This window comes from Gordonia sp. 11cp (assembly GCF_057767225.1).
Genome location: NZ_CM173437.1, coordinates 2,354,112 through 2,584,797, shown reverse-complemented (window position 1 = coordinate 2,584,797; position 230,686 = coordinate 2,354,112). Strand labels below are relative to the sequence as shown.

The 230,686-nt window shown below is 67.4% G+C and carries 212 protein-coding genes, 1 pseudogene and 1 riboswitch (2 of these 214 only partly in view); of the genes and pseudogenes, 103 read left to right on the top strand and 110 right to left on the bottom strand.

Features of this window, described 5'->3' with window-relative positions; all coding sequences use genetic code 11:
• A protein-coding gene (locus tag AC3B6C_RS11525; RefSeq protein WP_197282773.1) for an alpha,alpha-trehalose-phosphate synthase (UDP-forming) crosses the window boundary here: on the top strand, positions 1-1,169 show its 3' portion. 319 nt of this gene lie to the left of the window's left edge; the window shows 1,169 of its 1,488 coding nt (coding positions 320-1,488); its start codon lies off the left edge, out of view; its stop codon occupies positions 1,167-1,169.
• Positions 1,166-1,948 carry a trehalose-phosphatase gene (gene otsB / locus AC3B6C_RS11520; RefSeq protein WP_488376102.1) on the top strand — a complete coding sequence of 261 codons (783 nt, stop codon included), beginning with the start codon at positions 1,166-1,168 and terminating at the stop codon, positions 1,946-1,948. The genes AC3B6C_RS11525 and otsB overlap by 4 nt, the downstream gene beginning before the upstream one ends.
• Here otsB and AC3B6C_RS11515 read toward each other — a convergent pair.
• The 3 genes from AC3B6C_RS11515 to AC3B6C_RS11505 are packed head-to-tail and all read right to left on the bottom strand — an operon-like array spanning position 1,945 to position 5,051.
• Positions 1,945-3,051 (bottom strand): zinc-binding metallopeptidase family protein, encoded by a 1,107-nt coding sequence (locus AC3B6C_RS11515; protein ID WP_014925361.1) that lies wholly within the window; start codon positions 3,049-3,051, stop codon positions 1,945-1,947. The two genes, otsB and AC3B6C_RS11515, sit on opposite strands and share 4 nt — an antisense overlap.
• A gap of 5 nt (positions 3,052-3,056) precedes the next feature.
• Complete coding sequence (locus AC3B6C_RS11510) at positions 3,057-3,866, bottom strand: transglutaminase-like domain-containing protein (protein WP_010842786.1); 810 nt, start codon at positions 3,864-3,866, stop codon at positions 3,057-3,059.
• A gap of 57 nt (positions 3,867-3,923) precedes the next feature.
• Positions 3,924-5,051: an ROK family protein gene (locus tag AC3B6C_RS11505; protein ID WP_488376099.1), complete on the bottom strand. Its 1,128-nt coding sequence runs from the start codon at positions 5,049-5,051 to the stop codon at positions 3,924-3,926.
• 86 nt (positions 5,052-5,137) lie between these two features.
• Here AC3B6C_RS11505 and AC3B6C_RS11500 point away from each other — a divergent pair, with 86 nt between their 5' ends.
• Positions 5,138-5,902 (top strand): SDR family NAD(P)-dependent oxidoreductase, encoded by a 765-nt coding sequence (locus AC3B6C_RS11500; RefSeq protein ID WP_055475758.1) that lies wholly within the window; start codon positions 5,138-5,140, stop codon positions 5,900-5,902.
• A 5-nt stretch (positions 5,903-5,907) separates the two neighbouring features.
• Here the strand turns inward: AC3B6C_RS11500 and AC3B6C_RS11495 are convergent, their stop codons facing one another.
• Both AC3B6C_RS11495 and AC3B6C_RS11490 read right to left on the bottom strand, forming a co-directional pair.
• On the bottom strand, positions 5,908-7,164 hold the full coding sequence (locus AC3B6C_RS11495) for a L,D-transpeptidase (protein ID WP_488376098.1): 1,257 nt from the start codon (positions 7,162-7,164) through the stop codon (positions 5,908-5,910).
• A 57-nt stretch (positions 7,165-7,221) separates the two neighbouring features.
• Positions 7,222-7,833, bottom strand: coding sequence for a helix-turn-helix domain-containing protein (locus tag AC3B6C_RS11490; protein ID WP_010842790.1), 612 nt, complete (start codon positions 7,831-7,833; stop codon positions 7,222-7,224).
• A 47-nt stretch (positions 7,834-7,880) separates the two neighbouring features.
• Here AC3B6C_RS11490 and AC3B6C_RS11485 point away from each other — a divergent pair, with 47 nt between their 5' ends.
• On the top strand, positions 7,881-8,798 hold the full coding sequence (locus AC3B6C_RS11485) for a class I SAM-dependent methyltransferase (protein WP_488376097.1): 918 nt from the start codon (positions 7,881-7,883) through the stop codon (positions 8,796-8,798).
• Positions 8,795-9,778, top strand: coding sequence for an NAD(P)/FAD-dependent oxidoreductase (locus AC3B6C_RS11480; protein ID WP_488376096.1), 984 nt, complete (start codon positions 8,795-8,797; stop codon positions 9,776-9,778). The genes AC3B6C_RS11485 and AC3B6C_RS11480 overlap by 4 nt, the downstream gene beginning before the upstream one ends.
• A gap of 33 nt (positions 9,779-9,811) precedes the next feature.
• Here the strand turns inward: AC3B6C_RS11480 and deoC are convergent, their stop codons facing one another.
• Positions 9,812-10,489 (bottom strand): deoxyribose-phosphate aldolase, encoded by a 678-nt coding sequence (deoC, locus tag AC3B6C_RS11475; protein ID WP_488376095.1) that lies wholly within the window; start codon positions 10,487-10,489, stop codon positions 9,812-9,814.
• Between the two features lie 27 nt (positions 10,490-10,516).
• Here deoC and purU point away from each other — a divergent pair, with 27 nt between their 5' ends.
• Positions 10,517-11,419 (top strand): formyltetrahydrofolate deformylase, encoded by a 903-nt coding sequence (gene purU / locus AC3B6C_RS11470; RefSeq protein WP_488376094.1) that lies wholly within the window; start codon positions 10,517-10,519, stop codon positions 11,417-11,419.
• A gap of 511 nt (positions 11,420-11,930) precedes the next feature.
• Here purU and AC3B6C_RS11465 read toward each other — a convergent pair.
• Positions 11,931-12,059 carry a hypothetical protein gene (locus AC3B6C_RS11465; protein WP_264186680.1) on the bottom strand — a complete coding sequence of 43 codons (129 nt, stop codon included), beginning with the start codon at positions 12,057-12,059 and terminating at the stop codon, positions 11,931-11,933.
• Positions 12,060-12,288: 229 nt separating this feature from the next.
• Here AC3B6C_RS11465 and AC3B6C_RS11460 point away from each other — a divergent pair, with 229 nt between their 5' ends.
• Entirely contained in the window at positions 12,289-12,912 is a 624-nt protein-coding gene (locus AC3B6C_RS11460) for a hypothetical protein (RefSeq protein ID WP_488376093.1), read from the top strand.
• Between the two features lie 9 nt (positions 12,913-12,921).
• Here the strand turns inward: AC3B6C_RS11460 and AC3B6C_RS11455 are convergent, their stop codons facing one another.
• The 5 genes from AC3B6C_RS11455 to AC3B6C_RS11435 all read right to left on the bottom strand — a co-directional run bounded on the left by AC3B6C_RS11455 (position 12,922) and on the right by AC3B6C_RS11435 (position 16,825).
• Entirely contained in the window at positions 12,922-14,103 is a 1,182-nt protein-coding gene (locus AC3B6C_RS11455) for a hypothetical protein (protein WP_488376092.1), read from the bottom strand.
• On the bottom strand, positions 14,100-14,975 hold the full coding sequence (locus AC3B6C_RS11450) for a carbon-nitrogen hydrolase family protein (protein WP_488376091.1): 876 nt from the start codon (positions 14,973-14,975) through the stop codon (positions 14,100-14,102). The genes AC3B6C_RS11455 and AC3B6C_RS11450 overlap by 4 nt, the downstream gene beginning before the upstream one ends.
• A gap of 14 nt (positions 14,976-14,989) precedes the next feature.
• Positions 14,990-15,685, bottom strand: coding sequence for a class I SAM-dependent methyltransferase (locus AC3B6C_RS11445; protein WP_488376090.1), 696 nt, complete (start codon positions 15,683-15,685; stop codon positions 14,990-14,992).
• Positions 15,686-15,795: 110 nt separating this feature from the next.
• Positions 15,796-16,308 (bottom strand): DUF2505 domain-containing protein, encoded by a 513-nt coding sequence (locus tag AC3B6C_RS11440; protein ID WP_010842799.1) that lies wholly within the window; start codon positions 16,306-16,308, stop codon positions 15,796-15,798.
• A 10-nt stretch (positions 16,309-16,318) separates the two neighbouring features.
• Entirely contained in the window at positions 16,319-16,825 is a 507-nt protein-coding gene (locus AC3B6C_RS11435; protein WP_044505829.1) for a DUF2505 domain-containing protein, read from the bottom strand.
• A 38-nt stretch (positions 16,826-16,863) separates the two neighbouring features.
• On the opposite strand from AC3B6C_RS11435, the gene AC3B6C_RS11430 reads away from it, so the two are divergent.
• Positions 16,864-17,958 (top strand): UDP-N-acetylmuramate dehydrogenase, encoded by a 1,095-nt coding sequence (locus AC3B6C_RS11430; protein ID WP_014925345.1) that lies wholly within the window; start codon positions 16,864-16,866, stop codon positions 17,956-17,958.
• 12 nt (positions 17,959-17,970) lie between these two features.
• On the opposite strand, the gene AC3B6C_RS11425 is transcribed toward AC3B6C_RS11430, so the two are convergent.
• The 6 genes from AC3B6C_RS11425 to AC3B6C_RS11400 all read right to left on the bottom strand — a co-directional run bounded on the left by AC3B6C_RS11425 (position 17,971) and on the right by AC3B6C_RS11400 (position 23,697).
• Complete coding sequence (locus AC3B6C_RS11425) at positions 17,971-19,116, bottom strand: alpha/beta fold hydrolase (RefSeq protein WP_488376088.1); 1,146 nt, start codon at positions 19,114-19,116, stop codon at positions 17,971-17,973.
• Positions 19,117-19,143: 27 nt separating this feature from the next.
• Complete coding sequence (locus AC3B6C_RS11420) at positions 19,144-20,007, bottom strand: MerR family transcriptional regulator (protein WP_488376086.1); 864 nt, start codon at positions 20,005-20,007, stop codon at positions 19,144-19,146.
• Positions 20,008-20,012: 5 nt separating this feature from the next.
• Positions 20,013-20,336 (bottom strand): DUF2516 family protein, encoded by a 324-nt coding sequence (locus AC3B6C_RS11415; protein WP_010842804.1) that lies wholly within the window; start codon positions 20,334-20,336, stop codon positions 20,013-20,015.
• An 82-nt stretch (positions 20,337-20,418) separates the two neighbouring features.
• Positions 20,419-21,654 carry a heparin-binding hemagglutinin gene (locus tag AC3B6C_RS11410; protein ID WP_488376085.1) on the bottom strand — a complete coding sequence of 412 codons (1,236 nt, stop codon included), beginning with the start codon at positions 21,652-21,654 and terminating at the stop codon, positions 20,419-20,421.
• Between the two features lie 3 nt (positions 21,655-21,657).
• Positions 21,658-22,191: a helix-turn-helix domain-containing protein gene (locus tag AC3B6C_RS11405; protein ID WP_010842806.1), complete on the bottom strand. Its 534-nt coding sequence runs from the start codon at positions 22,189-22,191 to the stop codon at positions 21,658-21,660.
• 165 nt (positions 22,192-22,356) lie between these two features.
• Complete coding sequence (locus AC3B6C_RS11400) at positions 22,357-23,697, bottom strand: DUF445 domain-containing protein (RefSeq protein WP_014925340.1); 1,341 nt, start codon at positions 23,695-23,697, stop codon at positions 22,357-22,359.
• Positions 23,698-23,738: 41 nt separating this feature from the next.
• Here AC3B6C_RS11400 and AC3B6C_RS11395 point away from each other — a divergent pair, with 41 nt between their 5' ends.
• The 3 genes from AC3B6C_RS11395 to AC3B6C_RS11385 are packed head-to-tail and all read left to right on the top strand — an operon-like array spanning position 23,739 to position 26,232.
• Positions 23,739-24,551 carry a TetR/AcrR family transcriptional regulator gene (locus AC3B6C_RS11395; RefSeq protein ID WP_010842808.1) on the top strand — a complete coding sequence of 271 codons (813 nt, stop codon included), beginning with the start codon at positions 23,739-23,741 and terminating at the stop codon, positions 24,549-24,551.
• On the top strand, positions 24,551-25,384 hold the full coding sequence (locus AC3B6C_RS11390; RefSeq protein ID WP_488376084.1) for an SDR family NAD(P)-dependent oxidoreductase: 834 nt from the start codon (positions 24,551-24,553) through the stop codon (positions 25,382-25,384). The genes AC3B6C_RS11395 and AC3B6C_RS11390 overlap by 1 nt, the downstream gene beginning before the upstream one ends.
• Positions 25,381-26,232 (top strand): PPK2 family polyphosphate kinase, encoded by an 852-nt coding sequence (locus AC3B6C_RS11385; RefSeq protein ID WP_488376083.1) that lies wholly within the window; start codon positions 25,381-25,383, stop codon positions 26,230-26,232. Before AC3B6C_RS11390 ends, AC3B6C_RS11385 begins: the two co-directional genes overlap by 4 nt.
• 61 nt (positions 26,233-26,293) lie before the next feature.
• Here the strand turns inward: AC3B6C_RS11385 and AC3B6C_RS11380 are convergent, their stop codons facing one another.
• On the bottom strand, positions 26,294-27,487 hold the full coding sequence (locus AC3B6C_RS11380; RefSeq protein WP_488376082.1) for a benzoate/H(+) symporter BenE family transporter: 1,194 nt from the start codon (positions 27,485-27,487) through the stop codon (positions 26,294-26,296).
• A gap of 70 nt (positions 27,488-27,557) precedes the next feature.
• Here AC3B6C_RS11380 and AC3B6C_RS11375 point away from each other — a divergent pair, with 70 nt between their 5' ends.
• Together AC3B6C_RS11375 and AC3B6C_RS11370 are read left to right on the top strand one after the other, a co-directional pair.
• A complete protein-coding gene (locus AC3B6C_RS11375) occupies positions 27,558-28,082 on the top strand; it encodes a helix-turn-helix domain-containing protein (RefSeq protein WP_014925335.1) in 525 nt (174 codons plus the stop codon).
• A gap of 147 nt (positions 28,083-28,229) precedes the next feature.
• Positions 28,230-29,168, top strand: coding sequence for a hypothetical protein (locus tag AC3B6C_RS11370; protein WP_488376081.1), 939 nt, complete (start codon positions 28,230-28,232; stop codon positions 29,166-29,168).
• 156 nt (positions 29,169-29,324) lie between these two features.
• Here the strand turns inward: AC3B6C_RS11370 and AC3B6C_RS11365 are convergent, their stop codons facing one another.
• The 4 genes from AC3B6C_RS11365 to AC3B6C_RS11350 all read right to left on the bottom strand — a co-directional run bounded on the left by AC3B6C_RS11365 (position 29,325) and on the right by AC3B6C_RS11350 (position 33,964).
• On the bottom strand, positions 29,325-30,098 hold the full coding sequence (locus tag AC3B6C_RS11365) for a hypothetical protein (protein ID WP_010842814.1): 774 nt from the start codon (positions 30,096-30,098) through the stop codon (positions 29,325-29,327).
• A gap of 288 nt (positions 30,099-30,386) precedes the next feature.
• A complete protein-coding gene (locus AC3B6C_RS11360) occupies positions 30,387-31,253 on the bottom strand; it encodes a 3-hydroxybutyryl-CoA dehydrogenase (protein WP_010842815.1) in 867 nt (288 codons plus the stop codon).
• A 168-nt stretch (positions 31,254-31,421) separates the two neighbouring features.
• Positions 31,422-32,717, bottom strand: coding sequence for an isocitrate lyase (gene aceA / locus AC3B6C_RS11355; protein ID WP_014925333.1), 1,296 nt, complete (start codon positions 32,715-32,717; stop codon positions 31,422-31,424).
• Positions 32,718-33,184: 467 nt separating this feature from the next.
• Positions 33,185-33,964, bottom strand: coding sequence for a hypothetical protein (locus AC3B6C_RS11350; protein ID WP_488376080.1), 780 nt, complete (start codon positions 33,962-33,964; stop codon positions 33,185-33,187).
• 60 nt (positions 33,965-34,024) lie between these two features.
• Between AC3B6C_RS11350 and ramB the strand changes: the two genes are divergently transcribed.
• The gene (gene ramB / locus AC3B6C_RS11345; RefSeq protein ID WP_055475737.1) at positions 34,025-35,455 is read left to right on the top strand and encodes an acetate metabolism transcriptional regulator RamB; all 1,431 of its coding nucleotides are present in this window, start codon (positions 34,025-34,027) and stop codon (positions 35,453-35,455) included.
• A 111-nt stretch (positions 35,456-35,566) separates the two neighbouring features.
• Here the strand turns inward: ramB and AC3B6C_RS11340 are convergent, their stop codons facing one another.
• The gene (locus AC3B6C_RS11340; RefSeq protein WP_488376079.1) at positions 35,567-36,982 is read right to left on the bottom strand and encodes a lipase family protein; all 1,416 of its coding nucleotides are present in this window, start codon (positions 36,980-36,982) and stop codon (positions 35,567-35,569) included.
• A gap of 317 nt (positions 36,983-37,299) precedes the next feature.
• On the opposite strand from AC3B6C_RS11340, the gene AC3B6C_RS11335 reads away from it, so the two are divergent.
• A complete protein-coding gene (locus tag AC3B6C_RS11335; RefSeq protein WP_488376078.1) occupies positions 37,300-38,721 on the top strand; it encodes a lipase family protein in 1,422 nt (473 codons plus the stop codon).
• Positions 38,722-38,740: 19 nt separating this feature from the next.
• Here AC3B6C_RS11335 and AC3B6C_RS11330 read toward each other — a convergent pair whose 3' ends face one another.
• Complete coding sequence (locus AC3B6C_RS11330) at positions 38,741-39,205, bottom strand: MaoC family dehydratase (protein ID WP_010842821.1); 465 nt, start codon at positions 39,203-39,205, stop codon at positions 38,741-38,743.
• 25 nt (positions 39,206-39,230) lie between these two features.
• On the opposite strand from AC3B6C_RS11330, the gene AC3B6C_RS11325 reads away from it, so the two are divergent.
• Both AC3B6C_RS11325 and AC3B6C_RS11320 read left to right on the top strand, forming a co-directional pair.
• Complete coding sequence (locus tag AC3B6C_RS11325; protein ID WP_488376077.1) at positions 39,231-39,767, top strand: carboxymuconolactone decarboxylase family protein; 537 nt, start codon at positions 39,231-39,233, stop codon at positions 39,765-39,767.
• 1 nt (position 39,768) lies between these two features.
• Positions 39,769-40,428 carry a class I SAM-dependent methyltransferase gene (locus AC3B6C_RS11320; RefSeq protein WP_488376076.1) on the top strand — a complete coding sequence of 220 codons (660 nt, stop codon included), beginning with the start codon at positions 39,769-39,771 and terminating at the stop codon, positions 40,426-40,428.
• Positions 40,429-40,436: 8 nt separating this feature from the next.
• Here AC3B6C_RS11320 and AC3B6C_RS11315 read toward each other — a convergent pair whose 3' ends face one another.
• Positions 40,437-41,321 carry a DNA-3-methyladenine glycosylase family protein gene (locus AC3B6C_RS11315; protein WP_010842824.1) on the bottom strand — a complete coding sequence of 295 codons (885 nt, stop codon included), beginning with the start codon at positions 41,319-41,321 and terminating at the stop codon, positions 40,437-40,439.
• 194 nt (positions 41,322-41,515) lie between these two features.
• Complete coding sequence (lpdA, locus tag AC3B6C_RS11310) at positions 41,516-42,901, bottom strand: dihydrolipoyl dehydrogenase (RefSeq protein WP_044505823.1); 1,386 nt, start codon at positions 42,899-42,901, stop codon at positions 41,516-41,518.
• Positions 42,902-43,020: 119 nt separating this feature from the next.
• On the opposite strand from lpdA, the gene AC3B6C_RS11305 reads away from it, so the two are divergent.
• Positions 43,021-43,626 carry a TetR/AcrR family transcriptional regulator gene (locus AC3B6C_RS11305; protein ID WP_488376075.1) on the top strand — a complete coding sequence of 202 codons (606 nt, stop codon included), beginning with the start codon at positions 43,021-43,023 and terminating at the stop codon, positions 43,624-43,626.
• 22 nt (positions 43,627-43,648) lie between these two features.
• Complete coding sequence (locus AC3B6C_RS11300) at positions 43,649-44,929, top strand: oxidoreductase (RefSeq protein WP_488376074.1); 1,281 nt, start codon at positions 43,649-43,651, stop codon at positions 44,927-44,929.
• 3 nt (positions 44,930-44,932) lie between these two features.
• On the opposite strand, the gene AC3B6C_RS11295 is transcribed toward AC3B6C_RS11300, so the two are convergent.
• On the bottom strand, positions 44,933-46,507 hold the full coding sequence (locus AC3B6C_RS11295; RefSeq protein ID WP_488376073.1) for a serine hydrolase: 1,575 nt from the start codon (positions 46,505-46,507) through the stop codon (positions 44,933-44,935).
• A 209-nt stretch (positions 46,508-46,716) separates the two neighbouring features.
• Between AC3B6C_RS11295 and AC3B6C_RS11290 the strand changes: the two genes are divergently transcribed.
• Complete coding sequence (locus AC3B6C_RS11290; protein ID WP_488376071.1) at positions 46,717-48,771, top strand: prolyl oligopeptidase family serine peptidase; 2,055 nt, start codon at positions 46,717-46,719, stop codon at positions 48,769-48,771.
• Between the two features lie 29 nt (positions 48,772-48,800).
• Here AC3B6C_RS11290 and grpE read toward each other — a convergent pair whose 3' ends face one another.
• Positions 48,801-49,274, bottom strand: coding sequence for a nucleotide exchange factor GrpE (gene grpE / locus AC3B6C_RS11285; RefSeq protein ID WP_488376068.1), 474 nt, complete (start codon positions 49,272-49,274; stop codon positions 48,801-48,803).
• A 77-nt stretch (positions 49,275-49,351) separates the two neighbouring features.
• Between grpE and AC3B6C_RS11280 the strand changes: the two genes are divergently transcribed.
• The 6 genes from AC3B6C_RS11280 (at position 49,352) to AC3B6C_RS11255 (ending at position 57,904) form a co-directional block, all read left to right on the top strand.
• Positions 49,352-51,028 (top strand): Hsp70 family protein, encoded by a 1,677-nt coding sequence (locus AC3B6C_RS11280; protein ID WP_488376067.1) that lies wholly within the window; start codon positions 49,352-49,354, stop codon positions 51,026-51,028.
• Between the two features lie 27 nt (positions 51,029-51,055).
• On the top strand, positions 51,056-53,260 hold the full coding sequence (locus AC3B6C_RS11275) for a coiled-coil domain-containing protein (RefSeq protein WP_488376065.1): 2,205 nt from the start codon (positions 51,056-51,058) through the stop codon (positions 53,258-53,260).
• A gap of 111 nt (positions 53,261-53,371) precedes the next feature.
• Entirely contained in the window at positions 53,372-54,106 is a 735-nt protein-coding gene (locus tag AC3B6C_RS11270) for a TerD family protein (RefSeq protein ID WP_010842833.1), read from the top strand.
• Between the two features lie 15 nt (positions 54,107-54,121).
• Positions 54,122-54,901 carry a cyclase family protein gene (locus AC3B6C_RS11265; protein ID WP_055475727.1) on the top strand — a complete coding sequence of 260 codons (780 nt, stop codon included), beginning with the start codon at positions 54,122-54,124 and terminating at the stop codon, positions 54,899-54,901.
• Positions 54,901-56,661 (top strand): thiamine pyrophosphate-binding protein, encoded by a 1,761-nt coding sequence (locus tag AC3B6C_RS11260; protein WP_488376064.1) that lies wholly within the window; start codon positions 54,901-54,903, stop codon positions 56,659-56,661. Before AC3B6C_RS11265 ends, AC3B6C_RS11260 begins: the two co-directional genes overlap by 1 nt.
• A gap of 430 nt (positions 56,662-57,091) precedes the next feature.
• The gene (locus AC3B6C_RS11255) at positions 57,092-57,904 is read left to right on the top strand and encodes a hypothetical protein (RefSeq protein ID WP_035717432.1); all 813 of its coding nucleotides are present in this window, start codon (positions 57,092-57,094) and stop codon (positions 57,902-57,904) included.
• A 61-nt stretch (positions 57,905-57,965) separates the two neighbouring features.
• Here the strand turns inward: AC3B6C_RS11255 and ppk2 are convergent, their stop codons facing one another.
• The 5 genes from ppk2 to AC3B6C_RS11230 form a co-directional block, all read right to left on the bottom strand.
• The gene (gene ppk2 / locus AC3B6C_RS11250; protein WP_010842837.1) at positions 57,966-58,916 is read right to left on the bottom strand and encodes a polyphosphate kinase 2; all 951 of its coding nucleotides are present in this window, start codon (positions 58,914-58,916) and stop codon (positions 57,966-57,968) included.
• A gap of 104 nt (positions 58,917-59,020) precedes the next feature.
• Positions 59,021-59,542, bottom strand: coding sequence for a DUF6764 family protein (locus tag AC3B6C_RS11245; protein ID WP_010842838.1), 522 nt, complete (start codon positions 59,540-59,542; stop codon positions 59,021-59,023).
• Between the two features lie 110 nt (positions 59,543-59,652).
• Positions 59,653-60,093, bottom strand: a complete 441-nt coding sequence (locus tag AC3B6C_RS11240; RefSeq protein ID WP_488376062.1) for an SRPBCC family protein — start codon at positions 60,091-60,093, stop codon at positions 59,653-59,655.
• Between the two features lie 90 nt (positions 60,094-60,183).
• Positions 60,184-60,861 (bottom strand): DUF4166 domain-containing protein, encoded by a 678-nt coding sequence (locus AC3B6C_RS11235; RefSeq protein WP_014925316.1) that lies wholly within the window; start codon positions 60,859-60,861, stop codon positions 60,184-60,186.
• Positions 60,862-60,999: 138 nt separating this feature from the next.
• Positions 61,000-61,608 carry a TetR/AcrR family transcriptional regulator gene (locus AC3B6C_RS11230; protein WP_010842841.1) on the bottom strand — a complete coding sequence of 203 codons (609 nt, stop codon included), beginning with the start codon at positions 61,606-61,608 and terminating at the stop codon, positions 61,000-61,002.
• A 126-nt stretch (positions 61,609-61,734) separates the two neighbouring features.
• On the opposite strand from AC3B6C_RS11230, the gene AC3B6C_RS11225 reads away from it, so the two are divergent.
• A complete protein-coding gene (locus tag AC3B6C_RS11225) occupies positions 61,735-62,214 on the top strand; it encodes a PaaI family thioesterase (RefSeq protein ID WP_193748592.1) in 480 nt (159 codons plus the stop codon).
• Positions 62,215-62,232: 18 nt separating this feature from the next.
• Here AC3B6C_RS11225 and AC3B6C_RS11220 read toward each other — a convergent pair whose 3' ends face one another.
• The 7 genes from AC3B6C_RS11220 to AC3B6C_RS11190 form a co-directional block, all read right to left on the bottom strand.
• Positions 62,233-64,431, bottom strand: a complete 2,199-nt coding sequence (locus AC3B6C_RS11220; RefSeq protein WP_488376061.1) for a glycoside hydrolase family 3 C-terminal domain-containing protein — start codon at positions 64,429-64,431, stop codon at positions 62,233-62,235.
• 106 nt (positions 64,432-64,537) lie between these two features.
• Positions 64,538-65,347 carry a tyrosine-protein phosphatase gene (locus tag AC3B6C_RS11215; RefSeq protein WP_055475770.1) on the bottom strand — a complete coding sequence of 270 codons (810 nt, stop codon included), beginning with the start codon at positions 65,345-65,347 and terminating at the stop codon, positions 64,538-64,540.
• Positions 65,348-65,374: 27 nt separating this feature from the next.
• Positions 65,375-66,400, bottom strand: a complete 1,026-nt coding sequence (locus tag AC3B6C_RS11210) for an alpha/beta hydrolase (protein WP_488376059.1) — start codon at positions 66,398-66,400, stop codon at positions 65,375-65,377.
• A 387-nt stretch (positions 66,401-66,787) separates the two neighbouring features.
• A complete protein-coding gene (locus AC3B6C_RS11205) occupies positions 66,788-67,708 on the bottom strand; it encodes an MSMEG_6728 family protein (protein ID WP_488376057.1) in 921 nt (306 codons plus the stop codon).
• Between the two features lie 66 nt (positions 67,709-67,774).
• Positions 67,775-69,388, bottom strand: a complete 1,614-nt coding sequence (locus AC3B6C_RS11200) for an HNH endonuclease signature motif containing protein (RefSeq protein ID WP_488376056.1) — start codon at positions 69,386-69,388, stop codon at positions 67,775-67,777.
• Positions 69,389-69,561: 173 nt separating this feature from the next.
• The gene (locus AC3B6C_RS11195; protein WP_488376055.1) at positions 69,562-70,221 is read right to left on the bottom strand and encodes a DsbA family oxidoreductase; all 660 of its coding nucleotides are present in this window, start codon (positions 70,219-70,221) and stop codon (positions 69,562-69,564) included.
• A gap of 45 nt (positions 70,222-70,266) precedes the next feature.
• Positions 70,267-70,665 (bottom strand): winged helix-turn-helix transcriptional regulator, encoded by a 399-nt coding sequence (locus tag AC3B6C_RS11190; RefSeq protein WP_488376053.1) that lies wholly within the window; start codon positions 70,663-70,665, stop codon positions 70,267-70,269.
• Between the two features lie 26 nt (positions 70,666-70,691).
• Between AC3B6C_RS11190 and AC3B6C_RS11185 the strand changes: the two genes are divergently transcribed.
• Entirely contained in the window at positions 70,692-71,093 is a 402-nt protein-coding gene (locus AC3B6C_RS11185) for a VOC family protein (RefSeq protein ID WP_488376051.1), read from the top strand.
• A 52-nt stretch (positions 71,094-71,145) separates the two neighbouring features.
• Here AC3B6C_RS11185 and groL read toward each other — a convergent pair whose 3' ends face one another.
• Positions 71,146-72,771: a chaperonin GroEL gene (gene groL / locus AC3B6C_RS11180; RefSeq protein ID WP_010842848.1), complete on the bottom strand. Its 1,626-nt coding sequence runs from the start codon at positions 72,769-72,771 to the stop codon at positions 71,146-71,148.
• Between the two features lie 236 nt (positions 72,772-73,007).
• Here groL and AC3B6C_RS11175 point away from each other — a divergent pair, with 236 nt between their 5' ends.
• The 6 genes from AC3B6C_RS11175 to AC3B6C_RS11150 all read left to right on the top strand — a co-directional run bounded on the left by AC3B6C_RS11175 (position 73,008) and on the right by AC3B6C_RS11150 (position 77,850).
• A complete protein-coding gene (locus AC3B6C_RS11175; RefSeq protein ID WP_488376049.1) occupies positions 73,008-73,904 on the top strand; it encodes a TIGR03621 family F420-dependent LLM class oxidoreductase in 897 nt (298 codons plus the stop codon).
• A gap of 77 nt (positions 73,905-73,981) precedes the next feature.
• Positions 73,982-74,617: a DUF4178 domain-containing protein gene (locus AC3B6C_RS11170; protein WP_488376047.1), complete on the top strand. Its 636-nt coding sequence runs from the start codon at positions 73,982-73,984 to the stop codon at positions 74,615-74,617.
• 56 nt (positions 74,618-74,673) lie between these two features.
• A complete protein-coding gene (locus AC3B6C_RS11165) occupies positions 74,674-75,222 on the top strand; it encodes a DUF2617 family protein (protein ID WP_010842851.1) in 549 nt (182 codons plus the stop codon).
• The gene (locus AC3B6C_RS11160) at positions 75,219-75,752 is read left to right on the top strand and encodes a DUF4247 domain-containing protein (protein ID WP_488376043.1); all 534 of its coding nucleotides are present in this window, start codon (positions 75,219-75,221) and stop codon (positions 75,750-75,752) included. Before AC3B6C_RS11165 ends, AC3B6C_RS11160 begins: the two co-directional genes overlap by 4 nt.
• 57 nt (positions 75,753-75,809) lie before the next feature.
• Positions 75,810-76,235 carry a DUF350 domain-containing protein gene (locus AC3B6C_RS11155; RefSeq protein WP_010842853.1) on the top strand — a complete coding sequence of 142 codons (426 nt, stop codon included), beginning with the start codon at positions 75,810-75,812 and terminating at the stop codon, positions 76,233-76,235.
• 28 nt (positions 76,236-76,263) lie between these two features.
• A complete protein-coding gene (locus AC3B6C_RS11150; RefSeq protein WP_488376042.1) occupies positions 76,264-77,850 on the top strand; it encodes a polyamine aminopropyltransferase in 1,587 nt (528 codons plus the stop codon).
• On the opposite strand, the gene AC3B6C_RS11145 is transcribed toward AC3B6C_RS11150, so the two are convergent.
• On the bottom strand, positions 77,844-78,794 hold the full coding sequence (locus tag AC3B6C_RS11145; RefSeq protein WP_488376040.1) for an SDR family NAD(P)-dependent oxidoreductase: 951 nt from the start codon (positions 78,792-78,794) through the stop codon (positions 77,844-77,846). The genes AC3B6C_RS11150 and AC3B6C_RS11145 overlap by 7 nt on opposite strands.
• Positions 78,795-78,875: 81 nt before the next feature.
• Between AC3B6C_RS11145 and AC3B6C_RS11140 the strand changes: the two genes are divergently transcribed.
• The 7 genes from AC3B6C_RS11140 to AC3B6C_RS11110 all read left to right on the top strand — a co-directional run bounded on the left by AC3B6C_RS11140 (position 78,876) and on the right by AC3B6C_RS11110 (position 85,940).
• The gene (locus tag AC3B6C_RS11140) at positions 78,876-79,487 is read left to right on the top strand and encodes a TetR/AcrR family transcriptional regulator (protein WP_488376039.1); all 612 of its coding nucleotides are present in this window, start codon (positions 78,876-78,878) and stop codon (positions 79,485-79,487) included.
• Positions 79,480-80,670, top strand: a complete 1,191-nt coding sequence (locus AC3B6C_RS11135; RefSeq protein WP_488376038.1) for a sensor histidine kinase — start codon at positions 79,480-79,482, stop codon at positions 80,668-80,670. Before AC3B6C_RS11140 ends, AC3B6C_RS11135 begins: the two co-directional genes overlap by 8 nt.
• Positions 80,671-80,743: 73 nt before the next feature.
• Positions 80,744-81,559, top strand: coding sequence for a LytR/AlgR family response regulator transcription factor (locus AC3B6C_RS11130; RefSeq protein ID WP_055475714.1), 816 nt, complete (start codon positions 80,744-80,746; stop codon positions 81,557-81,559).
• On the top strand, positions 81,552-82,013 hold the full coding sequence (locus AC3B6C_RS11125; protein ID WP_488376037.1) for a hypothetical protein: 462 nt from the start codon (positions 81,552-81,554) through the stop codon (positions 82,011-82,013). Before AC3B6C_RS11130 ends, AC3B6C_RS11125 begins: the two co-directional genes overlap by 8 nt.
• Entirely contained in the window at positions 82,010-83,761 is a 1,752-nt protein-coding gene (locus tag AC3B6C_RS11120; RefSeq protein WP_488376036.1) for a sodium/solute symporter, read from the top strand. Before AC3B6C_RS11125 ends, AC3B6C_RS11120 begins: the two co-directional genes overlap by 4 nt.
• Positions 83,762-83,934: 173 nt before the next feature.
• Positions 83,935-84,291, top strand: coding sequence for a DUF485 domain-containing protein (locus AC3B6C_RS11115; protein ID WP_488376035.1), 357 nt, complete (start codon positions 83,935-83,937; stop codon positions 84,289-84,291).
• Positions 84,288-85,940, top strand: a complete 1,653-nt coding sequence (locus AC3B6C_RS11110; protein ID WP_084817246.1) for a solute symporter family protein — start codon at positions 84,288-84,290, stop codon at positions 85,938-85,940. Before AC3B6C_RS11115 ends, AC3B6C_RS11110 begins: the two co-directional genes overlap by 4 nt.
• 170 nt (positions 85,941-86,110) lie before the next feature.
• Here AC3B6C_RS11110 and AC3B6C_RS11105 read toward each other — a convergent pair whose 3' ends face one another.
• Positions 86,111-87,523 carry an amidase gene (locus AC3B6C_RS11105; protein ID WP_010842863.1) on the bottom strand — a complete coding sequence of 471 codons (1,413 nt, stop codon included), beginning with the start codon at positions 87,521-87,523 and terminating at the stop codon, positions 86,111-86,113.
• A 9-nt stretch (positions 87,524-87,532) separates the two neighbouring features.
• Entirely contained in the window at positions 87,533-88,003 is a 471-nt protein-coding gene (locus AC3B6C_RS11100; RefSeq protein WP_488376034.1) for a TetR/AcrR family transcriptional regulator, read from the bottom strand.
• 425 nt (positions 88,004-88,428) lie between these two features.
• On the opposite strand from AC3B6C_RS11100, the gene AC3B6C_RS11095 reads away from it, so the two are divergent.
• On the top strand, positions 88,429-92,151 hold the full coding sequence (locus AC3B6C_RS11095; RefSeq protein WP_488376033.1) for a DUF4062 domain-containing protein: 3,723 nt from the start codon (positions 88,429-88,431) through the stop codon (positions 92,149-92,151).
• 466 nt (positions 92,152-92,617) lie between these two features.
• Here the strand turns inward: AC3B6C_RS11095 and AC3B6C_RS11090 are convergent, their stop codons facing one another.
• From AC3B6C_RS11090 to AC3B6C_RS11060, 7 genes are all read right to left on the bottom strand, one after another.
• Positions 92,618-92,929: a hypothetical protein gene (locus AC3B6C_RS11090; protein WP_488376032.1), complete on the bottom strand. Its 312-nt coding sequence runs from the start codon at positions 92,927-92,929 to the stop codon at positions 92,618-92,620.
• 297 nt (positions 92,930-93,226) lie between these two features.
• Entirely contained in the window at positions 93,227-93,370 is a 144-nt protein-coding gene (locus tag AC3B6C_RS11085) for a DUF5663 domain-containing protein (RefSeq protein ID WP_488376248.1), read from the bottom strand.
• Between the two features lie 61 nt (positions 93,371-93,431).
• The gene (locus AC3B6C_RS11080; protein ID WP_488376031.1) at positions 93,432-95,744 is read right to left on the bottom strand and encodes a type IV secretion system DNA-binding domain-containing protein; all 2,313 of its coding nucleotides are present in this window, start codon (positions 95,742-95,744) and stop codon (positions 93,432-93,434) included.
• A 1-nt stretch (position 95,745) separates the two neighbouring features.
• A complete protein-coding gene (locus tag AC3B6C_RS11075; protein WP_488376030.1) occupies positions 95,746-96,477 on the bottom strand; it encodes a hypothetical protein in 732 nt (243 codons plus the stop codon).
• A gap of 41 nt (positions 96,478-96,518) precedes the next feature.
• Complete coding sequence (locus tag AC3B6C_RS11070; RefSeq protein WP_488376029.1) at positions 96,519-96,929, bottom strand: hypothetical protein; 411 nt, start codon at positions 96,927-96,929, stop codon at positions 96,519-96,521.
• 135 nt (positions 96,930-97,064) lie between these two features.
• Complete coding sequence (locus AC3B6C_RS11065; RefSeq protein WP_488376028.1) at positions 97,065-97,817, bottom strand: hypothetical protein; 753 nt, start codon at positions 97,815-97,817, stop codon at positions 97,065-97,067.
• 82 nt (positions 97,818-97,899) lie between these two features.
• Positions 97,900-98,724 (bottom strand): hypothetical protein, encoded by an 825-nt coding sequence (locus AC3B6C_RS11060; protein WP_488376027.1) that lies wholly within the window; start codon positions 98,722-98,724, stop codon positions 97,900-97,902.
• 169 nt (positions 98,725-98,893) lie between these two features.
• Here AC3B6C_RS11060 and AC3B6C_RS11055 point away from each other — a divergent pair, with 169 nt between their 5' ends.
• From AC3B6C_RS11055 to AC3B6C_RS10995, 13 genes and pseudogenes are all read left to right on the top strand, one after another.
• Positions 98,894-100,069, top strand: a complete 1,176-nt coding sequence (locus tag AC3B6C_RS11055) for a caspase family protein (RefSeq protein ID WP_488376026.1) — start codon at positions 98,894-98,896, stop codon at positions 100,067-100,069.
• A 3-nt stretch (positions 100,070-100,072) separates the two neighbouring features.
• The gene (locus tag AC3B6C_RS11050) at positions 100,073-101,719 is read left to right on the top strand and encodes a hypothetical protein (protein WP_488376025.1); all 1,647 of its coding nucleotides are present in this window, start codon (positions 100,073-100,075) and stop codon (positions 101,717-101,719) included.
• A gap of 50 nt (positions 101,720-101,769) precedes the next feature.
• Positions 101,770-103,041 carry a hypothetical protein gene (locus AC3B6C_RS11045; RefSeq protein ID WP_488376024.1) on the top strand — a complete coding sequence of 424 codons (1,272 nt, stop codon included), beginning with the start codon at positions 101,770-101,772 and terminating at the stop codon, positions 103,039-103,041.
• Complete coding sequence (locus AC3B6C_RS11040) at positions 103,038-104,033, top strand: hypothetical protein (protein WP_488376023.1); 996 nt, start codon at positions 103,038-103,040, stop codon at positions 104,031-104,033. The genes AC3B6C_RS11045 and AC3B6C_RS11040 overlap by 4 nt, the downstream gene beginning before the upstream one ends.
• Positions 104,033-104,509, top strand: coding sequence for a hypothetical protein (locus AC3B6C_RS11035; RefSeq protein ID WP_488376022.1), 477 nt, complete (start codon positions 104,033-104,035; stop codon positions 104,507-104,509). Before AC3B6C_RS11040 ends, AC3B6C_RS11035 begins: the two co-directional genes overlap by 1 nt.
• 41 nt (positions 104,510-104,550) lie before the next feature.
• A complete protein-coding gene (locus tag AC3B6C_RS11030; RefSeq protein WP_488376021.1) occupies positions 104,551-104,880 on the top strand; it encodes a toll/interleukin-1 receptor domain-containing protein in 330 nt (109 codons plus the stop codon).
• A 209-nt stretch (positions 104,881-105,089) separates the two neighbouring features.
• Entirely contained in the window at positions 105,090-107,294 is a 2,205-nt protein-coding gene (locus tag AC3B6C_RS11025; RefSeq protein WP_488376020.1) for a tetratricopeptide repeat protein, read from the top strand.
• Positions 107,291-108,271, top strand: a complete 981-nt coding sequence (locus AC3B6C_RS11020; RefSeq protein ID WP_488376019.1) for a D-2-hydroxyacid dehydrogenase — start codon at positions 107,291-107,293, stop codon at positions 108,269-108,271. Before AC3B6C_RS11025 ends, AC3B6C_RS11020 begins: the two co-directional genes overlap by 4 nt.
• The gene (locus AC3B6C_RS11015) at positions 108,271-109,497 is read left to right on the top strand and encodes a DegT/DnrJ/EryC1/StrS family aminotransferase (RefSeq protein WP_488376017.1); all 1,227 of its coding nucleotides are present in this window, start codon (positions 108,271-108,273) and stop codon (positions 109,495-109,497) included. The genes AC3B6C_RS11020 and AC3B6C_RS11015 overlap by 1 nt, the downstream gene beginning before the upstream one ends.
• A gap of 122 nt (positions 109,498-109,619) precedes the next feature.
• Positions 109,620-110,504 (top strand): ATP-grasp domain-containing protein, encoded by an 885-nt coding sequence (locus AC3B6C_RS11010; RefSeq protein WP_488376016.1) that lies wholly within the window; start codon positions 109,620-109,622, stop codon positions 110,502-110,504.
• A pseudogene (locus AC3B6C_RS11005) lies at positions 110,494-110,919 on the top strand (class I SAM-dependent methyltransferase); the annotation flags it as partial. The gene AC3B6C_RS11010 and the pseudogene AC3B6C_RS11005, both read left to right, overlap by 11 nt.
• Before the next feature lie 78 nt (positions 110,920-110,997).
• Positions 110,998-111,312 carry a hypothetical protein gene (locus tag AC3B6C_RS11000; RefSeq protein WP_488376428.1) on the top strand — a complete coding sequence of 105 codons (315 nt, stop codon included), beginning with the start codon at positions 110,998-111,000 and terminating at the stop codon, positions 111,310-111,312.
• A 705-nt stretch (positions 111,313-112,017) separates the two neighbouring features.
• Positions 112,018-112,224: a hypothetical protein gene (locus AC3B6C_RS10995; protein ID WP_488376015.1), complete on the top strand. Its 207-nt coding sequence runs from the start codon at positions 112,018-112,020 to the stop codon at positions 112,222-112,224.
• On the opposite strand, the gene AC3B6C_RS10990 is transcribed toward AC3B6C_RS10995, so the two are convergent.
• On the bottom strand, positions 112,176-112,796 hold the full coding sequence (locus tag AC3B6C_RS10990; RefSeq protein ID WP_488376014.1) for a TetR/AcrR family transcriptional regulator: 621 nt from the start codon (positions 112,794-112,796) through the stop codon (positions 112,176-112,178). The two genes, AC3B6C_RS10995 and AC3B6C_RS10990, sit on opposite strands and share 49 nt — an antisense overlap.
• Positions 112,797-113,016: 220 nt before the next feature.
• Here AC3B6C_RS10990 and AC3B6C_RS10985 point away from each other — a divergent pair, with 220 nt between their 5' ends.
• The 4 genes from AC3B6C_RS10985 to AC3B6C_RS10970 all read left to right on the top strand — a co-directional run bounded on the left by AC3B6C_RS10985 (position 113,017) and on the right by AC3B6C_RS10970 (position 116,546).
• Positions 113,017-114,210 carry an acyl-CoA dehydrogenase family protein gene (locus AC3B6C_RS10985; RefSeq protein ID WP_488376013.1) on the top strand — a complete coding sequence of 398 codons (1,194 nt, stop codon included), beginning with the start codon at positions 113,017-113,019 and terminating at the stop codon, positions 114,208-114,210.
• A 43-nt stretch (positions 114,211-114,253) separates the two neighbouring features.
• Positions 114,254-115,366, top strand: a complete 1,113-nt coding sequence (locus tag AC3B6C_RS10980; protein WP_014925279.1) for an acyl-CoA dehydrogenase family protein — start codon at positions 114,254-114,256, stop codon at positions 115,364-115,366.
• Positions 115,367-115,514: 148 nt separating this feature from the next.
• Positions 115,515-115,988, top strand: coding sequence for a DUF350 domain-containing protein (locus AC3B6C_RS10975; RefSeq protein ID WP_488376012.1), 474 nt, complete (start codon positions 115,515-115,517; stop codon positions 115,986-115,988).
• A gap of 99 nt (positions 115,989-116,087) precedes the next feature.
• Positions 116,088-116,546 (top strand): SRPBCC family protein, encoded by a 459-nt coding sequence (locus tag AC3B6C_RS10970; RefSeq protein WP_010842870.1) that lies wholly within the window; start codon positions 116,088-116,090, stop codon positions 116,544-116,546.
• Positions 116,547-116,671: 125 nt separating this feature from the next.
• Here AC3B6C_RS10970 and AC3B6C_RS10965 read toward each other — a convergent pair whose 3' ends face one another.
• Positions 116,672-117,472 (bottom strand): HAD-IIA family hydrolase, encoded by an 801-nt coding sequence (locus AC3B6C_RS10965; RefSeq protein ID WP_010842871.1) that lies wholly within the window; start codon positions 117,470-117,472, stop codon positions 116,672-116,674.
• Between the two features lie 99 nt (positions 117,473-117,571).
• Here AC3B6C_RS10965 and moeA point away from each other — a divergent pair, with 99 nt between their 5' ends.
• The 7 genes from moeA to AC3B6C_RS10930 all read left to right on the top strand — a co-directional run bounded on the left by moeA (position 117,572) and on the right by AC3B6C_RS10930 (position 126,555).
• The gene (gene moeA, locus AC3B6C_RS10960; RefSeq protein ID WP_488376011.1) at positions 117,572-118,813 is read left to right on the top strand and encodes a molybdopterin molybdotransferase MoeA; all 1,242 of its coding nucleotides are present in this window, start codon (positions 117,572-117,574) and stop codon (positions 118,811-118,813) included.
• 103 nt (positions 118,814-118,916) lie between these two features.
• Positions 118,917-119,648, top strand: a complete 732-nt coding sequence (locus tag AC3B6C_RS10955; protein WP_055475704.1) for a phosphatidylserine decarboxylase — start codon at positions 118,917-118,919, stop codon at positions 119,646-119,648.
• Complete coding sequence (locus AC3B6C_RS10950) at positions 119,645-120,730, top strand: CDP-alcohol phosphatidyltransferase family protein (RefSeq protein ID WP_488376010.1); 1,086 nt, start codon at positions 119,645-119,647, stop codon at positions 120,728-120,730. The genes AC3B6C_RS10955 and AC3B6C_RS10950 overlap by 4 nt, the downstream gene beginning before the upstream one ends.
• Positions 120,727-123,018 carry an AAA family ATPase gene (locus tag AC3B6C_RS10945; protein WP_488376009.1) on the top strand — a complete coding sequence of 764 codons (2,292 nt, stop codon included), beginning with the start codon at positions 120,727-120,729 and terminating at the stop codon, positions 123,016-123,018. The genes AC3B6C_RS10950 and AC3B6C_RS10945 overlap by 4 nt, the downstream gene beginning before the upstream one ends.
• Before the next feature lie 260 nt (positions 123,019-123,278).
• On the top strand, positions 123,279-124,955 hold the full coding sequence (locus AC3B6C_RS10940) for an MFS transporter (protein WP_488376008.1): 1,677 nt from the start codon (positions 123,279-123,281) through the stop codon (positions 124,953-124,955).
• The gene (locus tag AC3B6C_RS10935) at positions 124,952-125,785 is read left to right on the top strand and encodes a universal stress protein (RefSeq protein ID WP_488376007.1); all 834 of its coding nucleotides are present in this window, start codon (positions 124,952-124,954) and stop codon (positions 125,783-125,785) included. Before AC3B6C_RS10940 ends, AC3B6C_RS10935 begins: the two co-directional genes overlap by 4 nt.
• A 110-nt stretch (positions 125,786-125,895) precedes the next feature.
• Positions 125,896-126,555, top strand: coding sequence for a TetR family transcriptional regulator (locus AC3B6C_RS10930; RefSeq protein WP_055475700.1), 660 nt, complete (start codon positions 125,896-125,898; stop codon positions 126,553-126,555).
• Positions 126,556-126,636: 81 nt separating this feature from the next.
• Here AC3B6C_RS10930 and AC3B6C_RS10925 read toward each other — a convergent pair whose 3' ends face one another.
• The 19 genes from AC3B6C_RS10925 to AC3B6C_RS10835 form a co-directional block, all read right to left on the bottom strand.
• Positions 126,637-127,617 (bottom strand): PDR/VanB family oxidoreductase, encoded by a 981-nt coding sequence (locus AC3B6C_RS10925; protein ID WP_488376006.1) that lies wholly within the window; start codon positions 127,615-127,617, stop codon positions 126,637-126,639.
• Positions 127,618-127,664: 47 nt separating this feature from the next.
• On the bottom strand, positions 127,665-128,651 hold the full coding sequence (locus tag AC3B6C_RS10920; protein WP_488376005.1) for a GNAT family N-acetyltransferase: 987 nt from the start codon (positions 128,649-128,651) through the stop codon (positions 127,665-127,667).
• On the bottom strand, positions 128,648-131,041 hold the full coding sequence (locus AC3B6C_RS10915) for a CaiB/BaiF CoA transferase family protein (RefSeq protein WP_488376004.1): 2,394 nt from the start codon (positions 131,039-131,041) through the stop codon (positions 128,648-128,650). The genes AC3B6C_RS10920 and AC3B6C_RS10915 overlap by 4 nt, the downstream gene beginning before the upstream one ends.
• Positions 131,042-131,100: 59 nt before the next feature.
• On the bottom strand, positions 131,101-132,540 hold the full coding sequence (locus AC3B6C_RS10910; protein WP_488376002.1) for an aldehyde dehydrogenase: 1,440 nt from the start codon (positions 132,538-132,540) through the stop codon (positions 131,101-131,103).
• 46 nt (positions 132,541-132,586) lie between these two features.
• A complete protein-coding gene (locus tag AC3B6C_RS10905; RefSeq protein WP_488376000.1) occupies positions 132,587-133,771 on the bottom strand; it encodes a thiolase C-terminal domain-containing protein in 1,185 nt (394 codons plus the stop codon).
• Entirely contained in the window at positions 133,768-134,211 is a 444-nt protein-coding gene (locus AC3B6C_RS10900) for a Zn-ribbon domain-containing OB-fold protein (RefSeq protein ID WP_488375999.1), read from the bottom strand. Before AC3B6C_RS10900 ends, AC3B6C_RS10905 begins: the two co-directional genes overlap by 4 nt.
• Positions 134,208-134,522: a hypothetical protein gene (locus AC3B6C_RS10895; RefSeq protein ID WP_010842885.1), complete on the bottom strand. Its 315-nt coding sequence runs from the start codon at positions 134,520-134,522 to the stop codon at positions 134,208-134,210. The genes AC3B6C_RS10900 and AC3B6C_RS10895 overlap by 4 nt, the downstream gene beginning before the upstream one ends.
• Before the next feature lie 72 nt (positions 134,523-134,594).
• Positions 134,595-136,091: an acetyl-CoA acetyltransferase gene (locus tag AC3B6C_RS10890; RefSeq protein ID WP_488375997.1), complete on the bottom strand. Its 1,497-nt coding sequence runs from the start codon at positions 136,089-136,091 to the stop codon at positions 134,595-134,597.
• 109 nt (positions 136,092-136,200) lie between these two features.
• Positions 136,201-137,289 carry an ABC transporter ATP-binding protein gene (locus AC3B6C_RS10885; RefSeq protein ID WP_488375996.1) on the bottom strand — a complete coding sequence of 363 codons (1,089 nt, stop codon included), beginning with the start codon at positions 137,287-137,289 and terminating at the stop codon, positions 136,201-136,203.
• Positions 137,290-137,311: 22 nt separating this feature from the next.
• Entirely contained in the window at positions 137,312-138,097 is a 786-nt protein-coding gene (locus tag AC3B6C_RS10880) for a hypothetical protein (RefSeq protein ID WP_488375995.1), read from the bottom strand.
• A 97-nt stretch (positions 138,098-138,194) separates the two neighbouring features.
• Positions 138,195-139,148, bottom strand: a complete 954-nt coding sequence (locus AC3B6C_RS10875) for an MlaD family protein (protein ID WP_010844073.1) — start codon at positions 139,146-139,148, stop codon at positions 138,195-138,197.
• Positions 139,145-140,158 carry an MlaD family protein gene (locus AC3B6C_RS10870; protein ID WP_488375994.1) on the bottom strand — a complete coding sequence of 338 codons (1,014 nt, stop codon included), beginning with the start codon at positions 140,156-140,158 and terminating at the stop codon, positions 139,145-139,147. Before AC3B6C_RS10870 ends, AC3B6C_RS10875 begins: the two co-directional genes overlap by 4 nt.
• Positions 140,155-141,216, bottom strand: a complete 1,062-nt coding sequence (locus tag AC3B6C_RS10865) for an MlaD family protein (protein WP_488375993.1) — start codon at positions 141,214-141,216, stop codon at positions 140,155-140,157. Before AC3B6C_RS10865 ends, AC3B6C_RS10870 begins: the two co-directional genes overlap by 4 nt.
• Positions 141,216-142,199: an MlaD family protein gene (locus AC3B6C_RS10860; RefSeq protein ID WP_488375992.1), complete on the bottom strand. Its 984-nt coding sequence runs from the start codon at positions 142,197-142,199 to the stop codon at positions 141,216-141,218. The genes AC3B6C_RS10865 and AC3B6C_RS10860 overlap by 1 nt, the downstream gene beginning before the upstream one ends.
• Positions 142,196-143,203, bottom strand: a complete 1,008-nt coding sequence (locus AC3B6C_RS10855; protein ID WP_488375991.1) for an MlaD family protein — start codon at positions 143,201-143,203, stop codon at positions 142,196-142,198. The genes AC3B6C_RS10860 and AC3B6C_RS10855 overlap by 4 nt, the downstream gene beginning before the upstream one ends.
• Before the next feature lies 1 nt (position 143,204).
• Positions 143,205-144,287, bottom strand: a complete 1,083-nt coding sequence (locus AC3B6C_RS10850) for an MlaD family protein (RefSeq protein ID WP_014925258.1) — start codon at positions 144,285-144,287, stop codon at positions 143,205-143,207.
• A 1-nt stretch (position 144,288) separates the two neighbouring features.
• Positions 144,289-145,152: an MlaE family ABC transporter permease gene (locus AC3B6C_RS10845; RefSeq protein WP_035718004.1), complete on the bottom strand. Its 864-nt coding sequence runs from the start codon at positions 145,150-145,152 to the stop codon at positions 144,289-144,291.
• A gap of 4 nt (positions 145,153-145,156) precedes the next feature.
• A complete protein-coding gene (locus AC3B6C_RS10840) occupies positions 145,157-146,017 on the bottom strand; it encodes an ABC transporter permease (protein WP_010844066.1) in 861 nt (286 codons plus the stop codon).
• 424 nt (positions 146,018-146,441) lie between these two features.
• The gene (locus AC3B6C_RS10835) at positions 146,442-147,833 is read right to left on the bottom strand and encodes an aldehyde dehydrogenase family protein (RefSeq protein ID WP_488375990.1); all 1,392 of its coding nucleotides are present in this window, start codon (positions 147,831-147,833) and stop codon (positions 146,442-146,444) included.
• Positions 147,834-148,004: 171 nt separating this feature from the next.
• Here AC3B6C_RS10835 and AC3B6C_RS10830 point away from each other — a divergent pair, with 171 nt between their 5' ends.
• Positions 148,005-148,805 (top strand): enoyl-CoA hydratase-related protein, encoded by an 801-nt coding sequence (locus tag AC3B6C_RS10830; protein ID WP_488375989.1) that lies wholly within the window; start codon positions 148,005-148,007, stop codon positions 148,803-148,805.
• A gap of 69 nt (positions 148,806-148,874) precedes the next feature.
• On the opposite strand, the gene AC3B6C_RS10825 is transcribed toward AC3B6C_RS10830, so the two are convergent.
• The 3 genes from AC3B6C_RS10825 to AC3B6C_RS10815 form a co-directional block, all read right to left on the bottom strand.
• Complete coding sequence (locus AC3B6C_RS10825; RefSeq protein ID WP_010844063.1) at positions 148,875-150,170, bottom strand: TetR/AcrR family transcriptional regulator; 1,296 nt, start codon at positions 150,168-150,170, stop codon at positions 148,875-148,877.
• A 49-nt stretch (positions 150,171-150,219) separates the two neighbouring features.
• A complete protein-coding gene (locus AC3B6C_RS10820; RefSeq protein WP_488375988.1) occupies positions 150,220-151,041 on the bottom strand; it encodes an alpha/beta fold hydrolase in 822 nt (273 codons plus the stop codon).
• 145 nt (positions 151,042-151,186) lie between these two features.
• Complete coding sequence (locus AC3B6C_RS10815) at positions 151,187-151,909, bottom strand: nitroreductase (RefSeq protein WP_488375987.1); 723 nt, start codon at positions 151,907-151,909, stop codon at positions 151,187-151,189.
• Between the two features lie 158 nt (positions 151,910-152,067).
• Between AC3B6C_RS10815 and AC3B6C_RS10810 the strand changes: the two genes are divergently transcribed.
• The gene (locus tag AC3B6C_RS10810; RefSeq protein ID WP_488375986.1) at positions 152,068-153,390 is read left to right on the top strand and encodes an oxygenase MpaB family protein; all 1,323 of its coding nucleotides are present in this window, start codon (positions 152,068-152,070) and stop codon (positions 153,388-153,390) included.
• Positions 153,387-154,544 carry a CaiB/BaiF CoA transferase family protein gene (locus tag AC3B6C_RS10805; RefSeq protein WP_488375985.1) on the top strand — a complete coding sequence of 386 codons (1,158 nt, stop codon included), beginning with the start codon at positions 153,387-153,389 and terminating at the stop codon, positions 154,542-154,544. Before AC3B6C_RS10810 ends, AC3B6C_RS10805 begins: the two co-directional genes overlap by 4 nt.
• Positions 154,545-154,598: 54 nt before the next feature.
• On the opposite strand, the gene AC3B6C_RS10800 is transcribed toward AC3B6C_RS10805, so the two are convergent.
• A complete protein-coding gene (locus AC3B6C_RS10800; RefSeq protein ID WP_488375984.1) occupies positions 154,599-155,738 on the bottom strand; it encodes an acyl-CoA dehydrogenase family protein in 1,140 nt (379 codons plus the stop codon).
• Positions 155,739-155,760: 22 nt separating this feature from the next.
• Positions 155,761-156,930 carry an acyl-CoA dehydrogenase family protein gene (locus AC3B6C_RS10795; protein ID WP_014925249.1) on the bottom strand — a complete coding sequence of 390 codons (1,170 nt, stop codon included), beginning with the start codon at positions 156,928-156,930 and terminating at the stop codon, positions 155,761-155,763.
• A 185-nt stretch (positions 156,931-157,115) separates the two neighbouring features.
• On the opposite strand from AC3B6C_RS10795, the gene AC3B6C_RS10790 reads away from it, so the two are divergent.
• Genes AC3B6C_RS10790 through AC3B6C_RS10780 form a run of 3 tightly spaced genes read left to right on the top strand, consistent with a single transcriptional unit; the run spans position 157,116 to position 161,408 of the window.
• The gene (locus tag AC3B6C_RS10790) at positions 157,116-159,137 is read left to right on the top strand and encodes a flavin-containing monooxygenase (protein WP_488375983.1); all 2,022 of its coding nucleotides are present in this window, start codon (positions 157,116-157,118) and stop codon (positions 159,135-159,137) included.
• Positions 159,138-159,183: 46 nt separating this feature from the next.
• A complete protein-coding gene (locus AC3B6C_RS10785; protein WP_488375982.1) occupies positions 159,184-161,028 on the top strand; it encodes an AMP-dependent synthetase/ligase in 1,845 nt (614 codons plus the stop codon).
• A 32-nt stretch (positions 161,029-161,060) separates the two neighbouring features.
• Positions 161,061-161,408, top strand: a complete 348-nt coding sequence (locus AC3B6C_RS10780; RefSeq protein ID WP_488375981.1) for a hypothetical protein — start codon at positions 161,061-161,063, stop codon at positions 161,406-161,408.
• Positions 161,409-161,452: 44 nt separating this feature from the next.
• On the opposite strand, the gene AC3B6C_RS10775 is transcribed toward AC3B6C_RS10780, so the two are convergent.
• From AC3B6C_RS10775 to AC3B6C_RS10765, 3 genes are all read right to left on the bottom strand, one after another.
• The gene (locus AC3B6C_RS10775; RefSeq protein WP_488376247.1) at positions 161,453-161,788 is read right to left on the bottom strand and encodes an SDR family NAD(P)-dependent oxidoreductase; all 336 of its coding nucleotides are present in this window, start codon (positions 161,786-161,788) and stop codon (positions 161,453-161,455) included.
• 37 nt (positions 161,789-161,825) lie between these two features.
• Entirely contained in the window at positions 161,826-162,020 is a 195-nt protein-coding gene (locus AC3B6C_RS10770) for a ferredoxin (protein ID WP_488375980.1), read from the bottom strand.
• A 91-nt stretch (positions 162,021-162,111) separates the two neighbouring features.
• A complete protein-coding gene (locus AC3B6C_RS10765) occupies positions 162,112-163,431 on the bottom strand; it encodes an oxygenase MpaB family protein (protein WP_010844052.1) in 1,320 nt (439 codons plus the stop codon).
• A 170-nt stretch (positions 163,432-163,601) separates the two neighbouring features.
• Here AC3B6C_RS10765 and AC3B6C_RS10760 point away from each other — a divergent pair, with 170 nt between their 5' ends.
• The 3 genes from AC3B6C_RS10760 to AC3B6C_RS10750 all read left to right on the top strand — a co-directional run bounded on the left by AC3B6C_RS10760 (position 163,602) and on the right by AC3B6C_RS10750 (position 166,691).
• A complete protein-coding gene (locus AC3B6C_RS10760) occupies positions 163,602-164,411 on the top strand; it encodes an SDR family oxidoreductase (RefSeq protein ID WP_014925242.1) in 810 nt (269 codons plus the stop codon).
• A gap of 99 nt (positions 164,412-164,510) precedes the next feature.
• Positions 164,511-165,719 carry a TetR/AcrR family transcriptional regulator gene (locus tag AC3B6C_RS10755; protein WP_488375979.1) on the top strand — a complete coding sequence of 403 codons (1,209 nt, stop codon included), beginning with the start codon at positions 164,511-164,513 and terminating at the stop codon, positions 165,717-165,719.
• A gap of 21 nt (positions 165,720-165,740) precedes the next feature.
• Complete coding sequence (locus tag AC3B6C_RS10750) at positions 165,741-166,691, top strand: NADP-dependent oxidoreductase (RefSeq protein ID WP_488375978.1); 951 nt, start codon at positions 165,741-165,743, stop codon at positions 166,689-166,691.
• Between the two features lie 30 nt (positions 166,692-166,721).
• Here the strand turns inward: AC3B6C_RS10750 and AC3B6C_RS10745 are convergent, their stop codons facing one another.
• From AC3B6C_RS10745 to AC3B6C_RS10730, 4 genes are all read right to left on the bottom strand, one after another.
• The gene (locus AC3B6C_RS10745; RefSeq protein WP_010844048.1) at positions 166,722-167,486 is read right to left on the bottom strand and encodes an SDR family NAD(P)-dependent oxidoreductase; all 765 of its coding nucleotides are present in this window, start codon (positions 167,484-167,486) and stop codon (positions 166,722-166,724) included.
• A 21-nt stretch (positions 167,487-167,507) separates the two neighbouring features.
• Entirely contained in the window at positions 167,508-168,575 is a 1,068-nt protein-coding gene (locus AC3B6C_RS10740) for an oxidoreductase family protein (protein WP_488375977.1), read from the bottom strand.
• A gap of 130 nt (positions 168,576-168,705) precedes the next feature.
• Positions 168,706-169,551, bottom strand: coding sequence for an enoyl-CoA hydratase-related protein (locus AC3B6C_RS10735; protein WP_010844046.1), 846 nt, complete (start codon positions 169,549-169,551; stop codon positions 168,706-168,708).
• Positions 169,548-170,360: a crotonase/enoyl-CoA hydratase family protein gene (locus AC3B6C_RS10730; protein WP_010844045.1), complete on the bottom strand. Its 813-nt coding sequence runs from the start codon at positions 170,358-170,360 to the stop codon at positions 169,548-169,550. The genes AC3B6C_RS10735 and AC3B6C_RS10730 overlap by 4 nt, the downstream gene beginning before the upstream one ends.
• 142 nt (positions 170,361-170,502) lie before the next feature.
• On the opposite strand from AC3B6C_RS10730, the gene AC3B6C_RS10725 reads away from it, so the two are divergent.
• Positions 170,503-171,291 (top strand): SDR family NAD(P)-dependent oxidoreductase, encoded by a 789-nt coding sequence (locus tag AC3B6C_RS10725; protein ID WP_488375976.1) that lies wholly within the window; start codon positions 170,503-170,505, stop codon positions 171,289-171,291.
• An 86-nt stretch (positions 171,292-171,377) separates the two neighbouring features.
• On the top strand, positions 171,378-172,529 hold the full coding sequence (locus tag AC3B6C_RS10720; protein ID WP_488375974.1) for an acyl-CoA dehydrogenase family protein: 1,152 nt from the start codon (positions 171,378-171,380) through the stop codon (positions 172,527-172,529).
• Positions 172,530-172,581: 52 nt separating this feature from the next.
• Here the strand turns inward: AC3B6C_RS10720 and AC3B6C_RS10715 are convergent, their stop codons facing one another.
• The 8 genes from AC3B6C_RS10715 to AC3B6C_RS10680 form a co-directional block, all read right to left on the bottom strand.
• Positions 172,582-173,217: a TetR/AcrR family transcriptional regulator gene (locus tag AC3B6C_RS10715; RefSeq protein ID WP_488375973.1), complete on the bottom strand. Its 636-nt coding sequence runs from the start codon at positions 173,215-173,217 to the stop codon at positions 172,582-172,584.
• 166 nt (positions 173,218-173,383) lie between these two features.
• Positions 173,384-174,904 carry a class I adenylate-forming enzyme family protein gene (locus AC3B6C_RS10710; RefSeq protein ID WP_488375971.1) on the bottom strand — a complete coding sequence of 507 codons (1,521 nt, stop codon included), beginning with the start codon at positions 174,902-174,904 and terminating at the stop codon, positions 173,384-173,386.
• Positions 174,905-175,032: 128 nt separating this feature from the next.
• Positions 175,033-176,217 carry an aromatic ring-hydroxylating oxygenase subunit alpha gene (locus tag AC3B6C_RS10705; RefSeq protein ID WP_488375970.1) on the bottom strand — a complete coding sequence of 395 codons (1,185 nt, stop codon included), beginning with the start codon at positions 176,215-176,217 and terminating at the stop codon, positions 175,033-175,035.
• A 210-nt stretch (positions 176,218-176,427) separates the two neighbouring features.
• Complete coding sequence (locus AC3B6C_RS10700; protein ID WP_488375969.1) at positions 176,428-177,657, bottom strand: cytochrome P450; 1,230 nt, start codon at positions 177,655-177,657, stop codon at positions 176,428-176,430.
• Positions 177,657-177,890: a ferredoxin gene (locus tag AC3B6C_RS10695; protein WP_014925232.1), complete on the bottom strand. Its 234-nt coding sequence runs from the start codon at positions 177,888-177,890 to the stop codon at positions 177,657-177,659. Before AC3B6C_RS10695 ends, AC3B6C_RS10700 begins: the two co-directional genes overlap by 1 nt.
• Positions 177,891-177,892: 2 nt before the next feature.
• A complete protein-coding gene (locus AC3B6C_RS10690) occupies positions 177,893-178,762 on the bottom strand; it encodes an SDR family NAD(P)-dependent oxidoreductase (protein ID WP_488375967.1) in 870 nt (289 codons plus the stop codon).
• Positions 178,763-179,140: 378 nt separating this feature from the next.
• A complete protein-coding gene (locus AC3B6C_RS10685; RefSeq protein ID WP_488375966.1) occupies positions 179,141-180,637 on the bottom strand; it encodes an aldehyde dehydrogenase in 1,497 nt (498 codons plus the stop codon).
• 212 nt (positions 180,638-180,849) lie between these two features.
• Positions 180,850-181,278, bottom strand: a complete 429-nt coding sequence (locus tag AC3B6C_RS10680) for a hypothetical protein (protein WP_010844035.1) — start codon at positions 181,276-181,278, stop codon at positions 180,850-180,852.
• Between the two features lie 73 nt (positions 181,279-181,351).
• On the opposite strand from AC3B6C_RS10680, the gene AC3B6C_RS10675 reads away from it, so the two are divergent.
• The 7 genes from AC3B6C_RS10675 (at position 181,352) to AC3B6C_RS10645 (ending at position 188,631) form a co-directional block, all read left to right on the top strand.
• Positions 181,352-184,327: a Na+/H+ antiporter subunit A gene (locus AC3B6C_RS10675; RefSeq protein ID WP_488375965.1), complete on the top strand. Its 2,976-nt coding sequence runs from the start codon at positions 181,352-181,354 to the stop codon at positions 184,325-184,327.
• Positions 184,324-185,139, top strand: a complete 816-nt coding sequence (locus AC3B6C_RS10670; protein WP_488375964.1) for a Na(+)/H(+) antiporter subunit C — start codon at positions 184,324-184,326, stop codon at positions 185,137-185,139. Before AC3B6C_RS10675 ends, AC3B6C_RS10670 begins: the two co-directional genes overlap by 4 nt.
• Complete coding sequence (locus AC3B6C_RS10665) at positions 185,136-186,752, top strand: Na+/H+ antiporter subunit D (protein ID WP_488375963.1); 1,617 nt, start codon at positions 185,136-185,138, stop codon at positions 186,750-186,752. The genes AC3B6C_RS10670 and AC3B6C_RS10665 overlap by 4 nt, the downstream gene beginning before the upstream one ends.
• On the top strand, positions 186,749-187,591 hold the full coding sequence (locus AC3B6C_RS10660; RefSeq protein ID WP_488375962.1) for a Na+/H+ antiporter subunit E: 843 nt from the start codon (positions 186,749-186,751) through the stop codon (positions 187,589-187,591). The genes AC3B6C_RS10665 and AC3B6C_RS10660 overlap by 4 nt, the downstream gene beginning before the upstream one ends.
• Positions 187,588-187,851 (top strand): monovalent cation/H+ antiporter complex subunit F, encoded by a 264-nt coding sequence (locus AC3B6C_RS10655; protein WP_010844030.1) that lies wholly within the window; start codon positions 187,588-187,590, stop codon positions 187,849-187,851. The genes AC3B6C_RS10660 and AC3B6C_RS10655 overlap by 4 nt, the downstream gene beginning before the upstream one ends.
• The gene (gene mnhG, locus AC3B6C_RS10650) at positions 187,848-188,180 is read left to right on the top strand and encodes a monovalent cation/H(+) antiporter subunit G (RefSeq protein ID WP_014925224.1); all 333 of its coding nucleotides are present in this window, start codon (positions 187,848-187,850) and stop codon (positions 188,178-188,180) included. The genes AC3B6C_RS10655 and mnhG overlap by 4 nt, the downstream gene beginning before the upstream one ends.
• Before the next feature lie 61 nt (positions 188,181-188,241).
• Positions 188,242-188,631: a DUF1304 domain-containing protein gene (locus AC3B6C_RS10645; protein WP_010844028.1), complete on the top strand. Its 390-nt coding sequence runs from the start codon at positions 188,242-188,244 to the stop codon at positions 188,629-188,631.
• A 33-nt stretch (positions 188,632-188,664) separates the two neighbouring features.
• Here AC3B6C_RS10645 and AC3B6C_RS10640 read toward each other — a convergent pair whose 3' ends face one another.
• The 4 genes from AC3B6C_RS10640 to napA form a co-directional block, all read right to left on the bottom strand.
• Positions 188,665-189,792 (bottom strand): glutamate--cysteine ligase, encoded by a 1,128-nt coding sequence (locus AC3B6C_RS10640; RefSeq protein ID WP_055476505.1) that lies wholly within the window; start codon positions 189,790-189,792, stop codon positions 188,665-188,667.
• Between the two features lie 32 nt (positions 189,793-189,824).
• The gene (locus tag AC3B6C_RS10635) at positions 189,825-190,505 is read right to left on the bottom strand and encodes a superoxide dismutase family protein (RefSeq protein WP_488375961.1); all 681 of its coding nucleotides are present in this window, start codon (positions 190,503-190,505) and stop codon (positions 189,825-189,827) included.
• A gap of 107 nt (positions 190,506-190,612) precedes the next feature.
• The gene (locus AC3B6C_RS10630; RefSeq protein WP_010844025.1) at positions 190,613-191,098 is read right to left on the bottom strand and encodes a LytR C-terminal domain-containing protein; all 486 of its coding nucleotides are present in this window, start codon (positions 191,096-191,098) and stop codon (positions 190,613-190,615) included.
• A 47-nt stretch (positions 191,099-191,145) separates the two neighbouring features.
• Positions 191,146-191,511 carry a nucleoid-associated protein NapA gene (gene napA, locus AC3B6C_RS10625; protein ID WP_010844024.1) on the bottom strand — a complete coding sequence of 122 codons (366 nt, stop codon included), beginning with the start codon at positions 191,509-191,511 and terminating at the stop codon, positions 191,146-191,148.
• Between the two features lie 260 nt (positions 191,512-191,771).
• Between napA and AC3B6C_RS10620 the strand changes: the two genes are divergently transcribed.
• From AC3B6C_RS10620 to AC3B6C_RS10595, 6 genes are all read left to right on the top strand, one after another.
• Entirely contained in the window at positions 191,772-192,623 is an 852-nt protein-coding gene (locus AC3B6C_RS10620; protein ID WP_488375959.1) for an esterase/lipase family protein, read from the top strand.
• Positions 192,624-192,643: 20 nt separating this feature from the next.
• Positions 192,644-193,246: a peptide deformylase gene (locus AC3B6C_RS10615; protein WP_010844022.1), complete on the top strand. Its 603-nt coding sequence runs from the start codon at positions 192,644-192,646 to the stop codon at positions 193,244-193,246.
• A gap of 14 nt (positions 193,247-193,260) precedes the next feature.
• Complete coding sequence (locus tag AC3B6C_RS10610; RefSeq protein ID WP_488375958.1) at positions 193,261-194,256, top strand: N-acetylglutamate synthase, CG3035 family; 996 nt, start codon at positions 193,261-193,263, stop codon at positions 194,254-194,256.
• On the top strand, positions 194,253-195,041 hold the full coding sequence (locus AC3B6C_RS10605; RefSeq protein ID WP_488375957.1) for an exodeoxyribonuclease III: 789 nt from the start codon (positions 194,253-194,255) through the stop codon (positions 195,039-195,041). Before AC3B6C_RS10610 ends, AC3B6C_RS10605 begins: the two co-directional genes overlap by 4 nt.
• Before the next feature lie 82 nt (positions 195,042-195,123).
• A complete protein-coding gene (locus AC3B6C_RS10600; protein WP_044505774.1) occupies positions 195,124-195,555 on the top strand; it encodes a MarR family winged helix-turn-helix transcriptional regulator in 432 nt (143 codons plus the stop codon).
• A gap of 24 nt (positions 195,556-195,579) precedes the next feature.
• Positions 195,580-196,002: an organic hydroperoxide resistance protein gene (locus AC3B6C_RS10595; RefSeq protein WP_010844018.1), complete on the top strand. Its 423-nt coding sequence runs from the start codon at positions 195,580-195,582 to the stop codon at positions 196,000-196,002.
• 73 nt (positions 196,003-196,075) lie between these two features.
• On the opposite strand, the gene AC3B6C_RS10590 is transcribed toward AC3B6C_RS10595, so the two are convergent.
• On the bottom strand, positions 196,076-196,822 hold the full coding sequence (locus AC3B6C_RS10590; protein ID WP_488375955.1) for a siderophore-interacting protein: 747 nt from the start codon (positions 196,820-196,822) through the stop codon (positions 196,076-196,078).
• Positions 196,823-196,928: 106 nt separating this feature from the next.
• Complete coding sequence (mbtM, locus tag AC3B6C_RS10585; protein ID WP_010844016.1) at positions 196,929-198,578, bottom strand: long-chain-fatty acid--ACP ligase MbtM; 1,650 nt, start codon at positions 198,576-198,578, stop codon at positions 196,929-196,931.
• A 378-nt stretch (positions 198,579-198,956) separates the two neighbouring features.
• Here mbtM and AC3B6C_RS10580 point away from each other — a divergent pair, with 378 nt between their 5' ends.
• From AC3B6C_RS10580 to AC3B6C_RS10550, 7 genes are read left to right on the top strand one after another with little or no spacing between them, the layout of a single operon-like run.
• Positions 198,957-202,676: a non-ribosomal peptide synthetase gene (locus AC3B6C_RS10580; RefSeq protein ID WP_488375954.1), complete on the top strand. Its 3,720-nt coding sequence runs from the start codon at positions 198,957-198,959 to the stop codon at positions 202,674-202,676.
• 58 nt (positions 202,677-202,734) lie between these two features.
• Positions 202,735-203,343, top strand: a complete 609-nt coding sequence (locus AC3B6C_RS10575; RefSeq protein WP_488375952.1) for a GNAT family N-acetyltransferase — start codon at positions 202,735-202,737, stop codon at positions 203,341-203,343.
• A gap of 4 nt (positions 203,344-203,347) precedes the next feature.
• Positions 203,348-205,165, top strand: a complete 1,818-nt coding sequence (locus tag AC3B6C_RS10570; RefSeq protein ID WP_488375951.1) for an IucA/IucC family protein — start codon at positions 203,348-203,350, stop codon at positions 205,163-205,165.
• Between the two features lie 5 nt (positions 205,166-205,170).
• Positions 205,171-207,507, top strand: coding sequence for a penicillin acylase family protein (locus AC3B6C_RS10565; protein ID WP_488375949.1), 2,337 nt, complete (start codon positions 205,171-205,173; stop codon positions 207,505-207,507).
• Complete coding sequence (locus AC3B6C_RS10560) at positions 207,495-208,961, top strand: condensation domain-containing protein (protein WP_488375948.1); 1,467 nt, start codon at positions 207,495-207,497, stop codon at positions 208,959-208,961. The genes AC3B6C_RS10565 and AC3B6C_RS10560 overlap by 13 nt, the downstream gene beginning before the upstream one ends.
• A 50-nt stretch (positions 208,962-209,011) precedes the next feature.
• Positions 209,012-210,556, top strand: a complete 1,545-nt coding sequence (locus AC3B6C_RS10555; protein WP_488375947.1) for a pyridoxal phosphate-dependent decarboxylase family protein — start codon at positions 209,012-209,014, stop codon at positions 210,554-210,556.
• A complete protein-coding gene (locus tag AC3B6C_RS10550; RefSeq protein ID WP_488375946.1) occupies positions 210,553-211,872 on the top strand; it encodes a lysine N(6)-hydroxylase/L-ornithine N(5)-oxygenase family protein in 1,320 nt (439 codons plus the stop codon). Before AC3B6C_RS10555 ends, AC3B6C_RS10550 begins: the two co-directional genes overlap by 4 nt.
• A gap of 439 nt (positions 211,873-212,311) precedes the next feature.
• Here the strand turns inward: AC3B6C_RS10550 and AC3B6C_RS10545 are convergent, their stop codons facing one another.
• The 6 genes from AC3B6C_RS10545 to AC3B6C_RS10520 form a co-directional block, all read right to left on the bottom strand.
• On the bottom strand, positions 212,312-213,286 hold the full coding sequence (locus AC3B6C_RS10545; protein WP_014925206.1) for an ABC transporter substrate-binding protein: 975 nt from the start codon (positions 213,284-213,286) through the stop codon (positions 212,312-212,314).
• 65 nt (positions 213,287-213,351) lie between these two features.
• Entirely contained in the window at positions 213,352-214,209 is an 858-nt protein-coding gene (locus tag AC3B6C_RS10540; RefSeq protein WP_014925205.1) for an MTB12 C-terminal domain-containing protein, read from the bottom strand.
• 108 nt (positions 214,210-214,317) lie between these two features.
• Positions 214,318-215,625, bottom strand: coding sequence for a wax ester/triacylglycerol synthase domain-containing protein (locus tag AC3B6C_RS10535; RefSeq protein WP_488375945.1), 1,308 nt, complete (start codon positions 215,623-215,625; stop codon positions 214,318-214,320).
• Between the two features lie 39 nt (positions 215,626-215,664).
• Entirely contained in the window at positions 215,665-216,846 is a 1,182-nt protein-coding gene (locus AC3B6C_RS10530) for an acyl-CoA dehydrogenase family protein (RefSeq protein ID WP_488375944.1), read from the bottom strand.
• 17 nt (positions 216,847-216,863) lie between these two features.
• Complete coding sequence (locus AC3B6C_RS10525) at positions 216,864-217,112, bottom strand: acyl carrier protein (protein WP_010844744.1); 249 nt, start codon at positions 217,110-217,112, stop codon at positions 216,864-216,866.
• A gap of 46 nt (positions 217,113-217,158) precedes the next feature.
• The gene (locus AC3B6C_RS10520) at positions 217,159-218,499 is read right to left on the bottom strand and encodes a salicylate synthase (protein WP_488375942.1); all 1,341 of its coding nucleotides are present in this window, start codon (positions 218,497-218,499) and stop codon (positions 217,159-217,161) included.
• Positions 218,500-218,656: 157 nt separating this feature from the next.
• Here AC3B6C_RS10520 and AC3B6C_RS10515 point away from each other — a divergent pair, with 157 nt between their 5' ends.
• Entirely contained in the window at positions 218,657-220,327 is a 1,671-nt protein-coding gene (locus tag AC3B6C_RS10515) for a (2,3-dihydroxybenzoyl)adenylate synthase (RefSeq protein WP_488375941.1), read from the top strand.
• A 250-nt stretch (positions 220,328-220,577) separates the two neighbouring features.
• A complete protein-coding gene (locus tag AC3B6C_RS10510) occupies positions 220,578-221,663 on the top strand; it encodes an IS110 family RNA-guided transposase (RefSeq protein ID WP_488375799.1) in 1,086 nt (361 codons plus the stop codon).
• A gap of 353 nt (positions 221,664-222,016) precedes the next feature.
• On the opposite strand, the gene AC3B6C_RS10505 is transcribed toward AC3B6C_RS10510, so the two are convergent.
• A complete protein-coding gene (locus AC3B6C_RS10505; RefSeq protein WP_010844948.1) occupies positions 222,017-222,364 on the bottom strand; it encodes a GNAT family N-acetyltransferase in 348 nt (115 codons plus the stop codon).
• Between the two features lie 222 nt (positions 222,365-222,586).
• A riboswitch (TPP riboswitch) is annotated at positions 222,587-222,676 on the top strand.
• 7 nt (positions 222,677-222,683) lie between these two features.
• Between AC3B6C_RS10505 and thiC the strand changes: the two genes are divergently transcribed.
• Both thiC and thiD read left to right on the top strand, forming a co-directional pair.
• Positions 222,684-224,372: a phosphomethylpyrimidine synthase ThiC gene (thiC, locus tag AC3B6C_RS10500; RefSeq protein ID WP_488375940.1), complete on the top strand. Its 1,689-nt coding sequence runs from the start codon at positions 222,684-222,686 to the stop codon at positions 224,370-224,372.
• Complete coding sequence (gene thiD, locus AC3B6C_RS10495; RefSeq protein ID WP_488375939.1) at positions 224,372-225,325, top strand: bifunctional hydroxymethylpyrimidine kinase/phosphomethylpyrimidine kinase; 954 nt, start codon at positions 224,372-224,374, stop codon at positions 225,323-225,325. Before thiC ends, thiD begins: the two co-directional genes overlap by 1 nt.
• Here the strand turns inward: thiD and AC3B6C_RS10490 are convergent.
• Together AC3B6C_RS10490 and AC3B6C_RS10485 are read right to left on the bottom strand one after the other, a co-directional pair.
• The gene (locus AC3B6C_RS10490) at positions 225,322-226,287 is read right to left on the bottom strand and encodes a TIGR00341 family protein (RefSeq protein ID WP_488375937.1); all 966 of its coding nucleotides are present in this window, start codon (positions 226,285-226,287) and stop codon (positions 225,322-225,324) included. The two genes, thiD and AC3B6C_RS10490, sit on opposite strands and share 4 nt — an antisense overlap.
• A gap of 208 nt (positions 226,288-226,495) precedes the next feature.
• Entirely contained in the window at positions 226,496-226,885 is a 390-nt protein-coding gene (locus tag AC3B6C_RS10485; RefSeq protein ID WP_014925197.1) for an SHOCT domain-containing protein, read from the bottom strand.
• 186 nt (positions 226,886-227,071) lie between these two features.
• Between AC3B6C_RS10485 and AC3B6C_RS10480 the strand changes: the two genes are divergently transcribed.
• Complete coding sequence (locus AC3B6C_RS10480) at positions 227,072-228,133, top strand: LLM class flavin-dependent oxidoreductase (RefSeq protein ID WP_010844827.1); 1,062 nt, start codon at positions 227,072-227,074, stop codon at positions 228,131-228,133.
• Here the strand turns inward: AC3B6C_RS10480 and egtD are convergent.
• Both egtD and egtB read right to left on the bottom strand, forming a co-directional pair.
• Positions 228,114-229,088: an L-histidine N(alpha)-methyltransferase gene (gene egtD / locus AC3B6C_RS10475; RefSeq protein WP_488375936.1), complete on the bottom strand. Its 975-nt coding sequence runs from the start codon at positions 229,086-229,088 to the stop codon at positions 228,114-228,116. The genes AC3B6C_RS10480 and egtD overlap by 20 nt on opposite strands.
• Positions 229,085-230,437: an ergothioneine biosynthesis protein EgtB gene (egtB, locus tag AC3B6C_RS10470; protein WP_488375935.1), complete on the bottom strand. Its 1,353-nt coding sequence runs from the start codon at positions 230,435-230,437 to the stop codon at positions 229,085-229,087. Before egtB ends, egtD begins: the two co-directional genes overlap by 4 nt.
• Positions 230,438-230,607: 170 nt before the next feature.
• On the opposite strand from egtB, the gene AC3B6C_RS10465 reads away from it, so the two are divergent.
• Positions 230,608-230,686, top strand: partial view of a Clp protease N-terminal domain-containing protein gene (locus tag AC3B6C_RS10465; protein WP_488375933.1) — the 5' portion only. It continues 689 nt past the right edge of the window; only the first 79 of its 768 coding nucleotides appear in the window; its start codon is at positions 230,608-230,610; the stop codon falls past the right edge of the window.

Genomic DNA, 230,686 nt, shown 5'->3' with positions numbered 1-230,686 from the left:
TCGTCAAACCCGAGTACCACCGCGAATGGTGGAACGCCTACGTCGAGGTCAACCGGCGGTTCGCCGAGGCGGCGTCGAAGGCCGCGGGCGAGGGTGCGGTCGTCTGGGTGCAGGACTACCAGCTCCAGCTGGTACCCAAGATGCTGCGGATGCTCCGACCCGATGTGAAGATCGGCTTCTTCCTGCACATCCCGTTCCCGCCGGTCGAACTGTTCATGCAGATGCCGTGGCGGACCGAGATCGTCGAGGGCCTCCTCGGCGCCGACCTCATCGGCTTCCATCTGCCGGGCGGGGCACAGAACTTCCTCTTCCTGGCCCGGCGCCTCGCCGGTCAGGCGACGAGCAAGGGCACGGTCGGCGTGCGCTCGCGTTTCGGCGTGGTGCAGGTCGGGTTCCGGACCGTGCGCGTCGGCGCGTTCCCCATCTCGATCGAGTCCGGCGAGCTCGACGCCCAGTCCAAGACCCGCAAGATCCGGGAGCGGGCCGCCGAGATCCGCCGCGAACTGGGCAATCCGAAGACGATCATGCTCGGCGTCGACCGGCTCGACTACACCAAGGGCATCGACGTCCGGCTCAAGGCCATCTCGGAGCTGCTGGCCGAGAAGCGGCTCGAGCCCGCCGACACGGTGATGCTGCAGCTCGCGACGCCGAGCCGGGAACGCGTCGAGAGCTACAAGCAGATGCGCGCCGGCATCGAGCAACTCGTCGGGAACATCAACGGCACGTACGCGAGCGTGGGACAGCCCGTGGTGCAGTACCTGCATCGTCCGGTGCCCCGCGAAGAACTGCTCGCCTTCTTCGTGGCAGCAGACGTCATGCTGGTCACGCCGCTGCGTGACGGCATGAATCTCGTCGCCAAGGAGTACGTGGCCTGCCGGGGCGATCTGGGCGGCGCGCTCGTGCTCAGCGAGTTCACCGGCGCGGCAGCGGAACTGCGTTCGGCCTACCAGGCCAATCCGTACGACCTCGACGGCGTGAAGGACGCGATCGAGGCCGCCGTCGAACAGAGCGAACACGAGGGCAGGCGACGCATGCGCGCGCTGCGGAGGCAGGTTCTCGCCCACGACGTCACGAAGTGGGCCGAGAGCTTCCTCGGCACGCTCGGCGCCGACTCCGACACCGAGCTGTCGGCCAATCGGGGTGTCCACCTGGTGGACGAACCGGAGTGAGCGACAACGGGATTCCCGCCGAGCTCACCGAGGCGCTGACGCGGGCCGCCGGCGTCGGGGTGCTGCTCGTGGCGAGCGACTACGACGGATGTGTCTCGCCGATCGTGTCGCGGCCCGAGGACGCCGTTCCCCTCCCCGCGTCGATCGACGCTCTCACGGCCGCCGCCGCGCTGCCGGACACCGTCGTCGCAGTCGTGTCCGGTCGCGAGCGCGCCGTGCTCGCGGCACTGTCCGGCCTCACCGCTCCGGTGGTGCTGGTCGGCAGTCACGGCAGCGAGTTCGAGTCCGGCTTCGCGGTCGAGGTCACCGACGAGGCCCGCGCGTTGCTCAACCGGCTGATCGACGAGTTGTCCTCCATCGCAGCCGAATTCCCGGGCAGCACAGTCGAGGTCAAACCGGCCAGCGCCGTGCTGCACGTGCGCAACGCGTCCGAGACGGACGCCGTCTCCGCGCTCGACCGTGCGCGCAACGGCCCGGCCTCCTGGCCGGGCGTGCACGTGACCGAAGGCAAGGCGGTCCTCGAACTCGCGGTGATCGAGACCAGCAAGGGTCACGCACTCGACACCCTGCGTGAGGCCGTCGGCGCCGACGCGGTCATCTACCTCGGCGACGACGTCACCGACGAGAAGGCCTTCGCCCACCTCCGCCCGGGGTCCGGCGACGTCGGCATCAAGGTCGGCGAAGGCGACACCGCCGCCGCATACCGCATCGCCGACACCGACGACGTGGCAACGGTTCTCGCGTTCGTCGCCGAACAGCGGGCACGCGCGGCCGACTAGGCCGGCATCGCGACGAGCGGGTCCGTGGCCACCGCCCGGCGGGCACTCTCGCGGATCACCTCGTGCACGAAACCGAGTTTGCGTACGACCGGTTCGGGGATCGTGAACGGGTACAGCGGCCGGCGCCCCATCGCCACGTTCACCCTGTTCAGCATGAGCGACAACCACTTCCAGTCGTAGAGCAGACGCTCGATCGGCTCGTCGGCGTACGACCGGAGCGGCACGATGTCGCGCTCCATGGTGAACCGGACCTGCTGGGCATCGAGATTGAGCCCGGATTCCCGGGCGGTGTCGATGGTTCCGGTGATGTGCAGGTAGTGCGCGAAGCACTCGGCGAAGTCCTCCCACGGGTGCATCGTGGCGTACTCGGAGATGTACGAATCGTGCCAGTTCTCTGGTGCCCCGAACCGATAGTGCCGCGTGATCGCGTCGGCATAGCTCGCGCGTTCGTCCCCGAACAGGTCCCGGCAGCGCTCGAGGTACCGGTCGGCACCCGGGCCGGTTTCGACGAGGACATGTTCGAAGTAGTGACCTGTCTCGTGCCGGAAGTGACCGAGCATCGTGCGGTACTGCTCGCCGAGGTCGACCCGTAGCCGCTCACGATACGCATCCTGGGTCTCGGCGAGGTCGATGGTCACCACACCACCCGCGTGACCGATCATCACCGGCCTGCCGAGGGTCTGACTCGACAGCAGATCGAACGCCAGGCCGCCGTCGGTGCGCCAGAACGGCTCCACCGGCAAGCCGAGATCGACGAGTTGATAGATCAGCAGCCGCAGGTCGAAGGACGCCGGGGCGAGCTTCTCGAGCGCGATGGTGTCCTCGGCGTCGGGCTGACGCCGGATCAGGGACTCCGGAAAACAGCGTCCGCGCAGTCCGATGCTGTCGTCGGCGACCTCGGCCGGGGTCAGCCAGTTGCAATGGGTCCGGTCCCACAACGAGCATCGGACCCACCGGATGCCATCGATCTCGACCCCGTCCGCCGAGACCGCGTACAACGACCGTGACGGGAGGTGCACGCCGACGGTCGTCCCGCAGTTCGGGCAGGTCTGACGGTCGAAGCCGGACAACGCATTACAAACCGGACAGGTGAGCGCATGCACGCGGCTCAGCCTATCCGGATGCGCGCATTCCCGTCGTCGATCGGAAGGTCCCCCCGTACCGTCGCCGTCACCTCGTAGGAGTTGAGGTTGATCGAACCGCGATGGTTGTCGAGGAATGCGGTGTCGGCGGCGTCGCGGCCGGTCGAGATCCGCACGAGGCTCTGCCGTGGGGCCAGTCCGGTCGCGTCGACCGACACCCATTCGCCGTCCACGATCGCCTCGGCGACGGCATGGAAATCCATCGGCGAACATCCGGGCGCGTAGACCGCGACGAGCCGCGCCGGGATGTTGAGGGCCCGCAGGAGCGCGACGACGAGATGCGCATAATCGCGGCACACGCCCGCACCGGCGAGGAGGGTGTCGGCGGCACCGTCGATGGGGTCACTCGCGCCGGGGATGTAGCTGAGCCGGTCCGACACGTAGGCGGCGACCTGCCGCAGGATCTCGCCGTCGGGCAGCGACGAGTCGAACTGACCGGCCGCGAACCCGAAGAACTTGTCGCACTCGGCATATCGGCTCGGACGGAGATAGGTCGAACGGTCGGTGACGTCGACGGGCAGCGGGTCGGCGGGGGTGAGCACCGACGCCCAGTAGTCGATGGTCAGGACACCCCGCTCGAGCTGCAACCGGTGGATGCGGGAGCCGTGCTGCCCGATCATCTCCTCCGGGGTGACCGACCGGCCGTCGAATTCGACCTTGAGTTCCTCCTCCAGTTGGAGTCCGGGCAGTCGGGCGACGGTGATCTGCATCTCCAGTTCGGTGGGGTCGTCGACCCGCACCTCGAGCCGTGCGGACACATCGCGGGGCAGCGTCATGGACTCACCGTAGGGGATGCGCGCGACAACGGCAGCGGCAGGCGGTCGGGTGACCGGTCACAACGTCGCCATCGCCGCGACCGGATCCGCGTAGATGACACTGAGCGCCACCACGATCGCCGCGCTCTCCTGCACCCGCACACCGAACCTCGAGGGCGCGATCTCCAGCGGCCACGTGAGCGTCGTGGCTTCGTCGAAGGCCGCCTGCACCGGCGCGAGCCCGTGCGGGTGCGCGGCGAACGCGTCGCCGGCGACGACGATGGCATCGGGATTGATCACGTCCCGGATGAGCGCGACCGACTCACCGAGGACGCGGGCCCGTTCGTCGACGATCCGGGACGACGTGGGACTGATCCCGAGACGACGGGCCGCCGCCTCCGCGGCGTCGTCGCCGATGACGTTCTGCAATCGGACCCGAGTGAGTCCCGGCGCGAGCACGGGCGCCGTGACCGGCAGGTGGGCGATGGTGCCCGCCCCGCGTTCCGGCACATGCACCCGGCCGTCGAGAGTCATTGCCATACCGGCTGTTTCACGTGCGTAGAAGAACAACCCGGAGCCCCCGTCGTCACGCGGGTGGGTCAGCAGCAGCTCGGCGGCGGCCATCGCCTCGACGTGCTCGCACACCGACACCGGGGTGTCGAGGTGTTCGGCAAGTGTTGCGCCCACGCTGAGTTGATGCCAGCCCAGGACCCGATGGTTCACCACACCGGTCTCGGCGTCGACCGCACCGCCGACGGCGACGCCACCCCACAGCACCCGACGCCCGCTGAAGCGTGCGGCGAGTTCGGCGAGCAGTGCGCAGAGGTGCCGCAGGGCGTCCTCCTGGTCACCGGTCGGCGTGAGCACCGCATGGCTGTGCAACGTTCGTCCGCCGAGGTCGGCGATGGCGAGCACGGTTCGCCGGGCACCGATGTGCATCCCGGCGACACACAGCGAGTCACGGTCGAGGGTCAGCGGATTCTTCGGTCTGCCAATCGATTTCGGCCCCGCCAGGTCGGGTCGTTCGACGATGAGGCCATGAGCGGCGAGTGCGTGCACCTGACGGTTGATGGTGGCCGGCGACAGACCCGTCGCCGACGCGAGCTGATCCCGGGTCACCGGACCACCGACCCGGATCGCGTGCAGGACCGCCGCCGCCGGGGTGGAGGTCAGTTGCAGCGCCGCCGGGATGACTCCCCCACGCATGCGATGAATGTAGCAGTGCGGCGGGGGCGCCGAGGCGTGCCGACGGGCTGCGCGGCGGCCTTGCGGGCATCCGTATGGTTGAGCCCATGAGCACCGACACTGCCTCTCAGTCGACGGACAGCCGACCGATCGCCGTGGTCACCGGCGCGAGTTCGGGTATCGGCGCGGCCACCGCGCGGCAGCTCGCCACGCAGGGTTACCACGTGGTGCTCGGCGCCCGCCGGCTCGATCGGGTGACGGCACTCGCCGACGAGATCGGTGGCACGGGAAGACAACTCGACGTCACCGACGACGAGTCCGTCGCGGCGTTCGTCGCCGGGCTCGACACGGTGAACGTGCTCGTGAACAACGCCGGCGGCGCGAAGGGCCTGGACCCGGTCGCGACCGCCGACCTCGACGACTGGCGCTGGATGTGGGAGACCAACGTCCTGGGCAGCCTGCGGGTCACCAAGGCCCTGCTCCCCTCACTCGTCGCCTCGGGTGACGGTCTGATCGTCTCGGTCACCTCGATCGCGGCGTTCGAGGCCTACGACAACGGCGCCGGGTACACGTCGGCGAAACACGCCCAGGGCGTCGCCCACCGGACGCTGCGCTATGAACTCCTCGGGAAGCCGGTACGGCTCACCGAGATCGCCCCGGGCATGGTCGAGACCGACTTCTCACTCGTCCGTTTCGAGGGCGATCGGGAACGCGCCGACGCGGTCTACGCGGGGCTCACGCCGCTGGTCGCCGAGGACGTGGCCGAGGTCATCGGGTTCGTCGCGTCCCGCCCGCCCCACGTCAATCTGGATCAGATCATCCTCAAGCCGCGCGACCAGGCCTCGGCCCGGAGGAACATCAAGACGGGATAGTGCGGTCAGCGCGGCGCCGGCGCATTCGAGGTCGGCGCCCCGCTCGGCGTCGCAGGGACCGAGGTCTCCCGGACCTCACCCTCGACGGCGGACATCCCCTGCCACGTCTCCCAGTCGTAGATCCAGTCGTAGATGTCGCCGTCGGCCTCCGACAACGCGATCCGTGTCCCGGTGACCTCCACCGGGTCGCCGTACACCGCGACCCCGAAGTAGCGTTCGGCGTCGGACTCGGACAGGTTGATGCACCCGTTGGTGACGTTGGCCGAACCCTGGACGTTCACGGTCGCGGGGTTGGCGTGGATGAACTCGCCGTTGTTGGAGATCCGCACGGCCCAGCGTTCCCTGATGTTGAAGTAGCCCGCGGCCGGGTTGCTCATGAAGAACTCTTCGTACTTCTCGGTCACCACGTGGATGCCGGAGCGGGTGACGTTGCGGTCGAGATCGCCGCCGCCGTAACTGCACGGCAGGGCCATCAGCTCGACGCCGTCGCGGAGCACGACGATCCGGTGCGAGGACTCCTCGGCCTTCACCACCTGCGCGCGCCCGATGGAGAAATCGCTGGTCACATCGGCCGCCCCGTAGGCCCCGCCGCCGTGGTCGAGCCCGTAGAGCTTGGCGACCATGCTGACCTTGGTGCCGGGGGCGAAGTACTCGCGCGGCCGCCAGTGCACGCGGGAGCCGTTGTCCTCGCCGAGCCACGCCCACGACCCCTCGGTCGGCGGAGTGGTGGTGACCGTCAGCGCACGTTCGACGGCTTCCTTGTCCTCGACCGTGCCGTCGAACTTCAGGATGATCGGCGCCGCGATGCCGACCTCCTGCCCGTCGCCGATGTTGACGACGACGTTCACCTGACTCGACGGTGTCAGGGTGGTGAACGTCCCGGCGACCGGCACGACCTTGCGATCGAGACCCACCGCCGTTCCGCTCCAGGTGTATTCGGTGCCGTAGCCGAGCGGCTCGCCGATCGTGTAGCTCGTCCGGTCCGCCGACAGCTGCCCCTTCACCACGACTCCGCGCGGGTTGGTCAGTTTCACGTCGGGATTGAGGAACCCGTCGGTGGCCTTCACCGAGAACTCGGTCGTCGGGCCGGCCGGTTCGGCGTCGAGGGCGGGGGTGAAGGTCAGGCGGACCGGGGGATCGGCCGGCGTGTCCTCACCGGGGCCGAGGCCGGAGCCCGAGCAGGCCGCCACCGCGACCCCGAGCGCGCCGACCCCGGCCGCGGCGAGCACGGAGCGTCGGTTCACCGAGGTCTGAGGAGTCATCACTGAAACAACAGTACCGATGCGGCGCCTCGCATCGGTGGTGTGCGGGCCGCGGGGTCAGGCGTCCGGGGCGCCCGCGGCGTCGTCGTCGCGCGCCGCGGTACCGGTCCGCACGGACGGCAGGTGGGCCCGCTCGCCGGCATGGTCCATCATCGACAGCACCTCCGCCGGACCCTCGTACGAGCAGATCGCGTGCGGGATCATCGTCGAGAACTCCGCGGCGTCGCCCTCGGGTACGAGGACGGTGCGGTCGCCCAGCCACAGCTTCACCGTCCCCGACAACACCGTGAACCACTCGTAGCCGGGGTGAACACGCAGCTCACCGACGGGTTGCTCACGATCGAAGCGCATCTTGGCGACGGTCACGCCCTGCGGCGCGTTCTCCCGCGAGAGCAGCCACATCGTCATCCCCTCCACCGTGTGCGGCTGGGGCCGGATCACGACATCGGTGTCATCGGCGGGTTCGACCAGCTGATCCAGGGTCGTGCCCAGCGCGCGGGCGATCGGCACGAGCTGGTCGAGCGCCACCCGCCGGTGCCCGGTCTCGATCCGGCTGAGGGTGGACGGCGACAGGTAGCACCGGGCGGCGAGGGCATCGAGTGTCCAGCCCCTCGCGATCCGGAGTCCGCGAATGCGCTGGCGGACGACAGCATCGAGTTCTTGCGTCATTGGCAAGATGGTATGCCATCGGGGCATGACGCCGCTACCGTGAAGACATGACCAGCACCCACCATCACCACCCGGTCGGCGACCGTCACGCGCACGCGGGCCACGCCGGCGATCACATCCACGACCACGCCGACCACGCCCGGCTCGCCGCTGTCCTCGACCTCGACGCCGAACTCATGGCCGATTACCTGGACGACGCAGCGCGCCTGATCGAGGAGTCGTCGACACACGCGCCCGCGCGCATCGCCGATCTGGGCGCCGGCACCGGGACCGGCACCGAGGCGCTCGCGCGCCACTTCCCGCAGGCGCAGATCATCGCCGTCGACGGTTCGCCCGACATGGTCGCGCTCGTCGAACGTCGTGCGCGAGCGGGCGGTTTCGCCGATCGGGTGACCGCCGTCGTCGCCGATCTCGACGACGGGCTACCGCCCCTGGGGTCACCGGACGTCGTCTGGGCGGCCATGTCGCTGCACCACGTCGCCGATCCGCAACGCCTGTTGCGGGAGGCCGCGACCACGCTCGCCCCGGACGGGATCGTCGTGATCACCGAGATGGCGGGCGTCCCGCGCTTCCTTCCCGCCCACGAGGACACCGAGCTGCGTGCCCTGCAGGAGCGCTGCGAGACCGCGGCGACCGAAGCCGGGTGGGAGGCGCTCGTGGACTGGACCGACGCGTTCGACGCCGCCGGGTACGACGTGCTCCGGGTCGAGACCCTCCGGGTCGAGCGCAACGATCCCGGTCAGTCGGTGGCGCGGTACGCACGGCACTGGTTCACCCAGTTCCGGCTCCGTTTGGCCGAGACCCTCGACCCCGCCGACCTGGCCCGCCTCGAAGACCTGACCGACGATTCCGACTCCGACGCACAGCGTCGCCTCGACGACCTGACCCTGTCCGCCGGGCGGCTCCTCTGGATCGCCCGCCCGCGCACCACCGCAATCCCCACTCCCGAGAGCGAGCAACGATGACCACCCCCGTCACAACCGGAAAGAACTCCACCACAAGCGGATACGACGTCGCCATCGTCGGCGGCGGAGCTGCCGGCCTCAGTGCCGCGACGATCCTGGCGCGGTCCTTGCGCAAGGTCGTGGTCATCGACGCGGGGCAACCGCGCAATGCACCCGCCGCCGGAGCCCACAACGTGCTGGGGCAAGACGGGACCTCGCCCCTCGACCTGCTCGCCCGCGGGCGCGCGGAGGCGACCGGGTACGGGGCCGAGATCCGGTCGGACACCGTCGTCGACGCCGCCGGCGCCATCGACGACTTCACGCTGCGTCTCTCCTCGGGCGAGGTCGTCGCGGCGCGCCGCCTCATCCTGGCGACCGGGCTGGTCGACGAACTCCCCGACCTCCCCGGGGTCGCCGAACTGTGGGGTCACGACGTGCTGCACTGTCCGTACTGCCACGGCTACGAGGTGCGCGGGACCCGGATCGTCCAGATCGCGACGAGCCCGATGTCGGCGCATCAGGCGCTCATGTTCCGCCAGCTCAGCGAGCATGTCACGGTGATCGCGCATGACCCTGCCGCCTTGTCGGCGGACGATCGTGAGCATCTCGCGGCCACCGGCATCGACGTCGTGGACGCCCGCGTCGAACGCGTCCGGACGCGGGAGCGGGACGGGGCGACGCGCCTCGACGGCGTCCGCCTGACCGATGGCACCGTGGTCGAGGCCGACGCGGTGGTCGTCTCACCGAGGTTCGTGGTCCGCGGTGAACTCTACGAGCGCCTCGGTGGCAGCCTCGTCGACGGCCCGATGGGCATGGGCGGCGTGGTCGGGACCGGCCCGATGGGTGAGACCGAGCTGCCGGGCGTGTGGGCGGTCGGCAACACCACCACGATGAATGCGATGGTGACCGTGGCCATGGGTGAGGGCGTCTCCGCCGGTGCCGCGGTCAACGCCGGACTGGTGATGGCCGACCTCCACGCCAAGGCCTCCGCCCCGGCGTGACGGACGACCACCGTGCCGGGCGTCGTCGGCCGCCTACTCGGGGAAACCGTCGAGTACGGCGGCCGACGCGGACAGACCGAGCCGGGTCGCACCGGCCGCGATGAGCTCGGCGGCGAATGCGGCGGTCCGGATTCCGCCACTGGCCTTCACTCCCACGCGATCGCTCACCGCGGCCCGCATCAGTTGCACCGCCTCGACGCTCGCACCGCCCGCCGGATGGAACCCCGTCGACGTCTTCACCATCGACGCACCGGCCCGTTCGGCGCGGCGGCACACCTCGGTGACGGTCTCCGGTCCGGCGAGTTCCAACAGCGCAGCCGATTCGATGATCACCTTCAGGAGGGTGTCGTCCCCGACGGCCTCACGGACGGTGAGGACGTCGGCGAACACCTCGTCGAGCCGACCGTCGACGGCCGCCCCGACATCGATCACCATGTCGACCTCGTCCGCACCGGAGTCGACGGCCAGACGCGCCTCGGCCGCCTTGACCAGCGAATGGTGCTTTCCCGACGGGAACCCGGCCACGACGCAGGTCCGCAGTTCCCCGGTGTCGATCGGGAGCATCGACGGGGACAGGCAGACGGCGAACACCTCGAGCCGCGCGGCGTCGGCAACCGTGGCCTCCGCGTCGGCGCGGGTCGCCTCCGGCTTCAGCAACGTGTGGTCGATGATGGCGGCGACGTCGCCGCGGCGCAGGTCCTTGTTCGTCACACCGACGAGCTTGGCACACTGACTGTCGTGGCCCCCGGACAGACGACCCAGACCCAGGCAGATCAGACCGAGCACCGCTATGTGCTGACGCTCGGCTGCCCCGACCGCACCGGCATCGTGGCCCGGATCTCGACCTTCCTCACCGACGTCGGCGGCTGGATCACCGAGGCGGCCTACCACTCCGACGAGGAGACCGGCTGGTTCTTCACCCGTCAGGCGATTCGCGCGGATTCGGTGTCGTCGACCGCGGAGGAACTGCGCGCGCGCTTCGCCTCGGAGGTCGCCGCCGAACTCGGGCCCGAGACCGACTGGCACCTCACCGATTCGCGGGAGACCAAGTCCGTGGTCCTGCTGGTGAGCAAGGAGAGCCATTGCCTCATCGACCTTCTCGGCCGCGCTCACCGAGGCGAACTCCCGGCAGCGATCCGGGCCGTCGTCGGCAACCATCGCGAATTGGAGGACCTGGCCACCCGTTTCGGCGTCCCGTTCCACCACGTGCCGTTCGGGGGCGAACGCAGGGCCGAGGCCTTCGCCGAGGTGGGCCGGATCGTCGAGGGCTACGAACCCGACGCGGTCGTGCTGGCGCGCTTCATGCAGATCCTGCCGCCGCAGTTGTGTGATGCCTGGGCCGGCCGCGCCCTCAACATCCACCACAGCTTCCTGCCCAGCTTCATCGGCGCCCGGCCCTACCATCAGGCCTTCGCGCGCGGGGTGAAGCTGATCGGCGCCACCTGCCATTACGTCACCGCCGACCTCGACGCCGGCCCCATCATCGAACAGGACGTCATCCGCGTCGACCACAGCGACTCGGTCGCCGACATGGTCCGCCAGGGCCGCGACATCGAGACCCTGGTGCTCAGCCGCGGCCTGCGGTGGCACCTCGAGGATCGTGTTCTGGTCCACGGACGCAAGACCGTCGTCTTCACCTGAGGTCCCCGACACAGCGAACCGCCCCGCGACTCGAGTCGCGGGGCGGTTCCAAGTATGTTCCGGGCACTCAGGTAGTGGGCTCTTCCTCGCCGCCGAGCGAACCGGTGAGCACGTTGCCGAGGATCTCCTCGATAGCGCCGGAGATGCCACCCTCGATTACGTCAGCCATGTCTACTCCCTTCGTCATCGGTGAGATTGTTCGTTGATCACCGTCCGCTCTCACCCGTGCGTCGGCTCGAATCCGACGTTACATATTCATTTCGGGAATGTCTGCCCCTCATCGTGATCTCATCACTCGTAAACGGATGAATCGGGCGGGGAATATCTCGAATTACCAGCTGAGAGGGTACGGCAGCGGATTTGGAATCAGAATAAATCGAAACATCGAATTCAGACAATGCAGCGATAATGCAACGTCGAACGACGTGTCGTCCGACTTGAATGGACCCAAAAAGAGTTCAGCGGCTGGTGCCGCCGCGCGTCACCAACCGCTGAACCGGAATTCGTCTGCTCAGGTCTCCGAATCGCTGCCACCGAGCGAACCGCCGCCGATCGAACCCGCGTCGCCGAGCCCGCCGATGATCGCCTCGACCGCACCTCCGATCGCACCCGCTAGACCGCCCTCGACTATGCCTGCCATATCCGCCTCCTCGATGATGGTGAGATGTCCGGTGTCGGTCGCGCGTCTCACCTGGTCACACGACTCGGGTGCGACGTTACAGACCCATCACGGAATCGTCCTGCGATATGAATAATTCTTGGTTTAAATTCTCGAATGAGGATCTAAACAAAACGTGAATCTCGCGCCACCGACCGCAAGGTTCTCCCGACTGGATACATTCGCGGGAATTTCATGGTGGCATGGACCAATGGTCAGCATTCACGCGACCGGGATCAGATCACGGTCATTGACGGCCGCCGACCGCCCGCTCGCACTCAACCTTCTCGCGGCGGGAATGCAGGAGGTCCCGGTCTATCGATGGCTATTGGGCGACGATGCCCCGGCCGAGGCATTCCGGTGGTACGGCGACATTCTCTTCACCGACCATCTGCCGGGCGCCCGGGGAATGTTCACGCCGGCCGGAGAAATGACCGCTCTCCTCGCGGTCGCCGGCCCCGATCACCGGACGCAACCGGTCGATGACGAACTGGCGGCCCGTTCACGGCATTTCGTCATCGCCCTCGACGGATTCATCACACGATTTCGAGAACTCCAGCAGAAATCCCGCGCCCGCTCTGTCGACGGCGCACACAGCATCGTCTTCGCGCTGGTCCACCCGGACCATCGCAGGCACGGCACGCTCGGAGCACTGCTCGACCCGGTTCTGCAGCACGCTCTCGACGCCGGCTCGCCGGTCACCGCCAGTACGGCCGACGAGCACATGATCGAGGTGTATGCGCGCAGATGGGGCGGGCGGGTCTACGACGAGTTCACCCTCACCGACGGTCCGACGGTCTGGTTCCTGAAGGTCGACCCGCCGGAGACGGTCTAGGTCCGCCGGTCAGACCGAGCAGCCGCCCGACTGTCCCTGCGACGACGTGCCGGTCATCTCACTCGTCAGCTGCACGTCCGAGCCGCTGATCCCGAACTCGAGCCCGGTGTCGGTGACCTTCAGCGAGTCGACCTGCACCTCGTCGAAGAACGGGCCGAGCGACGACGTCGTGATCTGGTCGACGATCTGCTGCGCGAAGTCCGGCGGGATGCCGAAGACCAGGGCGCTGGCCTTCACGACCTCGAAGTCGACCCGGCCGTCGTTCAGGACCGGCTTGATCGTCGCCGACACCGGCACCTGGAAGACCATGACCGGGAAGGCGGCCTGCACCTCGAAGGTGCCGTCGGCCGCATTGCCGGTGATCTGCTCGACCGCGCCGACACCACCCGTTCCGGTACCGGTGCTCTGCCCGGCGCCTGCGGCCTGCTCCTTGCTCAGTTCGACGATCCGCTCGTAGGGGATGAAGCCCGTCCCGTTGAGGCTGCGGATGTCGGTGGAGTTCTCGGTGCCGGAGATGCCGTCGGCGCGCATGTGCAGACGGACGCCCCCGGCACTGTCATCGGTGTCGACCTGGACGAACGGGATGTCGCCGCTGCCCTGCAGGATGATCGGCTTGCGGCTCAGCGAGACCTCGGTCGGCACGCCGGTGAGTCCGCTGAAGGACTCTTCGAGACAGTCGGTGACCTTGTTGCGCAGGTACAGCTCGCTTCCGACCGCGCCGATGACGACCAGCAGCAGCACCCCGACGAGGCTGAAGGCCACGATCTTGCCGGTGCTCCGCTTCTTGCGCGGCGAGGTGAGGACCGGGCCGCTGCCGCTGGGGTCGGCAGACCCCGGGGGAATCGGTCCCGACGCGGTGCCGGGGGGCCCGTACGGGTCCTCCCCGGGCGGGAACTGAGACGTCGGCGGCTTGGTGCCGCCGAGGCCCGACGTGCCCCCGTCCGACGGGGGGATGGCGGAGTAGGCCTGCGCACCCGGGACGATCGGTTCGGTCGCGAACTGTTCGGTCGCCGGGGGCTCGCCGTGCCCCGCGCCGGGCACCGGCCGCCATTCGCCGCCCTGTCCGGCCGGGGCCGGCTGACCGCTGCCGGGATCGGGATGGGTGGACTCACCGGCACGCGGATCGGGCGTGCCGGTCTCGTCTGGATCCCCGGGTGAGGAATCGGGGCGGGGCCTGTTGCTGTCGCTCATGGGTTCCGTCCTGGGTCGTCTGACTCGCGGAGCCGCGCGTGGGCCGGCGTCACGTCGTTGTCCGTTCCACCGCCGACCGGCAGGGGCCGCTCGTTGGCGAGGACTGCCAGTTGTGTACGGGCCTTCTCGACCAGTGCTAGGTCGAGGTCGTGCACGTCCACCCGGATGCTATCCGGATACGCGGCGACCAACGTACCGAATGGGTCTGTGATTTGGCTGTGTCCGATTCCGGTGGGCGCACTCGACGACGCGGCGTCCTCATCGGCGGGAAACGCCTGGTCGACGGCCACCACGAAGGTCGTCGAATCCAGCGCCCGAGCCGAGGAGAGCACCTCCCACTGGCGCAGCTTGCCCGGACCGGCGCCCCACGACGTGGGCACCACGATCACCTGGGCGCCCAGCCGTGCGAGATGGGTGAACAGCGCCGGGAACCGGATGTCGTAACAGGTGGCGACGCCGACGGTGACGTCTCCGACCTGGAACGTCAGCGACTGAGAACCCGGCGCGACGTTCTTCGACTCGGTGAAACCGAATGCGTCGTAGAGGTGGATCTTGTGGTATCCGAGACGCGTTCCGTCGGGATGCGCGACGACGACGGTGTTGCGGACGCGGCCGTCACCGGACGGGGTGAACATCCCGGCCACCACCGTGACTCCGGACGCCGCGGCGACCTCGGACACCCCGCGCGCCCACGGACCGTCGAGGTCCTCGGCGACCGGCTTCAGCGGCACCCCGAAGCGGCACATCGTGGCCTCGGGGAACACGACGAGTTCGGCGCCGCGCGACGCCGCGTCCTCGGTCGCCGAACGCACCGTCGCCAGGTTGGCACCCGGGTCGTCGGTCGAACTGATCTGGGCCATCGCCACACGCATAGCGGCCAGACTATCTACCGGGGCGCGACTTCCTCCCACGGAACCGTGAGGACGTTGTCCGACAGGCGGCGCCGCGGTACCTCGCAGTCGATCCCGCGCTCGCGCAGCAGACCGAGCGCTCGACGCCACCGCGTGCGCGGACCGTACGGCGCCAGCGGTGCGGCGACGTCCCAGCACTGATCGGCCAGGGTCAGCAGGGAGTGGATCCGCTCACCCGGGACGTTGTGGTGGATCAGCGCCTTGGGCAGCCGCGCGGCCAGATCCGACGGACGGTCCGAATGCTCCGGCGCCCAGCTGAGGGTCAGGCTCACCGGACCATCGGCGTCGAGCAGTACCCAGCTGCACCGTCGGCCGATCTCGTCACACGTACCCTCGACGATGACACCGCCCGGAGCGAGCGCGGAGCGCATCCGCGCCCACGCGTCGTCGACCTCGTTCTCGTCGTACTGCCGCAAGACGTTGAACGCGCGCACCACGTGCGGGCGCAGGCCCCCCAACTCGAATCCGCCTACCGCGAACCGGACACCCGCGCGTGGCTCGACGACACGTTCGGGGTCGATCTCGAGTCCGACCATCTCCAGCTGCGGAGCCACCCGACGCAGGCGCACGGCCATCTCGACGGTCGTGTCCGGACGCGCACCATAACCGAGATCGACGACCAGGGGACGCGGGGTGTCCAGCGCCGACCGCACCAGCGGCGAGTGGGCCATCCATCGGTCCACGCGACGGAGCCGGTTGATGTTCGTCGTGCCCCTGGTGACGCGTCCCTGTGGTCTGGGTGTTCGGGGCGGTCTGGGTGTTCGGCCGAGACCGGGCCTGCTCACAAGTTCTTGTCGACCCAGTCCTTGGCGTACTCGGCCTCGGCACGGAAGAGGTCGACGAGGTTGATCAGGATCATCTGCTCGAGCTTGCCGTTGACGAACGGGACGAAGACCTTCGCCTCACTGGTCCGGCGGATCGTGCAGCCGCCGTTGTCGGTCGGGAACAGCTCCTGCCAGCCGTTGAGGCTGCCCGGACCCGCCGGGATCGACGCGTTGTAGGTGCCCTTGGTGTTGTCCGGGTCGAACGGACCCAGAGTCTCCTCGCGGGTGATGACCATGTCCTTCTTCATCACCGTCTGGGCGAGCGCGGGCAGCTGATCTCGCCCGATGGTCTGCTTGAGGACCACCCGGATACCCGTCTCGTCGGAGACGAAGGAGTCGACCTCGCAGTGTGGGGAGATCATCTGGAAGCCTGCCATCATGTCGTCCCAGTACTGCTTGATGCTCTGGGCCTGGTAGAGCTTCTCCGCGGACTGTGCGTACCGAGCGGAGTAGCTGAGCCGTCGTGCCATGCAGACCAGGCTACGTCAGCGGATTTTCGCTCTCCCACTCGACGGTGTGTCCGCGCTCGGCGTCGAGCAGCGCCGACAGCTCGCTGACCACCGCCTTCTCGATCTTCCCGCCGAACAGCGGGAGGTTCACCGACACCTCGGCCTTGTTGTCGGTGGTCGCCGGATCACCGGTCGTCAGCGTCGTCCCGGTGACGTCGACCGGCACCGGAGCTCCGTCGACCGTCGCATGCGTCTCGCCCTCGATGCGGTCGCCGACCAGGCGATATGTGTTCTTGCGCGGAATCCGCAGGTCGCCCGGCATCACCTTGGTGACCGCGGAGGGCAGCTTGTCCGCGGGGATGCCCTGCTGGATCTCCACCGTCACCGTGTCCCCGGCAATGGTCACCTTCTCGACGTGACCGTGTCCGGAGTTCATGCGCTCGACGAGGTCGTGCCAGTACTTCTCGGTGGTGTAGATCGCCCACAGGCGCGCGGTGGAAAAGGGATAGGACACCGTGTGCTGCAGCTTGCTCGCCATGATGAGAACGCTACCGCTCGCCGGTTAACGTTGAGGACGTGACCGACACGCAGGCGCCGCTGAGCGCGCCCCTCGCCGAGCTGACCACCCTGCGTCTGGGCGGCCCGGCGCGCGAGATCCTCCGGTGCGAGGACACCCGCACCATCGTGGAGACCATCCTCGACCTCGACGAACGCTCCGAGCCGGTCCTCGTGGTCGGTGGCGGCTCGAACCTCGTCATCGGCGACGCCGGGTTCGACGGGACCGCGGTCGTGCTCGCGAGCGGTCGCATCGAGTTCGGCTCCGGCCGCGAATCGGGCCGCGCGCACGTCGTCGCCGACGCCGGGGTGGGCTGGGACGAACTGGTCGCCGCGACGATCGACGCGGGCCACGGCGGACTGGAGTGCCTGTCCGGAATCCCCGGCGCCGCAGGAGCGACCCCGGTACAGAACGTCGGCGCCTACGGCGTCGAGGTGGCCGACATCCTGCGGTCCGTTCAGGTTCTGGACCGACGCTCCGGCAACCTGCGGTGGGTCTCCCCCGCCGAGCTGGGCCTGGGCTATCGAACCAGCAATCTCAAGCACCGCCACGACTTCGTGGTGGTCGCGGTGTCGTTCTGGCTCAACGAGAATCGCGCGAGCCAGCCGATCCGCTACCGCGAACTCGCCACCCGCGTGGGCGTCGAACCGGACGACCGCGTCGATGCGGCCGCGGTCCGCTCGGCCGTCCTCGAACTGCGCGCGGGCAAAGGCATGGTGCTAAACCCGGCCGACTTCGACACCTGGAGTGCCGGTTCGTTTTTCACGAACCCGATCGTGCCCGGCGAGGACACCCCGGCGGTACTCGAACGGATCGCGGCGCGCGTCGGCGACGATGTCGCGATCCCGACCTATCCCGCCGGTTCCGACGACACCGATCCGGCGGTCAAACTGTCGGCGGGGTGGCTGATCGAACGCGCCGGGTTCCACCGCGGATACCCGGGCCCGGACGCCGCGGTCCGATTGTCGACCAAACACACTCTGGCACTGACCAATCGGGGCACGGCGACCACCACGCAGCTCCTCGACCTGGCGCGCGAGGTGCGCGACGGGGTCGCCGAGGCGTTCGGGGTGACGCTGCGACCGGAGCCGGTCCTGGTCAACTGCAGTCTCTGACCCGGCAATTCGTCAGACCGACTGGACGTCCTTGCGCTCCTCGGTGTCCCGGCTGCTCTCGGCGACGACGTCGTCGAGGAGGTCGTTGAACCGTTCGGCGGCTTCGATGCTCGACATGTGACCGACACCCTCGTACACCACGAGCTCGCGCAGAGACCCGTTGCGCCGCAGCACCTCTGCCATCTGCTCGGCATGCAGTCGTGGGGTGAGGCGATCCTCCGTGCCGACGACGACGGTGGTGGGCACCGACAGTGCCGCCAGTCCGGCGGTGACGTCGAGCTTTCCCATCGCCGATCCCCAGCCGGCGCGGGCGCGCGGTGGGCACGCCCCGATCATCTCGTCCACGAACTCGACGTGCGCCCGGCGGGCGTTCGGCCCCAGCGCGATGTAATGCGAGAAGCGCACGCCGTATGACGTCTTCGGAATGGGCACCGGGACCGAGGTGATCATCTTCGCGGCCGCCGGCGCGAACGGCCTGGCGTAGACCGGCAGGTCGACCGGGATCAGCAGGTGGTTGTCCATGACCGCCTTGGCCGCGGTCGACACCAGCACCACCGACGACACCCGTGATCCGACCTTCTCGGGATTCTGGGCGGCCCACGACATGATGGTCATCCCGCCCATGCTGTGGCCCACCAGAATCGCGCGACGGTCGTCGGGCACCGCGGCCTCGAGCACCGCGTCGAGATCCTCGCCGAGCATCGCGATGGTCGGTCGGCGACGACCACGCTCGCTGCGGCCGTGACCGCGCTGGTCGTAGGTGACGACCCGCCGGGAGCCGCCTTCCGACGCGGCGAGGTGATTGATCTGCGGGTACCAGTAGGCGGTGTTGCAGGTCCAGCCGTGGACCATCACGATGACGTCACCGGTGTCGTTCGAGGCCGGGTCGTCCGAGTCCCCGTAGACCTCGACATTGAGCCGCGTCCCGTCGGCGGTCCGGACCTCGAGGCGCTTCGGCGGGTTGTCGGGCCGGGTCAGGAGGTCGTCCGGGCCGTCGTCGACGGCGACGTCGGCGTGTAGGGCTTCTCGCGCGAGCCGCGTGAAGATGGTCCCGATCCCCACCGCGACCGCGCCCGCTCCGATCGCGGTGGCGACACCGCCGGCACTGGCCAATGACTTCGTGTTCACGCGGCACTCCTCACCTGGGAAGGACCTCATCAGTCCTCTGCGAGGCACCGAATTCGGTCAGCGCCCCGTCTCGGGATTCAATGTACCAATGTCCGTTGTCTCATAGTCCGGCTGTGCCGGCTCCGACTGCTCGTCGTCGGACTCACCCGTATCGAACACACCCGCGTCGGACTCACTCGTGTCGGACACGATCGGCGCGGGCACCTCGGCGTCGAAGTAGGTCGCCGCCTCACCGATGGCCTTGGAGATCTGCTCGTCGAGCGCCTTGCGGAAGGTGGTCTCCACGATCTCGTGGGCGATGGGCCGGACGGTCTGGATCAGGTCGGCCATCTCGCTGACCCCGGCCTCCCCCAGGTCGGGGAGGTTCTCGTCGAAGTACTTGTCGGTGATGATCGAGACGAAGCTGGTGGCGACGTCCTCCAGATCTTCCTGGACGCGTACCCACCGGTCGAGCAGGACGTCGATGTCGACTCCGCTCTTGACCAGGATCTCGGCACCCTCGAGCAGCTCCGGGTTGCGGATGGCGTAGTGCGCACCGTCCTTCGCCAGCAGCCCGAGCTTCTGGCTGAGGGCGATCGACCGGTCGCTGGCGTTCAGCGTCTTGCGCAGCTCGGTGATGGTGATCGTCGCGGCGCGCTTGAAGTTGCGGAACCGCCCGCCCTTCGGCGTGCCGCGGAGGATCTGCTCGACCCGCATGCCGTGGTGCGCCGCGTGCAGGAGCTCACTGATGGTGGCGAAGGTGTAGCCGCGCTCGAGCATGCGCGAGATGAGATTCAGCCGGACGAGGTGCTGGTCGGAGTACCAACCGGCGCGACCGCGGATGGTGGGAGGCGGAAGCAGTCCGCGGTCCTGATAGACCCGGATGTTGCGAACGCTGACCCCGGACGCCTCCGCCAGGTCGTTGATCCGATATTCCGCCACGTGAGTCAGGCCCTTTTGCTGAACCAGGACTTGCCCTGGACGTCGTCGACTCGTTTGCGCACGTCGACGAGGTAGACGAGCATCGCGACCACGCCGATGATGCCCAGGAAGTTCACCGCCCCGAAGAACCAGATGAACAGGGTCGCGGCGGCGAGGATCGACACCCAGATGACCTTGGTCTGCCGGTCCACCGCCGGGAAGGCGTCGGGCCGTTGAATGGCCGCATGGATCAGCGCGACGGTCGAGGCGATTCCCGCGACCAGCGTCAGGGTCAACATGATCAGACTCTGGCCGTATGCCAATACGCTGAAGAAGTCCACGTCGAACACTGTAGTCGCGCGAGTCCGGTTTGCTGCGACACCCTACGACGCGGAGCGGTCAGCCGGCCCGTCGACCGTCACCCGGAGCGGGTCAGTCGACGCCGGGCGAGGTCTTCTTCGCGGGGGCCTTCTTGGCCGGGGTCTTCTTCGCCGCGGTCTTCGTCGCAGTCTTCTTTGCCGCAGTCTTCTTTGCCGCAGTCTTCGTTGCCGGGGTCTTCTTCGCCGGGGCCTTCTCGGCCGCGGCCTTCTCGGCCGGGGCTTTCTCGGCCGCCGTTGCCTTCTTGGCCGGGGCCTTGGTGGCTCCCGCGGCCTTCTTGGCTCCCGCCGTCTTCTTGGTGGCGGCCCGTTCGGCCGCACCTCTGACGGCAGCGGCTTTCTTGGTGGCGGCCTTGGCAGGTGCCTTCTTCGCGGGTGCCTTCTTCGCAGCATCCTTCTTCGCGGGTGCCTTCTTCGCGGCGGCCTTCTCGGGTGCGGCCTTCTCGGGTGCCGCCTTCTGGGGTGCCGTCTTCCGGGGCGCTGACTTCGATGCCGGCTGGGTCGTGGCCGGCGGCTCGGGAGCCGTGTCCACCGCCGCCGCGTCGACGGCCGCCTTGTTCTGCTCGACCTTCGCCGCGGCCTCCGGCGAGAGGACGTCGGGTACACCCGGCCCCGACTTGCCGGACCGCGCGATGCTCGCCGGGGACTCGGCGTCGCCGCCATCGGTGCGGTTGGCGAGCTTCAGAGCGCGTTCGCCGACCGCCCGTGTCTGCCCGGAGATGGTCCCCAGCGCGTCTTCGGTGAGACCGACGGCGTCGTTGTACACCTTCTCGAGCTTCGGGAGATTCTCACCGACGAGGGGTTGCGCCTTGAGCTTCTCCACGGCCTCGTCGCGTCGTTCCGACAGGGCGGTCAACAGTCCCGCGGCCACCGCCAGGTACGCCTCGGCCACCTTGCGCAGTTCCTCCGGCGAGAAACGCGCCCGCAAGTCCTCGATCTCCGCCGGCAACTCGACCGGTAACGCCGACAGCTTGGTCCGCGCCTCCTCGAACAGGGCCAGCGCCGTCGCGAGCGCCTCGTCGATCCGTGCCTGCGCGTCGTCCTTCGACCCGGTCAGCCGCGCCTCGAGCTTCGACTGTGTGGAGCCCACGGTCTCGACGAGCTTCGACTGTGTCGAACCGACGGTCTCGGCAAGCCTCGACTGGGCGTCGGCGACCTTCGCCTGAGTGGAACCGACCGTCTCGACGAGCTTCGATTGCGCCTGCTCGCTCGCGGCCTCGCCGCGCTCGCGCACGTCTGCGAGCAGAGCAGCCACCTGCCCCACGGCTGTGGTCAACGGGTTCTCGCTCATCAACTACTCCTTGCCGGTCGACTCGATCGTGTTCTCTTTACGGAATGACTCATAGATCTCCAGCAACATCTGCTTCTGGCGTTCGTTGATGGAGTCATCTGCGATCAGAGCATCGCGGACCGGGCTCGCGGGGCGTTCTTCGAGAATCCCCGCCCGGACATACAGGACCTCCGCGGAGACCCGCAGACCCTTGGCGATCTGAGCGAGCACATCCGCCGACGGCTTCCGCAATCCGCGCTCGATCTGACTGAGGTACGGATTGCTCACTCCCGCCCGCTCGGCGAGCTGGCGTAGCGAGACCTTGCCGGCGACCCGCTGGGACCGGATGAAGGCACCGATGTCCTGGGCCGCGTTGGCCACGGCCTCCACCGCCTCGACCGCGATGGGGGTCGTCCCGTCGGTGTCGTCCTCCTCGGCTCCCGAGCCGGGACCGTCTGCGGTGGTGGGTGATTCGACCGCGCCGCCGGAGCTCGTGCCCGCGTCTGCGACCGAGGCGTCGTCCGCGTCGAGAGACGCTTCGTCCTTCTCGGGCTGCATCAACGCTCCGTTCTCCTGGACCTGCTCCGGTGTCGTCGGTCGGGACGTTCGGCGATGTGTCCGACTTTCGGCCCGTTCCCCAGTATCAACACGACTGCTAACCCGTGCAAGCACACAGCAAACTGTCCGGCACCGCCACCGGGGGCGGTGCCGCCGAGCCAGACGTCACGAGAAGATCAGCACCGATGTGGAGTAGATGACGAGCCCGGCCAGTGCACCGACGACGGTGCCGTTGATGCGGATGAACTGCAGGTCCCGGCCGACCTGGAGCTCGATCTTGCGACTGGTGTCGTCGGCATCCCAGCCACGCACGGTCTCGGTGATGACCGAGATGATCTCCTGCGAGTAGTTCGCGGCGACGTGATGTGCGACCCTCGCGACCCAGCCGTTCATCTTCTCCTGCAGCGGACGGTCGTCGCGGATTCGCTCCGCGAGTTGGATGATCGAGTCCGACAACGTGTTCCGCAGGGTGCTGTTCGGGTCCGACAGCATCTCCTCGATCACGGCCTTGCCGGTCTGCCACGCCGTCGACGCCGCGCCGGTCACCTCGTCGCGTCCCACCAGTTCGAGCTTGAGAGCCTCGAACTTGGCGATCATGTCGGGATCGTTCTGCAGGTCGTCGGCGAACTTCTCCACGAATTCGTGCATGGCGCGCCGCAATTCGTGATCGGGGTCCACCCGGACCTTGTAGGTGAAATCGACGAGTTCGCGATAGATCCGGTCGCCCACCAGGTTGTTGACGAACTTCGGCGTCCACTGGGGCCCGTCCCGGTCCACCACCCGGTCGACGAGGTCCTGACTGCCGACCGCCCACTCGTGGGCACGGTCACACAGAAGCTGGAACACGGGCTCCAGACGGTCCTCGGCGATGAGCTGTTCGAGGATGCGTCCGGTGGGGGGCGCCCACTGCGGTTCGGCCGCCCACTTCAGCGCGGCCTGGATGAGCTGTTCGACGTCCTCGTCGCGCAGCATCTCGGCGGCGAGCTTGATCGCGCGCGCGGCTTCGCCGCTCACCCGCGGAGCGTTGCGTGGGTCCGCCACCCACGTCGACAGTCGGCGCGGGAGGTCGAGTTGTTCGGCGCGGTAGACCACGACGTCGGGCGTCATGAAGTTCTCTTCGATGAAGCCGCCCAGCTGATCGCCGATGTCGTCCTTCTTCTTGCGGATCAGCGCGGTGTGCGGGATCGGGATGCCCAGCGGGTGGCGGAACAGCGCGGTCACCGCGAACCAGTCGGCCAGCGCACCCACCATCCCGGCTTCCGAGGCCGCGCGAACGTATCCGACCCATGCCGCGACGTCGGCGCCGTCGCGATGCTCGAGGTATCGGGTGAACAGATACACGATCGCCGCGAAGACCAGGAAGCCCGTGGCCACCGCTTTCATCTTGCGTAGGTCCTTGCGCCTGCTCTCGTCCCCGGCGCTGTTCTCGCCGAATCCGGGAGAGGACGCCTTGGCCGGCGGACCCTCGTGCTGACCGGCTACTCCCGGGATGACTGTCGATGCCATGGAACCAGTGTCACCCATCGAGCGACTACGCTGGCTGCGTGATGGCCAACCGCCCGAATCCCGCCGCAGCCGCGCGCGCAGCAGTGGCGGCCGCGGCCAACGTGACGCGCGGGCTGGAACAGGTCCTGACCACTGTCACCGAGTCGGTCGCCGAGACCGGCGCCAAACCGGACGGCCGCAAACAGCGCTGGGAGAAACACAAGCTCGCGCGACGCACCGAACTCACCGACGGCGTCATCGCCGCGGTGCGTGAGCTGGGCGCCGACGTCGGCATGGACGAGATCGCCGCGCACATCGGCGTCTCCAAGACCGTGCTGTACCGCTACTTCGCGGACAAGAGCGACCTCGGCGTCGCGACGACGGTGCGCTTCTTCGAGACGACGATCTACCCGCGGCTGACCGAGGCGATCGCCGACGATCTCGACGAGTACACGCTCACCCACACCATCATCGGGGTGTACGTGCACGCCGTCGACGACGAACCCAACCTGTACCGATTCGCGCTGGCCAGTTCGCCCACGTCGTCGCCCGCGCCCGCCGACTCGGTGCGCCTGGTCACCCAGCTGGTCATGGGCAGCATCCAGATGCGGATGGCCGAACGCGGGGCCGACACCACCGGCGCCGAGCTGTGGTCCCATGCCCTCGTCGGCGGCATCCAGCACGTCGTCGACTGGTGGATGACCAATCGCACCCTCAGTGCCGACGAAGTGGTGGATTATCTGACCATGATGGTCTGGAGCGCAGTCGTTGGTGTGTGGCAGGTCAACGGATCGCGGGAGAAGTTCCTCGCGGCGCCGCCCGCACTGTTCGATCCCCCGCCCATCGATCCCGCCGCCGGGACCCCGACCGTCTGATGACCCGCGTCGCTCTCGTGACCGGCGGCAGTCGCGGCGTCGGCTACGGAATCGCTCGCGCACTCGTCGACGAGGGATGGACGACGTACGTCACCTCGCGGAAGGGAACCGGGCCCGACGGAGCCCGCGCGCTGCCCTGCGATCACACCGACGACGCCGCGGTCGCCGCGGTGTTCGACGAGATCACCACCGACGCAGGCCGACTCGATCTCCTCGTCAACAACGCGTGGGCGGCACCGAAGGGCTTCGGGGGATTCTCCGAACCGTTCTGGAAGAGACCGGTCGACGACTGGGACACCCTGATCGGCGTCGGACTACGAGCGCACTACGTCGCCTCGGTGCATGCGGGGAGGATCATGACCGAGGCCGGCGGCGGGCTCATCGTGAACATCTCGTCGTTCGGCTCGCGCGGTCATCTGCATTCGGTCCTGTACGGGATGAGCAAGACCGGTCTGGACAAGATGGCCGCCGACATGGCGGTCGAACTACGGGGCACCGGCGTCAGCGCGATCTCGTTGTGGCTCGGCCTGATCCGCACCGACCTTCTGCTGTCGCTCGGCCTCGACGAGTTCGCCGGCTTCTCGCTCGCGCGCGCCGAGGACCCCGAGTTCGTCGGCCGGGTCATCGCCCGGCTCGCCGCCGATCCCGGACTCCCCGAGCTCAGCGGACACAGCCTCGTCACCGCCGAACTCGGTGCGGCATACGGGATCGTGAACAACGACGGCACGCCGCCGGATTCCCATCGCGCCGCCTTCGGCGGTGGACCGCTGTTCCCGCCGCCGGTCGAAGCCGTGTCCGAGCCCGAATCCGAATCCGAGAGGACACCGCCATGAGCACCGGTTGGTCCACGCCCGCCGTCGAAGCCCTGCGCGCCAGGACGATCGGCCCGATAGCGTCCTTCGACCCCGAGACGACGCCCGGCTTCGACGGCGACAAGGCGGCCGGCACAGAGCTTCTCGCGCAGCGCGGAGAGGTACTCGCCGATCTGCAGGAGTTGCTGTACGCGAACGGACGCGCCGGCGATCATCGCTCGGTGCTGCTCGTGCTGCAGGGGATGGACACGGCCGGCAAGGGCGGCATCGTGCGTCACGTCGGCGGCATGATGGACCCGCAGGGCCTGTCGATCAGGGGATTCGGCAAACCCACGAAAGAGGAACTCCAGCACGACTTCTTGTGGCGTATCCACCGCGCCCTCCCGCCCGCGGGCCGGATCGGTATCTTCGACCGGTCCCACTACGAGGACGTCCTCCCGGTCCGCGTGCACAACCTGGTTCCGCAGTCGGAGTGGGAGAAGCGCTACGACCTGATCAACCAGTTCGAGTCCGAGCTCGTCGCCGGCGGGACCACCGTTCTCAAGTGCTGTCTCGTGGTGTCCAAGGACGAGCAGAAGCGCCGTCTCGCCCAACGCCTCGACCGACCCGACAAATACTGGAAGTACAACCCCGGCGACGTCGACGAACGCGGTCACTGGGATGCCTACCTCGATGCGTATCAGGCGGTTTTCGACCTCACCGACCGCGACTCCTCGCCCTGGTTCGTCATCCCCTCGAACCGTAAGTGGTTCGCCCGTCTCGCGGTGTGCGAACTGCTCATCGATGCGCTCACACGTCTCGATCTCGACTGGCCACCGGCCGATTTCGACGTCGAGGCCGAGAAGAAGCGACTCGCTGCCGCCGACTGAATCTCTGCTCCCTGAGGTGCGAGGAGCGATGGCGACGAGCCACGAAGGGTCTCAACACCCTTCAGCGACGGGGCCCAACGCGCCGCCCGAGCACCCCGTGCGCCACCAGCCCGACGACGAGTGCCCAGAAGGCTCCGCCGATCCCGGCGAAAGTGACGCCCGCCGCAGCGGTCACGAAGGTCAGCGCCGCCGGCATGCGGAACTCCGCCTTCTCGAACGCCCCCAGGACCGACGCCACGAACGTGGTCAACAGCGCAAGTCCCGCAACCGCTTCGAGCAGTCCATCCGGCGCGATCGCCGTGATGACCACCAGCGCACCCGACAGCACTGCGAGTACGAGGCTCGTCGAACCCGTGGCCACGCCGGCGATCCACCGCCGCGTCCGGTCGGCGCCCGCCTCGGGTCCGGCAGCCAGCGCCGCGGACAGAGCGGCGAGATTGATCGCGTGCCCACCGAACGGCGCGCCGAGCACGGTTCCCGCCCCGGTCACGAACATCGCCGGGCGCCACGGTGTCTCGTATCCGAAGGATTTGAGGACGGCCACACCCGGAACGTTCTGTGAGGCCATCGTCACGATGTAGAGCGGGACCGCGAGCCCGACGATCGCGGTGGCGTCGAAAGCGGGCGTGGTCCAGGTCAGCTGCGGCCACCACGACTCCCCGGCCCAACCACCGTAACCGTCGAGGACGAGGTTCACGCCGATCACGATCAGCGCGGTGACCAGTGCCAGCGGCAGTGCCCATCGCGGAAGCCACCGCATCGCCAGCAACCAGACGACGAGGATCGGAATGGTCGACCACGGTTGCGCCGACAGTGAGGTCATCGGCGCGAGGCAGAGGGTGAGCAGCACCCCGGCGAGCATCGCCTGGGCGATCGGCGTGGGGATCCGGCCGATCAGTTCGCCGAGCGCCGGCACCAGGCCGGTCGCCAGGATCAGCAGCCCGACGACCAGGAACGCCCCGACCGCTGCCGGCCACCCGGCGTCGTAGGACGCACCCGCCGACACGAGAAGTGCCGCTCCCGGGGTGGACCACGCCAGCGTCACCGGCCGGCGCGTGCGCAGCGAGAGCAGGATCGACCCGAGGCCGAACAAAACCGTCAGGACGAGCAGACCCGACGCGGCCTGTGCCGGATTGGCACCCACCGATCGCAACCCGGTGACCACCACGACGAAGGAGGAGGTGAACCCCACCAGCGAGGTGACGACTCCGGCGATGATCGGCTCGCTGCGAGTAGACGGCACGGCACTGGTCATGTCGCGAGCATAACGGTATCGTTCCGTAAACAGAACACTCCGACGACCCGAGAGGACAGGGACTGCGACGATGTCGGACGGCGAGGACCGACGACGCTCGGTCGGCACCCGGATCACCACCCTGCGCAACCGCCGCGGCCTGTCCCTGTCCGCACTGGCCCGCGAAGCCGGCATCGGCAAGGGTTCGCTGTCCGAACTCGAAGCAGGACAGCGAAATCCGACTCTGGACACTCTCTACGCGGTGGCCGGTCCGCTCGGCGTCCCGCTGACCGCCCTGCTCGGCGAGGACACGGGCGTGGAGGGCGCGAGTCCGCACCTCGCGGCGCGGCTGCTCCATGTCGAGCACCATGACGACGGATCGGTCACCGAGGTGTTCTGGCTGCGCGTGACCCCGGGCGGAACCAGGCAGTCGCCCGCACACGGCCCCGGCGTCGTCGAGCACGTGCATGTGGTCAGCGGCCACCTTCGTGCCGGGCGCGCCGGCGAGGAACACACGGCCGGACCGGGCGAATCCCTCCAGTGGCTCTCCGACGCCACCCACACCTACCGCAGCGACGACGGCGCGCTCGCGGTCCTGACCATCCGGTCACCCTGACACCCTGACCCGCGCCGTCGAATCCCGCTCCCGCGGTGCTGCTTCCGTCCCGCTGATGAGATCCGATCAGCGGGACGGAAGCGGGACCGCGGGAAGGTTGGGGAAAACCCGATGGAGCCGAAACCCCCTCCGCTGCGTCGAATAGAGATGACCAGCTACCCACTGGACCGCTACGGTCTGATCCGTCGCGGCGCCGCACTCGATGCGGCTTTCTCCGACAATCTGCTTGCTGCAGCGGTGTCCGCCGGCGACCTGATCCGCCTCATCCCCGGCGTCTTCGTCCCGGCATTCGACGACTTCGCCGCGCACGAAGGCGATCAGGAGTTGCACCGCCTCAAGTCTGTTGCGATCGCCACGTCACATCCCGCGAGCGCACCGCAGCTGCCGCTGAGTCACGTCTCGGCCGCCGCGGTGCTCGGCATTCCACTGCTGAAGCCCGACACCGAACGCGTTCACGTCACCAACGGCAAGAGGGCCGGCGGATTCATCGCGACGCATCGTCACGTTCACGCCGCCGCCCTGACAGAGGACGAGCTCGCCGTCGTCGACGGAATACTAGTCACCAGAATCGAGCGAACCGCCGTAGATGTGGCAGCCGGGGGCGACTTCGCACAAGCGCTCACCGCCTTCGACCAGGCACTTCGTGCAGGCGCCGATCGTGAGCTCATGTGGCGCATCCTCACCTCTCGTCGTAGGCAGGGCGGCAGAGTGGCTCGGCGTGCGCTGGCACTGGCTGATGGGGCGGCCGAGAGCGTCGGCGAATCGTGGAGTCGTGCGCAGATGATCGAGGCCGGCCTGCCTGCTCCGGGGCTGCAACACGAGTTCTGCGGGCGGAGCGGCGTCTACCGTGTCGACTTCGACTGGCAGGCGAAGCTCGTCGGGGAGTTCGACGGCATGGTGAAGTACGGCCGCCTGCGCAAAGCGGGCAAGACCGTGACCGACGTGGTGCTGCAGGAGAAGCTGCGCGAGGACGAGATCCGCGCGCTGGGCCCCGTCGTCGTGCGCTGGACCTGGTCGATGCTCGAGGACGGGTCCTTCATCGGCCTGCTTCGGCCATGGCTGGAGAAGTTCGAATTGATGAGCTGAGTCCCGCGGTCCCATTTCCCTCCCGCTAATGAGATCCGATCAGCGGGACGGAAACACCACCGCGGGACAGGGACCTCGTCCGAGACAAAGAGCACCCCCTACACGACAACGCCCCCGCCGGAGCGGGGGCGTTGTCGGATGCGATTGTGGGTGAACCTACTTCGCGGTGGTCGGCTTCTTGACCGGGGCCTTCTTGGCCGGCGCCTTCTTGGCGGCGGTCTTCTTCACGGCCGGCACCGGGGTGTCCTTGGCCTCGGCGACCTTGTTGGCCGGCGAGGACTTGGCGGCGCGTCCCTTGGCCTCGACAGTGCCTGCGGCGCCGTCGATTTCCTTGGCCGCGTCGGCAGCCTGGTCCTTGACGTTGCTGCCGGCCTCTTCGATCGCGACGGCGACGTCCTCGACCTCTTCGCTGACGCGTCCGGCGAGCTTCGCCGCGCGGTCACCGACGAGGCGGGTCTGGGTCGAGACGACCCCGAGGGCGTCCTCGGTGAGATCGACGGCGTCGTTGTACACCTTCTCAGCGCGCGAGAGGTTCTCCTGGACGAGCGGCTTGGTGCGCAGGCGCTCCAGGGTGGCCTCGCCACGCTCGGCGAGCGAGGTGTAGAAGCCGTAGGCCTTCTCGACGTACGGGTCGGCGAGACGCTTGAGCTCGTCGGCGGTCAGCTTGCCGCGCAGCTCGTCGAGGTCGCTGGGAACCTCTTCGGACAGCGAGCCGATACGGGTCTTGGCCTCGTCGAAACGCGTCTGGGCGGTCTCCGGCAGATCCGAGATGCGGGTCTTGGCTTCGTCGAAGCGGGACTGGGCGGTCTCGGCGGCGGCCTCGGTGCGCTCCCGCAGTTCGGTCAGCTTCTCGGTGACCTGCGCGAAGGCGTAGTCGCCTGCGCCGACTGCGGCGTAGAGGGGAGCGTAGTTGCGTTCGGTGGTGGTCACAATGGACTCCTTAGGGTCGGGTCACCAATTGCGCTGCAGCACATGCGGTCTCGCTCATCTCGGCATCTTCGCCGGGCGCATGTCGGAGAATTCCGTCGCCTGTCGCCTCGAAACGTACGGTGTCGCAAGCCGATTCGATTCGACTCACACCGCGCGAGAAAAGGGAACCGCGGCGCCATCGGTATTGGTGTTTCCGCTATCCAGTATCCACGCTGTGCTAGCAAATGCAAGCATCTTGCTAACACACGTGACGGAGGTCACCCGAAGTGCCCACACACAGCGGTCTGATCACCCGTAACGGTGGAAACCGTGGCCCGATTTCTTGCCCAGTCTCCCGGCCTCGACCATGCGCAACAGCAGTGGAGGCGGCGAATAGAGGGGCTCTTTGAACTCCTCGTACATCCTGTCGGCGATCGCCTTGACCGTGTCGAGCCCGACGAGATCGGCCAGCTTGAGCGGGCCCATCGGATGCGCGCAGCCCAGGACCATGGCCTTGTCGATGTCGTCGACCGTCGCGAAACCGGTCTCCACCATCCGGATGGACGAGAGCAGATACGGCACCAGCAGCGCGTTCACGACGAACCCGGATCGGTCGGCCGAACGCACCACCTGCTTGCCCAGCACGTCGTGAGCGAAGGTCTCGGCGCGTTCGACGATCTCCGGTGCGGTCACCAGAGTGGTCACGACCTCGACCAGCGGGAGAACCGGGACGGGGTTGAAGAAGTGCATGCCGATCACGCGGGCGGCGTTCTGAGTCGCCATGCCCAGCTTCATGATCGGGATGGACGAGGTGTTCGACGCGAGGACGGCCGCCGGGTCGGCGACGACCTTGTCGAGCTGGGTGAAGATCTCGGTCTTGACGGATTCGTCCTCGACGACGGCCTCGCACACGAGTTGCCGGTCGGCGAAGTCGCCCAGATCCGAGGTGAACCGGAGTCGCAGGGACGCCTGTTCGCGCTCCCGCTCGGTCAGTTTGCCGCTGGACACGCCACGATCCAGCGATCGGAGAACCCGATCGCGACCGGCGGCTGCGAGTTCGCGGGTGAATTCGTAGACGAGCACGTCGGACTGGGCCCGCGCGCACACCTCGGCGATTCCGGCGCCCATCTGCCCGGCACCCACCACACCGACGCGGGAGATCTTCTGGCCTGTCATGTCGGCTCCTCCGGAGGAAAACGTCTACGCAACAACTGATTTCGCGAGAACACGGGTAGCTCCTCGGGGCACGAACCATCCCCGGGATACACCAACAGGCGGCCCGCAGCGAAAGCCGCGGACCGCCTGACTGGTACGCCAAATGTTCCGCCGGTGGCGGGAGAGTTCCTAGTGGAACTGTCCTTCCTCGGTCGAGCCCTTCAGCGCGGTGGTCGAGCTGTTCGGATCGACGGTGGTGGCGATGTTGTCGAAGTACCCGGCGCCGACCTCACGCTGGTGCTTGACGGCGGTGAAGCCGCGCTCCTCGGCAGCCTTGAACTCGCGGTTCTGCAGGTCGACGAACGCCGACATCTGCTCGCGGGCGTAGCCGTAGGCCAGGTCGAACATGCCGTAGTTCAGCGAGTGGAAGCCGGCCAGGGTGATGAACTGGAAGGTGAAGCCCATGGCGCCCAGCTCGTTCTGGAACTTGGCGATGGTGCTGTCGTCGAGGTGCTTGCTCCAGTTGAACGACGGGCTGCAGTTGTAGGACAGCAGCTGGTCGGGGTACTCGCTCTTGACGGCCTCGGCGAACTTGCGAGCCAGCTCGAGATCGGGGGTACCGGTCTCCATCCAGATCATGTCGGCGTAGGGAGCGTAGGACTTCGCACGCTCGATGCACGGCTCGATGCCGTTCTTCACGTGGTAGTAGCCCTCGGCGGTGCGCTCACCGGTGACGAACTGCTTGTCGCGGTCGTCGACGTCGGAGGTGATCAGCGTGGCGGCCTCGGCGTCGGTGCGGGCGATGACGACGGTGGGAACACCGGCGACGTCGGCGGCGAGACGAGCCGAGTTCAGCGTGCGGATGTGCTGCTGGGTCGGGATGAGCACCTTGCCACCGAGGTGGCCGCACTTCTTCTCCGAGGCGAGCTGATCCTCCCAGTGGGTGCCGGCGGCACCCGCGGCGATCATGGCCTTCTGCAGCTCGTAGACGTTGAGCGCGCCACCGAAGCCGGCCTCGCCGTCGGCGACGATCGGGACGACCCAGTTGTCGACCGAGTTGTCACCCTCGACGCGGGCGATCTCGTCGGCGCGCAGCAGCGCGTTGTTGATACGACGCACGACGCTCGGCACCGAGTTGGCCGGGTAGAGCGACTGGTCGGGGTAGGTGTGACCGGAGAGGTTGGCGTCGCCTGCGACCTGCCAGCCCGAGAGGTACACGGCCTTCAGGCCGGCGCGGACCTGCTGCACGGCCTGGTTGCCGGTGAGGGCGCCCAGTGCGTTGATGTAGCTGCCGTCACCCTGGGTCACGCCGTCCCACAGGATCTCCGCGCCACGACGGGCGAGGGTGTGCTCCTCGACGACCGAGCCCTGGAGCTCGGCGACCTGCTCGGCGGTGTAGTCACGCTTGATGCCCTTCCAGCGCGGGTTGGTGTCCCAGTCCTGCTGGATCTCCGCGGCGGTACGGGGCTTTCCGACGTTGCTCATTGGCTACTTCGCTTTCGTTGTCCTGCTCGTCCCGACCGGGGGCCGGATCGGGACGACGGCCCGGCGCGCCGCCGGAACCTCTCTGCTGACAGACAGCCGACTTCCTGCCCGAAGGTGTGGACTCGCGGTCGGCGTCAGTCTCGGCCGAAACTTGCGAACCTTCCGACTCGGTGTCGGTGGTGCCTGCAGCAAGGGTGCCACAAGACAAACCCGCAGGTCCAACCCTTGACGAATGCAAATATGGGTTATTTTTCGGCATCGCGGTGCAAAGTTTGCAAATATTGATCTGTGAAACCCGCGCCGCCCCTGCCAAAAAGTACGTCCGTACTGGGATTTTCCTACCCGAGGGTAGGTAAGCGTCTGGCCGATGGATCGCGGTCGACACGCACCCGGGCCGGCACGGTCGTGTACCCGGGAGTGACACCCTTCACACTCTCGGCCGCCGCGTCGGCGACGGCCGGCGTGGCTCAGGGTGTGGTGACTTGCTCGACGGCGGTGTCGAAGAGGGCCGAGAACGCGGCCGGATCGATCGGCTCCACGGGGGCGGTCGGCGGGTTCGTCGCGCGGGTCGGCGCGCCCGACACCGTCAGCTGCACCGTCACCGGCCCCGACGCCGGACGGTCGAGTACGGCGTACCCGGCGAACCCGATCTGCCGGCGGACGCCGCCGTCGGTGAGTGTCGTCGTGACGTCGGACCGGGTGAGCAACATCTGCTCACCGGGCAGCAGGCCGCCGGCGACGTCCGGCGGGGGAAGTTCGGTGAACTCGGTGACCACCCGGCTCCCCGCCAGGTGTCCCGTGGTGATGTCCGTCGTGGTGCGGGCGCAACGGCCCGTCGTGGTGAGACGGTCGGCGTCGATGTCGCGAGGTGCGGTGGTGACCAGCTCGACCAGCGCGCCCGTGGCACCGTCACGGGCGGCAAGGACAGCGGAGTTGTCCGAGGTCAGCTGCTTGTTGAGCGCCGCGTCGGACGTGGGGTCGCAGTACTCGGGGGTGACGCGCGCCGAGCGGGAGGCGTCGATGGCGGCCTGGTTCCCCGTGACGAGATCCGCGACCGCCAGTGGCGCGGAGGTGTACCCGGGCGGCAACTGCGACGCGGTCAGCACGAGGTCGGCAGGCCCGCGCGGAGCCGGTACTGCCGCCGGGTCGCCCGCACACCCCGCGACGAGGAGCGCCGCTGCCACGACGGACGCGGCCGTCGCGGCCGTCGCTGCCGGCGAGCGGCGTCGGCCGGGGAGGGAGAGCACGCGGTCACCGTACCCTGGGGACGACGCTCGAGGCGGCGGCACCTGTCCTGGAGGTGGACGATGAGCAGGACCTATGTGGGGTCGCGGTTGCGCCAGTTGCGTTCCGAGCGCGGCCTGTCGCAGGTCGCCCTCGCGCAGACGTTGTCGATCTCGGCGTCGTATCTCAATCAGATCGAACACGACGCCCGGCCGCTCACCGCGTCGGTGCTCGCCAAGATCACCGAGGCCTTCGGCGTCGACGCCGGGTTCTTCGACTCGCAGGACGACGTGCGGTTGGTCGCCGAGTTGCGCGAGGCCCTGCTCGACGACGACCTCGAGGCCTCCCCCGGCGCGCTCGACGCCCAGGGGATCAGCGCGATGGTCACGTCGCATCCCGAGATGGCACAGGCGATGGTGAACCTGCACCGCCGCTACCGGATCGCCACCGATCAGCTCGCGGCGGCCACCGACGAGCGCGGCGACCGCAGCATGCGCGGCACCATCAGCGCGCCGCACGAGGAGGTGCGCGACTACTTCTACCAGCGCCGCAACTACATTCACGAACTCGACATCGCCGCCGAGGAGATGACCACGCGGATGCGGATGCACTCCGCCGACATCCGCCGCGAGATCATGAACCGCATCGAGAGCGTCCACGGCATCAGCATCGTGCGCCGTGTGGACCTCGGGGACTACACACTGCACCGGTTCGATCGCGAGGCGCGACGCCTCGAATTCTCGGCGTCGCTCTCGGCCGGGCAGCGGACGTTCAAGCTCGCCAGCGAACTCTGCTACCTCGAGTATCAGGACCTCCTCGACAAGTTGGTGGACGAGGCCAACTTCAGCAGCGAGGACGCGAGGGCGCTCGGACTCCTCGGCCTCGCGAACTACTTCGCCGCCGCGGTCGTCCTGCCCTACAGCCAGTTTCACGGTGCGGCGGAGGATTTCCGGTACGACATCGAACGCCTGTCCGCCTTCTACGCCGTGTCCTACGAGACGATCTGCCACCGTCTCTCGACGCTGCAACGACCCAACCTGAGGGGCATCCCCTGGTCGTTCGTGCGCGTCGACCGCGCGGGAAACATGTCGAAGCGTCAGTCTGCCACCGGCTTCCACTTCTCCTCGAGCGGCGGAACCTGTCCGCTGTGGAACGTCTACGAGACGTTCGCCTACCCCGGCAAGATCATCACGCAGATCGCCGAGATGCCCGACGGCCGCAACTACTTCTGGGTCGCGCGGACGGTCGAACGCCGCGCGACTCGATACGGGCAACCCGGGAAGACCTTCGCGATCGGCATGGGATGCGAACTGCGCCATGCCGCGCGGGTCATCTACTCCGACGGTCTGGAGATCGGACCGCAGGCGCACGTCACGCCGATCGGTGCCGGGTGCCGGGTGTGCGAGCGGACCAACTGCGCGCAGCGCGCTTTCCCCGCTCTCGGCGCCTCACTGCGCATCGACGAACACACCAGCAGCGTCTCGCCGTACATGAGCCTCACCGAGACCCGGTGAGCGACGAGCCTCCCTTCCGCTCCCTGAGGTGCGAGGAGCGATAGCCGCCGGGCCGAGCAAGCGACGAAGGAGCGCGTCGAGGTCGACGAGCCACGAAGGGCCGCAAGCGAATCAGCGTCGACACCCGTTCGGCGCGGGTAGGCCGCGCAGCCGGTCGTCGAGCCAGGTCGCGGTGTCCGGGAAGCCGAGCGCGGCCGCCGACACGTGCTCGGCACCGTACTCGCGGTAGACCGCGGTGGCACCGAGAGCGCACTGTTGGGCGAAGAGCGCGCGTGCCTGGCTGGCCGGAACCCACCACTCGTAGCGCCCGTGGTAGATCAGCAACGGCATCGACGCCTCGAGATCCGCCATGGACGTGACCTCGAAGAGCTTCTCGGCGACCGCGGAGTTGAAGGGGTCCGGGTCGGTCGACAGCAGCTGGGTCGGGAGGTGCGAGATCCCGAGGTTGCCCATGTCGTCGGTGCAGATGTTGCGGATCTCCGACGTCGCAAGCCATCTCGCCAGATGGTTCGACATCTGCAGGACCTCGGGCCGTTCCCGCGCGACACCGAGAATCGCCGAATGGAAGACACCCGAGGCCAGGTTCGCGTTCATGGCGCCGGCGAGTGACCGGTAGTCCGCGGGTACCCCGCCGATGGCCGCGCCCACGAATCGTCCGGCGATGTCGGGCGCATACCCGGCGGCGAGCTTGGCCGCCCCGTGGGTGGCGATCGCCCCACCGGAGTAGCCGACCATCGCGATGGGTCCGCGCCCGAAGTTCGCCGGGTCGACGCCGACCGCCGCGCGAACCGAGTCGAGGATCACGTGTCCCGCGACAAACGGCTCGGCGTAGGCCATCCGGGGTCCCGTGTGGTCGGGCACGAGCACCGCGTAACCCCGGTCCAGTGCGAGTTGGGTGAACGGCGGGATCAGATCGGTCTCGTTCGTGTTGTTGGTGAATCCGTGTGCGTAGGTGAACCCCGTGGTGCATTTCGTGCCCAGCGCGACAATCGGCGAATTGTTGACCAGGACCGGCCGGGCTCCCCGTCCGGTCCACGCCTTGGCCGGCACCAGGAGGGTGGCCGTGCCGAACATCGGGGCGCCGTTCGCGTCGGTGGTCCGGAACTTGACCTGCCGCGCCGACCGCAGCGGGACGAAGACGAGCGACTGCGCCACGCGGGTCACCGACCGCGTCGTCAGGACCTCTCCGGGTGTCCGCGCGGCGAGTCCGGCCGGCCAGTCGTCGAAGAACCGGTCACCGCTCGGCGACGGCATGATCGCCTCGCGCAGCTCTTGCAGCTCGTGCGAGGCGCCCGGAATGCGGGACCGTTCCGGAATGCGCGACAGCCTCTCGACCGGCGGCGCCGGGATCACGGCGTCGATGTCCGCCGGCAGCTGCGACGGGACCGAGGTGAGATTGGGCGGTTCGGCGTCGGCCGTACCGCTCATCCACGTCGGGCCCGCGACGAGTCCCAGTGCGGCCACCGCCACCGTGGTCGCGATCGCTGCCCGTCGAACCGATAGTCGAAGAACTCCCCTGGCCGGCATCGCCAACCTCCCGTCTCACCTCGGTGATCGTCGAATCACCTGCCCCCCGGCAGCACATCTGACGACTCGAACCGCGATCACCTGCGGCCAATGCTAGACGGCGGGGATCATGCGCGCCGTGCCGACGGCGAGGTGAGTCGCGGGTGTAGTCCGGTCGGGTGACGCGCGAATGTGCTTTCCCCACCGGGCATCACACATCACGGTTCCGTCTCGGTGCGGCGACCATCGATGCGCAACCGGCGCTCCGGTCCGGTCGATGGTCCTAGGGTCACGGGGAAGCGGGCGCATCGGGGCGTCCGTCACGCGAAGGCACCGTCATGACGAGAACCTCGCTCCGCCGCCGGATACCGTTCCGGTACCGGACTGCGCTGCGGCACCGGGCGACGTGGACGGTCGGCGTCCTGCTGATCGTCGTCGTCGGTCTACTGCCCGCCGGACGCGCGGTCGCGGATCCACCGAACATGATGCCGCTGCCGCCGCCTGTCGTCGACGCGATCGACGACGCGGTGCCACCACCCCCGGTTGCCCGGCTGCGCACGATCCCACCGCGCGCACGGGCCGCCGGATTCGACCACCGCACACTCGAATTGCTCGAGTCGATCCTGCCCTCGCCCACCGGTGACCCGATGTTCGACCGCTGGCCGGCCGATCTGGCTTCCCGCGCGCCGGGCGAGGTGATCGCCACGCGCGACGTCATCGCGGCTGCCGGACCGGTGGTGACCGTGCCGCTTCGTTCGGCGACGCTGATCAAGTTCCGGAGCACCGACGCCGTCGGAGCGCCGATCTACGGCACCGCGACCCTGCTGATCCCGCGCCGCGCGGTCGGCGCGTCGACGCCGATGCTCGTGAACAATCTGCCGATCGACTCCCTCGGAGCCGCCTGCACACCCGGATACACACTCGCGCATGGATTCTCCATCGCAACCGGGATCACGGACCTGATCCCGCCGACGACCCAGCTCGCACTGAACGCGGGCCATGTGGTTCTGATACCCGACCACCAGGGACCCCGGATGGCCTACGCGGAACCGGTACTCGCCGGGCACGTGACGCTCGACGCCATTCGCGCGGCCCGGCGTGTGGACCCGATGATGTTGCGCGACAGCCGGGTGGCGATGACCGGGTATTCCGGGGGTGCCATCGCCACGCACGGGGCGTCGAAGCTGCTGGGCGAGTACGCTCCCGAACTCACCGATCGCGTCGTCGGCGCGGCACTCGGCGGCGTCCCGGCCGACTTCCGGATGCTCGTCGGGAGCATGAACGCGAACCTGGCGACCGGCCTGTTCCATGCTGCGACCTTCGGCATCGCGCGCGAGCGTCCGGAGATCCTGGCGCTGGCGAACCGGCCCGCTCGATGGCTGGCCTCGTCGCCGATGAAGAACGTGTGCGTGCTCCCCGAGGCGATCGCCGGCGGCACCTTCCTGCCGATGCAGGTGCTGTCGAACGACCCCGACCCGTTCCGGTCGCCGACCGCCGAGCGGATCTACCGCCTGACCGGAATGGCCGACCGCGCGTCCGCGACTCCCCTGCTGATCTATCACGGCACCCACGAGTGGTGGATACCCGCGGCCGGCGCCCGCGCCCTCTATCGCGAGCAGTGCGCGCACGGCACCAACGCGGCCTACCGTGAGATCTTCGGCGAACACGTCACCGCAGCGCTGCTCGGCTTCCCGGTGGCCCTCGACTGGCTCGACCGCCGGCTACGCGGCGAACCGGCCGTCGACGAGTGTCACCGCTGAGCGGCCGGACGTCGCCCGGTCAGAAGACGAGAACGCGGAGATTCTCGGCGACGCACGCGGGCTTGGCCTCTCCCTCGATCTCGACGGTGTTGGTGACGACCACGTTCACGCCCTTCGGCGTCTCCTCGACCGAGGTGATCACCGCATTGGATCGAATCCGGGCGCCGACCTTCACCGGATTCGGGAAACGCAGTTTGTTCATCCCGTAGTTGAGGACCAGCTTGGGACCTTCGACGGTGAAGATCTTCCCGGCGATCATCGGCAGCAACGAGACCGTCAGGTATCCGTGCGCGATGGTCGTACCGAACGGACCCGACTTCGCGCGTTCGGGGTCGACGTGGATCCACTGGTGATCACCGGTCGCATCGGCGAAGGCGTTGACCCGTTCCTGGGTGATCTCCAGCCATTCGCCCGACCCGAGATCCTCGCCGATCGCGGCCTTCAGTTCGTCGACACTGGTGAACGTCCGTGTGGTGTGCGTCATAGTCGGCGTAGTCTACCGTGGGCCCATGGGCACACCTCGCGTCGCTCCGGGCGGTTTCCGGGAGCTCGGGCCGATCAATTTCGTCTTCGCGCGGGGGGCCGCACGGGCCATCGGCGTCGACGACGCACACATCTTCTCCACTCTCGGACGCGCAAAGGGGCTGTTCCGCGCCTGGCTCCACTTCAGCAGCCGGCTGATGCCGTTCGGTGCGTTGTCGCGCAAGGACTCCGAGATGGTCATCCTCCGGGTGGCCCATCTCCGGGAGTGCGACTACGAACTCGATCATCACCGACGACTCGGCCGGCGGGCCGGGATCACCGCGGACGAGTTCGACCGCATCCTGGAGGGGCCCGACGCCGGATGGGGCGATCGCGAGCGCGCGATCCTGCGAGCCGTCGACGAGCTCGTCGAGAGCAAGGACGTCTCCGACATCGCCTGGCAGGCGTTGTCGCGGCACCTCGACGACCGGAAACTCGTCGCCTTCACCCTGCTCGTCGGGCAGTACGACAGTCTCGCGACCACCATCCACACACTGCGCATCCAGCGCGACACCCGCTCCTGACATGGAGTCGATCGCGCAACGGCTGATGCGCAACCAGCACTTCGCCGAGATCTACGAACACCGGTGGCGACCGACCTTCACCCGGCTCTTCAGTCTCGGCGGCCGTTCCACCGCCGACTTCGACCGCGCGCTGCGCGCCTACCTCGCCCGCCCGGGCGATCGCCTGGTCCTCGATGTCGCTTGCGGTCCGGGCAATTACACGCGTGAGATCGCCGACGGTCTCACCGGAGACGGCCGGTGCATCGGCATCGACTTCTCCACACCCATGCTGGCGCGCGCGGCGCAGACCAACGCCGTCGGGCGGGCCGCGTTCGTGCGCGGTGACGCCCACGCATTGCCGTTCGCCGACAACACCTTCGACGTCGTCACCTGCCTGGCGGCGCTCTATCTGATCCCCGATCCCCTCCCCGTGGTCGACGAGCTGGTTCGGGTGACCGCGCCCGGCGGCGAGATCGTGGTCTTCACCTCGGTGACGACACCTCTCACCTCGCTGCCGGGCGTCCGGCCGCTCGCCGGGGTGAGCGGATACCGCATCTTCGACGACCACGAGATCCTCGAGCGCCTCCGTCGCGCCGGCGTGGACGACGTCGAGCAGACGATCACCGGGCAGGGACAGTTCGTGCTGGCGCGGAGACCCGCCCCGGAAGCGACGCAGGACTGAGCGGTCGATCAGAAGGACCGGTAGTCCCGGATGGTCATCCGCGGTCCGCGCCGCTCGGGACGGACGCCGCCCCGCGTGACCATCCGGATGATGCGCTGTCGTTGTCCCGCATAGGGTTCGAGCAACTCGAGCATCCCCGCATCGTCGACGGCCTCGCCGATCAGGGTGAGCCCTACCAGCTTCGGGATGTGATAGTCGCCGACGTTGACGACGTCGGGATCGCCGAGCGCACGCGACAGGGCCTCCGCCTCGGTCCACCGCCCGACGCCGCGTAACACGGTGAGCTTTGCCGCGTGACGTTCGACGTCGAGGGCGGTCGCCCCGCGAATCGTCCGCATCCGGACCGGTTCGATGCCGCTGCGGTGCCACTCCCAGCTCGGGATGCGGGCCCACTCCGCTCGGGGCGGTGGCACCCTCATCGTCTCCGGAACCGGGCCGGGCGCGGGAGTGCCGAAGCGGCGCAACAGATACCGCCACGCGCGGAATGCCTCGGCACCCACGACCTTCTGTTCGAGGATCGCCGGCACCAGCGCTTCCCACACGCGATCGGTGCGACCGAGGCGCAAACCCTCGGTGCGGCGGACGAGTTCGTGCACGACCGGGTGACGTGGGACCAACGCGTCCGGATCGTCACTCGCCCCGAGGAAGTCGGGCATCTGCTCGAGTAGCCAGTCCGCACCCGGCCCCCAGGCGCGTCCGGTGACGGTCGTGCCGTCGGAGCGAACGGTCAGCGTACCCGGCCCATCGGGCGTGTAGGCCGCCCGCCACACCGACCTGTCCTGTCCGTAGACGAACGCCGGGTCGCCCGCACCGCGTCGGTGCAGGCCGACCGTCGCCCCGATGTCGAGCGGCCACGGGGGTGTCCACTCGCGGACACGTTCGACGGCACTCACCGTTCCGAGGGTAGTGCGCAGACCCTTCGTGGCTCGTCGACCTCGACTCGCTTCGCTCGCTCGGCCCGGCGGCTATCGCTCCTCGCACCTCAGGGAGCAGAGATGAAACCCCGCTCCCCGAGGAGAGCAGACATCCCCCGCTCCCTGAGGAGGGGCCGGAGCTTGCGGAGGCCCCGTCACGAAGGGTCTGGCGACTACAGGTTGATCATGTGCCCCAGCGCGCCGTGGAACGTCTCCTGCAGCGCCTCCGACAGGGTCGGGTGGGTGTGCACGTTGCGGGCGAGTTCCTTGGCGGTGAGGTCCCACTTGTGGGCCAGCGTCATCTCCGGCAGCATCTCGGAGACGTTGTCGCCCACGAGGTGTCCGCCGAGGAGTTCGTCGGTGTCGGCGTTCGTGATGAGCTTGGCGAAACCCGCGGTCTCGCCGAGTCCCTGCGCCTTGCCGTTGGCCGAGAACGGGAAGGTCGTCGCCTTCACGTTGTAGCCCTCGTCCTTGGCCTGCGCCTCGGTGAGTCCGAAGGACGCCACCTGGGGCTGGCAGAACGTCGCGCGCGGCATGAAGCGGTAGTCGCCGAGGGTCATGGTCTCGACGCCGGCGATGGTCTCGGCGGCCACGACGCCCTGGGCCTCGGCCACATGCGCGAGCTGCAGCTTGGCGGTGACATCGCCGATGGCGTAGATGCCGTCGACGTTGGTGCGCATGTAGTCGTCGATCGCGATGGCGCCGCGATCGGTGAGCTCGACACCGGTCTTCTCCAGACCGAAGCCCTCGACGCGCGGGGCGAAGCCGACCGACATGAGGACCTTGTCGACGGTCAGCTCGCCCTCCTTGTCCTTGGCGTCGGTGTAGGTGACGGTGACGTCGTCGCCGTTGTCGGTGACCGACTGAACCCTGGTGGAGGTCAGCAGCTTGATGCCGAGTTTCTTGTATTCCTTGGCGAGAGCCTTGGACGAGTCGGCGTCCTCGTTGGGCAGCACGCGGTCGAGGAACTCGACGATGGTGACGTCGACGCCGTAGTTGGCGAGCACATAGCCGAACTCCATACCGATGGCGCCGGCGCCGACGATGACGATCGAGCCCGGTAGCTCACGGGTGAGGATCTGGGTCTCGTAGGTGACCACGTTCTCCGACAGTTCGACGCCGGGGAGCAGCTTGACCGTCGACCCGGTGTCGATGATGACGTCGTCGAAGGTGATCTCCCGATCTCCGACCTTGATGGTCTTGGCGTCGGTGAACACCCCGTACCCGTCGATCTCGGTGATCTTGTTCTTCTTCATCAGGTAGTGGACGCCCTTGACGATGCCGTCGGACACCTTGCGGCTGCGGTCGAATGCCGCGCCGAAGTCGAAGGAGACATCGCCACTGATGCCGAACGTCTTGGCCTGGTGATTGAAGATGTGCGCGAGTTCGGCATTGCGCAGAAGCGCCTTCGACGGGATACATCCGACGTTCAGACACACACCGCCCCAGTACTTCTCCTCGATCACGGCGGTTTTCTTGCCCAGTTGAGCCGACCGGATCGCGGCTACGTACCCACCTGGACCTGCACCCAATACAACTGTTTGAAAGTGTTCAGCCACGACAGCCAGCCTACGTCGCGTCCGACCACCGCCGCAGAGTGTCCCACTACTCGCCGGTAGCACCACTTCGGTTTCAATCACTGATTGAAACGCCGACTGAACTGTGCTTTGCTGCTCGTGTGACCCAGACCACCCGCGAGGGACGCGGTGCCGGACGCCGCGATTCGGCCTCGATGCCGACTCGCGAGGCCCTGCTGACCGTCGCCGAACGCCTCTTCCTCGCCGACGGATACGACAAGGTGTCCGTCCGGGCGATCTGCGCGGCCGCCGAGGCCAACCCGGCCGCTGTGCACTACCACTTCGGCACCAAGGAAGACCTCACCATCGCACTGCTGCAGTCCCGGCTCGGTCCCCTGTGGGCCGACCCGCTCGCCTCGCTCGACCCGGCCGTCACATCGATCGCGCAGGTCGTCGACGTGGTCGTCGACCCCTTCGTCGACCTACAGGCCGACCCGGCGGGACATCTCCACCTGCGGCTGCTCGCCCGGTTCGTGTTCGCCCACCCCACCGCCGGCTGGACGTCGCGCTGGTTCGATCTCGACCCGTTCGCCGACATGCTCGCCGACGCCGTCCCCGGCCTGACCGCGGGGCAGGCGCGCCGGCGCTGGGCCCTCGCCTTCCAGCTCATCCTCCTGAGGTTCGGGGGCACCGAGACGTTGAGCACCGCCGCGGTGACAGCCCTGACCGGCTTCGTCACCGCCGGACTGACCGCGCCCGCCCCGTGAGACACGAGTGAGAGGACCCGTTGTGGACAGCCCCACCACCGGACCGTTCAGCCCCGCCCGGCTCGGGCCGCTGCACCTGCGCAACCGGCTGATCAAATGCGCGACCTTCGAGGGGATGACGCCCGACGCCCTGGTCACCGACGAGCTCATCGAGTTCCACCGCGAGGTAGCGGCCGGCGGCGTCGCCATGAGCACCGTCGCGTATTGCGCGGTCTCACCCGAGGGCCGCACCGACCGCCACCAGATCTGGATGCGGCCGGAGGCGGTTCCCGGATTGCGGCGGCTCACCGACGCCATCCACGCCGAGGGGGCTCTCGCCGCCGCACAACTGGGGCACGCGGGCGCGGTCGCGAACTCGGCGTCGAACCGGGCCCCCGCCCTCGGACCGTCACGGATACCCGCGCCGATGGGGATGTCGGTGACCCGCGCGGTCAGTGTCGACGACATCGCCGATCTGCGGGAGAAGTTCCGTCGCGCCGCGCGACTCGCGGTGGACTCCGGTTTTGACGGGCTCGAGATCCACTGCGGCCACAACTATCTCATCTCCAGCTTTCTGTCTCCGCTGCTGAACCGGCGTCGCGACTCCTACGGCGGGAGCCTCGTCAACCGTGCGCGTATCGCGCGCGAGGTGGTCGAGAGCGTGCGCGACGAGGTCGGGGACGAGGCCGCGATCTGGGTGAAACTGAACACCTTCGACGGCGTCGGCCGCGTCGACCTCGAACGCTCACCCGCGGCTCGGGCACGCAGCCGGGCCAAGCGCAGTGGCTTCAACGTCGACGAGGCGTGCCAGGTGGCGCAGCTGCTGGAGTCCGACGGTCACCTCGACGCCATCGAACCCACCGCGGGGAGTTCACTTCTCAACCCGATGTACCTGTTCCACGGCGAGGCTCCGCGCAAGGAGTTCGCCGATGCGTTCTCCGGTGCGATGAAGTACGGACTCAAGGTCTTCGCCCCGGTCTTCCTGAAGCACTACCGCTATCACGACGCCTATCTGCTGCCCCTGGCACGCGAACTCCGCAAGGCCGTCGACCTGCCGCTCATCCTCCTGGGCGGCGTCACCGACCGGGCCTCGATGGACCTCGCCCTCGCCGAGGGCTTCGACTTCATGGCCATGGGCCGCGCGCTGTTGCGTGAGCCCGACCTTCCGCTACGACTGGCCGGCGACCCGTCGACGACGTCGAAGTGTGTCCACTGCAACCTCTGCATGCCGACGATCTACTCACACACCCGATGCCCGATCCGAACGGGTGAGGTCCCCGACCCGGTGACTGCCGGCAGCCAGGGCGTGTCGCCCCGCCGCTGAGCGTCACCGGCGGATGAACTCGCCGTTGCTCTCCTCGTCGTCGTAGTACTCGATCGTCATCCGTGGCCCGTCGAACCTCACCTGCGAGATCGAGCCCGGCTCGGCGTTCTCGTTGAGCAGGGTGAAGGTGAAGGTGTTGCCGTCCCAGTGGGAGAGCTCGTGTTTGCGGACCCCGCCCGGACCCATCTCCAGGACGAGCTTCCCGTCGCGTTCGACGACCTCCGCCGGCCCGTACACGGGGTTGGCGTAGGCACCCACGTACGACGGCAGCGGTTGCGGCGGTGCGGGATTCGGCGGCGGTTCTTTGCCGACCAGTTCACCCTCCGGGACGCTCAGCGGTGCATACGCCTTGGCGTAGAGATCCCGCCAGTCGTTGCGGATCTCACCGAACTGGACGAGGTCCATGAACTCGGCGGCGATCGCATCCACCGCACCGACGGGCGCGGCGTTGGAGAGCACGACGATCGCGGTGTCGGCCGACGGCAGGACCGAGAACACCGTTCCGGCGCCCGAGGCGAAGGCGCCGGCGTGGTTGAACTGCGTCCGCGCGTCCTCGGTGACCCCGACGTTGAAGCCGTAGCCGTACGATCCGGCGCGGGAGTCGGGCGTCTGCGGTGGATTGGACACCACCTGCGGCGAGACCGCGGGGAGCAGGGCGTCGGGCGCCACGACCTCCTGGCCGTTGTGCTTGCCCTGGGCCAGCACCATCTTCAACCAGATCGCCATGTCGTTGACCGACGAACTCACACCACCCGCCGGTGACTGCGCGTCGGGTTCGCGCGGGATCGGGGTCTTGACCCACTTCTCGTCTTCCTTGATGTGTCCGACCGCGCGGTCCGCCCGGCGTTCGAAGTCGACGAACCGCGAGCTGGTGCTGGTCATGCCCAGCGGTCCGTAGATGAGGTCCTGAGACAGTGTCGCCCAGTCCGTCCCGGCTTTCACCGCCACGGCCTCGCCACCTGTCGTCACCCCGAAGTTGGTGTAGGCGTAACTGATCCGGAACGGATCGAGGGGCATGAAGCGCATCCGCTGCAGGATCTCCTCGCGCGAGTAGCCCATGTCCTCGAGTTTGTCGCCGGCGTGGTCGGGAAGACCCGACCGGTGGGAGTACATGTCCCCGACGGTCACCGTGCGCGTGACATACGGTTCGGACAGAGCGAACCACGGCAATGATTCCACGATCGGCATCTCCCAGGTCACCGTCTTGTCGGTGACGGCGGCCGCGACCACCGTCGACCCGACCGACTTGGACACCGACGCGAGCTGGAAGACGGTGTTCGGGTCGACCGCGTCACCGGTGGTGATGTCCTTGACGCCGAACCCCTTGGCGTACTTGGTCTCCCCTCCCGACACGACGGCCACGGCCACCCCGGGGATCTTCGTCGACTCCATGATCGACGCGACCAGGTCGTCGAGCTGGCCGACCGCCTTGTCGACCGCGTCGGCCGGCAGCGGTTCGGCGGCGACGGAATTCGGATTGGCCAGGGACGACCCGGACGGTGACGACCCGGTCCCCGACGACCCGCTGTCACAGGCGGCGACGAGCGCGATGACCGCGACGGCGGAACACGTGGCCATCGAGAGACGGCCCCATCTCGTGCCTCGCGGCGGCTCATGACCGGAGCGGCGGACAGGAACGGAATGAGCAGTGGCCATGGGGGTCTCCTCGACGTCGCTGCGTCACGATACCCCGAAACAGGCCCCGAGTAGGCGTTTTGTCGGGGTCGGCACCGCGTCGCACGCGCGCGGGGTCCGACGCCCGCGGGCGCCCGCGTAGGTTGGACGCCATGACCGAGCACGGCGACGACGGCACCGCGACCACCGACACCGATCCGTACCTGTGGCTGGAAGAGGTCACCGGCGACGATGCGTTGTCGTGGGTACGCGCCCACAACGAGCCCACGGTGGCGGCGTTGACGTCATCGGAGCGCTTCCGCGAGCTGGAGGCCGCGACGCTGGCCGCGCTCGACACCGACGACCGCATCCCCTACGCACGGCGTCGCGGTGGGTATCTCTACAACTTCTGGCGCGACGCGACCAACCCGCGCGGACTCTGGCGTCGCACGACGTACGACTCCTACGTCACCGACGCCCCTGACTGGGATGTCCTCATCGACGTCGACGAACTGGCACGGGACGAGGACGAGAACTGGGTGTGGGCCGGTGCCACCGTGCTGCGGCCCGAGTACGAGCGGGCGCTGATCTCCCTCTCGCGCGGTGGCGCCGACGCCTCCGTGGTCCGCGAGTTCGACATCCCGTCGCGCACCTGGGTGGCCGACGGCTTCGTGCTGCCGGAGAACAAGTCCGACGTGGGTTGGATCGACCGCGACTCCGTCTACGTGGGAACGGATTTCGGCGAGCAACCCGACGGGCACGGCTCGCTGACCGACTCCGGCTATCCGCGCGTGGTCAAGCGGTGGACGCGGGGGACCCCGCTGTCGGAGGCCGTCACGGTCTTCACCGGTGAGACCTCCGACGTGTCGGTGCGCGCGGTCTACGACAGCACACCGGGATTCGAGCGCCACTTCATCGGGCGCGCCACGGACTTCTTCAACTCGCTGGACTATGAACTGCGCGACGGCGAGCCCGAGTTGCTCGACGTCCCCACCGATGCCCACGCCGGGGTCCGGATGAACTGGCTGCTGGTGCTGTCGCGGTCGGAATGGGAGGTCGGCGGCACCACTCACCCACCGGGCACGCTGCTGGCCTTCGACTACGAGTCGTACCGGTCGGGCGACCGCGACGCGACCGTGCTGTTCGCACCCGACGCGCACACGAGTCTCGTCGACTACGCCTACACGCGTTCACATCTCATCATCGTGAAACTCCACGACGTGCACACCAGGGTCGAGGTGCGCGAACTCGGGACGTGGCAGGTCATCGACATGCCGGGACTGCCCGACCTCGCCACGGTCTCGGTGCTCGACACCGATCCCGACGAGAGTGACGAGGTGTTCTGGTCGGCGACGTCGTTCACCGAACCGCCGAGCCTGCTGCACGGTTACAGCGGGCACGCCCCGGAGGTGATCAAACACAGCCCCGCGTTCTTCGACTCCGAGTCGGTGACCGCAGAGCAGCACTTCGCGACGTCCGACGACGGCACGCAGATCCCGTACTTCGTGGTGCGGCGCCGCGACGTGTCCCATTGCCCGACGCTCCTGTACGGCTACGGCGGATTCGAGAACGCGCTCACCCCGAGCTACCTCGCCATCGCCGGACAGAGCTGGGTCGAACGCGGCGGCATCTACGTGATCGCCAACATCCGTGGCGGCGGCGAGTACGGACCGTCGTGGCACACCCAGGCCCAGAAGGCGGGCCGGCACAAGGTCTATGAGGATTTCGCCGCCGTGGCACGCGCCCTCGTGGACACCGGCCTCACCACCGCGGCACAGCTCGGCGCCCAGGGCGGATCGAACGGCGGGTTGCTCATGGGCGTGATGCTGACCCGGTACCCCGAGTTGTTCGGCGCCCTGGTGTGCCAGGTGCCGCTCATCGACATGAAGCGTTACCACCTCCTGCTGGCCGGGGCATCGTGGATGGCCGAGTACGGCGACCCCGACGATCCCGAACAGTGGGAGTTCATGAAGCCGTTCTCGCCGTATCAGAACATCGACGCCGAGACGACATACCCACCGATCCTGGTGACCACCTCGACCCGCGACGACCGGGTCCACCCCGGTCATGCGCGCAAACTCGTTGCCCGCCTGGAGGAAACGGGCCACGACGTGCAGTACTACGAGAACATCGAGGGCGGTCACGGCGGCGCGGCGGACAACAAGCAGGCCGCGTTCAAGTCCGCGCTCGCCTACGAATTCCTCTGGCGGACCCTCGGGATCTCGTAGCGACAAGGCGCGCCATCGGCCATCGTCTACTACGAGATCCGCGAGACCACGACCGCCGCGGGGCGCACCGACCGCTCGCCCGCGACCAGTCCCGGACGGAGCACCTCGGCAACCGTGCGGTCCGCGGCGGTGTCGGTCACCGGGCGGACGTCGACCGCCTCCATGGTGCGGGCATCGAAGTCGGCGCCGGGTGGCGGTGCGACGACGGCACCGCCGCGGCCGACGATGAGCCGTTCCAGGCCGGCGCGCAGCAGCTCGAACGCAGGCCGGTCCGCCTCCGACGCCGAGACCGCGCACGTCGCGGCGTCGGTGTACAGCGCGAACAGATCGACCAGGAGCGGAACGTCTGCCACGGCCGTCGCCGGCGGCGATTTGGCGGCGTCGACGAGTCGTTCGATCGTCCTGGTCTGCCGCGCGACCACCAGCGCGAGGTCGGACAGCTGCTCGCGCAACTGCTCGAGCCCAGCGGTTCGGTCGGGTGCAGGGCCCTCCGGAGACGTCATTCCGCCAGCGTAATGAATGGCCACCCATCGATCGTCCGACACCGGCGGAACCCTCTGCGCTGCTAGCATCCCCGATCGTGGGCGTAATCGGGATCGACCTGGGAACCACCAACTCGGCGATGGCGAAGATCGATGCCGACGGTCGCCCCGAGGTGATCGTCGGCCTGACCGGGGCACCGACCACCCCGTCGACGGTCTTGCTCACCTCGCCCACCGACCACGTCGTCGGCGAAGGTGCGCGCCGGCAGGCCCGGCTCGACCCCGAGAACGTCTGCAGCCTGGTGAAGCGGCGGATGGGCGACGCCCAGTGGCGGTTCGTCGCGCACGGGCAGACCTGGTCGGCCCCGGCGATCTCGGCACTCATCCTCAAATCGCTGATCTCCGACGCCGCGTTCGCCGGTGAGCGGGTCGACCGCGCCGTGATCACCGTACCGGCGTATTTCGGTGACGAAGAGCGGCGCGCGACGATCCAGGCCGGCACCTATGCGGGCCTCGAAGTCGCGGGGGTCTTGTCCGAACCGATCGCCGCGGCACTCTCCTACGGGTTCAGCCGGATCACCGATCCCCTCGCCAAGAGCACGCCCGACGAGACCGTCCTGGTCTACGACCTCGGCGGCGGCACCTTCGACGCGACGGTCATCGAACTCGCCGATCGCCGGATCACCGTGCTCGCCGTCGACGGTGATCATCAGCTCGGCGGTGCCGACTGGGACGAGCGGCTGGCGCTGCACCTCTCGCGCACATTCTGCGCCCAGAATCCCGATGCCGAGGACCCGCTCGACGACTCCGCCGGGTCACAGGCCCTCATCCTTGCCGCGGAGCGGGCGAAACACGAACTGACCGAATTGGATTCGACGTCGGTGATCGTCGCTCACGACGGCGCCCGGTCGGTCATCCCGCTCACGCGGTCCGAGCTCGAGGAACTCACCCGCCCGCTGCTGGCCCGCACCGTCGAACTCACCCGGTCGTGCCTGGCCGCCGCCGAACGTCGAGGGGTGTCCGCCGTCGACCGGGTCCTGCTGGTCGGCGGTTCGTCGCGGATGCCGATGGTCGCACGGGAGCTCGCCGCCGCATTGGGAAAGACCCCGGAGCTCAACGATCCCGATCTCGCCGTCGCCCGCGGAGCCGCGATCTACGGCGAGAAGCTCGAGATCGAACGACTCGTCCGCGCCGACCTCGCCACCCGCGGCCGTCTCCGCGAGGACCGCGGACTCGACAGCGTCGCCCCGGCAGATCTCGACGAGTCCTGCACGCGGGTCGCGCACGCGTTCGCACTGCCTGTCAGCGGTGTCCGCCGGATGCTCGAGGTCAGCGTGGACACGGTGGTGTCCCGCGGGTTCGGGGTGCTGGCAGTCAACGGCCACAACGGCGAGCTGGAGGCCAGCTGGCTGGTCCACCGCAACCAGACGCTGCCGATCAAGGTGCGCCGGTCGTTCGGGACCATGCGACGCGATCAGTCCCGCATCGAGCTGGTCGTGCTGGAACAGCAGGGGCAGGCGGCGTCCCCACGACCCGAGGACGCCAAGGTCCTCATCGAGGGCGCGATCACCGACATCCCGCCCGGTTACGACGAGGGCAGTGAGGTGTCGGTCACCTTCGAGATGGCGTTCGACGGCGTCCTGCACGTCACCGCATTCCACGTCGACGCCCGGATACCACTGACGCTGTCGGCCAAAACAGGTGCGTCGCTGTCGAAGTCGGAGGTCGAACGGGAACTCGAACAGGTGCACCGATCTCGACGCCGCGACCAGTGATCATGTTCGGGTGAGGTAAGGGGTCTGATGGAGCCGTTCGTCGGCAACGACTACCGCAAACGCGTGCTCGCCGCGGTCGAGCGACGCGGCGGCCCAGGCGAATCCGATTCGTTCGAACTGTATGACATCCCGGTCGGGGAGGCCGAGCGACTCGACGACGATGCCGTGGCCGCGCGCCTCGACGAGGTCTGGGCGTTCTGGCAGAAGCAACGCGACCACCCGAAGTACCGCATCCTGGTGGCACGACTGGTCGCCGAACACGACGAGCGGTCGGCGCCGTTGCGGCACAAGACCGGCCGGATCGCCGAGGCGCGCGCGGTGACCACCCGGCGCGAACTACGAGATCAGCAGAGGTTCGAACTCCTCGACAACGCGATCGCGCGACTCAACGAACGCTACGGCGGCATACCGAGATCCAAGCGCGCCGGGCTCGAGGAGATCGGCGCGATGGGTGGCCTCGATCCGGCGGAGACGGCCACCCGCCTGCGGCGTCACCGCATCGTCGACGATGTGCCCGCCCCACCCGCCGCGCCGGTGCCGCCGCGGGTGACGTTGTCGGCGCAGCAACGCGCCCAGATCGGCGACCTGCTCGCCGAGTTCGACCGGCTGCACGACGGCGACCCCACCCCGACCCTGCTGACCCTGTTGCACCTCGACACCGACGCCGTCGCCGACCGCGGTGTCATCGAGTCGCGGGCCGTCGCACTCAACGAGCGCGCCCGCGAACTCGCGGCCGGCCGGTTCCGCGCGGTCCTCGACGAGCTCCTGGTTCACGTGCACGACGTCCTGCTCGCCGATCCCGCCCTCGCACAGGAGTATCGGCAGTCGGTGATCGACGAGGTGACCGACCATCTCCGGCCACGGGTCCGGGCCGCGGTCCTGGTCGAGGACGAACTCGGGACACAGGACCACGAGTACCTGCTCGACGAGGCGCGCGCCCGCGGGCTGGGCGCGCGGGACGCGCGCACGGTGATCGCCGGACTCGCCGCCGAATTCGGCGCGCCCCCTCCCCCGGGCGAGCCCCTCCCGCCGCCGGGCGAGCCCCTCCCGCCGCCGGCCGAGCCCCTCCCGCCGCCGGCCGAGCCCCTTCCGCCGCCGGCCGAGCCTGTCGAGGTCGAGGTCCCCGTCCCGCGCAAGAGGCTGTGGGAGAGCGATCTTCGAGCCGCCCGAGCCGCGTTGCGCGACGGCCTGCCCGTGCGGGCGCGTTCGGCGATCGCGGACGCCCGGGCCTCGGCCGGCGACGACGACGAGGCGTTGCGGCAGATCGCGGCGGTCGCCGACGAGGTCGAGCGGGTCATCACCCGGGCGGTGACGGACTCGCAACGAGCGGGAGACCTCGCAGACGAGAAGCGACATGTCGCGGCACTCGAACTGCTCGAGAGCGTGTTGCGGGTGGCCCGGGACATCGACCTGCTTCCCGACGTGGACGGCCGACTCGACGAACGGCTGGAACAGTCACGCGACGTCGTCACCCGGGCCGCCGCGGCTGCCCGAACGGCGTCGGCGGGAGACCCGGCCGGCCTGGCCGCCGTCGCCGAGCTGCGGCGTCAGATCGTGGATCACGACGAGCTCAACTCGGCGGCGGCCGAGGTCACCGTGGAGCCGCCGCGCAACGTCCGGTCGGTCGCCGACGGGGGCGCGATCACCGTCACCTGGGAGCCGTCGGCGACGGGGTCGGTGACGTACCGGGTCGTGCGGATCGGATTCGACGGCTCGACCCGGACGCTGGGTCGGACCACGGCGACCGAGCTGTCCGACGGCAGTGCACCCGACCCGGTCCCGCCGGTCTACGAGGTCACCGCCGTGTACGCCGGGCACCGGTCCGCCCCCGCCCGTACCGACTCCGTGTCCGCCCCGTCTGCCGGTTCGGCGACCGCGGCCCCCGAGCGACCCTCCGCCCCGCGCCCCGACGACCCGCCGCCGGTGACCGCCGTCCGCGTCGAAGGCGACACCGTGCGCTTCGACTGGCCGGTCGGAGTCACCGAGGCGATGGTCGTCATTCGGCCGGATGCCGCTCCGGATCACCCCGCGGACCCGGCGGCCATCGCGTCGAAGGTGACCAACACCCGGTATCAGATCGACGACGGTTTCCCGCTCCCGCCGGACATCCCACGTCCCTGCCATGTCGCGGTGGCCAGCTGCCGTCGGAGCCCGCAGGGAAAGCTCGTTGTCGCGTCCGCGTTCGGTCCGTCCGCGCGAGCTCATGCGCCGGCGACGGGCGCCGCCGGATGAGGGTGGTCCACTACGCTGGGCGCCAGCACCTGCGACGAGCATCTTCGCCGCGCGATCACCGCGAGAATGTCCGACCCGAGAATGTCACCGACGACGAGATGAGGAACCGAGATGGGGATCGATTACACCAAGCGTCCGAAGGCCCAGCCGCCGCAGCCGCCCGCACAGCCCCCATCCGCACCCGCCGGCTACGGTCAGCAGCCGCCGGCCCCCGCGGACTACGGACAGCAGCCGCCCGCACAGCCGATCTCGATGTCGAAGATCACGCTCACCAAGTCCGCGCCGAGCATCTCGCTGAGCAAGCAGGGCGCGACCACCGGCCAGGTGCGCGTCAACCTGAGCTGGACCTCGAACTCGAAGGGCGGTGGCCTCTTTCGCAAGGCACAGGGGATCGATCTCGATCTCGCCTGTCTGTGGGAGTTCACCGACGGCAGCAAGGGCATCGTCCAGGCACTGGGCAACTCGTTCCGGGCACCGCGTGACGGACAGCCGATCATCTACCTCGACGGCGACGATCGATCCGGCTCCGGTGGCGAGAACATGTACATCGACCTCGCCGCGACCAACCGCATCCGGCGGATCCTGATCTTCGCCTACATCTACGAGGGCACCCCGAACTGGGCGGGCGCGAACGGTGTCGTCACCCTGTTCCCGGCCAACGGCCCGGAGATCGAGGTCCGGCTCGACGAGGCCGATCAGTCCGCGCTCTCCTGCGCGATCGCCCTCTTCGAGAACCGCGGCGGCGAGCTGGTTCTCAACCGCGAGGTGCGCTACATCCGCGGGGCGCAGGACAAGGTCGACGAGGCGTACGGCTGGGGCATGAACTGGCGCGGTGCGCGCAAGTAGCAGAGAATTCCGCCCATGACCGCAACCACGCTGGCCGGTTTCGCCGCCGGTCTCGCCGACGGATCGCTCCGCGTCATCGACCTGACCACCCCGTTGAGTGCGTCGACGCCGGCGCTGCGGCTGCCCGCACCGTTCGCGAACCTGATCGACTTCAGTCTCGAAGAGGTCAGTGCCTACAACGAGCCGGGACCGTACTGGCGGCACAACAACATCCACACCGGGGAGCACATCGGCACCCACCTCGACGCCCCGATCCACTGGATCAGCGGACGCGACGGGGACGATGTGTCACAGATCCCCGTGCAGCGGCTGATCGGTCCGGCTGCGGTCCTCGACCTGACCCGGGAGGTCGCCGACGACCCGGATCATCTGTTGAGCGTCGCCGAGGTCGAGTCCTGGGAGGGTGAACACGGACGGCTCGGCGCCGGAACCTGGTTGTTGCTCCGGACCGGCTGGGAGTCGCGTGGCGGGTCTGAGGCGGAGTTCCTGAACACCGACGAGACCGGGTCGCACACGCCCGGCGTGTCGGTGGAATGTGCACAGTGGCTGGCCACCGAACGCGAGATCACCGGCCTCGGCGTCGAGACCGTCGGCGTCGACGCCGGTCTCGCCGGAGGGTTCGATCCCGCGTTCCCCGTGCACTACCACTTCCTGGGCAACGACAAATACGGGCTCACTTCGCTACGCAACCTGGGCTCGCTCCCGCCCACCGGGGCGGTGATCGTCGTGAGTCCGCTGCCGATCGTCGGCGGCACCGGCAGTCCGTCGCGCGTGCTGGCGATCGTCGAAGGTTGATGGGCGCACCCGGCCGCTACGGCCCGACGGTCGCCGACGTGGCGGGCCGGGTGCTGGCGGATCTCGGCGTCGGCCATGTTTTCGGTGTGGTCGGCAGCGGGAACTTCGTCTTCACCAACGCCCTGCGCGCCGGCGGGGTGCCGTTCACGGCCGCCCGTCACGAGGGCGGCGCGGCCAGCATGGCCGACGCCTACTCACGGATGTCGGGACGGGTGGGCGTGCTGTCGGTCCACCAGGGGTGCGGGCTCACCAATGCGATGACGGGCATCGCCGAGGCGGCCAAGAGCCGGACACCGATGATCGTGCTCACCGCGGACTCGCCCGCGTCGGCATTGCGGTCGAACTTCCGCATCGACCAGGAGGCCCTGTCCGCGAGCGTGGGCGCCGTGAACGACCGTGTCCACGGCCCGAGCACCGTGGTCTCCGATGTCACCCGCGCCTTCCGCACCGCGGTGACCCGGCGCCGGACGGTGGTGCTTCATGTTGCGATCGACATCGCTTCGGCCGCATCGGAATTCGATGGTCCGGTCGAGCTCTCGGTCGAGCCGCCGCGGGTGCGGCCCGATGCCCGGTCGGCGGCCCGTCTGGCCGATGCCATCCGCGCCGCCCGGCGGCCGGTCTTCGTCGCGGGCCGAGGGGCGCGCGCCGCCGGACCGGAGGTCGCGGCACTGGCCGAGACCGCCGGTGCGCTGGTCGCGACGTCGGCGGTCGCGAACGGTCTGTTCGCCCGAGACCCGTTCTCTCTCGGCATCTCCGGTGGCTTCTCCTCACCCACCACCGCGGACCTGATCGCCGGTGCCGACCTCATCATCGGGTGGGGTTGCGCCCTGAACATGTGGACGATGCGCCACGGCCGACTCATCGGGGCGGATGCGACCGTGGTCCAGGTCGACGACGACCTCGACGCCATCGGTGCGCATCGTCACGTCGATCTCGGTGTCGTCGGCGACTGCGCCGCGACCGCGGCAGACGTGCTCGACCTCTTGACCGGCGCCGGGAGCGCAGCGAGCGGGCCGAATCAACCCGGCGCCGGGAGTGCAGCGAGCGGGCCGAATCAACCCGGCGCCGGGAGCGCAGCGAGCGGGCCAGTTCAATCTGGCTACCGCACAACGGAGGTCAGGCAACGGATCTCGGCGTCGTCGAGGTGGCAGGACGTCCCCGTCGCCGGTGAGGTGACACCCGGTCGCGTCGACCCGCGGGCACTGACGATCGCGCTCGACGAGATACTCCCGGCGGAGCGCGTCGTGTCGATCGACTCCGGGAACTTCATGGGCTACCCGTCGACGCATCTGTCGGTGCCCGACGAGAACGGCTTCTGCTTCACCCAGGCCTTCCAGTCGATCGGTCTCGGTCTCGGCACGGCGATCGGCGCGGCGTTCGCACAGCCGGGCCGGCTCCCGGTCCTCGGCACCGGTGACGGCGGATTCCTCATGGCCATCGCCGAATTGGAGACCGCGGTGCGGCTGGCACTGCCGCTGGTCGTCATCGTCTACAACGACTCCGCCTACGGCGCGGAGGTACACCACTTCGGCGACGCCGACATGACGACGGTGACATTCCCGGAGGTCGACATCGCCGCGATCGCCCGCGGTCACGGGGCGACGGGCGTCACGGTCACCAGACTCGACGACCTCGACGAGGTCCGGGAGTGGGTCGGCTCGCTGTCCTCACCCGAACCGTCCGGGCCACTGGTCATCGACGCCAAGATCACCGACGACGGCGGTTCGTGGTGGCTCGCCGAGGCGTTCGCGGGTCACTGACCCACCGGGGTTTTGTAGCGAAAATGCGTGCTATTTGCCAACTTTCGCTACAGAACCCCGGTGGGCGTGTGGCGTCGTCGAGTCGCAAGCCATGACACCAAGGTACTCGCCAAAACGTTCGACGACGAAGTTTCTCCACAACCTGCAGGCGTTGAGAGTTGTTGTGTTGCAGCGCATATCACTTGCACCCCAACGGTGAACGAACCATCGTGGACTGTGGTGAACACAAACCCCACCAGTCACACCCGAGACCGGCGCGTCAGGGTCACGATCGGGCACAACTCGACCTCAGCACATTCGCACCGCCCCCGTCGCCGAACTCGGCGGTGCCGCCTGTGCCCACTCGAGCCAGACCATCCGCCGACGCGGCCGCCTGGCCACACCGCGCCGGTCCGGTGATCCACGCGCATGTCTCGGTAGCCTCGTGGCTGTGCGTAGCTTCCTCAGTGCCTTGCTGACACTTGTCGCGATTGCGGCGACCGTCCTCGCCGTTCCGTCCTTCTGGCTGGATCAGCGCATCGTCGATCAAGCGGGATTCGTCTCGACAGTCGCGCCGATGGCGGAGAACCAGGAGGTCAAGGAGTATCTGGCCGACGAGATCGCCGCGCAGGCGACCGCCCGGACCGATCTGCCGATCGCCGGCGTCCTCGTGCGCCCACTGGCCGGTCGCTACACCGAGAGCGAACAGTTCCAGCAGGACTTCGCCGACGTCGTCGGGCAACAACACGCGTTCCTCTTCGAAGAGCCCGCGCCGGGCTCGGACACCTCCGTGATGCAACTCGACATCACCGCCATGATCAACCGTGCCCTGAACCTGTCGGGGGGCAACGCGATCCAGGGTCCGGTCGTGGTGGAACTCACCAACGGCGCCTCGGGCCTCGAGGCGGGCCGGTACGCCGAGGTCGGTGGCCAGATCACGTTGCTCGCGTGGGGTTCGGCCGCCGTGGCCGTGATCGCCGCGGTGCTCGCACTGCTGGTCGCCCGCCGGCGCGGAACCGTGTTCGCGTGGCTCGGACTCGGCGTGGTCGCGGCCGGCGTCTCGACCTGGGCCACGGGCCTGTTCTTCGCCGACCGCGCCAAGCAGGAGGTGGCCGGCGCCGAGAGTTCCGGGCGGCGGGTGGCCGAGCTCATCATCGACGGCGCCTACGACGATGTCACCCGGCTCGCCCTGATCGTCGGCGGGGTGGGCGTCGCGATGTTCGCCGTAGGTGTCCTTGGGCGGTTGATCTCCGGGCGGCGCTGACAAGCGGGCGTGACCGGGACGACGTCGCCATGATGCTCCGTCGTCCGAATCTGCCCGGTGCCTACTCCCCGATCACGTCTGCGGCACGACCGACGATCAGCGGATCGGGCGTACCCACGAACGACTCGTTCTTGCCGTCGTAGTCGAAGAGACTCAGCACGTGGCGCATCGCGTTGATCCGGGCACGTTTCTTGTCGTTGGACTTCACCACCGTCCACGGCGCGTGATCGGTGTCGGTGGCGGCGAACATCGCCTCTTTCGCCTCGGTGTAGGCATCCCACTTGTCGAGCGAGGCCAGGTCCATGGGGGACAGCTTCCACTGTCGCACCGGATCGATCTGACGGATGGCGAACCGGGTCCGCTGCTCGAGCGGGGTGACCGAGAACCAGAACTTGACCAGGTTGATCCCGTCGTCGACGAGCATCTTCTCGAACGCCGGGACCTGGGCGACGAACTGCGTGTACTGCTTCGGGCTGCAGAATCCCATGACCCGCTCGACGCCGGCCCGGTTGTACCAGGAGCGGTCGAAGAACACCATCTCACCGCCTGCGGGCAGGTGCTGGACGTAGCGCTGGAAGTACCACTCGGTGGCCTCGCGTTCACTGGGCTTCTCCAGTGCGATGGTGCGCGCGCCGCGCGGGTTGAGATGCTCGTTGAAGCGTTTGATGGTGCCGCCCTTGCCCGCGGCATCTCGACCTTCGAAGACCAGTAGGTGCCGCTGGCCGGTCTGCTTCGACCACTTCTGCAGTTTCAGCAGCTCGATCTGCAGCCGTCGTTTGGTGACCTCGTACTCGCGGCGGCTCATCCGCTCCTCGTACGGATAGTCCTCGCGCCAGGTGTCGACGACGTTCCGTTCGGGCAGGGTGAGCAGAACCGGGTCGTCGTCGTCATCGTCGTTGACCGTGAAGTGGGTCGTGTCGTGGAGGTCGACGAGTTGCTGCAGCGCTTCGCGGCCGTTCAGCACGCTGAAGTCGGGGCCGATCTGGGTCGCGGGATCGTGGAGGTCGGTCACTCCACAACGATAGGACGAAGCGACGAACGACGCCCGACGCTCCGGTGAACGGCCGTCGCGCCGGGCGTGTTCTGTCTCTCAGACCTCGTGCGATGAACCCGAGGTCAGTTCCTCAGGTCGATCGAACCGGAATGCAGGCAGGCCTTGCCGGTGCTGGTGTCGAACGCGGCCGCGAAACCACCGCTGCACCGGGCACCTTCGGGACCGGCGTAGGCCTCGCCGCCCCAGCCTCCCACCGCCACCGTGGTGCCGCCCCGGCGGGCCTGGGCGATCGACAGCGCGCTTGGTCCGGTCGTGACCGAATAGGCGTTGCCCCGGGTGTTGGCCCCGGCGAGGGCCGACGAGCCCGGCTGCAGGTTGTAGGCCGCGGCGTTGCCGCCGTTGTCCGACACCGAGACCGCGGTGCCGTAGCCACTGTTCTCATCGGCGGTCGCACGACTGCCGAGTCCGGCCTTCGCACCGCATCCGCTCCGTCCCTCGACCCGCTCGACCTGATGTCCGTTCGACACCGAGCAGTGCGTCGAGGCCGAGGACACTCCCTCGCCCGACAGCCCGGCGAAACCGACACATCCGGCGACCCCCGCCGCCAGGACCAGACCGCGAACGGCAAACTTCTTGATTCTCAACTGCTTTGGCCTCCATTGCTCGGGCGCCCCGGTACGGAACGCCCTCAGCGTACCCGCGCTCCGCGCCGCGGAGGCAACGATCGACCCGCCACGTCGGGTAACGATTGTCCTCAGGCCACGGCGCGCTTCTCCACTTCGGTCGTGAGTCCCTTGCGAGCGGTGTCCACCGCCATCTTCTGCGCTCGTCTCACGATGAGGCCGGGCAGCTTGATCTTCAGCTCGACGTCGAGGTCGAACCGGACCCGCGCACCCTTGTCGGTCTCGGTGACCGTGTACTTGCCGTGCTGCTCGCTCAATTGATTCGACTCGATGAGGTGCCATTCGCACGAGTTGCCGGTCCACTCGTAGGTACACGTCTGTTCGTCGGAGATCCCCGCGGCGGTGACGACCATCCGCACCTTCTCCGGCGTGCCGTCGTCGTAACTGGTCAGGATCTCGGCTTCCTTGTGCGGGCCCGACCACTCCGGCAGGGACTCGATGTCCATGAGCACTTCCATCACCACCGCGACCGGGGCGGCGACGTCGAATTCGATGTTCGCTGAGACAGCCATGCGCTGAACCTACCGCGCGCCTGCGAAGCCGATGCGAAGAACTGTCGACGACGTGTCGAACCCGTGGTGAGGTCGCCCGCCGCGGTGCGGTCAGCTCTCGCGGTCCACGAGGTTGACCGGCCACGCCTCGTCCGGGATGTCGCGCAGCGAGCACGCCTGGTCGACCGCGGTGAACCAGCCGCGGAAATGCATGATCTCGCCGATGACCGGATTGCGGACGGTCGCATCGCACCGGAAGCGGTCCCGTTTCTCGTCCCACCCCTCGATGTACTTCATCTGGGCGGTGAAGAGTCCCCGCATCCCGACCTTCGGTCCGCGTCCGAGCCAGCGCATCGGCCCGCTCTCGAGCAGCAGTTCGCCGGACCGCGTCACCGACGGCTCGATGGGATACAGGAACTCCGGACCGTCGCCGAAATAGTCGACCAGGCCCGTGCGCCCGGCCACCAGCAACGAGTTCAGCTTGCGCGGGCCGGTCGTGTACTGGAAGGTCCGCAGCACCGCGAGCGATTCCCGCTCGAGCTCGTCGGAGTAGCAGTAGTAGCCCTGGGTGAAGGGCACCATGCGACTCGTCTTCGAGGGCAGCGCATTGCGCTTCGCGTAGTGCCACAGCGCGGGCGGCGGCAGCGCCGAGGAGATGTACACCGACTCGTAGATCCCGCTACAGATCTGGGCGACATTGGAAGTCGAATCGATGCCGTAGCGCCACGCGACGTTGGGATGGAGACGGTCGAAGTCCGAACCCAGCGCATGCCGGAAGACCGGCGTCATGGCGTCACCCTCCCCGAGCTCACCCACCATTCGGGCCGGCGCCGACGATGAACGGGCGCAGGCCAGGCGTCACCGCGGCGGTGACGACATGGTGAACCTACTAACGGAGCACACGCGTGTCCAACGTCTCGCTCCCGTTCAGAGCCGCTCGACCGCGGCGTCGCACAGGCTCGCCAGTTCGGCGATGACGCGATCGAGGGGTTCGACGCTGCGCTGTGTCTGACACAGCCCGACCGCTCCCTCGACTGCCGCGATGGTGAGGTTGGCCAGCGAGTCGGCGCGGTCGCTGTCGACGCCGTCGACCACCAGCCGGGCGGTGACCAGGTCGGCCCACCGCCGCAAGATCTCGGCGGATGCGTCCGCCACCGCGGGCTCGCTGCGTCGGGCGAGTCCGCCGGCGAGCACCGGACAACCGAACTGGAAATCGGTGTTGACCAGTAGACGCCGCCACACCCCGCCGATCTCGCGCATGGTGTCGGCCGGGGTCATCGCGGTCGGGCGCCCGATGCGCTCGGCGATGAACTCACCGGCGTAGCGGACGGCCTCGGTCATCAGTTGGGTCTTGCCGCCGGGAAAATGGTGGTAGATGGACCCGCGAGGGGCGGAACTCGCGGAGATGACATCGCCGATCGAGGTGGCGGCGACTCCGTCGCGGCCGATCAGATCGGCCGCATGCACGACCATACGTTCACGCGGGCCACGGTCGTCCGCGCCGGTGATCACGGACTCGGCGGGATGTGACGTCATGCGGCAACTCCTATGCAGACCTTCATACAACCGATGTCCTGGGCAAGCATACATAGCATCGGCCGAGGTCATTCCGCCCGAGAGGAACCGGGCTGCATATGCACACCTTCATAATTTCGCTCGAGTATGCAACCATGCATAGTCATGACGACGACCGACGCACCGACCGACCCCTCCGCCATGTCCGGACTCGAACTACTGCGTGCCTGGCAGGCCGGCGGCGCGGGTTCGGATCGCCCGAGTATCGGCAGACTGCTGGGCATGGTGCCCAAGCAGATCGACGAAGGCGAGGTCACCTTCGCCGTGACCCCGCAGCCCGATTTCGCCAACCCCCTCGGCACCGTTCACGGCGGCATCTGCGCCACCCTGCTGGACTCGGTGATGGGGTGCGCCGTGCACACCACCCTGCCCGCCGGTGTCGGGTACACGACGCTGGAGCTCAAGGTGAACTACATCCGCTCGGTCGCCGTCGACGCCGGGGAACTCACCGGCGTGGGCACCGTCATCCACGCCGGGCGCACCACCGCGACAGCCGAGGGCAAGGTGTTCTCCCACGACGGCAAGCTCGTCGCCCACGGAACCACCACGTGCATCGTGTTCCGCTGACCCGGCCCGGACCACGGGTCAGTCCGCGCGCGCGGTCGTGATGATGCCGGCGATGTCCTCGCCCCTCATCCCGAAACCGGCGAGGCGTCCGAGGGGGATCGACGCGAGCATCCGCACCATGTCGATCCCCAGGGCGTCGTCGCCCGCACCCATCAGTGGGTTGTTGTCCGCCAGGGAGGCGAGCGCTTGCGCCGCAGCCGGATTCGCCAGGACCTCGCCCAGGGTCGAGTTCTCGTCGATGGGCAGGTCGACCTCGTCCCCCGCGAGTTCGACGGTCGCGCTCAGCCGGACGTCGCGGCTCGACGCCCCGGCATGGATCGCGTATTCACCCGGTTCGACGATCCAGCGGTCGACCCGTGTGTCCCAGTACGCGAGGTCGTCCCGGTCGATCGTCACCGAGACGGTCTCGTTCTCACCCGGTTCGAGGTCGCGGGTGACCGCGAAACCCTTCAGCTCACGCGGCGGTCGCCCGACGCGCGAGTCCGGCTTCGACGTGTAGATCTGGACCACGTCGCGCCCGGCGCGGGTTCCGGTGTTCGTGACCGTCACCTCGACGTCCACGCCCTCACCCGGTCCGTTCGACGCGACCGAGAGATCCGAGTACTCGAACATCGTGTAGGACAACCCGTGCCCGAACGGATACGAGACCTCCATGTCCCGCGCGTCGTACCAGCGGTAACCCACGTAGATGCCCTCGCCGTACCGGATGTGCGAGTTCTCGTTCGGGAAGTTGAGGTACGCCGGGGTGTCCTGCAACCTGACCGGCACGGTCTCGGTGAGCCGCCCCGACGGGTTCACCACGCCGACGAGCACGTCGGCGATCGCTCCGCCCCCGGCCTGCCCGAGAAGCGCGCCGTCGAGGACTGCGGGAGCCGCGGCGATCGGTCCGAGGCGGAGGACTCCGCCGTGGGCGAGCACCACCACCGTGCGGGGTTGCACCGCCAGGATCTCGGTCAGCAGCTCGATCTGCTCCGCGGGCAGTTCGATGTCGTCACGGTCGAAGCCCTCTGACTCCTGCGACGCCGCCAATCCCAGGAACACGACTGCGACGTCGGCCTCGGTCGCGGCGGTGATCGCGTCGGCCGAATCCACCGGGGAACCGTCCGTGGAGAATCCCTGGGCGTAGGTCACCGTGTGGCCGGCCGCCCGGATCTCGTCCACCGGTACATCGAGGCGTGTCGGATTCACGTGCGAACTGCCGCCGCCCTGATACCGGGGTTCGCTCGCGAACGCTCCGATGACCGCGACGGATTGCTCGGCGGCCAGTGGGAGAACGCCGCCGTCGTTCTTCAGGAGGACGATGGACCGGCCGGCCGCCTCCCGCGCGAGACGGTGGTGCAGATCGAGATCGGCGACGGCCCGGTCCGCACGGCCGGCGACGGCCCGCTCGGCGAGTTTCCGCACCGCTCGGGCCGAGCGGTCCACGGCCGCCTCGTCGAGGTTCCCGTTCTCGACGGCATCGACGACCTGCGCGTCGGTCCTGCCCCCGGATCCGGGCATCTCGAGATCCAGTCCGGCCGCGACCGCGCGAACGCGATCGGCGACGGCACCCCAGTCGGAGACCACCACACCGTCGTACCCCCACTCGCCGCGCAACAGGTCGGTGAGGAGCCAGCGGTTCTCCGCGGCATACGTGCCGTTGATGCGGTTGTAGGAGCACATCACCGTCCACGGAGCGGCCGAGCGGATGATGTGCGCGAAGGCGCGGAGGTAGATCTCCCGCATGGGCCGGGGATCGACGTCGGAGCTCGACCGCATCCGGTCGTCCTCGGCGTTGTTCAGCGCGAAGTGTTTGAGCGATGCCCCGACCCCCATGCTCTGGACGCCGTCGACCCAGGCCGCGCCGAGCCGGCCGGTGACGAACGGGTCCTCGGCGAAGTACTCGAAGTTCCGCCCGCTCCGGGGATCTCGTTTGATGTTCACACCGGGACCGAGGAGAACGTCGACGTCGAGGCCGTGGGCCTCTCGTCCCAGCGCTTCGCCGACACGACGGATCAGTCCGACGTCCCAACTCTGGCCGAGGCCCACCGCGGGCGGAAAACAGGTGGCGGGTTCGCTGTCGGCGAGACCGAGATGATCGGTCGCGCCGGTCTGCTTGCGGACTCCGTGCGGGCCGTCGGTCAACGTCAGCGCGGGGACCGGGCCGACCGCCTTCGTGGTCCAGAAATCGGCGCCGCTGCCCAGCGCGGCCTTCTCGGACAAGCTGAGTTCACTCATCCCACGACACTACCGACCAGAGTCGACTCTCAGCTCGGTCGCGGGCAGTACGCCTGGTGGCCACCGGACCGGATCTCCCGGTCGCACTGCGCAATTCACGGCGACCTCACCCCTCGAGGTAGCGGTCCCGGAGGGCTCGTCGGTCTTCGGCATCCAGGCCCAGCGCCTCGCTGAAGTAGCCCTCGATCCCGCCGAAACGAGTTCGCACCTCGTCGAAGGCCGCGTCGAGGTAACCGGCGTCGACCCCCAGTACGCCGACGAGCAGTTCGGGATCACCCCCGGCCGCGGCGAACCCGTCGAAGATGTGCCCGAGCGACGGGATGAGACGTTCGTTGGTGAGGAGGTAGTCGCGGTACACGTCGTCCGCGGGCACTCCGAGCAAGGTCAGGAACGCCGCGGCTGCCCACCCGGTTCGGTCCTTGCCGGTGGTGCAGTGCACCAGGGCCGGCGTCGTCCCATCGTCGAGCAGCCCTCGAAAGAACCGAGTGTAGGCGGCGGTCGCACTGGGCAACGTGATCATCTCGCGATAGGTCCCGGAGATCATCGCGCGCGCCTTGCCGCCCGACAACATCTCGCCTGCCTCCGCGACGACGGCGGGATCGGCGAGAACCGCACCGATGTTGGCCGGAATCGACATCTGCGCATCGGCGAGGACGTCGAGAGCGATGTTCGACGCACCGGGCAGGACGGGATCCGGGATGGCTTCGCTCTCGTGCTCCGACCTGAGGTCGTACACGGCTGTCAGCCCCAGCGCCTCCAGCGCGGGTACGTCGGAGACGTCGAGGGCGGAGAAGTCCGTCGAGCGGAACAGGAGCCCGGATCGGACGGTGCGGCCGTCGACGGTGCGCCAGCCGCCGAGGTCGCGCAGGTTCGGCAGGCTCGGGATGGGGCTCGGCGCACCGGGGGTCGCAGTCACGGTCACATCGTGACAGATCTCCGGCGGTCAGTCGGTGAGCGCGCGTTCGAGCATCGGCCACGACTTCACGAGCTGGTCCTGCCAGTACGGCCAGGCGTGCGTACCGGGTGTGTAGTCGACGGTCGCGGGGATGGCGAGTTGCTTGAGCCGGCGGTCGAGATTCAAGGTGCATTGGTGCGTCGCGGCCTCGATCGCGCCACCCACCGCGATCTGGTCGATGTAGATCGTCGTCTTCCCGTCGATTCCCTGGCTCTGCAACTGGTCATGCGGCCCGGGAACCCCCGTGCCGGTGCTGATGTAGATCGCCTTGCCGCGCAACTTGTAGGCGTTGACGACCGGATCGTGGGCACGCCACCCCGGGGACCCGACCGGACCCCAGATGTTGGCGATGTCACCCCCGCCGCGGCCCTCGACCACCGCCCGGATCGCCAGCCGGCCCAGATTCGTACTCGTCTCCGCACACCCGCTGTAGGACGCGACGGCCCGGTAGAGCTCGGGCGCGGACTCGGCGAGGCTCAGCGACGACGTCCCCGCCATCGAGATCCCCGCGATCGCATTCACCCCGGTCGTATTCAATTTCTGGTCGATGAGCGGCGGCAATTCGCTGGTCAGAAAGGTCGTCCATTTATTGCGCCCGAGAACCGGGTCGACTTTCACCCAGTCGGTGTAATAGCTGTATGCGCCGCGCATCGGCACGACCACGTTCACATTCTTGTCGGAGACGAAATCGACGATGTCGGTCTGCTCGAACCAGTGCCCGGTACCCTCTCCGCCACCGGCGCCGTTCAGCAGGTAGAGCGTCGGCCGGGGCACCGATCGGTCCGCCGGCATGAGCACTCGCACCGGCACACTGCGTTTCATCGACGCCGAGTAGACCGACAGGTCGAGGACCCGGCCGTCGGCGACCGCGCGGGCCAACGCCTCGGCCCGGGTCGATCCGTTTCCCGGTTCCGCGCCGGCAACCGACGGAATGGCCAGCGTGACAACGAGTGCCGCGATCGAGATCATGGTGGCGACCAGGCGTCGGCAGAGAGCACCATCCGCTGCGGACATCACAGTCCCTTCACATCACTACCGCTCACATCACAGCAACCGCGCCGTCGTCTCGACAACGGAATTCACACGTGGAGATATCGATCCGAATACGTTTCACCATACGCACCGGGGCGAATCCCGTCCGCATTACTCCGCCGGCGACGATTTCCGTTCATCTCGCGGGTCAGCGCGATAAAACCAGGATTCGAAGCGTTTTCACGATGACAAATATCGCGTACCGCGAGCACAGCGCGCCTGAGCAGCAATTCTGGCCTCCCGGTACGCCGAATCGACTGGTGAGCTCTGGCCGGAAACGGTGCCTGCACATCGCTCGGCACGAGGGGCTTCGCTGCGACAGGCCGACGAAGATTCGGCCGATCGGACGACAACACTGCCCTGGATCGCTCAGGGTGTCACGGACGCGGGGAACAGTGTGCGCGGGTTCTGCAGCAACGCCGGCGGGGTGACGGCCGTCCGCTCGAGCGTGCCGGTCCACCGGACGCGGCGGCGATGCGGCGTGAGCGTCTTGCCGCGGGTCGAGAACTCGTAGTCGCCGTCCACCACGCCGAGCACGAGCGTGTCGACGTCCGCCGCACCGGTGTTCTGCGGTGGAAGGATGGCGACCTCGTCCCCGGCCGCCAGGTCGGAGACGAAGGACGCCAGCACGCGGAGGTCCTTTCCCGGCCGACGCCCCGGACTGCGCTCCTTCAGCAGCGTCCGGAGGGTCGCGTCGGCGCCCGCCGTCGCGTCGACGTCGACGCCGGACTCGGTGCCGAACCCGACGATCCGCCGACGTCGGAATTCGGCGTACTGCTCGTCCGAGGTCGCCCGCACAACCCACACGGTGCGGGTCGGCGCATCCAGGTCACGGACCTCGGCGACGGGCGGATCGGGCCAGAAGTACGGTTGCTCGTCATCGACGTCGTCGAACACGGCGCCGTAGAAGTCCGGCGCCTTGCGGAGCAGCGCGGCACGATGACTGCGATGCAGCCTGTCATCGCCCAGCCACTCGGGCATCCGACCCTGCGCGGCCAACTCGGACTGGGGTCGCCCCACCACATCGGGCGCGAACTCGGCGATCATCGGCGCGGTGCTGTCCGCACGCCCTTCGCGGGTCCACACATCGACGACGGCGAGCCCGTAGGCGACCAGTGCCGGGGTGCGCCCGCGCCACATCATCACCGCGGGATGACTGGTCCAGCCGTAGTCGAAGAGTTCGAGCGCCCGCAGGATCTGCAATGTCTCGACCCGCTGTTTGCCGAGCCTGGCGGGGTCGAGGACCTCGGCGGAGCGCCGGAAATCCGGGTAGGGCAGGAACGTTTGCATCGTCCTCGCATACCCACTACGGCCGTGCACTCACACGTCGGCCGCGACGCGCCGCCGACAAACCGTTCAGAACGGTGGTGGGTTGGCGGCGTTCCACGCGTCGACTTCGCGACGGTGGGCGGTGGTGCGGGTGGCTCGCTGCTCGGCGAGCTTGCTGCGTGCCGGATGATCAGGCGGGCGTCCGGGAACGAGGTAGCCGAACAGGTCGCGGCCGTTGAACGCGTTGCCGACGAAGGTGTGTCCGGTCGGGGACTGGAACCAGGCGGTCAGGTATTCGTCCTGGTAGTCGCGCCACATGCCGAAGGTCTTGATCCGGTGGTGAAAACGGCACAGCGGCTTGAGGTTGCGCTGCGACGTCGGACCACCGCCCTGTGGTGATTCGTGGTCGAATGGGATGGTGTGGTCGAGATCGGCCGTCCACACCGGTGAGTTGCAGCCGGGGAAGGTGCAGCACAGCTCACCGCAGCGCACCAGGGTCTGCAGCTTGCGGCTCGGGGCGTATCGGGAGCCGGCTGCGGCATCGGCGCCGGCGTCGGCGTTGACGACAGAGCGTTGCGCGTCGGCGAGCAGTGATCGCATGGTGTCGGCGTCGATGAGGCCGTGGCCGTCGAGGAACCCGGGGTCGTCGTCGCGGCCGAGCAGCGTCGACAGGTTCACCACGATGTGGAACGTCGGCACCGGCACAGGCACCGGAACAGGCACCGGCGCATAGCCGGCGTCGGATGTCGGGCCTGCATCGAGACCGTCTGTCTCCAGGCCTGTTTCGGCTTGCGGGTCGTCGAGGTCGACCGGTGCGGGCGCGCAGTGTGGGCAGCGGCACGGAAGCACATCGAGGTGGGCGGCGAGCGCGATCAGGGCGTCGACGCGTCGTTGCTGTGTGGTGCGAGGGTCGTCGTGATGCACTGCGGCGGCCATCGCGCCGAGCTGGGTGTTGAGTTCGGCGGCGTCGGTGACGGGCAGGGTGCCGGTGATACGAGACTGGCCGGGTGTGAATCGGTCGGGTGCGATGATGACCTTGCGGTCGTCGCCGGCGCGTTCGCGGCGGCGACGGACCGCATCGGGGGCGTGCTTGGCGACGATGGCGTCGACCAGGGCGGTGAACCGCGTCGTCGACATCGGCGGGCGGGCCAGGATCGCCTCGGCCAGATGAGCATCGACGGTCTGCATGTCGGCGTCGGGCACGAAGTCGGTACGTTTCATGGCGATGGTGAAACGTCGCTGGTCGATCCGCCCGCAGGCCAGGGTGTTGCCGGTGAGCATGAGTCGGTAACGCAGGACATCGCCGACGCGGATGAGATCGCGGGCCTCGGCGGCGGGGATCAACAGTGCCGCGCCGAGTTCGGCGGTGGCCTGGTCGAAACCGTCGGGCCCGTATTCGGCGTACGGGTCGATCCCGGCGGCTGCGTCGGCCGCGCGCCGGTGCAGTTCGTCTGCGGACGAGGTTCGACCGTCGCGGTGTTCGGTGCGGCGCAGCTGGTAGTCGAGTTCGCGTTCCTCGTGCAGCAGGCTCGCCGCAGTCAGGAGTCGGTAGGAGGCGGCGGAGGTGATCGACGCGCAGTGGGTGATGACATCCACCAGCTCGGTGGCCGACAGTTCGACATCGGAAAGCACTGCAGGCAAGGGCAACTCGGGCTCGGACTCATCGCCCGAGATTCCTGCGCCCTCGCCCCCGAATTGCATGAAACCAACATACGACCGACCACCGACAAGAATCGCCGACCGCGTCAGACGGTTCCAAAACTCACTCCAGCACAGGCTCCGACGTGTCGGTCCCCGCCTCCGGCAGTACACACACGCCGTCGACGCAGACCGCCGCGTCGTCGTCGCCGATCATCTCGAAGCGCACCGGCGGTTCAGACACGATCGACCGCCTCGGCGCGGACCTTGTCGAGGGCCTGGGTGAACGTCTCCGGCGCCTGTGCACCAGAGACGCCGTATTTGCCGTTGATGACGAAGAACGGCACACCGCTGATCCCGTACGCCCGCGCCTGATCGATGTCGGCGGCGACGGCAGCGGAGTACTCCCCCGACTCCAGCGCGGCGAGGACGGCGTCGCGCTCGAGGCCGACATCAGCCGCCAGATCGGCCAGTTCCTCGGCGCGGCCGACGTGCCGCCCCTGCTCGAAGTACGCCTTGAACAGGCGCTCGGCCAGATCCGTCTGTCGGCCATGCGCTTTCGCGAAATGCAGGGCTTCGTGCGCCTTCAGTGTCTTGGTGTGCTGCAACCGGTCGAAGTCGTAGTCGAGACCGACACCGGCGGCGATCTCACGGACCTGGTCGAGCATCCCCCGGACCTGCCCGGCGGGCATGCCCTTGTGCCGGACGAGGAAGTCGATCTCCGAGCCGTCGAAGTCGACCGGTGTGTCGGGGGCGAGCTCGAAGCTGTGGTAGGTCACCTCGACCTCGTCACGCCCGGCGAACTCCGCCAGTCCGGCCTCGAACTTGCGTTTGCCGATGTAGCACCAGGGGCAGGCGATGTCGGACCAGATGTCGACGGTGATGGGAGCACTCATGGCCGTCTCAACACCTCCCGGATCGAGAACGTTCCCGGGAGTGCCTCACGCTCGGTCGAGCGAACCGGGCACGTCGAGCAGGTCGTCGAGATGCGCTCGCGACCAGTCGCAGAGACCGTGGACCGTCGTGACCAGGTCCCGACCGGCGTCCGTCACCGTGTAGTCCACCCGCGGGTTCGCGCTGCGATGGTCGTGACGATGGACCAGTCCGTGCGCTTCGAGGTCGCGCAGCGTCTGGGTGAGCACCTTGTCGCTGATCGTCCCGATCGACCGTTTCAGCTCGCGGAATCGGCGGGGTCGCTGCCGAATCTCCTCGAGGACGGTCAGACCCCACTTCGTCGACACCACGGCGAAGGCCGACCGCGCGAGTCCCCGGGCCCGCTCCTCGGCCTCGGACGACGGCCCGGCGTACCCACTCACCTCGAAGTTCGTACTGCCGCTCATCCGCCTGCGCTCCTAGCGTGGGGTCGATGCGAGTGCTGAAGACCTACGCCAGAGTATTCGTCGCCGACCTCGACGAGTCGCTACCGCTGTACGAGACCCTCGTCGGTGCATCCGCCGATCTCCGTTTCGCCTTCGAGAAGGCCGAACTCGCCGCCGTCGGCGACTTCCTCCTCATCGCGGGCGCCGTCGGTGATGTCGAAAACTACCGGTCCACCGTCGGACCGGTCATAGTCGATGATCTCGACGCACTCATCGCGCTGATGACCGGCACGTCCGGAGCCGCCGTCATCGGAGAATCACACAGCGCGACAGGACGATTCGCCTACCTTCGCCACCCCGACGGCGCGGTCCTCGAATACGTCGAGTGGTCGCCGGAGATCGTCGCGACCGTGTTCACAACGCCGAAGGCCGGCCACCCTCTCGGGTGACCGGCCTTCGGTTGGAGCCGCGTTGAGTGGACGCAGGGATCTGATCAGGAGATCAGAAGCCCATTCCGCCCATCTCGTCGCCGCCCGGCATGGCCGGTGCGGCGTTCTTCTCGGGCTTGTCGGCGACGACGGCCTCGGTGGTGAGGAACAGAGCCGCGATCGAGGCTGCGTTCTGCAGCGCCGAGCGGGTGACCTTCACCGGGTCGTTGATGCCGGCCTTGAGCAGGTCCTCGTACACACCGGTGGCGGCGTTGAGGCCGGTGCCGGTGGGCGAGTTGAGGACCTTGTCGGCGACGACGCCCGGCTCGAGCCCGGCGTTGATCGCGATCTGCTTGGCCGGAGCCGAGAGCGCGACCTTGACGATGTTGGCGCCGGTGGCCTCGTCACCCTCGAGCGAGAGTGCGTCGATGGCCGGCTCCGACTGCAGCAGGGCCACGCCACCGCCGGCGACGATGCCCTCTTCGACGGCAGCCTTCGCGTTGCGGACAGCGTCCTCGATGCGGTGCTTGCGCTCCTTGAGCTCGACCTCGGTGGCCGCGCCCGCCTTGATGACCGCAACACCGCCGGCCAGCTTGGCCAGACGCTCCTGCAGCTTCTCACGGTCGTAGTCGGAGTCGCTGTTCTCGATCTCGCCGCGGATCTGGGCCACCCGGCCGGCGATGGCGTCGGGATCGCCCGAGCCCTCGACGATGGTGGTCTCGTCCTTGGTCACGACGACCTTGCGTGCGGTACCGAGCAGCTCGACGCCGGCGCCCTCGAGCGAGAGGCCGACCTCTTCGCTGATGACCTCGCCACCGGTGAGGATGGCGATGTCGGCCAGCATGGCCTTGCGGCGGTCACCGAAGCCCGGAGCCTTGACGGCGACGGACTTGAAGGTGCCCTTGAGCTTGTTGACAACGAGGGTGGAGAGAGCTTCGCCCTCGACGTCCTCGGCGATGATCAGCAGCGGCTTGCCGGCCTGGATGACCTTCTCCAGCAGCGGCAGCAGGTCCTTGATGGTCGAGACCTTGCCCGAGACCAGCAGGATGTACGGGTCGTCGAGGACGGCTTCCTGGCGGTCGGCGTCGGTGACGAAGTAGCCCGAGATGTAGCCCTTGTCGAAGCGCATGCCCTCGGTGAGCTCGAGCTGCAGGCCGAAGGTGTTGGACTCCTCGACCGTGATGACGCCTTCCTTGCCGACCTTGTCCATCGCCTCGGCGATGAGCTCGCCGATCGAGGGGTCGCCGGCCGAGATGCCTGCGGTCTGAGCGATCTGCTCCTTGGTCTCGACCTCCTTGGCGCTCTTCAGCAGCGACTCGGTGACGGCCTCGACGGCCTTCTCGATGCCGCGCTTCAGACCCAGCGGGTTGGCGCCGGCAGCGACGTTGCGCAGACCCTCACGAACGAGAGCCTGGGCCAGAACGGTGGCGGTGGTGGTGCCGTCGCCCGCGACGTCGTCGGTCTTCTTGGCGACTTCCTTGACCAGCTCGGCGCCGATCTTCTCGTACGGGTCCTCCAGCTCGATCTCCTTGGCGATGGACACACCATCGTTGGTGATCGTGGGGGCGCCCCACTTCTTTTCCAGCACGACGTTGCGACCCTTGGGTCCCAACGTCACCTTGACGGCGTCGGCGAGGCTGTTGAGGCCCCGCTCGAGGCCGCGACGGGCCTCTTCGTCGAACGCGATTTGCTTGGCCATGGGTAAGTGATCCTCCGAAGGGGGTGACACTAGGTTCGTATGGCCGGAACTCGGTGCCCGCGACGGACGACCGGTGTGTCATTCGGTACCGGCCTCACCGTCCCGACCTGGCACTCACAGCTCGCGAGTGCCAACCTCGTTTTTAGCACTCGCCCACCGCGAGTGCAAGGTCGGATCGGCGGCAGACCGACGGGATCGCCACACCCGGGGGCACGGCCTTGATTAGCGTGATCCGTATGTCCGGCGCGCCCAGACCTTTCCGCTTCGGGGTCAACATGTTCACCGTCGACGACGCGGCCTCCTGGACGAGTCGCGCCCGCCACGTCGAAGACCTCGGCTATGACGTGCTGCTCTTCCCCGACCACCTCGGTGCGCCGAGCCCGTGGCCCGCGCTGTCCGTGGCGGCGACGGCGACGCAACGCCTCCGGCTCGGCACTTTCGTCCTCAACGCGGCATTCACGAACCCCGCGCTCCTCGCGCGCGACGTCGCCACCGTCGACCGACTGTCCGGCGGACGGGTCGAACTCGGACTCGGCACCGGATATGCGAAGAACGAGTTCGAGGCGGCCGGCATCGACTTCGGGACCCCGGGCCGTCGTGTCGATCACCTGTCGTCCACGGTCAGGAAGGTGGCGTCCGCGCTCGACGACCCCGGCGTCGAGCCGCGGCCGGTGCAGGCGCGGGTACCGCTGATGGTCGCCGGGAACGGCGACCGCGTTCTACGGGTCGCCGCGGCGCACGCCGACATCGTCGCGTTCACGGCCGCCCGGACGAGTCGTGACGGCGAACTCCGGCTGCTCACCGCCGACGACTTCGAGTCCCGCGTCGCCTTCGCCCGCCGGGCCGCGGGCGAACGCGTTCCCGACATCGAATGGAACCTGCTGGTACAGGTCGTCGCCGTCACCGACGACCCCGAGTCCGTGTTCGAGCGGACTCCCGGGGCCACCGAGGCCGCGGGCTCCGCCGAGGCGTTCGCGGAGCTGCCGACGGTCCTGGTCGGCTCCACGGCAGAGATCGCCGAGCGGCTCGTGGGGTTGCGCGCGCGGACCGGCATCTCCTACATCTCCGTCCACGAGCCGGCCCTGGAGGAATTCGCACCGATCATCCCGCTGCTGCGCGCGGCCGACGCCTGAGCGTCAGGAGCGATCGCGGTCATTCGCACCTTCGACGACTGCCATCCCGGGCGGCCAGGTCGGCTAGGGTCTGAACCGTGGAATTCCTGTTGATCATCATCGTGGCGCTGCTTGCGATCATCGCGGTGGTCGTCATCTTCAATTTCCTCGGCAACCGCAGGGCCCGGCAGGCCGAACAGGACGCCCTGCGCGAGCGGACCTACCGGCCCGGCGATCCCTTCTCCTCGGCCGACGACGATTCCGTCTACGGTGATCCCCGCGATCTCAAGCCGGGCGATCTCGTCGAACTGCGCGGTCAGACCTATGCGGTCCGCGGCACGCTGCGCCTGACCCAGGACGGCTACACCTGGACCGAGAACTTCCTGGACACCGGTGTCGGGTCCAAGGCCTGGATCTCGGTCGAGGACGATCCCGACCTCGAGGTCGTGCTGTGGCACGAGTTCCCCGGTGCAGCCGTCACTCCCGGCCCCGACACCGTGGAGCTCGAGGGTCGTCGCTACCAGTCGGAGGAGGCGGGTTCGGCGCGCTTCACCTCCGCGGGCACGACCGGGCTCGCGACCTCCGGCCGGATGGCCTACCACGACTACCAGGCCGGCGACGACCGCCTCTCGTTCGAGGACTACGGCAGCGGCTGGGAGTGCGCCCGCGGTGAACTGCTGTCCCGGGCGGACTATCGCATCTATCCCAGCAACCCGGCTCCGGAGACGCCCTGACGGCCCGACCGCCGTCCACCCGACCGAGACGCCCTGAGCAGGGAGATCGCACCCGCATGACAGAGAACCCCGGACACCCCGGCGACCCCGCAGCACAACTGGCGGTCGCCTTCGCCGACACCAGCGCGGCACAGCTCGGCTTCTCACTGAGCGCACCGTTGCAAGAGCCCCTGGCACAGGAGGACCGCGACATCGACGGCATCACCGTGTCGGTGCGATTGCTCGGCGCGAGCCATCAGGTGCTCGTCGAGGACGGGGTGCAACGAATCTGTGAGACCGTCGCCTGCCTGCCGGATGTGACCTCGGCACTTCCGGAGAGTTTCCAGGAGAGCGGCTACTACTTCAGTTCCCGCGTCGAACAGGTGACCTCGGACCATCTCGCCGCACTCGTCGAACAGCTGGCCGCGCGCGTCACCGAGCAGTTGGCGACCGGACATCCATGCGTGATGGGCCGCTTCCCCGGCGACCCGTATGCCGTCACCGCGATCGTCTCCGAGTCCACCGACGACGACATCAGCTGGCACACCTGGCACACCTACCCCAAAGCCGGCGAGGTCGTGATCACCTCCAGCAGAATCGACCGCGGACCGGTGGCCCGGCGATGACCGAGCAGTTCCCGCCCGACCGGCAGCCGGACCCGCGCCGCCGCCTCACCAAGATCCGCAACATCATCATCGGCGTGATCATCGTGCTCACCGTTTTCGCGCTGATCGGCGCGTGCACCGCGCGAGTGGCCCGCGGCGGCGGCATCGGCGGGTCGGCGCGCGACTACATCTCCCAGAACTACGAGCGAGACACCTCGCTCGACGAGGGCGACGTCGACGCCTACGTCGCCAACGGGACCCCTGCGGAGGTCGCCGCCGACATCCGCGACGCCGAACGTCCCAGCGACCAGCGGACCGGCGCCACAGGCGCGGGCAACATCCCCGGCACGCAGTTCCTGCAGTATCCCGACTACCTCGTCGGTCTGTTCCCGCTGGCCGCCGGGACCACCCGGGTGATGCTCAGCCGCGACTACCGGTCCGGCTACAACCACTACCACCCCTACGTCGGCGCGTTCTGGGTACCGACCCCCCGCTATGCGGGTAGCGGCAGCGGAAACCGCGGCGGCGGGAGCGGCGGTGGCGGCAAATGATCGTTGTCCGACCGGCCCGTCCCATCGAACTCGTCCGATCAACCAACGGAGAAGACCATGCTCGCTGATATCGCTGAGAATGCCTACGCGGCAGGCGCTTACGCCGGCGTCGGCGTGATCCTGATGATCGTGTCGTTCGGCATCCTCGACCTGCTCACGCCCGGGAAGCTCCGTTCGCAGCTGTGGACCGAGCGCAACCGCAACGCAGGCATCCTGGTGGGCTCCAACATGCTCGCCGTCGCCGTGATCGTCACCGCGGCCATCGTCGCGAGCGAGGGCCGGCTCCTCGAGGGACTCACCTACACCGCGGTGTACTCGGCGATCGGCCTGATCGTGATGGCGGTGACCTTCCTCGTCATCGACCTGCTGACCCCCGGGAATCTGGGCGAACTCCTGGTCCACCCGGAGACCCACCCGGCCGTCTGGGTGCAGGGCGTCGCACACATCGGGGTGTCGATCATCGTCGCCGCCTCCATCCTGTGACCGGGTCACCACACTCCCCCATCCGTTGGTGACCGTCGACGACCCCGGTCCGGCGACGACCGACACCGCTCCGGACACGTTGGCGACGCGGCCGCGATTCGCCCGCGCCGGACTGCTCGGCGTCGTCTTCGTCTGCGCCGCGTGCGGCCTCGTGTACGAGCTCGCCCTGGTCTCGCTCGGGTCGTTCCTGATCGGCAACACCGCGACGCAGGCGTCGATCGTCCTCGCGGTGATGGTCTTCGCGATGGGGATCGGGTCGCTCGCGGCCAAACCCCTCCAGCCGCAGTCGGTCACGGCCTTCGCGGTGATCGAACTGCTGCTCGCACTCATCGGCGGACTGTCGGTGATGGCGCTCTACGCGGCGTTCGCGTACCTGGAGCTGTACACGCCCGCCCTCATCCTCGTCGCCTTCGTGCTGGGTATCCTGATCGGCGCCGAGATCCCGCTGCTGATGGTTCTGCTGCAACGGATTCGACGCCAGGAGGCCGGTTCGGCGGTCGCCGACATGTTCGCCGTCGACTACATCGGCGCCCTCATCGGTGGCCTGTGCTTCCCGTTCTTGCTGCTGCCGTGGTTCGGCCAGTTGCGAGGTGCTCTGGTCGTCGGACTCGTCAACGCCGCGGCCGGGTGCTTCCTCGTCTTCGTCATCTTCCGAAAGTCGATGTCGCGCACCCAGATGGCGGTCCTGTCCGCGTCGGCGATCGCGGTCGTCGCCGTCCTGGTCGCGGGACTGATGCTGTCCGGTCGCTTCGAGATCACCGCCCGCCAGGCCCTGTACCGGGATCCCATCGTCGCCGCCGAACGCAGTGCCTATCAGGACATCGTCATCACCGAGAACCGGTTCGGCGCAGCGGCCGACACCCGCCTGTACCTGAACGGCGACCTGCAGTTCTCCTCCGTCGACGAGCACCGCTATCACGAGACCCTGGTTCATCCGGCGATGTCCGGCGAGCGCGACGCCGTCCTGATCCTCGGCGGCGGTGACGGACTCGCGCTCCGAGAAGTGCTCACCTATCCCGACGCCCGCGACGTCACGCTCGTCGAACTCGACCCGGAGATGATCCGCCTGGCCCGGACCGACGAGCGTCTCACGACATTGAACCGGGGGGCGATGAGCGACCCCCGAGCCGAGGTGATCGCCGCCGACGCCTTCTCCTGGCTACGCGGCACCGACCGACGGTTCGACGTGATCATCGTCGACATGCCCGATCCCGACGACTCGGCCACCGCGAAGCTGTATTCCACCGAGTTCTACGCGATGGTCCGTGCACATCTCACCCCGACGGGCCGGACCGTCGTGCAGGCCGGGTCCCCGTACTTCGCACCGAAGTCGTTCTGGTGCGTGGCGTCGACCATGCGCGCGGCCGGGCTGGACCCGACCCCGTACCACGTCGACGTGCCGGCCTTCGGCGACTGGGGATTCCACCTGGCCGGCGCCGGCGGCCGCGTCACGCCGACCGTGCGGGCACCCGGCCCGCTCCGGTTCCTCAGCCCCGAACAGATCTCTGCCGCAATGGTTTTCCCACTCGACCGGCAACAACTGGACGTGCCGCCGTCCACCCTGATGGACCCGAGGATCCTGCGGTACGCGCAAGGCGAGTGGGCGACCTACTGACGTCGGCACGTCTGCGAACGCAGATGCTCGAGGTGATCCCAGAGGTCGCGTTCGCGTTCGGCGTCATGACTCTCCCCCGACGAGTCGGACACCCGCCCACGGTCGATGTAGGCGCCGGTGCTCGCGTGTGGCACACCGAGAACCGCCGACGCGAGACGCCGGCCCGCCGCGACGGGCCGGTCCAGCGGGGTGACGAGGGTCAGACCCGGAACAACCCATCTGTTCGCCCACCGCTGCGGCGCGCTCGCCGCCCGGACCAGGTCCGTACCGGGCACGTAACCCGGGTTGTAGGAGACGATCTCGATCCCGTCGGGCAGGTGACGTGCCCATTCGTGGACGAGATGGATCGCCGCCAGCTTGCTGGTCGAGTACGCGGTTCGGCCGGCAGACGGGCTCGCGCCGCCGAACGCGCCGGGCCGGGACAACCGCGCCGGAGAGGTCCATCGCGGTGCCGGGACCAGGCCGAGATTGTGCCGGAAGTCGCCGAAGTGCGTGTCGCTCACCGTGATCGTGATCCGGGAACCGTGCGCCAGGTGCCCGCCGAGCTCACCGATCAGCACGTGATTCGCGAGCACGTTGACCGCGAAGGTCGCCTCGAGTCCGTCGACGGTGACCTGCTGGTCATCGACGTATTGGATACCCGCGTTGCACGCCAGCCCCCGCAACGGCGGAAGCGCCGCGTCGTCGAGCATCTGCCGGATCTCCGCCGCCGCGGCGGCCGTGCCCGCGGTGTCGGCGAGATCGGCATCGACCACGACGACGCGCGCGGCGTTCTCACCGAAACCGTCCACGAACCCGGCGGGTCCGCCTCCGCGGGCGAGCACGACGAGGTGGCACGAGGGATCCATCGATGCGATGGACCGCGCGGCGACCACTCCGATGCCTCGCGTTGCTCCCGTCATGACCAGCGTCCAGGCCGGGTTGGAGGTGGGGGGTGGGTTCATGTCGGCTCCCGCCGTTTGAGTTGACGTTGTCAACCCAAGAGAACCGCATTCGGTTGACAGTGTCAACTGTATGGTGGGGCGATGACCACGAGGGCCGAGACCGCGGCACACACCCGGCAGGCACTGCTGGCGACGGCGTCGGCACTGCTCGACCAGGGCGGACCGGAAGCGGTGACCCTGCGCGAGGTCGGCAGTGGCGCCGGGGTTTCCCGGTCCGCCGCGTACCGGCACTTCGTCGGGAAGGACGAGTTGCTGGCGGCAGTCGCCGCCGAGGCGTGGGCGGTCGTCGCCGACGGACTCGAGGTCATCGCGTCCGACCCGGACCTGTCCCCTGAGGACGCCGTGCGTTCGGCGATGCACGCGCTGTCCGACCTCGGGCTGGACCGGCCACATCTGTACCGGCTCATGTTCGCGACTCCGGCGGGCGCGCCGGCCATCCCCGCCGCCGCCCGCGCGCAGGACGGTCTGATGTCCCTCGTGAGCCGCATCGTCGGCGCCGACGCCGCACGACACCATGCGGCGCTGCTGTTCGCGGCGACGCACGGCCTCACCGACCTGGACACCCACGGCCACCTACCGCCCGACAAGTGGCGCGCCGACCGGCACACCCTCATCGATCTCGCCGTCTCGTCGCTACCTCATGGAGACAGCGTCACCGGGCCCGACGACCATGACCGGAACGCCGATGTCTAGCGGGGTGACGATCGCCCTCGTCCTGCTCGGAGTGCTCGCGTGCGTCGGCGCGGTGGTGCTGATCCGCACCCGGCGCGTCGTGCGGACCCCGGCCGAGCGGGCGGTCCACCTTGCGCTGCACACCGCGTCCCTGGCCGCCCGCTCGCTGCGTACCGGACTCTCGGCGGAGTCCGCTCGCGAGGCACTGCCTCACCTGCTCACGCTCACCGGCGCCGAGGCGGTCGCCCTCTACGACGGTGAACCGAGCCACCTCGCCCATCTGCCCGACGGGGACGACATCTGGGACGACGAGATGCTCGGTCACGCCGACCGTGCGGCGACCTCCGCGCTGGGCGACCTCCGGCGCGTACTGCTCACCGACCCCAGCGGCGCCGAGTCCCCGGTACGCGCGCTCGTGGCCCAGCCCCTCCTCGCCGACGACGTCGGGGTCGGGGTCCTCGTGGTCGCCACGACCCGACGGCCCGGCCCCGGAATGCTCGGCGCCATCGCCGAAGTCGCGCGGTACGCGTCGAGTCAGATCGAGCTCGCCGACCTCGACGCCTCACGCGCACGACTCAACCGCGCCGAGGTCCTCGCGCTGCGCGCGCAGATCAGTCCGCACTTCATCTACAACGCGCTGAACACCATCGCCTCGTTCGTGCGGACCGACCCCGACCGCGCGCGCGAGCTCGTCCTCGACTTCGCCGACTTCACCCGATACTCCTTCCGGGCCGCGGGCGAGTACACCGTGCTCGCGGACGAACTGCGCAACATCGACCGCTACCTGACGCTCGAACGAGCCCGCTTCGGCAACGCACTCGACGTCAAACTGCATGTCGCGCCCGAGGTCCTGAACGTCGTCGTACCGTTCCTCGCGCTGCAACCGCTCGTCGAGAACGCCGTACGGCACGGCCTCGCGTCGAAAGGCGGGGGCACCATCACCATCGTCGCGGCCGACGAGGGCACCGACTGTGTCATCACGGTCGAGGACGACGGCGTGGGCATGGAACCGGAACTCCTGCGCAGCGGTGCCCTCGACGCCCTCGATCACGGCGAGGGCGCGCACGTCGGCCTGACCAATGTCGACCACCGGCTCCGCGCCGCCTTTGGCAACGACTACGGGCTCGTCGTCGAGACGGCCGTCGGCGCCGGCACCAAAGTGGGCATGCGCGTTCCGAAGTTCCGCGCGGGCATCCGGGCGTGAACGCCCGGTTCGGGCGGGTGCGCGAACCCCAGGGCGGTAAACTGCGGTCTGTCGTCGAGGCGGGAGGTGTTCCATGACCGCATTGGTGGTACTCGCGGTCGACGACGAACCACCCGCTCTCGACGAGCTCGGTTACCTGCTGAACCGGCAGGACGACGTCGCCGAGGTCCGGTCCGCCTCTGACGCCACGGGCGCCCTCCGCGAGCTCAACGACCATCGCATCGATGCGATCTTCCTCGACATCAACATGCCCGGCCTGTCGGGACTCGAACTCGCCGGCGTGCTGGCGAAGTACGCCTCGCCCCCGGCGATCGTGTTCGTCACCGCCCACGACGACCGCGCCGTCGACGCGTTCGAGGTCGGCGCGGTCGACTACCTGCTCAAACCTCTTCGCGAGCAACGTCTCACGCAGGCGGTCGAGCGGGTCCGCGCCAGCCTCGAGCGCCGCGGACGCACACCCGAACCCGAGCAGACGGCCGCTCGCCCGGACCGCCGCGCCGGCTCCGACGATGTCATCCCGGTCGAGATGAGCGGCGTGACCTCGCTCGTCCGACGCGATTCGATCTCCTGGGTCGAAGCCGTCGGCGATTACGCCCGCCTGCATGCCGACTCGGGCGCCCACCTCGTGCGCATCCCGTTGTCGACCCTCGAATCCCGCTGGCAGGAGACCGGTTTCGCGCGAGTACACCGGTCCTACCTCGTCGCGCTGCCGATGGTCACCGGTCTGCGCACCGTCGGCGGCGGCACCGTGGTGTGCGTTCGCGCGAACGGCGCGTCCGACGCCGTCGAACTACCCGTAAGCCGCCGTCAGGTCCGCGAACTCAAGGACCGTCTCATCCGGGATCCGCTGCGCCAGTACCGTTCCCCCACCGGCCGAGACGATGGCTGAGCACCCGCCCCAGCGCGAACGCGTGGTGCTCGCCGCGCGCCGCGGGGCGCGGATGGTGCGCACCCGCGTCGAGGTCCAGGAACAGACCGAGGTCGGCGACGCGCTCGTGCGGGGCCTCATGCGCGCCCAGCTCGGCCTCGCCCTCCGACTCGGTGGCGCCCTGCTCGCCGTCTCGGCCGCGATACCTGTTGCCGCCTGGCTGTTCCCGGGCATCGCCGACGCCGAGGTCTTCGGCATCCGCCTGATCTGGCTGGTGCTGGGGCTGCTCGCCTTCCCGGTCCTCTACCTGACCGGCCGACTGTACGTACATCTCGCCGAACAGGCCGAACGCGACTTCATGGGCCTCGTCGACGACGACCCGACCGACTCCGTCGGGGACGACCTGACCGACTCCGTCGGGGACGACCTGACCGACCCCGTCGGGGACGACGTGCCAGAGCAGGGGCCGCCGTGACGGCCGAGGTCCACGCCCTCACCGCGGTCGGTCTGTTCGCCGCCGCCATCGCCACCATCGTCGTGGGTGCGTGGGGCGGCCGGTTCTCGCGCACCACCTCCGATTTCCTCGTGGCGTCCCGGACCGTCGGCTCGCGGTGGAACGCCGCCGCGGTGTCCGGCGAATACCTGTCGGCGGCATCGTTCCTCGGAGTCGCCGGGCTCATCGCGAAGTACGGCGCCGATGCCCTCTGGTACCCCGTGGGATTCACCGCCGGATACCTGGGCCTGTTGCTGTTCGTCGCTGCGCCACTGCGTCGTTCCGGGGCCTACACGGTGCCCGACTTCGCCGAGTTCCGCCTCGCCTCCACGGCCGCGCGGAAGACGGCGATGCTCGTCGTGGTCGTCGTGTGCGTGCTGTACCTCATCCCCCAGTTCCAGGGCGCGGGCCTCACCCTCAACATCCTGCTCGGCGCCCCGGTGTGGGCCGGCGTGGTCGGCGTCGGCCTGATCGTCATCGTGAACGTCGTCGGCGGCGGCATGCGGTCGATCACCTTCGTGCAGGCCTTCCAGTACTGGCTCAAACTGACCGCGATCGCGGTCCCCGCCCTCGTCCTGATCGGTGTCTTCGCCCAGGACCCCACCCCGGTCGGGGAACCCGCACCGCCGCGCATCACCACCGCGACCACGGTCGACGTCACCACCGATGTGTCGGTCACCGTCGCCGAGACCACCGGCGTGCGGGTCACCGGGATGCTGGACGGAGTCGTCGTCGACGACGCGCCCGTGGCCACCACCGGACCGCACGTGATCTCCGCCGGTTCCACCATCTTTCTCGACGCCGGAGCGGCGACCCCCGTCGTCGCGGGCGCGCCGACGCAGAACGCCGACTGGATCGCCCCCGGCGGTGGGTTCGGCGGCAATCATCCGCTCTACCAGGTGCTGTCGCTGATCATCGCGACGTTCCTCGGCGTGATGGGTCTGCCGCACGTGCTGGTGCGCTTCTACACCAACCCCGACGGTCGATCTGCTCGACGGACGGCGCTGGCCGTCATCGCCCTGCTGTCGCTGTTCTATCTCTTCCCCATCCTGCTGGGCGTGTTCGCGCGGCTCTACGTCCCCGAACTGCTGATCACCGGCACCGCCGACGCCGCGGTCCTGCTGTTGCCCAGCGCGGCCGTCGGCGGGATCGCCGGCCAGATCCTGGCCGCCCTCGTCGCAGCGGGGGCGATCGCCGCCTTCCTCGCCACCTCGTCGGGGTTGCTGGTGTCGGTCGCCGGCGCGCTCGCCACCGATCTGCTGCGGGGTCGCGTCCGCGATTTCCGGGTGGCCGCGGTCATCGGCGGACTGATCCCGATCGCCCTGTCCCTGGCGGCCGCCTCCCTCGAACTGTCCCGGACCGTCGGACTGGTGTTCGCGGTCGCCGCGTCGACGCTGTGCCCGCTGCTGGTACTGGGGATCTGGTGGCGCGGGCTGACGGCCGTCGGCGCCATCGCCGGGCTCATCGTCGGCGGCGCGTCGTCGGGTTCGGCGACGATGCTGGCGATCGCGGGCGTCGCCGACGACGACGTGCTGGGCGGGTGGCTCGAGGTCGTGATCGGCTACCCGGCCGCGGTCACGGTCCCTCTCGCGTTCGGCACGATGGTGCTGGTCAGCCGGATGACCCGACGTCGGGTACCCGCCGATCTCGCGCGCACGTTCGCTCGGATGCACGTGCCCGAACGCGTCGGGATGGGCCTGGACCGCACACCCGGACGGGCGTCGGACTGACCGATCGGAGGGGTGACCGCTCGCCGTTCGTCGGACGTCACCGACCGTCCGTCGCACAGGATGCGGGCTTCGGCGTGTGATCCAGGCCACCCGATTGCCTGTGATCTGGACCTCATTCAGGCTGACTGTCGTAGAGCCATCACACATGTGGCCACGTCACCCTGGGAGGAAACGTGTCGACCGTCGACCAACCACCACCGGCGCCACACGCGCCGACCGGCGAAGAATTCATCGAGATGCAGGCCAGTCCGGAGTTCCAGGAACTGCGGCGGACCCTGCGGAAGTTCGTCTTCCCGCTCACCGTGTTCTTCCTGATCTGGTACGCCCTCTACGTGCTGCTCGGCGCGTTCGCGCATGACTTCATGGCGACCCAGGTCTGGGGCAACATCAACCTCGGTCTCATCCTCGGTCTGCTGCAGTTCGTCAGCACGTTCGCCATCACCGGCATGTACGTACGCTTCGCCAATCGCCACCTCGACCCGAAGGCCGAGGCGATCCGCAACGAGATGGAAGGCGGTCCCTCGCTGTGAACGCGAATGTCCACACCACCGATGTGACCGTCCTCGCGGCGACCGTCGGCAGCCCTGTCGCCAACATCGCCATCTTCGCCGCCTTCGTCGCGGTCACGATGTTCGTGGTCATCAAGGCCAGCAAGAACAACACCACCGCCGCCGACTTCTTCACCGGCGGCCGCGGATTCTCCGGACCGCAGAACGGGATCGCCATCGCCGGCGACTACCTGTCGGCAGCCAGCTTCCTCGGCATCGCGGGCGCCATCGCGGTCTACGGCTACGACGGCTTCCTCTACTCCATCGGATTCCTCGTCGCGTGGCTCGTCGCCCTGCTGCTCGTGGCCGAATTGCTGCGCAACACCGGCAAGTTCACGATGGCCGACGTCCTCAGCTTCCGGCTCAAGCAACGCCCCGTCCGCCTGGCCGCGGCGATCTCCACCCTCGCCGTGTCGCTGTTCTACCTGCTCGCCCAGATGGCCGGTGCCGGCGGCCTTGTCGCGCTGCTCCTCGACATCGAGGGACGCGTCGGTCAGTCCATCGTCATCGCCGTCGTCGGTGCGCTGATGATCGTCTACGTGCTCATCGGCGGCATGAAGGGCACCACCTGGGTGCAGATCATCAAGGCCGTCCTGCTCATCGCGGGTGCCGGCATCATGACCGTCATCGTCCTGGCCAAGTTCGGCATGAACCTGTCGTCGATCCTCGGGGCGGCACAGGACGCCGTCACCGACTCGACCAGCGAAAAGGTCGCCTCGCGTGACGTTCTCGCTCCCGGCGCCCAGTACGGCGGTTCGCTCACGAGTCAGATCAACTTCATCTCGCTCGCCATCGCACTCGTCCTCGGCACCGCGGGACTGCCGCACGTGCTGATGCGCTTCTACACCGTGCCGACCGCCAAGGAGGCCCGCAAGTCGGTGGTCTGGGCCATCGCCCTGATCGGTGCCTTCTACCTGTTCACGCTGGTGCTCGGCTACGGTGCGGCCGCCCTGGTCGGACCGGACAAGATCCTCGACGCCGCCGGCGGACAGAACTCCGCGGCACCACTGCTGGCGTTCGAGCTCGGCGGCGTCGTCCTCCTGGGCATCATCTCGGCGGTCGCCTTCGCGACCATCCTCGCCGTGGTCGCCGGCCTCGCCATCACCGCGTCGGCGTCGTTCGCCCACGACATCTACGCGTCGGTGATCAAGCGCAACAAGGCAAGTGAGGCCGACCAGGTCCGCGTCTCGCGGTACACCGTCGTCGTCCTCGGCATCGTGAGCATCATCCTCGGCATCCTCGCCAACGGCCAGAACATCGCTTTCCTGGTGGCGCTGGCCTTTGCGATCGCCGCGGCCGCGAACCTGCCGACGATCGTCTACTCGCTCTACTGGAAGCGCTTCAACACCCGCGGCGCCCTGTGGAGCATGTACGGCGGCCTGATCTCCACCATCGTGCTGATCATCTTCTCCCCCGCCGTCTCCGGGTCGTCGACCGCCATGATCTCCGGCGCCGACTTCGCCTGGTTCCCCCTGGCCAACCCGGGCATCATCTCGATCCCGCTGGCCTTCGTCCTCGGTATCGTCGGCACGCTGACGACCCCGTCGGACAACGGCACCCCGGAGCGCAACGCCGAGATGGAGGTCCGCTCCCTCACCGGCATCGGCGCCGAGAAGGCAGTGCAGCACTAGGCAACTCGCGCCCGCCAGATCCACCGACCAACAGACGCACCACCGGCTTCCGGTGGTGCGTCTGTTGGTGGCGCTCGCCGACGATCGCACTCCCGCGTCGCCGTTTCCGTCCCGCTTATCGAATCCAATCAGCGCGACGGAAACGTCACCGCGGGAACGGATTACGCGAGTCAGGCGTCCTGGATCCGTGCGAACGGCGCGGCAGCCTCGAGCTCGAAGGCCAACTCGAGGAGGGTGCGCTCCTGGCCGAGGTCGGCGGCGAAGTGGATGCCCACGGGCATGCCCGACTCCGTCTGTCCGAGAGGCAGACTGATCGCCGGGGTGCCTGCGGTGTTGTTGGCCGGGGTGAACGCGATGAATCCGGTCAGCCGGTCCATGGCCTCGTCGAATTCGATTGCCGGATCGAGATATCCGATCTCGGGGGTCGCGTGGACGACGGTCGGGGTGAGGATCACGTCGAAGGTGTCGTGCAGACCCCGGATCGTGGCGGTGGACTTCTTCAGCCCCCGGACCGCACCGGGTAGCCGGTAGAAATGACGCAGAGCGTTGCGCGACAGACCGCGGGTGAACGAGTCCACCTGCGACCGATCGAATCCCTTGTCGACCACCCGCTTTCCGAACCGATCCAGCGCCAGGGCCAACAATGACCAGTAGTCGATGAAGTCCCGGACGTAGTCACGGTCGACCGGCAACGGCACCATCTCGGTGCGGTGCCCGAGAGACTCGACGAGCTCGGCCGCCTCGGCGACACATCGCTGGGTGTCCCGGTCGAGCAGGGAGCCGGTCAGCGGTTCGGTGATCAGCGCGATCTTCAGTCGCTTGGTGCCCGGACCTTCGACGACCCCGACGGGCGGCATCCCGGGCGCGGGCCGGAAACCCTGCGTGTCGGCCAGGAACCGCGCGGTGTCGCGCACCGAACGGCTCACGATCCCGTTGGACACCAGGTCGATCGGCGCGTCGCGCGTCTCTTTCGACGACTCGACCCGCCCGCGGCTCGGCTTGAGCCCCACCAGACCACAGATCGCGGCCGGGATCCGGATCGACCCACCACCGTCGTTGGCGTGTGCGATCGGCAATGCGCCGGAAGCGACCAGCGCCGCCGAACCGCCGGACGAACCACCCGAGGAGTAGTCGGTGTCCCACGGGTTGCGCGTCGGCTCACGGTCGACGAACTCCGTCGTCGAGGTCAGCCCGAAGGCGGGCATCGTCGACGCGCCGACGACGTTGACCCCGCTGGCCAGGAACTGGTTGGTGAAGGCCTCGTTGGCCGCGGCCGGCCGCGGTGGCACCGCAGCCGACCCATGGCAGGTCGGCAGTCCCGCGAAGTCGGTGTTGTTCTTGATGATCGACGGCACCCCGATGAACGATCCCAGCGGAAAATCGTTGTCGACGGCGCGTTTCCGGGCGCGCTCGCGGTCGTCGAAGGCGATCGCGTTGAGGTGCGGGTTGACGGCGTCGACCCGCGCGATCGCGGCCTCGACCGCTTCCGCGGCGGAGATCTGACCGGAGGAGATCGCGTCGGCGATGCCGACCGCGTCGTGCTCGCCGAGTGCGTCGTCGGTGAACGCGTGGACGTGTTTCATGCCCGGACCCTACCGTCTCGGCGCGGCCCCGATCATCGAGAAGACGTCACCGACCAGTCGGCGGGCGTGATCGGCGTCGAGTTCGAGCCCGAACACCGCGTGGTGGTACACGGGGGCGATCACGTGGTCGAGCACCTGACGCACCGACGGGGTGGGTTCGCCGCGCTCCTGCGCCCGCGCGATCATCTGTTCGGCGTGCTCCCGCCGGATCTCCCAGCACGGACAGACCTCGACGATGTCCTCGCGGGCCGCGACCATGGCGCGCAGATACGCCCGGCGCTTGGGGCGCGCGATGTCGGCGGCGATGATCTGCGCCCACTCGGACAGATCGTCGACGAGGGTGCCGGTGTCGGGTAGCGGTTCACCCTGCGTCAGGGCCGCAACGGCAACCTCCCCGAGCAGTGCGTCGATCGTTCCCCACCGTCGATAGATGCTCGTCGGATTGACCCCGGCGAGTTCGGCGACCTCCGGGATCGTCATCGTCTCGCGGCGTCCGGCACCGACGAACGACTGCGAGCGACGTTGTCAAGACCTCCCAAGGTCCAGTCACCGCAACCGCCGAGGAGTGAATTCTCGCGGGCACTGCCAATGGCCGGTAAACCGTACACTTTCTCAAACCTGCCACGACGTCCTGCTTCTACGCTCAGGGCGCGCTCGTTTTTCGACCGCCGGCCCCTCGAAAACTCGTGTGGCCCGCGGACCTCGAAACTGCGCAACCTGTTCTAAGAAGTGTGCCAAGCGCGTAACACTAGTCCCTGCGTGGACGAATCCAGAGCTATCAAGCCGCAACCAGCGTTCGTTGCCGTCTAGATTCCCTGTCTCGCGTCGTCCATCCGACCGAACTATATTCGACAGACTTCGACCGCGCTGTCGGTTGAGTGTCCCCGACAACGACAAGGCGTTCCATGGCGGTCATTCCTGTCTTCGTATCGTCCACCTTCCGGGATTTTCACCGTGAGCGAGATGAGCTCAACCGCACCGTGTTGCCAGTGCTGAATGAGCTCGTCGCTCCGTTCGGCAGCCGTGTGGAGCTAATTGACCTGCGATGGGGTATCAGCGCCGAGGGCGACGACGCACAAGCACGCCACCTTCGCATTCTAGATGTATGTCTTGCCGAGATCGCCCGTGCGGAACCGCTGTTCGTGGGCCTAATCGGTGAACGGTACGGATGGGTCGCACCGTTTGAGCGCTTGGAACGAGCTGTTGACGAAGCCGGGGAGTCCGAAATACCGGCAGGCGTGTCGGTCACCGCGCTGGAGTTCGAGTTCGGCGCCCTCCGTAGCGGGTCGCAGACCGCGCTCTTCTTCGAACGCGATATCAGCGGCGAGGTATCTGACGACTGGCGTGACACCGACCTCAGTAAAGTCATCGCCCTGAAGCGACGGGTGCATCAACGCTGCCGCGTGTACCCGTATCGGGTCGACGCCACCACGTCGAGTTTCGACTTGTCCCAGTTCGTCGCGACCGTGACGGAACATCTCGGCGCCGAGGTTCAGGCGCGTGCACGTCAACTGTCTGCGACCACAATCGATTCGGTCGGTGCGGCGACTGAACTGTTCTTTGAAGATCGCGCACATGGTTTTGCCGGACGCACCTCGCTGGTGGATAAGGCCACCGACATTGTAGAACGTGGCAGTTCGGTGTGTCTGTACGGCCCTTCTGGCGCAGGCAAGTCGGCCGTGTGGTGTGCGACGGTGTCTCGACTTCGCTCGCACGGTAAACGCGTGATGGCAATACCTGTGGGTGTCGCACCCGAAGTTGCCACTCTTCGCGGCATACTCCTTCGGATCTGCCGCGACTTGGGGTCGACACCGGATGTCTCCATTAACCCCGATGAACTCCTTCAGCACACCGGCGAGCTACTCGGCGCGGCTGCACCGATCGTCGTTGCGATCGACGCCCTCGACCAGCTTCCAGATGACGCTCGGCTCACGTTCTTCTCGACACAACCCAACGGGGTACAAATTCTCACATCAACTACGCTGTACGACCACGTCCACTACCTATTGGGAGCCGGTTTCAGGGACCTTACGGTCCCACTGATGAACGCCGAGTCGACGCGAGCCGCGGTGGCGGCGATCAGCATGTCGATAAGACGCGACCTCCCCCCGGCCGCGATTGACGCGCTAGCTTTGCACGAGCGGTCACCATTGTGGTTGCGCCTGGCCATCGCAGAGCTGCTCACCCTAGAGGCGGAAGACTACGTCGATGTCAACCCGACCGCAGACCCACTGACAGAAACCGCACGGGTCATCAACACCGCCGTGGCCGCACTCCCCTCAACCACCGAGTCCCTCATCGACCGCTTGACCGGCCGGGCCATGAAGCGATATGGGGAACAGACGGTGCGCTCGGTGTTGGAGTACTGTGCCGTATCGCGCTCAGGACTCCGACCGCTCGACATCGAGCAGCTCGTTGGAATCGACGCTCTCTCTGTCGCCGGTGTCCGTCGTGCCCTTGCCCCTCTATTAAGTCCGCGGCGCGAGGGCGGGCGGCTTGGGTTCACCCACGCGATCATCAGTGCACACATCCGCCGCCCGATACCTGACAGCGAGATTGAGCGCCTCCACAGCGAGTTGGTTGCCTTCATGGCCACCGTCGACGACGACCCCCTTTGCACCGACGACCGTCTCTGGCATGCCTTTCGAGCGCCATTACAGGCGCCGACGGTGTCGGCGCTTCTGGCACGGACAACCGAAGCTACGCTTCCGACGATCTGCGCCGTGATCATAGATTCCGTTCGCGCACCCTATTTTCGCAGTAGTTTGCACGAGTTGACTCCGGTCGGAGTCCTTACGCTGACCTCAACCGCCCACCGATTCAAGTCCGAGTCAACTGCTTCGGTTCGCGCCGAGCTGGCTCTCGCACTGTTCGACGCCTCGCGCGCGGTGATTGACCGTGGTGACACCAGTCCGGCTGCATTCAGCGCGTTATCTGATGCGGCGGGTTGCCTCACCGATCTTCGGTCGGTACCTGGGCGAGACCTTCTCGGTGCGACGGCCGACGCCCGCCAGTTCACCAGGCAGCAGTTGGAGGCGCGGCCCAATGAGGTCTCCTTAATGGAGGCATTCGCGCTGACGACGATGGCTTTCGTCAACGAGTCATCCGACCCATCTCGACTGATCGACGAACTCGAGCAGGCATGCAGCGCCTGGGATACGGTCAGTGAACGCAGACCGGGACTCCGCGCCGACTCGTGGTACCAGTTCGCGCTCACTTTGCTCGGCGGGGCGCACCAGAGTGCCGGCAACTTGGACGCTGCACGCAGCGCCTACTTGAAGGCAATTCCACTCGCCGAACGTGTGGACAGCGACCCGTCCCTAAAGAAGCTCAATTCCCACGTCAACCTCGTTAATCTCCGGGCTGGGCTCGGTGAGGTGGCAGCAGCCCAAGGCCACAATGACGAGGCCCGCGACCACTTCCGCGTCGCGGTGACCATCGCACAAGATCAGTACACTCGAAATCCCGACATCAGCGCATCGCGCGACCTGGCTAGGACTGCTGCGGGATATGGTCGTACGCTGTTGAACCTCGGTGAGAATGGATCGGCGCGGCAGTGGCTCAACTACGCTGATCAACTCGCTCGCCGACTCGCAAAAATCGAACCCGACGCCGCCGAGTGGCGGTTCGGCGCCGCGACAGCGGCGGCAGCAGCGATCGCTGATGTCATCGACGGAGACTATGACTCCGCCCGCGAGCGCCTATTCAGCTATCGAAAACTTGCGACGCATCGCGATGAGGAATTCGATTTTGTTGCGCTTCAGCTCTTGCACAACGCACGACAGAATACGCGTATCTGCGAATCGCTCGCTCAACTCGTCGTCGACGTAGCTGCACTCGAAGGAACCCCGACAGAACCCGGTAACACATACACTCGCGCAGACATGCACCAGCAAGCAGCAGCGCAGGCATCGGCGAACGTCAGTGGTGACCGAGACGACACATACGGCATACATGTCCCTGCGGTGTGCGATGCGCTTGAACTGATCGCTGAACAGCGTGCAAGCAAGGACGATCCACACTGGCTAGACACCATTGACGAGGTCATTAGCCTCCGGGTTCGACGACTCGACGGTTCTTCGGCTCGCGACGTGACTGAACGGGCACGCGAACTCGGACGAGCTCTCCTCCTGGAAGCCTCTCAATTACGCGGCCACGATCGTGCTCAAGCAGCTGCGAACATTGCCTTACACTGGACCACATATCTCGCCGAGGACGTCGGCAACGACACCGATAACCGTGTACTTGCTCGCAGACTGACTGAAGTGGCGATGAATGAACGTGCACAGGCCGACATACTGTTTCCTTTCGCCCTTAGATACGCATCAGTGTTAACGAGCAAGTTCCCAGAAGACGCGGTACACCGTTTCAATTACCTAGGCATACTCGACACGTGGGGCGCCCATCAAGCAAATACGGGTCATCCCGAAGATGCTGCCGCCACTTGGCTTCAGGCTGCGCGCCACGCCGGCAGTCCCGCGGCAAATCAGGGCCTTACCAAAATAAGGAATAGTATTGCCCGCAATCTTCGTAAGATCTCGAGCTCTCGCGCGATTAGGCGATCGCTCCGCAAAGAGTGCGCAGCGTGGGCAAACCGCCTGGAATCAGGGTCGTCAACGATGCCGTGACTGGCACCCTCATCCCTCATAGCCAACAAAACGCGCGGAAACATGCTGTGGACGCTCCGCGGGGAGGAACCAAAGCCCCGCTGCCCCACAGCTCATCACCTCACCTGAGGCCAATCCCAGGGGATCGCGGATCGCTTCGAGCTCAGTGCGGGATCGGTAGTCCCTCACGAGCGCGCCAACGGATGGCGGCTCGGAAGGAGAACATCATGGCCGGATACAACCCGACCTGCCCTAACTGCCACCGGTGCGCCAAGTGTCGGGGCGAGGGCTGGGTCGACGTGCGGACTTACGAGCGCGGCTCGGACGGCCGCGACCGGCCGGTGACCCGTCGTGAGACATGTCCGTCGTGCCGAGGTGTCGGCGGCCGGGTGGGGGTGGGAAAACACGACCACCGATGACCGCAAGAGGGCGGGGACGCGTGATTGGCGCCCCCGCCCTCCTCGTCGTCCCCACCCTCGCGCACCGACTACGGGCGCCCGCCGTCGCGCTCGTCCTTCTCGGCTTCCATGACCGGATCTATCAATTCGAGGACCGCGCTATGCGCCAGATTCACGCTGTTTGTCAATAGGTGCAATGTGATCCCTGCGTTCGCCGGGATCGACCCCTCAGCGAGGACGGTCACCCCGTTTTCCCTCTGCACCAGACGAAGTGACACGATCGAGCATTGCTGGTTCCAGCCGTCCCGCAATTCTTCCAGTCGGTTAAACACTCTCGCCGACAGTGCCACCCGATGCCCGGCTTGGACGATGAGGCGTCTCGGTCCTGCCTCCGAGAACATCCACAATACAGTTCGGCCATTGTCGCCGAGACGAACCCTCAACCCTCCGTTAGTCTCTCGAGGATGTCCTGCGCACCGATCGATCCTGTGTCGACGGACTCGCTCAGAACCGCCCGCAGCGTGTCCATCGTCGGAACCAGCACCCCGTCGAGCTGAACGAACTCCCCGTATGGCCGACGGATCGTTGGTCGCCACACCGACCACCGTCTCCGCGATAACCGTCGCACGCTCAGCGGCGACCACACTGGGGTAGTTCGGCGCATTGTCGTTCAGCCACTGCGCGCACCCGTCGTCATTTTAGGCGTCGATGAGCTCCTCTAACTCGCTCATCTGCGCGTCGCACATTGCGGACGCTAGGCGTTCTCCCACGCGCTCCTCCAGCTGCGTGTACAGTCCCCGCGTCAAATCCTCTGCGTCGGCGTCGGGCAATCCCGGCAGCATCATACACAGGACGGCGCACATCGTGGGGTCGCGACAGTCTTCTCAGACAATGGGGCTCTCATCAGAGTTCTACTTTCTGTCGGTTGTCACCGTTCTCGTTCTGGTCAGACCGAACGTCGGAAGCCTGATTGTCGGGGTCCGTTTCGCTGGTGCTCTGATCGCTACTCCCCGGGCCGTCGGGACCGGTGGTGTCAGCGTCGGTGTTGGCAGCCACCTGGTTGTGTCGCTTCGCCAGCCATTCGTCGAGGAAGTTTCCCTCCGTGCGGCGCGGCTTGGGCCGATCCCGTTTCGGGAGTCCGCTTTCGACTTTGGCGCGTATCTCGGCGATGCGCGACTTTCCCTGTGCTGCTGCAGTGGTCTCGCTGCGGTATGGGTCGACCAGCCCCGCGCGGCTCTGTTGCTCCACCTGTTCGCGGATGCGGTCCACTATTGCCTTGTCGCGGTGTTCAACGCGTTCGTTGTGGTCGACGACGAGTGTGTATGGCACCGCGGTCGGTGCGCTGCTGCGCATTATCACTGCCGAGAGATCGGGCAGCGTTGTTAACGTGGTTGCGTCGACCATCCCTCCGAATCGCATACCGAGCGTGGGCGTGTCCCCGGCCGCGCTGCGGAAGGCGATCGTGGTGGCGACGTTGCCGTCGACGGCCGGGCGTAGGTACTCGTCGAGTTGGTCCAGGTACTGGTGGGCCAGCACGATGGACAGGCCGAACTTGCGACCTTCGGCGAGCATCGACGAGAGTGCGCCTGAGATTAGCGACTGCGCCTCGTCGACGATCACGGTGAACGGCACGTCGCGTCGCTTGCGCCGCAACGCTCCGGCCCAGACCCTGTTCAGGTACATGTACCCGACCAACCGGGCCGCTGATTCCCCGAGTTCCGCCTTGGACAGATCGACCAGGATGATGCGGTTATCGTCCATCGCGGCGGCGAAATCGATGGCGTGACGCCCGGAGCCGAGGATCGCGCGCATCGCGGCGGTGGCAGCGAAAGCCTCGAACTTGGAGTCGACCCACGACACCAGCTCGCCGTGGTCGGACGAACGTCGTGCGCCTTTGTCGTTCTTGAACCACGCGGTGAGACGGTCGTCGTCACAGGCCTCGATGGCCTTAGTCATCGCCAGGTCGTTGGCGAGCACCACCGGAACGTCGAGCACCGACGCTGAGTCGCCGTGCAGTGCGCACAGCGCCCGCATCCCCATCGAAATGCGCTCGCGAAACCGCGGTCCGACGATTCCGGTGTCCTTTTTGTCGAAGACTTCTTGGAAGATCGCGCATGTATCCGCAATCGCGATGTCGCGGCGAACTGGATCGGACTCTGCGAGCGTCGACAACGGCACCGGGTTAGTGACGTCGCCGCACCGGATGACCCAAACGCGATCCACGGCGGCCGCAGGCATCTCCTCAAGTATCCGGTTTACCAGGGTGCCGTGCGGGTCCAGCACCAGCCCGCCTTCTCCGGCCGCGGCAAGTTCGTGCATCATTCCCGCGATCGCGGAACTCTTGCCGGTGCCTGTCCGGCCGAGGATCTGCACATGGCGAACTCGCTCGTGCTCGGAGATCGTGACAGGCATCGTCCGATTCGCCATGGTGATGGCATGCCCGAGTCGAATAGCGTTGCCGGATGCAGCCTGCCGTGAGGGGCTGACCGGTATGGGTGCGGCTGGCGCAGTGAAGAATCCGGGCACTGGATCGGGGCCACCGACCGGGATCACGATTACACCGGCCAGATACTCCGCACGCACCGGCAACCATCGATGATTGGCGTTTGCGGCAACCACCAGTCCGTCGAACCGACGACGAATCAAGCTGCGCAACTGAACCGATGGCACCGCGCCGATGCCCAGCGCGGTCAGTCGGGCGTCGAAGCGCTTCGGGTCACCGGTGGACCTCAGCTCGACGCGAATGCCCGCCTCCGTCGAGGAAGCAAGACCACCTGCGAGGGCAGCCGCGTCGACCACTGCGCTCGGCTCCCACTCGGGGGCCGACTCACCGCGATCGTCGAACGCGAAGCCCAGGTGGCCGCCGCAGTCCGCGGGGTAGATCGGCCACCGGCCCGTTAGTGACGCGTCGGTGTAACTGGCTGGCTGGCAGTCGGCCTCGGCGATCACGTCGACGAGTTCGATGACGATTGGTGCGATCTCGTCGGCTTGCTCGCCGCGAACCGTCACACGCGCGTCGATCATGCTGTCGGCGGCTGCGATCATCGACATCTCAATGACGGCGCCGGGCACCTCGGCGAGCACCGCGCTGATCGTTGCCGCCAGTTCCGAACGGACCATCATGGAACGCTCGGCGGACATCCTCCGCAGAGCGGTGACCTGGACCGCTGGTCTCAAGATTTCTGTCGACGTATCTATCTCGCGTTCGCTTTTCATCTCAAACCCCTGCCTGTTTGACGACGGCCCCTTGCCGGCGCAGCGCGTCCTGCCACACTTGGTGCAATGCGGCCGAGTGCGCGGGGGTTAGATAGCTGGTGCCGGCGCCTAGTCCGCTGAGGGTGATGTGCCAGCTACCCATCGCCGGTAACGCCTGTGCCAACGCGTCGGTGGTCGCCGACGCGACTTCTGCATCGGCGAGGGAACTGCGTTGCACGTCGACGCCGATGTTCTGTACCAGGTCGCTGATCATCAGCACATGGGGTGCTGCGTCGCGACCGGACAGCTCGGCGATCGATGTGAATGCGCCGACTACGTCGGTGCCGCGGTCGCGGCCCGCGGCGCGTACGCAGTTGGTCAGTGATCGCACGCGCGCGGTCACTTGGGGGACGATTTGCAGCGACACCTCGGTGGCTCGGGCATCGGTGTTGTCGACGGCTGCCTGGAGGTCCATGGCGACGTCGGACGCCGTGCAGCTTTCGCCGACTGAGTTGCTGCTGATTGTGCGGACCGCGACGGTGTCGCAGTCGGTAGAACGTAGAAACCCGCTGATGACGCTCGAAATCTTGTCGGTGAGGAAGGTGTCGCTGGCGGTCGCGTCGGCGACCACTGCGCACGGCACCGTCGCCGGGGGCTCAGGCGTATCGCCGACGACGCAGGCCGTGGTGGACAGACTGACGACGCCGACGGCCAGGGTGGTGGCCATCAACGTCCGACTGCGGTAGTGCTTCATGGGTGCTCCTTCTCGCGAGCGTTCACGGAATGTCGACGGACCTACCGATCCCGGTTGCTCACCGGCTTCCCCACTGACGCGGAGCCGTCGTGATCCGTTGACACTCTCGACGGCAGCATCGTGCCGTTGCGGCTGTGCACCGAACTTGGCTCGGGTGCTCGCCGCGGCGTCGGCACAAGGTCATCGCGCAGTTGCGCGGCACGCTCGGCCAAGAGGTCGACGCGGCGTTGTCGACGGGTGTGCCGCAGCGCCGCCCGGTCCCGACGGCTCTGTGCCCGGGTTACCAGTGCGTCCGCGACGCGCTGCTGGCGGGCGATGAGCTCCTCGAGCGCTGCCCGCGCGTCGGCCTCCTGCGTGGCGAGCCAAGTGTCGAGGACATGTCGATGGTTGTCGTCCAAGGCGGGCAGGAGCCGGTCGATTTCGTACTCGACCGTCTGGCGGAGCTGCGCCATGGTCGGAATAGTCTCGTGCGGAAGCGGTTCAGGCATGGGTGCGGTGATTCGGCGCGGGCAGCGCCCCCGGGCTGTGAACCCGCCCTTCCCCTCGGTGGCGTGGTCGACGGTCTTTCGTCGGCGGTTCAACATGTTTCAGAGACCTTTCGTGAGGGTGACGGTCGATCCGGGAATGTGGTCGCCGGCCGAGGGTGCGTCGCCGACGGTAAGGAGGGGCACCGCGTAGGCGCGCCGCAGCTCGTCGGCGTCGGGATGCGCACGCAGTAGCGAGGTCCAGTAGAGGGACACCAGCTGCTGCCAGTGCTGACGGGCAACCTCGCAGTGCTGTGCGGTCAGATGAATCTGGTGGGCGCGTTGCTCGGCGAGACGCGCCCGCTCCCGAAGGATCTCCTCGACCCGCCGACGACGTCGCTCCTGCTCGCCGATCAGCTGTGCGCGGTGAGCGTTGCTGCTGCGGCGGGCACGGCGGGCTCGGATGTCCTCCTGCGGATTCCGGTGCTGTTCGGCCGGTGGGTCAAATTCTGCGGTCAGCACATCGAGCTGGCGAGCCTCTTCGGCCAGCGCTTGGTCGAGCTCGTCGATGCCACTGAGGCGGCGCTCCAACACTTTCCGGTGATTGGCGACGGCCCCGCGAAATGCTGCTTGAAAGCGCTCCGTGGTCGGGAAGTGACCGGTGGCGGGGTCGGGCTGCAGACCTCGCTTCCCGTCGAGCTTGCCGCTGCGGTGGGCGAGCTTCCGTTCGCCGTTGGATGGCACCGGCCACACCGTCGCGCGGTTGACGTCGTCGGTGCTGATGCGTCCGGTGTCAAGACCGGGCGCACCTATCTTGCCCACTGCGGAGGGGTCGACGACGAGCGCTGATTGGCGCCCTTTCGGTTTGCGGAACATCTGTGGCTCCTTGTGGTAGGTGATCGATCTGGGGTCCTCTGCCCTACCGGTCCCGCGGACGCGGGACCGGCAGATGCACCGGTCATTGGGCGGCGGTGTTTTCCGGCGGCGGCACGATGCCGTCGGTGAACTCGGGATCGGCCTTGCGTGCCGCCAGATACACCCGTACGTGCGCCCGCGCGTGGTCGTAGCGGTCGTTGAGCGCGGCGCGGGTTCGGGCCGCTACCTCGGTGCGGGTCTTCGCCGCCGTCTGCTCGTCGACCAACTCGGCTTCTCGGGTGCGACGCTGCCCGTCGGCCCGGTCGGCCAGCAGCCGCGCCCACCACAGCTGTGCTTCGACGAGCGACGGCAACGCGGATCGGCCAATCGAGTGCATGGCCAGACCTATGCACAGCGCCGCAATGGCTAGCATTGCCAGCGTCAGGACGGTCCACAGCAGGTCGTTGACGAACACGTCGTCGTAGGCGGACTGGGCCAACTCGTCGACCTTCGGGCCAGACAGCGGGGTGCCATCCAGTTCCGTCGCGTTGATTCGCGAGTTGTCGGCGTGCTTGGTGGCCAGCGCATCGGCACGCACGTAGGCCAGTCCACCCATAACAGCCAGCCCGACAGCAGCCGCACCGGCACCCAGCAGACCAAAGGCACCGAAGATGTTGCGGCCTCGGCCCTCACCCCGGGTCACCTCGTGGGCGACGGCGCTGCCTCTCGCGGCACGAAACCCGACGGTGTGCCAGATGATCAGATATGCCACGGTGACGGTGATGCTGATCGCGGTCAGGTGCGACGCAATGGCGCTCGGCAGGATCGTGCCGAGCACGTTATGGAACATGATGTACTCGCCCTGCATGATGACGGCCAGCAGGCCGAGCGCGACGGTGAGTATCGCGACCGACAACCACAGCGGCAACGCGGCGAGACGTCGCCGGCCGTGTTCCGAGTGCTCGGCGAGTGTGACTCGATGGGGCTCGCGTGGACTGAAGGGATCAGAGGGTTCACGCATATCGGGTCCTTCCGGTGAGTGATGGGCAGTTCCGATGTCAGCCCTACCGACCGCTACCGATCCCGGGTTAGCTCGATTGGGGGAACCCCAGACTGAAGCCGTCGTCGGAACGCGATGTCCGATAGGGTCAACGAACCTGTGTTTCCCTTTTCTGGAGTTGCCATCGATGACGCCTAAACGACGAGCGCTCGTGGTTGGTATCGAGACCGCGCTCGAGGCTCCGAGGCTGCCGTCCGCGTCGTCGGACGCCACCGCGATCGCGGACCTGCTCGAGTTCCACGGGGAGCAGGTCAAACCGAAGGAGAACTGGCAGGTCACCCGACTCATCGAAGAAGTCCGCGACAAGCCCGCCTACGTTTACAGCCACAACTTGCAGCAAGCCATCACCGATCTGCTCATCTCGGACGACGTTGACGAGCGCACCGAACTGCTCTTCTACTTCGCCGGTCACGGCGTACCACGCCCGTGGGGCGGTGAGTTACTCGCCCACAACGACCTCGCGATGTCGTTCAACGACCTCATGGCACTGGTAAATCAGTCTCGCGCCGAGGCGATCACGATCATCCTCGACTGCTGTCTGTCCGGCGGAGTCGGCAACGAGGGGCCCGGTCGACAACTTGTCGACTTCGGCGCCGACCCGTTCCGGCCCGACCGCGCAGTAATCCGCGAAGGTCTAGCCATTCTCACTGCGTCCCGGAGGTATGAGGAGTCGCTGGAGGTTCAGCGTGCTGGGAAACGGCCCGTCGGCGCGTTCACCGAACTTTTGGTGAGTGGTCTGGAGGGCGGAGCGTCCGACCTACTCGGCAACATCACCGCGCTGGACCTCTATGCCTACGCAGCACAGGGATTCGACGATTCCCTTCAGCGTCCGACGTTCAAGTCTCATGTCATCAAGGCACGGCCGATCCGGAAGGTTGAGCCGCAGATTCCGCGGGAACGGCTCGACAAGATTGCCGAGATCTTCGAGGACGGGCGGCCGAAGTTTCTCAGCGAGGAGAACGACTATGTCCCCGGCCTAAACGGTTCGAAGGCGCGGACCGGCGACGGCGCAAATTACGTGCCGTTCACCGGTAGCCCTGCCCAGAATGATCTCGACCACATCAAGCTGTACCGGAACATGGGCCTAGTCACCACCACGGTGCCCAACCGGGATTTCTGGGATGCCTGCTTGAACGAGGAGTCAGTGGAGCTCACCGGTATCGGCAAGTACTACTGGTCGCTCGTCGACCGTGGTCTCCTTCCGCCGGAGTGAAATTTGTACATCCGCAACGCTTGGACACGGGCATGGTCGACGCTGCCGGAGCAGATTCACCCGGTGTTATCCAAACGCGATGGCGACGGTTGGTTTCCGAACGACCGGGTGATCCGAAGCCTGTTTCCCACGGTCTTCGGGGCCGACCTGCCGGCTGAGCTGCGCCTACCTGCCAAACTGCGTGGCTACATCTACATCAAGGGTGAAGCGTCCATCCAGGCGCTGGTCCCGAGCCGGCCGGAAGAGGAGTCCGCAGAACGAATCCACATGGCTGTCTCCACCCAGGCCGAACGATTGGCGCGGTTGGTCGACATCCTTCCCCTCCTTGAAAAGCGCACCACTGCATCGGTATTACGAGCCTCCGATAGGCGCGAGGCGTTGCTCAGACTCGCATGGTCGGAGACAGCACAGCACGCCTCGCTCGACGAAGAGGCCGCCGAGGCGCTCATAGTCGCCACTGCTGCGGCCAACGCAGAGGTGCGCACGATGACCGCGGTCCGGCGGTTGCTGGCGGAGGAGTCCTTGGTGGCCGAGCTGGCAGAGCGTCGCGACCGGGCCGTGCTGCGCGAGAGACCAAGGACTTTGGACGACGCCTTGGCTCGCAGCGTGGGTCCTCTTTTGGAGTTCCTCGATGACGAGGTGCTGGCTACCAAACACCGCGTCACCCGCGGCGGGACCGTCACGCTGGACGAGCTCGTTGGCCCTGGCACACCTGCCGCTGCGAAGTGGGCCGCGGTACGCAGCGTCGACAACACACTGTGGCAGTTCCGCGCGTCGGCGTTGGGTCTATCGTCGACCTCGCCGCCCGGTCCGGCGCCCATCCGGGTCGTCGACGAACCTGCCGACATACGGGTGGGCGGCCCGGCTGTGGCTTGGCTCGATACCAGCATCGAACGCCGGCTCGGCTCGGTGCTGCGCGGTGAGCGGGATGTTCGACGTGGACTGCCCTGCGAGAGGGAACTCCTGACGCTCGAGGTGGATCGCGCGAGCCGGCCTCTCGGCGTCGAGAACGATGCCGCGCGTGCCGTTCTAGCGCTCGGCGCAACTGTGGCCCCGATGATCGGAGAACGCGCCAAGAACACGGAGACGATCGTAGGTGTCGAGGTGCCCGACACCCGCGTCGCGGCCGCGATCCGCTCGTGCTTCCACCAATGGATGAAGAAGCGCCAAGGGGACAATAGAACCGCAACGACTCCGTATGTCGGCACCGCCGTTGTCGAACCCACCGAGTACTACATATCGGCGCTGTGGACGAGGGTGCACGGCCATGACGTCCACGGCAGCGCCGACTACGACGCGACCACCGCCCATGACCTGCTCACCGGGGCGGCGTTGACCGTCACCGACCGCCTAGACGCGGCCGGCCGGGTACGTGTCGTCACCACTGAAGATGCGGGAGACCTTCCCGGCGCCGAGGACACCGGCACTGACGCTGAGATCGACTTCATTCTGGTGACCGAAGCCATCGACAGGGTGCGCAAGGCGGTCGATGACCCTCAAGTGTGGGCCGACTTTTGGTACGACCTGCAGGATGCCGACGAGCCAACCGAGAGCATCACCGCGCAATGGCGCGCCTGGACTGCGCTCGCGGACGTATCACTGGATATCGAACTTCTGCATAGATGGATGCGTGGGCATGACCCAGAATGAACGCGGGATCGGTAGGTCATTGTGAGAGCTAAGGATCAAAGGACAATGTGGTGAAAACCGTGCAAGGTGGTGACTGGGGTGTCGTCGACATCCACCGTGATGACAACGGTCTTGTCGCGATTACTGTCGGTGGGCGTGAGGTTCCGGCGGTCCGGACCGTGTCGATCCGGGCCATCGGAGGTACCCTTCGCCTCGACGTCGCCGACGTGACCGCGATTCCCGACGCAGAGCTCGACGACGCATTCCTGGCGCAGGCCTGGCTCGAACCGGTTTACGGCACCGAGGTGGCAGACGTCGTCGCTTTGTTCGAGGATGACGACTATGCCGAGTCACACCGGGTGAACGCGGTTCGCGGCGAGTTGTCAGCGATAGTAGCTCGTCTTGGCGAGGGGTACTGGCTGCATCGATGGTGGCCGAGTGGCTCAAACGCGCTGCCCGATATTGACGTGCGACTCCTCGATCTCGAGATTGGATCTCTTGCATGGCTTGCGGAGGCTCTGTTCGTCGATTCCGCCCCGATCCAACGGTTGCTGCAACCCCACACTGAGACGTTAGTGCAGATGGTCGGCGAGTTGCGGTCGGCATCTGGCGCGGTAGCCGAAACGCACCTGGGAATCCTGACCACTGCGTTGCGCGCATCGGTTGACCTTGTCGATAACGAGGCCCCCGGCTACCCGGAAGTCGTCGCTCTACTGGACAGCATTGAGGCTGAAGACGCGGTTGTCGCCGCCGGTTTCGACTCCGTCAACTGGGATGCGTTAAGTGCCGAGCTCGCCGACTCGGTGGTCGGCGTGGCTCGCCGGCTGCCCGTCCGGGAGCTGGTGCGAACACGTGCGGGGTCGTCAGGCCTGGCCCCCTTGGTGCGCAGCGGGACGTCGGAAGCCGATTGGGCACAGTTGTCGCCGCGGACCGCGGTCGCCCGCCACGGAAACGTCACATGGTTGATCCATGACGAGCGAGGGACCATGTGGTTGACGGTGCGCCTCGACGCATCGGCACAGGCGAACACGGCAGCGCACGTGATGGCACGTGTCTTTCCGGCCGACAATCTCCGCGCATTCCCAGAGGTCTTCGTGCTCGATTACGATCCGGCGCAACATGCGTTCTTTGGACGCCGCGAACTCGACGTCCTACCCGAAAATGATCTGATCATCGATGTTTTCGACCCACAGTTCGCGAGCAGACCACGCCTGAGTGACAGCGCTCAGGCCGCCGCAACCCAAGACAGGCAACAGATCGTCGCCATCATCACCGAACGGTCGTCCAGTCTCGACTCCGGCGGGTTCATCGCCGAACGCACCGCCTGGGAGACCCGTCGATGACAGATCCGATCGCCATCGCCCCGACGCTCGAGCCTGGGCCTGCCGCAGTATTTCTCGACGTCGAAAATCTGTTCAAACCGTTCCGCAGAGGCATCGAGTTCGACCCCGGACGTCACAGCCCGCGCCGAAAGAGGCAATTCGAGATCGGGGTGGAGAAAGCACGGGCGGCGGCACAGACGATGGCGCCAGACGAGGAGTACGAGAACGTCTACGACCTCGGCCCCCAGGTGGCGATCCGGCTCGTGGAGTGGTTCCGCCACAAGAAATTCTTCGTCGCCGAGAACCACGGACGCACCTACGGCCAGTTCTACGACGAAGGTGTCACCAGTGTGTGGAAAGCTTTTGTGGAGAAGGCAAATTGGAACCACACCCTCACCCGGAAGGGTGACGATCGGGCAGACCGCGCGTTGCTCACCGATCTGTCAATGTTCACCGAGACAGACCCAGATCTCGATTGGATTTTCGTAGGATCGTCGGATCTACGACTGATCCTCCGTAACTCCGGCAAAACGCTGCGCGAACGACCCGACATGTATCTCGCTGCCATCCTCCTCGCCCGCACCGAGACAACCAACGCAGCCTTCAGAAACCGGCACGATGCTGACTTCTCGCGCTTCAACATGCGCCTCTACATCTGGAAGATGTATCAAGAAGTCCTCGCCATCGAGAAGTCATGGCATGCCAAACCATCCGATAGGACAGTTCGGGATGAGACGATGCGCGCCCGGGCCCGCCACGAACAGCGGATTCACGACGAACGCAAGGCGGAGGTTCACGACTGGGCCTCGTTAAACGACGGCGGACTCCTGACCGTCATCCGTGAGGCGTTTCAGAGTACCGCACGGCTTGCCACGTTGAGCCATCTAAGCGGTCGATACCTCGATGCCGCAGATGAGATCGTCGAGGACACCACACGACGTCGTGTTCTCGACGCCATCGGTCAGGTGTATCAGGAGCGGCTCGAAGCCCTCACACCGGAAGAGGCTCCCTGATGACGACTGTCGGGATCACCGGGCACGTCGGTCTAACCTTATCTACGCGGTCGGCGGTAGCCGCTGAGATCACCCGCATCCTGGATGAACTCAAGTCACCAATCGCTGGTTATACATCGCTCGCACCTGGTGCCGACCAGGTGTTCGCGTGGTCGGTCGCCGCGGTCGGGGGCGAAGTTGTCTTCGTGGCCCCATGCGCACAGATCGCGTCTACCATTCCCGACGACAACCGCAGATCCTTCGAAGCCGCCCGGATACTTGCAGTCGAGACCGTCGACCTGCCCCACGACTCCCCCGGCGAACATGCCTATTTCGACGCTGGCGCACACATCGCCGACACCGTCGATCTGCTCATCGCCGTTTGGGACGGCAAGCCCGCAGGAGGGCTCGGCGGCACCGCCGACATCGTCGCCCGCCGCCAAGCGTCGGGACGCGACATAGTCATCGTCTGGCCGGCGGGCTCGGCGCGGTATTAATTGCAGGGCTACTACAGAAGGGCCAGATCGCAATGTTGGAGATGAGACGCCAGGCCTCGGTATTCGTCAGTCATTCGTCGCACGACAAAGACGTCGCCGGGACGCTGAACAGCCACCTGCAAAACGCTGGATACTCGACATTCTTCGGCGCCCACAACATCCACGCAGGCGGCAATTATGCCCTGGAGATCGTCAGAGCGATCTCCTCATGCGACGCGCTTATCCTTCTGCTTTCCGAGGCAGCACTCGAGTCCCCGCACGTACAGCGTGAGATCTCCCTGGCGGTCGACGAGCGCCGGACGATCCTTCCGATCGCCTGCCCGGCACCGCATATCCGGTCAACTTTGATTCCCAGTGGACGTACTGGCTAAGTGCGGTTCAGGTCGTCGACTATGCAGGCCCCAGTCACGCCCTGCGGCAGCTGTCTTCGATCATCCCGGATTCCGGGAACAATCGCGACCACACGGAGGTGACCCCGGTCGCGACGACGAAGTCCGGTACCCGACGTCGACGCAAGCTGGGAGGGCGTTCCACGAGCCCGAGCGCATTGTTGCGTCCGGACAGCTTGCTCCCTGCCCTGGTGGGCCGCGATGAAGAGCTGGCCCGTCTCGAGCAGTGGTGTCTGCGTGACGACGACTTCGACATCCGACTAGTCACGGGCGCTGCCGGTCAAGGAAAGTCCCGGCTCGCCCGCGAGCTAATGCAGTTGGTGAAAGCGAACAATTGGCACGTGGAACCACTCTCATTGGCGGTGAACGGGGAGGAGACAGTCCTCCAGCTCCCCACCCGACCGAGTCTGCTGGTGCTCGACTATGCCGAGACACGCAGTGAACAACTCTTCCACGTGCTGACGGCGCTTCTTGAGCACGGAGTACACGACAAGGTCCGCTTCCTCCTCCTTGCCCGCACCGCCACTGATTGGTGGAATGCGTTGCTCGCCAGAGATTCCGAAGTCGCAGACCTAGTTGCCGACATCACAGTGCAACCGATCGCACCACTCACCCGATCACGCGAACGAGTCAACGAACTGTATTCCACCGCGTGTCAACAGTTTGCTATGGAGACCGGTAGCCCCCCGGTCCTGAACACGTCGGCGCCCTACAAATCGTACTCATCAGTACTCGACGTCCTCGCCGATGCGCTAACCACTGTCATCTCTAGCGGCCCCAACACCAAACCTGGCACCGATCGACTTCTCGCCCACGAGCGGAGGTACATTGCCGCATCAGCGGCCGCAGCCGGCATCGACGAACTCGACGACGTCGACCTGAATCGAATCTGCGCCGCCCTGACCTTCTATGGTGCTGCCACCGAAATCGATGCCACGCAGCTGATCTCGGAGTGCAGCCCCGACCTCAGTCCAGTGGTAACGCGCAAGGTCGGCCGCTTGTTTCGGCGGCTCTATCCGGGGGCGCAGACCTACATCGACGGTCTGCGACCTGACGCACTGGCCGAGGATCTCATCGCCGGAGTCCTCATCGACGATGGCCGTCTCCCCGGATCAGCCGACGGTCCCGAGAGTGCGGCACGCAACACCGATCAGCGGCACCGAGCACTCCTCACCCTGAGCCGCGCCGCCACCCGATATCCGGAAGTGGCCCGCGAACTCGAGCACGTCGTCGCGAATGGCGACCGCGTTCTCTATCTGATTGCGATCGAAGTTGCCAGCCAGTTAGAGACACCTGACCAGTTGACGTCTGCGTTGAAGAAGGAGGCCGCCGGGCGATCGGCCGAGGAACTGGCCATCCTTTTGGGCAGAATTCCCGACGAGACGGTCGCGCTGTCTGATTTAGCGGCGCAGTTAGCCCGCCAGATAATTGAAGAGATACCCGATTCAGGGACGCCGACGCTGCAGGACATCACGACGGCGATGGAATGTTCTAACCGATTTTCGGATGCTGGCTGGGTCGACCAAGCCGCTCAATCGGCCCAGCTGGCCGTGGAGCGTCTACGCCTGTTCGCTCCGACCACGGAAACCGAAAGCGCTCTGGGTCGCGCACTGTGCAATTTATCGAATCGGCTTTGGGAGCGGGGGGAGCTGGCCAGGAGTCTCCGGCCCGCCGACGAGGCCATCCAGCATTTAGTCGACGCCAATGCCCAGCCGGTGGTATTGGCGGGTGCCCGGAGCAACCTTGCCTTCCGCCTCGCCGAGCTGGACAGGTACGACGAGGCACTTGCTGAGGTACGGGCGGCGCAGCTACACCTGGCGGGTCACGAGAACGACACTGACGCCCAGGTCGCCAAGACCCGCGGGTCAATTCTCAACAACATGAGCTGTATCCTGTTGTCCTCGGGCCGTGCCGACGCGGCACGAACGTATGCAGCTGAGTGTGTAAAACTCCGCCGCTCGCAGGCTCTGCAGAACCGCGACCGGTTCCTCCCGTTCGTTGCGCGCGCTCTGGCTAACGCCGCACCGAGCTCGGAAATCACAGGCGACCCAGAGCACGCCGACCGACTGATCACCGAGGCCCGCGCGCTTCATCGTCTGACTGGTATTCGCGCACCGATCTTCCGGTTCGAGGAATCCGAGAGCGCAACACTGAGCGCCTTGATCGCGATGAGCCGCACAGACTGGGAATCCGCCATGTTACTAGTCGATGAAGCGCGAAGCCTTCTCGACTCAGTAGTCACCGATCTGGGTGAGTTGTCGAATCGTCTGTCGCATAGCCTGTGCGGGATCAGAACGGCCGTCGAAGAACGAGAGACACTCTCGCTGCTCGAGATAGCCCAAGGTAAACACCCGGATATCTCACTTCCCCTTCTCTTAGAGTATCGCGACCTATGACTACCACGGTCCCCTTCGTCGGCGTCTCCCCTGAGACGAAAAAACAGATGGCGGACTGCCGATTCCCGCATGCGAATCTCGTTACGCTACGAACATCCACGCAGGGTCTCAGTATCAATGCAACGACACCGGCAGACTCGGTCCAGATTGTGTGGCGGCGTCAGCACGACCGAACGGCGTGGGTCACCGCGGTGGTTGAGCATCTGCCCCAAGTCCAATGGGTTCACACCGACACAGTAGGGATCGATCGCCTGCCGCTGTCCTCGTTCGCCCAGCGTGAAATCACGCTTAGTAACGCCCGCGGTGCACATACGCCAGCGGTCGCGGAATGGGCACTTGGCGCAATGATCATGCTTGCGAAGCAGATGCCACGTACGGTCATAAATTCGTCTGCGCGTCAATGGGTGCCACGCGCTGACAACCTCCTACTCGACGGGCGTAGCGTGATGATCTTGGGCCTCGGCGACATCGGCCGTCGTCTGGCGGTCTCCTGCCGGGCACTAGGGATGCGGGTGTACGGCGTTTCCCTCGGCGGTGGTCCGGTTCCAAACGTCCAGCGCGTGATGCGCAGTGACGCCCCTTGGCGCGAACTGCTTCAGGAGGTCACCTTCGTGGTGAACTGCCTTCCGTTCACCCCCAGCACGGAGAATTTGCTCAACCGCTCGATCTTCGAAAACCTCTCCAGTCCTGCATATTTGATCAATGTCGGGCGAGGTGAGACCGTAATGGAGGATGACATGGTTGCTGCAGTGCGGTCCGGCAGCCTCACCGGCGCAGTTCTTGACGCAACGCGCCGTGAGCCACCTCCTTCGGACAGCCCACTGTGGAGCTGCCCAGAAATCGTCATAAGTCCCCACACATCCAGTTTCACCGATGCGACGGAGCGCCGGACCCGTGAGTTGTTCGTGTCCGAGCTACTGCGCCACTCGCAGGGCATCAAGCCTTGCAATGTCATCGACCTCGTCAAGGGTTACTGATGCGGATCTCGACGATTCCCCCATGGCCGGTATACAGTCCCGAGGCCGCCAGCGCGGTCGCGCGACTTGTGGCCGATGGCGACGTATATGACTACGCCGGAAAAGGCCCAGTGAAGGAGTTGGAACAACACTTTTCGCGGCTACACGGCGGCCTGCATGTGGTGTCGTTCAACTCGGGGACCAGCGCGCTTTACGCGGCACTTGTCGCGCTCGGTGTGACCCACGGTGACGAGGTCATAGTCCCGAACCTTACCTTCTTGGCCAGTGCGTCGCCTGCGTTGTGGCTCGGCGCTCGACCGGTCTTGGTCGACAGCAGCGAGGACGACGCCTCAGTCGACCCCCGCGCCATCGCACGCGCCATTACGTCGCGGACCAAGGTGGTCGTGGTGACCCACCTGTTCGGCAATCCGGTCGACATCGATGCGATCGTCGAAGTCTGTGCCGCTCACAATGTCCGCTTGCTCGAGGACTGCTCGCACGCACACGCTTCGTCAGTCGGCGATCGACACGTCGGCACCTTCGGCGATGCAGCGATCTACAGCATCGGGGCCGGCAAGCTCGTCAGTGGCGGGCACGGCGGGCTGTTGGTGGCCGGCGATGACCGGACCCGCGATCTGGCGCTCATGGTCGGCCACTTCAAGCCTCGGACCCGTACAGACCTCCTTTCCGAAGGCCTCCGGCCCGGTGCCGAGTTCGCACTTGGCGGAAATCTCCGGGTAAGCCCGTTGGCTGCCATACTTGCACTGGATCATCTGCGGACCATCGACGAGGTTACAAAGGCCAGGTGCGCCAACGTCGCCGTCGTCGATGAGCTCTTGGACGGGCTGTTGATCCCTGTCAGGTCTAGTGCGCCACGACTCAATAGGAGCCACTTCGACCTCGTGTATACGTTGCCTCCAGACGTGGCCACGGCTCGACGTAATGATCTCCTCGGCGCACTCGGAGCCGCCGGTGTGCCGGCGACCGTGCCCTCGACCCGACCGCTGAACCGAGTGGTCCGTTCCATCACGCCGACGTTCGCGAAAGACAAGAATCTCCTGGTCCGTCGGCTAGGCACGTTTGCCGTCTCGGCACCGGGCGACGACACACTACCGCACAGCACACGCCTCCACGATCGGATGATTTCATTCCCAGCGAACCGTCTCTACGAAGACGACGTCACCATCGCCCAAGAGCTGGCGAAGGTCGCCGCGAGAATCCTCCGCGACGCATTCAGTGCCCCGTGACCGTCCGCCGCGAGCTACTCACGCTCGTCTCCCCACTGAGCCTAGAATCGTGGTACAGACGATTCTGCGGCTCCGCAACCGACGTTACGTTTCTCGGCGAGGAGGATGCCGATGTGCGAGTGATGGCCGATCTCGTCATGGCTAGCACCGAATCCGACGCTTTCCGCATCCTGTCCGGGCACGACTCTCTGCTTCGGGACTGGGCACTCGCCTGCGAGTTACGTTCACGCGGAACGACGGTGACTGCCCAGTCCGGGATGGCCATGAGTGCGGGCTTAGACAAGCTCCTGCAGAAGCGACTGCTGTCGTTAGCTGAGATTCCGGTGCCTTCGTGGGGTCTGCCGACGCAACCGCCACCGCCAGGCGGAAAATACATTTGGAAGGGACGATCATCGACCCAAAGCCGTGGTATCCGCTGGCACAACTCACTCGACGAACTACCGACAGACGGTTATTGGGAGGAGTACATCGCAGGTGTCGAGTATTCCGTGGTGCTGCATCGAGAATCCGGGCACACCGTTCGCTTCCCCCCAGTCTACAAAGGCGCGACGTCGGAGTCGCTGCGTCCACCGTGGAAGCGCCTGCGTCTGGTCCCGGCGGGCATTGAACAGGAACTGCTCGCCGAAATATATTCCTCCGCATCGACTCTCGCAGAGCTCCTCGACATCAATGGGTTCGCCGAGATCGAGTACATCGTCACGGCCGACGGGACCCCTTTAGTGACTGACATCAATCCACGTGTCTGCGGCACGATGCGGATCGTCGCCATGGCTACTGGCATCCCGATCTTCGATCCCTCCGCACTGAGAGACAGTCTTTTGCCGGACATTTCACAGTTCGCTGCCGAGATTCCATACGAGGGCGCCCCGCTAGCCACGCCGAGAATCGTTGCGACCTCGCGGCTGACATGTACCGGCGACACACCCCGTGACGTGTTCGCCACCCTGGCAGAGCGCGGGCACCATCCCAAGCTCGAACATCTGCCCAGGGTGTGGCATGCGAACTAACTACAGCACGGGAACCTTCGCTCAAAGCTACGCCAATTCTCGCGCCTTGGGCGACGAGGTCGTCGCGGCGTGGGCCGCTACACTGTCGTCGCTAATGCCCGTCGCGCCAGATGGTCTAGTCCTCGACATCGGAGCAGGAACCGGCCGGTTTTGGCCAGTGTTCGATGCCGCTTGGAAGCCGCGTCGGATTGTAGCGGTGGATCGGTCGATTGAGATGCTTCGTCGTGGACAGACCGACGAGGCCGGGCCAGAAGTGACGCGTGTTGTCGGCGACATAGATGCCATCCCCGTCGCACCTACCGGTGATTTTGACGTTGTGTTCTGCTCGATGGTCCTGCACTACAGTGCCGCACCCGCGGAATGTTTACGCGCGCTGTGTTCCAGACTCCGGCCCGACGGTTTCCTATGTGTAAGAACCGGCACTCAGGAAACTTTGTCATCGTTCGACTTCCTACGTTTCTTCCCTACCGCGTTGGCCGCCGAGCGTGACGCGATGCCTGGTCCCGCTCAGCTCGCGGATTGGACTGCCGTCGAGGAGGTTCGGATTGTCACGCTCGACGAGGTAGCTGTCGGGTCCTCGGTGGCTCGGGCGCGTGCGCTCCGAAAGGTTCTGGCTCGCGGTTTTCCGTCACTCCAGCTCGTCCCGACCGGTGAATTCATGGTGGGCGTCGTCCGCTACGCGGCCCACCTTCTCGGCGCGTGGGTACGGCGCGAACCACGGCCCATCGAACGGTCGGTGCTCGTCATCGCGCGGCGTAGAGACTCGGCGCCGAGCCCGCCTCCAGGTCAGGTGGTCGCCGAGATCTGATGGCCACCCCGAGGGAAATCGGCCTCGACAATCGTCACCGCGGCGGCCCCCCAGTCGGGTGCCATGACCAGAAGCCGCGCCGAGAAACAGATCTACGAGCTCGGTGAGGTAGCTAAACACTTCCTGGCCGGTGCCGCGCCGATCTGAAACACCCGCCTGGCCGGCGCCGCTCGACGGCATCCTCGGACATCACCTCCCCCGGCCACGAACAGGTCCTAACCGCCCCGACCCGCGCGGTGGCGTCTCGCCGGTTCGAGACCGGCGATGTGCGTTCGATCCTCGGGGTCCGGGCACCCTGAATCCACGATCGGCCGGCGCAGTACTGTTCGGGCACCCACCAGCAGCACCCGCTCGCTCAACGCATACCGGCTTGACACTGGCGACATGGAAGTCCAATGACCACCAGCGCAGCAGCCAATCACGGTGCCGCCGGCCTCATCCTGTTCGTGTTCTTCGCCTGCGCGGCGGTCACGTCGCTGCTCATCACCGGCCGCTCGTCGACGGTCAAATCGGCCTACGGTTACCCCGCTATGGCCGTCGGCGTGCTGATCTCGCTGTCGGGTGTCCTCGGCGAGTCACTGCCCCTGTACATGATCGGCTCCGTCGTGGCCGGTTCCGGCTGGGCGGCGACCTTCCTCGCGGCAATGGACAACATCGGGCCCCACCCCGGCCACGCAGCGCGGCCAGGTCTTCTCATCGGTGTTCGTGGCGAGCTACCTCGCCTTCAGCATGCCGGCCGTCATCGCCGGAATCGTTGTGTCGCACATCGAATTACGCGACACGATCATCGGCTACGTCTGCTCTGTACTGGTCATCGCGCTCGTCGGCGCGGTCCTCGCCGTCGTCATGCGACGCCGGGGCCGTCAGGCCGACAACCGCGAACCGACCATCCGCATCGCCAATTCGGCATAGAAGTCCCCCATCTCCTCGGGCGAGAGTGAACTCCCGTCGCGATACCAGCGCGCGACATCGATTCCCATGGACAGCATCGCGTTGGTGGTGGCGAGCGAATCGGCGACGGCGAAGTCGCCGTCGTCGATTCCGGCGTCGACGACTGCCCGCACTCGCCGGGTGATCTCGCGGCGCATGGCCATCACGGTGTCCAGGTGGTCGGGTGCGAGTGAGTTCAGCTCGTAGTTCACCACCCGTCCGCCCACATGTTCGCGCGCGTGGTGCTCGGTGAACGCGTGGACGATCGCCCGCAGCCGGTCGCCGGGGGACGCGGATGGATCGTCGGCCTCGTCGATCGCCGCGAGGATGGCGCGGTGACCGGCATCGGAGATCTCGAACAGCAACTCCTCTTTGGAGCGGAAGTGCACGTAGACCGCCGCCGAACTCATCTGCGCGCCGTTGGCGATGTCCCGGGTGGTGGTGCCGTTAAACCCCTTCGCGGCGAACGCCTCGACGGCTGCACGCAGGAGCCGGGCCCGCGCGGCCATCGGCCGCGCCTGCTGCACCGGTTCGGCGGACGGGCCCACATTCATCCCTTCAAAACGGTCTCCAGACGCCTGCGCGACGGCCGTGATTGACAGCATCCGGCCCGCGCGGCATAGTGCAACCTATCACTAAGCAAGCGCTTAGTCACCAGTGGTTCGGCTGGCTCATCCAGCAGGACCGCGCACGACGGAGGCCCTCGTTCGAACGCCATCGCCCGGACGCCGTCGCCCGAGTACGGACACCTTCGACAGGAGTAGAGAAGAACCCATGCAGCTGACATTCAGTCCTGAAGAAGAGTCCTTCCGCGAGGAATTGCGCAGCATCTTCGCCAAGGTCCCCGAAGACGTCCGCAAGCGGTGCGAAGAGGGCAAGCTCAACTACCCCGAGGATCTCGTCACCACCACCCGCATCCTCAACGAGCACGGCGTCGCCACCCCGAGCTGGCCCGTCGAGCACGGCGGCAAGGACTGGACCCCGATCCAGCACCACATCTACCGCGAGGAGATGAGCCTCGCGTTCGTCCCCGACATGCTCCCATTCAACGTCGGCATGATCGGCCCGGTCATCGCGCAGTTCGGGTCCGACGAGCTGAAGGAACGCTTCCTCGCCAAGACCGCCAACCTCGACATCTGGTGGTGCCAGGGCTTCTCCGAGCCCGAGGCCGGATCCGATCTGGCGTCGCTCAAGACCCGCGCGGTCCGCGACGGCGACCACTACGTGATCAACGGTCAGAAGACCTGGACCACACTCGGCCAGTTCGCGGACTGGATCTTCTGCCTCGCGCGCACCAACCCGGACGTGAAGAAGCAGGCCGGCATCAGCATGTTCCTGTTCCCGATGGACACCCCGGGCGTCGAGATCCGCCCGATCCAGCTCATCGACGGCAGCTACGAGGTCAACGAGGTCTTCTTCAACGACGTCCGCGTCCCCGCGGAGAACATGGTCGGCGAGGAGAACAGCGGCTGGACGCAGGCCAAGTTCCTGCTCGGCAACGAGCGCAACGGCATCGCCCGGGTCGGTTACACCAAGGCCAAGCTCGCCCGCGCCAAGGAACTGGCCAAGCAGACGCGTACCGCCAAGGGCACCCTGCTCGACGATCCGCTGTTCGCGGCACGTCTGGCCGAGGTGGAGAACGAACTGCTCGCGCTCGAGCTCACCCAGCTGCGTGTCGCCGCGTCGTCGGCAGACGGCAAGCCGAACCCCGCGTCGTCGCTGCTCAAGCTGACCGGTAGCCAGCTGCAGCAGGCCGCGATGGAGCTGATCGCCGACATCGCCGGCCCCGACTCGCTTCCGGTGGCACAGCTCGACGCGTCGGCACCGAACGGCAGCGCCGAGGTGAGCGCCCCCGAGTGGGCCCAGCTCGCGGCCCCGACCTACCTCAACTACCGCAAGGTCACGATCTACGGCGGCTCGTCGGAAGTCCAGCGCCAGATCATCGACAAGGCCGTCCTGGGCCTCTGAGCCCCGGCCACGACTCTCTTCAGACCTTCACCAAAGGAACACCATGGATTTCGAGCTTTCCGAAGAGCAGGGGATGCTGCGCGACACCGTTCGCGAAGTCCTCACCAAGACCTACGACGTCGAGACACTGCGCAAGGTCACCGACACCGATCTCGGCTGGAGCGAGAAGGTGTGGAAGTCGCTGGCCGAGATCGGCATCCTCGGCCTGACCTTCCCGGAGAACGAGGGCGGCATGGATGCCGGCCCCGTCGAATTCACCAGTGTCATGACCGAACTCGGACGCGCACTGGCGCCCGAGCCCTACCTCGACTCGGTCCTCGTCCCGGGCTCGCTCCTCGGGCTCGCCGACGACGCGACTCGCACCGAACTGCGCACCGCACTCGCCTCCGGCGAACTCCTGATGGCCTTCGCCCACACCGAGCCCGGTGATCGCTGGCCGGAGGCGCGGGTCGAGACGACCGCATCGGCCGACGGTGTCCTCAACGGCACCAAGAGCCTTGTCGGACATGGTGATTGCGCGGCCAAGCTGATCGTGTCGGCCCGCGACGACAACGGTGTCGGCCTCTACCTCGTCGACGCCGACGCCGAGGGCGTCACCCGCACGCCTTACCGGACGCACGATCGCCGACGCGGCGCGCAGTTCGAGTTCAACGACGTCAAGGCCACGCGGTTGGGCACCGGCGACGCGTCGCAGACCATCGCCGACGCCGAGGTGGGCGTCCAGACCGCGCTGTGCGCCGAGGCCGTCGGCGCGATGGAGCGCAGCCTGGATCTGACCGTCGAATACCTGAAGTCGCGCAAGCAGTTCGGCGTCACGCTGTCGGCCTTTCAGGCCCTCACCCACCGCGCCGCCGACATGTACGTCCAGCTCGAACTGGCGCGCAGCCTGAGCCTGTACGCGACGTCGGCGCTGGCCGACGGCATCGCCGATCCCATCATCGCGTCGCGGGCGAAGCTGCAGATCTGCCGGTCCGCGCGCCTGATCGGTCAGGAAGCGATCCAGATGCACGGCGGTATCGGCATGACCGCCGAGTACCCGATCGCCCACTACGTGAGCCGACTGACGGCGATCAGCCACACTCTCGGCGACGCGTCGGACCACGTGACCCGTCTCGCGGAGAACGTCGACAACTACGACATGCTCAGCGTCGGCTGACACCGCACCTTCCGGACACGCGCCGGAAGGGGTGCTGCGGGGCTGCGCCCCGGCTACTGTCCTTCAGCGAAGGTCCTTCTGCGCTTCTGGCGTACGAGGCCTTCGCTGAAGTCGTTGTCGGGAGTCGTCGTGGGGCGAGAGGAACCGGATGGAACTGCTGCGGGACAACCTGGCCGCGGGCGCGTCGTTCAGCCTGGTCGGGATCGCCTTGCTGGTCCTCGGATTCGCCGCACTCGACCTGGTGACGCCGGGCCGGCTGCGGCAGTTGGTGTGGATCGAGCACAACCGCAACGCGGTGCTGCTGACCACGTCGATGGTCATCGGTCTCGCGATCGTGCTGGTCTCGTCGGTCATCGACACCGAGCTACTGGAGTTGTGGCGCGCGCTGCTCTACACCGCGGCCTACTCGGTGCTCACCATCGCGGTGATGATGTGGTCGTTCGTACTGATCGACTGGCTCACGCCCGGCAAGCTGGGGACGCTGCTGTTCGACGGGTCGGCGCGTGACGACGCCGCTCCGGACGCCGGCCGACGGGCCGCCGACGAGCATCCCGCGGGCTGGATCACCGCTGCCGTGTTCGTGGCAGTGGGTGCAGTCATCGGCACGACCCTGCTGGTCTGAGTCGACGAGACGCCGCTGGTCCGCGCGTTTTCCGGGTTGACTCGAGCACCGGAACATGCTTATTGACCCTCGGCCAACAAGCCCATAGGGTGGGCGACCATGACCGCAGCACTCATCGAGGAGTCCATCGACATCGCCGCCACGCCCGAACAGGTGTGGTCGGTGATCTCCGATCTGAAGCGCATGGGCGAGTGGAGCCCACAGTGCAAGAAGATGATCGTCCGCGGCGGCACCGTCGGGTTGGGGACCAAGACCATCAACATCAACCGCCGGGGGCCGCTGGTGTGGCCGACGACCGCCAAGGTCGTCCGCTTCACCCCCAACCAGGAACTCGGCTTCCGGGTCGCGGAGAACCACACCATCTGGAGCTACACCATCACCCCGAAGGATGCCGGCGTCACGGTCACCGAGCGCCGCGAGGTCAACGGATCGACCACCAAGGTGTCATCGGTGCTCGTGGACAAGCTCTTCGGTGGGGCCGAGTCGTTCGAAGAGGAACTCAAGCTCGGGATGGCCGAGACCCTGGGCAAGATCAAACGCGCCGCCGAGACCAACTGACCCTTCGAGACGCTCGCAAGCTCGCTCCTCAGGGCGCAGAACACGACGCCCCCTCCGCTCCCTGAGGTGCGAGGAGCGCAAGCGACGAGCCTCGAAGGGTCTCGCACGCCCCTCAGGAACAGAGATCAGGTCCCGCTGAGCTTGCCGATGAGCTCGGGGAGGTCGGCCACCGAGTCGATGATGTGGTCGGGGTAGGGCCCGAACTCGTCACGCTGCAGTGCGTGCAGCGCCTCCTCGCGGAACTTGCCGGTGCGCACCAGCACCCCGATCAGTGCCGCGGCCTGGGCGCCGAGGACGTCGTTGTGCATGTCGTCGCCGACCATCACCACCTGGGTCGGCTCGAGGCCCAGGATCTCGGTGGCCGCCCGAAAACCGACCGGCGAGGGCTTGCCGATCGCCTTGATCTTTGCGCCCGAAGCCTTTTCGAGCCCCTCCAGGTACACCCCGGTGTCGATGCTCAGACCGCTCGCCGTCGACCAGGTCATCGAGCGGTGCATCGCGATCACCGGGACGCCGTCCAGGAGCATCTCCAGGACCTTCGACAGCGTCGCGTGCGTGAACACCGAACCGGCGCCGCCGAGCACCACCACCTCGGCCGACGAGGGGTCGTCGGTCAGCTCCACGCCGGTCATGTCCTCGGCGATCGGCCCCTCGTTGAGCACCCACACGCGCTTGCCCGGATAGGTGGCGGCGACGTGTTCGGCGGTCAGTTTGGCCGCCGAGAGGATCTCGTCGGCCCTCACCTCGAAACCGGACGAGTTCAGCGCCTCGGCGATCTCGCCGCGCGAACGGGACGTCGTGTTGGTCAAGAACATCCGTGGAACGCCCTGATCGGCGAGGTCGGCGATCGCCTCGACCGCACCCGGCAGCGCCTTCCACGAGGTGACCATCACCCCGTCGATGTCGAGCAGCAGACCCAGCGCCATGCGCACGAATGTAGTCCTCGGGCAGCTGGGTCGCAGGACTGGCCCGGCCACCTGCCGGGACGCGGTGGCGCCCGCGCCGGCACCTGGCATGCTGAGCCCATGCGTACCGTCGTAGAGCATCAGCGCGTCGTCGCGGCGTTGTTCGGCGCGCCCGAACAATCGCAGGTCGCGGTGCCCGAATCCCTGGGCCTGGCCACGTTCACCGACGTCGACGCCCCGCTCTCGCTGCCCGGCTTCGACAACTCCGCGATGGACGGATTCGCCGTGCGCGCCGCCGATCTCGCGGATGCGAGCCCCGACAACCCGGTCACGCTGCCGGTCGCCGCGGACATCCCCGCCGGCCGCACCGACGACCTCACGCTCGAACCGGGGACCGCGCACCGGATCATGACCGGCGCCCCGTTACCCGGGGGCGCCGACGCGGTGGTCCCCGTCGAACTGACCGACGCCGTGGTGGGCCCGGTGGCCGCGGCGGCGACCGTCACCTTCACCGCGGCGCCCGAGCGCGGCAGGCACATCCGGCGCGGGGGCTCCGACATCGAGTTCGGCACCCGGGCGCTGCCGGCCGGCACGGTGATCGGCGCGCCGCAGATCGGCTTGCTGGCCGCATTGGGCATCGCCGAGGTCGCCGTCGCCCGCCGATTGCGCGTGGTCGTGCTGTCCACCGGTTCCGAACTCGTCGAGCCCGGAAAGCCGTTGCGGCACGGGCAGATCTATGAGTCCAACGGCGCCATGCTCACCGCGGCGGTCATCGAGGCCGGCGCGGTCGGTCGTCATCTGCACTTCGTGCCCGACAACACCGCGGACTTCGCCGCGCGGCTCGACGAGGTCGCCGACGACGCCGATCTGATCATCACCTCGGGGGGCGTCAGCGCGGGCGCCTTCGAGGTGGTGAAGGACGCACTGTCGGCGACGGGGACCGTCGAGTTCGTGAAGGTGGCGATGCAGCCGGGTATGCCCCAGGGGTGCGGCCACTTCCCCTCGTCCCGCGGGGGCCGGGTACCGATCATCACCCTTCCGGGCAACCCCGTCAGTGCGCTCGTGTCCTTCGAGGTCTTCATCCGGCCGGCGTTGCGCGCCGCGATGGGACTGCCTGCCGACCGAGATCGGATCAGGGCACGTCTCGCCGCCGACATCCGCTCACCCCGCGGCAAACGACAGTTCCTGCGCGGCGTGCTCGCCGCGGCGAACGTCGACGGGACTGTCGGAGTCGCCCCGATCGGTCCGCCCGCATCCCATCACCTGCGCTACCTCGCCGAGGCCGACGCGCTGATCGACGTCCCCGCCGACGTCGAGGCAGTCGAGGCCGGATCGCTCGTGGACGTGCTGGTCCTGCGCTGACGACGAGGTCCGCGGGGGCGGCGCTCTAGAGTGGACGCCGATGCACCCGGCGATGCGGTGCGCACATGTACCCGGCCTGGACACAGGCCAGAGGAGGTTGATCGTGGCCCGACGTCCGCGTCCGGACGGCTCCGGTGACACCGGCCGTGTCGCCCATTTTCTCGATCTGGCCCGAGAGACCATCCCCCCGATCCACCCGGCGGGCGCGCCGTTCGTCGCCGCGCCGGCCGCCGTGGCCCTCCTGGGGCGTCGGCACCGCTGGATCGCGCGGCCCGCCGCGCTGACCGCCGGGGCGTGCGCGGCCTTCTTCCGGCATCCCAAGCGTGTCCCGCCCACCGAGCCCGGCGTGGTGGTCGCTCCCGCAGACGGGACCATCGCCCTCGTCGACGAAGCCGTTCCGCCCGCCGAATCCGGCCTGGGCACGCAGCCGCTGCCGCGGGTCTCGACCTTCCTCTCGATCTTCGACGTCCACGTGCAGCGCGTGCCGATCGCGGGCACGGTGACCACCGTGACGCACACGCCGGGCGCGTTCGTCTCCGCCGACCTGCCCGAAGCCAGCCGCGACAACGAGCGCACCACGATGACCATCCGCACCACGGCCGCAGGCGGCGCCCCCGGCCCCGAGCTGGCGGTCGTGCAGATCGCCGGTCTCATCGCCCGGCGCATCGTGTGTGAACCGAAGGTCGGGGACTCGCTGGCGATCGGCGACACCTACGGGCTGATCCGATTCGGGTCGCGTGTCGACGTCTACTTCCCGGCCGGTACCCGGCCCCGCGTCTCGGTCGGGCAGCGCGCGGTCGGCGGCGAGACCCCGTTCGCGTACCTGGATCAGTGAACTCCGGCCCGGTGAACTCGACCGACATGACCTCCTCCGGCACGAATTCCGGGCGGCGACGCCCCGGCTCACGCACCGCCCGCACCCCCACGGCACGATCGGCCAGTCGACACGCGCAGGCGCATCCGGTTCCGCAGAAGGCGCCGGAGCGTCGGCGTCTACGACGCCAGGCACAGGCGAGCCGCATCGTCATCCCGTCGTCGCTGACGATCCTCGCGATCTGCGCGGGACTGACGGCGATGCGTTCGGCGATCAACGGCGACGTCGACACCGCGATGGCACTTCTGGTCGCAGCCGCGTTCCTCGACGGCATCGACGGCCGGGTCGCACGCCTGATGGGAGCGACCAGCCGGATCGGCGCCGAAATCGACTCACTGGCCGACGCGATCAACTTCGGCGTGGTCCCGGCGATGATCATCTACTTCCACTTCATCGACGGCCACGACCTCGGCTGGGTGCTCGCCCTGATCTACTGCTGCGCCATCGTGCTGCGGCTGGCGAGGTTCAACACCCTGCTCGACGACGATGACGCACCTGCCTATACGCGCGACTTCTTCGCCGGCGTCCCCGCTCCCGCCGCGGCGATCGCAGCGCTACTGCCCATCGGTCTGGAGCAACAGTTCGGCGAGGGCTGGTGGACGTCGCTGCCGGCCGTCGGCGGATGGCTGATCCTGGTCGCCTTCTTGGCCGTGAGCCGCGTCCCGACCTCCTCGTTGAAGACCGCGTCGATCCCGCCCGGCGCCGTGGCCGGCCTGCTGGTGTTGGTCGCCGCGGCCGCGGCACTGCTGGTGACCTTCCCCTACGTGCTGATGATGATCGCGATCGCCGGGTATGTCCTGCACATCCCGTTCGCGTGGCGCGCGCGTCGCTGGGTCGCCTCCCGGCCCGAGCACTGGGAGGACAAACCGGCCGAACGTCGCGCCCAGCGTCGTGCCCTGCGCACGGCATCTCCTGGTGGCCGGCGACGCCGGCCGGTCATCAACTCGCTCGGTCGGCTGGGCCTGAACCGTCCGACCGGCCCCGGCCCCGGCGTCGCCGCGGCCCGCGCCACCGGCGAGACGACCGAAAGCGAGCCCGAATGAGCGCACCCGCCTCCCTGACGCTGACGGCGCGTCACAATCCCTCGGCGGCCGAGGCCCGGCGCGGCATCATCCGCGTCCACCCCGAGGTACTCACGGCTCTGGCGCTCCGGGAATGGGACGCGGTGACGATCACCGGCGCCCGCGTGACGGCGGCCGTGGTGGCCGCGACCGAGGCATCCGCACCCACCGGCGTGGCCCTCCTCGACGAGATCGCCTTCTCCAATGCCGGTGTCCGCGAGAACTCGACGGTCGTGCTCGCACCGGTCGCGGTGCAGGGCGCGAGCCGGGTGGTGGTGAGCGGCTCGGCGTTGGCCACCCAGTCGATCACCGAGTCGACGCTGCGCCGTGCACTGCTGGGAAAGGTCCTGTCCGTCGGTGACGCGGTCTCGCTGCTCCCCCGCGACCTCGGTCCCGAACTCGCCGCCACCGAGGCCACCCGTGCGCTGGCGCGGTCGGTCGGGATCACCTGGACCACCGAGTTGCTGACCGTCACCGCGACCGAGCCCGGCCCACCGGCGGACGGGCAGGTCTCCGCGCCCGTGAGCGTGCAGACCAACACCGCCGTGCTGTGGTCGACGAGGGCGGGCGAGGTGGCGCCGCTCGGCGACCGCACCGGGCCGGGTTCGCCCCGGATCCCCGGTGCCCTCGGCATGGTGTCGGAGACCGAGTCGCGTCGGCCGGTCGTCGCGCCCGCCCCTGTCCGCGAGCCCGCCCGGGAGCCCGACGTGCCGGTCCGGCCGGTGTCGGAGCTGGTCGGCGTCGATTCCCAGATCACCAAGCTGACCGAATGGCTGACGATCACCCTCGACGAGCCCGACGTGCTGCGCACCCTGGGCGCGACGCCGCGTCTCGGCGTCCTGGTCACCGGCCCGGCGGGCGGCGGCAAGGCGACACTCGTGCGGTCGGTGTGCGCGTCGCGCACGCTGGTGACGGTCGACGGCCCGACGGCCGGCGCGACCCAGGCCGAAGCACGCCTGCGGACCGTCGCCGAGGCGGTCGCCCGCGCCCGGTCCGCGGGCGGGGTCCTGTTGATCACCGATGTCGACGCACTACTGCCCGCCGAACCCGAGCCGGTCGCCGCCCTGATCCTCGACGAACTGCGCTCGGGCATCTCCGATGGTCGCATCGTGCTCGTCGCGACGACCGCCGAACCGGTACGCCTCGACGCCCGGTTGCGCGACCCGTCGCTCTGCGATCGCGAACTCGTCATCGGGCTACCCGACGCCGCGACCCGTGCGCGGTTGCTGTCGGCGATCCTGTCGAACGTCCCGACCGACGGCGACCTCGATCTCACGTCGGTCGCGTCACGCACCCCGGGATTCGTCGCCGGCGATCTCGCCGCCCTTGCCCGGGAGGCCGCGCTCCGCGCCGCGACACGTGCGAGCGCCGAGAAGTCCGCGCCGTCCCTGCGCACCGAGGACCTCGTCGGCGCCCTCGACGTCATCCGTCCAGTGTCCCGCTCGGACTCCCCCGAGGTCGCACTGGGCTCGATCACGCTGGCCGACGTCGGCGACATGGTGGAGACGAAACAGGCCTTGACCGAGGCGGTCCTGTGGCCGCTGCAACACCCCGACACCTTCGCCCGGCTCGGCGTCGACCCGCCGCGCGGGGTTCTGCTGTTCGGTCCGCCGGGCTGCGGCAAGACTTTCGTCGTCCGCGCGCTCGCGGCGTCGGGCCAGCTGTCGGTGCACACGGTCAAGGGCGCCGAACTGATGGACAAATGGGTCGGGTCGTCGGAGAAGGCGGTGCGCGACCTGTTCGCGCGAGCCCGCGAATCGGCACCCTCGCTGATCTTCCTCGACGAGGTCGACGCACTGGCCCCGCGCCGTGGCCAGTCCACCGATTCCGGGGTCGGCGACCGCGTGGTCGCCGCATTGCTCACCGAGCTCGACGGCGTCGAACCGCTTCAGGATGTCGTCGTGCTCGGCGCGACGAACCGTCCCGACCTCATCGATCCGGCTCTCCTCCGGCCCGGTCGGCTCGAACGACTCGTCTTCGTGCCGCCGCCGGACGCCGACGCGCGCGGGGACATCCTGCGCGCCACCGGGCGAGACGTCCCGCTCGACGGAGTCGACCTCGACGAGCTGGCCGCCGACCTCGAGGGGTACTCGGCGGCGGACTGCTCGGCGTTGCTGCGCGAGGCCGCGCTGTCGGCGATGCGCCGCGACATCGACGCCGCCTCGGTGACCGTGGCCGACGTCGACGAGGCCCGCCGGCGGGTGCGACCGTCTCTCGACCCCGCGCAGGTGGCGGACCTGAAGGCCTACGCGCAGCGTCGTCTCGACTGACCCCCGCCCCGGGCATCGACCGTGCGGGCCTTTCCGTCGACTGGGCAGGGGATTCCGTCGACTGGGCGCTGAATTCCGTCGACTGTGCGCTGGTGAGTCCCGGAACACACTCGGAATAACCTTCGATAGTTGCTGGTTACAACAATCACGCTTTATAGTTGCAGCAATCAACCAATCCGGTACGCCGTCGCGCGTCCCGGTTCGCTGCCCGCCCCGTCTCCGGTCGCCGCGGGCAGCATTCTTTCTCGGAGGTTTGTTTTATGAGTGCACCCGCTTCCGCGGTGGCGCCGGCCGAAGACGTGCCGATGACTCATCGTCAGAAGATCAACGCCCTCGTCGGCCTCTTGCTCGGCATGTTCGTCGCGTTCCTGTCGTCGACCGTGGTGTCCAACGCCCTGCCCACGATCATCACCGACCTGCACGGCAGCCAGGATCAATACACCTGGGTCGTCGTCGCCACTCTGCTCGCATCGACCGCGACGACGCCCATCTGGGGCAAGTTCGCCGACCTCGTGAGCAAGAAGCTGCTGGTCCAGGGCGCGCTGTTCCTCTTCACACTCGGTTCCGTCCTCGCCGGACTGTCCACGTCGGTCGAGATGCTGATCGGCTTCCGCGTCGTCCAGGGCTTGGGCCTCGGCGGTCTGCAGGCCCTGGTGGTCATCGTCGTCGCGACGATGTTCAGCCCGCGCGAACGCGGCCGGTACCAGGGACCGATGGCCGCGGTGATGTCCGTCGCAACCGTCGCCGGGCCCCTGATCGGCGGCGTCATCGTCGACACCAGCTGGCTCGGCTGGCGCTGGACGTTCTACGTCTGTGTCCCCCTTGCCGTCATCGCCCTCCTCGTCATCCAGCGCACACTGAACGTCCCGGTCGTCCGCAAGAAGGTCAGCATCGACTACCTCGGCGCGGTGCTCATCGCCTCGGGCGTCAGCACCCTGCTCGTCTGGGTGACGCTGGCGGGTAAGAATTTCGACTGGGCATCGCTGACCTCGTACGGACTGGTGGCACTCGGAGTCGCCCTGCTCGCCGCGGCCGTCTTCGTCGAGTCGAGGGTGTCGAGCCCCATCATCCCGCTGCACATCTTCCGCGACCGCACGACGACCCTGGCGACTCTCGCCAGCGTTGGCGTCGGTGTCGCATTGTTCGGCGGCGCGGTGTTCCTCGGGCAGTACTTCCAGATCGCGCGCGGCTACTCACCCACCGCGGCCGGCCTGCTGACTCTGCCGATGGTCATCGGTTCGATGCTCTCGGCGACCGTGTCGGGCAACCTGATCACCCGGTACGGCCGGTGGAAGCGATTCCTCGTGGCGGGTGCCGCGATGATGACGATCGGCTTCGGCCTGCTCGCGACGATCGACGCGCACACGAACATGGTCCTGGTCGGTGCGTTCCTGTTCATCCTGGGCTGCGGCATGGGCATGACCATGCAGAACCTCGTTCTCGCGGTGCAGAACAACGTCAGCCCCGACAACCTCGGCGCGGCGACCTCGACGGTCACCTTCTTCCGCTCGCTCGGCGGAGCCGCAGGTGTCTCGGTGCTCGGCGCGATCCTGTCCAACCACGTCACCGACCTCATCGCGAAGGGCCTCGGGGCCCTGGGCATCGGGTCCGGACAGACCGGTGGCGGGGCTGCCGGCCTGGCCACTCTGAACGAACTGCCGGCTCCGATCGCAGCCATCGTCCGCGGCGCGTACGGCGACGGCACGGCCCGGATCTTCTTGGTCGCAGCGGTCATGGCGGCCCTGAGCTTCATCGCCATCACGCTCATCAAGGAAGTCGCCCTCAAGACGATGAGCAGCGATGAGGAACGCCGCGCGCAGGAGGCTGCCGCCGACGACGTGGCCGTACCCGCAACCGTGGCAACGTCGGTCGGTCTCGTCGCGGACGACGCCTCCGCCGTCGGGACGCGGACGGGCGACGCCACCCGCGCGCGATGAACACCATCGCCGTCGGGGTGGACCTGAGTCCCGAATCCGAGGCGGCCGCCCGTTGGGCGGCCGCCTCGGCCCGCGTCGGGGACCGTCTGGTGCTGATCCACGGATTCGCGGCCACCGCAGCGCTGCAACCTCTCGGTGAGTTCGACCTCGACTTCGACGTCGCCGCGACGCGCCGGGCAGCCGTCGCCCACGTGTCCTCGATGGCCACCCGCCTGGCCGCCCAGCATGCCGGTCTGCGCATCGACACCGTCGTCGAGCACGACTTCGCGATCCCGCTCCTCACGCGGGTGTCGGACCGGGTCGACCTGATGGTCCTGGGACACCATCGGCCCGGACTGATCGAACGTCTCACCACCGGGAGCATCAGTTCCGCGCTCTCGGCGCGGTCGCACTGCCCGGTCGTGACCGTCCCGTACGGCAACCTCGCCACCGGTGGTCCGGTCGTCGCGGCGATCGACGTCGATGCCCCCTCCGATCTCGCGCTGTCGGCCGCGTTCGAGTACGCCGATGTCACGGGGAGCCCGGTGGCGGTCGTGTGCGCGATATCCGACGCGGCGCCGCCCGCCCAGATCGAATCCGTGTACGCACGCGCCGACGCGCTGCTCGCACCGTGGCGCCGACGCTTCCCCGACTGCGACACGACACTGCAGCTGGTCAACGGCAACCCGTCCCGCGCGGTCAGCGAGGCGGTTCCGCAGGCCTCGTTGCTCGTCGTCACCCGCCCGCGCGCGGGAAGCACCTTCGCGGCCTGGGCGGGTTCGGTGGCCCGCGCCGCGCAACATCACACGCGATGCCCGATAGCGATCGTGGATCACAGCCGGACATCCTGATGGCCGCCCTCGGTGCGAGGAGACCATCGAAACGGCTCGCCCACATGGACATCCACCGCGCCTGAAACTACTCTTGTTAGGTCCGTTCAGGCAGCGTCGAGAGGTGGGACATGGCACGGCCGTCCAAGCCGTTGATCAGTCGCAAGGCAGCCGTGATGGCGTCCATCGACATCATCGACTCCGAGGGACTCGACGCGTTCAGCCTGCCGCGGCTCGCGAAGCATCTCGGGGTCCGAGCACCGTCGCTCTATCATCACTTCGACGACAAGAACGAGATCCTCACCGAGGTCGCGCGCTACATCGCCGGCACCGCGGTCCGACGACCGCGGATGAACCCCGGACCCGACTGGCCGGAGTTCTTCGTCGCCCTGGCGCTGAACTTCCGACAGTCGATCCTGCGCCACCGCAACGCGGCCCCGGTCCTGCTGCAACATCTCCCGCGCGATCTGTTCACCTCGACCTACGAGGACACCGCCCAGTTCCTGCTCGACTCCGGCGTCCCAGTGGACCTGCACGTCCGCATCCTCGACGGCATGGAGACCCTCTCGATCGGCGCGGTCCTAATGGAAGCGATGCGGCCACCGCGCCCCAAGTCGGCGATCTTCCCGAATGTCTCCGCGGAGTCGCAACCCCTTCTGGCGCAGGCGTTGTCGAGCAACGACCTCACCCAGCGCCAGCTCTTCGAGGCGATCGTTCGCAGCTTCCTGCACGGGATCATCCGTGACCACGACCTGCCGGCACCTGATGTGGAGGCCGCCGCCGCGGGATGACCACAACGGGGGGCGCCACGAAACCCCACCCCTCGACGGCCACCGCTCCACAGTCACCGGCCGACAGTCATAGATCGACGGTCACAGGTCGAGCACCAGTCTCGTTGTGCAACTACGGGATACACAGACCATCATGCAGTCGTTCGCGTCCTGCTCATCCTCGGACAGCACCGAGTCGCGATGGTCCGGCACGCCCTCGAGAACGCCCTGCTCGCAGGTGCCGCAAGTGCCCTCGCGGCACGAGAAGTCGACGTCCACGCCATCCTCGAGCAACGCGTCGAGCACCGACTCGCCGGCGGACACGGTCACCGTCCGCCCACTGCGCCCCAACACGACCTCGAACGCCTCATCTGTCGAATCACTATCGTCCACAACGGTCTTGGGCGCGAATCGCTCCACGTGGAGTTCGATGTCCGACCGGGTGGCGCACGCCGCCTCGATGGCCGCGAGAAGAGGTTCGGGACCACAGCAGTACACCGCCGTTCCCGGCGGCACCTCGGCGATCGCGGATCCGAGGTCGAGCAAGCCGTATTCATCCTGGGGCCGGAGACGGACGTGATCCGGATACTGTTGCGCGAGCGTCTCGGCGAAGGCCATCCCGGATGCTGTCCGGCCGCCGAACAGCAGCGTCCATTCCACACCCCGGGCGTCGACCTCGGCGATCATCGGTGCGAGTGGGGTGATCCCGATCCCGCCGGCGACGAAGAGATACGAATCCGCCTCCACGAGTGGGAAGTTGTTGCGCGGTCCCTTGACCGCGACCAGATCCCCCACCGTCAGTTCGTCGTGCACGCGCGCCGAACCACCCCGGCCGGCGGGTTCACGCAGAACGGCGACCCGCAGTAGGTCCCGGTCGGTCACGTCGCCGCACAGCGAATACTGACGGATCAGATCATCGCCCAGAATGAGGTCGAGGTGCGCGCCGGGTTCCCAGGAGGGCAGCGGGTTCCCGTCGGGATCGACCAGCGTGAGCGACACGACCCCCTCGGCCTCCACCTGTTTCGCGGCGACGCGTAACTTGGCATCGCCGGGGAACTCGGTGGCGGTCAGACCCTCACTCATTCGGATTTCCCATCCTCACAACGGCTGTCGGCCGGCACGGACGGCGCTCATCGGAACGCCGGCGGCGGGCTCGTACTGGTTCCGACCTGATAGCAGGAGTGCACGTCCTCTTGCTCGAAGGCGAGCAGACGGCACATCCGCACCGCACCGGCATCGTCTGGATTGATCCGCAACTGGGAGAACTGGATTCCCGAATCACGTTGCCGGACCAGCGCTGCTGTCAGCAGCGTCGTCCCGAGTCCGAGACCGCGTGCCTTCTCCGACAGGACGAGCGCGTGGACGGGCGCGGTCCGCAGTTCGAGATGCAGACGGTGTTCGGTGGTGTACCAGACGAATCCGAGGACGTCACCGCCTTCATCCCGCGCTTCGATGACGGTCCCGCCACCACGACGGAGGTCGGCGGACACACGGTCGTGGTGCCGTTCGGGCAGCTGCGCAGCCGACACGACCCGGCCGATCTCGGGATCGTCGGCCGCGAGGTCACGCGGTTCGGCGAGGGTGACCCGGTCCGGTACCCCGGTCTCGTCGAGAGGGAGTGCAAACGGACCGGCCAGGTGCCGAGCAAGGGTCCACTGCCTGCTCACCGCGGGAATCCCGAATCGCCTTGTCAGCCTGCCCGATGCCGGATGGGTGGCGTATGCCCAACACCGAAGCGCGTTGGCACCGGTTTGTTCCCACCCGTCAGCCCGGGTCACCTCCAGGCCGATCTCCTCCACCAGCAGTGTCGTGATCCCGCGTGAACGGTAGTCCGGGTGGACGACGTAGGACACCGTGCCCACTCCGTCGGCGTCGACCGACAGATGAAGGTAGGCCACGATGACCATCGGGACATCCTCGAGCGGGCTGAGGTCGCGGCGGGCCTTGATCGGCAGGTGCGCGACGGTTCCAGCGTTTCCACCGGTCCCGCGCACGGTGTCGGCGTCGATCGACGAGAACCCCGCTTCCTCGTCGTATTCCGCGGCGTCGGAGACGAGTTGGAGGACCTCGTCGAGCTCCGCGCCGGTCAGTTCGGGACGCCAGTCGTAGGTGATCATCGCTGTGCATTCCCGTCCGTGGGCTGGAGGACACCATCGGCGACGAGCGCGCCGAGTTCGGCCTCATCGAGTCCGAGTATTTCGAGGGCGATCTCGCATGTGTCGGCACCCGGGGCCGGCGCCGGACGCAGTGGCGCGTCCGGGATCGAGGTGAATCTGGCGACCCGCACCGCCGTGGGCAGCGGCCCGGAGAGCAGCGGATGCTCGAGCTGCGAGTAGGCGTTCCGTTCGAGAAGATGTGGGTCGGTGAGCAACTCGGGCAAGCGGAGCATCGCGCCTGCGGGCACGCCGGCTTTCTGAAGGGCGGTCATCGCCTCGGTGGGTGTCCGGTCGGCGAGCCAGCCGGTCAGCACCTTGTCGGCCTCGGTGCGGTTGTCGATCCGCGCATCGACGGTACGGAACCGCGGGTCGTCGGCCAGATCCTCACGGCCGATCACGCGTGCCAGGCTCCGCCATTCGCTGTCATCGCGGACCGTGACGGCAATCCATTCGTCCTCTCCGGCACAGGGATAGACGCCGGCCGGCGAGGCGAATGGATCGCTGTTGCCGACGGCCGACACCGATCCCGCGGCCAGGGACTCGCGTGCGAGCTGGCTGCCGAGGGCGACGAGGGCCGTGTCGGCCTGCGCGATCTCGATGTCGGCGCCCTGGCCGCGCGAGGCTCTCGCGATCAGCGCGGCGAGAACGGTCACCGCGCTCACCTGCCCACCGATGTGGTCGGGGTACACGGTGGAACCGTCACTCAGGCCGGTGTCGTCATCGGAGTAGCGCCAGAGGGCCGAGACCCCGCAGGCGGCACGGACAAGAGGTCCGTAGCCGAGCCTGGTGTTCCACGGTCCGACACTCCCGAAGGCGCTTCCCTCGGAGACGATGATCCGCGGATTGACCTGTCGGAGTTCGTCGTAACCGATTCCCATCGCGTCGAGGGTCCCGGGTTTGAAGTTCGCGAGCACCACATCGGCGTCGGCCGCCAGCTTCCGGAACAGTTCCTTGCCCGCATCCGTCCGCAGATTCAGTCCGAGCGATCGACGGTTGCGATGACCCCATGCCACCGACGGGGACAGGGAGTTCGGTCGCTTCGACTGGCGCAGACCGTCGGGGAACTCGCGGTTCTCGACCTTGATCACGTCCGCACCGTGGTCGGCGAACTGCCTGCCGAGTTCGGCCCCGAACACCACGACGCCGAGGTCGAGCACGCGCAGCCCGGCGAACGGGTGTGACCCCGGCTCTCCCAGGTCGTCCGCGCGACGCCAGGCCTCGGCGTTCGTCGACCAGGTGTACTCGTCGGCACCCGCGTCCGCGACCGGAGCCCGATGCCGGAATCCCGCCCGGTGTCCGCCGATCGACGCATAGCCGGAGGGGATCCGCGCATCGACACCGGGTGCGATCTCGGCGTCGATGAGGGTTCCCGCGGCGCTGAAGTGTTCGTTGTCGAGGACTTCGCCGATGCGCAGGACCCCGCCGATCGGGATACCGCGCGCGGCGCCTTCGGCGACGAGCTCGTCGCGGGTGTGGGCGGCGAACATCTCCTCGATCAGCGGGTGCAACCGGTCGGCGGCGGCGAATCGCGCGGGGATCGTGTCGTACACGGGGTCGGCGAACTCCTCGGGTTCACCCAGCCAGGCGAACATGGCGCGCCACTGGCGTTTGGCGAGCAGACAGATTCGCACCTGCCCGTCCGCGCAGCGCAGGACGGGGTAGAAGTTGGCCGCGTCGGGCCGGTCCCGCGGGAAGTCGTCGCGCCGTCCGGCCGCCGCCGAACCCTGGACGCCGAACCCGGGATCGAATCCGTGCACCACCGCCTCGAAGGCGGAGATGTCGACGAGTTGTCCGCTGCCGGTGCGGATGCGATAGTAGAACGCCAGGAGTGCCGACCACGCGGCGTGCACGCCCACCGACTGCTCGACGAGACCGGCCGGCGGCAGGAGCGGATCGCGACCGGGTTCGCCCGACCGCGACAGCACACCGCTCATCGCGTAGATCACCGACTCAGTGGCCGCCCAGTCGCGGTAGGGTCCGGTCAGTCCGAATCCGCTCACCGTGACCACGACGAGCGCGGGATTCTCCTCGCGGAGATCCGCGGGCTCGATCCCGCTCCCGGCGGACATGGTCTCGACGAGTATGTCGGCGCCGCCGACCAACTCGCGGAATCGGGATCGTCCGGCCTCGGAGTCGAGGTCGAGGATCACGAGGTTCTTGTTCGCGTTGTTGAGCGCGAACGGGATGCTGATCCCCGCCTCGACCGGTTCCGCGTGACGCGAACGCGAACCGCCCGGCCGTTCGACGCGGACCACCTCGGCACCGAGGTCGGCGAGAAGACGGCCGCACGATTCACCGAGGCCGTCGGTCACGTCGACGACCCGGACACCTGTGAGAGGCAGACCGTTCATGTCACTCCTGTCGAAAGTACTTGTGCCGCAGCAGAGGGCTGTGTCTTCTGCGGCCGGGTTCAGCGCGTACCGAAGTACACCGATTTGGTGGACACATACGGCGTCAGGCCCTCGGGGCCGAGTTCCCTGCCGAGTCCCGACGCCTTGACGCCGCCGAAGGGCGCCGCGAGATCGAGTGCGTAGTAGTTGACTCCGACCGTCCCGGTGCTGATCCGGTCCGCGATCGCCAGCCCGCGGGATTCATCCGTCGTCCAGACCGTCCCGCCGAGCCCGTACACGGAGTCGTTGGCGATGCGGACGGCATCGTCCTCGTCGGTGTACTCGGTGACGGTGAGGACCGGACCGAAGATCTCCTCCTGTGCGATCGACGCGGAGTTGTCCACGTCGGCGAAGACCGTCGGCTCGACGAACCAACCCTGTGGCTGACCGCCGGGGACGCCGCCGCCGGTGGTGATGCGGTATCCGGCTGCGCGTCCCGCCTCCACATGGCCGAGCACCCGGTCGCGCTGCGCCGCGCTGACGAGCGGTCCGATGGCGGTCGACTTGTCGAGCGGGTCCCCCACCGGCAGAGCCCGGACCGTCTCGGTGACGGCGTCCAGGACCTCGGCATACCGCGAGCGCGGTGCGAGAATCCGGGTGCTCGCGTGGCAGGTCTGGCCGTTGTTGACCAGCGAGACCTCGAGCAGGTGCCGGCTGAACTCGTCGAGATCGGCGTCCTCGGCCACGATGGCCGCGGATTTGCCGCCGAGCTCGAGCGTCACCGGGCGCAGCAGAGCACCGCAGACCTCGCCGATGGCCCGCCCCGCGGCCGTCGAACCCGTGAACGCCACCTTGTCGACGCCGGGATGCCGGACCAGGTAGGCACCCGCTTCGCGTTCGGCCGGAACGACATTCAGCACCCCGTCAGGGACACCCGCTTCCAGTGCCGCGTCGGCGAAGACGAAGGCATCCAGTGCGGTCTCCGGTGCGGGTTTGAGCACGATCGTGCAACCCGCCGCGAGGGCCGGCGCGATCTTCATCGCCGCCAGCGGCTGAGGGTAGTTCCACGGGGTGATCGCCGCGACCACTCCGACCGGTTCACGCCGGACGACGGTGCGTCCACCGAAGGCGCTCGGGCGCACGTCCTCGGTGCCGGTGGCGCGGATCAGGTTCGCGTAGTACGTGAGCATCGCCGCCGGGCCGTACCCGTTGACCGACTTCGACAACGCGATGGGCATGCCGTTCTCCCGGCTGACCAGCTGGGCGGTGTCGCGCCCGCGTGAGGTCAGAGCGGCGGCGAACCGGTCGAGGACATCGGCTCGCTCCCCCGGACCCATCGACCGCCATGGTCCCGACAGCGCAGACCGCGCCGCGGCGACCGCACGATCGATGTCGGCCGGGCCGGCCAGCGCGCTTCTGCCCAGCGGCTTCTCGGTGGCCGCCTCGATGACGTCGTACCCCATGCCCGACTCTGTCGGTGTCCACTGTCCACCGATGAACAGAGCGTCTCGCTCCAACATGTCTTCTCCCGATCAGATGTAGTGACGGAGGTGGTGCCGGTCGCCGCTAGACGGTGTCGGCGTGGCCGAACAGCACCGAGCTCACGAGCGGCGCCATCGGCCCACCGATGAACAACGACGTCCGCGCCTCGGCCACCTGGTTGGTGGACGTGCCCCGGATCTGCCGGACGGCCTCGACAGCCAGATTCAGTCCGTTGATGAACGAGTCCGCGAGATTGCCCCCGCTGGTGTTCACCGGCAACTTCCCGTGTGGGGCGGTCAGATTGTCGACCGTCATCACGGTGCCGGCCGCCTCGCCGGGTGGGCACAACCGGTGATCGATCAGCGCGGCGACCGCCGGACCACTGAAGTTCTCGTACACCTGGACCACGTCGACGTCGTCGGGTCCGAGGCCCGCCGCCGCCCAGAGACGTTCGGCGACACCGGGTTGTCCGTTGTTCGCCGGACCGAAACCGGCCGTCGAATACTGTGCGTCGTTGTCGACCCGTTCGCAGAAGCCGCCCGGCGCTCCTTGCGCACCGGCCAGCACAAACGCCGGGTCACGACGGAGATCCCGTGCACGGTCGGCGCCGACGAGGACCAGCGCGACGGCACCGTCGCTCTCCCGCGAGCAGTCGTAGAGATGGAAGGGCTCGGCGATGAGCCGCGAGGACTCGTAGGTCTCCTCGTCCAGCGGCTTGCCGTGGCCCTGCGCAGTCGGGTTCTGCTGCGCGTGCTGATACGCGGCCAGCACCAGCGAACGCATCGCCGAGCGGGGCACACCGTCGTGCTCCAGCATGCGCTGGGTGCGCATGGCGCAGATCTGGGCCGGCGACCCCACACCGTGTGCGAGGAAGTGAGATCCGTAGTGGTACTTGGCGTATCCGAGGCGCCCGGTGTCGGCCTGCGACATCGCGCGGTACACGACGACGCACTGCGCCTGACCCGACGCGATGGCGACGGCCGCGTTGGTGATCGCGGCCGCCACACTTCCGCCGCCGCCACCCCACATCATGTTCGACCAGCGCAGCTCGTCGATCATCAGCGCCGCGCCGAGGATCGGCCCGTCATTGGAACCGCCTGCGTACGAGACAAATCCGTCGATCTCGCGGGGTGAGACTCCGGCGTCGGTGCAGGCGTCGAGGATCGCCCGGATCGTCATCTGCTGTTCGGTGAACGGCGACTGCCCGCGCTTGTAGTGCGCCTCGGAGACACCGACGACTGCGGCGCCACCACGGATTCCGTTGCTCATCTACGCCCCCCGTCGTTCGACTCGGCCCGTTGCCAACGGAGAAGCGGCCACGGTTCACCGTCGCGTTCCTCGAAGACCCCGACGACGCGATCGCCGATGTGTGGAGTGCGTTCGGGATCGTCGGTCAGCAGGCCGAGGACGCGCCGAGCACCCGCGTTGTCCAGTTCGACGAGCACGCTGACATACGGCAGCCGGTCGGACAGCTCCTGGATGTAGGGATACCAGCTTCGGCTCCAACTGTAGATCGTGCCGACGGGTTCGACTGCCTCCCAGCCTATGTCGAGCGAGTGGCAGTTGCCGCACACCGACTGGGGGCTCCAGATCCAGGTCGAGCAGCTGCGGCAGCGCTGCAGGCGCAACTCGCGCTCGGTCAGCCCGTCCCAGTACGGCTGATCCAGCCCGCCCGCGGCGGGCCCCCAGGGAACGTCGACGGCGGTCATCGCACCGACTCGGGTGCGAAGTTCTCCAGGGCTCCGGCGAGCCATTCGCCGTCCCGACGCTCCCAGATCGAGCGCAGGCCGATCTCGCGCCCCTCCGTGGTGTAGACCGTCTCCCCGATCATGCGGTCGCCGTCGGCCCGGACGCCGACGATCCGGTGCCCGTCCACCGCCCCGCGCGGGACGTCGACGCCGTCGAAGACCGCCGGGATGTTCTCTTGGATCATCTCGGCCACCGCGGCTTTCATGTCTCCGTCGACCACATGGCCGACGTGCCGCTCGTAGCGCGCCCGGAAGTCATCCAGTTCGCTCATCGTGTCTCTCCTCACCGCCGGATCACTGTTCGTCGTCATCGCCATAAACCTTACGGCGTTAGTTATATGTCGTCAATCGAGATGCGCGGAGCCGTCGGCGGCGATGCGCACGCGTCGCCCCTGCGCCTCGGTGCTCGCGAGTTCATCCAGGTCACCGGTATCGGTGACCACCGCCAGGGTGCGACCGTCACCGGGAACGCGACCGGCGACGAACGCCCGCTCGGGAACGCCGGTGCGGTCATAAGCGACGGTCCAGGTCTCGAGTTCGGCGACACCCTCGTGGGAATCGACCACCTCGACCGGCCGCTCGGCACCTGCCCATACCCGATGCACCGCTTCGGTGACGTCGTGCCGACGGAAGCCGGCGGCGGGCGGCTCGGTCGAGTACACGCCGAAGGCGTGTTTGGTCAGGTAGCCGCTGTTCGCGGTCACCATGCCGAAGGTGCCGGGCGACCGGCGCAGCCGAGTGGCCACCGTGGCGATCGCGTGCGTGCTGTAGTTGTTCCACGGACCGCCTGCGAAGGTGAGCCCACCGGTGCACGTCAGCGGACGACCGGGATCATCTGTCGGAACCCCGATCTCGGCAGCGGCGACCTGGACGGCCGAGGGGAAGCACGAGTAGATGTCGAGGTGCTCGATGTCGCCGATTCCGACCCCCGCGAGTTCGAGCGCCCGGGCGGCGCCGATCCGGATCGGCGCCGAACCGTCGAGCGCGGGACGCGCCGCGACCGCGTCGGTGTCCTTGGACTCCGTCCCGCTGTGCGGGAAGACCCAGGACGAGGTCGGCACCCCCAGGCGCTGCGCGGTCTCGACGGAGCACATCAGCAACGCCGCACCCTGATCGACCATGTTGTTGGAGTTCAGCAACTTCGGGTAAGGAGAAGCGATCAGACGGTTGGCGTCGGTCGGGGTCACGATCTCCTCCGCCGCGTAGTTCCGCTGTGTCCACGCGTGCGGATTGCCGGCGGCCACCTCGCTGAACGACGACCACAGCTCGCCGAGCACCTTCTCGTGGTCCGCGATGCTCCTGCCGGCCCCGATGCGCAGAGCCTGCTCGAACAGCGGGTAGACAAAGGACGGCCGGTCCAGCCCGATCCGCCGCTCGCTCTCGGCCTCCATGGGTACATCCGGGACGATGATCGGCGCGGACGGGGTCGAGTCGTCCTGTCGCGTCCATTCCGGCCGTTCCCCTCTGGCGCGGAGTTTCATCCGCGTACGCCAGGCCTCGCCACCGCCGATGAGGACCACATCGGCGCGGCCCGCGGCGATGTCTTCGGCAGCGCCGTTGACCAGCACCTGTGGCGTACTCCCACCGTTCCCGGTGTATCCGGTGTGCCGTGGATGTGCTCCGATCCGTTCGGCCACCAGGGCACCGGGGTCGCGATAGCGCCACGAGAGCAGGCCGACCACGCGGACGGAGTCGATCAGTTCCAGGAGGCGCATCGTCCCCGCTTCGGCAGCCGCCTCGCGCGCCGCACGTGCGATCAGGTCGACCGGCTCGACGCCGCCGTCGCGAGCGGTGATCTGTCCACCACCGACGAGGACGGGCGTGCGGGGATCGATGGTCATCAGGGGCCTGCCTCCAGTTCGACGAGACGGCGGGCGACCGTCACGTCAAATCTAACTTCAATAGATTACCGGCCGCAATCCACCCCTCGTGGATTGCGGCCGGATGGCGTCAGACGCGCGGGAGCACCTCGGTGGGTGCGTCCTGCCAGACCCGATCGTCTCGTCGGCGGCTCGCGACGTCGGCGGCGTGCGCACGGTTCTCACCGCGGATCTGGTCTTCTTGTTCCTGGCTGCGCCGGATCGCCTCCTGGGCACTCGGCGGCAGGTCGGGCAGCATCGCGTGTACGCGTTCGCGGTGACGGGCCATCGCCTTGCGTTCGGGCATACCGGGATTGGGCTGCACCTGCGGGATGATCTCGGTGAAGTCCTCCTTGGTACCACCGCCGGAGATACCCGCGGCCGCCATCGCGGCCTCCTGGGCCACCAGAGCCTCGTCCTTCTCCTCGGACATACCGATCGGACCGAACCGATCACCGGAGAGGAACTGCTTGACCACCGGCTGTTCCGAGGTCAGCAACTGCTCACGCGGACCGAACATCACCAACTCCTTGCGGAACAACATGCCGATGTTGTCCGGAATCGTCCGCGCGATGTTGATGTTGTGCGTCACGATCAAAATCGTCGCATCGATCTGCGCATTGATGTCGATCAACAACTGGCTGATATAGGCCGTACGCACCGGATCCAGACCCGAGTCCGGCTCATCACACAGAATGATCTGCGGATCCAGCACCAACGCCCGCGCCAGACCGGCACGCTTGCGCATACCGCCGGAGATCTCACCGGGAAGCTTGTCCTCGGCACCGGTCAGACCGACCAAGTCGATCTTCTCCATCACGATGTCGCGGACCTCGTTCTCCTTCTTCTTCGTGTGCTCACGAAGCGGGAACGCGATGTTGTCGAACAAACTCATCGACCCGAACAGCGCACCATCCTGGAACAACACACCGAACAGCTTGCGGATCTCATAGAGCTCCTTGGCCGAACACTGCGTGATGTCGGTGCCATCGATGATCACCGACCCCTGCTCGGGATGCAGCAAACCGATCAACGTCTTCAAAAACACCGACTTACCGGTACCCGAAGGACCCAGCAGCGCCGAAACCTCCCCCTCCGGCAGGGTCAGCGACACATCACGCCAAATGTTCTGCGAACCGAACGACTTCGTGAGCCCCTCGACACTGACCTCAACACCCATTGTCTTCCTCCAGATCTCGTCGTCAGTTGCCCGGGACCGGCGGGTCGGCGGGTGCGGGTTGCCCGGCGGGCGGATTCCCGGGGATCGACGGTTCGCCGCCGGGAGCTTCATTTCCCGGGGTCTCGGCATCCAGATTCGATCCCGTGCTGCTGATCGCGGTGATCAGCCAGTTCTGGCTCTTGTCGAGAGTCACCCGGTAGGTCGCGGTGGACTCGATTCCCGACGGGGCCTGGACGTTCTTCGTCTGCACGTTGACGAAAGCGACGACCTGGTACGTGTTGCCGTCGACCGATTCGACCTTGGCCGCGATCGGCTGCGCCGTCGAGGACCACTGCAGCGGGCGCAGCAGCTGTTCCATCTGGGTCGACGCACGCCGAAGTCGTTCCGAGAGTTCGGGGGACGTGCCCTTGGTGAGCAGGGTCCGCCACTCGTCGGGGTTCTCGAAGCTCATGTCGGCGGCGCCGGTGGCGTAGTCCAGCGCGACCTTCTCGGCCGCAGCATTGTCGGCCGCGGTCGCCTCCAATCGACCGACCTCGTCCGACGCGCTCTTCCACTGCCAACCCAACAGCGCCACTGCAGCGATGACGAGCACCGCGACGGCACCGATCACGATGGATCTCAACGACACCGACCGGCCGGCAGGCTTCTTGTCCGGCGTGCGTTCGCTGCGCTCCGCCGCGGTCGAGCCGGTGTCCTCGCCGACGGCCTTCTCGGTAGTCCCCGAGTCTGCCGGCGTCGTGTTCTCGTTCTTGTCGGCCTCGGTCTTGTCGGCCTCGGTGTCCGTGTCGGAAGTGATGGTCTTCGTCATCGCCGATCTCCTGTCGATCTCTGCTGGTTGGCTTGTGTCGGAACGTTTGTCACGTCCGCTGAGGGAATCCCGCTCGCTCTTGCGGGGTCGGTCACCGTCACCCCCCTGCCGGGATGCGGATCTCCACTGCCCCGGAATCGGTCGCGTTGATCACGTTGTCCAGTACCCTGCCGACGTCGACGGTCCGCAGCGCTGCCGCACCCGACCGGGTGGCGGGTAACAGGTTGTCACCGATGATCTTGAGGTCCGCACCGCTGTCGTCGAGGAACTTCTGCAAGGCCGCGACGAGTGGCGTCGCCCCCTGGGTGATACCCGTGTACATCGGCCCACTCCAGTCGATGGCGTCCTTGACGCCCGACTCCAGTTCGGCGAAACCGATTCCGAAGCCGGCCAGGTGCGGCGTTGTCGCGCGCATCAGCCCCGGGATCGCCTCCGAGCGCATGAGCAGCGGCTGCATCGTGGCCAGCAACGTGGTCAGTTCGTCAGCACGAGCCGTGAACTCGGCTGTCAGCAGACGTCCCACCTTGTTGAGGTCCTCGATGACCTCGATCCCGTCGGGCAGTCCCATGTCGAGCTCGGCGAACACACGCTGGACCTTGTCCGGATCGGTTTGTCCGAGCACTTCGGTGACCTGTTCGGACAGGTCCTTGAAAGTGGCCGCGTTGGAGACGTTCTCGCCCTCGATGTAGGCGTTGTCGGCCAGGTAGGGACCGCCGGACGTCGTCGGCATCACCGCGACATAGGCCTCCCCGAGCGCCGAGAGATTGTCCACGCGGAAGTTGCTCTCGACGGGGATGTTCTCCGTCTCGTCGTAGTTCCAGGTGATCTCGGCGCCGCGCGAGGACTGCGAGATCTCGGTGACATGACCGACCTCGATGCCGCGCAACAGAACTCGGGAACCCACGAGGATCCCGTTCGTGTCGGGCACCGTGATGGTCGCGTGCCGGGCCGAGGGCGAGTTCACGTGCAGTCCGACACTGAGTATGTAGGCGATCGACAGCCCCGCGATGGCCAGCATGGCCACCACCGAGACCCTGGTCTTGGTGATCATCGGATCGCTCCCAACATGCGCAGCAGCATCTTCGCGTCGCCCAGCAGTTCCTTCTTGCCGGCCGCCTGCACCGAGGGGGCCTGCACCGAGGCGATGTTGACCGACGGCCTCTTCGCGAACGGGATGAGCGTGTCCTCCAGGAACTTCGCCATCGCCGTCCCGGTCGCGGGCGCCTGGTCCCACATCCCACGACCGGCCTCGGCGGCATCGGCCGTCGAGTTCAGCAGCGGTACGAGGAACAGGCCGCCGGTGAACACCGACCCCACCGAGGGCAGGAGGGTGCTGATGTGGCGAACCAGCGAGTAGGACACCGTCTTCCAATAGTGCTCGGCCTGCTCGGAGAACACGTTCTCGATCTCGTTCCGGCTGTCGGAGAAGGACCCGGCGACCGCGTTCAGGCTGTTCAGTGTGCGGTCCAGTTGCCCGGTGTTGCGCGAGAGATCGTCGAGGTCCTTCGACACCGTGCTCGCGATCTTGCGCACGTCCTTGACCGGCGGCATCGTGCGGTTCAGCGTCGCCATGGTGTCCTGGACCTTCTGGATGCTGCCGCCGTTGATGAAGTACGCGAGGACAGCGATGGTGTCCTCGAGAGGCGGCGGCGATATCGTACGGTCGCTCGGGATGACGCTGCCGTCGCGCAGCAGCTCACCACCGCCTCCCGCCGGCGGTTGCAATGCCAGGTAGGTGTCGCCGAGCGGCGTGTTCTGCCGGATGATCGCCGAGGAATCCGCGGGGACCGGGCGGTCGTCGGTCAGTCCGACCACCACGTCGACGCCATCGTCGGTGGTCTCGGTGGATTGCACCCGGCCGACCTGGATGCCGTTCATCATGACGTCGGCCCCGTCCGGCAAATTGAGCACACTCGCGAACTGGAGTGTCACCTGATAGTCCAGCGGCACACTGCTCTTCACCGACGGCAGCCGGTTGGGACTCAGCGCCGAACAGCCGGTGAGCCCGACCACGAGTGCGAGCATCGCGGCCAGACCGAGCACGGTTCGTCTACCGATCATTTCTGGAGACCTGCCTTCTGCAACAGGATGGACAGTGCGTTGACAGGTGCCGACTTGCCGCCCCCGACGTCGATCTTCGGCGCCACATAAGGCACCGAGAGCGCGCCCGAGACCGACTCCTGTTCGCGCATGGCGGCGGCGACCGACGGTGTCATGGCCACGAGTTGCCCGAGTTCGGGAGCCCGCTGTGCGCCGTAGGCGATGATGTCCTCCACCGGTCCGTGGAGCAGCGGCCACAGGATGTCCTCGCCGTAATTGCGCTGGATGTCGTACATCAGCGCGATCGTCCAACCGATCCCTCGGCAGAACCTCGCGACGTCGTAGAACAGGGTCGTACCGAGCTGGGTGACCGAGGGCATCTGGTTCATGATCGACATGATCTGATCCCAGTTCTTCACGGCGTCGTCGGTCAGCGGTGCCATGTCCCTGATGGACGAACCGATGTCGGCGACGAATGCGTCGGGATTCTGCGCCGCGCGGGCCGCGTTCTCGAACATCCGTGCCGCCTGCGGGCCGGTCCCGGCAAAAGCTCGGTCGGCGCCGTCGAGAGCCGTCTCGAGGTCGTCGCCACCGTTGTCGGACAGCGATTTCAGGAAGTCCGATGCCGACGCGGCGACCTCGGAGATGCTCTTGGGGGTGAACGAGTTCTCCACGCCCACGCACGTACCCTCCTCGAGGGCCGGTCCACCGGTGTAGTTGCCCACCAGCTCCAGACTCCGGTCGGCCAGCAGCGACTTGGATCTGGTCACCGCCTTGACGTCTGCTGGGTACGTGCGACCGGGATCGAGGGCGAAGGTGACCCGTACATGGTCACCTCGGCTCTCTATCCGATCGATGGTTCCGACCCGGATGCCCATCTGTGTCACCGGGTTTCCCTCGTACAGACCGATCGTGTCCGCGATGTCGACGCAGAACCCGTCACCGCCGGGCGCACTGTCGTCGACGCCGGTGGCGCCTGCCGACGTCAATCCGATCGTGGTGATCACGCCGAGCAACACCACCACGGTCCCCAGCGAGATGGCGAGCCGCCGTTTCGAGGAGCCAACGATCGCTCTCATCAGCAGTTCCTTCCGGGGATGGGGATGCACACGTTCTCGGTCCACAGGGTGCCGCCCCCGACCTGCCGCATGCCTTCGGGTGTTATCCACTGCGCCAGCTTCTTCCGCGTCGCCACCAGACCGTCGATGGCCGGCCCGAGTTGTTGTTGCAGGCGGATGATCGTGTCTTTCATCTGGTTCACGTGAGTGGAGACCAGTTCACTGTGGTTGAGGTAGAACCGCATGAACGGGGCCAGCTTCATGAGGACGTTCGCGAACAGTTTGTAGGCGTAGTTGAAGCCCGCGGAGTTCACGTGGTAGGTGCTCACGACCATGTCGATCTTGCGGATCAGCTCGAAGACGAACTCCCGGTTGCCGTTGAACGTCTGCAGGTATTCGGAGGCGAGAGAGGCGATCTGGTGAACCTGGCCGCGCTGTCGGTCGAACACTGAGGTCACCGACTCGAGCCCGTTCACGATCGAACGCAGCGAGGTGTCGTTTCCGTCCAGGGCGCCGGCGACCTGATCCAGGTTCGCATTGACCTCGGTGGTGTCGACCGTGTCGGTCGTGCTGGGCACGGCTTGGATCACGTCACCGATCGAGTACGGCACCGTCACCCGGCCGGTCGGGATCGGGGACTTCAGTTCTTCGCGACCGAGCGGGATCATGGTGATCGCGTATCCGCCCACCGGTGTGAGCATCCGGACCTCCATCTTCGTCTGGTCACCCACGAAGGTCTCTTCGTCTATCCGTGCGGTGACCTTCACCCGGTCGGGTTGGAGGGCCACCTCGGAGACCTTGCCGATGCTGATGCCCGCGACGCGAATGTCCTGACCGGTCTCGATCGCCGACGCATCGGTGACCTCGAAGGTGATCGTCTTCTGGCCCGGTGGGCGCAGGTAGATGATCGCAAGGGTGCCGAGGAGGGCCACCACCACCACGAGTACGACCACGCCGAGTACGCCGTCGTTCGACGTGAACCTGCGAATCCCTTTCTGGTTCATCGATTGCACAGGACCACCTCGCTGCCGGTCATCAGGATTCGGACGTCGGACGGGATGTGTGCGCGTCCGTTGGCGCACTGCTTGCTGAACGATGCATGGGTGTCGATGCCGCGCAGTCCGGCGAGTGCGTTCGGCATCAGCTGGAAGGACTTCAACGCTTCTTGGATGGACGAGAAGGTGGTCTTCAGGAACACGTCGACGTCGAATTCCTCGTTGACACCGAGCGCCACCAGGAGCCTCTCGATCGGTTCGAACAGTGCGGGGCCGGCGCTCGCGGTCACCGCGAACTCGTCCAGCACGGTCATGGCATTGCTGATCGGTAGATCGACCGCCTCCAGGAAGCCCATGACCTGGGGCGACCGGCCGCCCATCGTGTCGGCGATACGGGCCAGATTCGACGTCAGCGTCGAGATGAGCTGCTGACGGTTCTCGGCGAACCTCGCCAGCTTCTGCGTGCTCTCCAGCATCGGCCCGAGTCCACTGCCGTCACCCTGGAGCAGGGCGATGGCGTTCTCACTGAACTGGTTGACCTCGTCGGCGTTCATCGTCGTCAGCACCGGCTGGAGACCGTTGAACAGCGATGTGATGTCGAAGGACGGGACGGTCTGCGCTGTTGTCGCATGGCTCACCATGCGCCCCGTCGTCTCACCGGGCTGCAGGTCCAGATACCGCACGCCGGTGAGATTCTGGTACTTGATCGCCAGGGTCGAGGTCGACGTCAGTTTCTGACTGTCATCCATGGTGAACTCGACGCTTGCGTAGGGTTTTCCGTCGTCATCGCGTTCGAGGTCCACCGAGATGATCTTGCCGATCCGCTTCCCGCGGAATCGGACGTCGCCGTTGTCGTGGAGACCCGATGCGTCGGTGAAGTCGGCACGGTAGGTGACCACACTGGCATCCACCGGATTGCGCATGGCGTTCACGACGAGCACGAACAGCATGACCGTCACCGCTGCGACCACCGCGACCTTGGCACCGGCGACAACTGTGCTGCGAGATGCCATCTCAGTTTCCTCCTGCACGTGGGCCGACTGCACGCATCTTCTCCAGCGGACCCGAGACTGCGGGGACACTGTCGAGCAGGAGGCGCAGTTGCAGCGTCTTGCTCGCGTCGTCGCCTCTGAAACTGTTGCGCAACTGTTCGATTGCCTTTCGTGTCTTCGCCATCGACGCGCCGCCGCCGATCATCTGCGGCACCGGGTCGATCAGGTACTTGAACGACGTGACCAGGGGCGTCAGATCCGTCGCGTGCGACGCGAGGAGCGTTCCGGCCGCGCCGAACAGCCCACCGGAGGCCACGTTCAGTGATCGGTTCATCAGGTCGTGATAGGCCTCGTCGACGCCGCGCGACCCGTCCGGCATCTTGTTGAAGACGCTCTCGGTGATCGCGTAGAGACTCTTCATGGCCTCCCGGTTGAATCCCGGGAACGCCTCGGCGAGGTCGTTCATCTCGCGCAGCAGCGTGCTGGGCATGTGCCGCTGGGTTCGGGCCACCTTGTCCGTGAAGATGATCGCGGTCTCGATCAGCGGCGAGAGACCGTCGGCGTACCGCATCACCTCGTCGAGGCTGTCGATCATGTCCCGCGTCAGGGTCCCGTCCACGACGATCGAACTCCGCTCGATCATGGTCGACATCGTGAAGTCGGGCGCCGCGGAACGGCGGACGGTCTGCCCGTCGGAGAGTTGCGCCCCGCCCGGCATCGCGATCAGGTTCACCGCGGTGACGCCGAAGTAGTTCTGCGGCCGGTAGTCGACCTCGAACGAATCGGTGAGGCTCTCCGCGGCCTGGGCATCGAGCACCACATCGACGTGTACGACGTCGGGATCGGTGGAGTCGATGGCCGTGACTTCACCGACCTCCGCGCCGCGCAACAGGATTCGGCTTCCGGTGTCCACGCCGGGTCCGAGGGCGGGCAACACGAGGTGCAGGTCGGTGCCCTTGGGCGCGGTGGCCCGGGGGTACACCACAGCGAACACCGTGACGATGACCACGAGCACCGCGACCGCGGCGATGCCGGCGTACACGAGAGTCCGGGTCTGGCCTCGAGCATCCCCGCGGATGAAGTCCTGACTGCTGTAAGACGACACATCAACCCCTGAACGGAAGGACCGGATTGAGGCCCCAGATGGCCACGGTCATGAGGAAATTGAGAACAACGATGGCAACGAGACTCGCGCGGATCGCCCGTCCGGACGCAGCCCCGACACCCGCCGGTCCACCGGAGGCGAAATACCCGTAGTAGCAGTGGATGATGGTGATGACCGCGCAGAAGATGAGTGCCTTGGCGACCGACGCCAACAAGTCGGGTATCGACACGAACTGGGCGAAGTAGTGGTCGTAGGTCCCCTCGGGTTGTTCGTGGAAGAGCTTCACGATCAGCCCACCTGTCAGGAAGCTGACGACCAGGGCCATGAGATAGCTGGGCAAGACCACGAGCATCCCGCCGATCAGCCGGGTCCCGACGACGAACGGGATGGCGCGCAGACCCATGGTCTCGGTGGCGTCGATCTCCTCGGAGATCCGCATGGCGCCGATCTCGGCGGTCATGCGGCAGCCCGCCTGAGCCGCGAACCCGATACCGGTGATGATCGGCGCGACGACACGGATGTTGCCGAACGAGTTGATGATCCCGGTGAGGGCGCCGAAGCCGAGCAGGTCGAACGCCATGAAGGCCATGATCGCGACGACCGACCCGACGGCGATCCCGAGGAAGAACATCAGGCTGACCACGCCACCGTCGACGATGATCGAACCGCTACCCCATGCCATGTCGTTCATGGTCTTCATCGTCTGCTTGCGGTAGTGCCGGATCGTCGTGGGCAGCAAGGCGAATGTCTTGCCCACGAACAAGACGATCTGGCCGAAGGTCGCGAACGCGGCGGTGAATCGATCGCTCACCGATCGGCCGACACGGGCCACGATGCTCGGTCGTGAGAGGGCTTCTGTCGTCATCGCGTCACGCCAATCGGGCCGGGAAGAACATGGCCTGCAGCTGACTGACCGCCATGTTCGTCATGAAGATGCACAGGACACTGAGGACAACCGAGGCGTTGACCGCGTTGGCGACACCCTTCGGGCCACCCTTCGCCTCCAGTCCCCGCAAGCTGGCGATCACCACGACGATGAACGCGAACAGGACCGACTTGAGCACGGAGAACATCAAGTCCGTCGGAGTCGCGAAGGTTCCGAAGGACTGCCAGAAGCTGGCCGGGACCACGTCGTTCACATTGGCCGAGATCGCCAGTCCGGCAGCGACACCCGACGCGATGATCATGACGCACAAGGCCGGGGCGATGGCGAGCATCGCCAGGAATCGGGGCACGATGAGCCGCTGGACCGGATTGACGCCGATGACCCGCATCGCCTCGATCTCCTCCCGGATGGACCGCGCGCCGAGGTCCGAGGCGATCGCCGATGCCGCGGCGCCGCTCATCAGGAGGCCGGCCGCCATGGGCGCGCCCTGGTTCACGACACCCAGGCCGGAGGCTGCGCCGGCGAGCGAGTTCGCGCCGACCTGGTCCATGACGCCACCGACCTGGACCGAGACCTCCGCGCCGATCGGGACCGCCATGAGCAGGGCCGGGAGTGCGGTGACCTTGAACAGCTTCCACATCTGATCGATCACCTCGGCGCCGGCCAGACGCATCGAGATCGCGTCGGTGATCGCGAAGCGGATCATCTCCATCGCCAGTCGCGCCGAGCGACCGATGGTCGCCAGACTGCGGGTGATCCGGTCGATCACGCCGCCGCCCACCTTGCGGAGGGCCTCGGCCGATCTGATTCCCGGACTGCGCTCCCCCAGAGCACTGACAGTCATTTGGATCCTCTCGAATTCTCGCGGATACCGCGTCCGCCTCGGTTTTCTGCGCCACAACCGGCCGCCACCTGCCGGGCCGCGCGACGCTCGCGGTGCGCGCCACCGGGCTGAGGCGCGCGTGACATGTGGCCTAAAGCCTTTAGCTCAACTACTGTGATCCCCGCCACTTGCGATCGTTAAGAGGCTAGCAGACATAAGACGTATCTCGTCAAGTGTCAGCAGCTCTGCCATTCCGACGGGCCTCGCCAACGCCCCACGACCCGGCTTCGGCGTCGGCCATATGACCAGTTCAGACCCCATGCGAAACCCAGACCCCCCGGAATCCGCACAGGAGCCGTGCCGGGCACGGCACCTGTGCGGACACACGGACAAATCCTCGCGTTCGCCCGCGGTCGATCACGCAATACCTAATCCTTGTAGTTCATCAGCCCATCAATCGCCGGAGGACCTTCTCCATGGAGCGTCCGTACGGCGGATAGGTTGCGGCGAGGTCCGGGCGGGCGGGTTTGCTCAGGACCGACTTCCGGTGACTGAATGTGTCGAACCCGTTCTTGCCGTGGTAGTTCCCCATACCCGATGCGCCGACTCCGCCGAACGGCAATTCCGGCACCAGCAGCTGATACAGCAGGTGGTTGACCACGACCGAACCGGACGACGTCTGCTCTACCACGAACTCCTCGACCGCCTTCGACTCGGTGAAGAGATAGAGCGCAAGGGGTTTGGGTCGCGCGTTGACGAACGCGGCCGCGGCGGCGACGTCGGGGACCGAGACGAGCGGCAGGATCGGACCGAAGATCTCTTCCTGCATCAGCTCCGAGCCGAGATCGGGGTCGGTGACCAGCGCCGGCTTGATGGTTCGCTTGGCATCGTCGATCTCGCCGCCGTACTGCTCACCGCCGTGCGTGCCGAGAACGCGCCGCAGTCGGTCGACGTGACGCTGATTGACGATGCGGGTGGTGTCGTAGGCGGCGCGCAGCGGCAGCTCCTCGAGCAACCGCCCGACCAGCGCCGGCCGCACCGACTCCTCGACGAGGACATAGTCCGGGGCGGTGCACGTCTGGCCGGCGTTCACCGACTTCGCCCAGGCGATTCGACGCGCGGCGACGTCGAGGTCCGCATCCGCCGCGACGATCACGGGGCTCTTCCCGCCCAACTCCAGCGTGACCGGGGTCAGATGGCGGGCACTCGCCTCCATGACAGCCCGGCCGACCGAGGTCGAGCCGGTGAAGAACGTGTGATCGAAGGGCTGGGCGGCGAGTGAGGCACTGACCTCCGCGTCACCGAGCACGACCGAAACGGCCTCGGTGTCCAGGTACCGCGGCAGCTGCTCGGACAGCAGCCGTGCGGTGGCGGCCGAGAGTTCGGACGGCTTGACCACCGCAGCGTTACCGGCGGCGAGCGCACTCACCAACGGGTGCAAGGTCAGCAGGAGGGGGAAGTTCCAGGCGCCGAGGATGAGCGCGACACCCTTCGGCTCCGAGACCACCCATGCCTTTCCCGGCGCGGTCGCCGCACTCATCCGGACCTTCTCGGGCTTCACCCAACGACCCAGATGCGCGAGGGTGTGCCGGATCTCGTGGCGGACCGGTGCGACGTCGGCCATGAAGGTCGCCATGTGCCCGCGCCCGAGATCGGCTTCGATCGCGGCCGCGATCGCCGGTTCGCACTCGTCGATGAACCGCAGCAGTCCCTCGAGCTGCGCGACCCGCCACGACAGCGGCCTCGTCCGACCGCTGTCGAATGCCCTGCGCGCCAGCGCCAGAGCCGCACCCGGCTCACTGCGCGCCTCGCTCGTCGATATCTCGGTAACGCTCATCGGTGATCGTCGCTTTCTACGTGCTTCGAGGACCTGGCCCTCAGCTGGATGTGCGGTGAGCGTACATAGTGTTCAGACGTGATGTCAATCACTCGGGCGGCCCGAGTGGGACGATTGTCCCGACCAGCATACAAATTGTCTGGATGCAACGTCTGGATTATGGTGACACGTATGATCGACTGGACCGTCACCTCGCACACCGAGACACTCGAGACCGCGACGGGCGACGGGGTCGCTCGCCTGACGATGTCGCGGCCCGCCTCGCTCAATGCATTCGACGACGCGCTCCAGCGGGACTTCCTCGACGCCGTCGTCGCGGCCGCGGAGGACGACGCGGTGCGGTGTGTCCTGATCACCGGGCGAGGTCGCGCATTCTCCGCGGGCGCCGATCTCGCGCTCGATGAGATCGGTCCGCACGTCCGGTTGGCGCCGCGCACGGAGCGCGAGCTCACCCGGTTCTACAACCCGATCGTCCGTCGGCTGCGCGAGATGCCGAAACCCGTCATAGCAGCCGTGAACGGCGCGGCCGCGGGGGTCGGGTGCGCCGTGGCGGTCGCGTGCGACCACGTCGTCGGCGCACGGTCGTCGTCCTTCGCACTGGCGTTCTCGAAAGTGGGACTGACCCTCGACGGCGGGGCATCACTCCTCGTCGGGGCTCGAGTCGGGTTCGGCCGCGCATCCCGGATGGCCCTGCTCGCAGAGCGAATCGACGCCGACACCGCGCTGGCATGGGGTTTGATCGACGCGGTGGTCGATGACGACGATCTGTCCGGCCACACCGAGGCCCTCGCCCGAGAACTCGCATCCGGGCCCACCGACGCCTACGCCGCGACCAAGGCCAGCCTGAACGTCGCATTCCTCCACCGCCTCGAGGATTCGTTCGAGTCGGAGATCGCAGGACAGACCGCACTGGTGGACGGAGACCGTTTCCGCTCCGCGATCACGCGATTCGCATCGCGTCCGAGATCCTGAGCGCGCCCGCGCATCAGACTCCGCCGAGGTTCGGCGGCTTCGGACGATGTCAGCGGGTTCCGCTGTATCTCAACGGGTTCCGTAGATGGCCGCGTACATGAACCTGGCCACCATGTCGGTGACCGCGTCGATGTCGGTGAGATGCGCCTCGCCGGCCAGTGAACCCGCGATCGTGCGCTCGATGGTCCACAGGAGTGTGGCGGTGTACTCGCGTGCGGGAGGGCCGTCCGGCGCCAGTCCTCGTTCGCGATCGGTGAGAATGATCGACTCCAGAGTCGTCTCCATGGCATTCATCGCCGCGAGGTATTCGGCGCGCAGTTCGGGCAGGCGCGGCCATTCGTGGACGGCGTTCTTGATGACGGCGCCCGCGTAACCGTCGAGGTGCAGCCACTGCCCGACCTGCTCGAGGAGGGCAGACGGGTCCTGACGGTCGACGTCGGCGACCGCGGTCAACGCCGAGACGATGTCCTTGGCCGCCTCCCGGAACAGCACGACGAAGGCGTCTTCCTTGCTACGGAAGTAGAAGTAGAACGACGCCCGAGAGGTGTTGGAGTGCTTCAGGATCTTGGCGACAGACAATTGCGCGAGCGTCTCGGTCAGCAGCAGTTCCCGCATGGCCTGGAGGATGTTCTGCGCCGTCTCGGTCTCGGCCGGCGCATCCTGGGCGGCAGGCAACAGCTCTCGCGCGGTGTCGACCGGACGTCCCGCCTTCTTCCGCTTCGCCCGCTGTGCCGTTCGGCCGCCGTAGATGGCCGCTTCGTTGATCGCACTCAGAGACGTGGTGACGCTCGCCGCGGCGGGGAGCCGGTCGTCCAGCCCACGCGTGCTGACGTAGAAGGCCCGCTCGGAACCGCCGACCAGCATCGCGGCGAGCATGTCGGCGGGGGCGCCATCCGGCGCACGACCCTCCGCTCGGAGGAACTTGATCTGTTCGGCGACCGCCGAGACGAACTGCTCGAACATCCGTTGCCAGGCAGCGGCGACCGCGGGCTTGCTGTGCATGTGCTCGATGACCGCACAGATGACCGCGCCGTGCCGCGACCACATCTCGAGCGTGTGCTCGAGACTCGAACCCATGCTGCGAGCCCGGTCTCGTCCGGGATCGGTGGACCATGGCGCGTCGTTCCCGTACGACTCGTCGAACACCTGTCCCAGAAGCGCCACCAGCACGTCGTACTTGTTGGCAAAGTAGTGATAGAAGTTGGCCCGGGAGAGTCCGGCCGTCTCCAGGATCTGCGCGACGGTCAGATCCTGGAGAGACGTGGAGGTCAGAAGCTCCTCCGTGGCCTTGAACACCGCGAGTTCCGCCGGGGAGCTTCCGTCGTAGTCACGGGGGCGCCGTCGCACGAAGGAACTCGAAGTCATCTCGCCATCATACTCGATGTCCGGACATGACGTCTGTCGCCACTCGGCGTCATCCGACCGGGGCCTGCACCGATCGGACCCCGCTCAGCAGCGCCGCGTCGAATTCGTCCGGACACTCCAGCATCGGATAGTGCCCGACATCGAACTCGACGAGAGTGCTGCCGAGCCGCTCACGCACCCATCGCGCACCGCGAACCGACAACGCGGGGTCCGCCGTACCGATGATCTGCGTGACCGGTACCGAGAGATCGTCCAGCAGACGCGTCTGCTCGGTGCACATGAGCGTTCGAAGCGCCGCGCGGCCGGCCCAGCTCGGTGTCTGCAGCGAGATGCGGTGCAACCAGTCGAGGACGTGCCGGTCCGGCGAGCCCTTGAACGGGTCGCCGACGGCACGACGCCGCAACGTGACCCGATCGGCGTGCTCCGCCGCGAGCAGGCTCTCGAGGGGGCCTTCCGGGGGTACGCCGAAGGGAAAGTCCTCGAACCGGGCCGCCGCGACTCCGTTGGTGGCCACCAGAACCAGGGAACGCGCCAGATCGGGACGTTCGCACGCCAGGCGAAGGGCGACCATTCCGCCGAGCGACCAGCCCACCACCGCAGCGGGGCCGAGCCCGCACTGTTCGATGACCTCGGCGGCGTCGCGGGCGAGAGAGTCGATGTCGTAACCGTCCAGCGGTGCGTCCGAGCGTCCGTGACCACGCAGATCCATGGCGACGACCCGATGGCCGCTCTCGGCCAGCACTCGTATCTGCCGGTCCCACACCTCGCTGCTGAGAGACCAGCCGTGGATGAGCAGGACGCCTGACCCGTCACCGAGTTCGCGCACACCGATCTCGACTCCGTCACGCACTCGCACGTGTCGCAGTGTCATGAGACCGCGCCCATCGACTCGACGAAGCTCGTTCGGGTTGTCAACATGAGTCATCTCCTGGTCGTGAACGGGCGCGGTCGCGCCCGGCAAGTGATCAGCACTGGGCTGTCTCCGTAAAGCACTGTCGCAGTGGCAGTGTGGGTCATCAATGAAAGGTCGCGACCTCGGACGTCGACTGACGACCGGTCCGGTAGGAGTTGACCGGCGCGTCGTCGTCGGGATAGCCGAACGAGATCCCGATGACCACATGCCGTCCGGGGTCGAGCCCGAGTTGCTCACGGATGACCGGCGCCTGCGCCGCCAGCGCCGCCTGCGGAATGGTCGCGATCCCCGCGGAGTGGGCCGCCAGGACGAAATTGCTCACGAACAGTCCACAGTCGACGGCGCCGTAGGGACCCAGCGCGGCCTCGGTCGTGACGATCGCGACGTGCGGCGCATCGAAGAAGTCGAAGTTGCGCAACATCTGTCGCGCCGACCCAGCCCGGTCGGACTTGTCGATCCCGAGGCTCGCATACAGCTGCAGTCCACTCTCGCGGCGGCGCTCCTGATACACACCCTGATAGGACACGGGGAACTCGATGTCGGGATTCTGTGTCGGCCCTTCGGAAATGGCGGCCCGAAGGGCCTCCCGGAGACGCACGGTCGCCGCGCCACTCACGATGTCGACGTGCCAGGGCTGGGTGTTGCACCAGGACGGCGTCATTCGGGCCACGTCGAGCACCCGGTCGATCTCTTCCCGGGGCACGTCCTCCGACCGGAAAGCGCGACAGCTCCACCGCGACGACAACAGCTGACGCAACGTCTCATACGACGACGAATCCACGGACGACACCGACCCTTCGCCGGCCTGCGCGGACAACTGTGACATCTGAACTCCTCGATCCGTTGGGGCCGCCGCATCGACGGCGGCGAGGCCGACGGGCGACCATACAGGGAGTGTAGACATAGTGTTCAGTACGGTCTACCCTGTGCTGTAACGGCGATCACATGCGGTCGACGTTCCGAGTCGAATTCATAGGAGGCGCGATGACCATCACCGAGCCACATACGGAGAAGATGTCATTTCGTGGCGACCTCGACGTGCCGCCCGGGTTGCCCCGCGGCATCGATCTGGGACGAATTGCCAACAAGGACAGAGCAATCGCGATGTACGGGCGTGATCTGGTCGAGAAGCTGACCGATCACGCCCTCCTCGCCGACGACTATGCCTACGCGGCGATGCTCGATTTCAAGGACAAGTCGAACAATTCGACCTGGCGCACGTTCGATCAGGCGCTCGACCACGGGATCGACGCCATCGACGACCCCAGTCCGGGTCTCGTCGCGCTCTTCGATCAACTCGACCACATTCCCGAATGGGTGGATTTCGATCAGCTCTACCGGGGCGCGGTCGCGTTCTGGCGGGCCGGGCCCATCGTCCCGCCCGTCCTCGCCTGGGGTGCGATCGCCGGCGGGTTCTCGATGTACAGCGCCACGCGTCCCGTGCTGTTCAGCGGACGCCTCCGCGAGCAGGACAAGGTCGGCACTCGACTCATCGAGAGTTTCCGGTACGTGGTGGCCGCGTACACCCCGGGCGGGATGCAGCGATTCGAGGAGGGGTTCCGGCTCACCGCGAAGGTCCGGATGATCCATGCCGCGGTCCGGCACAGTCTGGGACGATCCGACCACTGGGACTGGGCCGGATGGGGCATCCCGATCAACAACCTCGACAGCATGGTCACCCAGGCCGGACAGTTCGGCGTCAAGTTCACCGACGCGGTCCAGTCGTCGGGGATCCGTTACAGCGACCGCGAACTCGAGGACATCTTCGCCCTCAGCCGCTATGTCGGCTATGTCATCGGTGTCCCCGAGGACATCCTGCACACGGACTACGAGGACGCCCGCCGCAAGACCGACCTGCACACCCTCATCGAGTTGCCGCCTGACGAGCTCTGCCACGATGTCGTGCATTCGATCATCGAATACAGCGTGGAGAATCCCCCCGGGGACGTCGAGGTGCTACCCGGCCCCGTGGCGAAGTTCATGACCAACGAGCGCAGGCTCAAGCTCGCCTACGGACTGTTGCACTCGTGGATTCCCCCGCATGTGATGGACGCACTCGGCGTGGAGAAGACCGGGTGGAGGCACATCCTGCCCACCATCAGTCCGCTGGTGTCCCTTGCCGATCGAGTCGGACGGATGCTGCCGCACGACGACGAGAAGGCCGCCTTCACGATGCTGCGTCAGTTCAACGACGCCATCAAGCTGCCCGATGGCGCGAGCAAGGAGATGGCGGTGGCCAACCCGGACGAGGTCCACGCCGACATCGCCGCGAACAAGGGCGGCATGCCGGTGGTCGTGAAGCAGTGAGCGAGTCACCGACCCCGCCCCTGGCCGGCACGCGCATCATCGAGCTCGCAGGCATCGGACCGGGTCCGTTCGCGGCGATGATGCTGGCGGACATGGGTGCCGAGGTCATCACCGTCGACCGTCCCGGGGGAAACCCGTGGGCGGTCGGCGGGCACGGCATCCTGTTCCGCAGTCGTAGGCACATCGCGGTCGACCTCAAGACCGAAGCGGGTGCCGATGTCGTCCGCCGCCTGTGCGCCGACGCCGACGGACTCATCGAGACGTTCCGGCCCGGTGTCGCCGAGCGTCTCGGCGTGGGACCGCAAGACTGCCAACGGGTCAATCCGGACCTCGTGTACGGGCGTATGACCGGGTGGGGACAGTCCGGCCCGATGGCCCAGCTCCCCGGACACGACATCAACTACATCGCCCTCACCGGGGCACTGCATCAGATCGGCCGGAAGGGGGAACCCCCGGTTCCCCCGCTGAATCTGGTGGGTGATTTCGGCGGCGGCGGGACCTTCCTCGCATTCGGCATGCTCGCCGGAATACTCTCCGCGCGATCCGGTCACGGAGGACGGGTCGTCGATGCGGCGATGATCGACGGCGCCTCGGCGCTGATGGCCATGTTCCACTCCTATCGCGCCGAGGACTCATTCGTCGAGGACAGGGGTGCGAACCTCCTCGACACCGGCGCCTTCTTCTACGACGTCTACCGAACCCGAGATGACAAGTGGGTCAGTATCGGTGCGATCGAGAACCAGTTCTGGCTGGAGCTGTGCGATGTCCTCGGACTGCCGGAGGCGATGCGACACGACCACCTCGACCCGGAACGGTGGGACGACTACCGCATCGTGCTGCAGAAGCGGGTCGCGGAACACGACCGCGCGGAACTGGACTCCGCGTTCGCGGGGCGGAACACCTGCTACGCGCCGGTCCTGACGATGTCCGAGGCCATCGAACATCCGCATCATCAGGCGCGCAACACCTTTGTGACCGTGGACGACGTCGTCCAGCCCGCACCCGCTCCGCGCTTCGACGGTCAACCACCCACGGTTCCCCGTCCGCGACGCGCGCCGGGGGCCGACACGCGCGACGTGCTCCTCGCTGCCGGGTTCTCCGAGACCCGGATCGAGTCCTTGCTCGCCGACGGTGTGGTCGACTCCACCCCATGATCTCGGTGGTTGCCCGGTCGACCCCCTTCCCGGGCAACCACCGATTCACTTCCTCTACAGGCCCAGCGAGCGACCGACGATCTCGCGCATGATCTCGTTGGTGCCGCCGTAGATTCGCTGCACACGTGCGTCGCGCCAGCGTCGCGCGACGTCGTACTCCTCCATGTACCCGTACCCGCCGTGCATCTGCAGGCAGGTGTCGAGAGCGGAGAATTCGAGTTCGGTGGTCCAGAACTTCGCGCCCGCCGCTTCTGCCGCGGTCAGTTCGCCGGCATTCTGCGCCTCGATACACCGGTCGACGAACACGCGCGCGATCGACACCTGAGTGGTGAGTTCCGCGAGGGTGAACCGATTTGCCTGGAAGCTGCCGATGGGCTGTCCGAAAGCCTTGCGCTCCTTCGCATAGGCGACCGCGGTCTCGACGGCGTGCTCGGCCTGTGCGACGGCCACCACCGCCATGGACAACCGCTCCTGGGCGAGGTTGCGCATCATGTAGTGCAACCCCTTGCCCGGTTCGCCGAGAACGTCTGCGTCGGAGACCAGTACGTCCTCGAAGAAGAGTTCGGCTGTGTCCTGGGCTTTGCGCCCGATCTTCTCCAGCTTCCGGCCGCGTTCGAATCCGTCCTGGTCGGCGGAGACCACGAAGAGACCGAAACCTCCACCGTCGTCCTCCGGTATCCGTGCGGCCACGATGATCAGGTCGGCCTGGATGCCGCGGGTGATGAAGGTCTTGGACCCGCTCAGACTCCAACCGCCTTCTCTGCGAACGGCGGTCGACTTGATGGCACGCAGGTCCGAGCCCGTACCCGGCTCCGACATGGCGATCGCGATCGCCGTGTCGCCGCTCACGATGCCCGGCAGCCACCGCTCCTGCTGCTCCGGAGAGGTGATGTCGAGGAAGTAGGGCAACACGATGTCGTTGGTCAGCGAGAAGCCGTCGCCGACGGTTCCGGTGCGGACCACCTCCTCGTTCAGGACGGCGTTGAACCGGAAGTCCCGCAAGCCGGCGCCGCCGTACTCCTCGGGTGCCGCGAAGCCGACCAGGCCCTGATTCGCTGCCGCGGTCCAGAAGTCGCGCCCGACCTCGCCCGCCGCTTCCCACTCCGCCGTGTGCGGCACGGCCTCCTTGAGCAGGAACGCCCGTACCGTGTCGCGGAACTGCTCGTGTTCGGTGTCGAAAATGGTTCGTTTCATGGTGATGTTCTCCTCGGAGTCCTCAGCGGAAGAGGGACTTGCCGATGATCTCCTTCATGATCTCGTTGGCGCCGCCGTAGATCCGCTGAACGCGGGCGTCCACATAGGCTTTCGCGATGGGGTACTCGGCCATGAAGCCGTAACCGCCGAACATCTGCAGGCACCGGTCGGCGACCCGTCCCTGGACCTCGGTCGCCGCGAGTTTGGCCATCGCCGCTCGGTCCGCGGTCAGATCGCCGGTCGTGTGCTGTGACAGGCAGTCGTCGACGAAGGCACGGACGACCTCGGTCTGCACATACGCGTCGGCCAGAGTGAACCGGGTGTTCTGGTTGGCCGACAGCGGTTTCCCGAAGGCGGTCCGCGTGGACACGTATTCCCGCGCGAGCTCGATCGCCCGGCCTGCCGCAGCCGTACTGGCGACCGCGATCGTCAGCCGTTCCTGGGGCAGGTTCGTGACCAGGGCACGGAATCCGGCTCCTCGTTCACCGAGCAGGTTCTCCTTCGGGATCCGTGCGTCGTCGAAGAACAGCTCCGCGGTGTCCTGTGCGTGCATGCCGATCTTGTCCAGGTTGCGACCCCGCCGGAAACCGGGCGTATCGCGCTCCACGACCAGAAGCGACAGACCGCCGTGACGGTCACCGTCGTTCTCGGTCCGTGCGGCGACGATGATCAGGTCGGCGTTGATGCCGTTGGAGATGAAGGTCTTCGATCCGTTCAGCACGTAGTGGTCGCCGTCGAGGGTTGCCGTGGTGGAGATGCCGGCGAGGTCCGACCCGGTCCCCGGCTCGGTCATCGCGATGGCCGCGATGAGTTCCCCGGAAACCAGACCCGGCAGCCACCGCTTCTTCTGCTCCGAATCGGCGTAACGCTCGAAGTAGGGTACGCAGATGTCGTTGTGCAGATTGATCCCGAACGACATCACGCCGGCGTCGGCGACCTCTTCGGCGATGATCGCGTTGAACCTGAAGTCGTCGGTGCCCCCACCCCCGAACTCCTCGTCGACCGACATGCCGAGGAAGCCGTGCGAGCCGGCTCGCGTGAAGAGCTCGCGCGGGATGAGTCCCTCTCGTTCCCATCCCTCGTAGCCGGGTACGACCTCCGCGTCGAGGAACCGACGGAAGCTGTCGCGGAATGCTTCGTGCTCGGGTTCGTACACCGAGCGCGCGGCGGGACGATTCACAGTGGAAGTCATTGGTGAGTGATCCTGTCTGTCGATCTGTCGAGACGATGGGTTGTCCGCAGAGAAGCCGCGAAACCTGGTGCGCAGCTGAGTCTTCCGGTCCCCGATAGTGCGCGGTGGAATCAGTCCCGGGTGCGATGGCGTCGGCCCGGAATTGTGATTGACACCACGTCTGAACAGATTGTATGGTCTAGCGTATGCCTGAGTCCAGTTCCCCCCGTCTCGTCCCCGACTGGAGTGACGCTCCCGAGGGTGCGTTCCGTCCGGACGCCGACTTCACCGACGACCAGCTCGCCGAAGCACTCGAGGGGGCGAACCTGCCCATCCTGCTGGGGTCGCTGGCACTGCTGACCGGTGACGACCGCTGGATCGAGGACCCGTTCCTGCCGACCGCCCCGCCCGATCTCGGCGACCATGACACCGGCGGATTCGAGGCCGAACTCGCGTCCCGCATCCGGCGCGAGGCGGCGGCGGTTCTCCGCTCGTGGCGCGACGGTGATCTCGAGGTCGCCGCCCCGCCGGCGCCCGAACGCCTGTCGCGCATCCTGTCGGTGATGCTCGCCGAGAAGTTGCCGGACGACTACGGACAGCTACTGGGCGAGGAGATGGGCCTCTACCCACGCCATTCCGAACCCGCGAATACGCCGCCCCAGGACTTCCGGGTCGCCATCGTCGGGGCGGGGATCTCCGGACTCGCGATGGCGATCCGTCTGCAGCAGGCGGGAATCGACTACGTCCTCATCGACAAGAACGACGACGTGGGCGGTACCTGGCACGAAAACGTGTACCCGGGTTGCGGAGTCGACACGCCGAGCTATCTCTACGCACTGTCCTTCGACCAGAATCCGGACTGGTCCAGCTACTTCGCACCACAGAACGAACTCGCCGCATACTGGCGGGCACTGGCCGAGCGCCACGGCGTCCTCTCCCGCACGAGGTTCGCAACGGTCGTCGATCACGCCGAGTTCGACTCCACCGCGTCCCGCTGGACGCTCGACCTGCGCTCGACGGTCACCGGTGACGTCGAGACCCTCAGCGCCACAGCCGTCGTCAGCGCGGTCGGGCTCCTGAACCAGCCGAGCATCCCCGACCTGCCGGGCCTGTCGGACTTCCACGGGCCGGTACTGCACACCGCGCAGTGGGACCCGGCCGTCGACCTCCGGGGCAAGCGCGTCGCCGTCGTCGGCACGGGTGCGAGCGCCATGCAGTTCGTTCCGGCCGCCGCGGAGGAGGCAGCGGAAGTACGGGTCTTCCAGCGGACGCCGCAATGGGCGATGCCGCACCCACTCAAGGGTCGGGCAGTCGGCGAGACCGCCCATTGGCTCAACAAGCACGTACCGTTCTATCTGGCCTGGTACCGGGCGCGGTTGTTCTGGCGCATGGGCGACAAGGTCTGGCGGCTTCTGCAGGTGGATCGCGACTACCCTCATCTCGGGCGCGCGATCAACAAGGGAAACGACCGGCTCCGTGCCATGCTGACCGCGTATATCGAGAGCGAATTGGCCGGTCGCCCAGATCTTCTCGAGAAGAGCCTGCCCGACTACCCGCCGTACGGGAAGCGCCTGCTCATCGACGCCGGCTGGTTCCGGACGATCCTCCGCGACAACGTCGATCTGGTCACCACCGGGATCGACACGGTCACCGCGAGCGGGGTCCGGACCGAGGACGGGGCTGACTTCGACGCCGATGTACTGGTCCTCGCAACGGGATTCAAATCGGTGGACGTCCTCGGATCGATCACGGTCCGGGGCCGGAACGGGCAGACCCTCCGGGAGGCCTGGGGCGCCGACGACGGGCGGGCGCACCTCGGCATCACCGTGCCGGGCTTCCCCAACTTCTTCTGCCTGTACGGACCCAACACCAACACCGGCCACGGCGGAACCGTCATCGCCGGAACCGAGATGCAGATCCAATACGTGACGGCGCTGCTCAGCGCGATGGTCGACGAGGGATTGGAGACCGTCGAGGTGCGGCCCGAGGCGTTCGACGCCTACAACCGCGAGCTCGACGACGCGCTCGAGGACACGGTGTGGCTCTTCGGTGGCACCACGACGTACTACCGCAACGCGCGGGGCCGCATCGTCACCAACAGCCCGTGGCGGTACGTCGATTACTGGCGCCGGGTCCACGAGCCCGATCTGTCCGAGTACGTCACGACCCGCGCCGAGGTCACGGCGCACCAGCCGTCCTCCGACGGTGCCGAACAGCTCACCCACTGAGTCCCGTCACCCTCCCGTTTCCCCATCGCAATCGAGGCAGAACACGATGACACAAGCACCCCAAGCCCCATCCGCACCCGTTGCCGCCCCGGGGATCTCGGCGACCACTCTGGTCGAGGCGTTTCAGGCGACGGCCGCAAGCCGGCGCGACCTGCCTGCCCTGATCGCGTTCGGCGAGGACCGTTGCCTCACCTGGTCGGAATACCGCACGGCGGTAGAGGAAGTCGCGAGCGGACTCGCCGCCATCGGCGTCGGGCGCGGTGACACGGTGGCGATCATGCTGCCGAACAGTCCGGAATTCCACATCGTCGACATGGCGGTGCTGCACCTCGGCGCGTCCCCGTTCTCGATCTACCTCACCTCCGCGCCGGACCAGATCAGCTACCTGTTCGACAACGCCGGCAACTCCGTCGTCGTCGCCGATCCCGCCTTCCTCGGAGTCCTCCAGCGCACTGCGGCGCCCGCCGTCAAGCACATCGTGATCACGGGTCCCGCCGACGAATCCACGGTGCACGACAACGGTCCCGCCACCATCACCTCACTCGACGATCTTCGTGACCGGCGTACGGCGGACTTCGATTTCGAGAAGACCTGGCGTTCGGTCGGTGCGAGCGACCTGGCCACGCTGATCTACACCTCCGGCACCACCGGAGATCCCAAGGGCGTCGAACTCACCCACGCCAACCTGATGTTCGTGATGTACACGTGCAACCTCCGGTTCCCGTTCGTCGCAGAGGGAGCCGCCATCAGCTACCTGCCCACCGCGCATGCCGCCGACCGGGTCTTCTCCCACTATCTGGCGACGGTCACGGGCTGGCCCATCACGACCGTCCGCGACGCGACGACCGTGTTCGCCGCGGTGGCGCAGGCGCGTCCCACCTGGTTCCTGGGTGTTCCACGGATCTGGGAGAAACTCCGCGCGGGTCTCATGGCGCGGTTCGCGGCGCTGCCGGACGGACAACGTGAAGCGACGTCGGACGCGGTGGACGCTGCGACCCGTCTCGTCCAGATCCAGCAGCGCCGGGAGCCGGTCCCCGCAGACCTCGAAGATGCGGTGGGTGCCGCGGACGAACGCGTCTTCGCCGGCCTGCGGGCACAGCTCGGCCTGGACCGTGTCGAGCTGCTCATGACGGGCGCAGCGCCGATCGCACCTGCGGTACACGAGTTCTTTCTCGCACTCGGACTGCCGCTGCAAGAGGGTTTCGGGATGTCGGAGACCGGCGCGCTCGGGTTCACCAACATCCCCACCGACATCCGTGTGGGCAAAGTCGGCCTGGCACAACCGGGAACGGAAGCCAAGCTCGCCGACGACGGCGAACTCCTGCTGCGCGGCCCGCACGTCATGCGCGGCTACCGCAAGGCCCCCGAGAAGACCGCAGAAGCGATCGACGAGTTCGGCTGGCTCCACACCGGTGACATCGCCCAGATCGACGACGAGGGCTGGGTCACCATCGTCGACCGCAAGAAGGAACTCATCATCAACGCGGCCGGCAAGAACATGTCACCGGTCAACATCGAGAGCAAACTGAAGAGCGCCTCGCCGCTCATCGGTCAAGCGTGCGTGGTCGGTGACCGTCGTCCGTACAACGTGGCCCTTCTCGTGCTCGACCCCGATGCGGCACGCACTTTCGCCGCTTCGCACGGACTTGCCGACACGTCGTCGGCAGACCTCGTCGAGAACGCGTCCCTGCGCACCGAGATCGACGAGGCGGTCGCACGGGCCAACGCGCAGCTCTCGCGCGTCGAGCAGATCAAGCAGTATCGCCTGCTCGCCGACGAGTGGTTGCCCGATTCGGAAGAACTCACCCCTACGATGAAACTCAAGCGACGTGGCGTCGCCACGAAGTACGCAGACATCATCGACGCCATCTATTCATCCTCGGCCCGCTGATCTCGCGGCACTCGATGATCTGGAACAGCCCCATGAGAATTCGCGTCGAACCGAATACCGTTCGCGTCCACGAGCGAGCAGACCTGCGGACGCTGTCGGTCAGCACCACGCTGGACGGCACAGAGACCTCGGAGCAGTTGCGTCGACGAGGGATCGGCTACGTCGACGGCGACTCCGCACACATCAACTCGATGTGGCTGCAGTCCCTGGGCGAGGACCGACGATGGCACGACGACCTCCGCGAACTGTTCTCGTTCGCGGAATGCCATGGGTGGTTCGACGGTGTCTACCTCCGGGCACGGCTGGAGACCACGCCGGTTCCGGACTTCAGGCCGGTACCTCGGTTCAGGCCGCGGTCGCGCGCCGACGCGTCTCGGTGACCCGACGAACGGACTCGTCGCCGGGTCACCGGGAAGAGCGGAATCTACTGCGCTGTCAGACCCGCGTCGATGACGTGCTCCATACCGCTGATGTATGACGAGTCATCGGAGGCCAGGAAGAGGACCAGTTTGGACACCTCTTCGGGTTCGGCCATCCGCCGGAGGGGAATCGACGGAACGATTCCGCCGCCATCGGCACCGCTCGCGGCCGCCATCATCGGGGTCTTGATATAACCGGGATGGACCGAGTTCACCCGGATGTTGTCGAGACCGTATTGCACGGCAACATGTTTGGTCATCCCGCGCGAGGCGAACTTGCTGCCCACGTAGGCGACATTCGGGGACCCGACGATGGATACCATGCCCGCGGTCGAGGAGATGTTGTCCTCTTCACTGAGTTCCAGGGTGGGCGCGACCTCAACCCTCGACTCGGAGCGCCCGCATCGGGCAGTCGTCGACCGCCTCCTCGATCTGTTCGCGGTAGGCCTCGAGTGGTCCGCCCGGGTCCAGCAGATGAACCTTGCCGTCGTCACCCACCTCGAACACGTCGGACGCGGCGGCTTCACACGCACCCAGACCGAAACAGGCCGGTAGGTCGATGGTCACCTTCATGTCGAATACCTCGGTACTTCGGGACGGTACGGCCACGGACGAACCCGAGCAGGGGTGCGGGGACTTGGGGCTCCCCGCACCACCAGACTCGTCAGCCCGCCGATCGCATCGATGCCTTCGGGACCTTGCCCTTGTTGGCTGCGATGTCTTTCGTCAGCGTGTCCGGGTCGGCGACTTCGGCAGACTTCCCGCCCTCCGGCGTGGCAATCGCCGTGGTGAACTGCCTGAGGGTCTTGAAGGCCTTCGCCTCGTCGTCGTGAGGCAGCTTTCGCGCCACCCGGTCAAAGGCCTTGACCAGCGGGCGAACTGTCGGCAGCGCGAAACGCCACGGGGTGCGTTCCACGTCGAGCATCTCGCTGACGTAGTCGGGCTGCCAGTTCCGGATCAGCGCCCACGCCAGATGCCGCCGCCGCTCGGTGGTCATGAACGCGGCCACCGGTCCGGGCAGGATCTCCACGTCGCCCGGCGGCTTCTCGGTGCTGTACTCGATGATCGTCTTGACCACGTCTCGGCAGAGGTCGTCGGCCGGCAGCTCGATGAGCTTGTGGAAGTTCACCTTCATCCGGGCGTCGTCGGGGTTTGTGTGGAGCACGGCCTCGGGCACCCCGATCACCCAACCCACGTACCGGCACAGCGCGAAGATGTCCTCTTCTTCCCGATCGCTGATGCTGATCCCCGAGGCGCGGACGCCGTCGACGAACTGCGTGCCGAACTGTCCCGCCTGGGTGTTCATCGAATCGAGGTTGCTGATCGGCAGTCCCCAACTGGGCCAGTCCCAATGCGGGGAATGGCTCAGGGTGTGCCGCACCGCCGCGTGGATCATGCGCACCTTGGCGGTCAGGCGGAAACCGTCCTGATCACGGCGCATGCCGCCGGGGGTGTGCGCGGCGACGACGTAGCGGAAGCTCTCGGTCAGTCTGCCACCGACGGCCGACTCATCCTTCAGACGGCCGCTGAACAGAACCGGCCGCGTCGAGCTGTACATCGAAAAGCCGGCTCCGATGGACGAATACGTCAGGACCATGCCGGCCACCGAGCCGACTCGCCAGTATGCGACGGCACCCCGATACAGCTGATCGAAGTCCACCCAGTCCGGGATGTGGTCGAGCTGTTCGAACAATCCGACCAGGCCGTCCGAGGGATCGTCGAGCGAATCGATGCCGTGGTCGAGGGCCTGCTCGAACATCTTCCAGGACGCGTTCTTCGACTTGTCCTTGAAATCCAGGAATGCGCGGTAGGCGTGATCGTCGCCGAGGAGGGCATGATCGGTCATGCGCTCCACGTAGTCACGGCCGTACTTCATCACGGCTTCCTGTCGATTGTTGATGCGTCCGAGGTCGATGCCGCGGGGCAATCCCTCGGGCACATCGAGCGAACCCTCACGTATCTGCGGAATGAGTTGAGCGGTCACGATATTCCTCCTTGCGGTTCTTGCGGCTAAGGCCCGGGAGCCGGGTTTGCGCGGCCTGGTCTGGACTATGACCTCGCACTGGTTGCGACGCTAGTTGTGCTCCAAAACACAGTCAACGTGTCCGAACACGGTGTATGGTCGGCCGTACACCGACCGTTCGAGGAGCACCCATGACCCGGAATTCGCCATACCCACTGTTCGACATCACCGGCGCCCGAGCGCTCGTGACCGGCGGAACGAGCGGGATCGGGCTGATGATCGCCGAGGGCTTCGCCGCAGCCGGCGCACGCGTCATCGTGTCATCACGCAAGCAGGCCGGCGTCGATGCCGCGGTGGCGCGGTTGTCGGAGTCGGGTTCGGCCACGGGGATCGTCGGCGACGTCTCCGATCCCGGATCTGCGCGCGCACTGGCCGCGCAGGTGCTGGCCGAGGACGAACGACTCGACATCGTCGTGAACAACGCGGGCGTGACCTGGGGTGCTCCTCTCGAGGAGTTCCCCGACGCGGGATGGGACAAGGTAATGCACACCAACCTCGAAGGCGTCTTCCACCTCACCGTCGCACTGCTCCCCGGACTACGCAGTGCCGCACGTGAATCCGGTCGCGCCACGATCATCAACATCGGCTCGACCGATGGGATCAACGTGCCGGAGATGGACAGCTTCAGCTATGGGGCGAGCAAGGCGGGCCTCCATCACCTCACCAGGCATCTGGCGAAAAAGCTTGCCACCGAATCGATCACCGTCAACGCCATTGCACCGGGTCCGTTCGAGAGCCGGATGATGCGGTTCGTCACCGAGAATCCCGAGGCGCTCGACAGGGTGGTCGACGGAATCCCCTTGGGCCGCCTCGGCGAACCCGACGACATCGCGGCTCTCAGCATCTTCCTCGCCAGCGCCGCCGGGAAGTACATGACGGGTTCGGTGATCCCCCTCGACGGCGGGATAGTCGGATGCGGCAGTTCGGCGAAGCTGAGTTGAGCGGTGCGGGTCGCTCGCGGGTCGGCGCGAGGTCGTAGAGAGCCGAGGCCATCGGACGCAACCGTGGCCTCGTTCTTCTCCGCGACGGAGGACTTGTTGGTGCACAAGTCGTTCGAGGACGTGACGATAGCCGACATCATTTCCGGGACACCGCATTCCCGGTCGGCCTTCTATCACCACTTCGCCGGGAAGTACGATGTGCTGGTCGCCCTCGCCGAACTCGTGCTCGCCGAGTCCTACGACGGCCCGCAACTGTGGGATACCGCGCCGGGTCGCGCCCGGTCACACGGAATGCGGGCGAGCATCGCGCCCACGCTGAACATGTGGGAGACACACGGCGGGGTCATCGGTGCGGTCGTCGAGCACATGCACTCCAACCCGGACGTCGAGACGGTGTGGCGCCCCACGTTCGACCGGTTCGTCACGGGGGTCGCAGAGCAGATCCGACACGAACGCGATTGCGGTCGCGCGCCCGATGGCGCACCGGCGGAGATGATCGCCACCGTGCTCGTCTGTGGCATCGAACGCGTCATGTACGTTTGCACACGCCGACTCGATCCGCATCTCCCGGCCCTCTCGTCCGCGGTCGACGCGGTGGACTGGCTCACCCGCTCGGTCCTGCGGCCCCCGGACCCGACAGACGGCGCGACCGCGGATCGCATCACAACGCCCACGGTGGAGCGACCCGGGTGGGCCCGGCCAGAGGCCGAGCAGCCCGCCGCCGCGGAGGCCGACACGAGGTCGACCGCGATCCTGGACTCGCTCCGCGAATTGTTGCTGGAATTTCCTCTCGACAAGCTCAGCGTCGCGCGAATCGTGCAGCGGGCGGGTCTGTCCCGGTCGACGTTCTACTTCTATTTCGACAACAAGAACGCGGTGTTCGCCGAACTCTACCGAGAGGTGGCCGCCTCGACGGTCGAACGACTCAAGGCACTCGACACCATCGACCGTGCCGACAGATCCGCTGTTCGTACGGTGCTGCGGGAGTGGCTACGGATAGATGCCCAGACCACGTCGGTGATGACGAGCGCGCTGCTCGAGTGGCCCAGGCGGCCCGAACTCCGCGAGGTCTACCGGGAGGGGATCTCACAGATGGCCGACTATCTGGCGCACACGATCACCACTGACCGGCGATCCGGGATCGCCGTCGCCGGCCCGCCGGCCGACGAACTCGCCGCCGTGATCCTGTGGACCATCGAGAGATCGATCGCGGGCGCACTGGCCGGCGACGACAACCTCACCGACCTGGACCAGGTCACCGACTTTCTCGGAGAGTTGCTGACCACAGCTGTATACGGACGACCCTGAATCCCAGAGAAAGGCTCACTCATGCGCGCAGTTGTCATACCCCGGTTCGGCCCTCCGGATGTCCTCGAGGTCCGCGAGGTCGACGTACGTCCTCCGCGCGAGGGCGAAGTGCGGATCGCAGTGCGGGCCGCGGCCGTCAACCCCACCGACATCGCAACGCGCAGCGGTCTCGTGGCCGCCGCATACGAACAGTTCGATCCCCCCTATATCGCGGGTATGGATGCCGCCGGGGTGATCGAGTCGGTCGGCCCGGGCTCGTCGTCGAGCCGGTTCGCGGTGGGCGATGAGGTCATGGGAATCGTGATGCCCCGCCGGCAAGAGGGCGGGGCGCACTCCGAGCTGATCGTGACGCCCGCGGCCGCAGTGGTACACAAGCCGTCGGCGCTCACGGTGGAAGAAGCGGCGATGCTGCCGATGAACGGACTGACCGCACTGGAAGCACTCAGCATCCTGGACCTGCAACCCGGTGCCACACTGGCGATCACGGGCGGGGCGGGCCATCTCGCCGCATTCGTGATGACACTCGCCCGACGGGCCGGTGTCCGCGTCATCGCCGACGGCCGTCCCGAGGAGGCGGACACCATCAGGAGTCACGGTGCAGACGACGTCGTAGCACGGGGACCCGGTGTCGAGCAGCGCATCCGGGCGGCCGCGGGGGGCGGCGTCGACGGGGTGCTCGACACCGCGCTGATCGGCTCGTCGCTGTACCCGTGCATCGCCGACGGCGGCGTTCTGGCGTGCGTACGCACCTTCACCGGCGCGCCACCGGAACGCGGCATCCGGGTCCGCGAGGTGTGGGTGCGTGAACGCCTCTCGGACACTGCGGGACTCGAGCAGCTGGCCGCCCTCGCAGACCAGGGGGGCTTCGGTTTCCTCGACGTTGCCGGGCGATTCACACCGGACGAGGCAGCCGATGCCCATCGGATGATCGAAGCAGGCGGAGTACGGGGGCGCCCGCTCATCATCTTCTGACCGGCGGACGCCCCCGAGCTCGTTGGCCCGTCACATCGGCGACGACGTGAACCCGCCGTCGAGGACGTAGGTCAGACCGGTCACCCAGTCGCCCGCGTCCTCGGCGAGATGGGTGACCGCACGGGCGACGTCGTCCGGCCTGCCGAGGCGGCCCTGGTGCTGGGTGAAGAACTCGTGTGCGTCGACGCCCCCGGACGCCGCCTGGAACGCCTCCATCAGATTGTCCGACAACGCGGTCTCGACGAAAGCCGGTGCGACACAGTTGACCCGGATGTTCGCCGGGCGCAGTTCCACTGCCGTGGTCCGTGTCAGATTGATCACCGCTGCCTTCGTGGCGGCGTAGCCGCCGATCATGGGCATCCCGTTGGTGCCGGCCGACGACGCGGTGTTCACGATGGCTCCGCCGCCGCGGGCGGCCAGATGCGGCACCGCCGCCTTGATCCCGTGGAAGACTCCCTTGAGATTCACCGCGATCATCCGATCGAAGTCCTCAGCGGTCAGTTCGGTGACCGGCGCGAGGATCGCGATGCCCGCGTTGTTCACCATGACGTCGAGGCCACCGAATTCGTCGACGGCCCTTCCGATCACCGCTTCGACCTGCGCCGCATCGGTGACGTCGACCTCGGCGCCGACAGCGGTGTCACCGATGTCTCCCGCGACCCGGGCCGCCGCGTCCCCGTCGATGTCGGCCACCAGCACCCGTGCGCCCTGTGCGGCGAATCTGCGGGCGATCGCCGCGCCGATCCCACCACCGGCACCCGTCACGACCACCGATTTGTTGTCGAAAGTTGTCATTTGTCAGTCCTTTTCTCGTGATCAGGCGAGCAGCATGCCGATGGGGTCGTGGTCCTCGAGCGCGGCGCCGTAACGGTGGGCCATCGCCTCGACCACTTCGGATGGCTGCATCACCGTCGGGACACACATCCACGCGAAGCCGTGCAAGGTATGGAGTCGGTAGTCGTACCAGGCACTTTCGTCGTCCAGCCGCGGCCCGCCGTGACCGGCGAGCGCATCGATGTAGTGCCGCAGTAGTTCCCGCTCGCGAGTGCGGCGGTCGTCGATGGAGAGTGCCGAACCCATGAAGTAGGAGACGTCGTGTGCCCACGGCGCCAGGCAGGCGGTCTGCCAGTCCAAGAACGCCGGGGCACTGTTCGGCACGCGATAGAGCTGGGCGAAGTGTGCATCGCCGTGGTTGATGGTGTGCACGGCGGCGTCGTCGAGTTCCCACAATCTCGCGAATCCTCGTCGTACACGCGCATCGTCACGAAGGCCTGCCGACAGATCAGGAACTTCAGGACGCTCGATGAGCGGGTGGAACACCTCGGGACTCAACATCACGTCGAACGCATCGCGCGCCGCCTTGGCGCCCACCGGAAGCCATGCTCGCTCACCCTTGGTGCTCCCCCAGAGCGCCGCATGCCACTTCGCCTGGACCTCCAGCGTCGTCGCGATGTCGTCGATCGGCCACAGATCGGTAGCCTGACCGAACTCGGCACCACGTGCGGTCAGGTCCTCCATGATGATGACGCCCTGATCGTGCTCGGTCGCCGAATAGAAACTCGCCGGGACCTCGGCGGCGAAGTCCGGAGCGAGATCCCGGTAGAAATGACCCTCCAACTCGTAGGCCGGTCCCAGTCCGTACGCGCGGCTCCGTTCGTCGAAGCCACCCTTCACGCATACGTGAGAGGGGATGGCCCGTTCATTGATCGAGAATTCGAGCGTCGCGAAGACCTTGGTGGCCGAACCCCAGATGATCCGGGAGATGTCCACGCCGAGGACGCTCACCGCGGCGTCACTCGTGGTCAGCGCGTGGCTGAACCACTCAGGGGTCAGTTCGTCGACCGAGTACGGGAGCTGGGTCGAATGTGTCGTGGCTTGCGTCATGAACGCGACCATACGCAGTGTCTATATATGGTGTCAATCACACTGCGGGGTCTGAGTGGCGTGGGTAGCCGGCCACACTCAGGGCCGCACGGAGCGTGCCGCCAAGTCCACGATCACTCTCCGCCCGGCGTCAGGCATCGGATTCGATCCCGGACACGCGATCCGGGAACCGCGGGGGCCGTTTGCCGAGGAAGGACTCCACACCCTCCTGCACGTCCGCCGACAAGCCGCGCCGATACAGGACCTCGGACTCGGCCTGGTGCGCCTCTTCCGGACCGGAGGCGCCGAGCGCGCGCCACAGCAGCGATCGCGTCAGTGCAACCGAGACCGGCGCCGTCCCTGCGGTCATCTCCTCCGCGATCTCAAGGGCTCGCGCGAGCACCTGATCCGCGGGCACGACCTCGCGCACCAGGCCGCGGTCGAGGGCCTCGCCGACCGGCACCATGCGCCCACCCAGGGTCCATTCCGCAGCAGTCGAGATACCGACGACCCGAGGAAGGAACCAGGTGGAGCACGCTTCGGGTACGAGCCCGCGACGGGTGAACACGAATCCGAATTTCGCCGTGTCCGAGGCGATCCGGACGTCGGCCGGAAGGGTCATGGTGACTCCCACACCCGCGGCGGGACCGTTGATCGCGGCGATGACCGGCTTCTTCGACCGGTAGATGCGCAGAGCCACCTGCCCGCCCGCGTCGGCCGGGAATGAGCCGTCGGCACCCTTGTCCTCGGGCAGGAACGTGTCGCCACCGCTTGCGAGATCCGCTCCGGCACAGAAGGCCCGGCCGGTTCCGGTGAGGACGACCGCTCGCACGTCGTCGTCTGCGTCGCAGGTGTCGAAGGCCGCGATGAGTTGTGCGCGGATGTCCTCGGTGAAGGCATTCAGTCGTTCCGGCCGGTTCAGGCGAACGACCGCAACGGCGCCCACTCGCTCGACGATCACGACACCGGACTCGGTCACCTGCGCCACCCCGGTCATCGGCCGCTCCACTTCGGTGCACGCTTCTCGGCGAAGGCGCGGGGCCCTTCCCGCGCGTCGGCGCTGGAGAACACCGTCCGGATGGCCGAGGCGTTGACCTGCCACGAATCGTCGTCCCACCCGCGCTGGGACTTCGACGTCTCGTGCATCACCCGCTTGCTCTCCGAGACGGCGACGGGCGCGTTGGCCGCGATCAGGGCCGCGAGTTCGAGTGCGACGGCAAGGGCGGTACCCGCAGGCGCGACCCGATTGACCAGCCCCAGTTCGTACGCCCGCCGGGCGGAGATCGGCGCCCCGGTGAGTGCGATCTCGGCGGCGACCTTCTGCGGGACCTGCCGGTGGATTCTCAGCAGTCCGCCGGCGGCGGCGATGAGACCCCGCCGCACCTCGGGCAGACCGACCGATGCCTCCTCGTCGATCACCGCGAGGTCGGCCGCGAGCACGATCTCGGTTCCACCGCCGAGCGCGAAACCGTTGACCGCCGCGATCACCGGTTTCGCGATGTGATGTCGCACGATGCCGGCGAAATCCCATTCACGGTGTTCCGGGTCGTCGATACGGTTACCCGCCGCGATCTCTTTCAGGTCGGCGCCGGCACAGAACGCCCGTCCCGCACCGGTCAGGACGACGACGCGCACCTCCGGGTCGAGCGCCGCCTTCTCGAGGGCCGCGCCGGCGCCGACGGAGAGTGCCGAGTTCACGGCGTTCATCGCCTCGGGCCGGTTGAGGGTGATGACCGCGATGTGTTCGCGCACTTCGTAGTCGACCACGGATGAACCGTGCCCGGAATCGGTCTCGCCTGCTGTCATGAGCATCCTCCTGGATTCGTGATCCGCACTCGTGGACAGGAGGGTCGCACGGCCCGGCATCTCGTTAAACCTTATTCTGTTAGATTAAATCCGACAACCTCGGTGCATTCGCCCGCGGGGTCGTTCAGACGAGAGGAGACCCATGGACACGCACCCGTCCGCCCCGACAACCCCGTTGCTGGACCTGTTCCGACTGGACGGACGCGTGGCGATCGTGACCGGTGCGGGCTCCGGACTCGGCGCGGGGTTCGCCCGTGCACTCGCCGAAGCGGGAGCCGACGTGGTCATGACCGGTCGCCGGCCCGAACCGCTGCGCGAGTCGGCCGACGATGTACGTGCGCTCGGCCGGCGCGCGCTCGAGATCCCGTCCGATGTCACCGATCCGGACCGATGCGACGAGGTGGTCCGGGCCGCGATGGAGCATTTCGGGCGCGTCGACATCCTGGTGAACAACGCCGGACTCACCCACTCCGCCCCGGCCACCCGCGAACTCCCCGACGACTTCCGGGCGGTGCTCGATGTCAATCTCCTGGGCACCTACTGGATGGCGCGCTCATGCGCCCGGGTGATGGAGCCCGGATCGAGCATCGTCAACGTCGGCAGCATGCTCGGTCTCATCAAGTCCGCGCTGCCGCAGGCGGCGTATTCCTCGAGCAAGGCCGGCGTCGTCGGCCTGACCCGAGACCTGTCCAACCAGTGGTCGGGTCGTAAGGGAATCCGGGTCAATGCGATCGCACCCGGTTTCGTCGAGACCGACATGATCGCCGAGATGTCGGACGGCGCTCGCGCCGACTTCCTCCACGGCTGCTCCCTCGGACGGATGGGCACACAGCGCGAAATCGACGCCGCCGTACTCTTTCTCGCCAGCCCGGCCGCGTCGTACATCACCGGATCGATCCTGGCCGTCGACGGCGGGACCTCTGGACACTGACCGTTTCCCCGGCTTCACCGCGGCGCCGGGCACTTCCCCGGCATCAACCGCACCAGCATCAGCACCAGCACCACAGGAGAACCACAATGCAGACAGACCTCTTCGACGCCGACCACGAGCTGTTCCGGGATTCGGTACGCGCTTTCGTGACCAGACATGTCGTCCCCAAGATGGAGAAATGGGATGCCGACCGCCTGATCGATCGCGAGACATGGCGTGCGGCGGGAGCGCAGGGCATCCTCGGTCTCGCGGTGCCGCTCGAATACGGCGGCCCCGGCGAGACGGACTACTGCTTCCGCGTCGCCATCCAGACCGAGATCGCGAGAGTGGGCGCCTCGGCACTGCAGTCCGGTTTCTCCACCAATGACGACATCGTGCTGAATTACCTACTCCGCCATGCCGATGACGAGCAGAAGAAGCGCTGGGTGCCGGGTTTCGTCACCGGCGACACCATCGGCGCGATCGCGATGACCGAGCCCGCGGCCGGCAGCGACCTGCGCGCGATCACCACCACGGCGCGACGCGACGGCGCCGACTGGGTCATCAACGGTTCGAAGACCTTCATCACCAGCGGCATCCTCGCCGATCTCGTGATCGTCTTCGCCAGGACCGATGCGGATGCCGGCTCACGCGCGTTCAGCCTGTTCGTCGTCGAGGACGGGACACCGGGTTTCACGCGGGGCCGCAAACTCGACAAGGTCGGACTCCATGCCCAGGACACCGCCGAACTGTCGTTCGACGAGGTACGCGTACCCACCACGAGCCTGCTCGGTGAGGAAGGAGCGGGGTTCGCCTACCTGATGCAGAGCCTGCCGCTGGAGCGGCTCGGAATCGGCATCGCCGCGCAGGTGTCGGCCGAGGCCGTCTTCGAGTGGACCCTCTCGTATGTCAAGGAGCGCAAGGCCTTCGGCAAGCGGGTCGGCGAGTTCCAGGGACTCGGGTTCACCCTCGCCGAACTCCGCACGGCGATCGAGGTCTCCCGGGCGTACATCGACCGGTGCGTGCGGGAGTACAACCGCGGAACCCTCACCGCGGTCGACGCCGCCAAGGCCAAGCTGTGGGCCACCGAACTGCAGGACAAGGTCATCGACGCGGGCGTGCAGCTCCACGGCGGATACGGCTACATGATGGAGTACCCGGTGGCGAAGGCGTACATCGACGCACGTATCCAGCGGATCTACGGCGGGACCAACGAGATCATGAAAGAGATCATCCACCGGGATCTGATCCGGGGTTAGGCGCCGGTCGCCGGACTCGACACCACCGGGTCCGGCGACATGCCTTCCGCGGTCAGCGTTTCAGCTCGGCCGCGGGCACCGCGCTCGGCATGAACGCCGGAAGCACGAAGTTGCGCAACATCTCCCGATGCTGGGGGTCGTCGGGCCGATCGAAATCCAGTCGGCCGACGAGGATGAACTGGACCAGCGCGATCCACTCGGCGATCTTCTCCTTGTCGAGATCCCGCCGTATTTCGCCACGGTCCATCGCACGCTCGATGATCGGGTCCCACATCTCGGCGGTCAACCGAGCCGCAAGGCCCGAACTCCCGACCAGGGATTCGGCCAACTGCATGTGCTCCGGACTCACCAGGATCCGGATGAGCGGGTCGCGACGGCCTCGCTCGACCAGGAAGATCAGACCCTCGACGAGCTGCTCGGAGAACGTCTCGTGCTCGAGGAGATACTTGCGCGCCTTCTCGAACAGGGTTCGTGAGCGCCGCTCGATCAAGGCCGACATGAGGGCGTCGCGGTCCTTGAAATACCGGTAGACGGTCGGGCGTGAGACGCCGGCCTCTCGACCGATGTCGTCCATCGTCGTCTTCGCGACGCCGTACCGCTGGAACACGCGCTCGGCGGCCACCATGATCTGTTTACGGGCCTCGTCGACGTCCTCGCTGAGGACGTTGCCCGTCTTCCTTCGCGCCACGTCTACCTCCCGGGACAATGATACAAGATACAGATCACGTTCTGTGTCCGCGTTGCGGCAAATCGGGGACGGTCGTGCCATGCTACCCGCCGGCCTCGACGCCGGAGACGACAAACGACCGGGTCGTGGCGCTTGTGCACCACGACGCCGGCCGCCGCGGACTGGCTCAACGGACGCGGTCGAACCTCGTGTCGACGTCCTTGTACTCGTCCCGGATCACGGTCTTGGCGATCTTCCCGCTGGGCAGGCGGGGCAGCGGATCCTGCCGGATGACCACGTAGCGCGGGACCTTGAAGTCGGCCAACACCTGCTTGCAGTGCTCGACGATGGTCGTCGCCTCCATGTCCTCGGAGACGGTCACGATCGCTGCGGGCGTCTCGCCGAATCTGTCGTCGTGCGCGGCGATGACGGCGACTTCCTCGACCCCGTCGATGGCACCGATCGCGATCTCGAGTTCCACCGGCGAGATGTTGATGCCGCCGGAGATGATCAGGTCCTTGAGGCGATCGACGAACTGGACCCGCCCGTCTTCATCCGCCACACCGAGATCTCCGCTGTGCAACCATCCGTCCCGGATGGCCTCCGCGGTGGTCTCGGGATCGTTCCAATAACCGGGCGTCACACCCGGGCCGCGTACGACGAGCTCACCCTCCTCGCCCGGCGCGGCCGGCTCGCCCGCGGAGTTGAACACCTTGACCTCGGTGAAGATCGACCCGGTGCCACACCGGTCCGGGAACTCCAGGGCCTCCTCGCGTACGGTCGCCGTGGCCACTCCCCCGGCCTCGGTCATGCCGTAGATCTGGCGGAGCAGTACGCCCTTGTCCGACCACCGCTTCAGCAGTTGTCCGGGCACCGCCGCCCCGCCCACGATGGCGGTCTTGACCGAACTCAGATCCGCGTCGGCGAACTCCGGAGCCCGCGAGATGGCCTCGAAGATCAGCGGGACGCCGAAAATCGCCTGTACGGAATGCTTTTCGAGAAGTGAGACGGCGTTGGACGGATTGAGCTCGGGTTCGACGATCAGCGTGCCACCCAGAACGGTGGTGATCAGCAGTCCGTACACGAGCCCCGGGGTGAAGGCCAGCGGGAGTACCAGCAGCGTGGTCGTCCCCGGCCGGAAACCCTCCTCGGTCAGCGTGTTCTCGAGGACGATCGACATCAGGGTGCGGTTGGTGAGGATGACGCCTTTGGACAGTCCGGTCGATCCACTGGTGAACAAGACCGTGGTCGGCTCGTCGGGTTCGAGATCGACCCGGAAGTCATCTGCGCCACCGGTTCGCATCGCGTCGAACTCGGCGAACGGGACGACCGAGAACGGCGCGCCGACCGCCGAGGTGTCCTCGGCGAGCTGCTCGAACCCGGGTGCCACGATCACGACGCCGATCCCGGCATCGTCGACGATCTTGCGCAGCTCAGCGGGACGGTACCGGCTGTTGAGCGGCACCAGCACGCCACCGGACTTGAGTACGCCGAGGGCCGCGGCCGGCCACTCCAGCGAGTTCGGACCGAGCAGGCCGACGCGATCGCCGGGTGCGACCCCCTTGGTCTCCACGAGGAGGCGCGCGATGCGACTGCTCCAGTCCCGCAGTGCGCGGTACGAGAGCTCCGCGCCGGAGAACACCACCGCGGTGGTGTCGCCTTCGGTGCGGGCCCACCAATCGAGTGCTTTGCCGATTGTTGCGGTCATGTTCGTTCTTTCCTCTGTGTACCAAGGGATCTGCGGTGGATCGTCATTCGCTGCGAGGCGTCTGACGTGGACAGGATAAATCCGACGTTCGGCGGTCGGGACGCTTTTCGGCGACCCGACCGCGATCGTCAGGCGTTGCGTTCGGCGCGGCCTTGCGCGACGAGTTTCTTGGTCTCCCGGCGGAAGACCTGGTTGGCGATCTCGTTGCGACCGAGCAGCATGTCGCCGGCATCCGCGCTGCCCATGCCTCGCTGCGAGTCGCGCAGCAGGGGGAAATCCTCCTGATGCAGCACCGCGATCAGGATCTCCCAGTTCTTGTTCCAGATCCGGTCCCACTTCTCCGGCGTCATCCCGCTGTCCTCGACCTTCGGCACCAGGAGCCGCTGCTCCATCCGCGACTTCGTCGGGTCGGTGGGATGCGGCCGGAAGGTCAAGAGCTGGAAGTGGTCCGGCTGGCGCAGCAGGGTGCTGTTGGGCAACAGGAAGTGGGTCTCGGTGACGTACTTGTCGAGCGGGATGTCACCGGGATCCTCTTCGAGGAACCGGTCGATCGATTTACGCGGCGCGATGAACCGGCAGTGCCGGCCGAAGTCCTCGAACGCCATCACGTTGGTGTGGATGATCTTGCCGGCGGTGTTCGGGTGGGCGTACTGGATGTGGTAGCCATCCAGGAACGCGTCCTGCATGATCTTCCAGTTGGTGGGTTCGTCGAATCCACCGGCCCGGAAACACACGAGCTTGTCCATCTCGTACTCGGCGAGCATCGGATCGATGTCGGGTCCGAGCCACGCCGCGACGTCGATCTCGGCGTGGGCGTTGTCCACCACCCAGATGAAGCCGTGGCGCTCTTCGGTGGGGATCTCGATGAGCCCGTGCTCTTTTCGGTCCACCTCGCCGAACGTCGAGTCGCGTGTGATCGTCCGCAGCGAACCGTCCGGATCGTAGGACCACCGGTGGTAACCGCACGAGAAGATCCGGCAGCGGCCCTTCTCGCTCTGCTCCAGCATCGCTCCGCGGTGCCGGCACAGATTCACGAAAGATTTGACACTTCCGTCCTTCTGACGCACCACGATGATGTTGTTGCGCGGCATCTGCACGGTGACGAAGTCATTCGGACGCGAGATCTCGCTTCCATGCGCGACGATCGACGGCACGCGACCGAAGATGTGGTCGCGCTCGTCCTTGGCGAGCACCGGATCGGTGAACTCGTCGGGCTCGAACTGCACGAGCTCGTCGAACTTGTCCGTCGTCTCGTTGCGCAAGAGTTCGAGCGCACGTCGGATTCGATCCTGACGGGGAAGCGAAGTGGTCATGATTCCCTCCGTGATGGAGCGGTTGTTGCGAGTGGGAGCGTGCTCGCCCGGGCCGGGCCGACACTCCTTAAACCTACAGTAATAAGTTTTAACGAGCAATCGGCCGTCGGGCGGTGCCGCATCGTGCGCCGACGTGAAACCGGTGCGGCGGGCGAGGACGGCAACCCGCCGCACCGGTGGTCGACGACCGCTCGTCGAGGAGACCGGCGGTCAGGATTCCGGCGTGAAACGGATCGGCATCCGCACACAACCCCGGACCTGGCTTGCGTGGAAGACCGGCGGGTCGGACGCGACCAGCTGGTAATCCGGGATGCGACGGTGGATCTCCTCGAGGGCGATGGTCAGCTCGATACGGGCCAGATGCGAGCCCAGGCAACGGTGCGCACCGCCGCCGAAAGCGAGGTGACGGTTCGGTTTCCGGGTCAGATCGAGGTCGTCCGGTTCGTCGAACTCCTCACCGTCCCGATTGGCCGAGCACAGCATGAGGATGAGTTGCTCACCCTCGGCGATCGTCACCCCGCCCAGTTCGACGTCCCGCGTGGCACGCCGCCCGGGAACGACGGCGGCCTCGATGCGCAGGATCTCCTCCACGGCCGTCGGGATCATGTCCGGGTCGTCGACGATGCTCTGTCGCTGCTCGGGGTTGTTCACCAGGTGGACGATGGCCCACGCCAGCGAGCCCTGGACGGTGTGCAGTCCCGCGATGAGCAGCAGGAAGAACATCCGGTTCAGCTCTTCGTCGGTGAGGAGGCGCAGTCCGTCCTCCATCTCCACCTCGGTGTGGATGAGCTGCGAGGTGACGTCGTCACCCGGGTTCGCGCGGCGCTCGTCGACCATCTTCTGGAAGTAGCCGAGCATCTGCATGCCGGCGATGCCGCGCGCCTCGAGCGACTCCTCCTCGGTGCCACCCGGCTTGCCGAAGAGGACGACGTCGGTGGCCTCGGTGAACAGCGGTGCGTCCTCGATCGGCCAGTCCATCAGGGCCAGGAAGATTCGCGCCGGCAGTTCATGGGCGAACTCCGAGATGTACTCGGCCTCACCCTTGGGCGCGAAACCGTCGAGCAGATCGTTGACGACGACCCGGATGCTGTCCGACAACGTCTTCATGCGTGCGGGACCGAACAGCGGCTGCAGTGCTTTGCGGTAGCCGGTGTGCTCCGGCGGGTCCAGCTCGATCGGGATGAACTTGCCGAACGCCTCGTTGGTCACGAGGTTGTTGGGGTAGCTGGAGAAGGTCTCTGCGTCGCGCAGAACCTCGTGGATCTCGCTGTAGCGGGTCACGATCCAGTGGCCGCCGTGGGCGGTGGAATAGACCACCGGGCCCTTGGCCGCGAGGTCTGCTGCGAGTTCCTGGAATCGATCGATCGGGGCTGCGATGGACTGGTCGTACACGTCGAAGTCGACGGTGACGTCCTCGCGGGACCGTTCCGTAGTTGTCATCACTGGTCCTTGGGAGTGGGGGCTTCGGTGGTCTGCAGCGCCAGTGCGCGTTCTGGACACATGGCGACGGCTTCTTGGGCCAGAGCCGCTTCGCCCGGCGCGAGAGGGCGTTCGGGCACCACGGGGTCGCCCTGATCATCGGCATCGATCAGATCAGGGGCGACCCCGTAGCAGAGGCCGTGCCCGGCGCACGCCACGCGATCCACGGTGAGAGTGCTGGGCTGAGGGGACATGGTCAGGCGTTCGGGTTCTTCTGGTCGAGGTCCTCGGGGAACCACATACCCACGCGGGAAAGCGTTCCGCCATCCGCCGAGCTGATGACCTGACCGGACATGTAGGCCGCATCGTCCGAGGCGAGGAACAGGGCGATCTTGGCGTTGTCGACCAGTGACGGCGGACGGTTGAGCTTCAGCGGAATCGGGGACACGTACGGATCCCACGGTCCCGCAACCTCTTCGTAGGACTGCCCGACGACCGGCGAACCCGCGGGCATCAGGAAGTTGGGCGACATACCGTGCACCGGCGCGATGCCGTTCACCCGGATACCGTAGGGGCCCAGGTCGAGGCTCAGGCCGCGGACGAGGCCGTTGACCCCGGCCTTGGTCGCCGAGTAGAGCGCGATCTGGTGGTATGCGAGGAACGATGCGGCCGACGAGGTGGCGATGATGGTGCCACCGCCGTTGCGCTTGAGCGCGGGCACCGCCGCCTGGGCCGTGAAGATCACGCCGCTGAGATTCACACCGAGGACGTTGTTCCAGTCTTCTTCGGTGAGGTCCTCGAAGTTCACCTGCTCGCCGCCGGCGACGCTGGGGACGCCGCCGCGAGACACCACTCCGGCGTTGGCCCAGGCGATGTCGAGCTTGCCGAAGTGCGCGACGGTCTGATCGACCGCGGCCGTGATGTCGGACTTGCTGGCGACGTCCGCGGTGATGGCGATGGCTTCGCCACCCTGCTGCTCGACGAGCTTCGCGCTCTGCTCGGCACGATCTCCGTCGATGTCGACGATGGCGATCTTGGCACCCTCGGCGGCGAACAGCTGCGACGACTGCCTGCCGAGGCCGGAACCCGCGCCGGTGATGAGCGCAACTTTGCCTTCGAGTTTCATGAGTTCGATTCCTTGCTTCGATGGAGAGAGCGGATGCCGCCCGAGATGCCTTCTCGGACAACTCGACACCGCGCGGATCACGGAGTGGTGGGTGATGCTGGAGGCTGTCGATACTGTGACGCCCGCCACCCCCGTATCACCACGGTAAGCCGAAAGACATGAGACGTCAAGCGATATTTGTCAGCAGCTTGGGAAGTCGAGAAGCACGTTGCCGCACTGTGTTACGTCCACCGAGCCGAGCGGACGACGACCGCACGACACGGGATCCGGGCATGGCGAAACGGCGTGACAGAAGGCCACGCCGTCGCATACTCGGACCTGCCGGCGTGGCGGTCCCGATGGGATCACCACGCCCGCAGGCCTATTCGGTTATGGAGGTCAGGCGGACGGCTGCGGTGCCGGGAGATGAACGGTCTTCAGCTCGAAGAACTCCTCGAGCCCTTCGGGGCCACCCTCGCGACCCACACCCGACTGCTTGTACCCGCCGAACGGCAGCGTGAAGTCGATGACCGAGGTGTTCACGTTCACGGTTCCGGTCCGGATACGTTGCGCCACTTCGAATCCGTGCTCCACGTCCGAGGTGAACACCGCACCCGACAGCCCGTACTCGGAGTCGTTGGCGATGGCCACGGCGTCGTCCTCGTCCTCGTAGGTGATGATCGAGATGACCGGACCGAAGACCTCTTCCTGCGCGATGGTCATGTCGTTGCGCACGTTGTCGACGATCGTCGGCTGGACGAAGAACCCCTGATCGCCGACGCGCTCACCGCCGTAGACGATCTCGGCGCCGTCCTGCTTGGCCGCCTCGATGTAACCCTCCACCCGGTCCCGCTGCCGCGCGGAGGTCAGCGGTCCCAGGAAATTCGTTTCCTCCCAAGGGTTTCCGATGGGAATCAGGCCCAGGGCAGCTTTGTACGCCTCCACGATCTCATCGTGGCGCGACCGCGAGACCAGCACGCGCGTCAGGGCGATGCAGGCCTGTCCGGATTGCAGGCAACCCGCCATCGGCAGGTTCTGCATCACCGTGTTCAGGTCGGCGTCGTCGAGGATGATGGCCGCCGACTTGCCGCCGAGCTCCAGCGAGACCTTCGCGACCCGATCGCCGGCGAGGTTCATGATCCGGCGGCCGGTCGCGGTGCTCCCGGTGAACGTGATGTGGTCGACCCGTGGATCGGTCACGAGCGCCTCGGACACCTCGCGATCGGCGACGACCACGCTGAGAACGCCTTCGGGGATCACACCCTCGTCGACGAGTTCACCGACCACGTCGGCGAAGACCGACGGCGACAGGGGCGCCTCGGGCGAGGTCTTGAGTACCACCGAGCACCCGGCGGCGAGGGCCGGGATCACCTTGAAGGCGATCGTCCCGATCGGGCCGTTCCACGGGATGATGGCCGCGACCACGCCGCTCGGCTCCTTGAGGATGCGGGAGATCCCGCCGTCGGCCCGCGTCCGATCCTCGCGGAGCGTCACCTTGCGGGCCTCCTCGGCCACCGCGCGGAACAGTCCGACGGTCATCTGCTGCGTCATCGCGCTCACCGGGACGGGCACGCCGACCTCGACGATGCCCAGCGTCGTCAGCTCGGCGGTCCGGGCTTCGAGCCGGTCGGCGATCGTGTCGATGACCGCGGCACGCTCGGCAATGGGCTTGCGCGCCCACTCACCCTTGTCGAACGAGGTGCGGGCCGCCTCGACCGCACGCCCCATGTCCTCGGCCGTCGCGGCCCGGACCCGGGCGGCGGTGCGTTCGAAGTACGAGTCGACGACCTCGATCCACTCGTCGCCGGTCGATTCGACCCAGCGGCCGCCGACGAACACCTTCTCGCGATCGGACACGGTGGCGAGCGGATCGGTCACTTGTTCTGTGATTGTCATGAAAGGCAGTTCTCCCTCGAGGAATACGCGGCGACCAGCGCGGACCACACCGTTGCGCCGCCTGTGAAGCGGGTCACAACGCAGCTTAATAACCGAAAGGTGTTAGGTCAACAGCTGACATCTTGTGTCCGATGTATCGCAGCTTCCCGTGGGGGCACAGCCGGGGTGGATCGGGCGGTCGTGACCGATCGACGACGAGGGAGCGGCGCGGACTACTCCACGTTGACGAGATAGAAGACCGACGACCCGCCGCCCGCGGCCTGCGGGGACGCGCCGATCTGGACCCAGTAGGTCGCGCCCTCCTTGGTCGCGGACATGACGACGACGGACTGGCCGCCCTCGGTCGACCGATGCGACTCGGCGAAGCCGGCCTCGGTCAGCGTCTCGGTCGCGGCCTCGAGTTGATTGCCGGCATTGACCGGACCCTGCACCGTGACCTCCCAGCCGTCGGAGCGACTGCCACCGGCGGAGAGCACGTGACCGTCGATGAGAGGCACCTGCGTGACCGGGAAATCCGACGGCAGCTGGACGCCGTCCGGACCGGCCTGTTCCTCGTCCGCACAACCCGCGACGAGGCCGAATACCAGCAGGGCAGCGGCGGTGATGACGGCGGTACGCCGGAGCCAGTCGAACCGGAACATACGGGCAACGGTAAAGTAGCGACCGCGGGTGTTCGCCCGTGACACCCCGCCGGGAGGAAGACGGAGTGCCCTTTTGATCACCGTGTTGGCTGCGTTGGCAGTGTGCGCACTCGTCGCGCCCGCAGTCATCCACTGGATGGGCACCCGCGGTTTCTACGTCCTCGCGCTCGCACCGCTCGGCGCGCTGATCTGGGTCGTCCTCAACTGGCCCCCGGCCGACGCGGCCGCCGCCCGAGTCGAGACGGTCAGCTGGGTCCCGTCGCTGCAGATGGACATCGTCACCCGCTTCGACACCCTGACCGCGATCCTGTCGGTGCTGATCCTCGGGGTCGGCGCGCTGGTGCTCTGCTACTGCGCGCACTACTTCGACGACGCCCGCCCTCGGGTCGCGGTGTTCGGCGGCGAGATGGTCGGCTTCGCCGCGGCCATGTTCGGCCTCGTCATCTCCGACAACATGCTCGTGCTCTACGTGTTCTGGGAGCTCACCACCGTGCTCTCGTTCATGCTCGTCGGCTTCTACGGGGTGCGCGCGACGGCTCGACGGTCCGCCACGCAGGCACTGCTGGTCACCACCTTCGGCGGTCTGGCGATGCTCGTGGGCATCATCATGCTCGGCGAGCGTTCGGGCACCTACCTGCTCTCGGAGATCATCTCGGCCCCGCCGACGGGTGTCTACGTCGACATCGCGGTCGTCCTGCTGCTCATCGGCGCCCTCACCAAGTCGGCCATCGTCCCGTTCCACTTCTGGCTGCCCGGCGCGATGGCCGCACCCACCCCGGTCAGCGCCTACCTGCACGCGGCCGCGATGGTCAAAGCCGGTATCTACCTCATCGCGCGGCTGGCACCGGCATTCTCGGTGACGATCAGCTGGCAGGTCGCCGTGGTGGGACTGGGCATGGTGACGATGGTGCTCGGCGGCTGGCGCTCACTGCGCGAACTCGACCTCAAACTCATCCTCGCGTTCGGCACCGTGTCCCAGCTCGGGTTCATGGCGGTGCTGGTCGGCATCGGCGACGCGAACGTCGCCATGGCCGGCATCGCGATGCTCGTCGCCCACGCACTGTTCAAGGCGTCGCTGTTCATGGTCGTCGGCATCATCGACCACTCGACCGGTACCCGCGACGTCCGCAAACTCGCCCGGCTCGGTCATCGACTCCCGGGACTGGCCATCACCGCCGCCGTCGCCGGCGCCAGCATGGCCGGCATCCCGGTCACGCTCGGCTTCGTCGGCAAGGAGACCGCCTTCGCGTCGGTGTGGGAGACCGGGGCGTTCGCCTCGTGGCAGGCCCACGCCGTCGACATCGTCCTGCTGGTCGGCTCGATCATCACCTGCGCGTACACGCTCCGGTTCCTGTGGGGCGCCTTCGGTCGCAAGCTGCGCAACAATCCCAGTCCGGCGGTCGCCAAGATGCATCCGCCGACGTGGCCGTTCTACTTCTCACCGGTGGCACTCGCCGTGGCCGGCGTGGCGGCGGGCGTGTTCAGTCCGCAGCTCGGCGACCTCTTCGAGCCGTACGCCGAGACCCTCGACGGCTACGGGCACGAACTCGAGCATCTCGCGCTGTGGCACGGATTCGGACTGCCCGTCGTCTTCTCGATCATCGTCATCGTCGGCGGAGCACTGCTGTTCTTCGGGGTCCGGCGTGTTCGTGACCGGGTCTTCGGGTTCCGCCCGCTGGTGAACGCCGACCGCATCTACGACGCGACGCTGCGCGGCGCGGACACGGTGTCGCTGCTGCTGACCCGCAACACCCAGCGCGGTTCGCTCCCGGTCACGCAGGGCGTCATCCTGTGCACCGCGATCCTGCTGCCGACGATCGTGCTGTTCCTCGGTGCGCGCGACCGGCTGAACATCGACTACACGGCCACCCCGGTACAGGTGGTGATCGGCGGCTGCATCGTCGCCGCGTCGCTGGCGGCCGTCCTGCTGCGCAACCGCCTGGCGGCGACCCTCGTCGTCGGCATCACCGGCTACGGCTGCGCGATGCTGTTCGCGCTGTACGGTGCCCCCGACCTTGCTCTCACCCAGTTCCTGGTGGAGACGCTGACCCTGGTCATCTTCGTGCTGGTCCTGCGCAAGCTGCCCGCCGAACCCGAGAAGCGTCACGCCACCGGGTTCAAGCCGCTGCGCGCCTTCATCGGACTCGCCTTCGGTGCGATGCTCGTCCTCATCGGCCTCTTCGCGGCGTCCGCGCGTTCGACCGAACCCCTCCACGTCGACCTGCCCGAAGCCGCCTACGAATACGGCCACGGCGCCAACGCGGTCAACGTCCTGCTCGTCGACATCCGCGCCTGGGACACCCTCGGCGAGGTGTCGGTGCTCATCGCGGCCGCGACCGGCGTGGCGTCGATGGTCTTCCGCAACCGCCGCTTCGGAGCGGCGCCGCGAGTGGCCGACGCCGCGCGCCTGCAGTCCGGTGACAACGGGGACGACGACGATCAGATCCCACCGGACCGCACCACGTGGCTGCTCGGTTCCGGGTTGCGCGACCCGCGCCACCGGTCGATGGTGCTGGAGGCGACCACCCGCCTGCTGTTCCCGACGATGGTCGTGCTGTCGATCTACTTCTTCTACGCCGGTCACAACGCGCCGGGCGGCGGCTTCGCGGGCGGCCTGACCATGGGCCTCGCGCTCGTGCTGCGGTACCTGGCGGGCGGACGCTACGAGCTCGGCGAGGCCCTGCCGATCGAGCCCGGTCGCATCCTCGGCGCCGGACTGGCCGTCTCGGCGACGACGGCGATCGTCTCGATGTTCCTCGGTGCGCCCGCGCTCTCGTCGGCGGTCTTCGAGGTCACCGTCCCGGTCCTCGGCGACATCAAGTTCGTGACCGCCCTGTTCTTCGATCTCGGCATCTACCTGATCGTGGTCGGTCTCGTCCTCGACGTGCTGCGCAGCCTCGGCGCACGTCTCGACGTCGAGACCACCATCGCGCGCACCGCGGCGCGTATCGAGAACAACCGCAACGGCAACTCCGGCACCGACAGCTCCGGAAACGGCGACACGACCCGCGACGACGCGGATGCGACCACCGGGCAGGTGAGTCGATGACCACCAATCTCCCGCTGATGCTCGTCGTCGGCGCGATGGCGGCGTGCGGCGTGTACCTGCTGATGGAACGCAGTCTGGTCCGGATGCTGTTCGGGCTCCTGCTGGTCGGCAACGCACTCAACCTGATGATCATCGTCGTGTCCGGCGGCATGGGGAACCCACCGATCATGGGCCGGACGTCGGAGAACCGGCCGGGCGACGCGGACCCACTCGCCCAGGGCATGGTCCTGACCGCGATCGTCATCATGATGGGCGTCGCCGCTTTCGTGCTCGCCCTGGTCTACCGGTTGTTCGTGATCAACCGCGACGACGACGACGTCGAGGACGACGAGGAGGACGTCAAGATCCTCAGCGGGTCACTGGGCACGGCACCCGACCGCGATCGCAGCGACGATCCCCTGACCCACTCGGACACACCCACCGGCGACTACTTCGACGACGAGGGCAATCCCCTCACGCCGGAGCAGGCCGCCGCCCGCCATGCCGCGCTCTACGAGACCGACATCATGCCGACCGACTCCGACGTCATCGACGAGATCGGCGGCGCCGAGGAGGAACCGGACCCCGAGACCACTCAGCAGAGCGCCTCCCGTGAGGCGGGGCCGGATGTGTACGGCCCAGGAGAACTCGGTCCGGACGAGGTGGGCGCCAAGGCCGCCGTCTCGGCTCCCGACGGGTCCGGCGAGGACGACGAGGATCCCGACGTCATCGACCAGCACGAGATGCCCGACCGCGACGTGGTCGGGCCGGACAAGAAGAACCGACCGGACCACGAGAAGAAGCAGGCCGACGAGGACGGGGGTGACCGATGATCCCGCAAGAGTCGTGGATTCCCGTCCTGATCACCCTGCCGACACTCGTACCGCTCGGCGCCGCCGCCGTCTCGCTGCTGCTGGGTCGCAGTCCGAAGTTCCAGCGGTTCGTGTCGATCGTCGCCATCACGGTCGCCTTCGTCGCGTCGTGCATCATGCTCTACCTCACCGATCGCCACGGCACCTTCGCGGTCGCGATCGGCGGCTGGGGCGACAAGGGTTACCCGAACGGACCGCTCGGCATCACGCTGGTCGTCGATCAGCTCGCGGCGCTCATGCTGGTCGTGTCCACGATCGTGCTGCTGTGCGTCGTCGTCTACGCGATCGGCCAGGGCATCCGGGACGGCACCGCCCAGCAGCCGACGTCGATCTTCCTGCCGACCTACCTGATCCTGACCGCGGGCGTGTGCAACGCGTTCCTCGCCGGCGACCTGTTCAACCTCTACGTCTCGTTCGAGATCCTCCTGACCGCGAGTTACGTGCTGCTCACGTTGGGCGCCAGCGCCGAGCGCGTCCGTGCCGGCGCCTCGTACGTGATGGTCTCGATGGTGTCGTCGCTGATCTTCCTCGCGGGCATCGCGTTCGCCTACGCGACGACCGGCACCCTGAACCTCGCCGAGATGGCCGTGCGCCTCGACGACGTGCCCGACGGAACCCGCAACGCACTGTTCGCGGTGCTGCTCGTCGCGTTCGGCATCAAGGCGGCGGTGTTCCCGCTGTCGACCTGGCTGCCCGACTCCTATCCCACGGCCCCCGCCCCGGTCACCGCCGTGTTCGCCGGCCTGCTCACCAAGGTCGGCGTCTATGCGATCGTCCGCGCGCACACGCTGCTGTTCCCCGGCGGGTCGATGGACACGGTGCTGATGGTCGCCGGACTGCTGACGATGCTCGTGGGCATCTTCGGTGCGATCGCCCAAGCCGACATCAAACGTCTGCTGTCGTTCACCCTCGTCAGCCACATCGGCTACATGATCTTCGGCATCGCGCTCTCCTCCGACCTCGGGATGTCGGCGGCGATCTACTACGTCGCCCACCACATCCTCGTGCAGACGACGCTCTTCCTGGTCGTCGGACTGATCGAACGACAAGCCGGCTCGGCCTCGCTGCGCCGTCTCGGCGGCCTGATCGCCAGTCCCCTGCTGGCCATCCTGTTCCTGGTGCCCGCACTCAACCTCGGCGGCATTCCCCCGTTCTCCGGTTTCATCGGCAAGGTCGCCCTCCTCGAGGCGGGCACCCAGGACGGCTCCGTGCTGGCCTTCACCCTCGTCGCCGGATCGGTGATCACCAGCCTGCTCACCCTCTACGTCATGGCCCGCATCTGGACCAAGGGTTTCTGGCGGCCACGCGCCGACGCCCCCGAGGGCGAGCTCGCCGACAAGGGTCCCTCCGCACTCATCGACGAGAGCACCGACGACGCCGCCTTCTCCGATCGTGAGGACGTCGGCCGCATGCCCGTGATGATGGTGCTGCCCACGATGGCGATGGTCGCCGCGGGACTCGTGCTGACCCTGTGGGCCGGACCGATCTTCGACTTCACCGACCATGCGGCCACCGACGTCGTCGACCGCGCGGTCTACGTCGACGCGGTCCTCGGCGAAGGTGGTACCCGATGAGCGCCGAGGATCGCGGACAGGGAACGGGCGCGACGAGACGCCGCGCACCGGTGGTGTCGACCAAGGGCCCGGTCCTGTCCGTCGTGATCAACCTGTGGCGCGTGTCGCTGCTGTTCTTCTTCTGGCACCTCATCGGCGCCCTGGTGTGGTTGCGGTCGCACACCCGCCTGCCGAAGTGGCTGGGGAGCGACGGCCGTGAGGTCGCGGTCCGGCTGTGGACCATCGCGTGGCTGACGTTCGTCTGGGTCTTGTTGTGGGGCACGATCTCCTGGGCCAACGTGATCGGCGGCGTGGTGCTGGCGACCCTGGTGCTGACGGCGCTGCCGTTGCCGCGGGTCCCGGTCGAAGGTCGCATCCATCCGCTGTCGGTCCTGCAGCTGGTGTTCCGTCTGGTCGTCGACTTCTTCGTGTCGAGTGTGCAGATCGGCTGGATGGCGATCCGTCCCGGTCGGCCACCGCTCGGCGCCGTCGTCCGCGTACGCGTCGCGATCAAGTCCGACATGGTGCTGACGCTGGCGGTCGATTACCTCAACCTGGTGCCGGGCACGATGGTCCTGGAGATCGATCACCGTCGCCGGATGCTCTACGTGCACGTCTTCGACGTGCGGTCGGAGAAGAAGGTCCGCGGCTTCTACGATCAGGTCGCCTACGTCGAGCGCATGTTCATCAAGGCCTTCGAGCGCGACAGCGAATGGCATCCGAGCCCGTTCCACGGCATCGACGAGGACTTCCACCACGTCCGCGCCGTCGACCGCTCGGTGGACACCGCGCCGGCATCCGAGGAGGCCGAGCCGGACGCGCAGCCGGCCGAGACCGATCGGGAACGGGGGGACTCATGAGCTACGTGTGGCCGATCGCGGCCGCGATGCTGCTCGTCGCCACGGTGCTGACGATGGTCCGCATCCTGCGCGGCCCGACCACGCTGGATCGCCTCGTCGCGCTCGATGTGCTGATCGCGCTGTGCATGTGCGGTCTGGGGACGTGGGCGGCCTTCAGCCGTGATTCGACGGTGGTGCCCGCGATCGTGGCCCTGGCGCTGCTGAGCTTCGTCGGGTCGGTCGCGATCGCGCGCTTCCGGGTGCGGGACGACCAGACATGATCGTCGACATCATCAGCGCGACGCTGCTCCTCATCGGCTGTCTGATGGCGGTCACCGCCGCGATCGGACTCGTCCGGTTCCCGGACACCCTGAGCCGCATGCACGCAGCCACCAAACCGCAGACCTTCGGCCTGCTCCTGATACTGCTGGGTGCCGTGCTGCGGCTCGGTGACAACGTGGACAGCGGGATGCTCGTGCTCGCCGGGCTTTTCGCGCTGATCACCGCGCCCGTCGTGGCGCACCGGATCGGCCGGCTGGCGTATCAGGAGCAGCGGGCCCGCGACGGTCTCATCGATCAGCGGGACATGGAGTCACCGGACCGCGACTGAGCGCCCGACCCCCGCCGCACCCTCCGGATCGGGTGGCGGCGTTTTCTCGTAGGGTACGGGCATGGTCATCGCAGGTCTCGTGCTCGCCGCGGTCGCGGCACTCGTCCACGTCTTCATCTTCTATCTGGAGTCGATCGCCTGGACGAGCAAGCGCGCACGCGCGACGTTCGGCACCGGAACAGTGGAACAGGCGGGCGCGCAGCGAGAGCTCGCGTTCAACCAGGGTTTCTACAACCTGTTCCTCGCGATCACCGTGTTCGTCGGGATTGCCTTCGTCATCGGCGGATCGACCGCGATCGGCGCGACGCTCGTGATCACCGGCACCGCCTCGATGGCGGCCGCCGCACTCGTGCTGGCCGTGTCGAGCCCCGACAAGATCGCGGCCGCGCTCAAGCAGGGAGTGGTCCCCGCGCTCGGACTCGTCGTACTCGCCGCCGGCCTTGCCCTCTAGGCCCGAACCGGCCGGAAAGCTGCCGAACGATGGTCAGGGCGCGTCGAGTTCGGCCACCACCGACGCGACCACCTCGCGCATCGACTGCGTCCGGTGGTGCACCGCACGCTGCCGCTGATAGCTGGCACCCTGCGAGACGATGCGGTCGACGCCCGCGAGTTCGTCGACGCAATCGAGCTCGCGCGCAATGGGTTCGAGGCGCTCCAGCAGAGCGCTGAGATCGTCGGTCACGAGTTTCTCGGTGCAGTCCGAGTCGAGGATGACGATGGCATCGAGTCCGTATCGCGCCGCCCGCCACTTGTTCTCCTGGACGAGCCAGGGGGCCATCGTCGGCAGCGTCTCCCCCGCCGAGAACCGCCTATCCAGGTCGACGACGAGGCAGTGGATGAGCGCGACGATCGCCGACAGCTCGCCGAGGTTGGTCATGCCGTCGCAGACCCGGACCTCGATGGTGCCCAGATGCGGGGAAGGTCGGATGTCCCAACGGATCTCGTTGAGATGGTCGATGATCCCGGTCGTCTTCTGATCGGCGACGAAAGCCTCGAACTGCGCCCATGTCTGGAACTGGAACGGCAATCCGGCGGTCGGGAGTTGCTGGAACATCATGGCGCGGTTGCTCGCGTAGCCGGTGTCCTGGCCGGCCCACATCGGCGACGACGACGAGAGCGCGAGCAGGTGCGGATAGTAGTTCAGAAGCGCGTCGAGGATCGGTAACACCTTGTCGCGGTGGCTGATCCCGACATGGACGTGCACGCCCCAGATCAGCATCTGCCGCCCCCACCACTGGGTGCGCTCGATCAGCTCGGCGTACCGGTGTCCCTCGGTGAGCAGCTGCGTCGAATACTCCGCGAACGGATGAGTACCCGCGCCGTACAGATCGACGCCGAGTTCCTCGGTCAGCACACGCACCACACCGAGCGTGTCGGTGAGGTCGGCGATCGCCTCGCCCGCGGTCCGGCAGATGCCGGTCACCAGCTCGACGGTGTTGCGCAGCAACTCCTTGTGGATCTTGCCGGCGAAGTCGGGATGGCGCTCACCGACGGCGGCGAAGAGCGCCGCCGCCGAGTTCGACAGGTCGCCGGTCACCTTGTCGGTCAGGGCGAACTCCCATTCGACCCCGAGGGTGGGGGTCGGTGACCCGTCGAACTCGATCGGTGTCATGTGCGCGGTGGCGTCGGACGGAGCCAGGACGCCTAGCTCTGCTCTTCGATGACACCGCACGCGATACGGGCGCCGGCGTCGCCTGTCTTCAGGGTGTCGGGGTTCGCGCCGCCCGGGTACTTGTCGGCCGGGATGTTGCCGAAGTTGTCCGGCTTCTCGTGGATCATGATCGTCTTGCCGATCAGCTGCTGGATGGTCACGGCGTCGGTCGTGGTGACCGTCCGGCCGGTGTGGTCCTCGAGGATGTTGATCGAGACCAGGTCACCGCTCGAGGGGTGATCGGTGTTGCCGTCCACCTGCAGGTGCCCACCCGCCGAGGTGAACGCCTGCGAACCGCCGGCGCCCGCGTCGCAGGTGCCGTTCTCGTGGATGTGCATCCCGTGGAACCCGGCGGGCAGGTCACCGGCGGTGACGCGCACGGTGACGGTGACCGGCTCGGCGGTCTCGGTGGCCGCGGTGATGGTGGCCTGGCCGACGACCTTGCCGGAGGTGTCCTTGATCTCGGCGACGGCGATCTGGCCGCTCGGCTCGCCGTCGACGTCGTCTTCGGCGCCGGGCGGCAGGGGTTCGTCGGAGACGACGGGCGGCGTGGTGCCGGGGACATCCGTGGGTTCCTGGTCGGGACTACACCCGGCCAGTGCCACGCCGATCAGTCCCGCGGAGACCAACGCGGCGAGGGCGCGGGGCGCGGCGAGTTTGGAACGTCCGGACATGTCACTCCTTGGTTGGCGGGCCATCGTTATCGGGATCGGGCTGCGGTTTTACGGATCAGGGTGTGTCGTCATCGTTGTCGCGGGCGACGGTCTCGGGTCACGACCGGTCACGCGCCGCTGACCGCGGTCACGACGATCACCGGGATACCGCCCCGGCAGCGCGTGAACGTGGTCGGACGCTCCTCGACGGCGACCTCCCCGCCCAGCGCTGCGGCGACCTCGTCGGCCTGGGACTTGTCCGTGTCGTCCTCATGGAAGATCGTGTTCTCGCTGAACCCGCCCGCGGTGTAGTTGCCGGGTTCGGCCATCTGATAGCCCTTGGCCTGGAGCAGTTCGGTCACGTCGGAGGCCAGGCCCGCGACCTGGCCGGCGTTGATCACGCACAACCGCTTGCCGGTCGATGCCGCACTCGTGGACGGCGACGTCGAGGTGGGCGTCGGCGTCACGGTCGTCGCGGCCTCGGTCGTCGGCGAGTCGTTTCCCGCGGTCGCCGCGGAATGCCAGCCGAGGCCGATGAAGACGACGGCGACTGCGAAGAGCATCATCGCCCCCGCGCGCAGCGGCAGGCGATTGGGCTCACGGTCTGCATTCATCACCGACGACCTTAACGCACCGTGCGAGGGCGACCGGGTTCAGCGTGTCAGGTGATCTCGAAGCCGAGACGACGAGCCGCACGGGCCTTCTGACGGGTCGCGCGCAGCCGCCGGAGGCGTTTGACGAGCATCGGATCGGCCGCGAGCGCCTCGGGGCGGTCCACCAGCGCGTTGAGCACCTGGTAGTAGCGCGTCGCCGACAACCCGAACAGCTCTTTGATCGCTTCTTCCTTGGCGCCGGCGTACTTCCACCACTGCCGCTCGAACGCGAGGATGTCGTGCTCGCGGCGGCTCAGGCCGTCCGCGCCGACCTCGTGTGGGTCGAGCGGCGCGCCCTCTGCCCCGGTCCCGGCGTTCTTGTCGGGGGTGGGTTGATCGCCCTGTTTCTGGCTACGCGCAGCTGCGCCGTCCATCTCACTCCCTCAGATACAGTCAACGACCTCACACCACCGCTGACGTGCACCGATTCGCTGCGCGACGCGGGTGCAGACGTCTCCTCACGGCGACGAATGACAGCGGTGTGGTTCGCAGACAATCTAACCACGGCAGGCCGGTCCGATCGCGCTGTGACTCGCCACGGTGCGCAGTCCGCCCGTTCCGCGTGACGGCGCCCACTGTTAGGCTCCCCTTACATCTCCGTCCCCGGGGATGCCATCGATCGGGGGGCACACAGATGACGACATCGGGATCCGGGGCCACACGGTCCCGTCGAGCACTGGTTGGAGCCATCGCCGCGCTGGCGTCGACGGCCGCGATCTCGTCGGCGGTGACGGCACTCCCGGCGCCCGCCCTCGCGGCGCCCGCCGACCGCGTCGTGGTCATCGTGCCCGGTCAGCAGCTCTATGCGGGTGACGCACAGAACGAGGAGACGTTCCGTCCGCTCGCCGACGCGATCCGCGCCGACGGGAACACCGTGGTGTACGCGCACGCCGGTGGACGCGACGTCGCGTCCGACGCCCGGCTCATCCAGCGGACCGTCGCCCCCTTCGCCGGCACGGCGTCGTCGATCGGCCTCGTCACCCACAGCGCGGGCGGGCTCGGCGCCCGGCACTACCTCAAGTTCCTCGGCGGGTCCGCCGTGGTCGACGAATACGTCGCCATCGGGACAGCACAGTACGGCTCGCCCGGCGGCTGCGCGCAGCCGCGCGACGCCGGCTACGACACCTGCATGTACGCCGACGCGATCACCGCCCTCAACCGCGGCCCCGACGCCCCCGGACCCACCCGCTACTCGGTCGTGCAGAGCGACGGCGAATGGACCGACGGACGCCTCGACGGAACCGCGCAGTGCCGTGCCTACTCACCGGTCCCCCTCGCGAACACCGGTTTCGACCACACGATCGAGATGCGTGACCCGACGATCATCGCCAACGTGACGACCTCGCTGCGGGGGTCGTGCGCCGGCACGGTGGTGACCGAGCCGGTCGACAGTTTCGACTGGCAGTCGACGCTGTTCCCGGGCATTCCCGGTCCCGCCGGTGACGCCATCCGCGACGCCGTACCCGGCGTCGTTCCTGCGCCCTGAGCAGCGCTAAGGTGAGCGCCATGGCGATTCTCCCGATCTGCATCGTGGGCGAGCCGGTCCTGCACCAGCCGACCACACCGGTCCCTCTCGACGCCGACGGCCGTCCGTCGGATGAGGTCATCGCGCTTCTCGACGACATGTACGAGACGATGGACGCCGCGCACGGCGTGGGGCTGGCCGCCAACCAGGTCGGGGTCGGGTCCCGGATGTTCGTCTACGACTGTCCCGACGGCGACCGCACCGCGCAACGACGCCGCGGCGAGGTCATCAACCCCGTGCTGGAGACCTCCGAGATCCCCGAGACCATGCCGGATCCCGACGACAACGACGAAGGCTGCCTGTCGGTGCCGGGGGAGCAGTTCCCCACCGGTCGCGCCGACTGGGCGCGCGTCACCGGCGTCGACCGGACCGGCGCGGAGGTGACCATCGAGGGCACCGGGTTCTTCGCGCGGATGCTCCAGCACGAGGTCGGTCACCTCGATGGCTTCCTCTACGTCGATGTCCTCATGGGGCGCAACGCCCGAGCCGCGAAGAAGGCGATCAAGCGGAACCAGTGGGGCGTGCCCGGGTTGACGTGGACGCCCGGCGAGGTCGCCGACCCATTCGGCCACGACGACGACTGATCTCGCTTCCGCGCGTGGAGGTCTCGAGGTCGGGTGCGGTCGTCGGCGACCGGGTGGTCGTTCGGTATCTGCTGGGCGATTCCACCCCCGCCGACTGGCGGGGTGATCCCGCGGCCGCCCAGTCGGATGTGACCGGCGTCCTGCTCGACGACACCGGCCCCCTGCGGATCCGACGCGACGACGAAGAGTTGTCCATCCCGTTCGACGCAATCACCTCGGTCCGCCTGTTGTCCGCGAAACCCGTGCGCAACAGTGAGATCCGCACCCTCGAACACGCTGCTGCCGCCGCCTGGCCCGGTGTCGACTCCGAGTGGATCGACGGGTGGCTCCTGCGCGCCGGCAACGGATTCACCAGGCGCGCGAACTCGGCGGTGCCCCTCGCGCGGCACGCGCGTCCGGACGCACCGACCCTACGACGCATCGGCGAGTGGTACGCCGATCGCGACCTCCCCGTTCTGCTCGCCCTTCCGGAACGACTCATCCCGCCGACCGCCGTCGCCGGGGAACCCGGGGTCGAGGTACAGATGCTGACCGCCGACCTATCGGAGCTGCACGCGCGCATCGGCGGAACTCCCTCGCACACAGTACGACTCGAGACCGTCCCGGACACCCGGTGGCTGGGCGCATATACCGGTGGGCGCGCGTCTGGTCGGCCCGAGGCCGCCGCCGGTGTGGTGACCGCCGGGGACGGCCCGCTGGCCTTCGCGTCCATCGGTGACGCGGCGGCGATCGGACGGGGCTCGGTGACCGAGTCGCCGGACGGACGCCGGTGGCTGGGATTGACCGCACTGTGGACCGACCCGGGCCGGCGCGGAGGCGGACTGGCCGCGTCCGTCGTCGTCGCCCTGACGGCCTGGGGCATCGGCCACGGCGCCGACTCGGTCTACCTGCAGGTCGAGTCCGGAAACCGGCTGGCCGGATCGTGGTACCGCCGCCTGGGTTTCGGGCTGCACCACACCTACCGCTACCTCGCCCCGGAAATGCCGGAGTCACCGGGGAGCATCCGATGAGGATCGCCACCTGGAACGTGAACTCGATCCGCGCCCGGTCGGAGTCCGTCGTGGCGTGGGCCGAGAGCGCCGACGTCGACGTCCTGGCCCTGCAGGAGACGAAATGCCACGACGACGCGTTCCCGCTGATGAGTTTCCTCGCCGCCGGGTACGACGTCGCCCACATCGGTCAGGGCGCCTACAACGGAGTGGCGATCGCCTCCCGCGTCGGGCTCGACGAGGTGGAGATCGCCTTCGACGGAGTCCCGACACACCCCGTCGACGGCCAGCCGATCCGCGAAGCACGGGCGATCTCGGCGCGCTGCAAGGGAATTCGCGTGTGGAGTCTGTACGTACCCAACGGCCGCACCCCCGCGGACCCGCACTACGACTACAAGCTGGAGTGGCTCGACTCCCTCCGTGCCCACATCGCGCTGCGGTTGGCGCATGATCCGGCCGCGGAGATGATGCTCGCGGGCGACTGGAACGTCGCACAGACCGACGACGACGTCTGGGACCGGGCGTACTTCGACGGCCGGACCCATGTCACGCCACCCGAACGTGCTGCGGTGCAAGGATTCCTGGATGACGGCCTCGTCGACTCCGCGCTGCCGTACGCACCCGGTTACACGTTCTGGGACTACACCCAACTACGTTTCCCGCGCAACGAGGGCATGCGCATCGACTACGCCTTCTGCTCCCCGGCCCTGGACACCCGGATCGTGGGCGCGCGGGTGGACCGCGACGCCCGAAAGCCCAAGGGCGCCAGCGACCACGCGCCGGTGGTCTTCGACATCCTCGACTGAGCACCCGGACTCCCACATACCCGCACCGCTGAACATCGAGATTTAGGTTGTGCACAATTCAATTGCGTGATACTTTTCAGATGTGAACGAGTTGTCCCTGGATCAGCAGCTGTGCTTCGCCCTGTACAAGGCGTCTCGCGCAGCGACCGCGGTCTATCGGCCACTCCTCACCGAACTGGGGATCACCTATCCGCAATATCTGGTGATGCTGGCACTGTGGGACCACGACGGCCGATACGTGAGCGAGTTGAGCGACCTGCTCGAACTGGACAGCGGCACACTGTCTCCTCTCCTCAAACGGCTCGAGGCGCAGGATCTGATCGAGCGTCGCCGTTCGCGGGGAGACGAACGTCGGGTCGCCATCCACCTCACACCGGCCGGCAAGGCGCTGCGCGCACGCGCGCTTCCGATTCCCCGGCGTCTCACCTCGTGCACGGATCTGTCCCCGGAGGCGATCGACGACTTGCGTTCGAGTCTCGACGCCCTCACCGCGCAACTCAATCAGTGGACCTGAACCACGTCACACAAGGAGAACACCATGAAAGCGATCTACACCGCCGAAGCAATCGCCACCGGCGACGGCCGTAACGGACACGGCCGCACCAGCGACGGCCAGGTCGACGTCGCCCTCGCCACCCCGCCGGCCCTCGGCGGGTCCGGCCAGGGGACGAACCCCGAGCAGCTCTTCGCGATCGGGTATGCCGCCTGTTTCCACTCGGCCCTGCGCCTGGTGTCCAAGCAGGCCGGCGCCAACGTCGAAGACTCGTCGGTGGGCGCGCAGGTGAGCATCGGGGCCCTCGACGGAGGAGCTTTCGGACTCGCCGTGAACCTCGAGGTGACACTGCCCCATCTCGACCACGACCAGGCCCAGGAACTCGCGGACAAGGCGCACGAGGTGTGCCCCTACTCCAACGCCACGCGCGGCAACATCGACGTCACCATCACGGTCACCGACGACTGAGCCCGCCCGGGCGCGCGGCCTCGAGGCAGTCCGTCGACGACGGAGTGTCAGCGCGCCCGGCCGGTCAGGCCGGTCAGGCGAACGACTTGCCGACGATCCAGTAGGCCTGGGATTTCACCGATTTCTTGGTCAGCCCGTACTCGGCCCGGAACAGTCCCGCGACTGCGCGAGTGCTCGTGGAATCGAGTGCGACCCAGCCGAAATGGTCGGAGGCGTCGAAGGCGGCGGACCGAACCGCGTCGACGAGGTCCGAACCGTCGCGTCCGCGCGGGATCCAGTGGACCGTGTCCTGCTCACGGACCCGCAGCGGCAGCGACCTGTCGCTCTCGTGCTGGTACTCGAACCAGATCGTCGCGCCCGCCCCGGACTCGCCGAGCGTGTCGAGCAACGAGTTGATCGCGGGGAGTGAGGCGGTGTCGCCGGCGATGAGCCAGCCCGCCGGCGCCGGATCGGGGATGGCGAACTTGGAACCCATCAGGGTGGCGCCGATGGTCTCGCCCACCTGCGCTTCCTGGGCCCACCGTGCGGCGGTGCCGTCGTGGATGGCGAACTCGATGTCGAAGGTGTCCGTGGCCGGGTCGGGATCGACGAGCGTATAGCCACGCTGATGCAGCTTGCCGCCGTCGGCGAACCAGAGCCGTACCCACATGGTCGGGTGGATCGTGGCGTCGGCGAGGAGCCCACCCCCATGAAAGCGCAGACGCAGGTAGTGATCGGTCACCGATTCCCTCGCGGTGAGGGTGAAGGTGTAGTCGTCACCGCCCAGGATCTTCATGACCGCGCCCTGCCAGCCGCGCCCCTTGGTCGATACCTCGCTCATGTGGAGAACCTCTCTACAGTGTCTCTCCGGCCCGGTGATCAGGCCGGAGAGACACTGTCATTCTCGTGACCGTCGGCATGACACGACGCATCACGGAAAATCGGACCTACTCGAACGTGCCGTCTTCGACCATCTGGCGGGTCTCGAGGCGGCGGATCTTGCCGGACGTGGTGCGGGGCACCGAGTCCGGCGCGACGAAGATCACCTCGGCGGGCATGATCCCGCACGCCGACGCGACTTCGGAGTTGACCTCGGCGCGCGCCTTGTCGGGGTCGGAACCCTTGTACTCGGCGAGGATCACCAGGCCCGGGCGGGCCGACCCCTCGCCCCGCGCCATCGCCACGACACCGCCGCGACGGACCCCGGCCACCTCGGCGGCGGCCCGCTCGATCTCGATCGGGAACAGATTGCGGCCGGCGACGATGATGACTTCTTTGGCCCGGCCGCAGATCACCAACCGGTCGTCGACGAGGTAGCCGAGGTCTCCGGTCGAGAACCATTCACCCGCACCGAGATCGGCGTCCCCGAGATACCCGCGCATCATCGATGCGCCGCGGATCTCCACGTGCCCGACGTTGCGCCCGTCGATCATCGGGACGTCGACGTTCGGCTCCACGATGCGAACCTGCATGCCGCCCAGCGGTTTACCCAGGATCGCGTAGCGACGACGAATCGGCTCGCCCCCGCCGGGCGGGGTCACGGTGACCTCGTCGTAGTGCGCACCCTCGCCGACAGCGGGCATCGTGACCGCGCACGCGGACTCGGCCATGCCGTAGGCGGGCGCGGCAGCGGACGGATCGAAGCCGAACGGGGCGGTCGCCTCGAGGAACTTGTCGAAGGCGTCGGCGTCGATCGGCTCGCCGCCGCTGATCGCGACGCGCAGGTGCGAGAGATCGACGTCGCGCAGCAGTTTGCCGTACCGGCCGAGGATGTCGTAGGCGAAGTTCGGCGCCGCGGTGACCGTCGTCTTGGTCTCGGTGAGCCACTGCATCCACTTGAAAGGAGCAGCGGCGAAGGCCGTGTTCGGCACGATGTAGGCCGAGATCCCGGTGGTCATCCCCGCGAGCAGGAACATCAGGCCCATGTCGTGGTAGAGCGGAAGCCAGCTGAAACCGGTGTCGCGCGTGCGGTGAAGGCCGAGCCGGCTGACGAGTTCGATCGCGTTGGAGTAGACCGCCGAGGCGGGCAGCACCGCGGTCTTCGGGTCACCGGTCGAGCCGGCGGTGCCCTGCAGGACGGCGATCGTGTTGCCGTTGACGTTGCGCGCGACGAAGCCCGTGGTGTCGGCCCCGAGGCCGTATTCGCCCACTCGCGCGATGTGCAGCCTGCCTTCGACCTTCGACAGGAGGTCGAGCTGCGCGCCGCTGCCGAGGACGGTGCCGACGCCGATCGACACGAAACGCTGGTAGGTGTTCTGCGCCCAGCGCTCCTCGTCGGCCCCTCGGATCGGCCCCGGCAAGATGCTGACCGGCACGCCGGCGAGCCATGCACCCTGGATGGCGGCGATCAGATCCACCGTGGGGTCTCCGATCAGACCGAGGGCCTGCGGCTCGTGCAGTTCGCTGTCGGCGAGCAGTTGCACGGAGATCTGCTCGGCGCGGGCATGGACCTCACGCCACGGGGTCGTCACCCATTCACCGGTGTCGGAGTCGAGGACGGACAGACTCGTGTCTCCCGCCAGCATCGCCTCACGAACGGTGGCGGCCAACGCATTGGTCGAGCCCGATTCTTCCAGGATCACGCTGTTCTGCGACATTCTCGTTTCCCGTTCTCGCCAACACGTGGCGTCGGTCCTTGTGATCGTCTTCCGGTCGGGTGAGCGACCGAGTGGTCATACCGCGTGTCGTCCCCGACCGCTGGTCATGGCGAACACGAACGTTCGCGCCATTTGGGTAGGGTAGCCTAATCTTTGTCGGACACAAGACCCAGATCCCGTCGATGTCACAGCGTGATCCGCATCATCCGATGGGACGACCGAGCAGAACTTAGGCTAACCTAATTCGCGTCGGCTCGGGGGCTCTCGCCGGCATGCCCAGGGATTGGGCAGAGCGGTTAGTTAGTATAACCTACCCTAAATGCGGGTTCCCCCAGCCTGAGTAACCATGTCACCGAACTGCGAGAGGCACGCCGGCTGATGGCCACGAATTCCCAGACCACGGACCTCACCACCGCGGCCGACGTCGTCGCCGAGGTGGCCCAGGCCCTCGGCCTGACGCCCGAGTCGATCGACCCGGAGCAGGATCTCATCGCCCAGGGACTCGATTCACTGCGGATGATGCGACTGGCCGGAACCTGGCGCAAACGCGGCATCGACATCGACTTCGCCCGCCTGGCCGCACAACCGACCATCACCGCCTGGACAGAACTTCTGGGCGCATCGGCTGATCGCACCGGCGACACGACCACATCCGGTGACCGCCCGTCCGCGTCCGACGCGGCCACGGCACCCGACATCCGCGGCGAGGTGGGCGCCGCGCTGGGTGTGTCTCCCGAGTCGATCGACCCGGAGCAGGATCTCATCGCCCAGGGACTCGATTCACTGCGGATGATGCGACTGGCCGGCACCTGGCGCAAACGCGGCATCGACATCGACTTCGCCCGCCTGGCCGCACAACCCACCATCACCGCCTGGGCAGAACTTCTGGGCGGCGCCCCGACGCCGGCCGCCGACGACACGGCGCCGCCGCTGCCCGAAGCGACCGCGGGCCCCTTCCCGCTCGCTCCGATGCAGCACGCCTACTGGATCGGGCGATCGGACAGCCACGCCTTCGGCAACGTCGCCGCCCACCTGTACATCGAATTCGACGGTTCCGACGTCGACCCCGAACGCTTTGCCTCGGCCATGTCCGCGCTGATGGAACGCCACCCGATGCTGCGTGTCCGCGTGCACCCCGACGGCACCCAGGAGATCGGGCCGGCGCACCCCGAAGCCATTGCCGTGCACGACCTCCGAAACCACTCGACGGAGATGGTCGAACAGATCCTGGCGGCGAAGCGCACCGACGGAACACACCGCACGCTACCGGTCGACGAAGGGGCGGTCATCCGCGCCGAACTGAGTCTCCTGCCGGGCAATTCGACCCGTGTCCACCTCGACGTGGACATGATCGCCGCGGACGCGATGAGCTACCGCGTCCTCGTCGACGACCTCGCTCGCCTGTACCGCGGCGAGACGCTGCCCGAGCTCGGGGTCACCTTCGCGACGATCACCGCGGACCGCACCTCCCGCGAGACCCTCGACGACGACGTGACGTGGTGGCGCGAACGCATTCCCACGCTGCCCGGGCCGCCCGAGCTCCCGCTCGACGAACGCGCGGCGCGGGGCGAGGTCGAGCCGCACAGTGTCCGCCTCCATCATTCCGTGTCCGCCTCGGACTGGAAGCGGCTCGAGGAGCACGCGCACCGTCGCGGGGTCACGCCCGCGGCCGCCGTCGCCGCGGTGTTCGCCGAGTCCGTCGGAACGCATTCGGCCACATCGCGATTCCTGCTCACCGTGCCCTTGTTCGACCGCCCCCAGATCCATCCGGACGTCGAGCAGGTGGTCGGCGACTTCACCTCGTCGATCCTCGTGGGCGTCGACCTGAGCGAGCCGGCCACGCTCGCCGAGCGAGCGCGGTCGATGCGGTCGTCGATGCACGAGGCCGCCGCCCACGGTTCTATGAGCGGACTGGACGTGCTGCGCGAGTTGAGCCGCCACCGCGGCGAGCCGGTCGTCTCGCCGATCGTGTTCACCAGCGCATTGGGACTGGGCGACCTGTTCTCGCAGCAGGCGACCGACGTGCTGGGCGATCCGTCCTGGATCGTCTCGCAGGGTCCGCAGGTCCTCCTCGACGCCCAGGTGACCGAGGTGGCCGGCGGCCTCCTCCTCAACTGGGACGTCCGGGCCTCCGACCTCGAACTCGCCACCGCACGTTCGATGTTCGACCACTACGTCCGTCTCCTCGGGCTGCTCGTCGACGGCGAATGGGATGTGCGCGCACCGGACCCGATCACCGCCGAGGTTCGCGCCCAGCGACTTTCGGTGGAGAACCCGCTGCCGGTCACCGACACCTTTGACGGCACCCTGCACGGCACCTTCTTCACCCAGGCCGCCGAACGGGGCGACGCACCGGCTGTCGTGTCCGACGCACGTTCGTGGACCCACGCCGAACTGGCCGACGAGGCACGACGCGTCGCGGCAGCACTCGTCGCGGCCGGCGTCGGGCCGGGCGACACGGTCGTCGTCCATCTGCCGAAGGGCGGGGATCAGGTCGTCGCAGGACTCGGAGTTCTCGCCGCCGGCGCAGCCTACGTCCCGATCGCCCCCACGCAGCCCCGGGCGCGACGCGAGCGGATCGTCGACGTGGCCACGCCGGCCGCGGTCCTCACCACCGACCCCGGCGGCTGGGCATCCACCGACAGCGTCGTACTCGCGCTCGACGACGCCCGGCTCACCGAGCCGATCGAGCCGGCCGCGGTGACCGCCGACGACCTCGCCTACGTCCTGTTCACCTCCGGCTCGACCGGACTGCCCAAGGGGGTGCAGGTTCCGCATCGCGCCGCGGTCGCGACCATCACCGACCTCGTCGACCGGTTCGCCATCGGAGCCGACGATCGCAGCCTGCAGGTGTCGTCGCTGGAATTCGACCTCTCCGTCTTCGACATCTTCGGTCTGCTCGCCGTCGGCGGCGCCGTCGTCGTACCGGGAGACGACGAGCAGACCAAGGTCGACGACTGGGCGCGACTGCTCACCCAGCACTCGGTGAGTGTCCTCAACTGCGTGCCGTCCATCCTCGGCATGCTCCTGGACCTCGCACCCCTGCCCGCATCACTGCGGATGGTCATCATGGGCGGCGACAAGGTCGACGTGTCACTGCTCGAGCGTGTCGCCGCGCAACTGCCCGACTGCCGGGTCGCGGGGCTCGGCGGCACCACCGAGACGGCCATCCACTCCACGATCTGCGAATCGGACGCCGTCCCGGCGGGAATGGCGTTCGTGCCGTATGGGATACCGTTGCGCGGCGTCTGCTGCCGAGTCGTCGACGACGCCGGCCGCGATCGTCCCGACCTCGTCCCCGGCGAACTGTGGATCGGCGGAGCCGGAGTGGCCGACGGGTACCGGGGTGATCCGGACCGCACGGCCGACCGATTCGTCGAACACGAGGGCCAACGCTGGTACCGCACCGGCGATCTCGCGCGCTACCTGCCCGGTGGCTTCCTCGATTTCCTGGGTCGCGCCGACCACATGGTCAAGATCCGTGGCTACCGTGTCGAGCTCGGCGAGGTCGAGGCCGGCCTCCTGGGTCTGTCCGGTGTGGGCTCGGCGGTCGCCTGGTCCGACGGCCGCGACCTCCGCGCCGCGGTCGTGCTCACCGCCGGATCGACCGACGACGACGCCGACCTCCGCGCCCGGTTGTCGGAAACCCTTCCGCCGCACATGGTCCCGCGATCCATCACGGTTCTGGACCGGTTCCCGCTGACGCCGAACGGCAAACACGATCGCAAGGCCATCGCCGCGGGCACCCGTACCGACGACGACCCGATCGAGGCGGTCGCGCCGCGCGGCCCCGTCGAGGAGGCACTCACGCTGATCTTCGGCGAAGTCCTGCCCACCCCGCCGGTGAGTGTCACCGAGGACTTCATCTCCCTGGGCGGCGATTCGGTCCAGGCCACCCGAGTGGTAGCGCTCTCGCGCCAGTGGCTCGACGCGCCCGGGCTCTCGGTCGCCGACATCTTCACCGAGCGAACCATCGCCGGTCTCGCGAGGCGTCTGACCGAACTCGACGGGGAACGGGCGGCCTTCGTGGCGAAGACCTTCCTCGACGTCATGCACCTCACCGACGAACAGGTGGAGGCCGAGATCGCGAGCAGTTGACCGCATCCGGCACACCTGACGCCCACAACGCCAGACCATCTCCCAGAGCAAAGGCATCATGACCATTTCCTCCGCACCGACCTACGACCTGAACTCGGTCGATCTCGACGACGTGTCGCACGCCGCGACCGTCCACGGATGGCTCACCCATCCCAAGGCCAAGTACTGGGACATGCTCGACAGCTCGGTCGCCGACGTGGAGAAGATGATTCGCGATTCGGCGCAGGCCACGGCCGGTACGCCGTACGGCATGCGCCTGGGCTACCACGACGGGCACCCGCAGTTCCTGTTCGAGCTCTACGACCCGGCCACCAGTGAACTCGCCGACCCCGCCAGCGGTTACGTGCCCGCCGACGGCGACATCGGCATGCATCTGCTGGTCGCCCACGCCGAACAGTCGCTTCCCGGCTTCACCGGCGCGGTGATGCTGCACATCATGCGCACCGCGATCCTCGACGTCGGCGCCGCCCGCGTCGTCGTCGAGCCGGACGTCCGCAACAAGGCCGTGCACCGCCTGAACGCGAGCGTGGGATTCCAGGTCGACGGGGACTACCCCGTCGGGAACAAGACCGCGCACCTGAGCTACTGCACCCGAGCCGATTTCCTCGCGGTGACCGACAACGGCAGGTCTGTCGGACCGGTCGAGGTCACGGACCTGGGGGCGTAGATCGTTGACTCTCCAGGACATCGAGACCACGCAGGGGTTCGCGGTGCGCACGGCCGGGGGGTCGGGTGCGCGAAGCCATCGCCAGACGTATCACACCAGGATCGCGAAGAAGATCCTCGCCGAGTTCTCCCACGAGCGGGCGCTCGATCCGGTGGCGACCGGAGACGGCGGCTATCTCGTATCCTCCGCCGACGGCCACACCGAATACCACTTCCGCGCCGATCGTCTCGCCCTGGACAGCTGGGCGATCGACGAGTCGTCGTTGCGTCGTGTACAGGACGGCGCCGAACTCCCGATCGACGCGGTCGCCATGATCGTCGACCTCGCACCGTTGGTGGGCATCGGACCCCAGGCGCTGCCGGAGTACCTCGAGGAGTTCATCAACACCCTGGCCATCAGCGCCGAGCGTCCGGACGTACGCCGCATCGCGGCAGCAGATCTCGCGCACGCCGACTTCCAGACCATCGAGGCGACGATGACCGAGGGGCATCCGTGCATCGTCGCCAACGCCGGCCGTCTCGGATTCAGTGCCGAGGACATCGAGCGGTATGCGCCCGAGGTCGGCAACCACTTCCGCCTCGTCTGGCTGGCCGCCCGTCGCGAGGACTGTGACGTCGCCACCGTCGACGATGTCGACTACGACGCGTTGCTCCTCGACGAGCTGGGCGCGGAGACCCTGGCGGGTTTCGACGCCGCGCTCGTCGAAGCCGGTTGCGACCCTGCGGATTACCGGTACCTGCCGGTCCACCCCTGGCAGTGGGTCGAGAAGGTACAGAAGCTGTACTCCGCCGACATCGCCGGCCGGCGCATCGTCGAGGTGGGGACGAGTCCTGACCTCTACCAGGCCCAGCAGTCGATCCGTACGGTGTTCAACGCCACCACGCCGACCCGCAATTACGTCAAGGTCGCGCTGTCCATCGTGAACATGGGGTTCACACGCGGGATGTCGGCCGACTACATGCGTACGACACCGCTCATCAACAACTGGGTCCGCAGACTCGTCGCCGACGACCAGTACCTCGCGGCGATCGGTTTCGAGATGATCTTCGAGGTCGCCGCGATCGGTTACCGCAGCCCGACCTTCACGCCGATCACCCAGCCGGGATCGGAGTACCGCAAGATCCTGTCGGCGCTGTGGCGCCAGAGCCCGGTGCCGTTGACCGCCGCCGACGAGCAACTGTCGACCATGGCCGCGCTGCTGCACGTCGATCACCTGGGCGAGCCGTTGGTGGGCGCGTTCATCGAACGTTCGGGAGTCCCGGCGACCGAGTGGGTCCGCCGCTACCTGCGGACCTATCTGCATCCCATCGCCTACCTGCTCTACCGGTACGAGCTGAAGTTCTCCCCCCACGGTGAGAACCTCATCCTGGTTCTCGCCGACGGCATTCCGGTGCGCGCCATCCTGAAGGACATCGGCGAGGAGGTGTCGGTGTTCGGGAAGGCGGAGGGACTCCCCGAGAGCTGCGCCCGTGTCCGGACCACCGAGCCGGACGAGATCCGCAACCTGGGTGTCCTGTCGGATGTCTTCGACGACTTCCTGCGCCCGCTCGCCGAGGTCCTGCACACACACGGCATCGTCGACGACGACGAGTTCTGGTCACTTGTCGGCGAGAGCCTGCGCGAGTTCGTGGCCGCCCATCCCGAACTGGAGGACCGTCTCACCCGTTGGGACCTGTTCGCACCGGAGTTCGGAGCGGTGCACATGAACGGTCTGCAGTTGCGCAACAACAAGCGCATGGTCGACATCGAGGACTCCTATGCCTCACTGATCGACGCCGGTCACCGGCTCGCCAATCCGGTTGCATCGCACAGGGACCGGTGACCGACATGACCGCAACCCACACGAGCGGGCACCCGGACGTGGAGATCCTGCGAGACGGGCACGGCATCCCGCACGTCCGCGCGACGACGCCGGCGGGCGCGCTGTACGGTCAGGGCCGGGCATGTGGCGAGGACCGACGCTGGCAGATCGAGTTCATGCGGCTACGCGCCGAGGGACGCACCGCCGAGGTCTTCGGGGCCTCGTGCATCGAGTGGGACACCTTCGCCCGCCGAGCCCAGCTCGACGCCGCGGCCAAACGGATCTTCGAGGCATCGTCGACCCGAACCCGCGATCTCGTCGCCGCCTATGCCGCCGGGGTGAACAGCACGCTCGACGACCCCGACACATCCGCTGCCGCACCGGAACTCGAGGCACTAGCGCATCGGCCACAACCGTGGCGTCCGTGGACACCGATCTCGGTGTTCATCATGCACCACGTACTGTTCGGACGGTTCACCACCAAGCTGTTCCGCCTGCACGCCTGCCGCACGCTCGGTCTGGATGCCCTGCGATTCTGGGACTTCGAGACACGGGAGACCGATCCCACGATGCCCGCGATGCCCGACGAGGCATTCCTGGACGAGATCCTGGCGATCACCCGGCCGGCGTCCCCGGAGGAGCCATCCCCCGCGGTCGACCTCGGTGACCCGATGTCGGGCAGCAACGCGTGGGGAGTCTCCGCGGAGCGCAGCGCGACCGGTGCGCCGATCGTCGCCGGCGACCCGCATCGCTTTCTCGAACTTCCGGGCATCTACCAGCAGTTCCATCTCGCCTCGACCGGTCCTTCGGACGCATTCGACATGGCCGGTTTCGCCTTTGCCGGCGTTCCCGGGGTCCCCCACTTCTGCCAGGGCGACGACATCGCGTGGGGCATCACGAACGCGATGGGTGACTATCAGGATCTGTATCTCGAGCGGTTGACGCGCGACGATGCCGGCACGCTCCTGGTCGAGGTGCCGGGCGGGAACCGGGTGCCGGCCGGGGTCAGCACCGAGACGATCCTGGTCCGGGACGCCGAACCCGTGGCGGTGCAGGTGATCACCACTCCGAACGGTGCCGTCGTCTTCGGCGGTCCCGAGGACGCGTTCGCGATGAGCATGCGGTCTCCGCTGCTCTCCGAGGAGGTCACCTTCGACGCGCCGCTCGATCTGCTCTTCGTGCGGACGGTCGCCGATGTCGAAGCGGCGCTGGCCAACTGGGTCGAACCGGTCAACCGGGCAGTCATCGGCCATGCCGACGGCACCGTCGCCACCCACGTGGCCGGCCGGGTGCCGGTCCGCGCACCCGAGAACTACTGGCTGCCGGTACCCGGCTGGGACGAGCGCTACCAGTGGCGCGGATACGAGCGGGGTTCGCTCGGCGATCCCGACTTCGACGCGACACTTCGGAACCCGATCACCGTCACCGCCAACCAGCGCATGTCGGATGTGCCCGCGCTGCAACCGCTCACGAGCGAGTGTGTGGAACCGTTCCGTGCCGACCGCATCGCCGTGCGGCTCGACGAGCTCACGTCCGTGAGTCCGGCGGACTGTGCCGACATCCACTCCGACGTGCGGCTCGAGCAGGCGAAGGTGGTCCAGGAGTTGCTGTCTCGCGTGCGAGCCGACAGCGACGAGGCCGAGAAGGTCCGGCAGCGACTGGTCGCCTGGGACCGCTCCATGGAGGCCGAGAGCACCGACGCCTACCTGTACGCCGAGTTCCGCACCCAGTTGGTCCTCGGTGTGGCGAACACCGACATCCTCGCCCAGCTGCGCGGGCCGCACGGCTTTCCGGCGGTGTTCCAGCCGTGGTTCGTTCCCGAACCGCGCCTCGCCACCGCACTGACCTCGGTCGTCGCCAACACGGCGGGGATCGGCATCGACATCGAGGCCGTGGCGGTCGCCGCCCTCGACGCCGTGGTGGCCCGGGTCGCCACCTTCGGTGCCACGCCCACCTGGGGCAGCGTCCACCGGCTGGCACCGATCCACGGATTCGACCTGGTCGGCGCATCGCCGCAGTATCCGGACCTGTTCGCGACCCTGCGTCCGACGCCGCTCCCGCTGGCCGGCGACGCCGAGAGCGTCTTCGCCAACGCCGCGGCGGTCGGCACGCACCTGTGCATCACCGGTGCCGCGGCCCGCTATGTGTGGGACCTCGCCGACCGGAACGCGAGCCGCTGGATCGTCCCGCTGGGCGTGAGCGGCGACCCCCGTTCCGATCATTTCCAGGACCAGGCGCCGCGGTGGGCGGCGGGCCAACTGGTCGAGGTCGTGCGCGACTGGGACACATTGCACGCCATGTCCGCAGCGGCGTCGACGCCGTCCGCCGCCCCGTCGACCGAGAGGGAACCATGCCCGCGTTGACCGAAGAGCGACTCACACTGCTGCGCCGTCGGATCGCGCAGGCGGGTGACATCAGTCCCGCTCGCTCCGCCGACGCACCGGACACAGCCGTACCGTTCGGCGAGTTCGGGATCGCCGAGCGTCGGATGTGGCGGATCTACGAGCTGGACCCGGACTCGGTGTCGCACAACATCGGACTCGTGTTGGGGTTCGGCGGGAGCCGGACGCTGAGTTCGGTCGTCGCCTCCGCCGAACTGCTCGTCGAGCGATTCCGGGTGCTGAGCTCCGTGGTCGAGACCGACGACGCGGGCACACCGAGTCGACGCGCCGTGTCGCGCTCGGGATCGTGGGACGCATCGGGAACGGTATGGACCTGGGGACTCTCGGAGACGACTGCGAGCGACATCGGCACCGGTGCCGATACCGATGCCGCGGCCACCGTCCTGACGCGGACCCCGTTCGATCTTCGCTCGGAAGTGCCACTCCGGCTGCGCGTCTCGGGGTCGGACGGAGACGTCACGATGATCCTGGTGGTCCACCACCTGGCGGTCGACGACACCTCGTGGCCGCTACTCCTCGGCACCCTGGTGTCGGGGTCCTGGCCCGGGGACATCACCGCCGAAACCCGCCCGGAGACAACCGATCCCACTGCCGCGGCGGACGCGACGGACAACGCGGTCAGACATGCACTCGCGACCTGGGCCGCCGAGGACGTCCGCTACCCGCTCACGGGTGAGCTGCCCACGGAGAGCGCCGCCGACAGCTGGCTGTCGCCGATGGACGACCGCGACGGTATCAAGGTCGCCGCCCCGGTCGCGGCCGACTCGCTGACCGCTTTCGGGCGGGTCGCCCAGATCGTCGGGGCGACACCCAATGCATTGCTGATCGGGGTGTGCTCGCTGGCGGCGTTCGCGCTGACCGGCGCGGCCGACCACGTTCTCGTGGTACCGGCCGACAACCGGCGACGGGCACAGTCACCGCAGGATGTCGGCTACTGCGGCAACATCATCCCGATGCGATTCCGCATCGACCCCGACGACACCGTCGAACAGGCCCTCCGCGATGCGGGTTCGGTGATCTACCGGGCAATGGAACACTCCGGCACCGATTTCGGGCCGATCCTCACCGCGTTGCGGCAGCAGGGTGGTCGATTCCCCGTCATCGAGATCATGGCCTCGGTCCGGCCCGCGCCCCTGCGCGGGATCCCGCAACCAGCCGACGCACCGGTCACATGCCACTCGGTCTTCAACGGGATCGCCAACTACCCGCTCTCCATCGCCTTCGAGGCCGACGACGACAGCACCCATGTCGAGGTGGATCATCAGCCGGGGATCGTTCCCGACGCGGTGGCCGACCGGGCCACCGCGGTACTCACCGCACTCGTCGACCTGATCCCGACGTCGTTGCACCACTCCGTCTCCGCGCTCCTCGAGGTCCTCGACGAGCGCGCTCCGCAGAAGGGCAGCGCCGGATGACCGGCGTGCCGCCGCGCCACCGAGCGCCAGAGTCAACAAGGGGGAACCCAGTGTCCGAAGATCGCCGATCCAGTTGGGGTGTCTCGCGATTCGCCCGTCCCGGCGACGGTTGGGCCGACGTCGGACGCGGCCTGGCCGAGATCGCCGCCGCGGTCAGCGACCACCACCACGGCGCCCCGCTGCCCAGCGGTGATCCCGTCGCGGTGCTGGGCGGGGTGACAGCACTGCTCGGTCCGCACGGAATCCCGGAGAACGGGATCGGCGAATCGGAGGCGCTGACCCGACTCGCTCGCCTGGTGGCCGAGTTCGGCCTCGACCTCACCCACCCGATGGCCGCCGCGCACCTGCAACCCGCTCCCCTGTCGGTGGCGGTCGCCGCCGACGCGCTGGCATCGGCGACCAATGCCTCACTCGACACCTATGATTCGGGTCCGGCCACGCTCGCGCTCGAGACGTGGACCGTGCAGTCCCTGGCGCGTCTGGCCGGTTTCGGTGAACATGCCGGCGGTGTCTTCAGCCCCGGCGGGTCGATCTCGAACCTGCTGGCGCTGATGATCGCGCGCGATCACACCGCCGCACGCCGAGGTGTCGACGTGCGTCACGACGGAGTCGGGGCGTTGCAGCGTCCGGTCGTCTTCTGCTCGCGTGTGGCTCACTTCTCGGTCCACCGTGCGTGTGCGGCACTGGGACTGGGCGAGACCGCGGTGATCCCGGTCGAGGTCGACTCGCAGCACCGAATGATCCCGGAGGCCCTCGAGGCGGCGATCCGGGAGTCCGGCGCGGCCACCCCGCTGGCGATCGTCGCCACCGCGGGCACCACCGACTTCGGCACCGTCGACCCGCTCGGCGAGATCGCCGACATCGCCGAGCGTCACGAGATCTGGTTGCACGTCGACGCCGCCTACGGATTCGGTTCGCTGTTCTCCGATCGCCTCGCCGGTCTGCTCACCGGCGTCGAGCGCGCCGACTCGGTCACCCTGGACCTGCACAAGGTCGGCTGGCAGCCGGCCGCCGCGAGCCTCATGCTCCTGTCCGACGCGGATCGCTTCGTGTCCCTGAACCGGTCGGTGGCCTACCTCAACCCCGACGACGACGTGGAGGCCGGATACAGCGGCCTCCTCGGTCAGACCTTGCAGACGACCCGACGACCCGATGTTCTCAAGGTCGCGACGACCCTGCTCGCCTACGGGCGCCGCACCCTGGGAGAGATGCTCGACCGGTGCAACGATCTCGCGGTGTACGCCGAGCAGCGAGTCGCCACCGAGTTGCAGCTCGAACTCATCGCGCCGGTCACGCTGACCACCGTCGTGTTCCGCTACCGCTGCACCGATCTCGATACGGTCAACGGCGAACTGCGGCGTCGGCTGATAGCCGACGGCAAGGCCCTCATCGGCCGTACCCAGGTTCGGGTGCCGGGCGAGGACGGGCCGCAGACCTGCCTGAAGCTGACCCTCCTCAACCCGGAGACCGCGGAGAGCGACATCGACGAATTGTTCGACGAGCTCCTGCGCGTCGCCCTCGAGGTGGAGTCCGAAGGCACCGCCGCGCCCGGCGCGGAAACACACAGTGAAGAAATGGTGAGAGTGTCCGAATGACTCCTGTTGAGAACGTAGACGTACTGGCGATCGGCTGCGGCCCTTTCAATCTGGGTCTCGCCGCGCTGGCCTCGACGCTCGACGACGTAAATCTCCTCGTCGTCGACTCGCGTGACGAGTTCCGCTGGCACCCGGGCCTGATGTTCGACGACGCCACCCTGCAGGTGAGCTTTCTGTCCGACCTGGTGACGCTCGTCGACCCGACCCATCCGCTGTCGTTCCTGAACTACATGGCCGACATCGACCGGATGTACCGGTTCCTGGTGCGCGAGGACTTCTTCCCGACCCGCATCGAGTACGAGGCGTACCTCCTCTGGTGTGTGTCCCGGCTCGACTCGCTGAGATGGAGCACCACGGTCGACGAGGTGACATGGGACGCCGAGGCCGATGCGTTCCGGGTGACCATGCACACGCCGACGGGCTCCTCGACGGTCATCGCACGCCACGTGGTGGTCGGCATCGGGACCGAACCCTTCGTCCCGCAGGCACTCTCGTCGGATTCGCCGGCGGTGGTCCACAGCTCCGACTACCTGTTCAACCAGGAGAAGGCCCTCGCCGCCGACACCGTGACGGTGATCGGTTCGGGTCAGTCGGGCGCCGAGATCGTCATCGATCTCCTCGAGGCCAACCTGCGCGGGGGACCCGCCGTCCGATGGTGGACGCGCACACCGTGGTTCGCTCCGCTGGACTTCACGAAGCTGTCGCTGGAGATGACCACACCGGCCTACATGGACTACTTCCACAGCCTTCCCGAGGCCGCGCGTGACCGCGTTCGCCCGCAGCACTGGCAGTTCCACAAGGGCATCTCCACCGATTCCCTCGAGCGGCTGCACGACCTGCTGTACCGGCGCCAGCTGCAGGACAAGCTCAATCCGGTGCAGCTGCGGATCTCGGTCGAGGTCGAGGGTCTCGACACGCTCGCCGACGGCAGGTTGCGGGTTCGCGGCCGGCACCTCGACACCGGTTCCGAGCTGGCCCACACCACCGACATGGTCATCGCCAGCACGGGCTATCAGGCGCGCAAGGCAGACTTCCTCGCCCCGATCGAGTCTGCGTTGCACCGCGATTCGCGGGGGCGCCTCGTGATCGGCGCCAACCACGAGATCGAGACCGACGATCCCCTGACCAACCGGATCTTCGTCGCCAACGCCGAGGAGCACGCACACGGCGTCTCGGCCCCGAACCTCGACATCGGCGCGGTCCGCAACGCACGCATCCTCAACACCGTGCTGGGCCGCGAGGCCTACCGCCTGCCCAAGCACACCGCGTTCACCAGCTTCGGCGCCTCCGACGACGACGACATCGTCGCGCCCTAGCCCGAGTCCTGCCCCACGGCCCGATCCGCTCCTGCGGGTCGGGCCGTTGTCGTCGGCGTTGCCGCGCAGTGGCTTCGCCCTGAGGTGCGAGAAGCGATAGCCGCGAGCACCCCTCCGCTCCCTGAGGTGCGAGGAGCGACAGCCGCGAACACCCCTCCGTTCCCCGAGGTGCGAGGAGCGACAGCCGCGAACACCCCTCCGCTCCCCGAGGTGCGAGGAGCGACAGCCGCGAACACCCCTCCGCTCCCCGAGGTGCGAGGAGCGATAGCCGCGAACACCCCTCCGCTCCCCGAGGTGCGAGGAGCGATAGCCGCGAGCACCCCTCTGCTCCCTGAGGTGCGAGGAGCGATGGCGACGAGCCACGAAGGGTCCGGTGACCCAGAAAACGAACTCGCCCTCCGCATATCGCGGAGGGCGAGTTCGGATGACACCGCTCGGATCAGCTGGACGCCGCGGCGAAGGACGGCTTGAGCAGGTCGAGCACGTACGGGATCGAGTTCGGCGTCGGTGCGTTCAGACCGGTGATCTGCGACTGGGTCATGAAGGTGACGGCGTTGTCCTTGACCGCCTTCAGGTTCTTGTACCCGGGCAGCGACTTCAGGGTCTCCGCCTGCTCGGGCGTGGCGGTGGCCACGACGAGCACATCGGCGTCGAGCATCGGGATGTTCTCGGTGCTCAGTCCGAAACGCGGCTGGCCGGTCCGCCGGTACTCGGCGACCAGCTTGGGTGCCATCTTCATGCCGAGCGAGGTGAACAGTTTTGCGGCGCCGTCGTTCTCGTCACCGAGGACCGACAGCTGATCGGGGCCGTACATGAAGGCGAAGGCGTAGGTCTTGCCCTTCAGGCCCGGGTACTCCTCGGTCACCGCGGCGATCTTGGCGTTGGTGTCGTCGATGATCGACTTCGCCTTGTCCGGATCGTGCAGCACCGTGCCCATCACGGTGACCATGTCCTGCCAGGGATCGATCTCCTGGTCGCTGATGGCGTTCACCGTCGGCGCCAGCTTGGAGATCTGCTGGAACTCCGGGCTGTCCGACGCGAAGCCCGGCGCGAAGATGAGATCCGGATCGAGCTTGGCGATGGTGGTCGCGTCGTCACCCTTGGTGGGGTCGATGAACGTGGCGTCGGCCAGTTTCTCGCCGTACCAGGGCTGCATCTCGCCGGTCGCCGACTTCGAGTAGTCGTAGTAGCCGACCGGGGTCTCGCCGAACGACAGCACGACGTCGGTCCACTGGTCGCCCAGCGTGACGATCCGCTCCGGGGTGTCCGGGATCGTGACCTGACGGCCGTCCGGCAGGTTGAGTTGGACGGTGCCGCCGGCGGATTCGTCATCCGAGCTCGAGCAACCGGCCAGCAGGCCCGCGAACAGGAGCGCACTCGCGACGAGTGCACCCAGGCGAAGTCGTGAAGTCACGTGAAGATCCCCCCATTGGGTTGTCGGTGTCGTCCGGCGGACCGGACCGTCGTTCGACGGTGCTGTCAGAGCGAGCAGGGCAGCAGGACGAATCCCGCGATGGCGCAGACGCTTCGGTTGGACAGCTTCCACTTGTTGCCGCTCCACACGAAGGTCATCGAGCGGTTCTGGCTACCGCGGCCGACCACGCTGATCTGCAGCGGTGCGGTCAGGGTCGTGCCACTGACCTGGACGGGTCCGACCATCTGGTAGCTGAGCCCGACGTTGCCGTAGGTCGTGATCGCGCGGGAGACGAGGTCGATCTGGCGAAGCGCACGCTCGCCGCCTTCGAGTTCGGCGGCACGCGCGGCGCGGCTGCCGTTGGCGTTCATGACGATCCGGACCTTGGTGTTGAGCTGGCCCGGGGTGAGCGCAGTCGGCGCGGCGGCGACGGGCTGCTGTGGCGCCACAGTGGTGCCCGGCGCCGGTGCCGGGGCCTGACCCGGTGCCGGTGCGGGTGCGGCGCCCTCGCCGGGCGGACCGACCGGTCCGCCGATCGCGCCGCCGCCCTCGGGCACGTTCTCGGTCGGGGCCGCCGCCGGCGCTCCGGCCGGCGCCCCGGCGGGGGCGGGCTGGCCGGGAACGGCACCCGGTTGCTGACCCGCGATGCCCTGCTGCGGGAGCGCGGTCTGCGCGGCACCGAGGTTGACGACGGTCGGCTGCGCGGCGCTCGTGGAGTCACCACGCTCACTCACGACGATGCCCACCACGCCGATCGTGACCACGATCGCGGAGATGATGGCGGCGACGCCTGCCGACGCCAACACGGTCGGGATGCTGACCCCGCCCGATCGGCGCGAGGACTCCGCGGCCGGCTCGCTGTAGTCGACCCCCGACTGGTAATCGACCCCGGACGGGTCCTGGTAGTTGACGTCGTTGCTCATGTTGATCTTTCTCCGTGTATGTCTTCGCCCCCGCCGAGCCGACGGCCACCCTGTATATTGCAGGCCCCGGACACCGGATTACAAGGCAAGCCTAAGCTCGCCCTCCCGTCAGGTCGACGGGTGGGCCTCCCGAAGCACGTCGTCGAGCGCTGCCACGAACCGGTCGGTGTAGCCGGGTAGCGCCTGCGCGTCGGCGACGATGCCGAACGTGGTGGTGTGTCCGAGGATCAATGTGGTCACCGACAACGAGTAGCCGGCCAGCGGCGACAAGGGCGTCAGGGTGACGATCGACTTCCCCAGCACCGATCTGACCCGTGAGAATCCGGGGTTGATGCCGATGTGGATGTCGGGGTGCATGTGTGCCATCGACGCGTTCACGATCGCGCGCTGCAGACCCCACAGCGGGGCGCGCGGCAGATCGTCGGCGGCGGCCAGATACAACTGCGGCTTGCGTTTCGCGATCGTCTCGAGTTCGCTTCGCGCACGCTCGATCTGGCGCGCGAGGTCGGGCTCGTTGCCGAGGAGGTTCAGCAGCGCGACGGACACCGCGTTGCCGGTGTGCCGGAACTCGTCGTCGAGGGTCACGGGCAGCGTCACGCGGATGACGTCGGCCTGCGAGTCCGCCGGCGGGTTGAGGCTGAGTGCTCGGCCGATGGCGGCGAGCAGGAACTCGTGGACCGTCGCGTCGTTGCGCTTGGCCGCCTTGCGCAGGGTCCGGGTCGACGCGGTGTGCAGTGCGTACTCACGCGTGCCCGACTTGGTCAGCGCTGGCCACGCCCGCTTCTTGCCGCCACCCGCTGCATGCTGATCGCCGTAGGCGGCCTTCGCCTCGGCGAGTTCGTCGGGGTCGATGCCGCTGATCCGGAAACGAGGGCTGGTGGCGAATCGCTCGAACTCCGCCAGGTCCTCGGGCTCACCGTCGGCGAGAAGCGCGGCGAACGCCGCTCCCGCTATCCCGTCGGAGACGCTGTGGTGCACTCGCAGCAGCACCCACTGTCCGACGCCCTCGGCACCGGCCGACGGGGTGAACAGCGTGATGTCCCAGAACGGGCGCGGGCGCGGCAGGGGCGACTCCAGGAGCTTCGTCACCCGTCGTCGCAGGTGCGCTCTATCGGTGAACCCGAACTCGGTCACGTGTTCGCCTGCGTCCCAGCTGTCGTCCGCGAGGACCACCTCGGGCTTGCGCCAGCGGCCGTTGCGGATTCCCAGCCGGAAGATCTCGAACAGCCCGGCCCGCTCTCGCACGCGCGCCCGCACCTCGTCGAGGCCGAGCAGGTCGCCGTCCCCCTCGAGCTGCAGGATCATCGACCAGTGCATCGGCGCACTGGCCTTGTCCATGTGCAGGTAGGTGTGATCGGGAGGCGCGAGTTCGGTCACGCGCGCGTCGACCGGTGCCTGACTGGCTGGGCTGTTCATGTGGGGACCGCCTGGGTGGGAGGGATGTCTCGAAGTGCTTCAGGACGCGGGCGAGCGGGCGCCGAGGAGTTCCGAGCCGACGAACATGGCCTGGTATCGCTCGGTGTCGGGTTTCATCGCCGCGGCGACGAGTTCCCACAGCACCTCGTCGGTGCCGCCGCCGACGCGGGCCAGTTTCATGTCCCGCCACCACCGACCGATCGGGGTCTCGGTCTCGAGGTAGCCGATCCCGCCGAAGATGTGCAGGCACTCCGACGCGACCTCCTCACCGAGATTGGCGGCCGTCGCCTTCAGAGCCGCGGCGGTGCGCAGGTTGATCTTGCCCTCGGCCGCGACACCGGCGAGCGAGTACCGCAGGACGTCGACCCTGGCCTGCAGATCGGCGACGCGCAGGCGCAGCGCCTGGTGGTCGTAGAGTTTCTTGCCGAACTGGGTGCGATCCATCATCCGCGCGAGCGTCACGCCGATCATCACCTCGCACGCGGCGGCGATCTGGGCGGCCACCGAGTAGCGCTCGTGCGCCAGTCCCCAGCTGATGATCGCCAGGCCGGTTCCCGGTCGGGCGATCAGCGCCTCTTCCGGAATCCAGGCGTCGATCGTGACCGGAGCGGTGTCGAGGGGCCCGGCGCCGAGCTTCTGGTACGGCTCGCCGACCGTCACCGACTCGATGGGCACCGCGGCCAGGGCCACGTTGCCGCCGACATCAGGACCGTCGTCGGCGCCACGGCAGACCACGAAGACGTGGTCCGCGATCGGGGAGAGCGACACGAACTTCTTGTGTCCGACGACGCGGAAGCCGCCGTTCTCCGGATGGATACGGGTCTCGGAGTTCTGCAGATCCGAGCCGCCCTGCTCCTCGGAGGCGCCGATACACAGCACGGTCTCGGCGGTCAGCGCACGCTGGGCCAGGTCTTTGAGGTAGTCGTTGCGGCCGAAGCGGCGGAGGATGGCGATGGCGGAGTCGTGCAGGCTGACCCCCACCCCGATCGCCGCGGAACCGAGAGCACCGAGGTGGGCACCGAGCGCGAAGTGGTCGTGCAGGTCGGTGAACTTGCGGTTCTCCCACTTCCGGACGAAGACACCTTCGGCGCCGAGATGCTCGAGAAGGGGCCGGGGAAACCGGTGATCCCGTTCGGCCTGCGCCGTCCACGACGTCACCCGGTCGTCGAACGCGGCGTCGAGCAGTTCGGCGTACGTCTGCACTGGCGTGTCCACACTCATGTCGGCTCTGCGTCCTCTCAGGCCGGGGTGCCGGCCTTCGACCGGATGAGGTCCTCGAGATCGCCGACGGTCTTGGACTCGAAGAGCTCCCGCTCCGAGAGCTTCACCCCGAGACGTTCCTCGATCGCCACCACGCCGATGGCGAACGCCACCGAGTCCAGCCCCAGGTCGTCGATCAGCTTGGAGTCGCGGCTGACGTCGCCGAGCGCGAGGTCGAGGTCTTCTTCGAGGATGCCGCGCAGGGCTTCGGTGATGTGGTCGGACATGTGGTGACTCCTGAGATGGGGGTGTTCGGTCGAAAGTATCGGGTGATCAGCGCGGGACCACGTACGGGGCGACGCTGCCGAGCTTCTCGCAGGTCTCGGTGAACTCGCGCTCCGGCGTGGACTGCGCGACGATCCCGGCACCGGCACGCAGCCACGCACCGTCTCCAGAGGCGAAGATGGTGCGCAGCGCGAGGGTCGCCTCGAGCTCGCCGGTCGACGTCGCGGTGAGGATCGCGCCGGAGTAGAGACCACGACGACGGGGCTCCAGACGGTCGATCGCCTCCACGGCCGGGGTCTTGGGAATCCCCGAAGCGGTGATCGACGGGAACACGACCTCGAGTGCGCGCCAGGGTGTTTCGTGGTCGAGGAGGGTCCCGCGCACGGTCGAGGCCAGGTGCTGGACGCTGCCGCGTTCGCGGACCTCCATGAACTCGCTCACCACCGTCGTGCCGGCAACGGCGATCGAGGAGATCTCGTCGAAGCAGGCCCGCACCGACATGGCATGCTCGGCGATCTCCTTGGCATCGGACAGCAGGTCGGCGCGGGCCACGGCGTCCTGCTCGGGCGAGATTCCGAAAGCCCTTGTGCCGGCCAGTGGTTCGGTGACCACGGTCCGGTCGTCGTGCACCGCGACGACGAGTTCGGGGCTGAACCCGGCGGCCTGCAGGTCGCCGAGCGAGAGCAGGTAGCTGCGGGCGGGGTTGTTGTCGGCACGGCCGCGGGCGTAGGTCGCGGGGATGTCCACGTCGAACGGGATGTCGACGGCGCGCGAGAGGATCACCTTCTGGTACCGGCCGGCTTCGATCTCGGCGACAGCGGTCGCCACCCGGCCGCGGTAGTCGTCGGGGTCGGACTGGACATCGACCGGTCGCGACTCCGCCGAAACGGTTGCCTGCGAGGCTATCTCGAGAAGACGGTGGGCGCGGTCGGCGTCGACGGACCCGGTGTCGACTCCGCCGGCATCGACGGTCGCCTCGAACTCGGGGACGATGAGGTGCGCGAGGACGGTGTCCTCGGGGACACGGTCGAGGATGCCGTGGTAGGGCGCGCAGAAGTCGAAACCGACCCAGCCGTAGACGCGCCAGTCCGGAATCGACAGCGACGCGGTGGCGGCGGCGAGCGCGTCGGCCGGGTCGCCGTGCCAGGACATCGTCGTCCGATCACCCTGGTCGTCGACGATGACCTCGCTCCGCGTGACGACCACCCGAGCACGGACACCGGCCGCGAACGTCCAGCGCCGGTCACGCTCGTAGACGACGTGGTCGCCGAACTCCCCGGAGCCCGCCCAGGCCGCCGTGATCCGTGCGGCATCGGACTCGCTCAGCGGCGAGGCAGGCGCGAGCAGGTCGACGAACTGCGCGGCGTGCGATTCGGTTGTCAGCGACATGTCCTTCGTTCCTCCGGTCGTGATGCACTCGAGCACCGATGATCATAGGGAATCTTAGGGCAGCCTAATCAAACAACCCCCCGCGGGTCGAGAGCCGGTTCGCCGTCCCGTATCGACCGGTAAGGTTACCCTATCCTGGCTGTGTTTGAATGAAGTCATGCCGACGCACCTCGACCACGTGCCCGATCTGCTCGACGGTTTCACCCCCTACGCCGACGCCCAGGCACAGAAGTACCGGGATGCGGGTGTCTTCCTCGACCGCCCGCTGTTCGCGGCCCTCGACCTCGCCGCCGAGCGCTCCCCCGATGTTCCCGCGGTGACCGATGCCTCCACCGACGGTCCGCGCACGCTCACCTACGCCGAGTTCCGCGCCGCCACCCTCCGCCGCGCCGCCGGTTTCGTCGACGCCGGTCTGCAGCCGGCCCAACGGGTCGTCCTGCAGCTCAACAACTCCCTCGACTTCGCCGTGACGCTGCTCGGCCTGCTACGGGCCGGCGTCGTGCCGGTGATGACACTGCCCGCGCATCGGATCACCGAGATCGCGCACCTCGCGGCGGGCGCCGGGGCGGTCGCCTACATCGGCGAGGACGGTCGTCGTGGATTCGACTTCCGCGGCCTCGCGGCCGATCTGCAGTCGCGGGTACCCGAGGTCGGACAGGTCTTCATCTCCGGCGATCCGGGCCGATTCGCGGCGCTTCCCGACGCCGACCCCGCCACCGTCGGGCTGCCGGACGACCCCGACCCCGGATTGCCGGCGCTGTTCCTGGTGTCGGGGGGTACCACCGGCCTGCCGAAGCTCATCGCGCGCACGCACGACGACTACGACCTCAACGCGCGCCTGTCGGCGGACGTCGCCGGCCTCACCGCCGACGACACCTACCTCGTCGCGCTGCCCGCCGCACACAACTTCCCCTTGTGCTGCCCCGGGATCCTCGGCGTGTTCGGCGTCGGGGGCCATGTCGTCTTCGCCGACAACCCCAGTCCGGACAACACGTTCGACCTCATCGAACGGCACCGAGTCACCGTGACGGCACTCGTTCCCGCCCTGGCGCAACTCTGGTGCGCGGCAACCGAGTGGGAGCCGGCGGACGTAAGTTCGCTGCGCCTGCTGCAGGTGGGTGGCGCCAAACTGGCCCAGCCCGATGCGGTCGCCCTCGACGAGGCCCTCGGCGACGTCGTCCAGCAGGTGTTCGGCATGGCCGAAGGGCTGATCTGCTACACCCGTCCCGGCGAACCGCGCGACCTGGTCCATCAGGTGCAGGGTTCCCCGATGTCGGAACTCGACGAGGTACGGGTGGTCGACGAAGACGGCACCGACGTCCCCGACGGCGTCGAAGGGGAACTGCTCGTGCGGGGGCCGTACACGATCCGCGGGTACTACCGCGCCGCGGCGCACAACGAGAAGTCGTTCACGCCGGACGGGTTCTATCGTTCCGGCGACAAGGTCACGAGACTGCCGTCGGGCCACGTCGCCGTGACCGGGCGCATCAAGGACACCATCGTGCGCGCCGGCGAGAACGTCGCCGCGGACGACGTCGAGGAGAACCTCCTCGCGCACGACTCGGTCCGGCAGGTCGCGGTGGTCGGCCTTCCCGACGACGCGCTCGGCGAGAAGATCTGCGCCGCCGTGGTGCTCTCACACGAGCACCCGCCGGCCCAGCCGCTCGAACTCGCCACCATCCGGACGTTCCTCACCGGGCGCGGACTCGCATCGTTCAAGCTGCCCGACGTGATCCGCGTCGTGACCACACTCCCGGTCACCGCGGTCGGCAAGATCGACAAAAAGGTACTTCGCGAGACACTGCTCGCCGGCCCGCCCGCTCCCTGAGGTGCGAGGCGCGATAACGACGAACGACTCCTGCTCCCTGAGGTGCGAGGAGCGATACCGACGAACGACTCCTGCTCCCTGAGGTGCGAGGAGCGATAGCGACGAACGACTCGTGCTCCCTGAGGTGCGAGGGGGATAGACGGTATGAGGGCCTTGGGGCCGAAGGCCTCAAGCTGCAAACACATCGTGGGTTGCTACTGCTGAGTTCACACTCGGCGGTAGCACCACATTGCAGATCAGGAGGCCTCCGGTGATTGTTCAGGGTACAAGTGTCGGATTGGATGTTCACGCACGTTCGGTGGTCGCTCACGCCATCGATGAGGACAGCGGCAACGTGATTCGGGAGACGTTGGTTCCCGATGCGGCGACCATCGTGAGCTGGCTTCACAGCTTGGCTCCGCCTGTGCGGGTTGCCTACGAGGCCGGTCCGACGGGTTTCGGATTGGCTCGGGCGATCACTGCGGCCGGGATGGAGTGTGTGGTTGCCGCGCCCTCGAAGCTGCAACGGCCAGCCGGGGACCGCGTCAAGACCGATGCCCGAGACGCTGCGCACCTGGCGAAGTTGCTGCGCCTGGGCGAGGTAGTCGCGGTCGGTGTGCCCGAGGAGGGTACCGAAGCGGCCCGTGATCTGGTCCGCGCCCGCGAGGACGCTCGCAGCGACCTGATGCGGGCGCGGCATCGATTGTCCAAACTGCTTCTGCGCCAGGGGATCGTCTACTCCGGCGGGAAACCCTGGACCGGTGTTCATCAACAGTGGCTGCAGCGTCAACGTTTCGAGCTGCCGCTGTTGCAAGCCGCCTTCGACAACGACCTGGACGCGGTGTTGAGCGTGACCGCACGCCGAGACCGCCTCGATGAGCTGATCGAACAGACCGCGGCCACCGATCCGTGGCGGGCTGTGGTCACCCGATTGTCATGTCTGCGGGGTGTGTCGACGCTGACCGCGTTCGCTCTGACCGTCGAGATCGGCGACTGGTCGAGGTTCAGTGGCGCCACGATCGGCCCCTACGCCGGGTTGGTGCCCTCGGAATACTCGACCGGCGGTACCCGCAGTCAGGGATCGATCACCAAGGCCGGGAACGCCCACGTGCGGCGGTTGCTGGTCGAGGCGGCCTGGCAACACCGGCGGCCCTACGGCACGCCCGGACAGACCATGCGCCGTCGGTGGGAGGCCGCCTCACCCTCGGCCCGCGCCCGTGGCCATGCCGGCAACCGACGGCTACACAAGCGTTGGCAACAATTCGACCGCCGCAGCAAACATCCCTGCGTGGCCAACACCGCGATCGCTCGTGAGCTCGCCGGCTGGTGCTGGTCGCTGGCGGTGCTCGACGACTAACCAGCACTGACACACAATCTTGGCCACCCGCCGCGACTGCGCTGTGGTGAACAGGGAACGAATCCACGGCGTCGCTATGTGCGCCAGCACCTCTGGGTGCACGGTACGCACGCTTACATAGACCCGTCGGTCAGCGTTTTCATCTCCTGTCGAACACCGTTGAGCGGTAACCAACCCGCGTATATCAGTCCGACAACACCGTCGCGAGTAACGACCACCACACACCGCGGCGGGTGGCCAACCCCCACTACAGCCCCCTAGCAAGGAGGCCAACTCGCCATGGAACTTGACAAAGCAGCACTACATATCAGCGACGAGCCACGAAGGGCGTCGACGCGCCCTCCGACGCTCGATCACACCGGGGCGAGCGTCACGATCCCGGGATGGCTGTCGAGGTAGCGCTTGGTGAACGTGCACACCGGCCGCAGGCGGGCGCCCTGCTCGCGGGCATGGTGCACGACGGTGCGGGTGAGCCGGGTGGCGAGGCCGTGTCCGCTGTACTCGTCGTAGAGCACGGTGTGCAGCACGGTGATCGTGGTCTGACCGTCGACCGTCTCGGTCGAATAGCCGAGCACGCCGACCAGGTCACCGGCGACCCAGAGTTCGAATCGGTCGCGGTCGGGGTTGTGCACCACCTGCGAGATCTGTTGCAGGATCGACTTCGCCGACTGTGGTGGTCGATGACGATGCTTACGTAGCACCCGACCCTCCTCACCTCTTGATCGCGGACATCTGATCACCGACGGGCGACTGCCGCGGCTCGACACCGACACCATCTGTGATCAGGGTCACACGCTACCTTACGGAACCGTAACTGCCGACCCCGATGGCGCTGCCGCCGAAGATCGAGACGGTTCACTCCCGCCCCGGGCCTGGCTCCGGGCGAGTCGAGGTATGGTGACGGGCGCACGACAACTACACACCGCGGGGGCTCTCACGATCACCGAGGGCTGAGATGGCGACGGGCGGTCGCCGACCGCTCGAACCTGTCCGGGTAATGCCGGCGTAGGGAGAACCGCCATGGGCACACGTGTATCCGCCACGCGCACCGACAGCGCACCCGCCGACTCCGGGTTCCTGACCCTCGGTCCCATCGAGGGCAGCACCAAGCACTATCTCTCGGTCGACGACCTGCGTGTACCGCAGCGTCGCATCCACCTCACCAACGGCGAGCATCTGGACGTCTACGACACCTCGGGCCCGTACACCGACCGGTCGGCGCGCATCGACGTCGAGCAGGGCCTCGCACCCACCCGCGACAGCTGGCACCGGCCCGAGCCGATCGACGGCGCGAGCACCCAGCTGGCCTGGGCGCGCGCCGGGATCGTCACCGACGAGATGCGGTTCATCGCCGCCCGGGAGGGCGTCGACGCCGAACTGGTCCGTTCCGAGGTGGCGATCGGACGGGCGGTGATCCCGGCGAACCATCGTCATCCCGAGTCCGAGCCGATGATCATCGGGAAGCGCTTCGCGGTGAAAGTCAATGCGAACATCGGCAATTCGGCGGTCCGCAGCTCGATTTCCGACGAGGTCGAGAAGATGGTGTGGGCGACCCGCTGGGGCGCCGACACGATCATGGACCTCTCGACCGGCGCCGACATCCACACCACCCGAGAGTGGATCCTTCGCAACTCGCCCGTCCCCGTCGGGACGGTACCCATCTATCAGGCGCTCGAGAAGGTCAACGGCGATCCCGCCTCGCTCACGTGGGAGCTGTACCGCGACACCGTGATCGAGCAGGCCGAGCAGGGCGTCGACTACATGACGGTCCATGCCGGAGTCCTGCTGCGCCACGTCCCGCTCACCGCTGAGCGGGTGACCGGAATCGTCTCCCGCGGTGGTTCGATCATGGCCGCCTGGTGCCTGGCGCATCACCGGGAGTCGTTCCTATACACCCACTTCGACGAGCTGTGCGAGATCTTCCGCCGCTACGACATCACGTTCTCGCTCGGCGACGGCCTACGCCCGGGATCGATCGCCGACGCCAACGACGAGGCGCAGTTCGCCGAGCTCCGCACCCTCGGCGAGCTGACCACGATCGCCAAATCCCATGGCGTGCAGGTCATGATCGAGGGACCAGGGCACGTCCCCATGCACAAGATCGCGGAGAACGTACGCCTCGAGGAAGAGCTGTGCGAGGAGGCGCCGTTCTACACTCTGGGGCCCCTCGCCACCGACATCGCACCCGCGTACGACCACATCACCTCGGCGATCGGTGCGGCGATGATCGCCCAGGCCGGCACCGCGATGCTCTGCTACGTGACACCGAAAGAGCATCTCGGCCTCCCGGACCGCGACGACGTCAAGGTCGGCGTGATCACATACAAGATCGCCGCGCACTCCGCCGACCTCGCCAAGGGGCACCCGCGGGCGCAGGAACGCGACGACGCACTCAGCAAGGCGCGCTTCGAATTCCGCTGGAACGACCAGTTCAACCTCGCCCTCGATCCCGACACCGCCCGCGCCTTCCACGACGAGACACTGCCCGCCGAGCCGGCCAAGACGGCCCACTTCTGTTCCATGTGCGGCCCCAAGTTCTGCTCGATGCGGATCTCGGCGGATGTCCGCGCCTACGCCGAGGAGCACGGTCTCGTGACCACCGAGGACATCGACCGCACGATCGCGGAGGGCATGGCGGCGAAGTCGGCGGAGTTCGCCGACGCCGGGAGCCGCGTGTATCTACCGCTCGAGACCGCAGGGGGTGCCTGATGGACACAGTCAACGCAGGACGAAGCACAGTCGACGAGAATCAACGCACGGTCGACGGAAATCAGCGCACAGTCGACGAGCAGGCCTTCGTCGGGCTCCCGATCGGCCCGCCCGGGTCTGTTCCGACTCGGGTCCTGACCATCGCCGGTTCGGATTCGGGTGGGGGTGCGGGGATTCAGGCCGACATGCGCACCTTCGCCCTGCTCGGGGTGCACGGGTGCGTCGCGGTGACCGCGGTGACGGTTCAGAACTCGCTGGGCGTCACCGGATTCGAGGAGATCACCCCACAGACCGTGGCGGCGCAGATCGACTCCGTGGTCGGTGACATCGGAGTCGCCGCGGCGAAGACCGGGATGCTCGCGTCGGCGCCGATCATCGAGGCCATCGTCGAGCAGTGCGGCCGGAGCGGCATCGGTCGGGACTCATCCGTCCCGCTGGTGGTCGACCCGGTGTGCGCATCCATGCACGGCAACCAGTTGCTCGCCGACTCGGCACTCGACACGCTGCGTCACAACCTGTTCCCTCTCGCCACCGTGGTGACACCGAATCTGGACGAGGTCCGGTTGATCACCGGGATCGAGGTCACCGACGCGGCTTCCCAGCGCGATGCGGCCCGGGCGCTGCTCGATCTCGGGCCGCGCTGGGCGCTGGTGAAGGGCGGGCACCTGCGCGCGTCGGATCAGTCGCCGGATCTGCTCTACGACGGCGGGGAGTTCATCGAGCTCAGCCATGAGCGCATCGACACCCCACACGACCACGGCGCCGGCGACACCCTGGCCGCGGCGATCGCGTGCGCACTCGCACACGGTCTTCCGGTCCCCGAGTCGGTCGCCTTCGCCAAGAGTTGGGTGACCCGCTGCCTGGCGGCCGCCTATCCGCTGGGCGCCGGCCACGGCCCGGTCAATCCGTTGTGGCGACTGGGCGTCCGGTCGGAGGATCAGAGGCCGTCCTAGCCGTCCAGTCGCTCACCGACGTCGTGGATGACCACGATGTCGGACTCCCAGGGCAGCAGATCGTGCACGGATTCTTCGAGATCGGTAAGAGGCGGCAGCTTCTCGGGACCGAGCACGGAGATGGTCGCCGTGCCTCCGTGCCAAGTCACCCCGGACACCTCGGCGCCCGGGGTGTCCGCGAGCCACTGCTCCGTGGCGTCGTGGACCTGCCGGACCCACACCGCCGACAGGGAGTTGAGGACCATCGGCACGGTGACGAGGACGAACGCGGCCGAGAGCACCACATACGCTCGCCGTCGTCGACGACGCCCCACGTCCGCCACGTCGTGATACCTGGCGAACACCAGCACGACCGTGCAGGTGATGATCATCGCGATCATGTTGGAGGCGAACAGGATGAACGCGCCGATCGCGAGTGACGGGGCACCCGAGCCGAAGCACACCCCGGTGACCGCCAGCGGCGGCACGAGTGAGATCGCGATGGCCACACCGGGTAGCACATCGCCCAGATCACGGCGGGTCACCGCGATCGAACCGACCAAGCCGGTGGCCAGAGCAGCGAGAAGATCCATCAGGGTCGGCGACGTCCGCCCGACCACCTGCGAGTTCGCCAGCACCGTGGATGGATTCGGCAAGATTTGAGCGACAACGATGCCGATGACGATCACCATCACCATCCCCGCGCCCACATACAGAAGGCTTGTCAGCGCGAGCCGCCCACGACCCGTGACCAGTCCGAGGCCGACGCCCAGGATCGGGGTGGCCAGCGGAGCGACGATCATCGCGCCGATCACCGTCGCGGTCGAGTCCGAGGCGACTCCGGCGGCCGCGATGACACTCGACAGGAACAGCATGAGCCAGAAGGCAGACTGTTTGGCCCGTACGTCTCCGCTGGACAGATCGAGCCGGTCGTCGAGTTCGTCGACGGTGCGTCGCTGATTCTCCGGGATCAGGTCCAGCATCGTCGGTTCACCACCGCCCGCGGCAACAGTTCTCTGATGACCGAATCCATGGGCGCTCCTCGATCGACGGATCGGCAGATGTCCGGTGAACCTCGACGACGCTGCGACATCGGTGGCCGACGCCGCCCGGAAAGCGAACACCGAAAAGGGAAGAGAACGGGCGACGGCGTCTGCAACGCCGCCGCCCGTCACGTCATCTAAGAAGGACTCAGACCGCTGTGCCGAGAGCCTTGCTCTTCAAGTGCTCGAACTCCTGGGGTGTGATCGCACCGGAGTCGAGCAGGTTCTTCGCGTCGGCGATCTGCTGGGTCGGCGTGGCGCCGGCAACCGACCTGATGTACTCGTCGGAGGCCTGCTTCGCCTCGCTGTAGGCCTCACGCTGACGCTCGGCCATTCCCTTGCCCTTGGCGAGCAGGTACACGATCGCGGTGATGTACGGGAAGATGATCAACAAGACCACCCATGCCGCCTTCTGCCAACCCGACGCCGCCTTGTCCCGGAACAGGTCGCTGATGATGTGCCACAGGACGATCAGGTACGCGACGAAGGCGAAGATGACGATCGTGTACCAGATGAAGTCCCAGAATGAATCCCACATCGGGGTGTCTCCCTTGTCTAGAAGAATCTTGTTTCCGCTGAGCAGGTTGCCGATAAGAGCATCGCACAGCGTGATGCCCGCCACCTCGACGAACATGAAAGATGTCCGTGAAATGGTGTGAACGGACCCTCGCGGGCGCCGAATCCCCGGTCTCACCCGCAGAACCACATACTCACGAAGGGCGACATGGAATCTCACGCTGCAGTCACCGACGTCGAGCTCGGGCTCGACACGTTCGGCGACATCACCGCCGAACCCGACGGCGCGCTCCGCTCGGGCGCCCGGACACTGCGGGACCTTCTCGAGCAGGGTGTTCTCGCCGACGAGGTGGGCGTCGACTTCCTCGGTGTCGGTGAGCATCATCGCGACGACTACGCGGTGTCGGCTCCCGAGGTCGTGCTGGGCGCCATCGCGGCACGCACCACACGGATGCGGCTCGGTTCGGCGGTCACCGTGCTCAGTTCCGACGATCCGATCCGGGTGTTCCAGCGATTCTCGACCGTCGACGCGCTGTCCTCCGGACGAGCGGAGGTGATACTCGGCCGTGGGTCGTTCACCGAGTCCTTCCCACTGTTCGGATACGACCTCGCCGACTACGAGGAGTTGTTCAGCGACAAGCTCGCCCTGTTCGCCGAACTCCGCACCGGCCGGCCGGTGTCCTGGTCGGGTTCCACGCGCGGCCCCCTGCAGGCCCAGACCGTCTACCCCGAACTCGAGAACCCGCCCCTGCCGACCTGGATCGCGGTCGGCGGCAGCCCCGAGTCGGTGGTCCGCGCCGCGTCGTACGGCCTACCGCTCATGCTGGCGATCATCGGCGGCGACCCGCTGCGGTTCCAGCCGTACGTCGATCTCTACCACCGCGCCCTGCGGGAGATGGACAAGTCCCCCCTGCCCGTCGGCGTGCACTCGCCGGGCCATGTCGCCGACACCGACGCCCAGGCACGCGAGGAGTTGTGGCCGCACTACCGCGAGTACGTCGGGCGGATCGGCCGCGAACGCGGATGGCCCCCGCCGACTCGCATCGAGTTCGAGCGGTCGACCGGACCGGGTGGCTCGCTCTACGTCGGGTCCCCCGAGACGGTGGCGGCCAAGATCGCCTCCACCGTGCGGGCACTCGGCCTCAGCCGGTTCGACTTGAAGTACTCCCACGGCACGCTCGGCCACGCCGAACTCATGCGCAGCATCGAGCTCTACGGCACCCAGGTCATCCCGCGCGTGCGCGAACTGCTCAGCGTCGGGTCAGGGTGAGTTGGAAGTCGCCTGCGGGATCGGTCCACGCGGACACGACAGTCAGTCCGGCCGACTCGAGTTCGGATGCGAGCGCCTCGGGTTCGAACTTGGTGCTGATCTCGGTGTGGATCTCGGTTCCCGCGGGCACCCGCCACGACCGGCCCAGGACGCCGAAGTACGCGTCGACGTCGCGTCGGGCGCGTAACCACATCTCGATACGGTGCTCGCCCGGATTCCAGCGGGCGATGTGCTCGAAATCGTCGGTGTACAGTCCGCGCGCGTCGAGGCCGGCGCGAAGTACCTCGATCATGTTCCGGTTGAAATCCGCGGTGACACCGGCGCTGTCGTCGTAGGCGGCGACGAGTCGGCCGGTGTCCTTGACGAGATCGGTGCCCAGGAGGAAGTAGTCGCCCGGCGAGAGCGAGCCGACCATGGCGCGATAGAACTCCGCCCGCGCGGCTGGATCGAAGTTGCCGATGGTGCCGCCGAGGAACACCGCCAGGCGGGGCCCGTCGGCGGGCGGCAGATCCAGGTCGGGTTCGGTGAAATCGGCGACCACGGGCACCACGTCGATCCCGGGGTAATCGACCGCGAGGACATCGGCTGTCGCCGTGAGCATCTCGGTGCTGACGTCGACGGGCACGTACGTCGGACGCTCGCCGTCGGCCGCCGCGTCCACGAACGCGTCGAGCAGCAGACGAGTCTTGGTCGACGTGCCCGACCCGAGTTCGACGATCACCTCGGCCCGGGTGGTCGAGGCGATCTCGGCCGACCGTCCCCGCAGGATCGCGGTTTCGCGGCGCGTCGGGTAGTACTCGGGCAACCGCGTGATCTCGTCGAACAGCTTGCTGCCGCGTTCGTCGTAGAGCCACTTGGTCGGCAGGACCGGCGGCTGCTGCCACAGCCCCGAGAGTGCGTCTGCGGCAAGGCCCTCGGTGGCGGTCTCCACCGGGGTGTCGCTGTCGAGGCTCATCGTGCCAGCCGTAGTCCCGAGAAGACCCAGCGCGACTCCGCCGGGAAGAAGTTGCGATACGTCAGCCGTTCGTGTCCAGCGGGGGTCACCGCGCTCGCCCCGCGGAGCACGTGCTGATCGGACATGAACTTCCCGTTGTACTCACCCACCGCACCGTTGGCGGGAACGAAGCCGGGATAGGGCAGGTACGCGCTCGCCGTCCATTCCCACACATCACCGATCATCGCCGATCCGGCGCGTCCGGGATGACATCGGCCGGGATCGAGCAGTGCACCGCGTTCGGCACCCAGTGAGCCCGCGGCGATCTCCCACTCGAATTCCGTGGGCAGACGGGCACCGGCCCAGCGCGCAAAGGCGTCGGCCTCGTAGAAGGAGACATGCAGGACGGGCTCGTCCGGCACGATGCGCCGGCGACCCGACAGGGTGTACGTCGTCCAGTCCGCGGGGTCCACCGACCGGGCACCGGTCTCGTCGCGCCAGTATCCGGGCGCCTCCCAACCGGTCTCACGAATCGTCGCCCACCCGTCGGACAGCCAGAACTCGGCGCGGCGGTAGCCGTCGTCGGCCATGAACTCCAGCCAGTCGGCGTTGGTCACCACCCGGTCGGCGATCTCGAAGTCCTCGAGGTAGACCCGGTGCCGGGGCCCCTCGTTGTCATAGGAGAACCCGCTGCCCAGCGCGCCGACCTCGACGACGCCGCCGTCGAACTGCCGCCAGCCCAACGGCTTTGCGATGCCCGGTTCGTCGGGTTCGCGGTCGACGTATACCGGGCCGAACGCATGCGTGGAGAACAGGTGCTTGATGTCCATGAGCAGCAGTTCCTGGTGCTGCTGCTCGTGATTGCAGCCCAGTTCGACCAGTTCGAGAGCGGCGTCGTCGAGAGTGCCGCGTTCGAGGCGGTCCACCACCGCGGCGTCGACGTGCTCGCGATAGCGGGTCACGTCGCGGACGCCCGGCCGGGTGACCAGGCCGCGATCCGGTCGTGGATGCCGTTCTCCCACTGCCTCGTAGTAACTGTTGAACAGGTACCGAAAGGTCTCGTCGTAGACGGTGTAGGCGGGGTCCTGCCGCAGGATGAACTCCTCGAAGAACCAGGTGACGTGTGCGCGATGCCATTTCGCCGGGCTGGCCTCGGTCATCGACTGGGGCGTCTGGTCCTCTGGCGAAAGCCGTTCGGCCAGCGTGTCTGTCAGGGTCCGGACATCGAGGAAGCGGCGCGCGACGTCGGTGACGACGCCGCTGGGCGCCGGGACCTCGGCGGCTTCTCCGGACCGGGACGTCGCGGACGGGGTGGCCGCGGACTGGGCGGCTGCGGACTGGGGACGAACCGACGGTTCGGTGATGCTCACTGGATATGACCTCCCGTGGCAAGGACTGGAGTGACCGACGACGACTTCACCGATCTCCGCATCCATCGTCATGACGCGCGCCGTCTCTGTCAACGAACGCGGCCCTAATCACCCGGACAAGTCGTCAACACGGGGTTGACGACGCGTGTTCGTCAACCTACGGTTGACGCATGACACAGAGCCCGATCCCACTCCGCCTCGACGACCTCATCAGCGCGATCCGCAAGGTCCATCCCGACCCCCTGGACC

Coding starts and splice junctions, on each gene's coding strand:
- AC3B6C_RS10630 (WP_010844025.1), bottom strand. CDS start 191,098: ATGAATGCAGACCGTGAGCCCAATCGCCTGCCGCTGCGCGCGGGGGCG.
- AC3B6C_RS11410 (WP_488376085.1), bottom strand. CDS start 21,654: ATGAGCGAGAACCCGTTGACCACAGCCGTGGGGCAGGTGGCTGCTCTG.
- AC3B6C_RS10740 (WP_488375977.1), bottom strand. CDS start 168,575: ATGACGCAAGCCACGACACATTCGACCCAGCTCCCGTACTCGGTCGAC.
- AC3B6C_RS11425 (WP_488376088.1), bottom strand. CDS start 19,116: ATGAGGTCCTTCCCAGGTGAGGAGTGCCGCGTGAACACGAAGTCATTG.
- AC3B6C_RS11190 (WP_488376053.1), bottom strand. CDS start 70,665: ATGAGCGGCAGTACGAACTTCGAGGTGAGTGGGTACGCCGGGCCGTCG.
- AC3B6C_RS10885 (WP_488375996.1), bottom strand. CDS start 137,289: ATGGGTGTTGAGGTCAGTGTCGAGGGGCTCACGAAGTCGTTCGGTTCG.
- AC3B6C_RS10865 (WP_488375993.1), bottom strand. CDS start 141,216: ATGAGAGCGATCGTTGGCTCCTCGAAACGGCGGCTCGCCATCTCGCTG.
- AC3B6C_RS10965 (WP_010842871.1), bottom strand. CDS start 117,472: ATGGCGCTGGGTCTGCTGCTCGACATCGACGGGGTGATGGTCACCTCG.
- AC3B6C_RS11125 (WP_488376037.1), top strand. CDS start 81,552: ATGGCTGAGCACCCGCCCCAGCGCGAACGCGTGGTGCTCGCCGCGCGC.
- AC3B6C_RS10785 (WP_488375982.1), top strand. CDS start 159,184: ATGACACAAGCACCCCAAGCCCCATCCGCACCCGTTGCCGCCCCGGGG.
- AC3B6C_RS10565 (WP_488375949.1), top strand. CDS start 205,171: ATGACCGCAACCCACACGAGCGGGCACCCGGACGTGGAGATCCTGCGA.
- AC3B6C_RS10490 (WP_488375937.1), bottom strand. CDS start 226,287: ATGCTGGACCTGATCCCGGAGAATCAGCGACGCACCGTCGACGAACTC.
- AC3B6C_RS11465 (WP_264186680.1), bottom strand. CDS start 12,059: ATGGCAGGCATAGTCGAGGGCGGTCTAGCGGGTGCGATCGGAGGTGCG.
- AC3B6C_RS10750 (WP_488375978.1), top strand. CDS start 165,741: ATGCGCGCAGTTGTCATACCCCGGTTCGGCCCTCCGGATGTCCTCGAG.
- AC3B6C_RS11210 (WP_488376059.1), bottom strand. CDS start 66,400: ATGTCCGCAGCGGATGGTGCTCTCTGCCGACGCCTGGTCGCCACCATG.
- AC3B6C_RS11445 (WP_488376090.1), bottom strand. CDS start 15,685: ATGGCCCACTCGCCGCTGGTGCGGTCGGCGCTGGACACCCCGCGTCCC.
- AC3B6C_RS11490 (WP_010842790.1), bottom strand. CDS start 7,833: ATGACGCAAGAACTCGATGCTGTCGTCCGCCAGCGCATTCGCGGACTC.
- AC3B6C_RS11000 (WP_488376428.1), top strand. CDS start 110,998: ATGCCTGGTCCCGCTCAGCTCGCGGATTGGACTGCCGTCGAGGAGGTT.
- AC3B6C_RS10685 (WP_488375966.1), bottom strand. CDS start 180,637: ATGACAATCACAGAACAAGTGACCGATCCGCTCGCCACCGTGTCCGAT.
- AC3B6C_RS11090 (WP_488376032.1), bottom strand. CDS start 92,929: ATGTTCTCGGAGGCAGGACCGAGACGCCTCATCGTCCAAGCCGGGCAT.
- AC3B6C_RS10770 (WP_488375980.1), bottom strand. CDS start 162,020: ATGAAGGTGACCATCGACCTACCGGCCTGTTTCGGTCTGGGTGCGTGT.
- AC3B6C_RS10760 (WP_014925242.1), top strand. CDS start 163,602: ATGACCCGGAATTCGCCATACCCACTGTTCGACATCACCGGCGCCCGA.
- AC3B6C_RS10480 (WP_010844827.1), top strand. CDS start 227,072: ATGGAATCTCACGCTGCAGTCACCGACGTCGAGCTCGGGCTCGACACG.
- AC3B6C_RS10745 (WP_010844048.1), bottom strand. CDS start 167,486: ATGACAACTTTCGACAACAAATCGGTGGTCGTGACGGGTGCCGGTGGT.
- AC3B6C_RS10680 (WP_010844035.1), bottom strand. CDS start 181,278: ATGTTCCGGTTCGACTGGCTCCGGCGTACCGCCGTCATCACCGCCGCT.
- napA (WP_010844024.1), bottom strand. CDS start 191,511: ATGGACGGCGCAGCTGCGCGTAGCCAGAAACAGGGCGATCAACCCACC.
- AC3B6C_RS10615 (WP_010844022.1), top strand. CDS start 192,644: ATGGCGATTCTCCCGATCTGCATCGTGGGCGAGCCGGTCCTGCACCAG.
- AC3B6C_RS11225 (WP_193748592.1), top strand. CDS start 61,735: ATGCAACCATGCATAGTCATGACGACGACCGACGCACCGACCGACCCC.
- AC3B6C_RS10780 (WP_488375981.1), top strand. CDS start 161,061: ATGAGAATTCGCGTCGAACCGAATACCGTTCGCGTCCACGAGCGAGCA.
- AC3B6C_RS10720 (WP_488375974.1), top strand. CDS start 171,378: ATGCAGACAGACCTCTTCGACGCCGACCACGAGCTGTTCCGGGATTCG.
- AC3B6C_RS10825 (WP_010844063.1), bottom strand. CDS start 150,170: ATGACTTCGAGTTCCTTCGTGCGACGGCGCCCCCGTGACTACGACGGA.
- AC3B6C_RS10695 (WP_014925232.1), bottom strand. CDS start 177,890: ATGTCCCCTCAGCCCAGCACTCTCACCGTGGATCGCGTGGCGTGCGCC.
- AC3B6C_RS10560 (WP_488375948.1), top strand. CDS start 207,495: ATGCCCGCGTTGACCGAAGAGCGACTCACACTGCTGCGCCGTCGGATC.
- AC3B6C_RS11460 (WP_488376093.1), top strand. CDS start 12,289: ATGGTCAGCATTCACGCGACCGGGATCAGATCACGGTCATTGACGGCC.
- AC3B6C_RS10710 (WP_488375971.1), bottom strand. CDS start 174,904: ATGACCGCAACAATCGGCAAAGCACTCGATTGGTGGGCCCGCACCGAA.
- AC3B6C_RS10985 (WP_488376013.1), top strand. CDS start 113,017: ATGCAGCTGACATTCAGTCCTGAAGAAGAGTCCTTCCGCGAGGAATTG.
- AC3B6C_RS11155 (WP_010842853.1), top strand. CDS start 75,810: ATGCTCGCTGATATCGCTGAGAATGCCTACGCGGCAGGCGCTTACGCC.
- AC3B6C_RS11505 (WP_488376099.1), bottom strand. CDS start 5,051: ATGCGTGGGGGAGTCATCCCGGCGGCGCTGCAACTGACCTCCACCCCG.
- AC3B6C_RS10730 (WP_010844045.1), bottom strand. CDS start 170,360: ATGACAGCAGGCGAGACCGATTCCGGGCACGGTTCATCCGTGGTCGAC.
- mbtM (WP_010844016.1), bottom strand. CDS start 198,578: ATGTCGCAGAACAGCGTGATCCTGGAAGAATCGGGCTCGACCAATGCG.
- AC3B6C_RS11095 (WP_488376033.1), top strand. CDS start 88,429: ATGGCGGTCATTCCTGTCTTCGTATCGTCCACCTTCCGGGATTTTCAC.
- AC3B6C_RS11085 (WP_488376248.1), bottom strand. CDS start 93,370: ATGCTGCCGGGATTGCCCGACGCCGACGCAGAGGATTTGACGCGGGGA.
- grpE (WP_488376068.1), bottom strand. CDS start 49,274: ATGACGTCTCCGGAGGGCCCTGCACCCGACCGAACCGCTGGGCTCGAG.
- AC3B6C_RS11440 (WP_010842799.1), bottom strand. CDS start 16,308: ATGGCACGACGGCTCAGCTACTCCGCTCGGTACGCACAGTCCGCGGAG.
- AC3B6C_RS10925 (WP_488376006.1), bottom strand. CDS start 127,617: ATGAGTGAGGGTCTGACCGCCACCGAGTTCCCCGGCGATGCCAAGTTA.
- AC3B6C_RS11510 (WP_010842786.1), bottom strand. CDS start 3,866: ATGACGCTGCCCCGCGATGTGTCCGCACGGCTCGAGGTGCGGGTCGAC.
- AC3B6C_RS11235 (WP_014925316.1), bottom strand. CDS start 60,861: ATGACGCCGGTCTTCCGGCATGCGCTGGGTTCGGACTTCGACCGTCTC.
- AC3B6C_RS11275 (WP_488376065.1), top strand. CDS start 51,056: ATGGAGCCGTTCGTCGGCAACGACTACCGCAAACGCGTGCTCGCCGCG.
- AC3B6C_RS11205 (WP_488376057.1), bottom strand. CDS start 67,708: ATGCAAACGTTCCTGCCCTACCCGGATTTCCGGCGCTCCGCCGAGGTC.
- AC3B6C_RS11400 (WP_014925340.1), bottom strand. CDS start 23,697: ATGGCATCGACAGTCATCCCGGGAGTAGCCGGTCAGCACGAGGGTCCG.
- AC3B6C_RS10940 (WP_488376008.1), top strand. CDS start 123,279: ATGAGTGCACCCGCTTCCGCGGTGGCGCCGGCCGAAGACGTGCCGATG.
- AC3B6C_RS11160 (WP_488376043.1), top strand. CDS start 75,219: ATGACCGAGCAGTTCCCGCCCGACCGGCAGCCGGACCCGCGCCGCCGC.
- AC3B6C_RS11495 (WP_488376098.1), bottom strand. CDS start 7,164: ATGACTCCTCAGACCTCGGTGAACCGACGCTCCGTGCTCGCCGCGGCC.
- thiD (WP_488375939.1), top strand. CDS start 224,372: ATGGACACAGTCAACGCAGGACGAAGCACAGTCGACGAGAATCAACGC.
- AC3B6C_RS11405 (WP_010842806.1), bottom strand. CDS start 22,191: ATGCAGCCCGAGAAGGACGAAGCGTCTCTCGACGCGGACGACGCCTCG.
- AC3B6C_RS10915 (WP_488376004.1), bottom strand. CDS start 131,041: ATGAACGGTCTGCCTCTCACAGGTGTCCGGGTCGTCGACGTGACCGAC.
- AC3B6C_RS11290 (WP_488376071.1), top strand. CDS start 46,717: ATGACCGAGCACGGCGACGACGGCACCGCGACCACCGACACCGATCCG.
- AC3B6C_RS11065 (WP_488376028.1), bottom strand. CDS start 97,817: ATGTTCCGCAAACCGAAAGGGCGCCAATCAGCGCTCGTCGTCGACCCC.
- AC3B6C_RS11260 (WP_488376064.1), top strand. CDS start 54,901: ATGGGCGCACCCGGCCGCTACGGCCCGACGGTCGCCGACGTGGCGGGC.
- AC3B6C_RS10945 (WP_488376009.1), top strand. CDS start 120,727: ATGAGCGCACCCGCCTCCCTGACGCTGACGGCGCGTCACAATCCCTCG.
- AC3B6C_RS11140 (WP_488376039.1), top strand. CDS start 78,876: ATGACCACGAGGGCCGAGACCGCGGCACACACCCGGCAGGCACTGCTG.
- AC3B6C_RS10910 (WP_488376002.1), bottom strand. CDS start 132,540: ATGTTGGAGCGAGACGCTCTGTTCATCGGTGGACAGTGGACACCGACA.
- AC3B6C_RS10905 (WP_488376000.1), bottom strand. CDS start 133,771: ATGAGCAACGGAATCCGTGGTGGCGCCGCAGTCGTCGGTGTCTCCGAG.
- AC3B6C_RS11030 (WP_488376021.1), top strand. CDS start 104,551: ATGAGACGCCAGGCCTCGGTATTCGTCAGTCATTCGTCGCACGACAAA.
- moeA (WP_488376011.1), top strand. CDS start 117,572: ATGCGTACCGTCGTAGAGCATCAGCGCGTCGTCGCGGCGTTGTTCGGC.
- AC3B6C_RS11360 (WP_010842815.1), bottom strand. CDS start 31,253: ATGACAGGCCAGAAGATCTCCCGCGTCGGTGTGGTGGGTGCCGGGCAG.
- AC3B6C_RS11040 (WP_488376023.1), top strand. CDS start 103,038: ATGACAGATCCGATCGCCATCGCCCCGACGCTCGAGCCTGGGCCTGCC.
- thiC (WP_488375940.1), top strand. CDS start 222,684: ATGGGCACACGTGTATCCGCCACGCGCACCGACAGCGCACCCGCCGAC.
- AC3B6C_RS11380 (WP_488376082.1), bottom strand. CDS start 27,487: ATGACCAGTGCCGTGCCGTCTACTCGCAGCGAGCCGATCATCGCCGGA.
- AC3B6C_RS10845 (WP_035718004.1), bottom strand. CDS start 145,152: ATGACGACAGAAGCCCTCTCACGACCGAGCATCGTGGCCCGTGTCGGC.
- AC3B6C_RS11220 (WP_488376061.1), bottom strand. CDS start 64,431: ATGAGTGAACTCAGCTTGTCCGAGAAGGCCGCGCTGGGCAGCGGCGCC.
- AC3B6C_RS11135 (WP_488376038.1), top strand. CDS start 79,480: ATGTCTAGCGGGGTGACGATCGCCCTCGTCCTGCTCGGAGTGCTCGCG.
- AC3B6C_RS11325 (WP_488376077.1), top strand. CDS start 39,231: ATGGGCACACCTCGCGTCGCTCCGGGCGGTTTCCGGGAGCTCGGGCCG.
- AC3B6C_RS11265 (WP_055475727.1), top strand. CDS start 54,122: ATGACCGCAACCACGCTGGCCGGTTTCGCCGCCGGTCTCGCCGACGGA.
- AC3B6C_RS10970 (WP_010842870.1), top strand. CDS start 116,088: ATGACCGCAGCACTCATCGAGGAGTCCATCGACATCGCCGCCACGCCC.
- AC3B6C_RS10810 (WP_488375986.1), top strand. CDS start 152,068: ATGACCATCACCGAGCCACATACGGAGAAGATGTCATTTCGTGGCGAC.
- AC3B6C_RS10580 (WP_488375954.1), top strand. CDS start 198,957: ATGGCCACGAATTCCCAGACCACGGACCTCACCACCGCGGCCGACGTC.
- egtD (WP_488375936.1), bottom strand. CDS start 229,088: ATGAGCCTCGACAGCGACACCCCGGTGGAGACCGCCACCGAGGGCCTT.
- AC3B6C_RS10525 (WP_010844744.1), bottom strand. CDS start 217,112: ATGTCCGACCACATCACCGAAGCCCTGCGCGGCATCCTCGAAGAAGAC.
- ramB (WP_055475737.1), top strand. CDS start 34,025: ATGAGCAGGACCTATGTGGGGTCGCGGTTGCGCCAGTTGCGTTCCGAG.
- AC3B6C_RS10790 (WP_488375983.1), top strand. CDS start 157,116: ATGCCTGAGTCCAGTTCCCCCCGTCTCGTCCCCGACTGGAGTGACGCT.
- AC3B6C_RS11390 (WP_488376084.1), top strand. CDS start 24,551: ATGACCCGCGTCGCTCTCGTGACCGGCGGCAGTCGCGGCGTCGGCTAC.
- AC3B6C_RS10645 (WP_010844028.1), top strand. CDS start 188,242: ATGGTCATCGCAGGTCTCGTGCTCGCCGCGGTCGCGGCACTCGTCCAC.
- AC3B6C_RS10575 (WP_488375952.1), top strand. CDS start 202,735: ATGACCATTTCCTCCGCACCGACCTACGACCTGAACTCGGTCGATCTC.
- AC3B6C_RS11230 (WP_010842841.1), bottom strand. CDS start 61,608: ATGACGTCACATCCCGCCGAGTCCGTGATCACCGGCGCGGACGACCGT.
- AC3B6C_RS11130 (WP_055475714.1), top strand. CDS start 80,744: ATGACCGCATTGGTGGTACTCGCGGTCGACGACGAACCACCCGCTCTC.
- AC3B6C_RS10530 (WP_488375944.1), bottom strand. CDS start 216,846: ATGAGTGTGGACACGCCAGTGCAGACGTACGCCGAACTGCTCGACGCC.
- aceA (WP_014925333.1), bottom strand. CDS start 32,717: ATGAGCAACGTCGGAAAGCCCCGTACCGCCGCGGAGATCCAGCAGGAC.
- AC3B6C_RS10655 (WP_010844030.1), top strand. CDS start 187,588: ATGAGCTACGTGTGGCCGATCGCGGCCGCGATGCTGCTCGTCGCCACG.
- AC3B6C_RS11195 (WP_488376055.1), bottom strand. CDS start 70,221: ATGAGTGCTCCCATCACCGTCGACATCTGGTCCGACATCGCCTGCCCC.
- AC3B6C_RS11240 (WP_488376062.1), bottom strand. CDS start 60,093: ATGGCTGTCTCAGCGAACATCGAATTCGACGTCGCCGCCCCGGTCGCG.
- AC3B6C_RS11435 (WP_044505829.1), bottom strand. CDS start 16,825: ATGGCGAGCAAGCTGCAGCACACGGTGTCCTATCCCTTTTCCACCGCG.
- AC3B6C_RS10725 (WP_488375976.1), top strand. CDS start 170,503: ATGGACACGCACCCGTCCGCCCCGACAACCCCGTTGCTGGACCTGTTC.
- AC3B6C_RS10670 (WP_488375964.1), top strand. CDS start 184,324: ATGACCACCAATCTCCCGCTGATGCTCGTCGTCGGCGCGATGGCGGCG.
- AC3B6C_RS11370 (WP_488376081.1), top strand. CDS start 28,230: ATGACCAGCTACCCACTGGACCGCTACGGTCTGATCCGTCGCGGCGCC.
- AC3B6C_RS10640 (WP_055476505.1), bottom strand. CDS start 189,792: ATGACACCGATCGAGTTCGACGGGTCACCGACCCCCACCCTCGGGGTC.
- AC3B6C_RS10795 (WP_014925249.1), bottom strand. CDS start 156,930: ATGACTTCCACTGTGAATCGTCCCGCCGCGCGCTCGGTGTACGAACCC.
- AC3B6C_RS10900 (WP_488375999.1), bottom strand. CDS start 134,211: ATGACCGCCGTCGACGTTCCCTGGGGGCCCGCCGCGGGCGGGCTGGAT.
- AC3B6C_RS10870 (WP_488375994.1), bottom strand. CDS start 140,158: ATGATCGGTAGACGAACCGTGCTCGGTCTGGCCGCGATGCTCGCACTC.
- AC3B6C_RS10700 (WP_488375969.1), bottom strand. CDS start 177,657: ATGACAACTACGGAACGGTCCCGCGAGGACGTCACCGTCGACTTCGAC.
- AC3B6C_RS10860 (WP_488375992.1), bottom strand. CDS start 142,199: ATGAACCAGAAAGGGATTCGCAGGTTCACGTCGAACGACGGCGTACTC.
- AC3B6C_RS10535 (WP_488375945.1), bottom strand. CDS start 215,625: ATGAACAGCCCAGCCAGTCAGGCACCGGTCGACGCGCGCGTGACCGAA.
- AC3B6C_RS10920 (WP_488376005.1), bottom strand. CDS start 128,651: ATGATCACCTACGACTGGCGTCCCGAACTGACCGGCGCGGAGCTCGAC.
- AC3B6C_RS10980 (WP_014925279.1), top strand. CDS start 114,254: ATGGATTTCGAGCTTTCCGAAGAGCAGGGGATGCTGCGCGACACCGTT.
- AC3B6C_RS11450 (WP_488376091.1), bottom strand. CDS start 14,975: ATGCGTGTGGCGATGGCCCAGATCAGTTCGACCGACGACCCGGGTGCC.
- AC3B6C_RS11500 (WP_055475758.1), top strand. CDS start 5,138: ATGAGCACCGACACTGCCTCTCAGTCGACGGACAGCCGACCGATCGCC.
- AC3B6C_RS10485 (WP_014925197.1), bottom strand. CDS start 226,885: ATGTGGGATTCATTCTGGGACTTCATCTGGTACACGATCGTCATCTTC.
- AC3B6C_RS10520 (WP_488375942.1), bottom strand. CDS start 218,499: ATGTCGCTGACAACCGAATCGCACGCCGCGCAGTTCGTCGACCTGCTC.
- AC3B6C_RS11335 (WP_488376078.1), top strand. CDS start 37,300: ATGACGAGAACCTCGCTCCGCCGCCGGATACCGTTCCGGTACCGGACT.
- AC3B6C_RS11330 (WP_010842821.1), bottom strand. CDS start 39,205: ATGACGCACACCACACGGACGTTCACCAGTGTCGACGAACTGAAGGCC.
- AC3B6C_RS10705 (WP_488375970.1), bottom strand. CDS start 176,217: ATGACCACTTCGCTTCCCCGTCAGGATCGAATCCGACGTGCGCTCGAA.
- AC3B6C_RS10735 (WP_010844046.1), bottom strand. CDS start 169,551: ATGACCGGGGTGGCGCAGGTGACCGAGTCCGGTGTCGTGATCGTCGAG.
- AC3B6C_RS10815 (WP_488375987.1), bottom strand. CDS start 151,909: ATGTCACAGTTGTCCGCGCAGGCCGGCGAAGGGTCGGTGTCGTCCGTG.
- AC3B6C_RS11105 (WP_010842863.1), bottom strand. CDS start 87,523: ATGAAACACGTCCACGCGTTCACCGACGACGCACTCGGCGAGCACGAC.
- AC3B6C_RS11185 (WP_488376051.1), top strand. CDS start 70,692: ATGCGAGTGCTGAAGACCTACGCCAGAGTATTCGTCGCCGACCTCGAC.
- AC3B6C_RS10895 (WP_010842885.1), bottom strand. CDS start 134,522: ATGAGCGAACTGGATGACTTCCGGGCGCGCTACGAGCGGCACGTCGGC.
- AC3B6C_RS10835 (WP_488375990.1), bottom strand. CDS start 147,833: ATGAGCGTTACCGAGATATCGACGAGCGAGGCGCGCAGTGAGCCGGGT.
- AC3B6C_RS11270 (WP_010842833.1), top strand. CDS start 53,372: ATGGGGATCGATTACACCAAGCGTCCGAAGGCCCAGCCGCCGCAGCCG.
- AC3B6C_RS10840 (WP_010844066.1), bottom strand. CDS start 146,017: ATGACTGTCAGTGCTCTGGGGGAGCGCAGTCCGGGAATCAGATCGGCC.
- AC3B6C_RS11010 (WP_488376016.1), top strand. CDS start 109,620: ATGGCCGATCTCGTCATGGCTAGCACCGAATCCGACGCTTTCCGCATC.
- AC3B6C_RS11145 (WP_488376040.1), bottom strand. CDS start 78,794: ATGAACCCACCCCCCACCTCCAACCCGGCCTGGACGCTGGTCATGACG.
- AC3B6C_RS11455 (WP_488376092.1), bottom strand. CDS start 14,103: ATGAGCGACAGCAACAGGCCCCGCCCCGATTCCTCACCCGGGGATCCA.
- AC3B6C_RS10890 (WP_488375997.1), bottom strand. CDS start 136,091: ATGACCATCGATCCCCGCACGCCCGTCCTCGTCGGTGGTGGACAGATC.
- groL (WP_010842848.1), bottom strand. CDS start 72,771: ATGGCCAAGCAAATCGCGTTCGACGAAGAGGCCCGTCGCGGCCTCGAG.
- AC3B6C_RS10515 (WP_488375941.1), top strand. CDS start 218,657: ATGCCGACGCACCTCGACCACGTGCCCGATCTGCTCGACGGTTTCACC.
- AC3B6C_RS10550 (WP_488375946.1), top strand. CDS start 210,553: ATGACTCCTGTTGAGAACGTAGACGTACTGGCGATCGGCTGCGGCCCT.
- AC3B6C_RS10975 (WP_488376012.1), top strand. CDS start 115,515: ATGGAACTGCTGCGGGACAACCTGGCCGCGGGCGCGTCGTTCAGCCTG.
- AC3B6C_RS10605 (WP_488375957.1), top strand. CDS start 194,253: ATGAGGATCGCCACCTGGAACGTGAACTCGATCCGCGCCCGGTCGGAG.
- AC3B6C_RS10660 (WP_488375962.1), top strand. CDS start 186,749: ATGAGCGCCGAGGATCGCGGACAGGGAACGGGCGCGACGAGACGCCGC.
- AC3B6C_RS11395 (WP_010842808.1), top strand. CDS start 23,739: ATGGCCAACCGCCCGAATCCCGCCGCAGCCGCGCGCGCAGCAGTGGCG.
- AC3B6C_RS10830 (WP_488375989.1), top strand. CDS start 148,005: ATGATCGACTGGACCGTCACCTCGCACACCGAGACACTCGAGACCGCG.
- AC3B6C_RS10800 (WP_488375984.1), bottom strand. CDS start 155,738: ATGAAACGAACCATTTTCGACACCGAACACGAGCAGTTCCGCGACACG.
- AC3B6C_RS10990 (WP_488376014.1), bottom strand. CDS start 112,796: ATGAATGTGGGCCCGTCCGCCGAACCGGTGCAGCAGGCGCGGCCGATG.
- AC3B6C_RS10620 (WP_488375959.1), top strand. CDS start 191,772: ATGACGACATCGGGATCCGGGGCCACACGGTCCCGTCGAGCACTGGTT.
- AC3B6C_RS11340 (WP_488376079.1), bottom strand. CDS start 36,982: ATGCCGGCCAGGGGAGTTCTTCGACTATCGGTTCGACGGGCAGCGATC.
- AC3B6C_RS11075 (WP_488376030.1), bottom strand. CDS start 96,477: ATGAAGCACTACCGCAGTCGGACGTTGATGGCCACCACCCTGGCCGTC.
- AC3B6C_RS11295 (WP_488376073.1), bottom strand. CDS start 46,507: ATGGCCACGTGTTCCGCCGTCGCGGTCATCGCGCTCGTCGCCGCCTGT.
- AC3B6C_RS11375 (WP_014925335.1), top strand. CDS start 27,558: ATGTCGGACGGCGAGGACCGACGACGCTCGGTCGGCACCCGGATCACC.
- mnhG (WP_014925224.1), top strand. CDS start 187,848: ATGATCGTCGACATCATCAGCGCGACGCTGCTCCTCATCGGCTGTCTG.
- AC3B6C_RS11165 (WP_010842851.1), top strand. CDS start 74,674: ATGACAGAGAACCCCGGACACCCCGGCGACCCCGCAGCACAACTGGCG.
- AC3B6C_RS10540 (WP_014925205.1), bottom strand. CDS start 214,209: ATGAGCAACGACGTCAACTACCAGGACCCGTCCGGGGTCGATTACCAG.
- AC3B6C_RS10665 (WP_488375963.1), top strand. CDS start 185,136: ATGATCCCGCAAGAGTCGTGGATTCCCGTCCTGATCACCCTGCCGACA.
- AC3B6C_RS11015 (WP_488376017.1), top strand. CDS start 108,271: ATGCGGATCTCGACGATTCCCCCATGGCCGGTATACAGTCCCGAGGCC.
- AC3B6C_RS10935 (WP_488376007.1), top strand. CDS start 124,952: ATGAACACCATCGCCGTCGGGGTGGACCTGAGTCCCGAATCCGAGGCG.
- AC3B6C_RS11320 (WP_488376076.1), top strand. CDS start 39,769: ATGGAGTCGATCGCGCAACGGCTGATGCGCAACCAGCACTTCGCCGAG.
- AC3B6C_RS11100 (WP_488376034.1), bottom strand. CDS start 88,003: ATGACGATCCCGGAGGTCGCCGAACTCGCCGGGGTCAATCCGACGAGC.
- AC3B6C_RS11070 (WP_488376029.1), bottom strand. CDS start 96,929: ATGGCGCAGCTCCGCCAGACGGTCGAGTACGAAATCGACCGGCTCCTG.
- AC3B6C_RS11080 (WP_488376031.1), bottom strand. CDS start 95,744: ATGAAAAGCGAACGCGAGATAGATACGTCGACAGAAATCTTGAGACCA.
- AC3B6C_RS11175 (WP_488376049.1), top strand. CDS start 73,008: ATGTCCGGCGCGCCCAGACCTTTCCGCTTCGGGGTCAACATGTTCACC.
- AC3B6C_RS10820 (WP_488375988.1), bottom strand. CDS start 151,041: ATGACACTGCGACACGTGCGAGTGCGTGACGGAGTCGAGATCGGTGTG.
- AC3B6C_RS10595 (WP_010844018.1), top strand. CDS start 195,580: ATGAAAGCGATCTACACCGCCGAAGCAATCGCCACCGGCGACGGCCGT.
- AC3B6C_RS11200 (WP_488376056.1), bottom strand. CDS start 69,388: ATGCAATTCGGGGGCGAGGGCGCAGGAATCTCGGGCGATGAGTCCGAG.
- AC3B6C_RS10855 (WP_488375991.1), bottom strand. CDS start 143,203: ATGGCATCTCGCAGCACAGTTGTCGCCGGTGCCAAGGTCGCGGTGGTC.
- AC3B6C_RS10880 (WP_488375995.1), bottom strand. CDS start 138,097: ATGACGAAGACCATCACTTCCGACACGGACACCGAGGCCGACAAGACC.
- AC3B6C_RS11480 (WP_488376096.1), top strand. CDS start 8,795: ATGACCACCCCCGTCACAACCGGAAAGAACTCCACCACAAGCGGATAC.
- AC3B6C_RS11035 (WP_488376022.1), top strand. CDS start 104,033: ATGACGACTGTCGGGATCACCGGGCACGTCGGTCTAACCTTATCTACG.
- AC3B6C_RS10590 (WP_488375955.1), bottom strand. CDS start 196,822: ATGAGCGAGGTATCGACCAAGGGGCGCGGCTGGCAGGGCGCGGTCATG.
- AC3B6C_RS10930 (WP_055475700.1), top strand. CDS start 125,896: ATGGCACGGCCGTCCAAGCCGTTGATCAGTCGCAAGGCAGCCGTGATG.
- AC3B6C_RS11385 (WP_488376083.1), top strand. CDS start 25,381: ATGAGCACCGGTTGGTCCACGCCCGCCGTCGAAGCCCTGCGCGCCAGG.
- AC3B6C_RS11020 (WP_488376019.1), top strand. CDS start 107,291: ATGACTACCACGGTCCCCTTCGTCGGCGTCTCCCCTGAGACGAAAAAA.
- AC3B6C_RS10635 (WP_488375961.1), bottom strand. CDS start 190,505: ATGTCCGGACGTTCCAAACTCGCCGCGCCCCGCGCCCTCGCCGCGTTG.
- AC3B6C_RS10875 (WP_010844073.1), bottom strand. CDS start 139,148: ATGATCACCAAGACCAGGGTCTCGGTGGTGGCCATGCTGGCCATCGCG.
- AC3B6C_RS10690 (WP_488375967.1), bottom strand. CDS start 178,762: ATGAAACTCGAAGGCAAAGTTGCGCTCATCACCGGCGCGGGTTCCGGC.
- AC3B6C_RS11485 (WP_488376097.1), top strand. CDS start 7,881: ATGACCAGCACCCACCATCACCACCCGGTCGGCGACCGTCACGCGCAC.